Raw genomic sequence first — 226,804 nt, 5'->3', positions numbered from 1 at the left:
TTACGTCAGCTACATGACCGACGATGCCTGCGAAGCGGGCTATCGCGGCGCCGTGGTGCGCGACGGCAAGGAAGGCACCCGCCGGGGCCTCAAGAAGATGTTTGCCGAGTTTCCGGAAAACCGCGCCGAGGTGATCGGGGCGAACGAGCTGGGCAATTATGTGGTGTTTCACGAGCGCGTCTGGCGCTCTGCCGCTGCCGAGCCGTTTGACGTGATTGCCGTCTACAGCTTCGTCGATGGCAAGTGCGCACGCGTGGAGTTCATTCGCTAATGGCTGATCGTCATCCCGAACCCGATAGCCCCGCGCTGCGTGCGCGCTGGGGCAGCTTTGCCTGGACGCCCGAGAACGCGACCAAGGCCAAGGAAATCATCGCGCGCTATCCCGCCGGGCGCCAGCGTTCTGCGGTGATGCCGCTGCTCGACCTGGCGCAGCGCCAGGTTGGCGCCGAAGAGAACACGCAGGGCTGGCTGCCGCTGCCGGTGATGGAATACGTCGCCGCGCAGCTCGACATGCCGATCATCCGCGTGCTCGAAGTGGCCACCTTCTACACGATGTACAACATCGCGCCGATCGGCCGGTTCCACGTGCAGGTCTGCGGCACCACGCCGTGCATGCTGCGCGGGTCTGACGACATCCTCGCCGCCTGCAAGGCCAAGGGCATGAAGAAGGGCCACACCACTGCTGATGGTCTGTTCACGCTGACCGAAGTGGAATGCATGGGCAACTGCTCGTCGGCGCCGATGGTGCAGATCAACGACGACAACTATGAAGACCTGACGGCCGAGCGGATCGAGCATATCCTCGACGAACTCGCTGCCGGGCGCCAGCCCAAGACCGGTACGCAAGAGCCGGGCCGCCACACCGTGGAACCGGTGGGTGGGCCGACCTCGCTGACGGCGATGGTTTCCGAAAACCACGATTATCGAGGGGAGTGGTAAGCCATGGCCCTTGCCGACAAGGATCGCATTTTCACCAATCTCTACGGCTATCAGCCGTGGAACCTGGCTGCCGCCCAGGCGCGCGGCGATTGGGACAACACCAAGGATCTGATCGCGCGCGGCCGTGACGCGATCATCCAGGAAATGAAGGACTCCGGCCTGCGCGGCCGTGGCGGTGCGGGCTTCCCCACCGGCATGAAGTGGTCGTTCATGCCCAAGGAATCCAAGGATGGCCGCCCCAGCTTCCTGGTGATCAACGCCGACGAATCCGAACCGGGTTCGTGCAAGGACCGCGAAATCATCCGCCACGATCCGCACAAGCTGATCGAAGGCGCGCTGGTCGCCGGTTTCGCGATGGGTGCGCGCGCCGCCTATATCTACATTCGCGGCGAGTATATCCGCGAGGCTGAAACGCTGTTTGCCGCCGTGGCCGAAGCCTATGACGCTGGTCTGCTCGGCAAGAACGCGGCCGGTTCGGGCTATGACTTCGACGTCTTCGTCCACCGCGGCGCGGGCGCCTACATCTGCGGCGAAGAAACCGCGATGATCGAATCGCTCGAAGGCAAGAAGGGCCAGCCCCGTCTCAAGCCGCCGTTCCCGGCCGGTGCCGGCCTCTATGGCTGCCCGACCACGGTGAACAACGTGGAATCGATCGCGGTTGCCCCCACCATCCTGCGCCGTGGCGCGGGCTGGTTCTCCAGCTTTGGCCGTGAGAACAACAAGGGCACCAAGCTGTTCCAGATCAGCGGGCACGTCGACAAGCCCTGCGTGGTCGAGGAAGAGATGTCGATCCCGTTCCGCGAGCTGATCGAAAAGCATTGCGGCGGCATTCGCGGCGGTTGGGACAACCTGCTCGCCGTGATCCCGGGCGGTTCGTCGGTGCCGCTGGTGCCGGCGGCCGAGATCATGGACGCACCGATGGACTTTGACGGTCTGCGCGCGCTGGGTTCGGGCCTGGGCACCGCGGCGATCATCGTCATGGACAAGTCCACCGACATCGTCCGCGCGATCAGCCGCCTGTCGTACTTCTACAAGCACGAAAGCTGCGGCCAGTGCACGCCCTGCCGCGAAGGCACCGGCTGGATGTGGCGCGTGATGGAGCGCCTGCGCACTGGCGATGCCGACGTGGAAGAGATCGACATGCTCTTCAACGTGACCAAGCAGGTCGAAGGCCACACCATCTGCGCCTTGGGTGACGCGGCCGCCTGGCCGATCCAGGGCCTGATCCGCCACTTCCGCCCCGAAATCGAACGTCGCATCGCCGCGCGCGCCGACGTTCGGGAGGCAGCAGAATAATGCCCAAGGTCAAAGTAGACGGCGTCGAACTCGAAGTTCCGGCCGGGGCCACCGTGCTCCAGGCCTGCGAACTCGCCGGCAAGGAAATCCCCCGCTTCTGCTATCACGAGCGGCTGAGCATTGCCGGCAACTGCCGCATGTGCCTGGTCGAAGTGAAGCCTGGGCCGCCCAAGCCGCAGGCGTCGTGCGCGCTTCCGGCCAGCGAAGGCCAGGAAATCCGCACCGACAGCGAAATGGTCAAGAAGGCGCGGGAAGGGGTGATGGAGTTCCTCCTCATCAACCACCCGCTCGATTGCCCGATCTGTGACCAGGGCGGCGAATGCGACCTGCAGGACCAGTCGGTGGCCTATGGCCGTGGCGGCTCACGCTATCACGAGCACAAGCGTGCCGTGACCGAGAAGTACATGGGCCCGCTCATCAAGACGACGATGACGCGTTGCATCCACTGCACCCGCTGCGTGCGGTTCTCGGAAGAGATCGCCGGCGTGGACGAGATCGGCGCGCTCTATCGCGGCGAAACCATGCAGATCAGCACCTATCTGGAAAAGGCCGCCAAGCACGAGCTTTCGGCCAATGTGATCGACCTTTGCCCGGTCGGCGCGCTGACCAGCAAGCCCTATGCGTTCGAAGCGCGCCCGTGGGAGCTGAAGAAGACGCTGTCGATCGACGTGTCCGACGCGATCGGCGCCAATATCCGCCTCGACAGCCGTGGCCGCGAAGTGCTGCGCATCCTGCCGCGCGTCAACGATGACGTGAACGAGGAATGGCTGGCCGACCGTGGGCGCTTCATGGTCGACGGCCTGACCCGCCGCCGCCTGGACCGTCCGTGGCTGCGCCGCGACGGCAAGCTGGTTGCCGCAACCTGGGCCGAGGCCTTTGCTGCGGTTGCCTCGATCAACCCCGGCTCGTCGGTTGCGGTGGTTGCCGGTGACCTGGTCGATTGCGAAACGATGTTCGCCGCCAAGTCCCTGGCCGGTGCGCTCGGTTCCTCGCTGCTCGAAGGGCGGCAGACCGGCATGGCTTACACCACGTCGAGCCTGGCGGCCGTGGCGTTCAACTCGACCCTCGCGGGTATCGAGGACGCCGACGCGATCCTGATCGTGGGCAGCCAGATCCGTTCCGAAGCCCCGCTGTTGAATGCACGCCTGCGCAAGGCGGCCAAGCGCGGCGCCAAGGTCTTCGTGATCGGCCCGGTGTGGGATACGACGTTCCCCGCCACGTTCCTGGGCGACGATGCTGCCACGCTGGCCAACCTGCCGGCCGAAGTGGCCGACGCGTTTGGCGCAGCGGCCAAGCCGGCGATCATCATCGGCGGTGCTGGCCTCGCCAAGGGCGCGCTGGAAGCGGGCCTGGGCTTTGCCAAGCGTTTCAATCTGGTGCGCGACGGCTGGAATGGCTTCAACGTGCTGCACATGGCGGCAGCGCGCATGGGCGGGCTGATGCTGGGTTATGCCCAGCCGGGCGGTCTGGCTGATCTGGTGGCGGCCAAGCCCAAGATGGTCATCTCGCTGGGCGCGGACGAGGTCGATTGGACCAAGTTTGCCGACAGCATGATCGTGCACATCGGCCACCATGGCGACAAGGCGGCCCATGCGGCTGACGTGATCCTGCCCGCCGCTGCGTTCAGCGAAAAGGACGGCACTTACGTCAACACCGAAGGCCGCGTGCAGTTTGCCGAACGCGCCGTGTTCGCCCCGGGCGAAGCGCGCGAAGACTGGACGATCCTGCGCGCGCTGGCCGATGCCTTTGGCGTCAATGTCGGGTTCGACAGCTTTGAACAGCTGCGCGCGGCAATGATCGCGGCGGTGCCGGCACTGGGCGTCGAAGGTCTGGCCGATTACGGCGCGCTTCCCACGGCTCCGGCCAGCGCGGATTGCACCGGGACGATCGCCTATCCGATCGCCGATCCCTATCTGACCAACGCCATCGGCCGCGCCAGCCCCACGCTGCAGCGCTGCTCGAGCGAACTGCTCCACGGTGAACTTCAGGCGGAGGCCGCGGAATGACTGCGTTCTTTCAAGGCCTTGGCCTGCCCTTCGCGGCGGCCTGGACCATTTCCACGATCTGCGGAATCCTGCTGATCGCGCTGCCGGTGATGCTGGCAGTGGCCATGGTCATCTATGTCGACCGCAAGGTCTGGGCGTCGATGGCACTGCGCCGTGGCCCCAACGTGGTGGGTCCGTTCGGCATTCTTCAGTCGTTTGCCGACGGCCTGAAGGTGTTCCTGCAGGAAACCATCATTCCTTCGGCGGCGAACAAGGGCCTGTTCCTGATCGCGCCGATCATCACTTTCACGGTGGCGCTGCTGGCCTGGGCGGTGATCCCGTTCAATTCGGGCGCGATCCTGGCCAACATCAACGTCGGCCTGCTCTATATCCTCGCGATCTCCTCGCTCGGGGTTTACGGCATCGTCATCGCGGGTTGGTCGTCCAACTCGAAGTACCCGTTCTTCTCGGCGATGCGCGCATCGGCCCAGATGATCAGCTACGAAGTCTCGATCGGCTTCATCCTGGTCTGCGTGGTGCTGTGGGCCAACTCGTTCAATCTCAACGATATCGTCAAGGCGCAGCACGGCTTCGGCTTTGGCTTCATCAATGGTTTCTGGTGCAGCCCGCTGCTGTTCCCGATGTGGGTGATGTTCCTCATCTCCAGCATGGCCGAAACCCAGCGCGCACCGTTCGACCTGACCGAAGCGGAAAGCGAACTCGTCGCCGGCTATCAGACCGAATATTCGTCGATGGCCTTCGCCCTGTTCTGGTTGGGTGAATACGGCAACGTGCTGTTGATGTGCGCGCTCAACGCCACGCTGTTCTGGGGCGGTTACCTGCCGCCGGTGGAACTGGCGATCCTCTACCTGATCCCTGGTTGGATCTGGCTGATCCTCAAGATCGCTTTCGGCTTCTTCGTGTTCAGCTGGGTCAAGGCGACGGTGCCCCGTTACCGTTATGACCAACTGATGCGCCTTGGCTGGAAGATCTTCCTGCCCGTCTCGCTGCTGTTCGTGTTCCTCGTCAGCGGCTACCTCATGGCTACCGGACACTTCGCATGACTGTCGGACAGCTCGTCAAGAGCTTCACCCTCTGGGAGTTCGTGAAAGCGCACTGGCTGACCCTGAAGTATTTCTTCAGGCCCAAGGCGACCGTGAACTACCCGTTCGAGAAGAACCCGATCTCGCCGCGCTTCCGTGGTGAACACGCCCTGCGCCGTTATCCCAACGGCGAGGAACGCTGCATCGCGTGCAAGCTGTGCGAAGCGGTGTGCCCGGCGCAGGCGATCACGATCGAGGCGCAACCGCGCGAGGACGGCAGCCGCCGCACCACGCGATATGATATCGACATGACCAAGTGCATCTTCTGCGGCTTTTGCCAGGAAGCATGCCCGGTCGATGCCATCGTCGAGGGGCCCAACTTCGAATACGCGACCGAAACGCGCGAAGAACTGCTCTACGACAAGGCCAAGCTTCTGGCGAACGGGGACAAGTGGGAGCGGGCGATTGCCGCGAACCTTGAAGCCGATGCACCGTACCGGTAAGGGGCGCGCGTCATGATCCAGGCAATTGCCTTTTATCTCTTTGCCACGCTTACGATCTTTTCGGGCGCGGTGACCATTCTCGCCCGCAATCCGGTGCACTCGGTGCTCTGGCTGATCCTGGCGTTCTTCAACGCTGCTGGCCTCATGATCCTGATCGGCGCCGAGTTCATCGCGATGCTGCTGGTGATCGTCTATGTCGGCGCGGTGGCGGTGCTGTTCCTGTTCGTCGTCATGATGCTCGACATCGACTTCGCGCAGCTGCGGGCCGGCTTCATCAAGAACTTCCCGCTCGGCTTTGCCCTGGCCTTCGTGTTCCTGGCCGAACTGGTCATGGGCGTGGGCGCCTACAAGGCCGGTGGCCTGGTGCTGGGTACGCCTGATGCGGCGACTGCACCGGTGGCGGGGCTGTCCAACACGGCGGCCATCGGAGCGCTGCTCTATTCGCGCTATCTCTTCCTGTTCGAAACCGCCGGTATTATCCTGCTGGTGGCCATGATCGGCGCCATCGTGCTGACCCATCGCCAGCGTGGCGATGTGCGCGGCCAGAAGCCGAGCAGCCAGATCTCGCGCCGTCCGGAAGAGGCGACCATCAATCTTCAGCCGGAAGTCGGGAAGGGGGTAACGCTCTGATGATCGGCATCGAACATTATGTCTTCGTCAGCGCGATCCTGTTCGTGCTCGGCGTGCTGGGGATTTTCCTCAACCGCAAGAACGTCATCATTCTGCTGATGTCGATCGAGCTGATCCTGCTGTCGGTGAACCTCAACCTGGTCGCTTTCAGCGTCTTCCTGCATGATCTGGTCGGCCAGATCTTCGCGATGTTCGTGCTCACGGTGGCAGCGGGCGAAGCGGCGATCGGTCTTGCCATTCTTGTCATCTACTTCCGTGGCCGCGGCACGATTGCCGTCGACGACGTCAACCGGATGAAGGGCTGAACCCATGTCGTCCATCAACGTCATCGTCTTCCTGCCGCTTCTGGCAGCGATCGTTGCCGGCCTTGGCAACAAGAAACTGGGCCTGATCCCGTCGAAGGTGATCACCACCGGCGCGCTGTTCTTTTCCTGCGCGCTGTCGTGGCCGATCTTCCTCTCGTTCCTGGGCGGCCATGCCGAAGCGAGCGTTACGCCCGTGCTGCACTGGGTGAAGTCGGGCGATCTCGATTTCCTCTGGGCGCTGCGCGTCGATACGCTCACCGCGATCATGCTGGTGGTGATCACCACCGTCTCGTTCCTCGTGCACCTCTATTCCTGGGGGTACATGAGCGAGGAACCCGATCAGCCGCGCTTCTTCGCCTATCTGTCGCTGTTCACCTTTGCCATGTTGATGCTGGTGACGGCCGACAACCTGGTGCAGATGTTCTTCGGCTGGGAAGGCGTGGGCCTGGCCTCGTACCTCCTGATCGGCTTCTGGTTCCGCAAGCCCAGCGCCAATGCCGCCGCGATGAAGGCCTTCGTGGTCAACCGCGTGGGCGACCTTGGCTTCATGATGGGCATCTTTGCGACGTTCCTGGTGTTCCACACCGTGTCGATCCCACAGATCCTGCACGATGCGCCAGCCGTCCTTTCGGGCTCGACCATCGGTTTCCTGGGCTATCGCCTCGATACCGCCACGGTGATCTGCATCCTGCTGTTCATCGGCGCGATGGGCAAGTCGGCGCAGCTCGGCCTGCACACCTGGTTGCCTGACGCCATGGAAGGCCCGACCCCGGTGTCGGCGCTGATCCACGCGGCCACCATGGTGACCGCCGGCGTGTTCATGGTTTGCCGCCTGTCGCCGCTGTTCGAACTGAGCCCGACGGCGACCAGCTTCGTCACCTTCATCGGCGCGATGACCTGCTTCTTTGCCGCCACGATCGGCACGACGCAGACCGACATCAAGCGCGTGATCGCCTATTCGACCTGCTCGCAGCTCGGCTACATGTTCTTTGCCGCCGGCGTTGGCGCCTATGGCGCGGCGATGTTCCACCTGTTCACGCACGCGTTCTTCAAGGCGCTGCTGTTCCTGGGTGCCGGCTCGGTGATCCATGCCATGCACCACGAACAGGACATGCGCTATTACGGTGGCCTGCGGAAGAAGATCCCGCTGACCTTCTTCGCCATGATGGCCGGCACGCTGGCCATTACCGGGGTGGGTGCATTCGAGATCGGTTTCGCCGGTTTCTTCTCGAAGGATGCGATCATCGAGGCCGCTTGGGCCAAGGGCACCGAACTCGGGCACTTTGCCTTCTTCATGGGCGTGTTCGCCGCGCTGCTCACCAGCTTCTATTCGTGGCGCCTGGTCTATCTGACCTTCTTCGGCAAGCCGCGCTGGGAACAGTCGGAGCATATCCAGCATGCCGTGCACGATGCGCATGGCCACGGCGATCATGGGCATGATCACGCCCACGCGCATGGCCACGATCATCATCACCATGACGAACACAGCGACGGCACGGCGGGCTATCACCCGCACGAAAGCCCGCTGGTCATGCTGGTGCCGCTGGTCGTGCTGTCGCTCGGCGCCATCTTCGCAGGTTGGGTGTTCGCACACGCGTTCATCAGCGAAGGGACGGGTGAGTTCTGGAAGGGCGCGCTGGTCTACAGCGAGCACCTGATCCACGCCGCGCACCATGTGCCGACCTGGGTGAAGTGGTCGCCGTTCGCGGTGATGGTCACTGGCTTCCTGATCGCGACTTATGCCTATGTCGTGAACCCGGCGTTCCCGGCGGCTTTCGTGAACCAGTTCGGCTTCCTCTACCGCTTCCTGCTCAACAAGTGGTACTTCGACGAACTCTATCACTTCATCTTCGTGCGCCCCGCGCTGTGGCTCGGCCGCGTGTTCTGGAAGGTGGGTGATATCGGGATCATCGATCGCTTTGGCCCGAACGGCGCCGCCTGGCTGGTGGCGCAGGGCAGCCGCGGGGCGGTCAAGCTCCAGTCCGGATATCTCTACAGCTATGCGCTGGTCATGCTCGTCGGTCTCGTCGGCGCGATCAGCTGGGTGATCGCACAATGACCGGCTTTCCGATCCTTTCGCTCATGCTGCTGGTGCCGCTCGTCGGCGCCGGCCTGGTCCTCAAGGCCAACCGCGAGCAGGCCCGCCTGATCGCGCTGATCGCCACGCTCATCGATTTCGTCCTGGGCGTTGTCCTGTGGATGCACTTCGACGTGGGCGGCGCGCAGTGGCAGTTCCAGGAGCGGGCCGCGCTCTTTTCCGGCTTTGAATGGAAGCTGGGCATTGATGGCATCGCCCTGCTGCTGATCGCGCTGACCGTGTTCCTCATGCCGATCTGCATCGGCGCCAGCTGGAACTCGATCGAGAAGCGCGCCGGTGAATACTACGCGGCGTTCCTGCTGATGGAGACGCTGATGATCGGCGTCTTCACCGCGCAGGACCTATTCCTGTTCTACATCATGTTCGAAGCCGGCCTGATCCCGATGTATCTGATCATCGGCATCTGGGGCGGGGCGGACCGCATCTACGCCAGCTACAAGTTCTTCCTCTACACGCTGCTCGGCTCGGTGCTGATGCTGATCGCGATGTTCTGGATGGTCAACGTGGCCGGCACCAGCGACATCCCGACCCTGATGGCCTACAACTTCCCGGTCCATGCGCAGACCTGGCTGTGGCTTGCATTCTTTGCCAGCTTTGCGGTGAAGATGCCGATGTGGCCGGTACACACCTGGTTGCCCGATGCCCACGTGCAGGCACCCACCGCCGGCTCGGTGATCCTGGCGGGCGTGCTGCTCAAGATGGGTGGCTACGGCTTCATCCGCTTCTCGCTGCCGATGTTCCCCGAAGCCTCGGCGCAGTTCGCGCCGCTGGTGTGGGGCCTGTCGATGGCGGCGGTGGTGATCACCTCGCTGATCGCGCTGGTTCAGCAGGACATCAAGAAGCTGATCGCCTATTCCTCGGTCGCGCACATGGCGATCGTGACCATCGGCCTCTTCGCGTTCAACACGCAGGGTCTCGAAGGCTCGATGCTGATCATGCTCAGCCATGGCCTGGTGGCCGGCGCGCTGTTCCTGGGCGTGGGCGTGATCTATGATCGCCTGCACACCCGTGAAATCACGCGCTATGGCGGCCTTGCCATCAACATGCCGTACTACGCGCTGTTCATGCTGCTGTTCACCATGGCCTCGATCGGCCTGCCGGGCACCAGCGGGTTCGTGGGTGAATTCCTCTCGCTGATGGGCGTTTATGCCGAAAGCAGCTGGGTGGCGCTGGTGTGCACCACCGGGATCATCCTGGGTGCGGCCTATATGCTTTACCTCTATCGCCGCGTGATCTTTGGCGACCAGAAGAACGCCGACGCTGCCGCCATGCTCGATCTCGACAAGCGCGAGTGGGCAATGATGGTGCCGCTGGCCGCCGTGGTGCTGTGGATGGGCGTCTATCCGGAAAGCTTCCTGGCGCCGATGCGCAAGGATATCGCCGCGCTTGAAGCGCGCGTGGCCCCGGCCAAGCCCAAGGGCGACGCGCAACTGAAACTCGGGGTGGCCCAGCCGGTTGGTGCCGCTGCCCATGAAGAAGCCGCGCACGGGGAGGCGCACTGATGGAACTGCTTCGCTCTCTCCAGATCACCCTGGCCGAGGAAGTGCTCAGCATTTCCGGCCTGATCCTGCTGCTGGTGGCGGCCTGGGCCGGTGACAAGGCTTCGCGCCTGATCTCGATCCTGTCGGTGGCGGTCCTGACCGTCTGCGCCCTGATCGCCGCGCCCGCGCTGTGTGGTTCGGCGATGGGCCCGGCGGTGACGGCCTTTGCCGGCCAGTATCATGCCGATGCCTTTGCCGCCTTTGCCAAGCTGCTGATCTATGCCGGTGCCGGCGTGACGCTGATCGTGGCGCCTGCGTTCTTTGAACGCGTGCGCGGCATGCGCGCGGAATTTCCGCTGCTGGTGCTGTTTGCCGCGCTGGGCATGGGGATCATGGTGTCGGCCGGCGATCTTCTCGCGCTGTATATCGGTCTCGAACTCAACAGCCTTGCTTCGTATGTCCTGGCCTCGATGCTGCGCAGCGACGAACGCTCGGCGGAATCGGGCCTCAAGTACTTCGTGCTTGGCTCGCTCGCCTCGGGTATCCTGCTCTATGGCGTCAGCCTGACCTATGGCTTCACCGGCACGACCAGCTTTGAAGGCATTCGTCTGGCGCTCAGCCATGGCCTGTCCACCGGCGCCACTTTTGGCGTGGTCTTCGTGCTGGCTGGCCTGGCGTTCAAGATCAGCGCCGCGCCGTTCCACATGTGGACGCCCGACGTTTACGAAGGCGCGCCGACCCCGGTGACGACCTTCTTTGCCACGGCGCCCAAGGTCGCTGCGCTCACGCTGCTGATGCGTGTCAGCCTCGAAGCATTCGGCACCCAGGTCCACGCCTGGCAGCAGATCGTGATCTTTGCCGCGCTGCTGTCGATCGTGATCGGCGCGCTGGGTGCGATCGGGCAGAACAACATCAAGCGCCTGATGGCCTATTCGTCGATCAACAACGTTGGCTTCATGCTGATCGGCCTGGCCTGTGCCAACCAGCCGGGCGCGGCCGCGATGCTGGTCTATCTGGCGATCTACGTGGCGATGTCGGTGGCGGGCTTTGTCGCCGTGCTGATGCTCAAGGACGCCGATGGCGAGCCGGTGGAAGCGATTTCCGACATGGCCGGCCTGTCCAAGACGCGCCCGGGCCTGGCCGCAGCGCTGGCTGCGGTCATGTTCAGCCTGGCCGGTATCCCGCCGCTGTTCGGTTTCTGGGGCAAGTTCGTGGTGTTCCAGGCGGCCGTGCAGGCCAATCTGCTGGCGCTGGCCGCGATCGGTATCGCTGCCTCGGTGATCGGCGCGTTCTACTACCTCAAGGTCGTCAAGGTGCTTTACTTTGATGAGGCGACCGACAAGGTGACGGGCAAGAGCGAACTGGCCCATACCGTGTTGCTGGTGGTGGCCACGCTGTTCATTTCGCCGCTGGGCTACCTGCTGACCAACTGGCTGCACGTGCTTGCCGGCAATGCGGCAGCCGCGCTGTTCCACGTGGCCTGAGCCGCCCTTGCTCGAATACGTAAAAGAAATCCCCTCCACCAACGCGGCCCTTGTGGCGCGCGCTGGTGGGGGGGATTGCCTTTTGGAGGGGCACTGGCTGATCGCCGATCGGCAGAGCGCGGGGCGCGGCCGATCCGGCCGGGTGTGGAGCGATGGCTTCGGCAACTTCATGGGCTCTACCGCCGTGCAACTGGCGGCCCATGAAACCGCGCCCCAGACATTGGCGCTGGTTGCCGGCCTGGCGCTGTGGGATGCGGTGGCCGGCGTCGCACCGGGGCTACCCGGACTGTACCTGAAATGGCCCAACGATCTGCTGGTGGGCCAGGCCAAGCTGGCGGGTATCCTGCTGGAACGGGTGGGCCAGACCGTGGTGGTCGGCATCGGCGTGAACCTCGCCGCCGCGCCCGATGTGCCGGGGCGGCAGACCGTTTCCCTTGCGGCATTGGGCCACGCTATTGCGCGTGATGCCTTTGCCGCGGCCCTGGCAAGCGCCTGGGCCGCGCGGCTTGGCGCCTGGCATGCCGGGCAATGGCCTATCTTGCGCAGCGCCTGGGAAGAGCGGGCGGTGCCGCGTGGCACGCTGGTTTCCGTCAACGATCGCGACCATGGCATGATCATGGGTGCCTTTGCCGGCATCGATGCCGATGGCGTGGCCCAGTTGCGCCTGGCCGATGGCCGCACCCTTGCGATTCATGCCGGCGATGTCGATCTGGTGGGTGATCCCACGCCACCAGCGGCCCAAGGAGATGCGTAATGCTGCTGGCGGTTGATGTCGGCAATACCAACGTGGTGTTTGCCCTGTTCGAGGATCGCACGATCCGCGCGCGCTGGCGCGTGGCCACCGATCCGCGCCGCACGGCCGACGAATACGCCGTGTGGCTGCTGCAACTGATGCAGATCCAGGGCTTTGCGCGCGATGCCGTGCGCCAGATCGTGATTTCCACGGTGGTGCCGCGCGCGCTGCACAACCTGCAGGTTCTGGCCGACAAGTATTTCGGCCTGGAAGCGCTGGTGGCGGGGCAGGGCCTGGCCGAATGGGGCTTTGTCGCCGATGTGGACGAGCCACGCTCGCTCGGCGCGGATCGCGCGCTGAACGTGATTGCCGGCCATGCCGCCCATCCCGGGCAGCACCTGATCATCATCGATTTCGGCACGGCGACGACGTTTGACTGGGTAGACCCACAAGGCACCTACAAGGGCGGGATCATTGCGCCGGGGATCAACCTCTCGCTCGACGCGCTGGTGAGTGCGGCGGCGAAATTGCCGCGCATCGCCATTTCCGTGCCGCGCCAGGGCGAAAGCGTGATAGGGCGCAACACCGAAGACCAGATGCACATCGGCGTGTTCTGGGGCTATGTTGCCATGATGGAAGGCCTGATCGCCCGGATGCGCGCCGAAATCGGCCAACCGGCCAAGGTGATTGCCACGGGCGGGCTGGCCGTATTGTTTGACCGCCACACGCGGATTTTTGACCATGTCGACCCCGACCTGACGTTGGACGGCATGGCCTTGCTTGCAGAGCGCGCCATCGCGGCCGCCCAGAACAGGACACAAGAGTGAAGCCCGGAAAGGAATTGCTGTTTCTCGCCCTTGGTGGTTCGGGCGAGATCGGGATGAACGTCAACCTCTATGGGTGTGACGGCAAGTGGTTGATGGTCGACCTGGGCATGACCTTTGCCGATCCCTGGTATCCCGGCGTCGAACTCGTCTTTGCCGATCTGGAATTCATCGAAGCGCGCAAGAAGGATCTGCTCGGCATCGTCCTGACCCACGCGCACGAAGATCATATCGGTGCCGTGCCCTATTTCGCGCAGGAACTGGGCGTGCCGCTCTATGCCACGCCGTTTACCGCGCGCCTGGTGAATGAAAAGCTGGTGGAAGCCGGCATCGAGAACAGCGTCGAACTGAACGTGATCCAGAACGAGGGCAGCCTCTCGCTCGGCGCGTTCGACATCCGCTATGTGCCGCTGGCGCACTCCATCGCCGAGGGCAATGCCCTGGTGATCGACACGCCCTATGGCCGCGTGTTCCACACCGGGGATTGGAAGCTCGACGACGAGCCGCGCGTGGGCACGCCGGCTACCGAGGAAGAACTGACCGCCATCGGTGACGAAGGCGTGCTGGCGCTGGTGTGCGATTCCACCAATGTGTTCAATCCCAAGCCGTCCGGCTCGGAAGGTGCGGTGCGGGCCGGGCTGCTCGAAACCATTGCCGAGCTCAAGGGCCGGCGCGTGGTGGTGACGACCTTTGCCTCCAACGTGGCGCGCTTGCAGACCCTGGCCGAAGTGGCCGAGGCCACCGGGCGGCAGCTGTGCGTGGCCGGGCGCTCGCTCGATCGCATCATCAAGGTGTCGCAGGCATCGGGCTATCTGCTTGATTTTCCCGATCCTATCAGCATGGACGCGGCGATGGACCTGCCGCGCGGTGAAGTGCTGATCCTGGCCACTGGCGGACAGGGTGAGGCGCGCGCCGCGCTGGCCCGTATCGCTGGCGGCCAGCATCCGATCTCGCTGGAATCGGGCGATGCAGTGGTGTTTTCCAGCCGCCAGATTCCCGGCAACGAACTGGCCATCGGCCGCGTGCAGAACGCGCTGGTGGAAAAGGGCGTGCGCCTGATCACCGACAAGCAATCGATGATCCACGTTTCGGGTCACCCTGGTCGGCCGGAACTGGTGGCGCTGTATGATTGGCTGCGCCCCAAGATCCTGGTGCCGGTGCATGGCGAAATCCGCCACATGGCCGAGCAGGCCGCGCTGGGCAAGGCCGAGGGCATTCCCAAGACCATCCTGCAGAAGAACGGCGATCTGGTGCGCCTGGCCCCCAATGGGCCGGTCAAGCTGAGCACGGAGCGCAATGGCCGCCTGGTGCTGGATGGCGATATCATCGCCCCGGCCGATGGCGAGGCGATGGCCGCGCGGCGCAAGCTGGGCAACAATGGCCTGGTCAGCGTGGCCCTGGCGGTCACCGCCGAAGGCAAGCAGGCCTCTGGCGTGGACATCGGCTGCATTGGCGTGCCCCTGGAAGAGGACATGGAGCCGTTCCTGGAAGAGGCGCGCGAGGACGTGTCCAAGGCGCTGAAAGCCCTCAAGGGCGACCGCAAGCGCGACCGCCTGGCCGTTGCCGAATGCGTGCGGCTTGCGGTAAGACGCACGGCGCAGCGCTGGTCGGGCAAGAAGCCGGTGGTGCAGGTGCTGCTGCGCGAACGTTGAGCCGGCAGCAGCCGCACGGCGTAAGAGGGAGAGAACGATGCGTTTTGGCTCGATGCTGGCGGTCTATGCCCTGATCTGGGTGCTGGCGGCCTTTGCCGTGCTGCCCTTTGGCCTGCGCACCCCGCATGATGCCGGGGTGCGGCCCACCGTGGGCCACGCCACCAGCGCGCCGATCAATTTCCGGCCCGGCATGGTGGCCTTGCGCGCAACGCTAGTATCGGCGGTGGTCTTTGCCGTGCTCTATGCCAACTTCCGCGAAGGCTGGGTCACGGCATCTGACCTCGATATCTCGCCGCTGATCGGGCTCTGATTTACCAGAGGATGCCGCCTTCGGGCTGAACCACTGGAACGGGCGGCAGGCCGAGGCTTTCATTGCAGTCGGATTCGATCGTGGCGCACATCGCCGTGAGCGGGGCGTCGTGAATCGTGTTGGCGAACGGATTGACCAGGTCATCGCCGATCTGCAGCGCGGCCAGGAACATGAAGCCCGCCAGCGCCGAGCCAAGCGGCGTGGCTGGTCCCAGCGTTTCGACCAGACCAATCGGCAGCAGCACGCAAAACAGGCGCGTGAAGAACGTCGGAAAGCTGCGGTACTGCGCGGGCAGCGGGGTGTTGCGCAGCCGTTCCATGGCGCCTTGGGCGTTGCTGATATCGACCATGATCGCCTCGATCCGGCTCAACTGCACGGTATCGATCCAGCCCTGACGCAGCGCGGAGGCCAGGCGCATGCCATTGCCTTCGAGCAGGCCATTGGCCGGGTTGCGCCGCGCGAGTTCGGGTATTTCCGCGTCGCCCAGCACGCGCTGCGCGCTTTCAGCCGGGTCTTGCCCGCGCAACTGGTGGCGCAGCACGTGGACATAGGCGATGTGGCGGCGCACCACGTCGTGGCGCATGGCCTGGCCCGCCGCATGATCGGGCAGGGCGGCGCCCACCGCGCGCGCCAGGCTGCGCGAGGCGTTGGTCATCGCGCCCCACACGATGCGGCCTTCCCACCAGCGGGCATAGGCCGAATTGACCCGGAACCCCAGCAGCAGCGCCAGCCCGGTGCCGAAGATCGTCAAGGGTAGGGCCGGGGCGGGGAAGGGCGTGAAATAATAGAAGACGGTTACCGCCACATCCCACACGAACAGGGCGAGCAGCGTGTTCCACGCCGCCACGAACGTCATGCGGATACGCGGGGTCTTGCCAACGATCATGCCTGTTTGAACCTTTGATCAGGGGCGCGGCGCCGGGTCATCGGGGCGATCCATGCCCAGCCAGGCCCGGCGCAGCGCGATGCAGCCGATAATACCGATCACCTTGGCAAGCGCCAGTTGCAGTGTCTGCCCTTCTTCGTTGATCGCCAGCCAGGCCAGCACGGCCATGGCCAGCACGGCGCAGTGCACCGGCAGCGCCTCGATATCGTTCCAGCGCAGGGGCGCTTCGGCGCCATACGCGGCGGCAGGTGCGGCGTTGCGAAAGGGGAATGCAAAGGCCATCGACAGGTTCCCGTGTCTCATCGGCGGTACCACAATGGCACGCCATCGCCCTTTCATTTTGCGACGCGCCAGGGAAATGGGAATGCCCATGGCCGGCAACCGTGGCTTGCAGATTTTGAAAACATCAGATGGATCAGGGCATTAAATCGCAAATCCGGCAGCGGGCAACGATTTCAAACAGTTCTGCAACCTTGGGCATATTGCGGCGCAATACGCGTTTCCTATCCTCGGTTAATGGCAGATCGTTATTCCGAACTGGTTTCATTCGTCCGCGTGGCCGAGGCGGGTAGCCTGTCGCAGGCGGCAGTACGCCTGGGCCTGTCGCTGCCGGTGGTCAGCCGCCGCCTGGCCCAATTGGAGGCGCGCCTGGGCGTGGCGCTGGTCCGGCGCAACAGCCGCCACCTTTCGCTGACCGAGGAAGGCGAAATCTTCTATCGCCAGGCCGGGCAGGCCCTGGCCGACATGGAACGGGCCGAAACCGTGATTCGCACGCGCGCCTTTGGCCCGGCGGGCACGCTGAAAGTGGCAACGACCCTGGCCTTTGGCCGCCGCCGCCTGGGCGAGTTGTTGCAGCGCTTTGCCCGCGCCCATGCCGATGTGACGGTGCATCTCGACAGCGTGCCCGCGCTCGCCAATCCGGTGGAGAGCGGGCACGATCTGGTGATCAGTTTTGCCGCGCCGCCGCTTTCGTCGCTGATCTGCCGCCGTTTGGGCAGCAACCCGCGCGTGCTGTGTGCCGCGCCATCCTATCTGGAGCGGCGCGGGCGCCCGCAAGCGGTGGATGATCTTGCCCGGCACGAGCACGTGGTGGTGCTGGATGAAGCCGGCGCGGTGCTGCGCGAGGGCCTGCCCGAGGGGCTGGCGCTGCCGGCGGGCCTGGCCACCAACGATGCCGACGTGGCGCGCGCCTGGGCCCTTGATGGAGCCGGCGTGGCGCTGCATTCGCTGTGGGAAGTGGCCGAAGACCTGGAGAGTGGCGCGCTGGAGGCGGTGCTGCCCGATCTGGAACTGCCGGCGTTGCCGGTGGTGGCACTGTTCGAGCCACGCCAGGGGCGCACACCGCGCTTACGCCACTGTCTGCAATTCCTGGCGCATCAGGTGCCGGCTTTGGCGTGAGGGCGGTTACATGCCCCCTCCGTCAGCCCTGCGGGCTGCCACCTCCCCCACGGGGTGGGGGAGGATTTGGATGGTTACACGCCTTCCAGGGCGTAGCCGGCGGAGCGCACGGTGCGCACCGGGTCGGCCGCGCCGGGCAGGGCGATCGCCTGGCGCAGGCGGCGGATATGTACGTCAACCGTGCGCAGTTCGATGTCGCTGCCGCTGCCCCACACTGCATCGAGCAGCTGCCCGCGCGAAAACACGCGGCCGGGATGTTCCATGAAATGTTTGAGCAGGCGGAATTCGGTGGGGCCGATCTTGATCGTCTGGCCGCGCCGGGTGACGCGGTGGGCGGTGGGATCGAGGCTCATGTCGCCCACGGTGATGGTTTCGCCGGCCAGCGCCGGGCGCACGCGGCGCAGCACGGCGCCGACGCGGGCGATGAGTTCGCGTGGCGAGAACGGCTTGGTGACATAGTCGTCCGCGCCGGTTTCCAGGCCGCGCACGCGATCATCCTCGTCGCTGCGCGCGGTGAGCATGATGATCGGCACATGGGCCGTGGCCTTGTTGCGGCGCAGGCGGCGGCACACCTCGATCCCGCTGGTGCCACCGATCATCCAATCGAGCAGCACGAGATCGGGCGTGTCTTCGGCTGCCAGGAGCAGGGCTTCATCGCCATCGTCGGTGCTGCGCACGTCATAGCCTTCACCGCGGAAGCGATATTCCACGAGTTCGGCCAGCGCGGTGTCGTCTTCGACGAGAAGCAGCTTGGGAGCAGACACGCATTACCTCCGGGATGAACCTTGACCGTAACCTTGCGAAAGCACGACAATTGTTACGTGGCCATGACGAACGGCGCGGGAATAATGCGCCCGCCGCGATCACGCCGGCGGAATGACGTCTTCCCGTTCGGGCAGGTAGGTGCCCGTGGCGGCATAGTGGACGATTTCGGCAATATTGGTGGCCTGGTCGCCGATCCGCTCGATATTGCGGGCGACGAACATGAGCTGGGCGACGCTGCTGATCGTGGCGGGGTTTTCCACCATGTACGACACGAAATTGCGGAACACGCTGTCGTAGATCGCATCGACCTTGGCATCGCGGCGCACGATTTCGGCGGCGGCCACGGCATCGCGCGCGGCATAGGCGGTGAGCACGTCGTGGACCATGTCGCTGGCCAGCTCGTTCATGATCGGCAGCAGGGTCAGCGGTTCGAAGCGCTTGCGCCCCTCGATATGGCCCACGCGCTTGGCGATGTTCTTGGCATAGTCGCCAATCCGCTCGATCACGCCGGCGATCTTGAGCGCGGCGATCACTTCGCGCAGGTCGTCGGCCATCGGTGCGCGCAGGGCGAGCACGCGGATGGCGAGGCGATCAACCTCGCCTTCCAGCTGGTCGATGCGCTTGTCGCGCGCGATCACGCTGGTTGCCAGGTCCTCGTTGCCGCCGACCAGGGCGTCCATCGCCTCGGTAATGGAAAGTTCGGCCAGGCCGCCCATTTCCGCCACCAGGCCGCGCAGGCGGGTGATGTCTTCGTCGAATGCCTTGACGGTATGTTCAGCCACGTCTCGTATCCTTACCCGTAACGCCCGGTGATATAGTCCTTGGTGCGCTCTTCCCGCGGATTGGTGAAGATGTCCGAGGTCGTGCCATATTCCACGATCTTGCCCATATGGAAGAACGCGGTGCGCTGCGAGACGCGGGCGGCCTGCTGCATGGAGTGGGTGACGATCACGATGGCATAGCGGCCACGCAATTCGTCGATCAGTTCCTCGATCCGCGCGGTGGCGATGGGATCGAGCGCGGAGCACGGCTCGTCCATCAGGATCACTTCGGGATCGACGGCAATGGCGCGGGCGATGCACAGGCGCTGTTGCTGGCCGCCCGAAAGCGCGGTGCCGCTGTCGGTGAGCCGATCCTTGACTTCGTCCCACAGGCCGGCGCGCTGGAGCGAGGTTTCGACGATGCCGTCAAGCTCGCTCTTGCTGGTCGTCAGCCCGTGGATGCGCGGGCCATACGCGATGTTTTCATAGATCGACTTGGGAAACGGGTTGGGCTTTTGAAAGACCATGCCAACGCGCGCGCGCAGCTGCACCACGTCCATGCCGGAGCGGTAGATATCCTGCCCATCGATCAGGATTTCGCCTTCGACCCGCGCGTTGGCGATTGTGTCGTTCATGCGGTTCAACGAACGCAGGAACGTGGACTTGCCACAGCCCGAGGGGCCGATGAACGCGGTGACATAGTCGTTTGGCACGTCGATCGAGACATCGTCGATCGCGCGCTTGGCGCCATAGAACACCGACACGTTGCGCGCGCTGATCTTGGCCGGGCCATCGTCGGGCAAGGCAGAGATCTGCGCCGCGGCTTCGGCAGGGGCGTCGTTCAGGGGAAGGGGGGCGTTCATGTTACCACCGTTTCTCGAAGCGGTTGCGCAGGTAGATGGCAAGACCGTTCATGAGCAGAAGGAAGACCAGCAGGACGACGATCGCGGCGCTGGTGCGCTCGATGAAGCCACGGTCGATTTCGTCGGACCACAGGAAGATCTGCACCGGCAGCACCGTGGCCGGCGAGATGAGATCGCCCGGTGGCGAGGCAACGAAGGCGCGCATGCCGATCATCAGCAGCGGCGCGGTTTCACCCAGCGCGCGGGCCATGCCGATGATTGTGCCGGTGAGGATGCCGGGCAGCGCCAGCGGCAGCACGTGGTGGAACACCACCTGGACCGGGCTGGCGCCCATGGCCAGCGCGGCATCGCGGATCGAGGGCGGGACTGCCTTGATCGCATTGCGCCCGGAAATCACGATCACTGGCATGGTCATCAGCGCCAGCGTCGTGCCGCCGATCAGCGGGGCCGAGCGATAGTGCGGGAAGATCGCGAGGAATACCGCGAGGCCGAGCAGGCCAAAGATGATCGAGGGCACGGCCGCCAGGTTGTTGATCGAGATTTCGATAAGGTCGGTCCAGCGGTTGCGCGGGGCATATTCCTCCAGATAGAGCGCGGCGAGCACGCCCACCGGGAAAGCCAGCACGATCGTGACCAGCATGGTCATGATCGAACCCTTGAGCGCGCCCCAGATGCCCACGGCCTGCGGGCTGGTAGCGTCGGAGCGGGCCAGGAAGCCCCAGTCGAACGCGCGCACCAGCTTGCCATCCTGGACCAGGCGCCGCGCAACAGGGCGCAAGCCTTCGGGGCCATCGCCACGCTGGGCAGCGGCGAGTTCGTCGGTGGCGGGCAGGGAAAGCGATAGGCTCGGTTCGTCCAGCAGCGCAGGCTTGGCCGCAATCTGCGCGGCAACATCGCGCCAGGCACCATCGGCAAGCAGCGCCGCGCCGCCCTGGCCCAGGCCCTTTTCGGCAGCGGCATCGACCATGGCCGGCAGGCCTGCCAGTTCCAGCGCGCTGGCCGGATCGGGCTGGCCCAGGCGATCGCGATCGATCGCAAGCTGGCCGCGCAGGGGCAGGTCAAAGCGCAGTTCGCTGCGCTGGAAACCAGCCAGGCCACTCGATGCCATCGACACCAGCAGGAAGACCAGGACCAGCGCGGAAAACGCCACGGCACCCAGGCCAGCCAGCTTGAACAGCCGGTCGCCGGTGTGGCGGCGCGCCAGGCGCGCGGCCATGCGGGCGCGGCGCTGGGCGGCCAGCGTATCGGCAGAAGAGGAAGTCAGCGTGTCCATGATCGGCTCACTCATAGGCTTCGCGATAGCGCTTCACCACGCGCAGGGCGATGAAGTTGAGCGCCAGGGTGACAAGGAACAGCACCATGCCCAGGGCAAAGGCCGAAAGGGTGGCCGGGTGATCGAAGCTGCCTTCGCCGGTGAGCATGGCAACGATCTGGAACGTCACCGTGGTCATCGACTGAAACGGATTGGCAGTGAGATTGGCCGAGGCGCCGGCCGCCATCACCACGATCATGGTTTCACCGATCGCGCGGCTGACCGCCAGCATGATGCCCGCGACGATGCCGGGCAGCGCGGCCGGCACCAGCACCTTGCGGATGGTTTCGGCGCGGGTGGCGCCCATCGCCAGGCTGCCATCGCGCAGGGCATCGGGCACGGCGGCGATGGAATCGTCGGCCATCGATGACACGAAGGGAATGATCATCACGCCCATGACCAGGCCGGCAGCCACCGCGCTTTCGGTCGAGGCGCTGGAAATGCCGATGCCTTGCGCGAAATCGCGCACCGCCGGCGCCACGGTGAGGGCGGCGAAATAGCCGTATACCACCGTGGGCACGCCCGCGAGGATTTCGAGCAGCGGCTTGATCACCTTGCGCACGGTGGAAGAAGCATATTGCGTGAGGTAGATCGCGCTCATCAGGCCAAGCGGGATGGCCACCAGCATGGCAATGATCGCGCCGATATAGATCGTGCCCCAGAACAGCGGGATGGCGCCAAACTGCTTGCCATCGACCGCGCCGGTGCTCATCGGATCGGGCGCCCAGTGGGTACCGAACAGGAAATCAATGGGCGAGACCATGCCGAAGAAGCGCACGGTTTCGAACACCAGGCTGATGATGATGCCGGCCGTGGTGAGGATGGCGACGAGCGAAGCGATCAGCAGCAGCGACATGACCGCCCGCTCCACCCGCGTGCGGGCGGTGAAATCAGGCTTCAAGCGCAGGAAGGCAAAGGCCCCGCCAGCCAGCGCGACCAGGATCGTCACGATCAGCCCGATCGATTCATAGCGGGCAAGCGCGACGCGATAGGGCGCGATCAGCCCTTCGGCCTCGGGCATGAACACGCCAAACGCTTTGCCTTCGGCGACGGCGCGGGCCTGCGCCAGCATGGCTTCGCGTTCAAAGCCAAAGCCCGGAAGGGCCGCCGCTGCCGGATCGGCCAGGACATGCGCGGTGATCAGCGCCGGGCTGACCGCATTCCATACCAGCGCAAAGACCAGCGCCGGCACCGCGATCCACAGCGCCACGTACCAGGCGTGGAAGCTGGGCAGCGAATGCAGGCGCGCATCCGGCGTCTTGGCGCGAAACGCCCAGGCGCGCGAGCGGGCCGCCAGCCAGCCGACAAGGCCCAGCCCGAAGGCGAGCAGGAGAAGAATGGCTGGCGACATGACTGGGCTTTCCCGTCCTTTCTTACTTGAGCTGCGAACCGTCGAGCGACGGCATCGTGGTCACGGCCTTGGCGCTTTCGGCCAGGACGGCATCGGGCGCAACCACCATGCCGAGCTTGGCGAGTGTGCCATCCTTGCCCCACAGCTTTGACCATTGCGTGACATAGGCCTGAAGCCCCGGAATCGCCTTGAGGTGCGCCTTCTTCACATAGATGTAGAGCGGCCGAGCGCCGGGATAGCTGAAGTTGGAAATGGTCTCATAGGTCGGCGTGATGCCGCTCATCGTCAGGCCCTTGATGCGGTCGGCATTGGATTCGACATAGGAAAAGCCGAAAATGCCGATGGCCTTGGGATTGGCCTCGATCTTCTGCACGATCAGGTTGTCGTTCTCGCCGGCATCGACATAGACGCCGTCTTCGCGCACCTGGGTGCAGACATCGTCGTGCTTCTTCTTGTCGCTGTCCTTGAGCGCCTTCATCTCGGGATTGGCGTCGCAGCCCTTGGCCAGGATCAGTTCCTTGAGCGCATCGCGCGTGCCCGAGGTGGACGGCGGGCCGTAGACCAGGATCGGATCGGCCGGCAGCGCCGGGTTCACGTCAGCCCAGGTCTTGGCGGTGTTGGGCTTGCCATAGGGGTTCTTGGCCAGCGCCTTGTAGATGTCTTCCGGGGTGAGCGCGAGATTGGCGCCGCCCTTGGCTTCGGCAAACGCCACGCCATCCAGGCCAACCTGGATTTCGGCAATGTCCTTCACGCCATTGGCGACGCATTCGTCGAATTCCGACTTCTTCATGCGGCGCGAGGCATCTTCGATATCGGGGTGCTGCGGGCCGACGCCGGCGCAGAACAGCTTCATGCCGGCGCCCGTGCCGGTCGATTCGATGATCGGCGACTTGATCGAGGGATCGCTCTTGGCGAGCTGCTCGGCCACGGCCTTGGCAAAGGGATAGACGGTGGACGAACCGACGGCACGCACCTGGTCGCGGCTGCCGGAATCGGCGCCGCCGCAGCCGGCGAGAGCGAGCGAACCCAAAGCGGCAGTGGACAGAGCAAGTGTGCGAAGCGTGACCATGGCAATACCTTCCATTCCCCGTGGCCAGGAAGTGTCCCGGTGGATGAGCGGCCAATGCGACCAGGGTGTGACAGCTTTATGACAAAAGCTGCGGCATTTGTGACAAAACCATGGTGTCGTTGAAAAACGCCCGTTCAGCCCGGCAGGTCAGCCCGGCAAGGCAGCGGCTGGCGCCGCCTCTGGCGCGGCCAAGGGCAGGCGCACGGTCACGGTCGATCCTTCGCCCAATGTGCTGGCGATATCGAGTTTGCCACGATGGCGCTCGACGATGTGCTTGACGATGGCAAGGCCCAGCCCGGTGCCACCCGCCGCGCGGCTGCGGCCTGGGTCAGAGCGGTAGAACCGCCGGGTCAGATAGGGCAGGTGATCGGGGTGGATGCCTTCGCCCTGGTCGGCCACTTCCAGCACCACGTCGCTGCCGTCGCGGTGGACCCGCACCGCCACCGGGGCCTGCGCATCGCCATATTTGAGCGCATTGTCGATCAGGTTGCGGATCAATTGGTCAAGCTGCTGGCGATCGCCACAGACCACGCCGGTTTCGGTTTCGGGCAGGATGCGCTCGTCACCCACGGTGAAGCCCACTTCGCTGGCGATGGTTTGCGCCATCTGCCCGATATCGATGCGCTCGCGCGGGAACTCGTGCTTTTCCGCCTCAATGCGCGAGAGCGACATGAGATCTTCCACCAGCGTCTGCAGGCGCTTGGCCTCACGCAGCACGGTGGCGTGGAACTTGGCCGCCGTGGCCGGATCGACCCGCGCATCGGGATCGGCCAGGGTTTCGACATAGCCGATGATCGAGGCCAGCGGGGTGCGCAACTCGTGGCTGGCGTTGGCGACGAAATCGGTGTGGGCGCGGCTGATATCGGCCTCGGCCGTGCGGTTGACCAGCTCGATCAGCGAAAAGCGTTCGTCGATCGCCACCCGGCTGACCTGCCAGATGCTGCGCGCGCCGGTCAGGCCGCGAACCAGCGCGGTTCCCTCGGGCTTGTCGAGCAGGGTGATCGCCTCGGGATGGCGCAGCGCCACGCGCGCGTCCTGCCCGACGATATGCGGGCCCAGCGCCTCACGCGCGGCGGCATTGGCCGAGGCTATGCGCTGGCGATCGAGCATCAGCACCGGCACGCTGAACGGCTCCACCAGGGCGACCATGGCCTGGCGCGAGACGCTGCCTTCCTCGGGCCGGACCTGGACGATCTCCGGCTCGGGGCTGGCGAGCCACAGTGAGGCCAGCCACACCACCAGCACCGCAAAGGCGAGCCACAGGCTGGCGCCGGCAAACGGCATGGCCGCAGCGGCGACCAGGGCAATGCCCACGCTTGTCCACGGCAGGACCAGACCTTTCATCGGGGGATGTCACTTTCGCCAGGAAACGCAGATAGCGCACCTGTTAGGCGAGGGCAGGGGGGCGCGGCAAGCCCGCTGCCGGCCTGTCACACTTGCCGCCAAGGCTGTCCACAGGCTTGGCTGAGGGACGCGGCGGCGGCGCTGGATACGCGCGCTTTTGCTTCCGTTTCGGCGGGAGTGGTGACGGCTGGCGCGCGTGCCTGCCGTTCATTAGCCATCTAACATGCTGCTTTTCCCTGAAGATGATCTGAAAAGCGGCCATTCTGGTACACGACTTAGTTGCGCGCGATACCGCCAAAGCTGCGGGGAAAGCCGTGGCGGGCAGGCGTGGCGGCGCGTAGATGAGACCAAGGTCGAACATTCCCCTTCATCGTCCGCCACCATGGCGGGCAACGGGGCGCCGGGTTGCACTGGTGGCTTGCAAGGCCGGCTCTAAGGCCTGTCGAGGTGCGGGCGCGCGCACGCGCGGCCTGATCGGCGCCAAGAAGTGGGAGGACGATTGCGTGAAATCCTCGGATCGCAACGGCGCCGACAAGGCCGTTCTGGCCGACCTGATCGGCAAGCTGGAAGGCTCGCTGGCGGTGCTCGATCACCAAGGCGCCTCGCTGGCGGCCGCGCACCTTTCCATGGTGCTGGATCTGATGCGCAAGGAACTGGCCGGCCCGCGCCCGATGGAGGGGATCGCCGGCATTCCCGCCACGATACAATCCTCGCAACTGCATTGAGGGCGTGATTGCGGGCGCGCACGGCCCAGCATAATGCGATGGGCATGCGGCGTGCCGACGATGTAGTGTGGTTCCGCGCCAATTGCGCCGGAATGGTGACCCCTACGGGAATCGAACCCGTGTTTCAGCCGTGAAAGGGCCGCGTCCTAACCGCTAGACGAAGGGGCCTTGCATGCGAAGGCATGGTTGCCGGCGAAACATGGCGCATTGCATGGCATGCCGGCAATCCGCACCTTGAGGCAAGATGCAGATGGTGACCCCTACGGGAATCGAACCCGTGTTTCAGCCGTGAAAGGGCCGCGTCCTAACCGCTAGACGAAGGGGCCGTCCGGCAGCGTGCAATGATGGTGACCCCTACGGGAATCGAACCCGTGTTTCAGCCGTGAAAGGGCCGCGTCCTAACCGCTAGACGAAGGGGCCGCCGGGCTTGCGCCGCTGGGCAGGTCCGCGCCTCTATTAGGCTGGGGCCGGTGCGTCAACCCGCCGATCCAAAAAAATCAGACCCAAAAAATTCAATCGGCAAATGCGGCATCTTCGATGTGCAATTCGGCGGCGGGGCGGCTGCCCCAGTCGTCGAGCCGGGCGCGTCCGGCCAGCCATAGCTGGCGGCCCTTGCAGCCGTGCAGCAGGGCCTGGCCCAGATCGGTTTGTGCTGCGCGAAAGGCCATGGCCTTGAACGAGCGGCCATCGGCCCCGGCCACGATCGCCCGCACGTGATCGTTGCCGACGATATCGCACTTGACCAGCCGCACCGGGCCCACTGCCACGCGCGGGCCGGGCCAGCCCACGCCATAGGGGCCAGCGCCTTCCAGCGTTTCGACCAGGCTGGGGGTCAGACCGCCAGGGCTGAGCGACAAGTCCAGCGCCAGGCTTTGCGCGGCGCGGGCATTGGCCACGTCGCGACCGAGGCGTTCATCGAGCCATTGCGCCAGCGGCTCCACGCTGTCGGGTGCGATGGTCAGGCCACAGGCCATGGCATGGCCGCCGCCCTTGACCAGCAGTCCGGCCTCGCGTGCGGCGATGATCGCTGCGCCCAGATCGACACCGGGGATGGAGCGGCCCGAACCCTTGCCCATGCCAGCGCCATCAACTTCGGCCTGTTCGCCATCGTCGAGCGCGATGACCAGCGTGGGCTTGCCGGTCTTTTCCTTGATGCGGCCGGCAACGATGCCGATCACGCCGGGATGCCAGCCCAGGCCGGACACTACCACTACGGCGCGATTGTGCTGTGCTTCCACTTGCGCTTCGGCGGCTTCCTGCACGGCCTGCTCGATCGCGCGGCGCTCGTCGTTGAGGGCCGAGAGGCGGGCAGCGATGTCCTTGGCCTCGTCAGGGTCTTGCGTCGTCAACAGCCGCACGCCGAGCGAGGAATCGCCGATGCGCCCGGCGGCATTGATGCGCGGCCCCAGGGCAAAGCCCATGTCGCTGGCAGTTGGCGCACGGGTGATGCGGCTGGCATCGATCAGCGCGGAAAGCCCGATATTGGCGCGCTTGGCCATGACTTTCAGCCCCTGCGCCACCAGCGCGCGGTTCAGGCCCTTGAGCTGCGCCACGTCGGCCACAGTGCCCAGCGCAACCAGATCGAGCAGGCCCATGAGATCGGGCGCCGGGCGGCTTTCGAACCATCCCCGCGCGCGCAGGACACGCACTGTCGCCACGGCAAGCAGGAAGGCCACGCCCACGGCGGCAAGATGACCATGCGCGGCGGCCTCGTCATCCTCGTCCAGGCGATTGGGGTTGACCAGGGCCACGGCAGGGGGAAGGTCAGGCGCGCACTTGTGGTGATCCACCACGATCACGTCGATGCCGGCGGCTGCGGCCTGACCCAGCGCCTCGTGCGCCATGGCGCCGCAATCCACCGTAACGATCAACTGGCTGCCTTCGCGGCCCAGCCGCACCAAGGCCTCGCCCGAGGGGCCATAGCCTTCGAGCAGGCGATCGGGAATATAGGCCTGGCCTTCCACGCCGAGCGCGCGCAGCAGGCGCAGCAGCAGTGCGGCGCTGGTGGCGCCATCCACGTCGTAATCGCCATAGACGGTGATGCGCTCGCCGCGCACCACGCCTTCGGCAAGGCGGCGCGCGGCCACCTCCATGTCGCGGAAAATGGCCGGATCTGGCAGGAAATCGCGCAAGGTGGGGCGGCGGTGCCGCTCAAGATCATCGTGCGGCACCCCACGCGAGAGCAGCAACTGATCCACCAGGTCATTGCTCAGGCCATCATCGCCACCGCCGGCGCGGCCGAAACGGCCGGAAAGGTCCATGTTGCCGCCACGCCAACGCCAGGCGAGGCCGGAAAGGGAATGGGTAATCGCAGTGACCGGGATCATTGTTGCGCGGTAGCCGATTGCCGCCCCATGGGCAAACCGCACGGGCAGATACATCGCCAGGAAACCGATTTGGCAAAGCTGCGTTCATGTCCGATTTGACACCAATGGATCGGCGCTTGTGCCGGGGATGACAAACGCTGCGGGGGCGGCGGTGGTGAAAAGGACAGGGGGCATGCTGGCAATCATCTGGCACAGCCGCACCGGCGCGGCACAGGCCATGGCACAGGCCGCTGCGCAAGGCGCAGCACAGGCCGGCGCGCCGGCGCAGCTGTTGCCGGCCGAGCAGGTTAACCCCGCGCAATGCATTGCAGCGCAAGGTTTCCTGTTCGTCTGCCCGGAAAACCTTGGCAGCATGAGCGGCGAGATGAAGGCGTTCTTCGACCGCTGCTATTACCCCCTGCTGGAGCAGATCGAAGGGCGCGCCTATGCCACGGCCATCGCAGCAGGAACGGCGGGGCAGGGAGCACAGGCGCAGATCGACCGGATCGTGACCGGTTGGCGTTTGCGCCGCGTTGCGCCGCCCTGCATCATTCTAACGGGTGCGGATCGGCCCGATTCGATCTTGGCGCCCAAGGCCCTGCCGCATACTGCATTGCAAAAATGTCGCGAACTGGGGCAGTTGCTAGCGTCAGGTTTGGAAATGGGCGCTTTTTGAGCATGTCGCGCCGGGGTGTTGACGAAATTTCGACGGTATCGGGTGCAGGCCCTGTAGATCGCCGCAATGGATTGCGGCGCAAGGGTTTGTCCAACGACAGGAGCGTAAGCGGTGGCTGATGGTCAGGAAAGTGCGGGGGGGCGCGCCGTGGCGACGCTGTTGTTCGCCCCTGGCACGCGCCCTGATGCCGATGCCCTGGCCGGGTTGGCCCAGGCCGAGCACGCCTTTGCCGTGAGCCATCGCCCGGGTGGCGCGGCCCGTTGGGTGGAACTGCTGCGCGATGGTTTGACGTTCGACCTGACTGGTTTGGCGCCAAAAGAGGGGACGGCAACAGCGCTTGCGAACCTGCGTGTGGGCCTGCCTGCGGATTTTGACCCGAGCACCTATGAAGCGCTGCTGCTGGCGCCGGGGCCGCACTTGGCCGGGGCGGAAAGCCTCTTGCCGGTGGTGCAGGTGGCGGCCAGCCTGTTGCTGGCGCTGGCGACTTTGCCGGGCTTGGCGGCGATCGGCTGGTTGCCGGCTGGCAACCTTGTTTCGCCGCGCTGGTTCGTCGACGCCGTGCGCCCGTGGCTGAATGGCGGGCCGTTTCCGGCCATGGCCCTGGCCGGCCTGAAGCGCGGAGATGATCGCGTGACCAGCATCGGCCTGACCTTTTTCATCGGGCAGGAGTTTGCTTTGCACACCGGGGGCGAGCGGCCGGGAGAACAGCATGCGCGCGCCGCCGTGCGCCTGACAGACTGGTTGATCGCCCATGGCCACATTGCGCAGGCGCAGGCGGTTGAGCTGCCCGGCGCCGGCACGCTCTGGTTAGAACCAGGGGAAGACTGTATCATTTCGGCACGATGGGCCTAACGAAACGTGTTCCTGATTCGTCTCGCAAATGGCGGTTCGCCGCGCGCCGGGCGATTCCGTTTCATTGCGTCAACGTCGTCGGCTCTCCGGGATATCAGGCGCATATGCAGCGGCACCATATCCTGCCCTGCCAGGTTCTGACGCGCGCCGGTTTGAATGTCATGCTGGGCCGATTGGGCGAAGCCGAGGTGGGCTTTCACGATTTCCGCCGCAATGGTCTGCTGCTGCCGGCAACCGAGGCGGCCGCGCAACGCGTGCTGATGCCGCTGCATCGCGGCCCGCATCGGCAATACAACCAACTGGTGCTGGAACGGATCGGCCAGATCGAGGCCGGCTGGCAGCGGCGGCGCGGCGCCAACGACATGGCCGCCGATCGCGAAGCGCTGATGCGCCTCGACCTGTTGCAGCGTGCCTTGCGCCGCCGCCTGCTCGATCCACGGCGCTGGGGCGGAATGCCGCTCAACCGCCGCGATCCGGCGGTGGATTTCAGCCATCTCGACGCCATGGCCGAAATGCTGTGGGCCGATACCGAGGCCTGATCGCAAAAAGGCCCCGGAGCGGATGCTCCAGGGCCCTTGCATGATGCGTGTGATGGTGGTGGCGATCAGCGGCCGGCGTTGGCTGCCGAAAGGATGGCGCGCACGCTGGCGGTGGCAACGTCTTCGTCGATGCCCACGCCCCATACCACGCGGCCATCGGCCAGCACGCATTCGACATAGGCGGCAGCGCGCGCATTGGTGCCGCTGCCCATGGCATGTTCGGAATAGTCGCGCACTTCCAGGCGAACGCCGAACCCTTCGGCCAGGGTGGCAACGACCGACGAGATCAGGCCATTGCCGCGCCCGCTGACCGACTGCACCTGGCCATCGATCTCGATCTTGCCGGCAAACACGCGGGTGCCGTCGGTGCCGCGCTGCTCGTCATAATCGACAAGCTGGAAATGTTGCGGGGCATCCAGGCGATAGACCTTGCGGAACACGCCCCAGATATCGCCGGCCTGCAGTTCGCGGCCCAGTTCGTCGGCCAGTTCCTGCACGTGGCGCGAGAAGTGCGCCTGCATCTTCTTGGGCAGCTTGAGGCCCTGGTCCTGTTCCAGCACCCAGGCAAAACCGCCCTTGCCGCTTTGCGAATTGACGCGGATCACCGCCTCATAGCTGCGGCCCAGATCGGCCGGGTCGATCGGCAGATAGGGGACGGCCCAGAGTTCGTCGTTGCGCTTTTCCTGCGCGGCGAAGCCCTTCTTGATGGCGTCCTGGTGGCTGCCGGAAAAGGCGGTGAAGACCAGTTCGCCGCCATAGGGATGGCGCGGATGCACGGGCAGCTGGTTGCAGTATTCCACGGTCTGGATCACTTCATCGATGTTCGAGAAGTCCAGTTCCGGGTCTACCCCTTGCGTGTAGAGGTTGAGGCCCACGGTCACCAGGCAGCAGTTGCCGGTGCGCTCACCATTGCCGAACAGGCAGCCTTCGACGCGATCGGCCCCGGCCATCAGGCCCAGTTCCGCCGCGGCCACGCCAGTGCCACGGTCGTTGTGGGTGTGCAGGCTGATCACGGCGCGATCGCGGCCGGGCAGGTTGCGGCAGAAATACTCGATCTGGTCGGCATAGATATTGGCAGTGGAGGCTTCCACCGTGGCCGGCAGGTTGAGGATGATGGGCTTTTCCACCGTGGGCTGCAGCACGTCCATCACCGCTTCACAGCAGGCGATGCTGAAATCGAGTTCGGCGGTGGAGAAGGTTTCCGGGCTATATTCGAAACGCCAGTCGGTCTGCGGGAAGCGGGCGGCCTGATCGCGCAGGAACGTCGCCCCACGGCGGGCGATTTCCTTGATTTCGCTCTGTTCCATGCCGAACACCACCGTGCGCCACAGCGGCGATACCGCGTTGTAGACGTGGACGATGGCCTGCTTGGCGCCGGCCAGGCTTTCGAACGAGGTCTTGATCAGGTCTTCGCGCGATTGCGTCAGCACCTGCACGACGACGTCTTCGGGGATGCGGCCTTCGTCCACCAGGGCGCGGATGAAATCATATTCGGTGGCACCCGCGCTGGGGAAGCCGACTTCGATTTCTTTCAGGCCAACCTTGCACAGCAGATCGAAGAAGCGCGCCTTCTTGTCGGCGTCCATCGGATCGATCAGCGACTGGTTGCCATCGCGCATGTCGGTCGAGAGCCAGCGCGGGGCCTTGGTGATGGTGCGCGAGGGCCACTGGCGATCGGGCAGATCCACCTGCGGAAACGGACGATACTTGATGCCGGGATTCTTCAGCATGGCCATGATGGCTGAACCTTAAAATGAAAATGATGCGTCTGGTGCGAGGGGATGACCCTTGGGCGCCGTGTGCGCCGCAAAACCGACGCGTCAGCTCACGCCCAAGGGCGTGTAAGTCGCAGGGTAAGGTTCAGCGCGGCGATCATCGGCCATGCCTATGGTGCCTTGCGCCAGCTTTGTCCAGATCAAATGCCGGGCGCAACAAACCCCGCAGCGGCATGCCGTTGCGGGGTTGCTGGTCAGTCAGGCAGAGGTCAGGCGGTCTTTTCGAAAGCGATGGTGATGTTGAGTTTTACCTCGTCAGACACCAGCGGCAGCGCGCCATTCACGCCAAAGTCTGAACGCTTGAGCGTGGTGGTCCCTTCAAAACCGACTGTTTCCTTGCCCCAGCCTTTGCCGGCGCCGATGAACCTGGCGGCGATGGAAACCGGCTTGGTCACGCCATTGAGCGTGAGATTGCCTGCGATGGTGGCGCTGGTGCCATCGGCGCCAGGTGTCACACTGGTGGATGTGAAGGTGGCATCGGCCGGATTGGGGCCAAAGAAATCGGGCTTCTTGCCCTCGGTGCCGGGGCGCAGCAGGTGCGCGTTGAGACCGGCATTGGCGGTGAGCACCTTGCTGACGGGGATAGTCGCGGTCACCTTGGCAGCGGAAAGATTGGCTGGATCGAGCGTGAGCTTGGCCGAAACATCACCAAACAGCCCGAAATAATCGTTGAAGCCGAGGTGGTTGACGCTCCAGGCCACGAGCGAATGATTGGGATCGGCGGCATAGTTGCCGGCCGTGACGCGGGCCTTGTCCGGCTGGCCGGGAACGGCAGGGGCCTGGGCAATCATCGGCGTGGCGGCCAGGGCCAGGGCCAGTGGGGCGGCCAGCGTGAACGCGGTACGAACGGTGATCATGTGATGTCTCCCTTGGGCGCGGCCGTTGCGCAGCCAGGCACGCCGTCGCCCAGAGGGAAAGGTGCCAAACGCATGGGCGAGTGGCAAGCGAGCAAAGCGGCTATGGTCCCTGTTGCAGGGGCGGGCGATCAGCCGCAGCGGGTGGCGGCGATCTGGCCGTGTTCGTCGACGATGACGTTGAGCCGGCCGGGCTGGTAATCCATCGTCACGGCATCGCCGGGATGGACCCAGCGGATGTGGCGATGGCCCACGGCCGCGATCACGGCGGCATGGGCTTCTTCGGATTCCGGCATGTTCATAAGCTTGGCCATGCGGCCTTCGCCGCAATTGATCGCAGGCAGGGTATCGGGATCGACCGCTGCATCGCTGCTGTCAGAGGCATCTGCCACTGGGCCTGTAGCGGCGGGAGGCGCCACCGGCACTCCGGCGCCATCGGGCGTAGGCGTGGGCTTTGGCACCGGGGCCTGGCACGCCCCGAGCAGGCATAGCGCGGCACAGGCCGAGGCAAGGTGGGGCAGCGAAGGCATCGGCGACTCGATCAGTTTCTGGTGGTGGGCAGGACTGGAAAGCGATGGGCGAACCAATAGGTCCAAAATGGCTATGAATGCATTTTTACGATTTTGCCATGCAGTTCGTCGAGCCGGCGGACCGCTCGGTAGAGCGAGGGGCGCACGAAAAAGGGCCAGCCCGCCGAACGGGCCGGCCCCTTTGCCGGAAGGCCAGGCCACCGCACTTGCCAGGGCAAGGCGCGGTGGCGCAGGTCTTTGCGCGATCAGTTCTTGGACTGGTCGACCAGCTTGTTGGCGCCGATCCAGGGCATCATCGCGCGCAGCTGGGCGCCGGTCTTTTCGATCGGGTGCGCGGCAGCGGCCTTGCGGGCAGCCTTGAGTTCGGGCTGGCCAGCGCGGTTGTCGAGCACGAAGTTCTTGACGAAACGGCCCGACTGGATGTCGGCCAGAACGCGCTTCATTTCCGCCTTGGTTTCGGCGGTGATGATGCGCGGACCGGTGACGATGTCACCATATTCGGCAGTGTTCGAGATCGAGTAGCGCATGTTGGCGATGCCGCCTTCATAGAGCAGGTCGACGATCAGCTTGGTTTCGTGGAGGCATTCGAAATAGGCCATTTCGGGGGCATAGCCGGCTTCGACCAGCGTTTCGAAACCAGCCTGGATCAGGTGGGTCACGCCGCCGCACAGCACGGCCTGTTCGCCGAACAGGTCGGTTTCGCACTCTTCCTTGAAGTTGGTTTCGATGATGCCCGAACGGCCGCCGCCCACGCCCGAGGCATAGGCCAGGGCGATGTCGTGGGCATTGCCGGTGGCGTTCTGGTGGATGGCCACCAGGCACGGCACGCCGCCGCCCTTGACGTATTCACCGCGCACGGTGTGGCCCGGGCCCTTGGGCGCAACCATGATCACGTCCACGTCGGCGCGCGGTTCGATCAGGCCGAAGTGCACGTTGAGGCCGTGGGCGAAGGCCAGCGCTGCGCCGGGGCGCAGGTTGGCGTGGATGTCGTCGGCATAGATGGCAGCCTGGTGCTCGTCGGGCGCCAGGATCATCAGGATGTCGGCCCAGGCGGCGGCTTCGGCGTTGGGCAGAACCTTGAAGCCGGCGGCTTCGGCCTTGGCGGCGCTGGCCGAACCGGGACGCAGGGCAATGGCCACTTCCTTGATGCCCGAATCGCGCAGGTTCTGCGCGTGGGCATGGCCCTGGCTGCCATAGCCCAGGATGGCGATCTTCTTGCCGGTGATCAGATTGAGATCGCAATCGGCGTCGTAGTAAACCTTCATGGTACTCGTCCTTGGTTGGTCGTCCTGCCGCAACGGGCATCCCTCAGGCCGAATTAGCGCAGTGGTGGACGCAGGGTTTGTGCAAACAGCGATGGAAAAAGGGTCAGGCGGCCTCGGCGCCGCGGATCATGCCGACGATGCCGGTGCGGCCCACTTCGACAAGGCCCAGTTCCTTCATCAGGCTGACGAAGGTATCGATCTTGTCGGGCGCGCCGGTCAGTTCGAAAATGAAGCTTGAGGTGGTGGTGTCGACCACGTTGGCGCGGAACACCTCGGCCAGGCGCAGCGCTTCCACGCGGTTTTCGCCCTTGCCGGCCACCTTGATCAGCGCCAGTTCGCGCGCGACATAGGGGCCAACCTCGGTCAGGTCGGTCACCTTGTGCACCGGCACCAGGCGTTCGAGCTGGGCATGGATCTGGTCGATCACCGCCGGCGGCCCGTGGGTCACGATCGTAATGCGGCTGACGTCGTGCTCGTCGGTGATGTCGGCCACCGTCAGGCTGTCGATATTGTAGCCGCGCGCGGTGAACAGCCCGGCGATCTTGGCCAGGATGCCCGCCTCGTTGTCGACCGTGATGGTCAGGACGTGGCGCTCCTGCGCCTCTGCTTTGATTTTCATCATCGGATCAATCTTCAAATCGGGCTTCAAACCAGGGCCTTGGCTTCATCATCCATCGTGCCGGCCACTTCGTCGCCGTAGAGGATCATGTCGGTATGCGCCGCGCCCGAGGGGATCATCGGGAAGCAGTTGGCTTCCTTGGTGACGCGGCAATCGACGATCACCGGGCCGGGATGATCGATCATCGCGCGGATGCCGTCGTCCAGCTGATCGAGCGTGTCGATCTGGATGCCCTTCCAGCCATAGGCCTCTGCCAGCTTCACGAAATCGGGAAGGGCATCGGAATAGGAGCTGGAATAGCGGCTTTCATAGGTCAATTCCTGCCACTGGCGGACCATCCCCATCCATTCGTTGTTGAGGATGAAGACCTTGACCGGCAGGCGGAACTGCGTGGCGGTGCCCAACTCCTGGATGTTCATCTGGATCGAGGCATCGCCGGCAATATCGATCACCAGCGCATCGGGGCAGCCCACCTGCGCGCCGATCGCTGCCGGCAGGCCATAGCCCATGGTGCCCAGGCCACCCGAGGTCAGCCACTTGTTGGGCCGATCGAAGTGGAAGTGCTGCGCCGCCCACATCTGGTGCTGGCCCACTTCGGTGCTGATGATCGGCTCGCGGTCCTTGGTCAGTTCATAGAGCCGCTCGATCGCCAGTTGGGGCATGATCTCGCCATTGGTACGCTTGGGATAGGCCAGGCTGTTGCGCGCGCGCCAGCCGTTGATGCGCGCATGCCATTCGGTCAGATCCTGCGCCTGGTGCCCGGCATCGAGCCAGCCGGTGATGATCTGGTGCAGCACGCGGCCGCAATCGCCCACCAGCGGCAGGTCGACGCGGACGGTCTTGTTGATCGAGGCACGATCGATATCGATGTGGATCTTGCGGCTATCGGGCGAAAATGCGTCGAGCCGGCCGGTGACGCGATCATCGAAGCGCGCGCCGATGCACACGACCAGATCGGCGCGGTTCATCGCCATGTTCGCTTCATAGGTGCCGTGCATGCCGAGCATGCCCAGCCAATCCTTGTGCGCCGCAGGGAACGCGCCCAGGCCCATCAGCGTGGAGGTGACCGGCGCGCCGGTGAGCGTCTGCAGTTCCTGCAGCAGGCGTGCGGCTTCCGGGCCGGAGTTGATCACCCCGCCGCCGGTATAGAACACTGGCGCCTTAGCCGTCGCGAGCATGGCCACGGCCTGCGCAATCGCGTCGCTGGGTGCTTCCACCTGCGGGGCATAGCGATTGCGCATCTGCGTCGCCTGGCCGGTCCAGCGGGTGGAGGCGATCTGCACGTCCTTGGGAATGTCGACCACGACCGGGCCGGGGCGGCCTTCGGTGGCGATGCGGAACGCCTCGTCGATGATCGTGGCCAGCTCTGCCGGGTCTTTGACCAGGTAGTTGTGCTTGGTGCAGTGGCGCGTGATGCCGACGGTATCGGCTTCCTGGAACGCGTCGGACCCGATCAGGGCAGTGGGCACCTGGCCGGTGATGACGACCATCGGGATCGAATCGAGGAATGCGTCGGCAATGCCGGTGACGGCATTGGTCGCGCCAGGGCCCGAGGTGACCAGCACGACCCCGGGCTTGCCCGTGGCGCGGGCATAGCCTTCGGCGGCATGAGCCGCACCGGCTTCGTGACGGACGAGGATGTGGCGGATGCGTTCATCGCCGAACAGCGCATCATAGATCGGAAGTACCGCGCCGCCGGGATAGCCGAACACAAATTCGACGCCCTTGGCGACCAGGCTTTCGACCAGGATTTCAGCGCCGCTGCGCTCGCTTTTCACGACCTTGTTCCCTTGCTTGCCGGGCCGCGCGAACGGCCCATAATCCTAAAAAATTGCGGCCCGGCTGCAGTTGCCTGCGCCGGGCCGTCTCTCCCTACTCGGGCACTTGGCAAGAGCCAAGCAATTGACGGCTTGGTAATTGACACAAACATTCGTGTCAACCCGCTAGTTTTGAAATAAAGATGCTATCCGGGTTCTGTCAAGGCAATTTTCGTGCGTGTCGCGTGGCCAATCGCCGGGAAACTGGTGCTTGGCCCAGGTGAACTGCCGCTTGGCATAGCGCCGCGTGGCCTGGCTGCCCGCAGCAATGGCGGATTCGGCGCTGATTTCACCGCGCAGGTAGGCCGCGATCTCGGGCACGCCGATCGCGCGCATCACCGGCAGATCGGGATCGAGCTGGCGCGCCAGCAGCGCGGCAACTTCGGCCTGTGCGCCCTGTTCCCACATGGCGGCAAAGCGTTGGTCGCAGCGGGCATAGAGCCAGGCGCGATCGGGCAGCAGCACCAGCGGGCGCAGCGCCACGCGACCGGCAATGCCGCCCTCGCGCCGGGCCTGCCAGTGGGCCAGCGGATGGCCGGTGGAGCGCACCACTTCGAGCGCGCGGGCGATGCGGATGCTGTCGCCAGGATTGAGCGCGGCGGCGCGCGGCGGATCTTCGCGGGAAAGAGCGGCATAGGCTTCACTCACCGGCAGGGCGCGAACCGCCGCTCGGATGGCGGGATCAATGGCGGGAATAGGGGCAATCCCATCAAGCAGCGTGCGGATATAGAGGCCGGTGCCGCCCACCAGGATCGGCAGCGCGCCGGCAGCATGCGCGGCTGCGATTTCTGCCGTGGCGGCTTGCGCCCAATCGGCGGCGGAACAGGCTTGGGCGCCGTCCCACGCGCCGAACAGGCGGTGCGGCACGCACTGCATTTCCGCTGGTGAAGGGCGGGCGCTGAGGATGGCGAGATCGGCGTAGACCTGCGCGCTATCGGCATTGATCACCACGGCAGCGCGGCCGGCGGCCTGCTCGGCCAGGGCCAGGCGCACGGCAAGATCGCTCTTGCCGCTGGCGGTTGGCCCTGCAATGAGCGCGAGCCGAGGCCGGCTGGCGGTGGCGTGATTGTCTGGGCCGGAACAGGAAAGGGAAATTTCAGTGCTCATTGCCCGTCTGATAGCAGACCCGACGACGCTTGGTGACAATCTTGCACGGGCGGTGGAGCAGATCACGGCCGTAGGCGGCGAAGTGGCCGGCGCCGGCATGCTCGATTTCTGCGAATCGGTCCTGGAAATCGAAGTGGCGACGGGCGATGCCGCCACGGTGCGCGGCATTCTCGACAACTGCTTTCCAGCCAGCGACTTCCTGCTGTCGGATCGCGTGATCGAAACCCCGCGCCTGTTCGTGTCCGACATGGATTCGACCATGATCAGCGCCGAATGCATTGATGAACTAGCCGATTTCGCCGGTTTGAAAGAGCGCATCGCCGCGATCACCGAACGCGCCATGCAGGGCGAACTGGATTTCGAATCCGCCCTGCGCGAGCGTGTCGGCCTGCTCAAGGACTTGCCGGAAACCGCCATCACGCAATGCCTGGAAGAACGCATTCGCCCGATGCCCGGTGCACGCACGCTTGTTTCCACGCTCAAATCGCGCGGCTGCCACACCGTGCTGGTCACTGGCGGCTTCCATTCGTTTGCCGATCCGGTGGCAACGCAACTCGGCTTTGACCGCGTGGTAGGCAACCGCCTGGAGATCGCCGACGGGCGCCTTACCGGCGCGCTGGTTGGCGGGATCGTCGATAGCGGGGTGAAGAAGACCGTGCTGCTCGAGGAAATGGACCGGCTCGGCCCGGCGACCGCCAGCCTTGCAACCGGCGATGGCGCTAACGATATTCCGATGATCGCGGCCGCCACCCACGGCATTGCCTATTATGCCAAGCCCAAGGCGCGGCAGGCCGCAGATGGCTGGATCGACCGGGGTGACCTGACATCGATCCTGCAGCTGTTTGGCATCGCGCGCGAGGATTGGGTGATCGACTGATGGAGCAACGGGCGGGGGACTTTGCGGCGCTGCCGCTGTTTGACCCGGCGCGGGAAAAGCCGCGCCTGCGCCCGCTGGTTGCCTATCGCCATTTCCGCCGACTGATGCACAATACCGAAAACACGGCAGAGGTGTTCGGCATCTTTGCCGCCTTGCCCTGGCGTGGCGGGGGCAGGGCAGGCTCTGCGTTTCTCGCCACGCGGAAAGGCCATGCGCTGGCGCTGGCCGAGCCGTGGCTGCCGGCGGTGCTCGACGATCACGCGGCGCTGCGGCGGATGCCGGCTGGCTCGCTGGCCCAGGCCTATTGCGATTTCATGGAGGCCGAGGGCCTGACCGCGCAAGGGCTGGTGGAAGAAGCCGAGCGCTTCCTGGCTGATCGCCCGCGTTATAACGACCGCTTCCAGTGGTACATGAACCGCCTGCGCGATGTGCACGATCTGCTGCATGTGCTGACCGGCTATGGCCGCGATGCCTTGGGCGAGGCGTGCGTGCTGGCCTTCACCTTTCCGCAGCAACCGGCGCCCGGGCACCTGTTCATCGCCTGGATGGCGGCGCTGCAGATGAAGCTGCGCCTCAACAGCCGGGCGCCGGTGCTGGGCGCGGTGCGCGAGGCATGGCGGCGGGGCAAATCCTGTCCGCGCCTGATGGAGCAATCGATCGTCGCGCTCTTGCCGCTGTCGCTGGAAGAAGCGCGGCGACGCCTGGGGATCGTGCCCGGCGTGGTTTATGAGCAGGCCCATGCCGTGTGGCAGGCCGAAGGCATCGATCCGCGCGACCTGCTCAAGCACGCGCGTTAAACGGCTAAACGCCCCTCCCGCAGGCGGGAGAGGTTGGAGAGGGGATGTTAAGCCAACATGCCCCCTCCGACAGCCCTGCGGGCTGCCACCTCCCCCACGGTGTGGGGGAGGATCTGGTCCTCCCTGTCGCACAGCAACGGGGATGGGGACCGCCCGCGCAGCGGGTGGTGGAGGTGCGGCTTAGCCTTCCATCCAGTCGCGGAAGAAGGCTTCGTTCGCTTCGCGCAAGGCGGCAAGCGGCACGCCGGCCACGGCCTGGCCGCCGGTGGTGCCAAGCTTGGTGGCGCCGTCAAGCACCACGCCAGCCGGCGTGGTGACGACATAGCGCGACTGGTCTTCGCCAAAGGCCTGCGCGGTGGTGAGCGGCGCATCGAGGGTGACGCCGATGTTGCCGGCCAGAGCCATTTCGGTGAGCGCCACGAGCAGGCCGCCATCGGCCACGTCGTGCACGGCCGTAACCTTGCCGTCGGCAATCCATTCGCGCACCAGTTCGCCGTTGCGGCGTTCCAGCGCGAGGTCGACCGCGGGAGCGTGGCCTTCTTCGCGGCCGAGGATTTCGCGCAGGTAGAGCGACTGGCCCAGGTGGGTGCCTTCGGGTCCGAGCAGCCACACGGTTTCCCCGGCGGCCTTGAAGGCAACCGTGGCCATGCGCGTGTGATCGAGCATCAGGCCAACGCCGCCGATGGCCGGGGTGGGCAGGATGGCCGAGCCGCCGCCGGTCGCCTTGGATTCGTTGTAGAGCGAAACGTTGCCCGAGACGATCGGGTAATCGAGCGCGCGGCATGCATCGCCCATGCCTTCCAGGCAGCCCACGATCTGGCCCATGATTTCGGGGCGCTGCGGGTTGGCAAAGTTGAGGCAGTTGGTGATGGCGAGCGGCGTGGCGCCGACCGCGCAGATGTTGCGGAACGTCTCGGCCACGGCCTGCTTGCCGCCCTCATAGGGATCGGCAAAGCAATAACGCGGGGTGCAGTCGGTGCTGATCGCCAGCGCCTTGTCGGTGCCGTGCACGCGCACCACGGCGGCATCGCCACCGCTCTTCTGCAGCGTATCGGCGCCGACCTGGCTGTCGTATTGCTCGAAAATCCAGCGGCGGTTGGCAAGGTCCGGGCTGCCGATCAGCGTGACCAGGTCAGCGCCGATGTCCGCGCTTTCAGGCAGGGCTTCGATCGCCGCCGGCTTGGGCGTGGGCACGTGCGGGCGATCGTAGAGCGGCGCATCGTCGGCCAGCGGATCGAGCGGAATGTCGCACACGACTTCGCCGTTCCATTCCAGCACCATGTGGCCGGTGTCGGTCACTTCGCCGATCACGGCAAAGTCCAGCTCCCACTTGCGGAAGATCGCCTCGGCCATCGGCTCCTTGCCGGGCTTCAGCACCATGAGCATGCGCTCCTGGCTTTCCGACAGCATCATTTCATAGGGCGTCATGCGCTCTTCGCGGCAAGGCACCATGTTCATGTTGAGGCGGATGCCGGCGCCGCCCTTGCTGGCCATTTCCACCGAGGATGAGGTGAGGCCGGCTGCGCCCATGTCCTGGATGGCGACAATGGCGTCGGTGGCCATGAGTTCGAGGCACGCCTCGATCAGCAGCTTTTCGGTGAAGGGGTCGCCCACCTGCACGGTGGGGCGCTTTTCGTCGCTCTTCTCGTCGAAATCGGCGCTGGCCATGGTGGCGCCGTGGATGCCGTCGCGCCCGGTCTTCGAACCGACGTAGACGATCGGATTGCCCAGGCCCGTGGCTGCCGAATAGAAGATCTTGTCGGTGTCGGCCACGCCCACGGTCATCGCATTGACCAGGATGTTGCCGTCATAGGCCTTGTGGAAATTGGTTTCGCCGCCAACCGTGGGCACGCCCACGCAGTTGCCATAGCCGCCGATGCCCGCAACCACGCCTTGGACCAGGTGCTTCATCTTGGGATGATCGGGCCGGCCGAAGCGCAGCGCGTTCATGTTGGCCACCGGGCGCGCGCCCATGGTGAACACGTCGCGCAGGATGCCGCCGACACCCGTGGCCGCGCCCTGATAGGGTTCGATGTAGCTCGGGTGGTTGTGGCTTTCCATCTTGAAGATGGCGGCCTGGCCATCGCCGATGTCGATCACGCCGGCGTTTTCGCCGGGGCCGCAGATCACCCAGGGCGCCGTCGTCGGCAGCTTCTTCAAGTGAATGCGGCTCGACTTGTACGAGCAGTGCTCTGACCACATGACCGAGAAGATGCCCAGCTCGACCAAGTTGGGCTCGCGCCCCAGCGCGCCGAGCACGCGGGCGTATTCTTCTTCCGACAGGCCGTGAGCGGCGACGATTTCAGCGGTGATCTGCGACATGGGAAGCGCCCTTAGCCGCGTGCGCGCGTTTGCGCTAGGGGAAGAACACCCCAAAAGGCCGGTGACAGCCACGCGTTCCCCGCTTGACCGGCCCGGCCGGCGCGGCCATTGCTTGCCGCGATGGCTAGCACACCCGATATCGCCGCGCTCAGCTTCGAGGATGCGCTGAAGGAACTGGAAGTGGTGGTCCGCCGCCTGGAAAGTGGCGAGGCTCCGCTCGACGAATCGATCGACCTCTATGCCCGGGGCGAGGCCCTGCGCACGCATTGCCAGGCCCGGCTTGATGCAGCGCAGGCGCGAATCGAGGCGGTCGTGGCCGATCGTGAAGGGCGGCCGGCAGCAACCCGGCCGTTCGACGGGGCCTGATCGCGATGACCGCGCCCACGGGCAGCCCTGGCCTGCTCAAGCCGGCACTGGCCGCGATCCAGGCAGATATCGACGCCAGCTTCGATGCGCTGCTGCCCCTGCCGGGTGATCCGCGCGATCGGCTGGTGCAAGCGATGCGCTATGCCACCATCGGTGGCGGCAAGCGGCTGCGCCCGCTGCTGGTGACGGCCACGGCCGCGATGTATGGCGTCGATCGCCAGGTGGCGGTGCGGGCAGGGACCGCGCTGGAGGCGATCCACGTCTATTCGCTGATCCACGATGACCTGCCGTGCATGGACAACGATGATCTGCGCCATGGCAAACCCACGGTGCACAAGGCATTTGACGATGGCACGGCGGTGCTGGCGGGCGATGCGCTGCACGATTTCGCGTTCGAGATCCTGTCTGATCCCGCTATGAGCGGCGACCCGTTCGTGCGGGTCGAACTGATCCGCACCCTGGCCGTGAACAGCGGCACCAATGGCATGGCCGGCGGGCAGATGATGGATATCGTGGCTGAAACCGCCACGTTCGATCTGCCCACCGTGACCCGCCTGCAGCAGCTCAAGACCGGCGCGCTTCTGGCCGCTGCGGTGGAAATGGGCGCGATCCTGGGGCGCCTGCCGCCCGAAGGCCGCACCCACCTGCGCGGCTATGCCCGCGATATCGGCCTGGCTTTCCAGATCGCGGACGATCTGCTCGATGCCGAGGGTGACGAGGCCGCCGCCGGCAAGGCGCTGCGCAAGGATGCCGTTGCCGGCAAGGAAACCTTCGTCTCGCTGCTCGGTGTCGAGCGCGCGCGCGAGCAGGCGCGCATCCTGGTCGACCAGGCAATCGCCCACCTGGGCAGCCATGGCGCCGAGGCAGACCTGCTGCGCGAACTCGCGCGCTTCATCGTGGAAAGGAATCACTGATGGCGCAGCGCGTTGGCATTTATCCCGGCACGTTTGATCCGATCACGCTGGGCCATCTCGATATTATCCGCCGCGGCGCCAAGCTGGTGGACCGGCTGATCGTGGGCGTGACCACCAATCCATCCAAGAACCCGATGTTCACACCCGAAGAGCGGATGGACATGGTGCGCCGCGAACTGGACGAGCAGGGCATCGACAATGTCAGCGTGGTGGGTTTCAACGCCCTGCTGATGAAGTTTGCCGAAGCGCAGGGCGCCAGCGTGATCGTGCGCGGCCTGCGCGCCGTGGCTGATTTCGAATACGAATACCAGATGGCCGGGATGAACCAGCAGCTCAACGACCGGATCGAAACGGTCTTTCTGATGGCCGATGTCAGCCTGCAGCCGATTGCGTCCAAGCTGGTCAAGGAAATCGCACTGTTCGGCGGCGATATTTCCGGCTTTGTCACCCCCACCGTGCGCGACGATGTGGTGGCCCGCGTCAACAGCATCGGCCGCCTGGGGGATTACTGAGCGCGCCATGCCGCCGCGCCGATCGCGTGTTTATTGCCGAATCGTTCATTGCAGTGTCAGCGCGCCGGGCCTAATCGGCGTTTCACATATTCCAACAAGGTGGCAGGCTTGATGATCGCCCGTTCGTTTTCCAAGGCCCTGATCTGCGCTGCCCTGGCAGCCTCGGCGGTCGTGTCCGGCCCGGCCATGGCGCAAAGCCGTGGGGAAAAGGCCCCGGCGCAGCCGTTCAAGATCGACAAGGTCGTGCCGCAGCACGAAATTACCTATGCCGTCGATACCGATCCGGCCCACGATCCTGAAAACGTGCTGGTGCTCGACCTGTCGAACGGCGGCCGCGTGCTGATCCGCCTGATGCCGCAATGGGCGCCCCACCATGTGGAGCGCATCAAGACGCTGACGCGCGAAGGGTTCTACAACGGCATCATCTTTCACCGCGTGATCGACGGGTTCATGGCGCAGACCGGTGACCCCACCGGCACGGGGCAGGGCGGATCGAAGCTCCCTGACCTTCAGGCCGAATTCAACGATGCCCCGCACATGCGCGGCACTGTGTCGATGGCGCGCACCAACGAGCCGAACTCGGCCAACAGCCAGTTCTTCATCGTGTTCTATCCGCGCTTTGCGCTCGATCACAAGTATACCAACTTCGGCCGCGTGATCAGCGGGATGGATGCAGTGGATACGATCGTGCGGGGCGAGCCGCCCAGCAATCCGACCAAGATCCTCCAGGCCTCGATCCTGGCCGACAACAAGCCGCGCCCGGCCTTGCCGGCGGCCGTGCCAACCGGCGCGATCACGCCCGACATGCTGAGCAAGTCGCGCACCAACTGATCTTGGGGCAAGGGACGATTTAGGCTGCTTATCTCCCCTCCTCTTCAGAGGAGGGGGCCGGGGGTGGTGCGAAGCCTGGCGCTACGCATCCACCACCCCCCAACCCCCTCCTCTAAAGAGGATGGGGAGCCGGTGGCGTCAGGTGCTTGCCCTGTGCCACGGCTGCGGCTAGCGCGCTCGCCATGCGTGTTGACCTTTTCGATTTCGAACTGCCGCCCGAAAACATCGCCCTGCGCCCGGCCCGCCCGCGTGATGCGGCCAAGCTGCTGCATGTGGCCGGCGGGCAGCCGCTGAGCGACCATGTGGTGCGCGATCTGCCGGGCCTGCTGCGCCGCGGCGATGTGCTGGTGTTCAACGATACCCGCGTCATCCCGGCCCAGCTCGAAGGCCGCCGGGGGGAGGCGCGCGTGGGTGCCACGCTGCACAAGCGGCTTGACCTGCGCCGCTGGCAGGCCTTCATCCGCAACGGCAAGCGGCTGCGTGCCGATGACGTGATCGATTTCGGCGCCGGCGTTTCCGCCACGGCCGAAGCGCGCCATGCCGATGGCAGCTGGACGCTGTTCTTCCCCGGGGATGAGCCGGTGGAAGTGCTGCTGGAACGGGCCGGCCGCATGCCGCTGCCACCCTATATCGCCGGCAAGCGCGAAACCGACGCCCAGGATCGCCAGGATTATCAGACGATGTTCGCGCAAAAGGACGGCGCCGTTGCCGCGCCCACGGCCGCGCTGCATTTCACGCCAGAGCTGATGGCGGGGCTGGCCGACGCCGGCATCGCCCATGAAACGCTCACGCTGCATGTGGGGGCGGGCACGTTCCTCCCGGTCAAGGCCGATGACACCGCCGATCACCAGATGCATGCCGAATGGGGCCGGATCGAGCCCGAAACCGCGGCCCGGCTCAACGCCGCACGCGCGGCCGGTGGGCGCATCATCGCGGTGGGCACCACCTCGCTGCGCCTGCTGGAAAGCGCGGCGGATGAGGCGCGCACGATCCATCCGTTCGAAGGGGATACCGCGATCTTCATCACCCCCGGCTATCGCTTCAAGGCGATCGACGGGCTGATGACCAATTTCCACCTGCCCAAGTCCACGCTGTTCATGCTGGTTTCGGCGCTGATGGGGCTGGAGGCGATGCAGGCGGCCTATGCCCATGCCATCGCCACCGGCTATCGCTTTTACAGCTACGGCGATTCCAGCCTGCTCCTGCCATAAGGCCCAGGTCTGCCGGCTGGTCTGGCCGGTATGGGCCTCGCGATCAGATGGTGTTCACCCGGCAAACCACTGCCAGACCAGCCGCCCGGTCAGGGCCAGGCTGACCACGATCAGCAAGGGACGGATCAACCGGGCGCCAAAGCGGGTGGCAAAGTGGCTGCCGATGATGGCGCCGGTCATTGCCCCGGCGCCCATGCACAGGCCCAGCAGCCACAGCACATGGCCGCCCAGCGCAAAGACGATCACGCTGGCCAGGTTGCTGGTCACGTTGAGCAGCTTGGTCAGTCCGGTGGCGCGGGTCAGCCCCATGCCGCGCAGGGCCACCAGGGTGGTGGTGTAGAACTGCCCGGCGCCGGGGCCAAAAAACCCGTCATAGAAGCCCACGCCGCCCGCAACCGGCAGGAACTTGCGCGCGCCGAGGCGATCGTGGCGGTCGCCATCGTCCATGCGCGGAGAAAGCACGGTGTAAAGAGCCACGCCGATCAGCAGGACGGGCACGATCAGCGAGAGCACCTGCGGCTTGAAATGCTGGATCACCAGTGCGCCGATCAGCGCGCCTGCAAACGTGACGGCCACCAGCACGCCATTGCCGGCCAGGGTGAACAGCCCGGCGCGGTGATAGCGCCAGGTGGCCATCGTGGTGCCGCACATTGACTGGATCTTATTGGTGCCCAGCGTCAGATGCGGCGGCAGGCCGATGGTGATCAGCGCAGGCATCATGATCAGCCCGCCGCCACCGGCAATGGCATCGACCAGGCCGGTGATCACGGCAATCGCGGTCAGTACCGGATACATCCACGGCGCTGGCGTGAACGCGGGCGTCTGGGCAGCGGCAAGAGCAAGGTGAAACAGCGACATTTGCACGCCTTGGCGTTTGCGCCTAAGGGCCGCAACTGTTCTTTTGCCCCGGATGATTGCCCGCACCCGATGACCCGCTTTTCGTTCCAGATCCACGCCACCAGTGGCAAGGCCCGCACCGGCACCATCCAGATGAAGCGGGGGGAGATCCGCACGCCGGCATTCATGCCGGTTGGCACGGCGGCCACGGTCAAGGCAATGAAGGTGGAAGATGTGCGCCGCACCGGTGCCGACATCATCCTGGGCAACACCTATCACCTGATGCTGCGCCCCGGCGCCGAACGCATGGCGCGGCTGGGTGGTCTCCACGCGTTCATGGGCTGGGATCGCCCGATCCTGACCGACAGTGGCGGGTATCAGGTGATGAGCTTGTCAGACCTGCGCAAGATCACCGAGGAAGGGGTCACGTTCGCCAGCCACCTTGATGGCTCGCGCCACATGCTCTCGCCCGAACGCTCGATGGAAATTCAGCGGCTGCTGGGGTCGGACATCGTGATGGCATTCGACGAATGCCCGCGTGCCGATCAGCCGCGCGACGTGATCGCCCGCTCGATGGAAATGTCGATGCGCTGGGCCCGCCGCAGCCGCGCCGGTTTCGACAGCGGGGAAGAGCATGCCGCGCGTTCGGCCCTGTTCGGCATCCAGCAAGGCGCGCTTGATGAAGGGCTGCGCCAGGCCAGTGCCGATGCCCTGCGCGATATCGGCTTTGACGGTTATGCCATCGGTGGCTTGGCCGTGGGCGAGGGGCAGGAGGCGATGTTCGCCACGCTCGATTTTGCGCCTTCCCAATTGCCGGCCGATCGTCCGCGCTATCTGATGGGTGTGGGCAAGCCCGATGACCTGGTCGGCGCGGTGGAGCGCGGGGTGGATATGTTCGATTGCGTGCTGCCCACGCGTTCGGGCCGCAACGGGCAGGGTTTTACCTGGAACGGGCCGATCAACATGCGCAATGCCCGCCACGCCGAAGATACCGGCCCGCTCGACCCGCGCTGCACCTGCCCGGTCTGCGCCAAATACAGCCGCGCCTACCTGCATCACCTGCACAAGGCTGGCGAAATGCTGGGCGCCATGCTGCTGACCGAACACAACCTGTCGTTCTACCAGCAGCTGATGGCCGGCATGCGCGCGGCGATCGCCGAAGATCGTTTTACCGCGTTCGCCGCCGATTTCCGCCGGGACTATTTCAACCGAGAGTAAGCCGTCGGGCAGTCAGGCCGCGATCTGAGGTTGCGGCGTCATCACCACCTCGGTTTCGAGCCGGGTGCCGGGATATTGCGCGAATTCGCCGGTCCGGGTGTCGAGAAAGCCGGCGCCGATGGCGCTGGCCTGGGCCTTGGCTGTTTCCAGATCAGGATACCATTTGCCGCAACGGTGCGGCGTGACGAAGCGATACATCAGCATGCTGCGATAATGCTGGCGGCGCGATGCTGTTCCCATTTTCTGCTGCGTTCATGCGCAATTTGCGACGATCCGTTTGTTGCGGGAAACGGCTGAAAATATTGCTTTATTGTGTCTACCATTCGGCGGCCATCGCGGGCACCGTGGCGGCGAGGAATTCGATCCAGGCGCGGGTCTTGGCGGCCGGCCGGCGCGAGGGATGGGTGATCGCATGGACGGCGCCGAGCCCCGCCAGCGGCTGGTCCAGCACCACCTCTACCAGCCGCCCTTCGCGCAGGGCACGCGCGGCGATGAAGCGTGGACCATAGACCAGGCCAAGCCCTGCTGCCGACGCTTCCACCAGCACGTCGCCATTGTCAGCCTGCAAGGTGCCGCGCACTGGCTGGTGGATCGTGCCATCCAGGCCAAAGCGCCAGACGTGCTGGCCAAACCGGGTCAGGGTGAAGCCCAGGCAATCATGCTGCACCAGATCGCTGACCTGGCTGGGGGTGCCGCGCTGGGCGAGGTAGGCAGGGGAGGCGCAGACCACCAGATGCATGTCGGCCAGTTTGCGCGCCACCAGGCTGCTGCCGACCAGGCGGCCGATGCGGATGGCCATGTCCCAGCGTTCTTCCACCAGATCGACCTGGCGATCGCTCATCCCCAGTTCCACGGTAATGCCGGGATAGCGCTGGTTGAAGGCGGCGACCAAGGGCGCGATGTGCAGCACGCCGAACGACATCGGGGCGCTCACCCGCAGCAGCCCTTCGATCGCCACGCTTTGCGCGGCTGCTTCTGCTTCGGCCTCGCGCAAGTCGGCCAGTACGCGTTCCGCCTTGTCGAGGTAAGCCGCGCCCGCCTCTGTCAGCGACAGGCGCCGCGTGGTACGGTGGACCAGCGTGGTGCCCAGCCGCGCCTCCAGCGCGGAAAGGTGCTTGGCCGCCATCGCCGGCGACATGTGCAGGGCGCGGGCGGCCGCAGAGAGGCCGCCCAGCCGCATCGCTTCGACGAACACCTCGATTCCGGTCAAGCGGTCAGCCACTGATTTCGCACCCTGGGTAAAAGGATAATCTCATGCTTGGCGTATTATCATCTGATGGTGGAAACGCCATCTTGCGCCCGATCATTTCACCGCTGATCATTGCAACAAGGACGATCCCTGTCATGACACGTACCAAGACTTTCGCCGCTCTGGCCCTGGCTCTTGCCGTTCCTGCCCTGGCCGCGCCGGCGCTGGTCGCCGCGCAGGCCACTGCCGCGCCTTCGGCCGTGCCGGCTGGCACCTATCAGGTGGAAACCCACCACACCCTGGCCGAATTCACCGTCAGCCACTTTGGCTTCAACGACTTTTTCGGCGTGATCCCCGGCGCCACCGGCACGATGACGCTCAACCCGGCCAACCTGGGTGCCACCACGCTGGACGTGGCGCTGCCGGTTTCGGCAATCTCCACCACCAACGCCACGCTCGATGGTGAACTCAAGAGCGCCGACTGGTTCGACGCTGCCAAGTATCCCACCATCCGCTTCGTCTCGCACAAGGTGGTTCCCACCGGCGATCGCACCGCGCGGATCGAGGGTGACCTGACGATGCACGGCGTGACCAAGCCCGTCACGCTCGACGCCACGTTTGGCGGCGCTGGCTCCAACCCGATGAGCAAGGCCTTCACCGTGGGCTTTGGCGCCACCGGCACGCTTAAGCGTTCGGATTTCGGTGTGAGCAAGTATGTGCCCTTCGTCAGCGACGAAGTGCGCCTCAAGATCACCGTGGCTTTCGAAAAGAAGGCCTGATCGCGCGGCGTTCTGCCCGGTGCGCACCTGCGCATCGGGCAGACGGTTTGGCCGCGTTTGGCGGGCAACAAAAAAGGCGGGGTGAAAACCCCGCCTTTTCCGTTTGTCTTGTCCGTGTGGACCGACCGATCAGCGCGAATAGAATTCGACGACCAGGTTCGGTTCCATCTTCACCGGATAGGGCACTTCGTCGAGCGTCGGCACGCGCACGAAGGTGACCTTGTCGGCGCCTTCCTGGGCGACGTAGTCAGGCACTTCGCGTTCCGGCAGAGCCTGCGCTTCGGCGATCAGGGCCATTTCCTTGGCCTTGGTGCCCAGGGTGAGCACGTCGCCGGGGCGCACGCGGCGGCTGGCGATGTTGCACTTCACGCCGTTGACGCTGATGTGGCCGTGCGAAACGATCTGGCGAGCCGCAAAGATGGTCGGGGCGAACTTGGCGCGATACACGACCATGTCGAGGCGCTGTTCGAGCAGGCCGATCAGGTTCTGACCGGTATCGCCCTTCATGTTCGACGCTTCCTGATAGGTGCGCTTGAACTGCTTTTCGGTCACGTCGCCGTAGTAGCCCTTGAGCTTCTGCTTGGCGCGCAGCTGGATGCCGAAGTCGGAAACCTTGCTCTTGCGGCGCTGGCCGTGCTGGCCCGGGCCATACGAGCGGCGGTTCACCGAGCTCTTGGGGCGGCCCCACAGGTTTTCACCAAGGCGACGGTCAATCTTGTACTTGGACGAATGGCGCTTCGACACGCGTTCGTTCCTTTCAACTAGCGTTTGGTCTGGGGAAGGCCGATGCCCTCCCGGCTGATGCCCGGAACCGCACCATCCCGCCAATTGTCGGGATGCGGCCACCACTTCACCGGACGTGTGGGGCCAATTGCGAAGGCGCGCCTAGAACAGGACACGCCCGCAGAGTCAAGGGAAAAGCTTATTCCCCGCGAGGCTCGGTGCCGGGCTTGCTGCCTGGCGCGCGGCGCATGGCAGACAGCACCCCGCGCAGCGTGCGGATTTCGAGATGATTCCAGCCCGGCTTGGTCAGCATGGTGCGCAGCGTGCGGCGCGTGGCCGCCGCGCGGTCTTCGGGCATGAAATAGCCGCGCGGTTCCAACAGGCCGCACAGCTGGGAAAACATGCCTTCAAAGTCTTCCTGCGGGGCAGGGGGCAGCATGTCTTCGACCGTGGGTTGCACCAGGGCGCCGGCGGCGTTCTGGTGCTTCGACCACTCATAGGCGCACAGGATCACTGCCTGGGCCAGGTTGAGCGAGCCGAATTCGGGGTTGATCGGCACGGTCAGGATGGTGCGCGCCAGGGCCACGTCATCGGTTTCCAGGCCCGAACGCTCTGGCCCGAACACCAGCGCGCTGCGGCCTTCTTCGACCACGATCGCGCGGGCCGCTTCCTCGGGCGTCACCACCGGCTTGGTCACCCCGCGCTTGCGCACAGTGGTGGCATAGACATGCGCACAATCGGCCACGGCATCGGCCAGGCTATCGAACACCTGGGCCTTTTCGAGCACCACATCGGCGCCAGAGGCGGCCGGGCCGGCGGCGGGATTGGGCCAGCCATCGCGCGGGGATACCAGGCGCATTTCGGCCAGGCCGAAATTGAGCATGGCGCGCGCGGCCTTGCCGATGTTTTCGCCCAGCTGCGGGCGCACGAGAACGATAACGGGCTGTGCAGGCATGGTTACTTGGCCACTTCCTGGATGGAAGAGGCAAATTCCTCGAAATCACGGGCTTCGGAAAAATCGCGATAGACGCTGGCAAACCGGATATAGGCCACGCTGTCGAGCTGGCGCAGCGCATCCATGACCATCTCGCCGATCACCTTGGAGGCGACCTCGCCATCCCCCATCGTCTCGATCTGGCGCTGGATGCCGGTGATCAGCTGGTCGAGGCGTTCCTGCGAGACCGGGCGCTTGCGACAGGCGAGCGCGACGGACTGTTCGATCTTGGTGCGATCGAACGGTTCGCGGCGCGGCTCGCTGCCATCGCCCTTGTTCTTCACCACCAGAACCTCGCGCAGTTGCACGCGTTCGAACGTGGTGAAGCGGGCGCCGCAGCTTTCGCATTGGCGCCGCCGGCGGATCGAGGTGTTGTCCTCGGTCGGCCGGCTGTCCTTCACCTGGCTGTTGTCATGGGCGCAGAACGGGCAACGCAAACGCTCAAAGCTCCGGGTAGATGGGGAACTGCGCGCAGAGGTCCGCCACGGCGTCGCGCACGCGCTGTTCCACCTGGCCGTCGCCCTCTTCGCCATTGCGGGCCATGCCATCGACCACTTGGGCGATCAGCTGGCCGATCTGGCGGAACTCTGCCTCGCGGAAACCGCGCGTGGTGCCGGCCGGCGTACCCAGGCGGATACCCGAGGTGACGAAGGGCGAGCGCTTGTCGAACGGCACGCCGTTCTTGTTGCAGGTGAGCCAGGCGCGATCGAGGCCCTTTTCAGCGGCCTTGCCGGTCACGTCCTTGGCTGACAGGTCCACCAGCATGAGGTGGTTGTCGGTGCCGCCCGAAACGATGCCGAGCCCGGCATCCTTGAGGCTTTCCGCCAGCGCCTTTGCATTGGCCACGACCTGGTGGGCATAGGCCTTGAATTCGGGGCGCAGCGCATCGGCAAAGGCCACGGCCTTGGCCGCGATCACGTGGACCAGCGGGCCACCCTGCAGGCCGGGGAACACGGCGGTGTTGAACTTCTTGGCCAGCGCCTCGTCGTTCGTCAGGATCACGCCCGAACGCGGGCCGCGCAGGCTCTTGTGCGTGGTGGTGGTCACGACATGGGCATGCGGGATCGGCGAGGGGTGCGCGCCACCGGCGACCAGGCCGGAAATGTGCGACATGTCGACCAGCAGATACGCGCCCACTTCATCGGCAATGGCGCGGAACGCCTGCCAGTCCCAGGTGCGCGAATAGGCGGTGCCGCCCGCGATGATCAGCTTGGGCTTATGCTCGCGCGCCAGGCGGGCCACTTCGTCCATGTCGATCTGGTGATCATCGGCGCGCACGCCATAGGGAATGGGGTGGAACCACTTGCCGCTCATGTTGACCGGCGAGCCGTGGGTGAGATGGCCACCCGAGTTGAGATCGAGGCCCATGAAGCTGTCGCCCGGCTGCAGCAGCGCCAGGAACACGGCCTGGTTCATCTGGCTGCCGGAATTGGGCTGCACATTGGCGAAATTGCAGCCAAACAGCTGCTTGGCGCGTTCGATCGCCAGGTTTTCCACCACGTCGGCATATTCGCAGCCGCCATAATAGCGCTTGCCCGGATAGCCTTCGGCATACTTGTTGGTCAGCACCGAGCCGGTCGCTTCAAGCACGGCCAGGCTGGTGATGTTTTCCGAGGCGATCAGCTCGATCTTGGTCTGCTGACGCTTGAGTTCACCCTGGATGGCGGCGAAGATTTCGGGATCGGCCGAGGCGAGATGCTCGGTGAAGAAGCCTGCCGTGCGGACTTCCGGCGATGCGGTGGCAGCGGTGGACATCGGGTGTGGCTCCTGGATCAGAGGGCTGGATTGGAAAGCTTGGTAACGCGGCGCACGTGGCGGTCGCCGGCAAAGGGCGTGGCGAGGAACGCCTCGACACACGCCTTGGCCATGTCGAGCCCGGTCAGCCGAGCGCCCATGGCCAGAACGTTGGCATCGTTGTGCTCACGCGAAAGCTTGGCCGAAAACGGCTCGCCCACCAGGGCGCAGCGCACCGCCGGGTTGCGGTTGACGGCGATGGAAATACCGATGCCCGAACCGCACAGCGCGATGCCGCGTTCGGCTTCGCCGGCGGCCATGGCGCTGGCCAGCTTGTACCCGTAATCGGGATAGTCGACGCTGTCGCCGTTATAGGGGCCAAGGTCGGCCACATCGTGGCCCAGATCGCCCAGCCACTGGACAAGATCGGCCTTGAGCGCCAGCGCGGCGTGATCGGAAGCAATGGCAATGCGCATGGGTTATAGCGGTTCCGGTTGCCTATGGTGGGGGTTCTGGCGTCCCCCTAAACCCATTGCGCGCGCTACGCCAGATTAATTGGCCTTATGATGCACCCTTTGCCCAGATGGGTGGGCAGCCCGGCGCGGCAGCCCACCCGCCGCCTCTCATTGCCCGGCGTGGGCAGCGGCGATCTTCTTGGCCACGTCGGGGTGCTGGGTCAGGTAGGTGGTCAGCTCTGCCTTGAGATTCTTGGCCATGCCCATGCCCACTTCCATCCCGTCGCGGTTCATCGCGGTCATCACGGTAACCACGTCAGGATCCTGCATCAGGTCGGCCGAGCGCGAGAGATAGTGGCTACCTGCCGGCGTCTGGGCGAAGGCCAGAATGGCGCGAAGGTCTTCGTGCGAGAAATGGCGGACATAGGCGCGGGTCATGGCATCAACGAGTTCGGGCATGCGGCGCTCCATCGCCGGGCGCATCGCGGCGGGCATCGTTTCGAACATGCGCGCGAAGATCTGCTGCAAGCCGGGATCGTCCACGCCCATGATGCCGGCCATGTTGCCCTGCATGGCGCCCATCATCGTCTTGGTGACGCGCTCGACAATTGCCACCCGCTGTTCGGGCGGCAGGATAACCGCGATGATCTGGCTGGCCACTTGCAGATCGGCAGGATCGAGCGGGCGTGCCGCCGGGGGCGGTGCCGTCTGCGCCTGCGCGGCAGCGGGCAGGGCCACGGCGCTGGCCAGTGGGGCGAGGGCCAGGGCGGCAAGGGCAACGGTTTGGCGGGCAGGCAACATTGGCGGAAACTCCCGGAGGACAAGCCGGGCGAAAGCCGGTGTCGCGGTTCTGTTCGTTGCGCCTTGTTGCGGGCCGGTCAAGGGCGGAAAGCCCAGTGTCAAAAGGATTTATTCGGGCTGCCATAACACGAAACGGGGCGGCATCGCTGCCACCCCGTCCCGATTGTTATGCTGTGCGATGCGATCAGCGGAACGAACCGCTGAACGAGACACCGATCGTGCGCGGATCGTTGTAGATCCCGGCGCGATAGTTGGAGGTGTCGATCACGCCGACCAGGTTGCGCTTGTTCGTCAGGTTGCGGGCGAACACCGCCAACTCGTAGCGACCAAACGCGAAGCCGGCCTTGGCGCCCAGCTCGTAGTTGCCGTCAGAGGTGTATTCCACCGTCTTGTAGGGCACGTACATGGTATAGCCCTGCAGGTTGAAGTCTGCGCCGACGAACGCCTTGAAGTCGTCGTTCAGCGGCAGGTCGTAGCGACCCGACAGGTTGAGGTTGAAGCGCGGTGCGTTGGGCAGCGAATTGCCGTTGATCTGCGCAAAGTAGTTCGCGCCGACCTTGTTGACCGGGTTGAGTACGGTTTCCGACAGGACGCCACCAGCCGAACCGGCCTGGGCAAACACGTTGGGGTCCTTAACCTCGGTGTGCAGCACGCTCACGCCGATGTCGAAGCGCAGGTTCTTCGACGGACGCAGGCCCACTTCCGCTTCGGCGCCATAGCCCACGGCCTTGTCGGCATTGAACAGCACGCCGCTGCCATTGCTGTCGTTGCCGTTCAACTGGATGTCGGTGACGGTGTAGTAGAACCCGGTGAGGTTGAACGTCAGCGCGTTATCCAGCCAGGCGCTCTTGATGCCGGCTTCCCACGAGGTGTTCTTTTCCGAATTGGCCGTGGTGAACGGCGAATTGAACACGGCCGAGCGACCCTGGATGGTCGGGCCACGGAAGCCGCGCGCCACGCGGGCAAAGAACGACAGGTCGGAATTGGCGCGATAGAGCAGGCTGGCGTCAAAGCTCGGCTGCGTGTCCGACAGGCGCACGTTGCGCGGTGCCGTGGCCGGGAAGGTCACCACGCCGGCGGCCGTGTCGGCCGTCTTGAGCAAGGTGGTGGTCTTGGTGTCGTTGGACAGACGCGCGCCAGCGGTGAAGCGCAGCTTTTCGGTCAGGTCATAGCTGGCTTGGCCAAACACCGCCCAGCTGGTGTTGACGTTATGCAGCAGCACCCAGTTGTTGGGATTGGCACCCGGCGCGCCAGCGTTCAGGAAATACGCGCGCTGGTCGAACTCGGTGTAATCGCGCGAGTCGAAGTAGATGCCGCCCAGCTGCCACTTGAAACGGGCCGCGTCGGGGCTCGCCAGGCGCACTTCCTGGCTCCACTGGTTGAGGCTGCGCAGCACGCCGCGCGATTCGCCAAAGCCGGCGCCGCCGAAGTTGGACGCCGCGCCGCCGTCGGTGTCACCCCGGCTCGAACCGTGCGAGGCTTCATAGGCCGTGATCGAGGTCAGCGTCATACTGCCGATGTCCTGCACGGCCTTGAGCGAGACGCCCTTGGTCTTGTAGGCCTGCGGGTTGTTGCCGCCTTCGTCATAGGCCACGTTGGTCAGGTCCAGATTCTGCGGCACGGTGTGAGTGCCCTTCTGGATCGAACCACGGTAGAAGATCGAGGCGCTGCCGTCGTAATCGCGATAGTGGCCCGAGAGGCGCAGCGACAGGGTTTCGGTCGGCTGGGCGAGCAGTTGCAAGCGCACGTCGCGCTCGTTGAAGCCGCCCATGACGTTGTTGCCGGGCTTGGTGCCGTCGTCGCTGACGCCGGTGTAGGTGTTGTTGATCCAGTTGTCGCGGTGCTGGTACAGGCCCGACAGGCGGAAGCTGACGCGGCCGTCAGAAGTCAGCGGACCACCGACGCCGGCGTCGATGTTCACGCTGTTGCGGCTGCCCCAGCTGGCGCTGGCCTGGCCGGCCCAGGTTGCGGTGGGCTGGGCGGTGTCGAACTTGACGATACCGGCCGTGGTGTTGCGGCCGAACAGCGAACCCTGCGGGCCGCGCAGCACTTCCACCTGGGCGATATCGAACGCCGGGTTGGACTTGAGCACAACGTGCTCCATCACCACGTCGTCCTGGATCACCGACACCGGCTGCGAAGCGCCGAGGTAGAAGTCGATGTTGCCAAGGCCGCGGATGTAGAAGCGCGGGAAGATGCGGCCCGTGGTCGATTCGACGTTGAGGCTGGGCACGCGGCCAGCGAGCGAGAGCAGCGTGTCAGCGCCGGCGGCCTGCAGGTTGTGCAGCAGTTCGGGCTTCATCACGGCCACCGACACCGGCACCGACATGATGTTTTCCTGGCGGCGCTCTGCTGTCACGACGATGGCGTTGCCGGCATCGTCAGCAGCGGCGGCGGCCGGCGCAGCGGGTGCAGCATCCTGGGCAAAGGCGGCAGGTGCGATGGCCGCAAAGGCGGCCCCCGCCAGCATGGCGGAAGCGAAACGGGTGGTACGCATGGAATTTCCCCTGACGGAAAGGACGCGGTCTTTGCCGCTGTTGTGTGATCCGGCCGGGCTATTAGCGTTTTGTGTCAAGCCTGTGTCAGACTAATGCAAGGGTGTGTCGGTTTCAGTTGATACTGATGCCGCATTGCAACACATACCCTGCACACGAAAAGAGGCGCCAGGCCTGGGCCGGGCGCCTCTTTGGCGTAGCGCGCTTGCGGCAGTGCCGCAGGGCTTACTGATCGAGGAACGAGCGCATCTTGCGGCTGCGGCTCGGGTGCTTGAGCTTGCGCAGCGCCTTGGCTTCGATCTGACGAATGCGTTCGCGCGTCACCGAGAACTGCTGGCCAACTTCTTCCAGCGTGTGATCGGTGTTCATACCGATGCCGAACCGCATGCGCAGCACGCGTTCCTCGCGCGGGGTCAGGCTGGCCAGAACGCGGGTGACGGTTTCCTTGAGATTGGCCTGGATGGCCGCATCCACCGGAATGATCGCGTTCTTGTCCTCGATGAAATCGCCCAGGTGCGAATCTTCCTCGTCGCCGATCGGCGTTTCGAGGCTGATCGGCTCCTTGGCGATCTTCATCACCTTGCGCACCTTTTCGAGCGGCATCGAGAGACGCTCGGCCATTTCCTCGGGCGTGGGCTCGCGGCCCTGCTCGTGCAGGAACTGGCGGCTGGTGCGCACCAGCTTGTTGATCGTCTCGATCATGTGCACCGGAATGCGGATGGTGCGCGCCTGGTCGGCGATCGAGCGCGTGATCGCCTGGCGGATCCACCAGGTGGCATAGGTGCTGAACTTGTAGCCGCGGCGGTACTCGAACTTGTCCACCGCCTTCATCAGGCCGATGTTGCCTTCCTGGATGAGGTCCAGGAACTGCAGGCCGCGGTTGGTGTACTTCTTGGCGATCGAGATCACGAGGCGCAGGTTCGCTTCGACCATTTCCTTCTTGGCGATGCGCGCCTCGCGCTCACCCTTCTGGACCATGTTCACGATGCGGCGGAACTCGGCCAGCTGCATGCCGGTGGCCGAGGCAATGTCGGCCACTTCGGCGCGGATGCGTTCGACCGCGCCCGCTTCGGTGGCGGCAAAGGCCGCCCATTTCTTGTCGCGCGTGGCGAGCGACTGCAACCAGCCTTCGTCCAGCTCGCGCCCGACGTAATGGTCGAGGAAGTCCTTGCGGCTCACCTTGTGGCGCTCGGCCAGGCGCAGCATCTGCCCGCCCAGCGTGGTCAGCCGGCGGTTGAACGCATAGAGGTTGTCGACCAGGTATTCGATCTTGGAAGCGTGGAACTGCACGCTTTCCACCTGCGCGGTCAGTTCCTCGCGCAGCTTGTGATATTCGGTTTCCTTGGCGGCCGAGAACGGCAGGCCCAGGCCCAGCGCGTCAAGACGCTCGCCCTGGAGCTTTTCAAAGGCGCGGAACAGGCTGGTGATTTCGGCAAAACGCTCCAGCGCGGCAGGCTTGAGCGTGGCTTCCATCTGCGCGAGGGAAAGGGTGTTGTCTTCCTCTTCCTCTTCCGCCGGACGGGCGCGGCGCTCGCGCAGCTCGTCGTCCTCGTCCTCGGTTTCCTCTTCCTCGACGTCTTCCTCTTCCTTGAAGGAAGGGCCAGCGGTGGCCTCGCTGATTTCGCCGTCGGCTTCCTCGCCGTCTTCGGACAGGTTCTCGGGCTGCGGTTCCTTGGACAGCATGGCATCGAGATCGAGAATCTCGCGCAGCTGCATTTCGCCCGCGTTGAGCGCTTCGGACCACTGAATAATGGCGTGGAAGGTAATCGGGCTTTCGCACAGGCCCATGATCATGGTGTCGCGGCCGGCTTCGATGCGCTTGGCGATGGCGATTTCGCCCTCGCGGCTGAGCAGTTCCACGGCGCCCATTTCGCGCAGGTACATGCGCACCGGATCGTCGGTGCGTTCGATGGTTTCCTTGCGCTTTTCAACTACCGGGCGGTCGTCCATCCCGGTGTCGTTGTCTTCGGCTTCCTCAGCCTCGCGCTCTTCGGGATCGACCGCGTCCTCGTCGCTCTCGACGATGTTGACGCCCATTTCCGAGATCGCGGCCATGATGTCCTCGATCTGCTCGGAGGACATCTGGTCTTGCGGCAAAGCTTCGTTCAGCTCGTCATACGTGATGACGCCGCGACGCTTGGCGCGCGCGATCAGCTTCTTGATCGAAGCCTCGTTAAGGTCGATCAGCGGTGCATCGCCGCTATCGGTCTTGTCGTTGGAAGCCATTAACCCCGATACCACCCTTTGACGTCGTGCCGCATTGGGCCCCATCGGTGCCCAGGCAAGGATCGCATCCGGTCTCGGGCGATCCATATGTTCCTATTATAACGATGCACGAGTGCGACCCATTTGCCCCAACCTGGCCAGCAAAGCCAGCCTTCGTTGCAGCAATCGTTGTTGTTCGGCAAAGCTATCCTCGGAAAAGTCATTTTCCAGGCGCTCTGTCGCTCGCGCCAGCGCCGATTCGACCGCCGGAAGATCGACAATCAGCTCGATCGCTTCGGCCAGTTCGTCAAGCGCGGTGGCGCTCGTTTCCGAAAGAAAGCCGAATCGCAGGCCATCGTAATCGTCTGCCGACGGCACCTCTAGCTGCCGCTCCAGCAATATGGGGCGCAAGGCCGTGCTTTCAAGCGGCGCGCCCGATTCGGCAAAGGCCAGCAGCGCATCGAGCAGCGCGGCCATGCCGGCCTGCGCGGGGTGGACGCGCGCCAGCGCCTCGCCATGGCGGGCCAGCGCGGCAGGATGCACCACCAGCCCGGCCAGAACCGCCGCCAGCAGCGCGTCACCGGAACCGACCTTGGCCGAGAGGCGGCTGGCCGTGGCGGCGGGCAGGGGCGGGGGTGCCGGCTTCCACGGCCCGCGTCCCTGGCGCGGCTGGAACGTGCCACCCTGGCGCGGGGTGAAGGCAGGGCGCTCGCGCCGGGCAAAGGCCAGTTCGCCAAAGCGATCCAGCAGTTCACGGCGGTAGAGCGTCTTGATATCGGGGTGGGCGATCGTGTCGCAATGGGCCAGCAGGCGCGCCTTGAGCCCGGCCTTGTCCTCCGGCGTGGTCAGCGGCGAGGCGTCACGCTCGCCTTCCCACAGCACATCGACCAAGCTGCGCGCGGTGCCGAGCAGATCGAGCATCGCCTCGCGCCCGCGTTTCTTGACCACGTCATCGGGGTCCATGCCATCGGGCAGCGTGACGATGCGCAGGCTGTGCCCAGGGCGCAGCAGGGGCAGGGCGCGCGTCACCGCCTTCATCGCCGCGCGCTGCCCGGCGGCATCGCCATCGAAACACAGCGTCGGGCATTCGGTCACGCGCCACAGCCGCTCTATCTGGTGCTCGGTCAGCGCGGTGCCCAGTGGGGCGACGGCTTCGGCAATGCCGGCGGCGGCCAGGGCGACCACGTCCATATAGCCTTCGACCACCACGATCCGGGCCGACGATCGCGCGGCCGGTGCAGCGCGGTGCAGGTTGTAGAGCGTGCGGCCCTTGTCGAACAACGGCGTATCGGGCGAATTGAGATACTTGGGGGCGTCGGTCTTTTCGGCCGCGAGGATGCGTCCGCCAAAAGCGATGATCCGTCCCCGCTGGTCGGCGATCGGCAGCATCAGCCGCCCGCGAAAGCGATCATAGGGCGTCTTGCCTTCGACCACGATCTGCAGGCCAGCCTCGATCAGCATGCTTTCGGGAAACTGGCCCAGGGCCTCTTTCAGCGCAGTGCGGCTATCGGGGGCATAGCCAAAGCCGAATTCACGCGCGATGCGCTCGGGAAACCCGCGCGAGGCGAGGTAGGCCCGCGCCCGCTCGGCTTCTGGCGCTTTCAGGCTGGCCACGAAAAAGTCCTGCGCCGCTTGCATCACATCGTGCAGCGACTTGGCCGCCTGCGCGCGCTGGGCGGCCTGGCGGTCCATCTCGGGCATGTCCATGCCCGCCTGTGCCGCCAGTTCCTTGACTGCCTCGATGAACGGCAGGCCCTGGTGATCGGTCATCCAGCGGATGACATCGCCATGCGCGCCGCAGCCAAAGCAGTGGTAGAAGCCCTTTTCGTCGTTGATCGTGAAGCTGGGCGTCTTCTCGTTGTGAAACGGGCAGCACGCCTTGAACTCGCGCCCGGCCTTCTGCACGCGGATCGACCGCCCGATCACGCCCGAAAGCGAGACGCGATTGCGCAGTTCATCCAGCCATTGCGGGGTCAGGCTCAAGCTCCCCTCCCGCCTGCGGGAGGGGCTGGGGGAGGGCGTGTTGCGTCAAAGCTCACCCTTCGCTCCCAATTCCTTCAAAACACGGATCAATTCCAAGATAATCCCATCACGGTTGTTCATCACGTCGCCGTTCCAGAAGCGGGCGACGGAGAAACCCTGGCTCTCCAGAAACGCTGTTCGCCGGGCATCATAGGCCTGCGCCGCCGCATGCGTGGCGCCGTCGATTTCGATGACCAGCCGATATTCCCGCGAAATGAAGTCGCAGATGTACGGCCCGATGGGGAATTGCCGATTGAACCGCACGCCCAGCACTTGGCGGCTGCGCAAGGCCTGCCACAGGTGGCGTTCCGGTTCGGTGGCATTGTTGCGCAAGTGGCGGGCGCGGGCGGTAGGGCGCTGGTCACCCTTGTCGTTCGCGCGCTGCCAAGCTTGGTCCATCGGGGGAACATGCCCTCCCCCAGCCCCTCCCGCAAGCGGGAGGGGAGCTAAAAAGAAGTCCCTCCAGCGGGCGGCGAAGGCCTGACACCAAAATCCCCCTCCCGCCGGTGGGAGTGGTTAGGGGAGGGCATGTTGCTTACGAAAGCGCCGCCTTCACCAGGCCGCTGGCCTTGCTCATGTCGATCTGCGTGCCGTGGCGCGCTTTCAGTTCGGCCACGACGCGGCCCATGTCCTTCATGCCGGTGGCCCCAAGTTCGGCCTTGATGCCTTCGATCGCGGCCTTGACGTCGTCTTCGGAAAGCTGCGCGGGCAGGAATTCCTCGATCACGACCAGTTCGGCCTTTTCCACGTCGGCCAGTTCCTGGCGGCCGCCCTGCTCGAACAGGGTGATCGATTCGCGGCGCTGCTTGACCATCTTTTGCAGCACGTCGATCACCACGGCATCGTCGTCCGGCACCGTCTTTGCGGTGCGCAGTTCGATGTCCTTGTCCTTGAGCTTGGCCAGGATCAGGCGGACGGCGGCAAGGCGTCCCTTGTCTCCGGCTTTCATGGCAGCCACTTGCGCGGCCTTGATCGTGTCGCGGATCATGTCGTGTTTTTCCTGTGGGTGTTCGGGCCGCGCAGGGCGGCGCAAAGGATTCCTCCTAGGACAAACTTTCTTGAACCGCTAGGTTGACGCTGCGGCCATAGGAGCGTAGCGGCCGGGCCTTAGCAACATCGCCAGAACCCCTGCCAACGGAGCGCCCCCATAATGGCCGACCCCGCCCTTTCGCTTGCGTCCCAACCAGAAGGATCGACGGGTGTTCTCGTCCTTGCCGACGGTTCGGTCGCCTGGGGCCGAGGCTTTGGCGCCGTGGGTGAAGCCGTTGGCGAGGTGTGCTTCAACACCGCGATGACCGGCTACCAGGAAGTGATGACCGATCCGAGCTATGCATCGCAGATCGTCACGTTCACCTTCCCGCACATCGGCAATGTCGGCACCAATGCCGAAGACATGGAAAGTCATGGTGTGCCCGGTGCCGTGGGCTGCGTGGTGCGCGAAGACGTGACCGCGCCGGCCAACTTCCGCGCCCAGGGCACGTTCCAGCAGTGGATGGAGCGCCAGGGCCGCATTGGCCTGGCCGGCATCGATACCCGCGCATTGACCCGCCGCATCCGCGTGAGCGGCGCGCCCAACGCGGTAATCGCCCACAATCCCGAAGGCCAGTTCGACCTGGAAGCCCTGTTGGAAAAGGCGCGCGCCTGGCAGGGGCTGGAAGGCCTTGACCTCGCCCGCGTGGTCAGCCGCGAGGCCCGCGAAGAATGGCAGGGTTCGGTCTGGCACTTGGGGCAGGGCTATACCCGCCCCGAAGGCACTGGCCGCCCGCACGTCGTCGCCATGGATTTCGGCGCCAAGGACAACATCTTCCGCAACCTGGTCAAGGCCGGGGCGGACGTTACCGTGGTGCCGGCGCAGACCGGGTTGGACGATATCATGGCGCTCAAGCCGGCCGGCGTGTTCCTGTCCAACGGTCCGGGTGACCCGGCCGCAACCGGGGCCTATGCCGTGCCGGTGATCCAGCAGCTGCTCGCGGCCGACGTGCCGATCTTCGGCATTTGCCTCGGGCACCAGATGCTCGGCCTGGCGGCCGGCGCCAAGACCACCAAGATGAACCAGGGCCATCGCGGCGCCAATCATCCGGTCAAGCGCAACGAAGACGGCGTGGTGGAAATCACCTCGATGAACCATGGCTTTGCCGTGGACAATGCGCCGGGTTCGCTGCCTGCCAACGTGATCGAAACCCACGTCTCGCTGTTCGACGGTTCCAACTGCGGGATCGCCATCACCGGCAAGAAGGCGTTCGGCGTGCAATACCACCCCGAAGCCTCACCCGGCCCACAGGACAGCTTCTATCTGTTTGAAAAGTTCGTGAGCATGCTGGGTTAACCGCCCAGCCATCGTTTCCGAACCCATTCGCCGTGCCCGGCACGGCTGACGCCAGAACAAAGACAAAGGCCCACCCATGCCCAAGCGCACTGACATCTCCTCGATCCTGATCATCGGCGCCGGGCCGATCATCATCGGCCAGGCTTGCGAGTTCGACTATTCGGGCACGCAGGCGGTCAAGGCGCTCAAGGAAGAGGGCTATCGCATCATCCTGGTCAATTCCAACCCGGCCACGATCATGACCGACCCGGAAATGGCCGACGCCACCTATGTGGAGCCGATCACGCCCGAAGTGGTGGCCAAGATCATCGCCAAGGAACGGCCCGATGCCGTGCTGCCGACGATGGGCGGGCAGACCGCGCTCAACACCGCGCTGGCCCTGGCCAATGACGGCACGCTGGAAAAGTATGGCGTGACGATGATCGGCGCCAACGCCGAGGCGATCGACAAGGCCGAAGACCGCCAGAAGTTCCGCGACGCGATGGACAAGATCGGGCTGGAATCGGCCCGGTCGGGCGTGGCCCACACCGTGGAAGAAGCACTCGCCGTGCTCGAAACCACTGGCCTGCCTTCGATCATCCGCCCCAGCTTTACCCTGGGCGGCACCGGCGGCGGCATTGCCTACAACAAGGACGAGTTCATCAAGATCGTCCGTGGCGGCCTGGAAGCGTCGCCCACCACCGAAGTCCTGATCGAGGAATCGCTCCTCGGCTGGAAAGAATACGAGATGGAAGTCGTCCGTGACCGGAACGACAATTGCATCATCATCTGCTCGATCGAGAACGTCGATCCGATGGGCGTGCACACCGGCGACTCCATCACCGTGGCCCCGGCGCTGACGCTGACCGACAAGGAATACCAGATCATGCGCAATGCATCGATCGCGGTGCTTCGCGAAATTGGGGTGGAAACCGGCGGTTCCAACGTGCAGTTCGCGGTCAACCCCAAGGACGGGCGCCTGATCGTGATCGAGATGAACCCGCGCGTCTCGCGCTCCTCGGCGCTGGCGTCGAAGGCCACCGGCTTCCCGATCGCCAAGGTCGCGGCCAAGCTGGCGGTGGGCTATACCCTCGACGAGATCACCAACGACATCACCGGCGCCACGCCGGCGAGCTTTGAACCGACGATCGACTATGTCGTCACCAAGATCCCGCGCTTTGCCTTTGAAAAGTTCAAGGGTTCCGAACCGCTGCTGTCGACGGCGATGAAGTCGGTCGGCGAAGTCATGGCGATCGGCCGCAACCTCAAGGAATCGCTGCAGAAGGCGCTGCGCGGCCTGGAAACCGGCCTCGATGGCTTCAACCGCTATGATGCGCTCGAAGGCGCCACGCGCGACGAGATCAACGCCGCGCTCAGCCGCGCCACGCCCGAGCGCCTGCTCGTGGCCGGCCAGGCCTTCCGCGAAGGCTTCAGCGTCGAAGACGTCCACGCCGTGACCAAGTACGAACCCTGGTTCCTGCGCCACATCGCCGAAATCATCGCCGAGGAAGAGGCGGTGATCCAGCACGGCCTGCCCGTGACCGCCGAAGGCATGCGCCGCCTGAAGGGCATGGGCTTTTCCGACAAGCGCTTGGCCAAGCTGGCGGTGCGCTCGGCGGGCCTGGTCGGCAGCCCCAACCATGCGCGTTCGGGCCTGGTGCACGATGTGGTTTCGGCCATGGCTGGCGCCACCAGCGAGGCCGAAGTGCGCAAGCTGCGCCACAAGCTGGGCGTGCGCCCGGTGTTCAAGCGCATCGACAGCTGCGCCGCCGAATTCGAGGCGGTCACGCCCTACATGTATTCCACCTATGAAGGTGGCCTGTTCGGTGAGCCCGAAAACGAAGCCATGCCCAGCGATCGCCGCAAGATCGTGATCCTGGGTGGCGGCCCCAACCGCATCGGCCAGGGCATCGAGTTCGACTATTGCTGCTGCCACGCCTGCTTCGCGCTGGAAGACGCCGGGTTCGAGACCATCATGGTCAACTGCAACCCGGAAACCGTTTCCACCGACTATGACACCTCGGACCGCCTCTATTTCGAGCCGCTGACGGCCGAAGACGTGCTGGAAATCCTTGATGTCGAGCGCTCCACCGGGGAACTGGTCGGCGTGATCGTGCAGTTTGGCGGGCAGACCCCGCTCAAGCTGGCGCAGGCGCTGGAAGACGCCGGCATCCCGATCCTGGGCACCTCGCCCGACGCGATCGACCTGGCCGAAGACCGCGAGCGCTTTGCCGCGCTGGTCGAGCAGTTGGGCCTCAAGCAGCCGGCCAATGGCATCGCCCGCAGCCGCGACGAAGCCATCGCTGTGGCCAGCCGCATCGGCTATCCCGTGCTGATCCGCCCCAGCTATGTGCTGGGCGGCCGCGCCATGGAAATCGTCGACAGCCAGGCCCAGTTGGAAGACTACATCGCCACGGCGGTGCAGGTTTCGGGCGATAGCCCGGTCCTGATCGACCAGTATCTGCGCGATGCGATCGAATGCGATGTCGATGCGCTGGCCGATGGCGAAACCGTGCGCGTGGCCGGTGTGCTGCAGCACATCGAGGAAGCCGGCATCCATTCGGGTGACAGCGCCTGCACCCTGCCGCCCTATAACCTGCCGGCCGAAATCGTTGCCGAAATGGAGCGGCAGGCGGTTCTGCTGGCCCAGGCGCTGCAAGTGCGGGGCCTGATGAACATCCAGTTCGCGGTCAAGGATGGCGACGTTTACCTGATCGAGGTGAACCCGCGCGCCAGCCGCACCGTGCCGTTCGTGGCCAAGGCCGTGGGCCAGCCAATCGCCAAGTATGCCGCCCGCGTGATGGCCGGCGAACGCTTGGCCGATCTGCCCGAAATCCGTCGCGACATCGATTACATGGCGGTGAAGGAAGCGGTGTTCCCGTTTGCACGCTTCCCCGGCGTCGATCCGGTGCTCTCGCCGGAAATGAAGTCGACCGGCGAAGTCATGGGTATCGACGACAATTTTGGCATGGCTTTCGCCAAGGCGCAGCTGGGTGCCAGCACCCGCCTGCCGCAGGGCGGCACGCTGTTCGTCTCGGTCAAGGATACCGACAAGCCGGTGGTCCTGCCGGGCGTGCGCAAACTGGCAGCGATGGGCTTCAAGATTGTCGCCACTGGCGGCACTGCCCGCTACCTGGCCGACAACGGCGTGAACGTGGAACAGGTCAACAAGGTGGCTGAAGGCCGCCCGCACATCGTCGATCGCATCATCGATGGCGAGATTGCCCTTATTTTCAACACGACCGAAGGCTGGCAAAGCCACAAGGACTCCGCTTCGATCCGTGCGTCGGCGCTCAATGGCAGGGTTCCCTACTTCACCACGGCGACCGCATCGGTGGCCGCGGCAGAGGCGATCGAGGCTTTGCGCAGTGCCGAACTTGAAGTGAAGTCACTGCAAGACTATTATCGTTGATCGTCCAAGGGTTCCCCTCCCACAGCGTTGCCCATCGCGGCTGAACGTGGCCAGGCTGGTTTCCAGCCCGGCGGGGGAACGGTTTTCCCTCGAACCCATTGGGCCAGGGAATTGAAAGAGAAGGATTACGGATGGCCAGTGTTGAAAAGCTGCCGATGCTCCAGGAAGGCTATGAAAAGCTGACTGCCGAGCTCAAGCTGCTGCGCGAGGAGCGTCCCCGGATCGTAGACGCCATCGAGGAAGCACGCGCCCACGGCGATCTTTCCGAAAATGCCGAATACCATGCCGCGAAGGAACGCCAGGGGCAGGTTGAAGCGACGATCGCCGATCTCGAAGACAAGATCAGCCGCGCGCACATCATCGACCCCACCACCTTGTCGGGTGACCGCATCGTGTTTGGCGCCACGGTGACGCTGCTCGACGATGATGAAAAGCCGGTGCGCTACCAGATCGTGGGCCAGGCCGAGGCCGACGCCAAGCGTGGCCGCATCAGCTACAATTCGCCGCTCGGCCGCGCGCTGATCGGTCGCAAGGTGGACGAGGAAATCGAAGTCACGGTTCCCTCGGGCGACAAGTTCTACCTGGTGCAGAAGATCGAGTTCATCTGAACCGATCCTGCGCAAAGCCATCAAAAAGCCCCCGGAAACTGCTGTTTCCGGGTGCTTTTTGCATTGGCGCGATCGCGCTGCGATCAGGCGTCGCTTTGCGCCGGATCGAGCAGCTTGTGGAGGTGGACCACCACATAGCGCATTTCGGCATCGTCAACGGTGCGCTGCGCTGCCGAACGCCAGGCTTCTTCGGCCGCGGCATAATCGGCATAGACACCGACGAGATCGATGGCTTTGAGATCGACGAAATCGAGCGTCTGCGGGTCTTTCACCCGGCCGCCCATCACGAGATGGAGTTTCTGCATTGTGGCCCTTCCCTGGGAGGATGCCAAAAGCCGATGGCAAACTGTGCGGCTTTGCGCAAGACCCGTGCGCGGCTGCACATTTGCAACCTGCGCACGGGCATTTGCGCAAAACGGCGCTGGGGGCAGGGCGGGCGTGCTCAGCGCTTGAGACGGGCGGCCAGTTCGCTGGCCTTCGTCAGCGCCACGTCGGCCGCCTCGCGTGCGGCGTTGGCAGCCACTTCGGCCAGATCGGTCGCCTTCTTGCGTGCTTCGCCGGCGCCTTCGGCCAGCTTGCCGCCGGCTTCGCTGCCGATGTCTTCCAGCTTGTGCACGCCTTCGCGGCCGGCATCGGCCGCCTTTGCGGCATAGGCAAGGGCGATTTCTGCGGCCAGCGTCGCCAGCGTGCTGGCTTTCTTGCCGAGCCCGGCAGCGACCTGCTCGGCCGGTTCGGCCAGGCTGGCAAAGGTTGAGGCGGCAGTCGGCTTGCGGCTGCGCGTGGCCAGCTTGCCGACGACCAGGCCAAGCGCGATGCCGCCGGCCAGGGCCGCCAGGGGATGCTGCTCCACCACCTGGCGCACGGTGCTGCCCACTTCCGCAGCCTTGGTGCGGGCCTGGGCCACGCGATCGCTCGCCTGGCTGCTAGTCTCGTCCTGCGCCGGCACTACCGGGGTCAGTTCGGGCGTCTGCTTCGTGTCGTCGCTCACCATAATCCTCCAGTTTTGCGCCCCCACTTGCGATTTTCGCGCTTGCCGAACCATCCGCTCGGCCGCTTGTCCCACAGCCATTGGCCAAGGGCTGTCAGCGGCTCGCGCAAGGTCCAGCCTGCGAGCACCACCAGGGTAATGATCAGCGCCGGTGCGGTATCCTTGATCACCGTGCCGGCGCCGTCGATGGCTTCCACCATTTCGTCGATCAGGCGATCACGCAGTCGCTGCCCCAGGGGGCGCGCGGCCAAGTCATCTTTGAGACCGACAAGTTCCGATCGCATGTCCTGCCAGGCCTGCGCGCGCGCCTGGGCGGCGGCCAGCAGGGTTTCCTCGGCGCTCATGCCGCTGTTTCCTGCATGGCGTTCTCCTGCTCTACGGCAGTAACCACTGCCGCTTCTGCCCGGGTGGGCTTACCCAGCACCGTATCGCGGGCATCGCGAAACGCGCGCACGGCGGCGCGGAAGCACAGGCCGCTGAGCAGCATGAGGCCCAGGCCGACCACGGCCAGCGCCCCCCAGGCCGTCAAGAGTGGCGCCAGCGCAATGAGCAGGCCCACCACCAGCGCCACCAAGGTCAAACCGCCGAACGCGCCAGCCAGGAGCAGATAGATGGCCACGCGTTTGCCCCGGCTCCAGCCAAAGCCAACGCGCGCCTTCTGATAGGCCATCTCGGCGCCGAGAACGGCTTCACCCTGGCGGAACAGCGCTTCGAGTCGCGCGGCCAGCGGCGTGGCCTCGCTGCTGTCAGGCATCCGTGCTGTCGCCACCGCGGAACAGGCGGGCCAGCACGAAGCCGGTCACGGCCGCGATGCCAAGCGCGGTGGCCGGGCTCTTGCGCACGAAGGTCTTCACGTCTTCACCCAGTTCGGCAAAGTCCTTGGATGCGAGCTTGTCGGCGGTGTCTTCCACGCTCTTGCCGGCGGTGCGGGCATAGTCGCCATACTTGACGCCGAGCTTTTCATCGATGGCCTCGGCCGAACCGGCAATGGCCTTGCCCACGGCGGCAAGCGCTTCGCTGGCCTTGGCCTTGCCATCGTGCGCCAGATCGGCGCCCTTGTCCTTGGCCTGCGCGGCCAGGGCCTTGGCCTCGTCAGACCACTGCGCGGCGGTGTCGGTCGCCTTGTCCTTGTAGACCTGGCTCTTTTCCAGTGCCTCGGTCTTGAGCGTTTCGGCGCTGCTGCGTGCTTCGTCCACGGCCTGGGCAAAGCGGGTCTTGGCCTTTTCAGCCAGATCGCGTGCCGTGGCGGCCAGGTCGTGCGCCTTCACGTCGACGGCATCGGCCGCCTTGGTGCCGGCATCCACCAGATCGGCGCCGGCATCCTTGATGGCAGCTTCGGTTTCGTTGGTTTCAGGTGCGGTGTCGGCCATGAGAATCCCTTTCTCTTTCGACAAATTCGTATGCCACAATCGTATGCCCTGCATGGGCCATGGATCGGGCGGCGTTCAGGTGTTGCACTGCGGCATTATTTGCCGCTCTACGCCATCTTGCAAGCCAACGCCGCTTGCTTGCCAAGGTTCCACCCGATAGGAGCCCGGCAGGCCGGTGAAGTCCAGAGAAACTTGCCCTGGATAGTTACACCGTCGTTCGCTGCTGGAAGCAGGCCCACTGGGGGCCGGCCACCGAAAGCCAAGGGAAGCCGATCATGACCGCGATCATCGATATTCACGCCCGCGAAATTCTCGACAGCCGGGGCAATCCCACCGTCGAAGTCGACGTTCTCCTTGACGATGGCTCGTTCGGCCGCGCCGCCGTGCCGTCCGGCGCCTCGACCGGTGCGCACGAAGCAGTCGAACTGCGTGATGGCGACAAGAGCCGCTATCTGGGCAAGGGCGTGACCAAGGCGGTCGACGCCGTCAACGACGAGATCAGCGAAGTCCTGCTCGGCCTCGACGCCGAAGACCAGCGCGACATCGACATGGCGATGATCGAACTGGACGGCACCGAGAACAAGGGCCGCATCGGCGCCAACGCCATTCTCGGCACCTCGCTCGCCGTGGCCAAGGCCGCTGCCGATGCGCGTGGCCTGCCGCTCTATTCCTATGTTGGCGGCGTGTCGTCGCACGTGCTGCCGGTGCCGATGATGAACATCATCAACGGCGGCGAACATGCCGACAACCCGATCGATTTCCAGGAATTCATGATCATGCCGGTGGGTGCGCCCACCCTGGCCGAAGCCGTGCGCTGGGGCGCGGAAGTGTTCCACACCCTCAAGAAGGGGCTCAAGGACAAGGGCCTGGCCACGGCCGTGGGCGACGAAGGCGGCTTTGCCCCCAATCTTGCCAGCACGCGCGATGCGCTCGATTTCGTGATGGCCTCGATCGAAAAGGCCGGGTTCAAGCCGGGCGAAGACATGGTTCTGGCGCTGGACTGCGCCAGCACCGAATTCTTCCGCAACGGCAAGTATGAAATCAGCGGCGAAGGCCTCTCGCTCAGCCCCGATGCCATGGCCGATTACTTGGCCGCGCTGTGCGATGCCTATCCCATCCTCTCGATCGAAGACGGCATGGCCGAAGACGATTTCGAAGGTTGGGCCGCGCTCACCAGCAAGATCGGCAAGCGTGTGCAGCTGGTCGGCGACGATCTGTTCGTGACCAACCCCAAGCGCCTGGAAATGGGCATCGGCAAGGGGCTGGCCAACTCGCTGCTGGTCAAGGTCAACCAGATCGGCACGCTCACCGAAACGCTCGAAGCGGTCAGCATCGCGCAGCGCGCGGGCTATACCGCGGTGATGAGCCACCGTTCGGGCGAAACCGAAGACGCGACCATTGCCGACCTGGCAGTGGCCACCAACTGCGGCCAGATCAAGACCGGCTCGCTCGCCCGTTCCGACCGGCTTGCCAAGTACAACCAGCTGATCCGTATCGAGGAAGAGCTGGGCCAGGCCGCGCGCTATGCCGGCCGTGGCGCGTTCGGGCGCCTCGCCTGATCCGGACATAAAAAAACCCTCTCCCCGCCGGGGAGAGGGTTGGGTGAGGGGGTGTTGGAATGTTGTTCGGAACATTCCCTCCCCCAGCCCCTCCCGCAAGCGGGAGGGGAGTTTAGAAGAAAGCCCCTCCCGCTTGCGGGAGGGGAGATCAGGTGTGATCAGTCACCCCACTTCTGCTTGAGATCGTATAGCGCCAGGGCCGCCTTGGCCGCTTCGCCGCCCTTGTCCTTCTGCGCCGGATCGGCGCGCACCAGGGCCTGGGCTTCGTTCTCGACTGTCAGGATGCCATTGCCGATCGGCAGGCCGTCCATGGTCAGCGCCATGATGCCGCGCGCGCTTTCACCCGCCACGATTTCAAAGTGATAGGTCTCGCCGCGGATCACCACGCCGATGGCGATATAGCCATCATAGCTGCCGTCCTGGTCGGCCAGCGCAATCGCCGCCGGAATTTCCAGGGCGCCGGGAACGGTGACGACATCGGCCTTGTGGCCGGCAGCCTTGAGCGCGGCGCGCGCGCCGGCGATGAGCTGGTCGTTGAGGTGCGCGTAGAACCGGGCTTCAACGATGAGGAACTTGGCCAAGAAACTTACTCCGCTGGAATCGGGCGCTCGCCCACGATGTTGAGGCCATAGCCTTCAATCGCGATCGGCGTGTGGTGGGAATTGGACAGCAAGACCAGGTCGTGGATGCCAAGATCGGCCAGGATCTGGGCGCCGATACCATAGGCGCGCAGGTCCATGTCCTGGCCCGGCGTGGCGCCGCGCACGGGATCGCTGTCTGCGGTCGGGAACAGCAGCACGATCACGCCGGCCCCGGCGCGGCCGATTTCGGTCATTGCGCGCTGCAGGGTGCGCTTGCGCGCGCCGGCCCGGCCCAGCAGATCGTCAAAGGCCGAAAAGGCATGAACGCGCGCCAGCGTGGGCGTGCCGGGAATGACCTGGCCCTTTTGCAGGACCAGGCTTTCGGTGCCATCCACCTTGTTGCGATAGGTCAGCACGCGCCAGTCGCCGCCATAGTCAGACGTGAACGGCACTTCGGCCACCTTCTGCACCAGATGGTCATGCCGGCGGCGATATTCGATCAGGTCGCGGATCGTGCCGATCTTGAGGCCGTGGCGCCGGGCAAATGGAACGAGATCGTCCATTCTGGCCATGGTGCCATCGTCCTTCATGATCTCGCAGATCACACCCGAGGGGTTGAGCCCGGCCAGCCGCGAGATATCGACCGCCGCTTCGGTATGGCCGGTGCGCACCAGCACGCCTCCATCGCGTGCGATCAGCGGAAAGACATGGCCGGGCGTGACGATGTCATGGCGGCCCTTGGCCGGATCGATCGCCACGGTAACGGTGCGGGCGCGATCATGCGCGGAAATGCCCGTGGTCACGCCTTCGCGCGCCTCGATCGAAACGGTGAACGCGGTTTCGTGGCGCGTGCCATTGTTGCGGCTCATCAGTTCGAGGCCAAGTTCCTCGACGCGCGCGCGGGTCAGCGTCAGGCAGATCAGCCCGCGCCCGTGGGTGGCCATGAAGTTGATTGCGTCGGGCGTGGCCATCTGGCCGGGAATGACCAGATCGCCTTCGTTCTCACGGTCTTCGTCATCGACGAGGATGAACATGCGCCCGTTGCGCGCTTCCTCGATAATCTCTTCGATCGGCACGATGGCGGGGCTGTCGTCACCCTCGGTCAACACCCGCTCCAGCTTGGCCAGCGTGTCGGCAGTGGGATTCCAACTGGACGAGGTGCATTCGCGCAGGGTGTTGGCGTGCAGGCCGGCCGCGCGGGCAAGCCCTGCGCGCGACATGCCGCCTTCGGTCACCAGCTTGCGGACGCGTTCGATGAGTTCGTTTGACATGCACCTGCATTGTCACATCGAAATGTGATATGCAAGAGGGTGTATCACATTGCTGTGTGAGTATTGGTCAGCCTTGCGGCACGACCAGAACCGTGATGGTGCTGGTGGCGTTGCCAACGATCTGGACGACATGGTCGCCCGGTTGCAGCGCGAAATCGATGATCTTGCGAATGCCGCTGCAATCCGGCCCATGCCCGTGCGCGGTGGTGGGCAGTGCAGCCCCGGCCGAGACCAGATCGACCCAGGCGGCGGAACTGAGCGCCACGCGATAGGTGCCCGCAGTGGTGACGTGCAGGGCAACCATTCCGCCGAAGGTGCCCGGAGCCGCAGGCTTTTGCGGCGGCAAGGCATAGTGCACTTCGGCCATGGGGTGCAGCGTCAGCGCTTCTGCTTCCCCCGGCGCAATCTTGGTCATGGCCAGGCCGGGGCGATCGGTGGCGCTTTCCAGCGTTGTCGCATTGCTCCACGCGGCAAAGGCCGGGGGCAGGGCGGCCGGCGTGGCGGGGCAGGCGGGCGCGCTGCTGGGCGCCATGGGCTGCGCGAACGCGCTGCCTGCCGACGAGGCGGCGAGGAGGGCCAGCGCCGAAGCGGCCAGGCGGCGGAATGAAAGGCTGGACGCGCGCATGAAGATCCTCGCTTATGATGATGTTTCTGCATGCATAGCATGCGGCAGACGGGGATGGCCATGGTGCCGCTTGCGGTCTTCGCGCGTTGTGGCCGCGCGGGCATATGGACAGCGCCTGGCGTGCGGCCCAAAGAGCGCCGGCGGCGTGGCGCGTGATGGAGACAACTGATGGAGTTCGATTTTTCGCAGATGGCGGCGGGTGATCGCTACAAGCTGATGAGCGCCTCGGTCACGCCGCGGCCGATCGCGTGGGTGACCACGCGATCGGCCGCCGGGGCGGCCAATGCCGCGCCGTTCAGCTTCTTCAACATGGTCGCCGCCGATCCGCCCTTGCTGACGATCGGATTCCTGCGCCAGGCCGATGGCCGCCACAAGGATACCCCGGCCAATATCCTGGAAACGAAGGAATTCGTTGTAAACCTTGTGTCAGAAGATGACGCGGAAGCGATGAACTTTACCTGCATCGATGCCCCGCCCGGATTTGACGAAGCGGCACACGCCGCCCTGTCGCTGGCGCCGTCGAGCGTGGTTGCGCCTGATCGCATCGCTACGGCCCCGGTATCGATGGAATGCCGGCTCTATCAGGCGATCGAGGCGGGACAAAGCACGATCGTGCTGGGCGAAGTCGTGCGTTTCCATATCCAGGACCGCTTCATCGACGTCGATCGCCTCTACGTCGATACCATGGCCATGGGCCTGATCGCGCGCATGCATGGCGCGGGATGGTACAGCCGCAGCGATACCTCGTTCCAACTGGCGCGGCCGCGTTATGCCGATTGGCTGGCGGAAAAGAATGACGATTGATTGACGGGATTCGTGCGAAACTGTTGCAATGCGATGACCATTTCACCGCATTGCAATATGCAACCAAGATCGTTGCATGTGTTTCTAGATGATTCTAAAATATCATAATAAATCAACGGCATATACCGAATATCTGTAGCAAATCTGGCATATTTGCGCCTTATCCGGCCACGGTTTCAAGGAGGCAATATGACCGAACAAAAATACCGCCTGGCGGCCCACGCCAGCGCCACCGTGCTTGCCCTGGCAAGCCTGGGCCTGGCCGCGCCGGCGCTGGCCCAGTCCACCGGCAGCATGGACTTCGGCAACCAGATCGTGGTGACCGGCACCGCCCAGAAGGGCATCGTCGGCGTCGCCAATCCCGATACCAGCAAGGCCTCGGCCATTCTCAGCCAGGCCTGGATCGAACGGCAGACGCCCGGCCAGTCGATCAACGACATGATCAATTACCTGCCTGGCGTCAGCTTCCAGAACAACGATCCCTATGGCGGCAGCGGCGGCACACTGATGATCCGCGGCTTTGATGCCACGCGCATTTCCGAAACCATCGATGGCGTGACGCTGAACGATGATGGCAACTATGCGCTCTATTCGGGTGAGCTGCTCGATTCCGAAGTGATCGATCAGGTCGCGGTCAATTTCGGCACGACCGACGTCGACAGCCCGACGTCATCCGCCTCAGGCTCGACCATCAACATCCGTTCGCACAAGCCGACCGAGGATTTCCACCTCAAGGCATCGGGCGCGATGGGCACTGACAATTACTACCGCGTGATGGGCATGGTCGACAGCGGCGCGATCGGACCGGCTGGCACGCGCCTCTATGGCGAATACAGCCACTCGCACAACGATTCGCCGTTCAACAACTATGGCAAGGTGCGGCGCGAACAGGCCAACGGCGGCATCTATCAACCGCTGGGCGCCAATGGCGATTTCCTGTCGCTGACCGGCACCTATGTCGGCACCGAAAACAACTTCTCGGGCTCGGTCCCGCTGTCGAACGTGCCGCTGACGGCCGACACCGGCGTCGGCTTCACCTATTTCCCGACCAGCTTCAAGAACGGCTATTACCACTATGCGCCGTGCACCACGGCGGCGGCCAATGCCGGCACGGCCGACAATGCCAACACCTGCGGTTCGGCCTATGACTATCGCGTCAACCCGGCGCAGTTGCTCAACCTGCGCGGCAGCGCGCGCCTGACGCTGGCGCCAGGCCTGGTGTGGACGATCGACCCCAGCTATCAGTGGACCAAGGCCAATGGCGGCGGCACGGTTGTGGCCTCGGAAGGCACCTCGGCCGGGATGACCGGCTATGTCAACGGCAGCTATTACCTGGGTGAGGATCTCAACGGCGACGGCGATACGCTGGACAAGGTGCGCCTGCTGGCGCCCAGCCAGACGACCACGCACCGCATCGCGCTGACCACCTCGATGCGCTATGACATCGACAGCCGCCAGGCCGTGCGTATTGCCTATGCCTTTGCCCGCTCGGTCATTTCGCAGACCGGCGAACTCGGCATGCTCAACAGCGACGGCTCGCCGATGCTGATCTCGCCGATCAACGATCCGCTCACCGATGGCGCGGGCAACGTGGTGGAAAAGCGCGACACGCGCTCGATTGCGCTGCTCAACCAGGTTTCGGCCGAATATCGCGGCAGCTTCCTCGACAATCGCCTGAAAGTGAATGCTGGCCTGCGCGCCCCGTTCATGCATCGTGACCTGACCAACGACTGCTTCACCCGCAGCAGCAGCGGCGGCGTAAGCTGCGTGTTCGGCGCATCGGCGGCAACCTATGCCGCGGCCAACCCCAGCGCGGTTTCGCCGCAACGCCGCACCTATAACTACAATGCCGTGCTGCCCAGCCTGGGCGTGACCTATGACCTGCCCAGCGCCGGCCAGATCTTCTTCAATTACTCCAAGGGCATGTCTGTTCCGCAGACGACCTCGCTCTATCAGTCGTTCTACTTTGCCAATGGCAGCAATGCCGGCCTGGTGGACCCGGAAAAGACCGACAACTTCGACCTGGGCTTCCGCCGCACCAGCGGCCCGCTCCAGGCACAGGCAGACCTGTGGTACACCCACTTCACCAACCGCCTGGGCACGGCCTATCAGCCTGACGCCAACACCGCGATCTACACCAACCTGGGCACCGTCGATCGCTATGGCATCGATGCCAACGTGTCGTACCGCTTCACCTCGCACGTGAGCGGCTATGTCTTTGGCTCGTGGCTGCATTCGCGGATCAAGGACAATGTCGATTCGCCCACCGGCGAACTGGCAACGGCCGGCAAGTTTGAATCTGCCGTGCCGATCACCACGGTTGGTGCGCGCCTGTCGGGGAACTTCCAGCCCTTCACGCTGGGGGTTCAGGTCAAGCGCACCGGTCCGCGCTATGTCAACGACCAGAACACGCCCTATTACCTCGCGGGTACGACCACGGTGGCCTATGGCGCCAAGACGCCGTCCTACACCCTTGTCGATCTCGATGCGCGCGTGGCGCTGGGCGCGGTCGGTCTCAACGACCGGTCCTATCTCCAGCTCAACGTGACCAACCTGTTCAACCAGTATTACGCGGGCGGGTTCTCGGGCACGTTCAACAACCAGGTGAGCTATACGGGCAGCTATACCAATGTGCAGATCGGTGCCCCGCGCGCCGCGATTGCCACGCTGGTTCTGGCTTACTGATCAGCCCCGCGGCTGAAAAGGGAAGGGGTGGCGCGCCGGGGAGGGCACGCCGCCCCTTTTTCCTTGCGTCTTTTCCGGCGCTTGGTCGTATCATGGGGCATGACTGAGAAAGCCTGCACCATTCACCGCCTGCATCCCGCCCATCGGGATGACATCGGCGATCTTGTCACCCGCCGCCCTCTGCCGGGGCCCGCGCTCGATCATCTTGGCGCGTTCCTGTTCCTCAACCACCATGGGCCGCAGGTCTATCCTTCGCCCAACCGGGGCCTGCCATTCGGGCCGCATCCGCATCGCGGCTTTGAAACGGTCACCTTCATCCTCACCGGCGAGTTGACCCACCGCGACACCGGCGGGCACGAAAGCACGATCCACGCCGGCGGGGTGCAGTGGATGACGGCCGGCAGCGGCCTGATCCATGCCGAAATCTCGTCAGACGATTTCAAGCGCCGGGGCGGGGCGGTGGAAATCCTACAGTTGTGGGTCAATCTGCCGGCCCGCCTCAAGATGACCGCGCCGCGCTATACCGGGGTGCAGGCCGATGGCGTGCCGGTGTTGACCGAAGACGCCGGGCGCGTGCGCGTGCATCTGGTTTCGGGCACACGCGGTGGAGCCACAGGGCCAGTCGCATCGTTGACCGGCGTGTTCATGAGCTTTGCCGCGCTCGATGCTGGCGGCACGCTGGTGGCCGAGGGGCTGCAGGGGCGCGACGTGTTCCTCTATGTCGTGCGCGGCAGCGTGGCCGTGGCCGGTACGGTGGCGCCAGCCTTCAACCTGGTGGAATTGACGCCGGGCGACCGCCTCGAACTGGTGGCGCAGGAGGACAGTGTGATCCTGCTGGGTCATGCCGATCCGATCGACGAGCCGATCGTGTCGCACGGGCCCTTCGTGATGAACAGCGTGGCCGAAATCCACCAGGCCTATGCCGATTTCCAGGCTGGCAAGTTCGGCACGATGGGCTGAAACGCTCGGCTAGGTACGGGGCTTCGACAAGCTCAGCCCGAACGGATCACTATCCTTCTTCGGAGCAGGGGAAATTCCGCAAATTCCCCGTTCGCCCTGGGTCTATGGAAGGGCTCTGCGCTACGCCGTTCCGTCAGTGCCTTTACGCTGGCACATGGCCATCGTTGATCGAGGCCAAAGCCACCCCCCGGCAGTTCATGCCATTCTCCATGTCATTGGCGAAACATGGAGAATGGCAATGGCCGAAACGATGAAAGCCGCCGTGGTGCATGCCTTTGGGCAACCGCTGACGATCGAGCGCGTGCCCATCCCGCAGCCCGGCCCCGGCCAGGTGCTGGTGCGGATCGCCACCTGCGGGGTGTGCCACACCGATTTGCACGCCGCCTGTGGCGATTGGCCGGTCAAGCCCCAGCCACCGTTCATTCCCGGGCACGAGGGCGTGGGCCATGTCGTGGCTGTGGGGCCGGGCGTGGTGGGTGTGAAGGAAGGCGATTGCGTGGGCGTGCCCTGGCTGCATTCGGCCTGCGGCCATTGCCCGCATTGCCTGGGCGGCTGGGAAACCCTTTGCCACGAGCAGCAGAACACCGGCTATTCGGTCAACGGCGGCTTTGCCGAATATGCCCTGGCCGATGCAGCCTATGTCGGCCACATTCCCGCAGGGCTCGATCTTGTGGAAGTCGCCCCGATCTTGTGCGCCGGGGTCACGGTCTACAAGGGCCTCAAGATGACCGATACCAAGCCGGGTGACTGGGTGGCCATTTCGGGCATCGGCGGGCTGGGGCACATGGCGGTGCAATATGCCAAGGCCATGGGCCGCAAGGTGATCGCGGTGGATGTGGACGAGGCGAAGCTCGATCTTGCCCGCCGGCTGGGCGCAGAGCTTACCGTCAACGCCGTGCAGGACGATGCCGCTGCGTTCGTTCAGGCGCATTGTGGCGGCGCGCAAGGCGTGCTGGTCACGGCCGTATCGCGCAAGGCGTTCGAACAGGCGCTGGGCATGGCCGCGCGCGGCGGCACCGTGGTGCTGACCGGCTTGCCACCGGGCGATTTCCCGCTGTCGATCTTCAACACCGTGCTGGGCGGCATCACCGTGCGCGGCTCGATCGTCGGCACGCGGCTCGACCTGATCGAGGCGCTGGACTTTGCCGCCGCAGGCAAGGTGCGCGCGACGGTGGAAACGGTGAAGCTGGAGGATATCAACGCCACGTTCGAACGGATGACCGCCGGCACCATCGAAGGGCGCGTGGTTCTCGATCTGCGATAAGGGGGATGACGCTGGTGCGTCTGCTGCCAGGTAACGGTGGTGGACGCACTAGGGCTCGAACCTAGGACCCGCTGATTAAGAGTCAGCTGCTCTACCAACTGAGCTATGCGTCCATGCCGGTTGTGGCAGGCCGGTGTATGGCACCGGAAGAAGAGATGGTGGACGCACTAGGGCTCGAACCTAGGACCCGCTGATTAAGAGTCAGCTGCTCTACCAACTGAGCTATGCGTCCACACCTGCTGTTCGGGCAGGCCGGTGTTGGTGCACCGGAAGTAGGATGGTGGACGCACTAGGGCTCGAACCTAGGACCCGCTGATTAAGAGTCAGCTGCTCTACCAACTGAGCTATGCGTCCGGGTTCCCGAGCGACCGTCGCCGCCCGGGAGCGGCCCCAATAGCGATTTCTCCGCCCCTGCCAAGCCCCAATTTCAACTTTTTTAGGAAAGACCTGTGGAACTCCGCCGGCTCCACCGATCGACCGCCATGATCGTGCCGATGCAGATCATGTTGGTCATCATCGACGAGCCGCCGTGGCTCAGGAACGGCAAGGGAATGCCCACCACGGGCGCCAGGCCCATGACCATCATCATGTTGATGCAGGCATAGAAAAAGATCGTCGCGGTCATCCCCGCGGCCAGCAGGCGGGAAAACCGGTCAGGCGCGTTCATCGCCACTTTCAGGCCCCAGCGCATGATGAGACCGAACACCAGCAGCACGAACAGGCCGCCCAGCATGCCCCATTCTTCGGCCATGGTGGCAAAGACGAAGTCGGTGTGGGCTTCGGGCAGGTAATCGAGATGGCTTTGCGAGCCATTGCCGAAACCCTTGCCGAAAAATCCGCCCGAACCGATCGCGATCTTGGACTGCGTGATGTGATAGCCCGACCCCAGCGGATCGCTTTCCGGGTCCATGAACACCAGCACGCGCTTGCGCTGGTAATCGTGCAGGGCAAAGAAGAACGCCAGCGGCGCGATGACCGCCCCCGCGCCACCTGCACCCAGGAACCAGCGCAGCGGCAGGCCGGCCAGGAACATCACCACCACCCCGCCAAAGCAGATGGCAAGCGCGGTGCCCAGATCAGGCTGGAGCATGACGAAAGCGGCTGGAAAGCCAAGCAGGCCCATGGCCGGCGCCACGGCGCGCCAGCTGCGCGTTTCGCCCGTCGGCAGCACGCTGTAGAACCAGGCGAGCACCAGCACGATGCCCGGCTTCATCAGTTCCGAGGGTTGCAGCGTCATGAACCCGAGATTGAGCCAGCGCTGGCTGCCCCCGCCGATGCCGCCGATCAGTTCCACCAGCACCAGCAGCACGCAAAGCAGGCCATAGAGGGGCAGGGCGGCCCGCCGGAACCAATCCTGCGGCACGCGCGCCAGCACCATGGCCATGGTCAGGAACACGAAGAAGCGGGCGACGTGCATCAGCGCCCAGGGCTGGAAATGCCCGCCGGCCGCCGAATAGAGCACGGCCCCGCCAAAGCACACCAGCATCAGCAGCGGCAGCAGCACGCCCCAGGGCTGGCGGGAAAGACCGGTGGGAACATAGGCGCGGCGCATGGCGATCACTGCCCCCCGTTGGGCGCGGCACCGCCCGCCTGGGTGCCGCCAGAGGCCGGGCTCGGCGTCGGCTGCGGCTGGGGCGCATCGGGTTCGGGTGCCGGGGGCGCTGCATCGGTTTGCGGAGCGGCCGGCGGCGGAGGCGGCTTGTTTTCGTCTTCCACCACCTGGCTCGCCTGCGCCTCGTCGGGCGCACGCGGGGCACTGGCGCCATATTGCGCGGCAAAGGTGTTGTAGCGGGCGGCCATGCGCTGCTGCACGTTGCCGCCCCAGCCCTTTTCCAGTTCCTCCAGCGCGGCCATCGCCTTGGCCGGATCGAACAGGTAGGTCATCACGTCACGTGCGATCGGATAGGCGCTGGGCGAGCCGCCGCCATGCTCGATCGCCACGGCGCAGGCATAGCGCGGCTTGTCGAACGGCGCGAAGCAGATGAAGTGGCCATGGTCGCGCCGCTTCCATTCCACGTTCTTGCCATTGCCGTGTTGCAGGCCGACGACCTGCGCCGTGCCGGTCTTGCCGGCCATCAGCACGCCATCGATCGGGATGCGCGCCTTGCCCGCCGTGCCGCGCCCGTTGACCACTTCGTTCATCGCCGCATGAATGAGATCAAGGTGTTCCTGGGCAAAGCCCATCGAGGGCGGGGGCGCGGCATGCTTGTCGAGCATCAGGCGCGGGGTGAGTTGCAGGCCCGAGGCGATGCGCGACACCATCGTTGCCTGCTGCAGCGGGTTCACCAGCATATAGCCTTGACCGATAGTGGCATTCACCGTGTCATAGATCGCCCATTCCTTGTGGTACTTGCGCAGCTTCCACGCGGGATCGGGCACCGTGCCATAGGATTGGCCGGGATAGGGCATGGGAAATTCCTGGCCCAGCCCCAGGCGCCGCGCCATGGCGGCGATCTTGTCCATGCCGATCTGCTGGGCGAAGTGATAGAAATAGACGTCGCACGACTGATAGATGCCCTTGAGCATATCCGTCTGGCCGTGGCCGTGGTGGTTCCAGCAGTGGAACACGCGGTTGCCCACGCGCAGCCCCCCGGCGCAGTTGACCGAGGCCTTGGGATCGAGCCCGGCCTCGAGGAACGAGAGCGCGACCAGCGGCTTGACCGTCGAGCCGGGGGGATAGAGCCCGCGCAGCACCTTGTTGCGCAAGGGCACGTGGTCGTCTTCCGACAGCATTTTCCATTCGATGCGGCCGATGCCGTCGGAAAAGCTGTTGGGATCGTAGCACGGCATCGACACCATCGCGAGGACGTCACCGGTGGCGCAGTCCATCACCACGACCGAGCCGGATTCCAGGCCAATGCGCCGCGCGGCATAGTCCTGCAGCCCGCCCAGGATGGTCAGCTGGATCGGCTGGCCGGGCACGTCTTCGCGCGTGCCCAGGTCGCGCACCACGCGGCCAGTTGCCGTGGCCTCTACCCGGCGCGCGCCAGGCACCCCGCGCAGGCGGGTTTCGAAATGCTTTTCAAGACCATCCTTGCCGATCTTGAAACCCGGTGTGATGAGCAGCGGATTGTGTTCGCGCTCGTAATCCTCGGCCGAGGCGGGACCGACGTAGCCGACCAGGTGCCCCACCGAAGGCCCGGTGGGATAATAGCGCGAATAGCCGCGCTGCGGGATCACGCCGGGCATCTCGGGCAGGCGCACGCTGACGGCGGCAAACTTGTCCCAGTCCAGCTTGGCGGCCACTTCCACCGGCTGGAATCCGCGCACCTTGTCGAGCTTGTCCTTGATGTCGCTGACCTTGTCCGCCGTCAGTCCGAGCAGGCCCGACAGCTTGGACAGGGTATCGTCGGGATTGACCAGACGATCGGGGATCACGTCGACGCGGAAATCGGCACGGTTGGAGGCCAGCGCGGCGCCATTGCGATCGAGCACCCAGCCGCGCCGCGGCGGGATCAGCGACAGGTTGACGCGGTTGCTTTCCGACGCCGCCTTGTACTTGTCGTTCTCGAAGATCGCGAGATAGGCCAGGCGCGTGGCCAGCAGCACGCCGACGCTGGCCTGGGCCATGCCCAGCACGAACGTGCGGCGTTCAAAGCGGTTGGTCAGGATTGCCGAAGTCAACGGCAGCTTCTGCTTCACGTCACAGCCTTTTGAGCGGGAGCAGGCGAATGCGATCGAGCAGCGCGACAATGCGCGTGACCACGGGATGAAGCAGCACGGTCAGCAGCACCTGCGGACCGACCGTGACGGGCAGGGGATAGCTGGTGACCAGACCGGCAAAGGCCGCCGTGAGCACGACATAGGCGCTCAGCAGCGTGGCAGCGGTCAACCAATCCTGGATAAAGCCGCGCCACAGGAACTTTTCATCGATCACGTCCATCGCCAGCATGGTGAGGGACCACAGCACGATGCCGCTGCCAAACGGCTGCCCGCTGTAAAGATCGTCGAACAGGCCCAGCGGCAGCCCGGCCCAGATCGGCAGCAGCGTGGGCCGCAACAGACGCCAGCCCAGCAGGGTCATGAAGCCGAGCGGTGGCAGCACCGGCGCCGAGGCGACCACCGGCGAGAACGTCACCATCGATGCCAGCATGATCGACAGCCACGGCAAGCCCTTGGCCAGAAACGGCAATGGCCCGCGATTGAGGCGTCGCCGCACAAGGTCTTCGGGCCGTGCGGGCAGAAAGGGGAGCGGCATCGCGGGAGGCCTTACGGGGTGTTATCGTCGGCCGGCGGCGGGGGCGCGGCCTTTTGCGCGGCCACCAGCGCGGCCTGGGCATTGGCCTGCCAGGCGGGCAGCACCACCACGAAATCAGCATCGGCCGGATCGCTGGCCAGGTGGCCCGTGGCGCCATCGCGGTGCGGCTGGGTGGCGACGGCCACCGGGATGCCCGGCGGATAGAGCCCGCCCGAACCCGACGTGACAAAGACATCGCCCACGTGCAGCGTGGCAACGCCGGTGTTGATCAGGCGGATTTCGATCTTGCCGTTGGCGCCGCCCTGGACGAACGCGGTCAACCCATCGGACGCACGGCGCACCGGCACCACGTTATCAGGATCAGTCACCAGCAGCACGCGCGCGGTATCCGGCCCTGTTTCCACCACGCGGCCGATCAGGCCACCGGCGGCGCGCACCGGCTGGCCGGTCTGCACGCCCTGGTGGGTGCCCACGGACAGCACGGCAAAGCGCCGGGTGGAGGTGGCAGTAGAACCGATCAGGCGCGCGCCGGTCACCGGCTTGAACGCGGGGTCGACAATCCCGAGCAGCGCCTTGAGCCGGGCATTTTCCTGTTGCAGCGCATGCATCGTCACTGCATCGGCCCGCGCAGCCTGCACTTCGCGGGTGAGCGCGGCGTTCTGGCGGCCGGCATTGAAATAGGCGCCGATCGCCGCGAACACACCCTGGCTGGCGCTGCGCGTTTCCGCGCCCGCCTGGCCCAGGGGGCGCGCCACTTCGCTCGCGGTGGTGCGGGCAAAGGCAAAGGCTTCCGGGTTGAACATCGATACGCCAAGCACAACGAGACCCGCCACGACGCCCAGAATGGCGATCACGTAGCCAGTAAAGATCCCGTATTGCGCCCTGCGCGAAAAGCCCGGGCGCCGGTCAGGCGACCGCGCCATGATATTCTACCCCTGATACTCTACACTATGCCAAAGCCAGAGACGCGATGAAGGCCGGCTGAACCGTCCTGGCACCGCGTGCGTCCCTGGCTCCAAATCCGGCATTCCTCAGGCGGTCATCAGCACGCCGCGATAGATCGGATCTTCCATGGCGCGGCCGGTGCCGAGCGCCACGCACGAGAGTGGATCTTCCGCCACGCTCACCGGCAGGCCGGTTTCCTCGCGCAGGTGCTCGTCCAGCCCGCGGATCAGCGCGCCACCACCGGTCAGCACGATGCCCTGGTCGACGATATCGGCAGCCAGTTCGGGTGCGGTATTCTCCAGCGCGATGCGCACGCCTTCGACGATGGCGCCGATCGGTTCAGACAGCGCCTCGGCCACGTTGGCCTGGGTGATGGTGATTTCCTTGGGCACGCCATTGACCAGGTCGCGGCCCTTGATGTGGATCGTTTCACCAATGCCATCGGCCGGCATCGTCGCGATGCCATAGTCCTTCTTGATCCGCTCGGCCGTGGCTTCTCCAATGAGAAGATTGTGGTGCCGGCGGACATAGCTGACGATGGCCTCGTCCATCTTGTCCCCGCCGACACGCACCGAGGTGGTGTAAGCCAGGCCGCGCAGCGAGAGCACGGCCACTTCGGTGGTGCCACCGCCGATGTCGACCACCATCGAGCCGACCGGCTCGGTGACGGGCATGTCGGCACCGATCGCGGCGGCCATCGGTTCGAGGATCAGATAGACTTGGCTGGCGCCGGCATTGCTGGCCGCGTCGCGGATCGCGCGGCGTTCCACCGAGGTGGAGCCTGAGGGCACGCAGATCACGATTTCCGGGTAGCGCAGCAGGCTCTTGCTGCCGTTCACCTTGCGGATGAAATGCTTGATCATTTCTTCCGCCACTTCGATGTCGGCAATCACGCCGTCGCGCAGCGGGCGGATCGCCTCGATGCTGTCGGGCGTCTTGCCCATCATCATCTTGGCGTCATCGCCCACGGCCTTGACCTTCTTGATGCCGTTCAGCGTTTCGATGGCAACGACCGAGGGTTCGTTGAGAACAATGCCGCGATCCTGGACATAGACGAGGGTATTCGCCGTGCCGAGGTCGATCGCAATGTTCTGGGAACCGAACTTGAAGAATCGGGAAAACATCGATGCCATCAGAAAATCCGTGTGATTCGCGCGCGGTACCAACCGCAATGGGTGGCCTATGCGCAAAAGTGAGCGCCCGGGGAAGGCGGCTCATTAGCGCAAGCGGGGGGGAAAACCCAATATTTTGTGCACTGCCGGCATGGGATAAGTCATGCTGCCCGTCTCGAAAAAGGGCACGTTCGTCGCTACCTTGCCAGGATCATGACCACCACACCCCGCGTCATCCGCCGCCTGCCCGACACGCTGATCAACCGCATCGCGGCTGGCGAGGTGGTGGAGCGCCCCGCCAGTGCGCTCAAGGAACTCGTCGAAAACGCCATCGATGCCGGCGCGGGGCAGATTTCGGTGCGTCTGGCCGAAGGTGGCCTCGGCCTGATCGAAGTGACCGACGATGGCTGTGGCATGCGCGCGGACGAGATCGCCCTGGCATTGGAACGCCACGCCACCTCGAAACTGCCCGACGAGGCGATCGAGCTGGTCGCAACACTGGGCTTTCGCGGAGAGGCGCTGCCTTCGATCGCCTCGGTCGCGCGCGTCACCATCGAAAGCCGCAGCCGCGCCGATGGCGAGGCGTGGAAACGCACCATCGACCATGGCACGCTGGTGAACGAAGGCCCCGCCGCGCTGCCGCCCGGCACGCGGGTGCGGGTGGAAGACCTGTTTGGCAAGATCCCGGCGCGGCGCAAGTTCCTGCGCAGCCCGCGTTCGGAATGGGCCTCCAGCCTCGATGTCGTGCGGCGCCTGGCCATGGCCAGGCCCGATATCGGTTTTACGCTGGAGCATGACGGGCGCCGCGCGCTGCATGTCCAGCCTGGTGACACCCTGGCCGCGCGCGTGGCGCAACTGGTGGCACGCGAACTGGCCGACAATGCCGTGGCCGTCGATCTGCTGCGTGGCGACTATCACCTGATGGGCGTGGCGGGCCTGCCGACCTACAACCGTGGCGTGGCCGATCACCAGTACCTGTTCGTCAACGGCCGGCCGGTGAAAGATCGGCTGCTGCTCGGCGCGGTGCGCGGCGCCTATGCCGATATGCTGGCGCGTGATCGCCATGCCGTGCTGGCGCTGTTCCTTGATGTGCCGGCCGCAGAGGTGGACGTGAACGTCCATCCTGCCAAGACCGAAGTGCGCTTCCGCGACAGTGCGCTGGTGCGCGGGCTGATCGTCACCGGCCTGCGCCAGGCGCTCTCCACCGGCGATCGCCGCTCTGCCCAGGCGCCCGATGCCGGCGCGATGCGTTCTTGGCAGGCCGAACCGGTTGCGCCGGCGCCACTCTTCACCCCGCCACCCGCGCCAGAACCGGCGCGCCAGGGCAGCATCTTCACGCCGTCCTATCAGCCCGCCCGCGTGAGCGAGGCGGGGCAGGCGTGGCGCGGCTATGAGGCCGGCGTGATGGCGCCGCCCGTGGCCCGCGCCGAAACGGCGGCCGAGCCGGTGCCCGAGGCGGTGGAGCATCCGCTCGGCGTGGCGCGGGGCCAGGTGGCCAAGACCTATATCGTGGCTGAGGCAAGCGATGGTCTGGTCATCGTCGACCAGCACGCCGCGCACGAACGCCTCGTCCTCGAACGCCTCCGCGCCGCCGGCGCAGGCGAGGGCACGGCTCCCGCCCAGGCCCTCTTGCTGCCCGAAGTGGTCGACCTCGATGAACCATCGTGCGACCGCCTTGAAGAAGCCGCCCCGCGCCTTGCCGATTTCGGCCTCGCGCTCGAACGCTTTGGCCCGGCGGCCATGCTGGTGCGCAGCGTGCCGGCAGCATTGGCTAAGGGCGATGTCCAGGCCCTGGTGCGCGACGTGGCTGATGACCTCGCCAAGCACGGTGACGCACTATTGCTGGGCGAGCGGCTCGACCTGGTGCTGGCAACGATGGCCTGTCACGGCTCGGTGCGCGCCGGCCGCGTGCTGTCGGTGCCGGAAATGAACGCCCTGCTGCGCGAAATGGAAGTGACCCCACGCTCTGGCCAATGCAATCATGGCCGGCCGACTTGGGTGAAGCTGGCCCACGGCGATATCGAGAAGCTGTTCGGGCGGAAATAGCGCCCCCTCCGTCGGGCCTGCGGCCCGCCACCTCCCCCGGTGGGGGAGGATTTGTTCAGGGAGAAGATCCTCCCCCACCGGGGGAGGGGAAACGCGCGCGCAGCGCGTGGTGGAGGGGGGCGAGGAACCGTTTGGTCGCCAGCTGTTCCACGATTATCCAGATCAAAGACCTTTACGGGAGAGACCCCATGCATCGTGCCGCTATTGCCCTGCCTCTGGTTTTGCTCGCCGCGTGTCACAAGGCCCCGCAGCAAAGCGACGATGCGGCGATTGCCCAGGTTGAGGCGGCGCAGAAGGAGCGGGCACCGGCGCAGGAGATCAGCCCGCAGGTCATCGACTTTTTCGACATCACCAAAGGCAAGCTGACCGGATCGGGATGCAACTTCGTGCCTGACAATGGTGGCATGGGGGCGGTGCTGCTGGCGCAGGAAGATCGCGGCCTCATCAAGATCAAGGATCAGATCGTGGTATTGGCCGCCGACAAGGGCAGTGCCAAGCTGCCGCAGCACGGCTGGTCGCACTATACCGGGCGCGAGTGGGCGCTGACGCTGACGCGGATCGATGATGGCAAGGCCAAGACGATGGGCGTGATCGACAGCTTTGACGGGCAACTGGTGATTTCCGACGCCGATAGCCGCCCGGTTTATACCGCCAAGGGCAATGTGCAGTGCAAGCCGATGTAGGTTTGCGCACCATATCTTGCAAAAGCACCAATCTGGCGCGTTTCGGTCCATTTCGGCGTGACTCTTTGCCCTCTCATGCGTCTTGCATCGCGCGGGGGCGCCAAAGACTAAGGGAAACGCCTATGAACAAGGGTCGTCACATCGTGTTGCTTTCCGCACTTCTGCCAATGGCGCTGGCAGGGTGTGCAACCACCGGATCGGTTAAGCGGGCCCAGGCTGCGGCCGATCAGGCACAGGCGCGCGCTGATGAAGGCGTAATGACGGCGCAGCGGGCGCAGGGTTCGGCCGATTCCGCGGCACAGGCTGCGGCGCAGGCGCAGGGCTCGGCCAACAACGCGATGACTGCCGCACAGAGCGCCGGTTCGGCCGCCCAGGCCGCCTCGATGGCGGCGCAATCGGCCGGTAGCCGGGCTGACAGCCTGGAAACGCGCCTGCGCTCGCTCGAGCGTTGGAAGTGGGCCAAGACCCACCCCAAGAAGGCCAAGAAGCATCACGCACGTCATCACCAGGCCAAGCACCATGCTGGCCTGCGTCGTCCGGTCACGGCCGATCAGACCTCTGCCCAGAAGATGTGATCACGCACATCTGATGCAAGGAAACGGGCGCGTGTGGCCAATGCCACGCGCGCCCTTTTTCATGGACCCTGCCTGTTCAGTCGATGCCGTTGGGGTCGCGCGTGCTCACCATGGCGTTGCTCACCATGGTCAGTACGATCACGCCATCCTGGTTGAGCACGCGGGTTTCGGCGCGGAACAGGCCCATTTCCGGGCGCGATTGGCTGCGCCGCTTGCTCAGGATCGTGGTTTCCACGCGCAGCGTGTCGCCGGGATAGACCGGGTGGCGCCAGCGCAGTTCGTCAATGCCGGGTGAACCAAGGCCCTGGTGGCCGGCGCGGTCCTGCTCTTCCACGATCATCGCCATGGTCATGGCACAGGTGTGCCAGCCACTGGCGGAAAGCCGCCCGAAGTGCGTGGCGGCGGCCGCCTCGTCAGACAGGTGGAACGGTTGCGGGTCATACTTGCCCGCAAATTCCACCACTTCCTCTCGCGTGACGTGGCGTTGCCCGAACCGGGCAACGGCGCCCACTTCCAGATCTTCATAGTGTCGCATGGGGGGCAGGGTGAACCTGCTTTCCCCATGCGTCAACCATCCGATCGAACAGGTTCAGACGTTGAACTTGAAGTGCATCACATCGCCGTCCTTGACGATGTATTCCTTGCCTTCCTGGCGCAGCTTGCCGGCATCGCGCGCGCCCGCCTCGCCGCCCAGCGAGACGAAATCGTCAAAGGCGATGGTTTCGGCGCGGATGAAGCCGCGCTGCATGTCGGAGTGGATTTCGCCGGCAGCCTCGGGGGCCTTGGCGCCCTGATGGACGGTCCAGGCGCGGGCTTCCTTGGGGCCGACGGTGAAGAAGGTCAGCAGGTGCAGCAGGTCATACCCGGCGCGGATCACGCGGTTGAGACCGGTTTCATGCAGGCCCAGTTCGGCCAGGAACGCCAGGCGTTCCTCGCTGTCCATGCCGATCAGGTCGGCTTCGATCGCGGCAGAGACCACCACGGCTTCGGCGCCTTCGGCCTTGGCCTTTTCAAACACGCGGGCGGAGTGGGCATTGCCGGTGGCGGCGCTTTCTTCTTCCACGTTGCAGACATAGAGCACCGGCTTGGCGGTGAGCAGCTGCGCCTGCTTGAACAGGCGCTCTTCCTCGTCATCCTTGGGCTGGGTGAGGCGGGCCGGCTTGCCCTCGCGCAGCAATTCCAGCGCCTGGCCCAGCACCGAGGCCATGGCCTTGGCTTCCTTGTCGCCGCTGGTCGCCTTCTTGGCGGCGGCGGGCACGCGCTTTTCCAGGCTTTCCAGGTCCGACAGCATCAGCTCGGTTTCCACCGTATCGGCGTCCGACAGCGGATCGACGCGGTTGTCGACATGCTGGATATCGTCGTTTTCAAAGCAGCGCAGCACATGGATGATCGCATCCACTTCGCGGATATTGCCCAGAAACTGGTTGCCGAGGCCTTCACCCTTGGATGCACCGCGCACCAGGCCGGCGATGTCGACAAAGCCAAGCTGGGTGGGGATGATCTTCTGGCTGCCGGCGATCTTGGCCAGGGTATCGAGCCGGGCGTCGGGCACGCCGACATTGCCCACGTTGGGTTCGATCGTGCAGAACGGATAGTTGGCGGCCTGGGCCGCCTGCGTTTCGGTCAGCGCGTTGAACAGCGTCGACTTGCCGACATTGGGAAGGCCGACGATCCCGCAACGAAAACCCATCTTCGTGTCCTTGGCTATGGCCCCAAGCCGATGCGGGGCCGCATATTGCCGGCCGCGATGGTGGCTTGTAGGCCCAAGGTCAAGGGGGCAGCGCCCTGTGGCAAGGGGTTTTGCGTGGCCGGTCGGCAATCTTCACCGAAGTTTCAGGCCTTGCTGGCATGGCAACCGGCATGAGGCGCGCCAACCTGCCATCGTTTTTGCCCTTCCATGCCCGTCCCGGTCTGCCGCGCGGCGCGCTGATCACCCCTGCATTGGCGCTGGCCCTGGTGCTGGCCGGCTGTGGCGACAATCCCGCCGCCCATGCCGCCAAGGCCCGCAGCGCCTTTGCCGCGCAGGATTTCGTGACCGCACGCATGGAAGCACTGAGCGCGCTCGACTCGGGCAAGCTGCCCGCCGCCGACACGCAGGCGCTGCTGCGGCTGCTCGCCCGTGCGCAGTTGCAGATGGGCGATGGCGATGGCGCGCAGGCAACGCTGACGCGGCTGGAAGATGCCGGCGGTGGCGGGCCGGCGGTCAACCGCATGAAGGCCGAAGCAGCCCTGCTGCGCGGCCTGCCGCGCCAGGCGCTGTCGCTGCTGGGCCAGGATGGCGATGCCAATGCCTGGCGCCTGCGGGCCGCAGCGCACCAGGCGCTGGGCGACAATGCCCAGGCGCTTTCTGCATTTCGCCAGGGCATGGCCGCCGGCGATAATGTGCAACTCGCGCGCGACTATGCCCGCTTCCTGATCACGGCCGAAGATTTTGCCGGGGCCGACCAGGTCCTGGCCGTGATGCAGCGGCTCGATCCCAAGGGCCTCGATACCGCGATGGTCGAAGGGGCGCTGCGGATCAGGCAAGGCCAGCTAGACGCGGCCGGCGCTGCTTATGACCGCGCAATCGCCGCCTATCCCCGCCGGATCGAGCCGCTGATCGAGCGGGCCAACCTGGCTGACATGCAAAGCCAGCTCGACCGCGCGATCGGCCTGATTGGCAAGGCCGCGCGCCTCGCGCCGGGCGATTCACGCGTGCTCGATCTGCAGGTGCAGTTCGCCAGCGAAAAGGGCGACTGGGAAAAGGTGCGGCAATTGCTGGCGCCGCACGAGGTCGATCTCGATCCACGCACCCCCAATGGGCTGACCTATGCCGAGGCGTTGCTGCGTCTGGGCCATCCCGAGCAGGCCCGCGTGATCTTTGCCCGCGCGCTGCTGCTCTCGCCGCAAAATCCCTATTCGCGCATGATGCTGGCCGAAGCGCAGCTGGCCACCGGCGATCCGGCCACGGCGTTGCGCACCGTCAAGCCCTTGTCGGATTCGCTGCTGGCCGGGCAGCGCGAGCTGGATCTGGCCCTGCGCGCGGCGCGGGCAGCGGGTGATCCCTCGGCCGATGCGCTGGCGGCGCGGCTCCGCTCCGGCCAGTGGCAGCAGGACCAGCGCCTGGCTGCCGATGGGCAGGCGGCGCTGGGCCGGCGCGATTGGGCCGCAGCGATTACCGCCTATACCACGCTGCTGGGCAATGGCAGCGATCCCGAAGTGCTCAAGCGGCTGGCGGTGGCCTGCACCAACGCTGGCCGCCACCAGGACGCGATCGCCTATGCCGACCGCGCCTTGGCCCAGGCGCCGCGCGATCCCGACATGCTGCACATCGCTGGCCTCGTGCGGCTCAACGCCGGGCAGGACATGGCCGCCGCCCAACGCCTGATGCAGAGCGCAGTCGATGCCGATCCGGCCAACCGCCTGTTCCGCGCCGATCTCGCTCGCGCCCAGGCACGTTGAGGCCATAGACCTCTTCCGAACGCAAAAATGCCGCCCAAGCCAGGCTTGGACGGCATTTTTGGAGAAACATCGCGTGGCGGCGGGATTTGGGCCAGCCGGGCGGCATGCGCAAGGCGTGCCGGCCCGTCCCTGTGCTGGTGCCCCCAGGCCCGCGTGCCGCGATCAGCGGCGGCGGCGACGCACGAACGCCAGGCCAGCCAGGCCAGCGCCCATCAGGCCCAGCATGCCCGGTTCCGGCACGTCGGTGCCACCGGTCGACGACGAGGTAGTGCTGCCGCCCGAGGTCGACGAGGTGGTCGAGCCGCCGGTCGAGGTCGAAGTGGTGCTGCCACCCGAAGTCGACGACGTGGTCGAACCGCCCGAGGTGGACGAGGTGGTCGAAGACGTGGTGCTGCCACCCGAGGTCGAGGTCGAAGTCGACGAGGTGCTGCCGCACATCGCGGCGCCGGCCGAGTGGCCGCAGTTGCAATAGTGGGTGTGGAAGAAGGTGGCGTGGGCCGGGGCAGCAGCGATGGTGGTGGTCAGCGCGGCGGCGAGGATGGCAATCGAACGCTTCATGGTCAGTCCCCTGTCAAACTTGAAGTTTCAAACTGGAAGGCAGACGTTCGAACCATTAGATCCGAATGCACTGTCTTGGTTGACAGAGGTAAAAGCAAAAGCGGTGCCAATTGCAGAAATCAGCGCTTTTTGGTGGTTAACGCCGTTTCACGGGTGTGTCGGTTGTAAGCGATTCCGACGGTTTTTCCGGAAATTCGCGTTAACCTTTTCAGGACATTTCAATCTTGCTGGCGCGTTTCAATCCTGCTGGCGCCGGGCCACATCGCTCATGAAGCGAGTATCGTCGCCTTGGGCCAGCCGATCGGCTTCTGCTGCCACGGCGCCCAGCATGGTGACCAGGTCATCGTGCTCCGCCTTGGCAAAGGGGCCCAGCACATAACCGGTCACGCGGTCCTTGTGGCCGGGGTGGCCGATGCCCAGGCGCACGCGGCGGAATTCCGCGCCACAGTGCTGGTCGATCGAGCGCAGGCCATTGTGCCCAGCATGGCCGCCGCCCTGTTTCACTTTCACCTTGAACGGCGCCAGGTCCAGTTCGTCATGAAACACGGTGAGGGCATCGGTGGCGAGCTTGTAGAAGCGCAGTGCCTCGCCCACGGCGCGGCCGCTTTCGTTCATGAACGTGGCGGGCTTGAGCAGGATGATCTTCTGCGCGCCGATGCGGCCTTCCTGCACCCAGCCCTGGAACTTCTTCTGCACCGGGCCAAAGCCGTGGACATCGGCAATCGTGTCGAGCGCCATGAAGCCCACGTTGTGGCGGTGCAGGGCGTATTGCGGGCCGGGATTTCCCAGGCCAACCCAGACTTGCATGGCAGACGCTCCGGTTGTGGTTGGAGTTTGCAGGGTGTTTTGCGGTGAGGGCGCGCGTGCCTATTGCATGGGCGCGGCGCAAAAAAGAACCCCTCCCGGTTGGGGAGGGGTTCCTTGAACCGATGCGACAGCCCGAAAGCTGCCGTGCCGGAAAGATCAGCCTTCGCTGGCTTCGCCAGCAGCAGCTTCTTCTTCCTCGGTCAGAACGGTCGGCGTGGCGATCGTAGCGATGGTGAAATCGCGGTCGGTGATCGCCGAGCGGGCGCCGGCCGGCAGCTTCACGGCGCTGATGTGCACCGAATCGCCGATTTCCAGGCCCGAGAGATCGACGATGATGTCATCGGGGATCTTGTTGGCTTCGCACACCAGTTCCAGTTCGTGGCGCACAACGTTGAGCACGCCGCCCTGCTTGATGCCGGGGGCCTTTTCTTCGTTCTGGAACACCACGGGCACGTTCACGTGCACTTCGGCATTCGCGCTCACGCGCAGGAAGTCTGCGTGCTGCGGACGGTCGCTCACGGCGTGGAAAGCCACGTCCTTGGGCAGAGTGCGGACCTTCTTGCCGCCGATGGTCAGTTCGACGATCGAGTTGAAGAAGTGGCCGGTGCCCAAGGCACGTGCCAGTTCCTTTTCTTCGAGGTGGATGGCAACCGGTTCCTGGTTGCCGCCATAAACCACGGCAGGAGTGCGGCCTTCGCGGCGCAGGGCACGGGAGGCTCCCTTGCCTGCCCGTTCGCGCAGCTCAGCCGACAGGGTCAGCGTCTCGCTCATGTGAAATACCTTCCGAAATAAATCTGTTGCATGTTCCTTCCGCCACGCCTCCAGGGATGACCATGACGGGGAAGCGGCGGCCCTTAGCGGATCGGGCCGAAAAAGCAAGGGGCGTGCGCGATCACTCCACCCGGCGCACCAGCCAGCCCTTGGCCTGGAGCAGCGCGGGCAGGCCATCGCTGCCGGCCACGTGCGCCGCGCCCACGGCGATGAAGGGGGCGGCGCCATCCTTGAGTATGGCATCGATCTGACTGGCCCAGGCCGCGTTGCGCGCGGTAAGCAGCGCCTGGTGCAGCGTGGGATCAGACAGAAAGCCCTTCTGGCTTTCGCGGGCAATGCCCAGGTCATCGCCGCGCAGCCACAGGCGCACCATGTCGGCATCGTCATCGCGGTTATCGGCCGCTTCCACGGCGACCTGTTCCAACAGGGTCTGCTGCGCGCGATCGGGCAGGGCATCGAATATGCCAAACTGCCCGTCCAGCGTTTCCAGGCCCGCTACCGGCTTGCCCCCGATCAGCTTGCGCAGTTGCGGCTCCACCCCGCTGGCTGGGTCCATGCCTTCCTTCTGCCCACCGATCGCAGCGATCTGTAGGGCGACCGCCCAGGATTCCTCGTTCTGGAACTGTGCGTCGGTCAGGTTGAGGTCTTTGTAAACCTTTGCCAGGGCATCGCGATACTTCATCGCCACGCGCGCCGAGGGCGGCGGCAGGCCAGGGGTATAGGCGAGGCGCGCCAGGGCCACGCCGGCAACATTGCCATCGAGCGGCTGGGCGATTTCCAGCACCAGGCGATCGGCATTGGCCAGCGCGTGGTCGATCGCCGGGCGGCGCCATTGCACGCCAGCGGGCAAGGCATGCACCGTGCCGAATATCCAGCCGCGCGTGCCGCTGGTATCGGCGATTTCCCACAGCGCCACCTTGGCCGGCAGCGGCGGTGGTGCTGCCTTGTGACACGCCGCAGCGAGCAGGGCCAGGGCGGCGACGAGGAACGGTTTCCAGCGCATGGTCATGGTCATTGCACCCGCGTCACAGTGATGCCGTCGCGCGCCAGGTCTTCCTGCACACTGCCCTTGCCGGCCAGGTGCCCGGCACCCACGGCCATGAACACGGTGCCCGGCGTTTTCAGCCGCTGTTCGATCCACTTGGCCCAGGTGGCGTTGCGGCGGATCAGCAGCGCGTCGATCAGGCGGGGATCGTCCTGCATGTCGGCGGTCATCAGCTTGCCCAGTTCCTCGGCGTTGCCCTGGCGCCAGGCCGCAACGATGCCGGCGATCTGTTCGCCGATCGTGTCGTACTGGGCGACCACGCTATCGAGCCAGGCGATCTGTGCATCCTGGGGCAGGCTGTCGATCAGGCCAAGCTGGAACGCCACGGTTTCCAGACCCGCTTGCCGTTGCGGGTGGGCCGCCTGCAGTGCGGCTTCCACGCCGTGCGAAGGCTGATAGCCGCGCTGGACCAGCGGCAGCATCGACAGCGCGGTGGCCGCCATCCACGGCTTGTAGCCATCCAGCTGCGTGGCCGGCATGCCGGATGCGGTGAGTGTGGCCGCCAGCCGCGCCGCGCGCTGCGGCCCCAGCAGGGCCGTCAGGGTCTGCCCCTTGGGCAGCAGGCCTGGCGCGGTGTCAATCGCCCCATGCATGTCGGCCTGCGTCACCTCGGTCACCAGCGTGTCCGATCCGTTCAGCGCCTTGGCGACGGGGCCGACCAGCCACGGCGCGCCGCCCTTGGGCAGCATGTGGATCGTGCCGAACAGCCAGATCGTGGTATCAGCGTCAGCCACTTTCCACAGCGCCGGGCGCGAGGGCGCGGCATCGGCCTGCTCCGCTTGCGGCGCAGGCAGCGGGATGGTCTGCGCATCGGCAGAAAAAGGGGCCTGCAGCAGCGCCATGGCGGCACAGGCGGCGATGCGGGCGGGGATCTGGGCAAGGAAGCGGCGCATGCCTTGTCCCATGCACAGGGCAGCGCGCAATGGGAAGTCCCCATGTTGCGCCTGCTGGCGGTTGATTTGCGCTGCGCCATCGGCCATGGGCGGCACACCATGGCCGATACTGCACCAAAGCCGCTCAGCCTGCAGGACATGATCCTGCGCCTCCATGCCTATTGGAGCGACAAGGGCTGCCTTGTCCTGCAACCCTATGACATGCGCGTGGGCGCGGGCACGTTTCACCCGGCCACCACGCTGCGCTCGCTGGGACCAGAGCCGTGGAACGCGGCCTATGTCCAGCCCAGCCGCCGGCCAACCGACGGCCGCTATGGCGAAAATCCCAACCGGCTTCAGCATTATTACCAGTATCAGGTGATCATGAAGCCGAGCCCGGCCGACATGCAGGATCTCTATCTCGACAGCCTGCGCGCCATTGGCGTCGATCCGCTGCAGCACGATATCCGCTTTGTCGAGGATGATTGGGAAAGCCCGACGCTGGGCGCCTGGGGCCTGGGCTGGGAAGTGTGGTGCGACGGGATGGAAGTGACCCAGTTCACCTATTTCCAGCAGATGGGCGGGTTTGATTGCAAGCCGGTGGCCGGCGAGCTGACCTATGGCCTGGAACGCCTGGCGATGTACATCCAAGGCGTCGATAACGTCTATGACCTGGCCTACAACAGTCACGGCGTGACCTATGGGCAGGTGTTCCTGGAAAACGAACGCCAGATGTCGAAGTGGAACTTCGAGATCGCCAACACCGACGCGCTGTTCGACCTGTTCAACAAGGCGGTGGCTGAATGCCGCAACTGCCTCGATGCCAAGCTGCCGATCCCGGCCTATGAACAGGCGATCGAGGCCAGCCACGTGTTCAACCTGTTGCAGGCGCGCGGCGTGATCTCGGTGCAAGAACGCGCCAGCTACATGGGCAAGGTGCGCGACCTCGCGCGCGGTTCGTGCGAAGCCTATATGGACAAGTACAAGGACGAATGGGCGCAGAAATTCCCGGGGTGGAGCGCATGAGCCGGTTTGTTGCGCCGGGGGCTTCGACAAGCTCAGCCCGAACGGACTTCCGGATCAGTTCTCACACCCCGTTCGCCCTGAGCCTGTCGAAGGGCGCTGACACCACCTTGACCACACCCAAGCGAGACGCCGCATGACCGCCGATTTCCTGCTCGAACTGCGCAGCGAAGAAATCCCCGCGCGGATGCAGGCCGGCGCGCGCGCCGATCTGGAAAAGCTGTTCGTCAAGGAACTGACCGCCGCCGGACTGACGCCGGGCGCGATCACCGTGTGGTCCACGCCGCGCCGGCTGGCGCTGATCGCGCGCGATCTGCCGCTGGGCACGCAAGCTGTCAGTGAGGAAGTGAAGGGGCCACGCGCCTCGGCCCCGCCGCAGGCATTGGAAGGCTTCCTGCGCAAGACCGGGTTGACCCGCGAGCAACTGACCGAGCGCGATGGCGTGCTGTTCGCCATCACCGAAAAGCCCGGCCGCGCGACCAAGGATGTGCTGGCCCAGGCCATCCCGGCGATCGTCCGCGCGTTTCCCTGGCCCAAGTCGCAGCGCTGGGGCGCCGCCTCGTTCAGCCCGGAATCCTTGCGCTGGGTGCGCCCGCTCTCGGGCATCATCGCGATTCTGGGCGACGAGGCGATCGACCTCGAAGTGGGTGGTATCCGCTCTGGCACGGTCACGCGTGGGCACCGTTTCCACCACAGCGGTGACATCACCATCACGGGCGCGGCCGACTATGCCGCCCGCTTGCGCGACGCTTACGTGATCGTCGACCACGCCGAGCGAGAAGCGCTGGTGCGCGATGGCGCGCGCGCCGCAGCGCAGGCCGCCGGCCTCGTGCTGGTGGACGATGAAGGGCTGGTGGTGGAAAACGCCGGCCTCACCGAATGGCCCCAGCCGCTGCTCGGCCGCTTTGACGAGGCTTTCCTCGACGTGCCGCCCGAAGTGATCCAGCTGACCGCGCGGGTGAACCAGAAGTACTTCATCTGCCGCGATGCCGCGGGCAAGCTGGCCAATGCCTTTGTCTGCACCGCCAATATCGCCGCCACCGATGGTGGAGCAGCGATCGTCGCGGGCAACCGCAAGGTGCTCGCCGCGCGCCTGTCCGACGCCCGCTTTTTCTGGGAGCAGGACAAGAAGGTGCCGCTCGCCCGCCAAGCTAAAAAGCTGGCGCGCATCACGTTCCACGAAAAGCTCGGCTCCGTGGCCGACAAGGTGGCCCGCGTGGCCGACCTGGCCGAATGGCTCGCCCGCGAAGGCGTGGTGCCCGGCGCCGATCCGGCCCTGGCGCGCCAGGCGGCGCAGCTGTGCAAGGCCGATCTCGTCACCGACATGGTTGGCGAGTTCCCCGAACTGCAGGGCCTGATGGGCGGCTATTACGCTCGCGCCGAAGGCCTGGGTGATGCCGTGGCCGACGCGATCCGCGATCACTACAAGCCGGTGGGGCAGGGTGACGATGTACCCACCGCGCCGGTTTCGGTGTGCGTCGCGCTGGCGGATAAGCTCGATACGCTTGTTGGATTTTTTGCCGTGAACGAAAAGCCAACGGGTTCTAAAGATCCGTTTGCTCTGCGTCGTGCGGCGTTGGCTATCATTCGGCTACTGCTCAAGAATAACTGCCGTGTAGATTTAAGTGATCCATTGGTGATTACTGCGGCGCGTAACTTCTCGCGTATTTCAATTATTGAACGGCAACACCGAATTGACGCGCGAGTAAATTTAGAATTGGTGCTTAACGAAGGAATTAGCGAAAAGAAGATTGATGAGATTTTCGATATAGAATTTGATGAAGAGAAATTTTCCGAAGAAGCTGATAATATATTTGATTATAAAGCAAAAAAAATTCTGGACGATTTGATGGTATTCTTCGCGGAGCGCCTCAAGGTGCAACAGCGTGAAGCTGGTGTGCGCCATGATCTGATCGATGCAGTCTTTGCGCTCGGCGGGGAAAACGATGTTGTGCGCCTGCTGGCGCGCGTGTCGGCGCTTCAGGCGTTCGTCGGCACCGAAGACGGCGTCAACCTGCTGGCGGGCTACAAGCGCGCGGCCAATATCCTCAAGAAGGAAGCGGCAGCAACCGCTGGCGCGCAAGGCGAGGGCGTGGTGCCGCCCACTGGCGAGGAAGACCCTCTGGTCTTGGTCGATGATCCCCTGTTCAAGGATGTCGCGGCCGAATTTGCCCATGGCGAAGCGGCGCTGTCCTACACCCCCGAACCGGCCGAAGCGGCGCTGATGGCGGCGCTCGCCCAGGCCGAGCCGCAGGTGGACGAAGCTGTGGCGCAAGAGGCGTTCACCACCGCCATGGCCGCGCTGGCCTCGCTCCGCGCGCCGATCGATGCGTTTTTCGATGACGTTACGGTCAATGACGCAGATGCGGAAAAGCGTGCCCATCGCTTGGCCCTGCTTGACCAATTCCGTGCTGCGGTGCACAAAGTAGCGGACTTCTCGCGGATCGAGGGCTAACCGCCCTCGGTCCATTTCCTGGACCTCGCAATGACTGACCTTTGCTCAAGGAACGGACTGTAATCATGAGTGCATACGTATTCCATTTCGGCGGTGGTGCGCGTAACGACGATCCTCGGGCCAAGGACAAGACCATTACCGGGGGCAAGGGCGCCAACCTGGCCGAGATGGCGGGCATCGGCCTGCCGGTGCCGCCGGGCTTCACCATCAGCACCGAAGTGTGCACGCAATACAATTCGGCCGGCAAGCAGTTTGACGCCGACATCAAGGCGGGCGTGGCCGCCGGGCTCTCGCACATCGAAGCGGCGACCGGCCGCGTATTCGGCGATGCGGCCAATCCGCTGCTGGTCTCGGTGCGCTCGGGCGCGCGGGTGTCGATGCCGGGCATGATGGATACCGTGCTCAACCTCGGCCTCAACGACGTGACGGTTGAGGGACTTTCGGCCGATTCCGGCGACGCCCGCTTTGCCTGGGACAGCTATCGCCGTTTCATCCAGATGTACTCCGACGTGGTGCTCGGTGTGGACCATCACCGCTTTGAAGATGCGCTGGAAATCGCCAAGGAAGACAACGGCTATTACGCCGATGTGGAAATGAGCGCGGACAACTGGCGCAAGCTGGTGGGCGAATACAAGGCGATCGTTGAAGAGGAACTGGGCCGCCCGTTCCCGCAGGACGTGCACGAGCAGCTGTGGGGCGCGATCGGCGCGGTGTTCGATAGCTGGGAAAGCGAACGCGCCAAGGTCTATCGCAAGCTCAACGACATTCCGGCCGAATGGGGTACGGCGGTCAACGTCCAGGCCATGGTGTTCGGCAACATGGGCGATACCTCGGCCACGGGCGTTGCCTTCACCCGCGATCCGGCGACCGGCGAAAAGGCCTATTACGGCGAATGGCTGGTCAACGCCCAGGGCGAAGACGTGGTGGCCGGCATCCGCACCCCGCAATACCTGACCTTGGCCGCGCGCGAGCGGGCCGGGGCCAAGCCGCTGTCGATGGAAGAGGCCATGCCGCAGGCATATACCGAGCTGGCCAGCGTGTTCGAGCTGCTGGAAAAGCACTACAAGGACATGCAGGACATCGAGTTCACGGTTGAAAAGAACAAGCTGTGGATGCTGCAGACCCGTTCGGGCAAGCGCACCGCCAAGGCCGCGCTCAAGATGGCGGTGGACATGGTGGGCGAGGGCCTGATCGACGAGGCCACCGCAATCGCGCGCGTCGATCCGATGGCGCTTGATCAGCTGCTCCACCCCACGCTCGATCCCAAGGCGCCGCGCGATGTGCTGGCCAAGGGCCTGCCCGCCTCGCCGGGCGCGGCCAGCGGCGCGATCGTGTTCGACGCCGATACCGCCCAGGCGCGCGCCGAACGCGGCGACAGCGTGATCCTGGTGCGCGTGGAAACCAGCCCCGAAGACATTCACGGCATGCACGCGGCCAAGGGCATCCTCACCGCGCGCGGCGGGATGACCAGCCACGCCGCCGTGGTGGCACGCGGCATGGGCCGCCCCTGCGTCTCGGGCGCGTCGGGCCTGTCGATCGATATGGCCGCGCGCAAGGCGCGGATCGGCACCCGTGATCTGGCCGAAGGCGACGTGATCACGCTCGACGGTTCGACCGGCGAGATCATGGCCGGCGAAGTGGCGATGGTGGAACCCGAACTCGTCGGCGATTTCGCCACGCTGATGGTCTGGGCCGACAAGCACCGCCGCATGAAAGTGCGCACCAACGCGGAAACGCCGCTGGATTGCCAGGTGGCGCGCCAGTTCGGCGCCGAAGGCATTGGCCTGTGCCGCACCGAGCATATGTTCTTCGAAGCCGGGCGCATTTCCGCCGTCCGCCAGATGATCCTGGCCGAAGACGAAGCAGGCCGCCGCGCCGCGCTGGCCAAGCTGCTGCCCGAACAGCGCGCTGATTTCATCGCGATCTTCGAGGTGATGGCCGGCCTGCCCGTGACGATCCGCCTGCTCGATCCGCCGCTGCACGAATTCCTGCCGCACGGCGATGCTGAGTTCGAGGAACTGGCCGAAGTGACCGGCCTGGGTGTCGACCACCTCAAGCGCCGTGCCGGGGAACTGCATGAATTCAACCCGATGCTGGGCCATCGCGGCTGCCGCCTGGGGATCACATTCCCCGAAATCTATGAGATGCAGGCCCAGGCGATCTTCGAGGCGGCGGTGGAAGTGGCCACCAAGTCTGGCGAAGCAGTCGTGCCCGAGGTGATGATCCCGCTCGTCGCCACCAAGAAGGAACTGCAGATCCTGCGCGCGCTGGTCGATCGCGTGGCCGCACAGGTCTTTGCCGACAAGGGCAAGACGCTGGATTACCTGGTCGGCACGATGATCGAGCTGCCACGCGCCGCGCTGATGGCCGGGGAAATTGCCGAGGAAGGCACGTTCTTCTCGTTCGGCACCAACGACTTGACGCAGACCACCCTCGGCGTAAGCCGCGACGATGCCGCGCGCTTCCTCAACCCCTATGTCGACCAGGGCATCTATCCGCGCGACCCGTTCGTCAGCCTCGATATCGAGGGTGTGGGCCAGCTGGTGGAACTAGCGGCCGAGCGCGGCCGCAAGACCCGCCCCGATATCAAGCTGGGCATCTGCGGCGAACACGGCGGCGATCCCGCCTCGATCGCGTTCTGCGAAAAGGTTGGTTTGGATTACGTCTCGGCCAGCCCCTACCGCGTGCCGATCGCGCGCCTGGCCGCAGCGCAGGCGGCGTTGAAGGCGTAAGGATCAAAGCCCCTCCACCACCGCCGCGCAGGGGTGGTGGAGGGGGCGTTCCGCCTAAAACTTCGGCGCGCGCAGCGGCTTGGCCCAGCCGCTCAGCGTCAGGATCTCGAACGTCTCGGTAACCCGCCCTTCCGCATCAGCAGCGGCGGCAAAGGCCTCTTGCGCGCGCGCCAGGGCAGCCTTGCCGAGCGGCGCGCCGGGGCGGGCGAGGCAGTTGGACAGGCCCTGGTCGCGCAAGTCCTGCACCAGCCGGGTCAGGCTGCGATAGCGCACCGCCAGGCTGCGGCTGTCGATCACCGGATCGGCAAAGCCGGCGCGCTGCAGCAATTGCCCGCCAGCGCGCACATCCACCTGCGGGTGTACGCGCGGGGCGGGGCGATCCGCGTCAGCAGCCAGCATCACGCTGCGCAGCGCCGGCAGGCTGCCGGCGGCGGTAAAGCTCAGCATCGCCAGGCCATCGGGCGCCAGCGCGCGGCGCAGATGCACCAACGCGCCGGGCAGATCGTTCACCGTGTCGAGCGTACCCAGCACGGCAATGAAATCGAACCCCTCGGCAAAGGGTAGGGGGGCTTCCTGGTCCACCCCGGTTTCACCGGGCAGGGCAGCCGGATCAGCATGGGTCACGGCAACGCCCTGCGCGGCCAGCGCGGCGCCCAGAGTATGGTCCAGATCGCCGATAATCAGCGCGGTCTGCGGCGCGTGGCGCAGGAACGCGAGGCGATCGAGCATGTCCTCGATCATGTCATCGGCCAGGAAGCGCGCGGCATCTGGCCGCGTGGCCAGGCGGCGCATGCGCGCGCGCTGGGCCAGGCGGCGGTGGCGGGCAAAGATTTCGGGCGGGGCAGGGGGCGTGGTTTGGGCCATGCCGTGCTGCCTGCCCGCAAGCTGCGCGCTTGCCAAGCCTCTTGCGCTGGTGGAAGCATGGTCGGCGATGGTGCGCCCCGCGTTTCTTGCCCCGGTCGTTGACCTGCTGTTTCCGCCGCGCTGCCCGCTGTGCGGGGAAACCCTGGCCACGCATGGCGGGCTGTGCGCCGCGTGCTGGGCCAACCTGGAAATTCCCGGGGAGCCGAGCTGCCACTTGTGCCAGCGCCCCCTGGAAACCAGCCTGGCGCGTGACGAGACAGCGCTGTGCGCCCCCTGCATGGCGCAGCCGCCACGGCATGATGGGATTGCTGCCGCCACGCTCTATGGCGATGCCACACGCACCCTGGTGCTGCGATTCAAGCATGGCCGCAAGGTGGGCCTTGCCGGGCTGATGGCACGCCTGATGGTGGCGCGGCTGCCGCCACTCGACGGGGAATGGCTGATCGTGCCGGTGCCGCTGCACCGCTGGCGGCTGTGGCAGCGCGGCTATAATCAGTCAGCGTTGCTGGCAACGCAGATTGCGCGGGCGATCGGGCAGCGCCTGCTGGTCGATGCGCTGGTGCGGCGCAAGCGCACGCCTTCGCTCGGCGGTTTGGGTGCCAAGGCGCGCGCGCAGGCGCTGGCGGGCGCCATCGCGCCTCATCCGCGCCACGCCGCGTCTTTGCGCGGTGCGCAGGTACTGCTGGTCGATGATGTCCTAACCAGCGGCGCCACCAGCGATGCCTGCGTGCGGGCGCTGCGCCGCGCCGGCGCGGCCAAGGTCAAGATCGCCTGCTTTGCCCGCGTGCTGCGCGAGGCCGAGGGGCGGGGGTGAAAAAGGAGAGTTGATTCGCGGGCGACAGGCGCGATGCAAGCGGCATCAAACCGAAAACGCCCGGAACCTTGCGGCCCGGGCGTTTCGTGACGAAACCTTGTGATTGACGGGGCTCCCTCTCGGCCCTGACCGTAACCCCGTCGCTCAATATCTCCAGATGGCTGCGCCTTCCTAGTCAGAAGGTCGAACCAGCCCCCCGGTCCCTCGCGTGTCCCTGAACTTTGGCGCTTGCCGCGCCGCCTTTCGGCGGTTCAGATCGCGGTTCCCTCAAACCGCACGTTCTTTCTTGACGATTGCGCCGCCGGAAGGAAGGGGGACATGCGTATGCCGCCGATTTTGCCCAGGCCATGTGGTTATCGTGCAACAATGTATGCTGTGGCAGCCCGTTTGCAGAAGGGAATTACCTACCGTGTCGGTCGATAACGATTCGCTACAGCGCGAACAGGGCACCGCCTTCATGCCGCGCTTCGATTCTCACGGCCTGGTCACCGCCGTGGCGATCGATCACCGCACCGGGCAGTTGCTGATGCTGGCGCACATGGATGCCGAGGCGATCACCCGCACGCGCGAAACCGGCCTGGCGCACTTCTGGTCGCGCTCGCGCCAGAAGCAGTGGATGAAAGGCGAAACCTCGGGCCACGTGCTCAAGGTGCTCGAAATCCGCGTGGACTGTGACCAGGATGCGCTCGAACTGCGGGTCGAGCCGGCTGGCCCAGCCTGCCACACCCTGGCGCAAAGCTGCTTCTATCGCCGGATTACCCCGCAAGGGACGCTGGAGCGGATTGAGGTTTGACGTTTACGTAAGCTGCGCGGTATCGTGGCGGGCATGGACACCGTGCCCGCCTCTTCCCACACCGGCCATCTCGACCGGCCCGATGCCCTGGCCCGCGACCAGTTCACCATCACCGACCTGTCGGCCGAATTCGGCGTAACCGCGCGGGCGCTGCGGTTCTACGAGGACGAGGGCCTGATTTCGCCGACGCGGCACGGTACGGCGCGGATCTATTCCCGGCGTGATCGCGCGCGGCTGGCATGGATCATGCGCGCCAAAAACGTCGGTTTCAGCCTGGCTGACATTCGCGAGATGATCGATCTCTACGATCTGGGCGATGGTCGCGCGCAGCAGCGCAAGGTGACGATCGCCAAGTGCCGCGAACGCATCGCCGCTCTGGTGCGCCAGCAGGCCGATATCGCCAGCACGATTGCCGAGCTGGAAGGCTTCGTCGCGCAAGTGCAGCAACTGGAAGGTGCCGAGGGCGGCGGCCCAGCCTGATCGGCCCGGCCACCGCCCCGCGGCGGATGGGTATCAGCTATAGATTTCGTCGAGCAGCGCGGTCAGCGCCAGCCAAGATTGGCGGTCGGCGCTGGCGTTGTAGCCGAGGAAATCCTTGCCGCGCGCCTCGCTATCGGGATCGGTGAACCCGTGCTTGACCCCGGCATAGGCATGGAAGTGCCAGTTGCCGCTGGCGGCATCCATTTCCTTCCAGAAATCCAGTACCTGCTCGCGCGGGACGAGCGGATCGGCATCGCCGTGGCAGATCAGCAGGCGCGGCTTGATCGGGGTTTCCGCCGTGGCCGGGCGATCAGAGGTGAGCAGGCCGTGGAAGCTGGCCGCCAGCACGATCGGTGCGCCCATGCGCGCCAGTTCCAGCGCCGCCTGGCCGCCCATGCAATAGCCGATCGCCGACAGCGTCAGCCCCGGCGCCGCCTTGGCCAGCGCGTCGAGCCCGGCGGTGATGCGGGCGCGGTAGTGATCGACATCGGCACGCAGGGCATTGCCCAGCGGGAACGACGCTTCAAAGCTTTCCACCGGCTCGCCATAGAAATCGGCGACCATGGCAACAAAGCCTTGATCGGCCAGCATGCGCGCACGCTGTTCCATTCCGGCGTTGACGTTGGCGATGGTGGGCAGGATCAGGATCGCGCCGCGCGGGGTGCCTTCGGGGCGGGCAAGCCACCCCGTCAGCGCCACGTCACCATGCGCATAATCGATGCGTTCAAGGCTCAAGGCTGGTTACTCCGGAAGAAAATCGGGCACCGAGAGGTAGCGCTCGCCGGTGTCATAGTTGAAGCCGAGCACGCGGCTGCCGGCGGGCAGTTCGCGCAGCTTGGCGGCGATGGCGGCCAGCGTCGCGCCCGAGGAGATGCCGACCAGAAGGCCTTCCTCACGCGCCGAGCGGCGGGCCCATTCCTTGGCATCAGCCGGATCGACCTGGATCGCGCCGTCGATTGCCTGGGTGTGCAGGTTGCCCGGAATGAACCCGGCGCCGATGCCCTGGATCGGGTGCGGCGCGGGCTGCCCCCCGGAAATGACCGGCGAGAGCGTCGGTTCCACGGCATAGGCCTTGAAATCGGGCCAGTGCTTCTTGAGTTCCTCGGCGCAACCAGTGAGGTGGCCACCGGTGCCAACCCCGGTGATCAGCACGTCGATCGGGCTATCTGCGAAATCGGCCAGGATTTCTTGCGCGGTGGTGCGCACGTGCACGGCCACGTTGGCGGGATTGTCGAACTGCTGGGGCATCCAGGCGCCCGGCGTTTCGGCCACCAGTTCCTTGGCGCGCTCGATCGCGCCCTTCATGCCCTTTTCGCGCGGCGTCAGATCGAACGTGGCCCCATAGGCAAGCATCAGCCGGCGCCGCTCGATCGACATCGATTCGGGCATGACGAGCACGAGCTTGTAGCCCTTGACCGCCGCCACCATGGCGAGGCCAATGCCGGTATTGCCCGAGGTCGGCTCCACGATGGTGCCGCCGGGCTTGAGGCTGCCGTCGGCTTCGGCCGCCTCGATCATGGCCAATGCGATCCTGTCCTTGATCGAGCCACCTGGATTGGTGCGCTCGCTCTTCACCCATACCTCGTGGTCGGGAAACAGGCGGGACAGGCGAACATGCGGCGTGTTGCCGATCGTGGCGAGAATGGAATCCGCTTTCATGTCGCGTGTGCTCCTTGGTGTTGAGCGGGTCAGGATTGGTATTTTGCAGCAAAGGTCCGGGCGCGGCGCAATTCGGGAAAGCCGATCGCCCAGGCCAGAGTAACGACTATCGCACCCACCCCGCCAAACACAACCGCCCCGGTTGCGCCAAGCAGGGCCGCAGCCACGCCCGATTGCATGTCACCCAGTTCGTTGGAGCAGGAAATCGCCAGGCCCGAGATGGCCGAGACGCGGCCGCGCACGGTGTCTGGCGTGTGCAATTGCACCAAGGTGGTGCGGATATAGACCGAAACCATGTCCGCCGCGCCGATCAGCACCAGCATCGCCAGCGACAGGAACAGATTGCGCGACAGGCCAAAGCCGATTGTCGCCACGCCAAAGGCGGCGACCGCCAGCAGCATCTTGGCGCCGACCTCGCGCTCGACCGGGCGCCGCGCCAGGAATGCCGCGACCAGCGCCGCACCGAGCCCAGGCATGGCCCGCATCACGCCCAGGCCATAGGAACCCACGGAATGGCCATCGAACGTCAGGATGTCGCGGGCATAGACCGGCAGCAGCGCGGTTGCGCCGCCCAATAGCACGGCAAAAAGATCGAGCGTGATACAGCCCAGCAGAAACCGATCGTGCGCCACGAAGCGAAAGCCATCGGCGACCTGCCGAAACGGATGCGTACGGCGATTTTCCGCTGGCGGGGGCAGGCGGCGAATGCCGAATGCGCCGAATGCGGCCAAGGCCAGCAGCGCCACCGAAACGCCATAGGGCAAGGCAGGAGAGAAGGCGAAGAGCACGCCGGCCAGCGCTGGCCCGCCCATCGAGCCGATCTGCCACGCCATGGAATTGATCGCTACCGCCCGCGGCATGAGCTTGGCCGGCACGATGTTGGGCGCGATCGATGACAGGGCCGGGCCGATGAACACGCGGCTGGTGCCATGCGCTGCGGCCATGGCAAACAGCAGCGGCAGAGACAGCGTGCCACTGGCGGTGGCGATCGTCAGCACCAGCGCGATCAGCGCGTCGAGTACCATGGTCAGCCCGGCGATCACCCGCCGGTCGAACCGATCGGCGACGACGCCGGCGACGGGCGTAAGCACGAACTGCGGCAGGAACTGCACCAGCCCCATCAGGCCAAGCTGAAACGCCGCTTCCTTGATGCCCATGCCATATTGGCCGCGCGCGACGTCATAAAGCTGGTACCCCAGCACCACGACCATGCCGGACGTGGCCAGGACGGAAAACAGGCGTGCCACCCAGAACCGCCGGAAATCGGCAATCTGGAACGGTGATGAAGGGCTATCGGGCGCCGGGGCGGGGGTGTCGGTCACGGCTTGGTCTGTGGCAGCGGCCCAGGGCTTTGCCAAGCCAACAATTGTTTGTCGTCGTTTCAGAAAATCATGATCCGCGCCAATCGCGTCGGGCCCCGATCAGCCGGCGCCCGATCAGCCCGCGCCCGATCAACCCTTGCCGCGCAGGCGGGTGTTGGGCTGGAGCTGCTTGATCATCTTGGCAAAATCATCGTGCCGCACGATCCGCTCGAACTGGAAGCCAGCACGGCTTTCATCGCTCCACACCAGAAACGCCTCGATCCGGCCGATCTGGGGCAGGCGGATGGTCACCCGCTCACCCCGGCCAAGGTCGAGCGTGTCGCGCACCATGAAGCCGGTCGTGGAAATATTGACGATGTTCAGCATCACGTCGCCCAGGCGGCGATGCTCCCCGATCACCGGCAGGTGAACGGGGTGGCGGGTAGACCGGCGCAGGTCGGTCACTGAAAGCTGCGCGCCGCCGGACATGGCTTCTCCTGCCGGTATGAGGGATTACAGGCGGGAAAAATACATCCAGATTGACTTAGATTTGGTTAACGGGCGGCAGCGGCCTGCCGCCGCCCTGCAACGGCAAGTCGTTAAGCGGGCTTGATTATGCCGTGCTTCTTCTTGCCGGAAGACAGCCGACGCTCGGCCGAAACCGCGATAACTGCGGCATCATCGGTGATCGCTTCGCCATCCAGCCGGGCGCCGCCACCGGCGATCAGGCGCTTGGCCTCGCCCCGGCTGGAGGCAAAGCCCAGCCCGATCAGCGCCTCGACCACGCTGATCGTCGGCTCGCCCACTTCCAGCGTCGGCAGGTTCTGGCCCAGGCCACCACCGGCAAACGTGGCCTTGGCGGTTGCCTCGGCAGCCTCGGCAGCCTCGCGCCCACGGATCAGCGCCGTCACCTCGTTGGCCAGCACCGTCTTGGCGGCGTTGATCTCACTGCCTTGCAGCGCTTCCAGGCGGGCAATCTCGTCGAGCGGAACGTCGGTGAAGATGCGCAGGAAGCGGCCCACGTCGCGATCGTCGGTATTGCGCCAGAACTGCCAGAAATCGTAGTTGGGCAGCTGTTCCTCGTTCAGCCAGACCGCGCCGTTGACCGACTTGCCCATCTTGGCGCCATCGGCGGTGGTCAGCAGCGGCGTGGTGGCACCGAACACCTCGATCCCATTCATGCGCCGGGTCAATTCGATGCCATTAACGATGTTGCCCCACTGGTCAGACCCGCCGAACTGCAGGCGACAGCCATGGCGCAGCGCCAGCTCGCGGAAGTCGTAAGCCTGGAGAATCATGTAGTTGAATTCCAGGAACGTCAGCGGCTGTTCGCGATCCAGGCGCAGCTTGACCGAATCGAACGTCAGCATGCGGTTGACCGTGAAGTGCGGCCCCACGTCACGCAGCAGCTCGATATAGCCCAGCTGCGACAGCCATTCGTCGTTGTTGACCAGCGTGGCCCCGGTGGCGCTGTCGTCGAACGTCAGCAGGCGGTCGAACACCTTGCGGATGCCGGCGATGTTGCTGGCGATGATCTCTTCGGTCAGCATCTGCCGGCTGGTGTCCTTGCCCGAAGGATCGCCGATCTTGGTGGTGCCGCCGCCCATCAGCGCGATCGGCTTGTGCCCAGCCTGTTGCAGGCGGCGCAGCAGCATGACAGAGGCGAGGTTGCCGACATGGAGCGATGGCGCGGTGGCGTCATAGCCATTATAGCCCACCACGATTTCCTTGGCCGCCAGGGCATCCAGGCCCTGCGCATCGGTCAACTGGTGGATATGGCCCCGCTCGGACAGCAGGCGCAGCAGGTCGGACTTGTATTCGGTCATGGTTGCCTCGATGTGGAGCGGGGCGCCTAGCATGAAAGGACGTGCCTTGGAACCGGCGCTGCTTGTTGCCCATCCCGATCACCCGGCGCTGGCCGTGCGGCAGGTTGCGGCGCGCATCATTTCGATGGACCATCACTGGCTGTGCCTGCGCTGGCGGGTGGAGGGCACCTCGGCCCTGGTCGTCCCGCCGTTTTCCGGCCGCGCGCGCACCGATGGGCTGTGGCAGTCGACCTGTTTCGAGCTGTTTCTGGGCGAGGACGATCCGGCCGCCGGCGGCGCCTATGCCGAATTCAACTTTGCCGCTTCGGAACGCTGGGCGGCATATGATTTCGATGGCTATCGCGAGGGTATGGCGCCGCGCCCGATCCCGCGCGAGCCGGTGATCACGCCGCGCCGTGGGCAGGATGTGCTGATTTTCGACGCGGCGCTGCCCGTTGCTGGCCTGCCGCCGCTGCCCTGGCGCATGGGGCTCAGCGCGGTTCTGGAAGAGGCGGGTGGGGTCAAATCCTATTGGGCGCTGGCCCATCCGCGCGGCAAACCCGATTTCCACCATGCGGCTTGCTTCGCCGCGCGGGTTGAGGCACCCCACGCGCCATGAAGACCGGACTTGATCGCCTGCTGGCCGAGCCTGCGCTGCGTGCGCCGCTCGCCGGCCGCCGCGTGGCCCTGGTGGCCCATCCCGCCTCGCTTACCGATGGCCTGGTCCACGCGCTCGATGCGCTGGCCGCATGCCCGAACGTGACGCTAAGCGCCGCGTTCGGGCCGCAGCATGGCCTCAAAGGCGACAAGCAGGACAACATGGTCGAATCGCCGGACTATCGCGATCCGGCCTTGGGCATTCCGGTGTTCAGCCTCTATGGCGAAGTGCGCCGGCCGACGCCCGCGATGATCGATACGGCCGATGTCTTTCTGTTCGATCTGCAGGATCTGGGCTGCCGCATCTACACGTTCGTGACCACGCTGCTCTATCTGCTGGAAGCCTGCCACGGCACCGGCAAGGCGGTGTGGGTGCTCGATCGGCCCAACCCGGCCGGGCGCCCGGTCGAAGGCACGCGGCTGGTGCCGGGCTGGGAGAGCTTTGTCGGCGCCGGGCCGATGCCGATGCGCCATGGGATGACGCTGGGCGAAATGGGCCGCTGGTTCATCGCGCACTACAACCTTGATGTGGATTACCGCGTCATCACCATGGCAGGTTGGCAGCCCGACGCCGCACCGGGCATGGGATGGCCGCAGGACCGCATCTGGATCAACCCGAGCCCCAATGCGGCAAGCCTGGCCATGGCGCGCGCCTATGCCGGCACCGTGATGCTCGAAGGCACCACCCTGTCCGAAGGGCGCGGCACCACCCGCCCGCTCGAAGTGCTGTTCGGCGCGCCTGATGTCGATGCCTTGGCGGTCAAGGCGGAAATGGCCCGGCTGGCGCCGCACTGGCTGGCCGGCACCGCGATCCGCGAATGCTGGTTCGAGCCGACGTTTCACAAGCACGTCGGCCGCCTCTGTCATGGCCTGATGCTGCATCCCGAAGGGCAGTTTTACGATCACGCCGCGTTCCGCCCCTGGCGGCTTCAGGCGCTGGCGTTCAAGGCCATCCGCAACCTCACACCCGATTATCCGCTGTGGCGCGATTTCCCCTATGAATACGTGCTCGACAAGCTGGCGATCGACGTGATCAACGGCGGCCCGGCCTTGCGCGCATGGGTGGACGATCGCGCCGCGCAGGCCGGCGACCTCGATGCCGTGGCCAACCCGGACGAGGCCAGCTGGATCGAGGAACGCGCGCCCTTCCTGCTTTATTGAGCCGGCACAGGCGTTTGGCCGGGCGCGGGCGGCTGCCCGGCATAGCTGGTGGCGCGCTGGTCGATCTGTGCCCAGGCCGGCGCATCGTCGGTCCAGATCACCGCATCGGGTTCCAGGCCATGGCCGGGATCGAGAAAGCCCAGGCGCACCGTGCGCAGATGCATGCGGCCCGATGACTGGGCCATGACCCCGGTGCCGCAGGCCGGGCAGAAAAACTGGGTGAGCGTGTTCCCCGACGGCGCCACATAGGAAAACGATCCCAGGGTTCCCGCGATGGCAACGGCCTCGGCCGGGAACACCGCATTGTTGGTGCAGCCGCCGGCAGCTGCCTGCTGGCACTGCCGGCACCAGCACTGGCGCACGGCCACCGGCTCGTGCGCAGAAATGGTGGCGCTCACCGCCCGGCAGGCACAGTGTCCGGTAAAGCTCATGCGAATTCTCCGATCGGGTATTGTTAGGTTTGCAAACAATCGTTAGGCTGCGTGGACAAGACCGGGCCGCAGCCCGGGAGAGGATACCAGGCCCGAGGATAACAGGCTCCATGCTCAAGCTCTACAGTTTCGGTCCCGCCGCCAATTCCATGAAGCCCTTGCTGACCCTGTTCGAAAAGGGGCTGCCGTTCCAGGCCAATCGGCTCGACCCGGCCAAGTTCGAGCATCATTCCGACTGGTTCAAGGCCATCAACCCGCGCGGGCAGGTTCCCGCCCTGGTCGATGGCGACAAGGTCATCACCGAAAGCACGGTGATCTGCGAATACCTGGAAGATGAATATCCCACGCAAGTTTCGCTGCGCCCGGCCGACAGCTATGGTCGCGCGCAGATGCGGGTATGGACCAAGTGGGTGGACGAATACTTCTGCTGGTGCGTCTCGACCATCGGCTGGCACCGCTATGTCGGCAAGATGGTGCGGGGCCTGTCCGACCAGGAGTTCGAGGACAAGGTCAAGGCTATCCCCGTGGTCGAGCAACAGGTAAAATGGCGCCGCGCGCGCGAAGGCTTCCCGCAGGACCTGCTGGACGAGGAAATGCGCAAGATCGCCTTTTCGGTGCGGCGCCTGGACGATCACCTGCGCGATCATGAATGGCTGGTGCCGGGGCAATATACGCTGGCGGATATCTGCAATTTCGCCATCGCCAACGGCATGCAGTTCGGGTTTGCCGAGCTGGTCAACCGCGAGGATACGCCGCACCTGGTGCGCTGGATCGAGCAGATCAAGCAGCGCCCCGCCGTGCGCACCATGTTCGACAGCGTGGAACTGGAAAAGCTTGGCCCGCGCGATTGAGGTGGCTATCCTTTCCCGCGCACTGCTTTTTTTCTGGGGCTGGCGAAGGGTGGGACGCAATCGGAGGGTTTTGTCACTGGCAGCCTTGGTATAGGGCGGCCGCTTGCAGGAGTGTCTGCGCGCATGCGCGGCGCACGGGCACCCTGCGGTGACGGAGCCTTGATGCAAGACGTGCTGCTTGCGGAAGGGGGTGGGCGCTATGGCGCAGACCCTCGCCGCCGTTCCATCTCGTTCGTGCTGGCGTTGGCCATGTCGCTGCTGTTGCTGGCGGCACTTCTCTCCGTGGGCCTCTACGATCCACCGGCCAAGCACGAGGGCGGCACGCTTACCGCAGTCAATCTGTCCGCTGCGGCCGGCGAAAAGAGCGAAAACCCCACACCCAAGCAGCAGAAGGCCGCCCAGCAGGCCACCCATGCCGCGGCCACGGCACCGGCGGCCGCCACCCCGCCGCGCGTGGTCGTGCCGACGGACAACAAGGTGGTCTGGCCCGAGGGCTTCATCCCGATGAAGCGATCAGACTTTGCCGCGTCGGACATTTCCAAAATGACCGGCCCCGCCGGCACCGGCAGCGCGGCGCAGCAGGCCTCTGCCGGCGGTGGCGGCGGCGGCACGGCCGGCACCGCGCCGGATGGTTCGCGCCTTTATAACGCGCAGTGGTATCGCGAGCCGCGCGACGCGGAAATCGATGGCTATATGCGGCCGGGGCAAGCCTCGGGCCGGTGGGCGATCATCGCCTGCCGTACGATTGCCGATTACCATGTCGACGATTGCCAGGAACTGGACGAAAGCCCGCGCGGTTCGGGCATGGCCCGCGTGCTGCGCCAGGCCGCCTGGCAGTTCCTGGTCCGCCCGCCGCGCATCAACGGCACGCCCCAGGTTGGCGCCTGGGTGCGCATCCGCTTCGATTTCATCCGTGGCAAGCGCAACGATGACGCCGGCGGCAGCGACGGCGCCAGCGGTCCCAACGCTGACGGCTGAGCCTGAAATTACCCAAGCTCGTCGGTTGGGCGTGGTGCGCAAGGTTCACGGATGGATCGTGATCGATTTGCCGTCCGATGTTTCGCTTTGTGGATGTTCGCGGTCGAGTGCGGCGATCGCCTGGTCTGGTGGCGGAAGGCTCGCATAGGCCGGATAGACCATGACCTTGTCGAACATTGTCAATGTGGCGCTATAGGTCAGTCGCTTGTCGAGCAGCGCGGACAAGGTGTTAGGGCCGACCGCCAGGGTGATACCAGCGTCGCCGAGCGCGATGACGTAGCGCTGCCTGTCGTCCGGTGCTCGATAAACGCCGTGATCGATCGATGATGATGGATCGCGGCAAAGCGTAGCGGCATAGGGCGGCGGTTCGCTGGTGGCGTCGCCCTTGGCCTCCGCCTCGTCTGCGGCGCCTTGCGATTGGGCCAGCGCAGCCCCGAGCAACGCGTCGATCAACGAATTGCTGCTCTTGCTTGGTCCGACATGCTTGGCCGGTTTGAGCGTCAGCGTATCGGTGCAGGCGATAATCGGCACGGCGGCAGGCAGCGGCTGGGCCGGGGCTGGCACGTGCAAGGCTGCGGCCGCTGTAGTCAACTGGGCGTCCAGTGCCTTGGCGTCGAGCGTGGCAGAGCTCATCCGCATGGTCACCAGCCACGGCCCGTAAGGAATGACCACCGCCCCGGTCGCCTGCCATTGTCCGCCTTGCACTGCCTGCACCACGCGCAGCGCGCTGGCATTTACATGGCCTGTGGGAGCAAACGCGGCAAAGCTGGGCGGCCCTGCCAGCGTGCCGCCGTTGCGCTGCGCGCTCATCGCCATCACCTGGCTCAATCGGTCTGCCCACAATGGCGCCTGCGGCCAACCAGCGCGAAAGACGTAGACGGTCAGCGCGGTGCGGCTGACGTTGTCCTGATAAAGGATCGAAACATCCGCCAGGCCATGATCGCTCTGCGATACTTCCGTGCGGGTGAATGCCCCGATCGCTGCTGGCAAAACGATGCCGGTGGGGCCGTGTGTCCAGGCAGCGGCGGTATCGACCACGATCGGGCCCGCTTTGGCCGGTGCCGTGGCTTCGGCAGCCTGGCTCTCGGGCACGGCCCCTGCCAAGGCCCACCCCATTGCAATCAACCGCACGCCTGCCGCCGCCTTCATGTCTCGCCCCCCACTATGCCTGCCTCAATTCACGGCAGATCAGGAACTTGGCGACATTGGAAGCGCCGTTCAAGCTGATCCTAGAACTCGGACCAGTCTTCCATACCGCTGCCTCCGCCGCCTGCCACGCTGACCTTGCGCGGGGCGGGGATGGCGGCGGGGGCGGGCAGGGCGCGCGGTGCCGGTGCTGCCACTGGCGTGGGCGCCGGCAGGGGGGCAGGGCCCGCCGAAGGGACGGCAACAACCGCTGGCGCGCGGTGTGCGGGGCCGCTGCTGCCCGCGCGGAAGCGGGCGACCAGGTTGCCCAGCGCGTCGGCCTCGCTCGCCAGGGTGCGGGCGGCGGCCGTGCTTTCTTCGACCATGGCGGCGTTCTGCTGGGTCATCCGGTCGAGCGAGCCAACGGTTTCATAGACCTTCTTCACGCTGTCGGATTGATCGGCGGTGGCTTCGGCAATACCTGCGACAAGGCCGCGCACGTTGCCGATGCGGGCGATGATCGCCTCCAGCGCCTCGCCGGTGCGGGTCACCAATTGGACGCCGGCGGCGACCTGGCCGGTGCTTTCCCCGATCAGCCCCTTGATATCGCGCGCGGCGTCGGCCGAGCGGCGGGCGAGGGCGCGCACTTCGGTGGCGACCACGGCAAAGCCTTTGCCCGCGTCGCCAGCGCGCGCCGCCTCGACCCCGGCGTTGAGAGCCAGCAGGTTGGTCTGGAAGGCGATGCCATCGATCAGGTCGATGATCTGGTTGATCGTTTGCGACGAGCGGGCAATGCCATCCATGGCCGCCACTGCTTCGGTCACCACCTGGCCGCCGTCGCTGGCAGCAAGGGCGGTTTCCTCGATCGTGTGGCGCACGGCTTCGGCCTTGGCCGCGCTGTCGTCCACCATTGCGGTCACGTTGCGCATGGCGGTGGCGGCAGTTTCCAATTGCGCCGCCTGGGCCTCGGTACGGTGGGCAAGATCGTCAGACGCGGCGCGGATCTCGGTCGATCCGGTGCGCACATTGTCGGCCGCGCTGGTCACCGCGCCGATCACTTTGCCCAGTTCGGCCGCCATGGTGTTGAAATCGTCGCGCAGCTGGGCAAACGGGCCTTCGAGCCCGCCCTCGATCCGCGCCGCCAGGTTGCCGCTCTTGAGGTCGGCCAGGGCCACGCCCAGCGTGCGCACGATCAGGTCCACCTGCGCCGCCTTGGCCGCGTCAGCCGTGGCGAGTTGGTCGCGCAGTGCGCCAAAGGCACGGGCCAGGTCGCCGAGTTCATCCGCGCTGTCAGCGTGATCGACCTGCGCTGTGCGGTCTCCCGCGCCCAGCCGGGTGAGGGCCTGGGTCACCTCCGCCACCGGGCGGGCGACCAGGCGTTCGAGCAGGCGGTAGCTCCACACCAGAACCGCGATCAGCCCAGCGAGCGCGCCCAGCCCGGTGATCAGCGAAAACCAATAAGCCTGGTTGGCCGCGGTCGTCGCCTGGGTGATATGGCCCCGCTGATAGTCGATCAGCTTGTCGAGGCTGGAATCGATACCCTGGGCCAGTTCCTCGTTTTGCTGGATCAACCCCTGGGCTTCGGCCATGTGGGCCTGGGCGGCCAGGGCCTGCACCTGTTCGGCCGCAGTGGCATAGCTGGTCCAGCCCTTGGCGAAATCGCCGACAAAGCCGGCTTCGTTGGCATCCAGGTCGGTAGCCTTGAGGCTGGTCACCGCCTTGTCGATCATCGCGCGGTTTTCGGCGATGCGCGCGGTGTAGCGGGCGGCCGTCTGGCTGGATGACGGCATGGTGAGCGCGCGCAGATCGGCGTCGATCTGGGCAATCGCGGTGTCCATGCCATTGGCCAGGAGCGCCTGCGGCACGTGGTCGCCGGTGATTTCAGCGTCGTTGGCGCTGATCTGGTGCAGCCCGGCACTGATCATCGCCAAGGCCGCCATGATCATCGCGGCAATGATCACGAAAAGCCGCGACAGCTTGTGGCGGATCGGCGCGTTCTTGAGATATTCCATCGACACTCACCTGGCCAGCCGGCAGCGCAGGCCGCCGGTTCTCGGTCAGATGGAATGCCACAGTCTGCTTAGGTGCCTTTCAATGCCGGGCTAAGCGAAAGCGCCTAGTCCGGCCGGCCGCGCCAGACCTCAGGCGTCGATCAGGTCGCGGTCCAGATCGCCGGCGCGGTTCTGGATGAACATGAAGCGGTGTTCGGGATTGCGGCCCATCAGGCGGTCGACCAGGTCTTTCACCGCTGCCCGGCCTTCGTATTCGGGCGGCAGGGTGATGCGCAGCAGGCTGCGGCTGGCGGGCGCCATGGTGGTTTCGCGCAACTGGCCGGGGTTCATTTCGCCCAGGCCCTTGAACCGGCCCACTTCCACCTTCTTGCCCTTGAACTTGGTCGCTTCCAGTTCGGCGCGGTGCGCATCGTCGCGGGCATAGGCCGAAACCGTGCCGGCGGTCAGGCGATAGAGCGGCGGCTGCGCCAGGTAGAGGTGCCCGCGCTTCACGATCTCGGGCATTTCCTGGAAGAAATAGGTCATCAGCAGCGTGGCGATGTGCGCGCCGTCGACGTCGGCATCGGTCATGATGATCACGCGGTCATAGCGCAGCGCGTCGGGGTTGCAGTCCTTGCGCGTGCCGCAGCCGAGCGCCAGGCACAGATCGGCGATTTCCTGGTTGGCGCGGATCTTGTCGGCCGTGGCGCTGGCTACGTTGAGGATCTTGCCGCGGATGGGCAGGATCGCCTGCGTCTTGCGGTCGCGCGCCTGCTTGGCACTGCCGCCAGCCGAATCGCCTTCGACGATGAACAGTTCGGTTTCGCCGCTGCCTTCGCCCGAACAATCGGTCAGCTTGCCGGGCAGGCGCAGCTTGCGCGCGTTGGTGGCGGTCTTGCGCTTGACCTCGCGCTCCGCCTTGCGGCGCAGGCGATCGTCCATCCGCTCCATCACCGCGCCGAGCAGCGCGCGGCCACGGTCCATGTTGTCGGTCAGGAAGTGGTCGAAATGGTCGCGCACCGCCGCTTCCACCAGTCGCGCGGCTTCGGGCGAGGTGAGGCGATCCTTGGTCTGGCTCTGGAACTGGGGATCGCGGATGAACACCGACAGCATGATCTCGCTGCCGGTGATCATGTCTTCGGGCGTGATGTCCTTGGCCTTTTTCTGGCCAACCAGTTCACCAAACGCGCGAATGCCGCGCGTCAGCGCCGCGCGCAGGCCCTGCTCGTGCGTGCCGCCATCAGGGGTGGGAATGGTGTTGCAATACCAGGAATAAGCCCCGTCAGACCACAGCGGCCAGGCGATCGCCCATTCCACGCGGCCCATTTCCTCGCCACCGGGGCCAAGCGGAAAGTCTTGCCGCCCGGCAAAGGGCGCCGTGGTCACGCATTCGCGGCCCTTGACCTGTTCGGCCAGGTGATCGGCCAGGCCGCCGGGGAACTGGAACACCGCCTCGGCCGGGGTATCGTCGGCGATCAGCGCGGGATCGCACTTCCAGCGGATTTCCACCCCGGCAAACAGGTAAGCCTTGGACCGCACCAGGCGGAACAGACGCGCCGGCTTGAACTTGGCGTCGGCGCCAAAGATCGTGGCATCGGGAATGAAGGTTACCGCCGTGCCGCGCCGATTGGGCGCATTGCCGACGCGGGCCAGTGGGCCCTTGGCCAGGCCGCAGGAAAACTCCTGCGCATAGAGTTCCTTGTTTCGCGCCACTTCCACCCGGGTGAGGGTGGACAGCGCGTTCACCACCGAAATCCCCACGCCGTGGAGACCGCCCGAGGTGGCATAGGCCTTGCCCGAAAACTTCCCGCCCGAATGCAGCGTGGTGAGGATCACCTCCAGCGCAGACTTGCCGGGATACTTGGGATGCTCGTCAACCGGGATGCCGCGCCCGTTGTCGGTGATCGTCACCTTGCCGGCGGCGCCATCGGCAGCTTCCAGGAAAACCTCGATGCGGTTGGCATGGCCCGCGACGGCTTCGTCCATCGCGTTGTCGAGCACTTCGGCAACCAGATGGTGCAGGGCGCGCTCGTCCGTCCCGCCGATATACATGCCGGGGCGGCGGCGCACCGGTTCCAGCCCTTCGAGCACCTCGATGGCAGAGCCATCATAGCTTTCTTGCGGGCTGCCCTGGGGCAGCTTGTCGAACAGGGAGCCGGAATCGTCTGTCGCCATGAGAACGGCTATAGAACACGCGCGAATTGCCGCGCAAGCCGTGCCGGCCCCCTTATCCGATGGAATCGCCTAGTTCGTGAACTTTTCCGGCGCGCGCGACACCGTCACCACGGTGCCGCCCGAAACCTCGCGCACTTCCAGCGCGCGCTCGGCCACGCCATTGGCGTTAAAGCGGAAAACGCCATCGGTGCCGATGAAGCCATCGGTGGCATAGAGCTTGGCCGTGGGGAACAGCGTGCCCGGCTTCCAGCTGCGCGCGATATTGAGCGTGAGCAGCACCGAATCATACCCCAGCGTGGCGATGCGCGCGGGCGCGGCGCCAAACCGCTGGCGGTAGGACTGTTCAAAGCGCGGCAGGCGATCATCGGAAATCGCGGCAAACCACGCGCCCTTCATCGCCGGGGTGCGTGCCAGCGTCGGGTCACCCTTCCACAGTTCAGTGCCCAGCAGGCGCGTGCCCTTGGCAAAGGGCGCGGCCTGCACCGCGATCCGCGCGCCATCACCGATCAGCAGCGCATCGATCGGCCCGCGCGCCTTCACCCGGCGCACCGCGCTCGCGGCCGAGGTATTGCTGCGGTCATAGGTTTCGATGGCGGTCAGGCGAATGCCCTGCATCCGTGCGGCATCGGTCAGCGCGATGCTTACCCGCTGGCCATAAGTGCCGCTCGGCACGATCGCGCCCACGGTCCGGATCCCCTGGCTATGGGCATAGCCGATCACGCGGGCGATCGATTGACCGGGCACCTGGCCCAGCACGAAAACATCGCGATCGGCCACCGCGCTGTCGTTGGAATAGGTGATCATCGGCACCTTGGCCGGGCGGGCTACACCAGCCACGGCGCTGACATCTTCCGAGGTCAGCGGGCCCAGGATCAGGCGATTGCCATCGAGCACGGCCTTGCTCGCTGCTGCAGCGGCGCCCGCGCCGGTATCATAGGTAGTGATGCGCAAGGACTGCGCGTTGGTATCGAGCAGGGCCATCGTGGTGGCATTGGCAATCGCCTGGCCCACGGCGGCGTTGGGGCCGGTCAACGGCACGAGCAGCGCCACGCGGTGGCGGCCGGCATCGCTCGGCAGCACGTTTTCCTGCGGCGCGGTTTCGCGCGGCGGGGGCGGGGTGCCTGGCGTTCCGGGCTTGGGAATGACCGAACAGCCGGCCAGCAGCGCTGCCGGCAGCGACAGCGCCAGCCACTGGCCCATGCGGCGGCGGCTCAAGCCGGAAGGCGCCCTGCTGCCGTCCGCAATACCGTTGTTGCCGCTCTTGCCCATCATCATCTGCTTGCCGCTCCCGTAAGGCCGGTCCATGGAAAAGGGATGGATACACCACCCCTTGCGCCCGGGCTCTATATCGTGGCCACGCCCATCGGCAATCTTGGCGATATCACCGCCCGCGCCGCCGACATCCTCGCCCGGTGTGACGTCATAGCCTGCGAAGATACCCGCGTCACGGGCAAGTTGCTCAATCATCTGGGAATCCGCAAGGCGATGCGCCGCTATGATGACCACGCATCGGCCGATGTGCGCGAGCGGCTGCTCGGTGAAATGGCCGAAAAGTCGGTCGTGCTGGTGTCTGACGCCGGCACGCCGCTGATTTCCGACCCCGGCTATCGCCTGGTGCGCGAGGCACGCGAGCGCGGCCTTGCCGTCACCAGTCTTCCCGGGCCGAGCGCGATGATCGTGGCGCTGACGCTGGCAGGCCTGCCGACTGATCGCTTCATGTTCGCCGGTTTCCTGCCGTCCAAGGACAAGGCGCGCGGCGATGTGCTGGCCGAACTGGCCGCAACGCCGGCCACGCTGGTGTTCTATGAAACCGGGCCGCGCCTGGTCGCCTCGCTCACGGCGATGGAACAGCATCTGCCGGGGCGCGAACTCGCCGTCGCGCGCGAATTGACCAAGCTGCACGAGGAATGCCGCAGCGGCACGCCCGAGGAACTGATCGCGCACTACTCTGCCCATCCCCCCAAGGGTGAGATCGTACTGCTGGCCGGCCCACCGCCCGCGCCCGCCGCGCCAGCGGGCGATGACGTCGACACATTGCTGCGCGCCGCGCTGGAGCACCTGTCGCCCTCGCAGGCGGCCGGGCAGGTGGCCAAGGCCCATGGCCTTGATCGCAAGGCGCTTTATGCCCGTGCCATGGCGCTGAAAGAGGCGCCATGAAGAGGGTGGCATGAACCGCGCCCGGGCCGAGGCACAGGGCCGGCGCGGCGAATGGCTGGCCGGGCTCTACCTGATGCTCACCGGCTGGCGCGTGCTGGCGCGGCGGGTGAAGATCGGCGTGGGCGAGGTGGACCTGATCGCGCGGCGGGGCCGCACCGTGGCCTTTGTCGAGGTGAAATGGCGGGCCAATGCAGCCGCGCTCGATACCGCGATCGACGCCCGCCGCCTGGCGCGCGTTGCCCGTGCGGCGCAGGCACTGGCGCCGCGCTATGCCGGGCCAGGCGATGATGTGCGGATCGATGTGATCCTGATTGCGCCGGGCCGCTGGCCGCGCCGCATCGTCAACGCCTGGCAGCCATGACCGTCAGGCGTGGACCAGGCCCGGCACGTCGATCAGCACCACCGCGCAGGCAATGAGGCACAGAAACGGGGTAATGAGCCGGGCGGCAAGCATGGTTGATTTTTCCTGATGCGGTTGCGGCTCCTTTTTGGTCGCGCTGCTGCCAATTCGCCTTTAAACGGGCCACCCGCAAGACCACGGATATCATTCGGAGCACTGCCTTGACCCTGCGCGTTGCGGTCCAGATGGACCCTCTCCATTCGATCAAGATCGGTGGCGATTCGACCTTTGCCCTGATGCTGTCCGCCCAGGCGCGCGGGCATGAACTGTGGTATTACCACGTCACCAGCCTGGCTTGGGAAGCCGGCCGGGTAACGGCCGATGCGGCGCCAGTCACCGTGCAGCACGTCGAAGGCGATCACTATCACCTGGGTGAGACGCGCAAGATCGATCTGGGGCGTGACGTCGATGTCGTGCTGATGCGGCAGGACCCGCCGTTTGACCTGGGCTATATCACCGCCACGCACCTCCTGGAGCGGCTGGAGGGCGAGACCCTGGTGGTCAACGATCCCCGCTCGGTCCGCAATGCGCCTGAAAAGGTCTATGTGCTCGACTATGCGCGCTTCATGCCGCCCACGCTGATCACGCGTTCGGCGCTCGACGTGCGCGCGTTCCAGCACAAGCACGGTGACCGCGCCGTGGTGGTCAAGCCGCTGCATGGCAATGGCGGCAAGGCGGTGTTCAAGATCGATGCCGATGGCGGCAACCTGTCGGCGCTGGCCGAACTGTTCGGCCAGGTCTGGCCCGAACCGTTCATGGTCCAGCCGTTCCTGCCCGAGGTGGCCGAGGGCGACAAGCGCATCGTGCTGGTCGATGGCGAGGTGGCCGGCGCGATCAACCGCAAGCCGGGCGAGGGCGAGTTCCGCTCCAACCTGGCCGTGGGCGGCTATGCCGAAGCCGCCACGCTGACGGCGCGCGAGCAGGAAATCTGCGACGCCCTCGGGCCCGAACTCAAAAAGCGCGGCCTGATCTTCGTGGGCATCGACGTGATTGGCGGCAAGTGGCTCACCGAAATCAACGTCACGTCGCCCACCGGCATCGTCGCGATCGACCGGTTCAACGGCAGCGATACCGGCGGCATGATCTGGGACGCGATCGAACGGCGGATTTGATTTTCACGCGGGGCCGTTTGCGGCCCCGCGCGTTGTTCCGATCATGAACGACTGGATTTTGCAGCTTATTGCCGACGGCGGCTATTGGGGCATCGCGTTCCTGATGGCGTTGGAAAACATCTTTCCGCCCATCCCTTCCGAGGTGATCATGGGCATGGGCGGGATTGCCGTGGCCCAGGGGCGCATGGATGTGGTGCCGCTGATGATCTTCGGCACGGTCGGCTCCACGCTGGGCAACTATGCCTGGTTCCTGCTGGGCCGGCACCTAGGCTATCAACGCTTGCAGCCGTTCGTCGCGCGCTATGGCCGCGTGCTCACGCTCGATTGGCCGGCGATGCGCCGCCTCGTCGCGTTCTTTCGCCGCCACGGGCAATGGGTGGTCTTCGTCATGCGCTTTTCGCCGGCGATGCGGACGATGATCTCTCTGCCGGCTGGCCTCGCCGCCATGGGCCATGCGCGCTTTCTGGTCTTTACCTTTGCCGGCGCGGCAATCTGGAATGCGTTGCTGGTCTGGGCCGGCTGGCACCTGGGGCAGCATTATGAAAAGGTGGCCGCCTATACCGGGCTGGCCTCGCTCGGGCTCACCGCCGTGCTGGTCGGCGCCTATCTCTGGCGCGTTGCCACGTGGAAGCCGCGGGAAGTTCAGCGGGACCCCGGTTCAAGTCCGGGGTGACGTAAATCTATTGTCATCGTCACCCCGGACTTGAACCGGGGTCCCGCTTGTCCAAACAACAAAAAAGGCCGCATCTTGCGATGCGACCTTTTCGTGTTACTTGCCGCCGCCCTGGGCCAGCCATTCCTCAAGATACTTGATCGAATAGCCGCCATCGAGAACCGTCGGATCTTCCAGCAGCCGCTGGTGCAGCGGGATCGAGGTCTTGACCCCGTCGATCACCATTTCCTCCAGCGCGCGCTTCAGGCGCATGATGCAGCCTTCGCGGGTGCGGCCATAGACGATCAGCTTGGCGATCATCGAATCGTAATAGGGCGGGATCTTGTAGCCGGCATAGAGCCCGCTATCGACGCGCACATGCATGCCACCGGCCGCGTGATAGCTCTTCACCAGGCCCGGCGAGGGGGCGAACGTGAAGGGGTCTTCGGCGTTGATGCGGCACTCGATCGCGTGGCCCTTGAACTCGATCTCGTCCTGCGTGACCGACAGCGGCTTGCCGTCGGCAATGCGGATCTGCTCGCGCACCAAGTCGACGCCGGTGATCGCTTCGGTCACCGGGTGTTCCACCTGCAGGCGGGTGTTCATCTCGATGAAATAGAACTCGCCGTTTTCCCACAGGAACTCGATCGTGCCGGCTCCGCGATAGCCCATGTCGGCCATCGCCTTGGCCACTACGCCACCCATGCGGGCGCGCTCGTCAGACGAGATGACCGGCGAGGGGGCTTCTTCCAGCACCTTCTGGTGGCGGCGCTGCAACGAGCAGTCGCGCTCGCCCAGGTGGATGGCCTTGCCATTGCCGTCGCCAAAGATCTGGAATTCGATGTGGCGCGGATTGCCCAGATACTTTTCGAGGTACACCGTGGCATCGCCGAACGCAGCCTTGGCTTCCGAGCCGGCCTGCTGCATCAGCGTTTCCAGGTCATCGGGGCTGTTGCACACCTTCATGCCGCGCCCGCCGCCGCCAGAGGCGGCCTTGATGATCACCGGATAGCCGATTTCCTCGGCAATCTTGCGGGCTTCTTCCACATCGGAAATCGCGCCGTCAGAGCCGGGCACCAGCGGCAGACCCAGCGCGCCGGCGGTGCGCTTGGCTTCCACCTTGTCACCCATCGTGCGGATGTGCTCGGGCTTGGGACCGATCCAGGTAATGTCGTGCGCTTCGACGATTTCGGCAAAGCGCGCGTTTTCCGACAGGAAGCCATAACCCGGGTGGATCGCGTCGGCCTGGGTGATCTCGGCCGCCGAAATGATCGCGGCGATGTTGAGATAGCTGTCCTTGGCGGCGGGCGGCCCGATGCACACGGCATGGTCTGCCAGGCGCACGTGCATGGCATCGGCGTCGGCGGTGGAATGCACCGCCACCGTTTCGATGCCCATTTCGTGCGCAGCGCGATGGATGCGCAGCGCGATTTCGCCGCGATTGGCGATCAGCAGGCGCTTGATGGCCATCTTTTCTATGTCCTTAGCCGATGACCACGAGCGGCTGGTCATATTCGACCGGCTGCGCGTTTTCGACCAGGATCGCCTTGATCGTGCCGGTGGCCGGCGCGGTGATCGGGTTCATCACCTTCATCGCTTCTACGATCAGCAGCGTGTCACCAGCCTTCACCGCCTGGCCCACCGCGATGAACGCGGGCGCGCCCGGCTCGGGGGTGAGATAGCAGGTGCCGACCATCGGCGATTTCACCGCGCCGGCCAGATCGGCGGCGGCGGGAGCGGCGTCTGCCGCAGGGGCGGGGGCTGCAGCGGCCGGCGCGACCACGGCAGCAGCAGGCGCTGCCACCATGTGTGCCACCGGGGCGGCCGTCAGCGTGCGCGCCACGCGGATCTTGCGGGCACCGTCTTCCACTTCGATTTCGGAAAGCCCGGTGTCGGCCAGCAGTTCGGCCAGTTCGCGCACAAGCGCGCTGTCGATTGCCATGGTTGCGGCGGGCTTGTCGCCGGTGTCGTGGCCCATTGTTAACCTCACAGGTGGGAAAGTCTGGCGCAGCGCCATGCCCGCACGGGGGCGCGCTGGCAAGGGGAAAGGCAGGCGAAATCGCCCACCCTTCGGGGAAAAACCGGGCCTAAGCGCGGTTAAAGATGCAAAACCGCGTCGAGCGCGACGATATAGCTCGCCGCCCCGAACCCGGCGACAGTGGCCTTGGCCGCCATGCCAACATAGCTCTTGTGGCGGAATTCCTCGCGCTTGTGCGGGTTGGAAAGGTGCACTTCGATCACCGGGGTGACGATGCCCTTGATCGCATCGTGCAGCGCCACGCTGGTGTGGGTATAGGCGCCGGCATTGAGCAGCACCGCGCGCGCGCCCACGGCCTGGGCCTCGTGCAGCCAGTCGATTAGGTGGCCTTCATGATTCGATTGGCGCACATCCACCGTCAGGCCCAGGTCCTGGGCGCGGTCTTCCAGGCGGCCGGCAATATCGTCGAGCGTATCGTGGCCATAGATGGCCGGCTCGCGCATGCCCAAAAGGTTGAGGTTCGGCCCGTTGAGCACGAACACCACGGGCGCGGTGGCAGGGGCGGCGGTATCGGTCATGATCGGGCTAAACTCCTGCCGGGAACGGTGCGCGGGTGATAGCGCCTTGTTCCATGGGTGCAAGAGCTGTGCCTTGGCTGCAAGAGGCAGCCGATCAGGAAGCGACTGGCGGGCTGCCCACGTCGACCGGGCCAGGCACGCCGACCGGCGGCGGCTGGATCACCAGTTGCGGCCCTTCGTTGTCGGGCTGGAAATCGGCCGATGGCTGGTTGTCGCTTTGCTGCTGCTGATCGACGTCACCTTCCACCGGCGGCTGGTCTTCCGAGGTTGCCTCCTGGCTGTCGCTCTCGTCGCTCACGGTGCCAGTCGTGACGGGTGACGTCGATCCGGCCGCGGCCTCTGCCGCCGCGGCGCGCTTTTCCGCGGCAGCGGCCTTGGCCTCGGCCGCGGCAATGCGCTCTTCCATCTTGCGGTCGCGCTCGCTTTCGCAACCGGCCAGGGCCAGGCTGCCCACGGCCAGCGCCATGAGCGAAAGACGGGGCAGGTACATGCGCAAGGGTCTGGACAGGTTGTGCATCTTGAACCCGAGCCTAGCAGCCAAAGGTTACCGCAAGCTAACCACCATGACGCCGCAACCTGTCCCTCGTCCGGCTTACTGGTGGCGATAGACCGCGCGTTCATGGCTGAAGCACTTGAAGCCGAAATAGCCGTGGTAGCTGCCCATGCCGCTGGTGTTCACGCCGCCAAACGGCAGGTTGTTTTCCAGGTAGTGCGAGAACACACCGTTGACGGTGACCCCGCCAGACGAGGTGCGGGCCAAGACCGTCTCGACCACGTTTTCGTCGGGGCTATAGATATACAATGCCAGCGGCTTGTCGCGCGCCTCGATATAGCCGATCGCCTGGTCAAGCGATTCATAGGTCATCACCGGGATGACCGGCGCAAAGATCTCGTCCTGCAGGATGGTCATTTGCGGCGTCACGTCGGTGAGCATAGTCGGGTGGATGGTCAGGTCTTCGGCTTCGAACGTGCCGCCCACGGCCACCGTGGCGCCCTTGGCCACGGCATCATCAAACATGCCTTTCACGCGATCGAAATTGGCCTGGTTGACGACCTGGGCAATGCCATCCTTTTTCAACTGGCCATCGTCGCCATAGAGATTGGCGCGGACGCTGGCGGCAAAGCCTTCGACCAGCGCGGCTTTCTGCGCTTCCTTGACGAAGACATAGTCGGGGCTGATGCAGGCCTGCCCGCCGTTGAACTGCTTGGCGGCGGCCAGTTGTGCTGCAACCTTGCCGATGTCGGCGCCATCATCGACGATCACCGGCGACTTGCCGCCCAGTTCGAGCGTGACCGTGGTCAGATGCTTTGCCGCCGCTGCCATGACGATCTTGCCCACGCGCGGGCTGCCGGTGAAGAAGATATGTGAAAACGGCAGGTCGAGCAGCGACGTGGCCACCGACACATCGCCTTCGAACAGCGCGACATCCTTCTCGTCGAATGCCTCGCGAATGATCGTCGCCGCAACGCGGGCGGTCGCCGGGCACAGGTCGGTCAGCTTGACGATGCAGGTGTTGCCCGCCGCAATCGCTGCCGCCACTGGCCCGAGTGCCAGGCCGAGCGGAAAGTTCCACGGCCCGAGGACGAGGCAGACACCCCGTGCTTCGTAGATGATCTGTGCGCGATCGGCCGGATTGAGCGACGGCGTCACCTCGGTCGGCGCCATCCAGGCATCGAGATTGTCGATATTGCGCTGGATATTGCCGGTTACATTGAGCACCTCGGTGACGCGGATCTCGCCCACCGGCTTGCGCGTGTCTTCCAGCACGGCGGCAATGATGGCGTCGGCATGGGCCTCTACGGCCGCCTTCAGCCGTGCCAGCTTGGCCTTGCGCACTTCTGCACTCGATGCCTTGGCCTCCCACTGATGCGCCTGTTGCAGGGCAAAGACGCGACGGATGTCGTCGGCAAGGTCGGCGGCGGTCGGGGCGGTCGTCGTCATGGCTGTGGCATCCTGCTCAGTGTTTTTGTTCGTTAGACACACTAACTAGTGCAGGGGCCGCTGGCAACGATGTCCGAAGGGGTGGGCGCGGGTTGCCGGCCTGCCGATGTGGCAGCGGCGCGCTGGCATCAATATCGGGGTTGGTCACGGACGGTCGCACGACTCAGCCAGGATCGCCAAGGGATCGGGGCGGTTAGCAACGCATATCGGGAGAGGATTTTCTGGCACGTCGATCTGTCCCACCAGCGCCGCTTGCGGGCAATTTCGGGGAGCCCCCAGAGGGGTAAGATATCGACTATGTCAGTGAGAAATTGGTCGGGACGAGAGGATTCGAACCTCCGACCCCCACACCCCCAGTGTGATGCGCTACCAGGCTGCGCTACGTCCCGACCGGTGGGGCGCCTCTAAGCGGAACGTTTCGGGATGGCAAGCCCCTTGCACGGCATCTTTTTGCGCCGGCCGGGAAATGCCTGTGGATTGTGATGCGCGCAGGGCACGGCGATCGGGGTGCGAAAGGCGCGCCGATGGCGCTTCATTGCCTTGCCTTTCCCAAACTGCTAGCAGCCGCGGCCAATTGCAACAATCGGGGGAAGGTGCGGCCACACGTGCCCCGCCGGGGGTTGTAAACCCTTGTCTCCGATCCCACGAACGGTTCTGTCATGCTCAGCCTTCTCTCCGCCGCCGCCGCCAATGCGGCCTCGCCGCCCGCCTACCTCCAGTTCCTGCCGCTGGTGGCCATGGCCGTGATCTTCTATTTCCTCATCCTGCGTCCGCAGATGAAGCGCCAGAAGGAACACCAGCAGCGCCTGGCCGCCTTGCAGAAGGGCGATTCCGTGATCACCGCCGGCGGCCTGCTCGGCAAGATCGTGCGGATCGACGATGCCTATGTCGATCTGGAACTGGCCCCGGGCGTGCGCGTCAAGGCCGTGCGCTCCACCCTGGGTGAGATCGTGCAGCCCGGCGACAAGCCCGCCAACGACTGACCGTTACCGGACCCTGGCCGATCTCGTTGGTCCGACCACATAGATTTCTGGCCCGATAGATTTCTGAAAGCCCGATCATGCTCGATTTTCCGCGCTGGAAGGTACTGATGCTATGGGGGGTGACCATCCTGGTTGCCCTGGCATCATTGCCTTCGCTGTTTACGGTCTCCGGCCTTGCCTGGCCCTCGGCCCTGCCTTCGCCCACGATCAACCTGGGCCTGGACCTGGCCGGTGGCAGTCACATCCTGCTCGAGGCCGATCCATCGCAAGTGCGCGAGCAGCGGTTGGAAGGCATGGAGGAATCCGTCCGCAACAAGCTGAAGACGACCGATGCCACCATCCGCATCAGCGACATCAGCAACAACAACGGCAGCCTGACCTTCCTGGTTGACGATGTCACCAAGGTGGACGCCGTTCGCGAGGCGATCCTGCCACTGACGTCGGGCGCGGGCCTGACCGGCCAGCGCGACTGGAACATCCAGGTGGTGGACGGCAACCGCTTCGTCCTCACCCCCACGCAGGAAGGCATCGACCAGGCCGTGAGCCAGGCGATGGACACCGCCGTGGAAGTGGTGCGCAAGCGCATCGACGGCCTGGGTACCAAGGAACCGACGATCCTGCGCCAGGGTGCGCAGCGCATCGTGGTGCAGGTGCCGGGCCTGCAGGACCCGCAGCAGCTCAAGAGCCTGCTGGGCCAGACCGCCAAGCTCGAATTCAAGCTGGTTGATCAAAGCGCGCTGCCGTCTGACCTGGCGCGCGGCATTGCCCCAGCCGGCAGCCAGATCCTGCCCTTTGCCGATCCCAAGCAGGGCGTGCCGATCGCGGTCAAGCGCCTGGGCGGCATTCGCGGCGATGAACTGACCAATGCGCAGGCCGGCAACAACCCGCAGACCAACGAACCGGTGGTGAACATCACGTTCAACACCGAAGGCGGCGCCAAGTTCGCCAAGTTGACCACGCAGAACGTGGGCAAGCCCTTTGCCATCATTCTTGATGGCAAGGTGCTGTCGGCGCCCAACATCAACGAACCGATCCTGGGCGGCAGCGCGCAGATTTCCGGCCACTTCACCGCTGAAAGCGCGGGCCAGCTGGCAATCTCGCTGCGTTCTGGCGCCCTGCCGGTCGATCTCAAGGTCGTGGAAGAGCGCACTGTCGGTCCTGACCTGGGTGCCGATTCGATCCGCAAGGGCGTGATCGCCATGGCGGTCGGCACGCTGGCCCTGGTGGTGTTCATCATCGCCACCTATGGCCGCTTCGGGGTCTATGCCTGCCTTGCGCTGGTCATGAACATGCTGATGATCCTGGGGGTCATGGCCACGATTGGCGCCACGCTGACGCTGCCAGGCATTGCCGGCTTCGTGCTCACCATCGGCGCGGCGGTCGACGCCAACGTCTTGATCAACGAGCGTATCCGCGAAGAACGCCATCGCGGCCGCCGCGTCGTGGCGGCGGTCGAAACCGGCTACAAGGAAGCCAGCCGCGCCATCTTCGATGCCAACGTCACCAACGTGATTGCGGCCGTACTGATGGCCAGCTTTGGCTCCGGCCCGGTCAAGGGCTTTGCCGTGGTGCTGATGATCGGCATTGCCACCTCGGTCTACACCTCGATGTGGCTCACCCGCATGTGGGTGGCGCAATGGCTGCGCCGCGCCCGCCCTGCCGATCTCAAGCTGTGACAGGGGAGCGATAACCCATGAAACTTTTGAAGCTCGTTCCCGACAATACCAACGTCCACTTCCTCAAGTGGCGCGTGCCGTTCTACCTGGGCAGCCTGCTGCTCATGGCCGCCTCGCTTGGCCTGGTGTTCACCAAGGGCCTGAATCTGGGCGTCGATTTCGTCGGCGGCCAGATGATCCGCGTGACGTTCGAGCGCAGCGCCGAGGCGCCGGTGGCCGACCTGCGCAGTGAAGTGGCCAAGCTCGGCTATGGTGAGCCGATCATCCAGCGCTATGGCAAGCCCAACGAAATCTCGATCCGCATGAAGCTGCCCGAGGGTTCGGAGCATGATGCCGCGCAGTCTGACAAGATGGCGCGCACCATCACGGCCGATATCAAGAGCCACCACGCCGATGCGCGGATCGACGGCATCGATTCGGTTTCGGGCAAGGTGTCCGGCGAACTCAAATGGGACGCGTTCAAGGCGCTCGGCCTCGCCGCGCTGGCCGTGGCCGCCTATATCTGGATGCGCTTCGAATGGCAGTTCGGCGTCGGCGCCCTGTTCAGCCTGGTGCACGACGTCACGCTGACGCTGGGCATGTTCGCGCTAACCCAGATGGAGTTCGACCTCAACATCGTGGCGGCACTGCTCACGCTGATTGGCTATTCGCTCAACGATACGATCGTGGTCTACGATCGCGTGCGCGAAAACCTCAAGAAGTATCGCAAGATGCCGTTGCCCGAACTGCTCGATCTGTCGGTCAACGAAACGCTGGCACGCACCATCGTCACGTCGCTGTCGATGCTGATCACGCTGGTGGCGCTGCTCGCCTTCGGGCCGGAAGTGATCTTCGGCTTTACCGCCGCCATCACCCTGGGCATTTTCGTGGGTACCTACAGCTCGATCTACATGGCTGCGCCCATCCTGATCTGGCTCAAGGTCAATCCCAAGAGCTTCGTGCCCACCGAAACCGCGCTGGAAAAGCAGGAACGCCTCGCGCGCGAAGGCGCCTGATTTTCGGCCAGGTTGCGTAAGGTTTCTCACCACCCCCAACCCCCTCCTCTGAAGAGGAGGGGGCTTTTTTGTATCTACTCCCCATCCTCTTTAGAGGAGGGGGTCGGGGGGTGGTGGGAGCCACAACCTAGGCGCAAGTGGCGCGCTCAGCCCGCAACGACCTTACCGTAAACATCAGCCAGCATTGCGGCGTTGTTTTCCCAACTGAACCGCGCGGCGCAGGCCGCAACCGCTTCGGGGGCGCTGGGCTGGGAAATGAGGGCCGCCAGCGCGCGGGCAATCGCGGCAGGCTCGCGGGCGGCGATCCGCCCGGCGGCCGGCGCCATCAGCACTTCGCGCGCGCCGCCGATATCGGGTATCACCAGCGGCGTGCCGCAGGCCAGCGCCTCGATCCACACATTGGCCAGGCCTTCGCGTTCGGACGGCAGCACCATCGCGCTGGCGCCGGCCATCAGCACCGGCATGAAATCGTGGCCCAGTGCGCCCATGAAATGCACGCGATGCGCCACGTCCAGCTGGCGGGCCAGCGCGCGCAGCGCCGCCTCGTCGGGGCCGGTGCCGGCCAGGGCCAGGCTCACTCCTTCCATGCCCGGTTCGGCCAGGGCCTTGATCGCCAGGGCCTGGCCCTTGATCGCGATCAGCGCGCCGACGCAGGCGACCAGCGGGCCATCGGCGGGAATGTGAAAGCGTTCGGCCAGGATTGCGCGCGACGCGGCGCGGGGGCGGGGGTGGAAACGGCCATGATCAAGCCCGGTATAGTGCACGGTGATGGCGCGTTCGGGCAGGCCCAGATCGGCCATGTCGTCAGCCAGCGCCTGTGACACGCTGAGCAGCGCCCCGGCGCCCTGGGCCGCGGCGGTCATCTGGCGCAGCGCCTCTGGCCGATGTCCCCATACGTGAATGTCTGATCCGCGCGCCTTGATGGCATAGGGCAGGCCCAGCGCATCAGCGATCCGCGCGGCGGCGGGGCCATCGGGATAGAAGAACTGCGCGTCCACCATGTCGAACGGCTGCTCGGCATGAAGCCGCCGCGCCAGCGGCAGCACCGCACGCACGATCAGCGCCGGGTTCAGGCGGCCGGAAAGACCCGGCAGCAGGCGAAACCGCGGATGATGCACCGGCACGCCGCTGCGCCGTTCCATCGGCGGAATTTCCAACAACGGGCGATAGATACGCGGCATCAGTGCGCCGGGCAGGGGGGGCAGGCCGATCGGATTGATCACCGTCACGTCCCAATCGGGCCGCGCGGCCAGCGCTTCCATCTGCCGCGCCACGAACCGGCCAAAACCGGGCCGAAGCGAGGCAGGATAGAGCGTGGACAAGCTGAGCAGGCGCAACGTCATGGCTCAGGGCGTAGCGCGAAAATGCTGCGTGTGCGAGGGCAAGCGTACCGGAATGGACACAAAGGGCCTGGAGAGCCGGATATTGCGGCGGTTTGGCGTCAGAGTGGGCGAACCAGAACTTCGGCCACGGCAATCCACGCCGGGCGATCGATCACCAGTTGCCGTTGGCCGGGCCCGGGCGGCAGCAACGCCACGCGGCCATCGCGATGGTCGATCATCCGGCCAAAGGCAAAGCGCCCGCCGGGCCGCGGCGCAAGCACATCGCGGTTGAGACCACGGCCGATCTCGGCGGCGTCGAGCCGGCGCAGCCATACCTGGTCACCCGCACGCCAATCACCCGCGCTGGCTTCCACAGAGAGCGCCATCAGCCCCTCGCGCCCCAGCAGCGTGTCGGGCAATTGCGCCAGGATCGGGGTTGGCACCGGTTCGGCGCCCACCGGGGTGAGGCGCGCCACGACATGCGCCTGCGCGTCGTCTCCCGCGCGCACGAGCAGTTCGGGATCGATGCCCAGGGCGGCACCGATCCGGTTCATCCACTTGAGTGAAAGCGATCGGGTGCCGGTTTCCAGGCGGCCGATCGTTTGCGCCGTAGTGGCGGGATTACAGCGCGCGGCAACGTCGGCCAGCGTAAGCCCCTTTTGCCTGCGAATTTCGCGAATTCTGTTGATCATCGGGGATGGTCCACATCTACAGGCGTGAGGTGTTATGCTTTCTTACCCGTAATTTGGACGGCAGGGCAAGCATCCTTGCACAATTGATCACGAGAACCGGCGTTGGTCGATTCATATCGTGATTTGGTCGATCGCCGTATCATTTTGATTGTCGCTGCACGGTGGCCGTGGCACCTCGTCTCACTTGAAACAAAAAGCCAGGGAGCGACCCTTTAGATGATGCACGGTTTGGAACGACGCGCCTTCCTTTCGCTGGCTGGCGGCACCATGGCGGGTGGCCTGCTGGCTGGCATGCCGGGCTTGGCATTTGCCCAAGATACTGGCGACGCAGCATTTGTTTCCCTGCTCGATCGCATTTTCTGGTCCAGCCTGCTGATCGAGCCGGAACGCGCGACCGGTCTTGGCCTCGATACCGGCGTGCGCGCCATGCTGCGCCACCGGCTCGACAGCGCCGGGCAGGGCGGCCGCGAAGCCAGCCTGGCGTTTTATCGCGATGCCCGCGCTGCGGTCGCCGGGTTCGATCCGGCCGGATTGAGCGCTGCCAACAAGCGCAATCGTGCCATCGTCCTGCATCGCCTGGGTGACCAGTTGAGCGGCGCTGCCTTTGATATCGATGATCCGCAAACGCCGTTCACTATCGATCAGCAGCGCGGCGCCTATTTCTCCGTGCCTGATTTCCTCGATAACCAGCATCCGATCGAAAAGCTCGACGATGCCGAGGCCTATCTCGATCGCCTGGCCGCGTTCCCGGTCGTGCTCGATGATCAGACCGCCGAAGTGGCGCGCCAAGCCGGCTTGGGCCGCATTCCCCCGGCCTGGGCGATCGATCTGGCGCTGGGCCAGATGGGCAAGCTGCGCGGCGTGCCGGCTGGCGAAAGCGGGCTGGTCACCTCGCTGGTGCGGCGCGCCCGTGAAAAGGGCCTGGCCGGCGATTGGCAGGGCCGCGCCACGGCGATCGTCAAGGACAAGGTCTATCCCGCGCTCGATCGCCAGATCGCGCTGCACCGCCGCCTGCGTGGCAAGTCGGCGCCCGGCGATGGCGTGTGGCGCCTCAAGCGCGGCGATGACATCTACGCCGCCGCGCTCGCCAGTGCCACCACCACCACGCTCAGCCCCGAGCAGGTGCACAAGATGGGCCTGGAGCAGGTGGCCGATATCACCGGCCAGCTCGATACCGTGCTCAAGGCGGCCGGGCACACCACCGGCACCGTGGGCGAGCGGCTGTCCGCGCTCAACCGCGCCAGCGACCAGCTTTATCCCGATACTGCGCAGGGCCGCACCGATCTGATCGCGGGGCTCAACAAGAGCGTGGCCGCGATGCGCGAAAAGCTGCCGCGCGCCTTTGCCGATATCCCCAACGATCCGCTGGTGATCCGCGCCGTGCCCACCGATATCCAGGATGGTGCGCCCAACGGCTATTACAACAGCGCCCCGCTCGACGGGTCACGCCCGGCGATCTACTGGATCAACCTCAAGTCGGTGAACGACTGGCCCAAGTATACCTTGCCCTCGCTCACCTATCACGAAGGCATCCCCGGGCATCATCTCCAGGGTGGCTATGCCCAGGGTGGCGGTGAGCTGCCGTGGATTTTGCGCGATTACTTCATCTCTGCCTATGGTGAGGGCTGGGCGCTCTATGCCGAGCAGCTGGGCGACGAACTGGGTGGCTATAACGGCATCGAGCGCGCCGGCTATCTCCAATCGTTCCTGTTCCGCGCCGTGCGCCTGGTGGTTGACACCGGCATCCACCACTATCGCTGGAGCCGGGAAAAGGCGACGGCCTATATGGTGGAAAAAACCGGCTTTACCCAGGCGCGCAGCCAGCGCGAGATCGAGCGTTATTGCACGATGATCGGCCAGGCCTGCAGCTACAAGATCGGCCACACCGCGTGGGTCGCCAATCGCAAGAAGGCGCAGGCGGCGCTGGGCGACAAGTTCAGTCTGCCCTGGTTCCACGCCGTGATCAAGGAAGGCTCGATGCCGCTTTCGATGCTCGAAGCGCGGATCGACGAGCGCATTGCGGAGCGTTTGCGCAGCGCTTGATCAGCACGGGAGCCGGGCAGGCTTGGCTGCCCGGCTCCCGTCGCTTGATGTTCAGGCCCCTTCGACCTGTTCGGCCAGTTCGAGCCAGCGTTCCTCGGCTGCTTCCTTTTCGCCGCGCGCCTTGGCCACGGCCTCGCTCAGCGCGGCAAAGCGCTTAGGGTCGCGGCTATAGAGCGCCGGATCGGCCAGCGCGGCTTCATCGCGCGCGATCGCCGCATCGAGTTCCTCGATGCGCTTGGGGAGCATTTCGTAATCGCGCTGATCCTTGTAGGTCAGCTTGGCCTTGCGCGGCGCGGGCGGTGGCGGGGGAGGGGCGGCCTCGGTCACCTTGCTCGCGCCCACCTTGGGCTGCGCGGCCAGGCGCGCCTTGCGCTGGCGCTCCCAGTCGGCATAGCCACCCACCACGATATCGACCTTGCCCGAGCCATCCATGCCCAGCGTGATGTTGACCGTGCGATCGAGGAAGTCACGGTCGTGGCTGACGATCAGCACGGTGCCCTCGTAATCGCCGATCACTTCCTGCAACAGATCGAGCGTTTCGAGGTCGAGGTCGTTGGTCGGCTCGTCCAGCACCAGCAGGTTGGAAAACCGCGCAAATTCACGGGCGAGCAGCAGGCGCGAGCGTTCGCCACCCGAAAGCGTGCCCACGCGCGCTTCGACCAGGCCCGGATCGAACAGGAAGTCCTTGAGATAGCCGTGGATATGCTTGCGCACACCGCGTACGTCGATCCAGTCGCCGCCTTCGGCCAGCACGTCGCGCACGCGCTTTTCCGGGGCCATCAGGCTGCGCTGCTGGTCGATCACTACCCCGGTCAGCGTTTGGGCCAGCGTGACGCTGCCTTCGTCGGGCGCCAGTTCGCCGGTCAGGATTTTCAGCAGTGTGGTCTTGCCCGCGCCGTTGGAGCCGACCAGGCCGATGCGGTCGCCGCGCTGGATGCGCAGCGAAAAGTCCTTGATGATCGTGCGATCGCCAAAGCGCTTGGTCACGTGGTCGGCCACGATCACCGACTTGGTCTTGCTGTCGTCGCTGGCGATGGCCAGCTTGGCCGCGCCTTGCGGGCCGGTCATCGCGGCGCGTTCGGCGCGCATTTCGTGCAGCTTTTCCAAGCGGCCCATGTTGCGCTTGCGCCGCGCGGTGACGCCGCGATGCAGCCAGTGCTCCTCGATCTTGAGCTTGGCATCGAGCTTGTCGGCCGCGCGCGCCTCTTCGGCGTGAACCTGCTCCATCCAGGCTTCATAGCCGCCAAAGCCCACGTCCTTGCGGCGCAGGCTGCCGCGGTCGAGCCACAGCGTGGCGCGCGTCAGCCGGGTCAGGAACGTACGGTCGTGGCTGATCACCACGAACGCGCCGTTGAAGCGTTGCAGCCAGTCTTCCAGCCATTCGATCGCCGCAAGATCGAGGTGGTTGGTCGGCTCGTCGAGCAGCAGCACATCGGGATCTTGCGCCAGAGCGCGGGCCAGCGCCGCCCGGCGCCGTTCCCCGCCCGAGGCGTTCTGCGCCTCACGCGCCAGGTCGATGCCCAACTGGTCTGCGATCGCCTCCACTTCGTGCGGTTCGGGAGCATCGGGCCCGTGCAGCGCGAAATGGCGCAAGGTGGCAAAGCCCTTGAAGAACGGGTCCTGCTCCAGCGTCACCACGCGCGCGCCGGGCTGGACCGAACGCTTGCCCTTGTCGGCATCGATCGTGCCGGCAATCAGTTTGAGCAGGGTGCTCTTGCCCGCGCCGTTGCGCCCGATCAGGGCGAGACGGTCACGCGGGGCGATTTGGATGTCGAGGTCCTGGAAAAGCCAGCCGGTGCCTTGATGCAGGCCCAGCCCTTCCCAGCTCAGGATTGGTGCTGCCATAAGCCCCTGCGCTTAGCGGCGGGCTGGCCACAGGTCCACCTGAACATGGCGAAACGGTGCTATTCACAACTTGTTCAATAGGATTGTTGCATGCACAAGGCATGACGATGCTCCGCCGCCTTCTCCTTGCTGCTGCCAGCGTGCTGGCCCTGGCTGCCGCCGCACCGGCGGCCAACGCCCAGATTCGCAACGAACAGGACCGTGCCCGCCAGGATCTGGCAGCCGGCCATGTGCGCTCGCTGCGCGAGATCGAGGCGCGCGTATTGCCGATGATGCGCGGCGCCCAATATCTCGGGCCTGAATACGATCCCCAGGCGCGGGCCTATCGCCTGAAATTCATTCGCGAGGGCCGGGTGGTTTTCGTCGATGTCGATGGCCGCACTGGCCAGGTCATGGGCGAATCGCGCTGATATCCCCCGCCGGTTACACGGCATGATGCGCCACGCGGGAACCGTTTCTTGACCGTTCAGGTTCCTGTCGCCATCTAACCTCCATTCCAGCACGTTCGCGCCGCCCGTCCATCCGGGCAGCCGGCGCCAGAAGGGGCCAATTGCCATGCGTATCCTGATCGTCGAGGACGAACCGACCCTGGGGCGGCAGCTCAAGTCCACGCTCGAGCAGAACGGCTATGCCGTGGACCTGTCGACCGATGGGGAAGACGGCCACTTCCTCGGTTCCACCGAAGACTATGACGCGGTGATCCTCGATCTGGGCCTGCCCGAAATCGACGGGCTCACCGTGCTGGGCATGTGGCGCAAGGAAGGCCGCAAGTTCCCCGTCCTCGTGCTCACCGCGCGTGACAGCTGGTCCGACAAGGTTGCCGGGCTTGACGCCGGGGCTGACGATTATCTCGCCAAGCCGTTCCAGACCGAAGAACTCATCGCCCGCCTGCGCGCGCTCATCCGCCGCGCCTCGGGCAATTCCTCGTCCGAACTGATCGCCGGCGATGTGCGCCTCGATACCCGCTCGGGCCGCGTCACCCTGCAGGGTGAGCCGGTCAAGCTGACGGCGCAGGAATACAAGCTGCTGTCCTATCTGCTCCACCACAAGGGCAAGGTGGTCAGCCGCACGGAATTGATCGAACACATCTATGACCAGGATTTCGATCGCGATTCCAACACGATCGAAGTGTTCGTCACGCGCATTCGCAAGAAGCTGGGTGCCGATGTGATCACCACGATCCGGGGCCTGGGCTACAGCCTCGACGATCCGGCGGCCGTGCGCGGATAAGGGCTGCGGCGTGAACCGGCTGGCCCGCCTCCTGCTGCGGCTGGGCTTCGGGCGCCACCGCGCCGAAGCCGCCGCTGCCACGGCAGGCGGGCGCCAGCACACCGGCTCGCTGTCGCGGCGCATGCTGCTGATCGCGTTTGCCTGGGTCACGGTGCTGTTGCTGGGCGGCGGCCTGGCGCTTGATCGCACGCTGACCGGGCTGGTCACCCGCAATTTCGATGACCAGCTCAACTACATGCTCACTGCCATGGTCGCTTCGGCCGAAATCGGCCCGGATGGCGAGGTGTTCTTCAACCGCACCCTGGGCGACCAGCGCTTTCTCGAACCCAATAGCGGCCTCTACTGGCAGATTTCGGGGCAGGGGCATGACGATTTCCCCTCTCGCTCGCTGTGGGACCGCACGCTGAAGCTGCGCGCCGATCACGTCGATACCGCGCCGCACATCTACGATTCCAACCAGTTTGGCGATAACGAGCGGCTGCGGATGATCGAGCGTTCGGTCATCCTGCCGGGCAGCAACACGCTGTGGCAGTTTTCCGTGGCGGCCAGCCGTGGCGAACTTGATGCGCAGATCACCCGTATCCGTGCGATCCTGGTCTGGTCATTCCTGGTCTTGGGCATGGGCCTGTTCATCATGGCCGGCCTGCAAACCTATTATGGCCTGGGCCCGTTGCGCCGCGTGCGCCGCGCGATTGCGGCCATGCGCGAAGGCGGCGCATCGCGCGTGAACGAGCCGCTGCCCCTGGAAGTCCAGCCGCTGGTCGAGGAAATCAACCTGCTGCTGGCCCATTCCGAAAAGCAGGCGGAAGAGGCGCGCACCCATGCTGGCAACCTGGCCCATGCGCTGAAAACGCCGCTGACCGTAGTGATGAACGCGGCGACGGCCCACGCGCCCGATCTGTCCGATACGGTGATCCGCGAAGCGGCGGTGATGCGCCGCCAGGTCGATCACCATCTCGCGCGCGCCCGCGCCGTTGGCCGCCGCGCCACCGGCCTGTCGCGCGCCACGGTATGGGAAAGCGCCGATGCCGTGGTGCGCGCCGTCACGCGGCTTTATGCCGATGTGCGCTTTGACTTGGATGGCAACCGCGAGGCGGGCGTGGCGATCGAGCGGCAGGATCTGGACGAGATCCTGGGCAACCTGATCGAAAATGCGGCCAAATATGGCGGCGGATCGGTGTTCATCACTATCGACGCCGTGCCCACCGATCCGCGCTTTTGCGATATCTGGGTGGAAGACGACGGCATGGGCATACCCGAGGCGGAGCGCGAGCGGATTTTCGACCGTGGCGCCCGGCTCGATACCGGCAAGCCCGGTACCGGCCTGGGGCTCGCCATCGTGCGCGACGTGGCCGAACTCTATGGCGGCGCCGTGACCTTGGGCGAAAGCGAAGACCTGGGTGGTCTGCTGACGACGCTCAGATTGCCCCGCGCCAAATAAAAGATCCTCCCTCCGCAAAGCGGGGGGAGGGGGACCGCCGGCGAAGCCGGTGGTGGAGGGGGGCGCTGTGCCGCGCTACTGCCCCCGCTCGCGCGGATGGGCATTGCGATAGGCATCGAGCAGTGTCGCGGCATCCACCCGCGTATAGATCTGCGTGGACGACAGGCTGGCATGACCCAGCAATTCCTGCAGGCTGCGCAAATCGGCCCCGGCGCCCAGCAGGTGCGTGGCAAAGCTGTGGCGCAGGGCATGGGGCGTGGCCGTGGCCGGCAGGCCCAGGGCCACGCGGGCGCGTGCCATCGCGCGCTGCACCAGGCCGGGCGAGAGCGGCCCGCCCTTGGCGCCGCGAAACAGCGCGGCGTCGCGCTCCAGCGGCCAGGGCACTTGCGCGGCATAGTCGGCCACCGCCTGGCGCACCGCCGGCAACAGCGCGATCACCCGCTGGCGCCCACCCTTGCCGGTCACCACCAGCCGCTCGCCCAGCGGCAGTACGCTGGCGGGCAGGGCCAGCGCCTCGGCAATGCGCAGGCCGGCGCCATAAAGCAGCAGCAGCACGGCGCGGTCGCGCGCGGCGATCCAGGGCGCGGCCTCGTCGGAAACCATCTCGGCCAGGGCCACGGCATCGTCGGGTGAAATCGGGCGGGGCAGGCCCTTCTTCACGCGCGGCCCACGCAGGCGCGGCGCTACGGCATCGGGCAGGCCGGCCTGGGCGCGGGCAAAGGCCAGGAACGCCTTGAGCGCGGAAAGCTCGCGCGCGGCAGAGGTATTGACCAGGCCCTCCGCGCGCCGCTCGGCCAGATGCTGGCGCAGGCGCGGGGCATCGAGCCGGGCCAGGCTGGCCCAGTCCTGCCCGGCGGGCAGAGCATCGAGCAGGCGCTGCGCGGTCTTGTGATAGGCGCGCACGGTGTGGGGCGATCGGCGCAGCGACAGCGCCAGGTGATCGTGCCAGGCAATCAGCAGGTCTGCCCGGTCCATGCCGCTTTTCCCTCAGCCTACCAGCTCGGCCGGCACAAGTTCGGCCAGCAGCGCATCGAGCAGCGGCATCCCCGCCTCGGTCACCACCAGCCGCGTGCCCTCGTCGCGCAGCAGGCCGCCACGCGCATGGAACGCGCGCTTGGACGGGTCGATCAGCGCGCTTTCCGCCAGGCCAAAGCGGCGGGAGAGGGCGGCGACATCCACCCCTTCATCCAGGCGCAGGCCCATCAGCAGCGCTTCGCTGGCCTGTTCGGTCCGGCCCAGCGCGCGTTGTTCCACCAGGCCATGGCCTTGCTCTGCCACCGCGCGCAGATAGTTTTCCGGCTTGCGATGCCTGACCGTGGCAGTTTCCAGCCGCCGGCCATGTGCACCCGGCCCGATCCCGGCATAGTCGCCATAGCGCCAATAGGTCAGGTTGTGGCGGCTCTGCTCGCCCGGTCGGGCGTGATTGCTGATTTCGTAGGCGGGCAGGCCGGCCGCGGTCATGCGTTCGCGGGTCAGCGCAAAAAGGTCGGCCGCGGCATCATCGTCAAGCGGGGTAAAGCGCCCTTCGCGCACCAAAGTGGCAAAGCGCGTGCCCGGTTCGATCGTCAGCTGATAGAGCGACATATGCCCGGTGCCCAGCGCCAGCGCCCGTGCCAGTTCGGCGTCCCACGTTTCCGGCGTGTGGCCCGGCCGGGCATAGATCAGGTCGAACGTAACGCGGGCAAAATGCCGCTGCGCCACGTCCACCGCTGCCAGTCCCTCGGCTGCATTGTGCAGGCGGCCGAGGAAATGCAGCGTCTCATCGTCCAGCGCCTGAAGGCCCAGCGACACGCGGTTGATGCCCGCGCTCGCCAGTGCGGCGAAATTGGCCGCTTCGACCGAGGATGGGTTCGCTTCCAGCGTGATCTCGATATCGCTGGCCAGGCGCCAGTGCTGCCCCGCCGCTTCGATCAGCCGCGCCACCATCGCGGGCGGCATCAGCGAGGGCGTGCCACCGCCAAAGAAGATCGAGGTGAGTTCCCGCCCAGGCAGCAGCGCGGCTTCATGCGCCATGTCGGCCAGCAGCGCGCTTTCCCACGCCGCCATGTCGGTCTTGGCGCGCACATGGCTGTTGAAGTCGCAATAGGGGCACTTTGCGAGACAGAACGGCCAGTGGATATAGAGCGCGAGGGGGGGCATTTTTTCTCCGGTTCGGGGTGTTGCGTAATGTCTCCCACCACCCCCCGACCCCCTCCTCTGAAGCGGAGGGGGAGAGCGGCCAAATAAGCCCCCTCCTCTTTAGAGGAGGGGGTTGGGGGTGGTGGCAGTTCCTGCGCTAACCCAGCCCCTTCTACCCCGCAAACTGCGCGGCGACCAGCTTGGCAAAGGCATCGGCGCGATGGCTGATGGCGTGCTTTTCGGCCGGATCGAGTTCGGCAAAGGTGCGCGTATCGCCCACCGGCACGAACACCGGGTCATAGCCAAAGCCCAGCGTGCCGCGCGGCGGCCAGGTCAGCGTGCCATCGGCCCGCCCTTCATAGCTGACCGCTTCGCCATCGGGCCAGGCGATCGCCAGAACGCAGGAAAACCAGCAGTCGCGCGGGGCATCCGGGCCCAGCTCGGCCAGCTTGCCCTCAACCTTGCCCATGGCCATGTACCAGTCGCGGCCGGGCCCACCTTCATAGGGCGCCGCTTCGGCCCAATCGGCGGTGTAGACGCCGGGCGCGCCGCCCAGCGCGGCCACCGAAAGCCCGGAATCGTCAGACAGCGCCGGCAGGTTGGCGGCGCGCGCCGCCGCGTGGGCCTTGATCAGCGCATTTTCCACAAAGGTCGTGCCGGTTTCCGCCGGTTCGGGCAGGCCAAGCTCGCCCGCCGACAGGCATTCCAAGCCATAGGGGGCGAGCAGCGCCTGGATTTCGCGCAGCTTGCCCTTGTTGTGCGTGGCGATGACCAGCTTGCCGGGGGCGAGCGTGCGGCTCACCGCGCCACGGCCTTTTCCTGCGCGGCGAAGATATCGGTGCAGCCCAGGCGAGCCAGGCGCAGCAGGCGCAGCAGCGCTTCCTCGTCATAGGTCGCGCCTTCGGCGGTCGCCTGCACTTCGGCGATGTGGCCGCCTTCGATCAGCACGAAGTTGGCATCGGCATCGGCCGAGCTGTCTTCGATATAGTCGAGATCGAGCACCGGCGTGCCCTTGACGATCCCGCACGAGATCGCCGCGACCTTGCGGGTCAGCGGATCGTCCTGGATCGCCCCGGCATCCATCAGCTTTTGCACGGCCAGGCGCAGCGCGACCCACGCGCCCGAGATCGAGGCGGTGCGGGTGCCGCCATCGGCCTGGATCACGTCGCAATCCAGGGTGATCTGGCGTTCGCCCAGCTTCTTGAGATCGGTCACGGCGCGCAAGCTACGCCCGATCAGGCGCTGGATTTCCTGGGTGCGGCCCGATTGCTTGCCCTTGGCCGCCTCGCGGCTGCCACGGGTGTGGGTGGCGCGGGGCAGCATCGAATATTCAGCCGTCACCCAGCCTTCGCCCTTGCCGCGCATGAACGGCGGCACGCGCTCTTCCACCGAGGCCGTCACCAGCACCTTGGTGTCGCCAAAGCCGATGAGGACCGAGCCTTCGGCATGCTTGGTGAAGTTGGTCTCGATGGTGATCGCCCGCATCTGATCGGCGGCGCGGCCGGAAGGACGCATGTTGAGGTTTCCTTGCAAGGGTGGGTGCCAGAATTGCGCGCTGCCTTGGCCGATTGCGTGATGGCCCGCAAGCAATTCCGCGCGGCATGCAATTCCCTTGAGCCTTGGGCCAAGGCTTCTACATATGGCTCTGGTATGAACGGCTCCACGCTTACCGATCTGTCCAACCGCGCCCGCGATATCTTCCGCCTGGTGGTGGAGGGCTATATCGCCTCGGGCCAGCCGGTCGGCTCCAAGACGCTGGCTGGCGCGGGCGGGGTCAATCTGTCGCCCGCCTCGATCCGCTCGGTATTGCAGGAACTCCAGGATGCCGGGCTGCTGGCGGCGCCGCACACCAGCGCCGGGCGCATGCCCACCGAAATGGGCCTGCGGCTGTTCGTCGACGGCATCATGCAGGTCGCCCAGCCGAGCGAGGCCGAACGCGCCCAGATCGAACGCGGCCTCAAGCGCACCCGCGCTCAGGGCGGCACGATCGAGGCGGCCCTGGCGGCGGCAACCTCGGCGCTGTCAGAGCTTTCGGCCGGGGCAGGGGTGATCATGGTGCCGCGCCGCGAACCGCGGCTGATGCAGCTTTCGTTCGTATCGCTGTCGCCCACGCGCGCGCTGGCCGTGCTGGTGGCCGAAGACGGTGGCATCGAAAACCGCGTGATCGACCTGCCGGCGCCCACCGCGCCCTTCATGCTGGAACAGGCTTCCAACTATCTCACCGCGCGTCTCGCCGGCCGCACCCTGGCCGAGGCAGTTGCTGCGATCCGCGCCGAAATTGTCGGCGGGCGCAGCGCGCTCGATGCTGCCAGCGCCGATCTGGTGCAGCGCGGCCTGGCAGTATGGAGCATGGACGCGGCCCAGCGCCCGGTCCTGGTGGTGCGCGGCCAGGCCAACCTGCTGGATGAAGCAGCACTCGGCGATATCGAGCGGGTGCGCCTGCTGCTCGATGAACTGGAAAGCGCCGAGGCGATTGCCGGCGTACTTGATGCCGCGCGCGAGGCGCAGGCCACGCGCATTTTCATCGGCAGCGAGAACCGCCTGTTCTCGCTTTCGGGGTCCTCGGTGATCGCTTCGCCCTGGCGCGACGGCGAGGGGCGGGTGGTCGGTGTAGTGGGGGTGATCGGGCCAACGCGGTTGAATTATGCGCGCGTCGTCCCCATGGTGGATTTCACGGCCCAATCCTTGGGCAAACTTATCGGACAAGACGGATTTTCACGCAAATGACGGATAACGAGACGCGCCCGCAAGATGCAGAGCTGGAAGCCGAACTGGCTGGCGTGCCCGAGGATTTGAAGGAATCCGGCGCCGCTGGCCACGATACCGAGTTGGCGGCCCTGCGCGAATCGCTCGAGGTGGCCAAGCAGGACGTGCTCTATGCCAAGGCAGAGACACAGAATGTGCGCCGCCGCATGGAAAAGGACATTGCCGATGCGCGCGCCTATGCCGCCACCAGCTTTGCCCGCGACATCCTGTCGGTGGCCGACAACCTGACCCGCGCACTGGAAACCATCCCGGCCGACCTGCGCGAGGACGACAAGTTCAAGAACCTGGTCACCGGCCTTGAAGCCACCGGGCGCGAGATCGAAAAGGTTTTCGGCAACCACGGCATCAGCCGCATCGCCGCCAAGGGCATGCCGCTCGACCCGCATCAGCACCAGGCCATGATGGAAGTGCCCTCGGCCGAGCATGAACCCGGCACCGTGGTGCAGGAGCTGCAGGCCGGCTACACCATCAAGGACCGCCTGCTGCGCCCGGCCATGGTCGTGGTGGCCAAGAAGCCGGATTGATAGCGTAAGATTCCCACCACCCCCCAGCCCCCTCCTCTGAAGAGGAGGGGGAGCTTGGCCTTTGAAAACGTAAGCCCTCTCCTCTTTAGAGGAGGGGGTTGGGGGGTGGTGCGAGGCCACGCGCGATCTATGGAACCAAACCCCGTGCTCCATCGTAACCTCTTGTGACAACGGGAGGGCGATGGAGGAATTGCCATGGGTAAGAAGTTCCTGATCCCCGCCGCCATTGCGCTTGGTGCCCTGTCGCTGGGCGGTTGTGCGCGCAACTATGCCGGTGAAGGTGGCCTGGCCGGGGCTGGCGTCGGCGCCGCGGTAGCCGGCATTTCCGGCGGCAATATTGGCACTGGCGCAGCGATCGGCGGCGCTGTGGGCGCGGCCGCTGGCTCGCAGGTCAAGAAGGATTGCTGGCGTACCGACGCCGATGGCCGCAGCTATCGCGTCTGCTGATCAAAACGGCAGGACTGCCCGATAGGCCGCCAGCGATGGCTTGTCGGGCAGCGCCATGCCTTGCGCCAGCAGGAAGGCGTGGCGCACTATTTCCGCCTGTTGTTCCAGGCCATAGCGCGCAAACGGCTTGCCCGGCACCAAGTCATAGGCATAGCGACAGAACGGATGGCGCTGCAGGGGCAGGAAGACGCCCCGCTGCCATTGCCACACGTGGCACAATTCGTGGATCAGCAGCCCTTGCAGGCTGAGGCGCTCTTGCGCGAAATCGGCTGACCAGAAATCGGCGCCGGGGTGAAAGTGGATGTGCCCCATCGGCGCCATCACCACGTTCACCCCTTGAAACGGCCACCAGCGGCGGCGCCGCACTTCTACCAGCTGCCAATCGATCGCCGCACCATAGACGCTGCGTCCTAGCGCCACTTCGCCCGGCGTCAGCTTGCGCGCGACCATGATGGCGCGCTGGCCTCACATATGATCCATGTGGTCCATGCTGCCGCCGGCTGCGGCTCCAGCTGCTGCGGCGGCGCCGGGCGCGACGACCTTGGCCTTGGTCGTTGCCTTGTCACCGTTGTCGAGGGTGATGGTGAGTTCGGTCACCCCGCCGGCCTTGAGCGTGGGGGCGAGGTCGAACAGCATCACGTGGTTGGCACCGGGCTTGAACTCCACGCTCTTGCCCGATTGCAGCGGCACCGCCTTGAGCGGCGACATCTGCATCATGCCATCCTTCATCGCGCTTTCATGCATTTCCGCGCGGCCCGCGCCGTCGACATGCACGGCGACTAACTGGCGGTCGGGCCCGCTGCCCTGCGCCAGGGTGAAATAGGCAACGCCCGGATTGCCGGCCACGGCGGGCAACTGCACGGTTGCATCGGTCAGCGTGGTGCCCGGTGCGTTTTCGGGCGTGGCATCGAGGCTTGCGGCAACGCTGGGGCTTTCCTGCGGCGCAGGCTTGCTGCATCCCGCCAGGGCAAGGCCCGAAGCCAGGGCAAGACAGGCCATGCCGGCCAGAACAGGTGCGCGCATGCGATGCGATCCTTCTTTTCAAGCGAGGTGAAAATGTGACACAGCCATAGCACGCGCGGGGCTTGTGCCAAGCGCAAGCGCACCTATATCCCGCCCGTAACGAGCCGCCAAGGTGGCGCCTGCCCACAAGGGGGACGCCCGATTAAGCGGTGTCAACACGCGAAGGATATGGGGAAACATGGCTAAAGTTATTGGTATCGACCTCGGCACGACCAACAGCTGCGTCGCGGTGATGGACGGGGGCACGCCCAAGGTCATCGAGAATTCGGAAGGCGCGCGCACGACGCCTTCGATCGTGGCTTTCACCAAGGACGGTGAGCGCCTGATCGGTCAGCCGGCCAAGCGCCAGGCCGTGACCAACCCTGACAACACGATCTTTGCGGTCAAGCGTCTGATCGGCCGTCGTTTCGACGATCCGCTGACCCAGAAGGACACCCAGCTGGTGCCCTACACGATCACCAAGGGCAAGAACGGCGATGCATGGGTTGCGGCCGGTGGCCAGGATTACAGCCCGTCGCAGATTTCGGCCTATACCCTTCAGAAGATGAAGGAAACCGCCGAAAGCTACCTGGGCGAAACCGTGACGCAGGCAGTGATCACCGTGCCGGCCTACTTCAACGACGCGCAGCGCCAGGCGACCAAGGACGCCGGCCAGATTGCCGGCCTTGAAGTGCTGCGCATCATCAACGAGCCGACTGCGGCCGCGCTGGCCTATGGCCTCGACAAGCAGGACGGCAAGACCATTGCCGTGTACGACCTTGGCGGCGGCACGTTCGACATCTCCATCCTCGAAATCGGCGATGGCGTGTTCGAGGTGAAGTCCACCAACGGTGACACGTTCCTGGGCGGTGAAGACTTCGACACCGCGCTGGTCGAATACCTGGCGGACAAGTTCAAGGGCAAGGAAGGCCTTGATCTGCGTGGCGACAAGCTTGCCCTGCAGCGTCTCAAGGAAGCGGCGGAAAAGGCCAAGATCGAACTGTCTTCGGCCCAGACCACCGAAATCAACCTGCCCTTCATCACCGCACGCATGGAAGGTGGCAGCACCACCCCGCTGCACCTGGTGGAAACCATCACCCGTTCGGACCTCGAACGCCTGGTCGGCAAGCTGATCGAGCGCACGCTCGAGCCCTGCCGCAAGGCGTTGGCCGATGCCGGCCTTTCGGCCAAGGACATCGACGATGTGGTGCTGGTCGGCGGCATGACTCGCATGCCCAAGGTGCGCGACGTGGTGAAGGACTTCTTCGGGAAGGACCCGCACACCGGCGTGAACCCTGACGAAGTCGTGGCCATGGGCGCGGCCATCCAGGCAGGCGTGCTCCAGGGCGACGTCAAGGACGTGCTGCTGCTCGACGTGACCCCGCTCTCGCTGGGTATCGAAACGCTGGGCGGCATCATGACCAAGATGATCGACCGCAACACCACGATCCCGACCAAGAAGAGCCAGGTCTACTCGACCGCGGAAGACAACCAGCAGGCCGTGACCATCCGCGTGTTCCAGGGTGAACGCGAAATGGCGCAGGACAACAAGCTGCTGGGCCAGTTCGACCTGCTCGGCATTCCGCCCGCACGGCGCGGTGTGCCCCAGATCGAGGTGACGTTCGACATCGACGCCAACGGCATCGTCAACGTGTCGGCCAAGGACAAGGGCACCGGCAAGGAACAGCAGATCCGCATCCAGGCATCGGGCGGCCTGTCCGACGCCGATATCGACCAGATGGTGCGCGACGCGGAAAAGTTCGCGGCTGACGACAAGAAGCGCCGCGAGGCGGCCGAGGCCAAGAACAACGCCGAAAGCCTGGTCCACGCCACCGAGCGCCAGCTTGAAGAGCATGGCGACAAGGTTGACGCGGGCCTCAAGGCCGAAATCGAGGCAGCCCTGGCCGAAGCCAAGACCGCGATCGAAAGCGGCAATGCCGAAGACATGACCGCCAAGACCCAGGCCCTCACCGACAAGGCGATGAAGCTGGGCCAGGCGATCTATGAAAAGGAACAGGCCGGTGCCGCCTCTCCGGGGGCAGAAGCGCCCAAGGACGACGGCGTGGTCGACGCCGAGTTCTCGGAAGTGGACGACACCAAGGCTTGATCTGCAACATGACCCCCTCTCTTGCCACGCATGGTGGCAAGGGACGGGGAGAGGGGACCAGGAACGCCTTTAACATGGCATTGCCCAGGCCCTCTCCCCGTGCGGGGCGAGGGCTTTGTTATGGCAGTTGAAGCCGATTATTACGAATTGCTGGAAGTGGAACGGACGGCTGATGACAAGGTCATCAAGTCTGCGTTCCGCAAGCTGGCGATGAAATTCCACCCCGACAAGAATCCGGGGTGCCAGGATTCCGAGGCCAAGTTCAAGCAGATCAACGAGGCCTATGCCTGCCTCTCCGATCCGCAAAAACGCGCCGCCTATGATCGCTATGGCCATGCCGCGTTCCAGCAGGGCGGCCCCGGTGGGGGCGGTGCAGGCGGTTTTGGCGGCGGCGATTTCGGCGACATCGGCGATATCTTCGAAACGATCTTCGGCGGAGCTTTTGGTGGCGGTGGCGGCCGGCAGCAAAGTCGGCGCGGCGCCGATCTGCGCTATGACATGGAAGTGACGCTGGAAGAGGCGTTCCATGGCAAGACTGCCGAAATCACCGTAGAAGTGTCGCAGACCTGCGAACCGTGCAGCGGCTCCGGCGCGACGCCCGGCACCTCTGCCCGTCGCTGCAACCTGTGCGGTGGCCATGGCAAGGTGCGCGCGCAGCAGGGTTTCTTCATGGTGGAGCGGGCTTGCCCCAACTGCCACGGTCGCGGCGAAGTGATCGAAAAGCCCTGCCGCCATTGCCGTGGCGAAGGCCGCGTCGATGCGCCGCAGACCCTGGCGGTGGATATTCCTGCCGGCGTGGATACCGGCACGCGCATCCGCCTGGCTGGCAAGGGCGAGGCCGGGCCCAATGGCGCCCCGGCGGGCGATCTCTACATCTTTCTGCACATTGCCCGGCACAAAGTGTTCGAGCGCGACGGCACCACGCTGCTGACCCGCGCCCCGATCAGCTTCACCACCGCGGCCCTGGGCGGCGAAATCGAGATCCCTGGCCTGGACGGCAGCCGCCACGCGATCGAGATTCCCGCCGGCATCCAATCGGGCAAACAGTTGCGCAAGCGCGGCGCGGGCATGCCCGTGCTGCAAGGGCGCGGCTCGGGCGATCTTGTCGTGGAAATCCAGGTGGAAACGCCCACCAAACTGTCGGCGCGCCAGCGCGAACTGCTGCGCGAATTCCAGAGCACCGAAACCGGCGAAGAATGCCCGCAATCCAAGGGCTTTTTCGAACGCATCAAGGATGCCTGGACCGATTTGACGGAATAACATCGGGCAAGGCGTCCACCACCCCCAACCCCCTCCTCTGAAGAGGAGGGGGCTTTTTTATGTCTACTCCCCATCCTCTTTAGAGGAGGGGGGCGGGGGGTGGTGGAAGCCACCATCAAACTTCGCCAAAACCTCCGCCCGCACGCTTGGCACCAACTCAGCCTCTGCCCGCAACCTAGGCTCCTCTTCCGCCAAAATCGCCAGGAACGCATCGCGCTTGAAGGTCTCGATCAAAGCAGCATCAAGCGGCTCGTCCAGCGTCGAACAGACCATGTCGATCAGCCGTTCCGCACCATTGAGCCGGCCCCACAGATAGTCATTCTCACGCCAGGCACGGCTGAAGAACGCGCCGAAGTGCGTGAATGCGATGCCCTTGAGGCAGGCGCGCGTGCCGCCGCTGCGGATGGCGGTGGCGTCTTCGGGCGAGATGCGATCGACCTTGACCGGATCGAACTCGCCCAGCCCATCGCCCTGGAACAGCGGCAACGTGGCGACGTCATAGAACGGAAAGCCCAGATAGGCGTGCAAGAAACGGCGGCGCAGCGCCTTGTCCATCATGCCCAGCGCATGGACAAACAGCCCATCCACTTCATCATCCAGCCGCGCCAGATCGCGCCGCGCGGCAATCGCGGCCAGTACCGCGCCAGGGTCTTCGCGCACCACGGCCGCACTGGCGGCAAAGCCGGGGCCAAGGCCGCTCAGGCTGGCGCGCGCCTGATAAAGCGCCTGGGCGCGATAGACCACGTCGCGCGCCGCCTCCCGCGCGGCCGGGTCGATGCCGGCGGCTTCGTCCCAATCGGCGGTCAGCCGGCGGGCCAGCAGCTTCAGGCGGCGGATGCGAAACGCCAGATCGTGCGCGCGGAAAAAGGCGATGGCCGGCGCCGTCGCACCTGCGCCGCGCGCGCTCAGGTTGTCGAGACCAAGCTGGTTGAGGTGGCGCCACAGCGCTTCTTCCACCCCGGCATTGTCATCGGCGGGCAGGGCCTGGGTGATCACCTCGGCCAGATCGGCGACGATCCCCGCCAGCTTGACCTGGGCATAGCCATGAAACGCATAACCAGCCTGTTCGGCCGCGGCCTGCTGCGCCCGGGCGCGCCAGGTGATCAGGCGCTTGGGGTTGGGCCAATCGAAAAACAGCGTGTGGCCAAACAGCTTGGCCACGGTTTCCTCGATCTCGCCCTGCAGCGAATCGACGATTGCGCGCAGGCGCAGGCGTTCGCGGGATTGCCGCTCCAGCGCCTCCAGGTTGTCGCGAATCGGTTGCTCGCGCGGGATGGTGGAGAGGGCGCCAAAGATCGCCGCGATAAACCCCACGGGCGCGGCTGCGGGCGCGGCATCGCCGGGCGCGTGTGGCGCGGGATCGAGATAGACGAAACGCCGGTCCACCTCGCGCCGGGACGGACGGCTGCCCAGCGCGGCCATGGCCGGGGCGAACGGGCGGTTGACCAGCACGGCGCCATCGACCAGCGCGGCCTGGTCCACCGTGCCACGCCGCCAGCGATTGGGCATGATCCGCTGCAGAAAGGCCGAGCGGCCCCGCCAGGTTTCGCCGCGTTCGGCCACCAGGCGGTCAATCTCGGCAATGGTCAGCGGCGGAAACGCACCGGGAAAGCTCGCTGTGGCACGCGCGGCCAGGACCAGTTCGGGCAGCGGGGCCAGGCCTTCGCCGGTATGGGCGCGGGCCTCGGCGCGAAAGCCGATGCCCAGACGGTGTTCGTTTTCCTCTACCAAGGGCGGGCTGTTGAGCCGCAGCGGCGCGGGATGCCCGGCAAAATCGGTGGCCGTCACCATCAGGTCGATCGGGTGGCCCGGCGGCAGCAGCGGCGCGGCGTTGCCGCTGCGCGCCATGGCATCGAGCGCCTCGGCCAGCAGGCGGGAAAAGCCGATGCCGCTGAACGGCGGGGCAAACCAGCGCGCCCGGATCAGGCGCGAAATCTTGCGGCGCACTTCGCCCCAGGCCTTGCTGTGGCGTGTTTCGTAATCCACCTGCTGCGCCAGTTCGCCACCCCGTGCGCGCAGGGCTGGCCAGCGCAGCACGGCCCAGACCAGCGGCTGCGCCCAGAACTTGGCAAAGCGCCCCCATGGCCGGGCATCGGGATCGAGCAGTACGTCGCTATCGGCGCGGGCTAGCCACAGCCGCGTCAGCGGCTCCAGGCTTTGCCCGGTGGCAAGCGCTTGGCCCAGGAACACGGCATTGATGCCACCGGCGCTGGCGCCCGAGAGGATATCGACCAGTACGCGCAGGCGCAGCCCGCGCTCGGCGTGGATGGTGTCCAGCAGGGCGATCCACACTGCCTCGATTCCCGGCTCTGGCACGGGCGCTGTGGCAGAGCCGGCCTTGGCGTTGACCGCGCAACTGGCCCGCGACAGGTGCCACAGTTCCTTGGTAACCCCATGCATATACACCGCCAGGCTGATGCCGCCGGTGGAAACAAGGGCCAGGCGCAGTTCTTTCTGCCGCATCGCCAGACCATGACAGGGATTGAAGCGCTCGACCAGTAGGGGCGAGAGGCTGTAAGCCGGTCCGACGCTATTAACCGCGACTTGTCAGATTCACCGACAATTTACCCGTGCGGGCCTATCCCCGCCACAGAACGATACGCGCAGTTACCGATCCGCCCCGGCAGGGCGCAGCTGGATACCCTTGGCCTGATGATCCGCTTGTTCAAACACTATATTCCCAACGCGGTCTTCCTGCTGGGAATCATCGATTTCTGGCTGCTGGTGCTGGCGGGTGAACTGGGCTGGGTGGTGCGTGCCCACCAGATCGGCATCGATGTGGGCTATGCCAGCGATCGCCTGTGGCCACTGCTTACCTTTGCCGTGCTGGTGCAGACCGCGATGGTCTCGGTCGGCGTCTATGGCTCTGACGCGCTGCGCTCGATGCGCTACGCCACGGCGCGGCTGATGGTCGCCGTCAGCCTTGGCATCATTGCGCTCTCGGTCGTCTATTTCCTGATCCCCGGCCACACGCTGTGGCGGTCCAACCTGTTCTACGCCATGGTCTTTTCCATGGTCCTGCTGGTTGGCGTGCGGCTGGTGCTGGGCGGGTTCCTCGGCACGGCGGCGTTTCGTCGCCGCGTGCTGGTGCTGGGTGCGGGCAAGCGCGCCGATCGCCTGCGCAAGCTGGGCGAGCGGCCCGAGGCCGGCTTCGTCATCGTCGGCTATGTCGCGATGAGCACGCAGCACCCGCTGATCGAGGAAGCGATCAGCCGCGACGCGCTGCCCAATCTGACGCGGTTTGTCGAAAACCTCGGCGTGAGCGAGGTGGTGCTCGCGCTGGAAGAGCGGCGCAATGCGCTGCCGCTGAAGGACTTGCTGCGGATCAAGACCACCGGCGTGCATGTGAATGACTTCTCCACCTTTGTCGAGCGCGAGACCGGCCGCGTCGATCTCGATACGGTCAATCCCAGCTGGCTGATCTTTTCCGATGGGTTTTCCTCGGGCCGCATGCTGTCGGGTGCGATCAAGCGCGCGTTCGATATCTGCGCCAGCCTGCTGCTGCTGGCGCTGACCGCCCCGATCATCGTGGTCTTTGCCATCCTGGTAAAGCTCGACAGCAAGGGGCCGGCGTTCTTCCGGCAAACCCGCGTCGGCCTCTATGGCGAGACGTTCAACCTCATCAAGCTGCGCTCCATGCGCACTGATGCCGAGGCCGGCGGCGCGCAGTGGGCCGCGAAGAACGATCCGCGCGTTACCCGCATCGGCCGCCTGATCCGCAAGCTGCGTATCGATGAACTGCCGCAGACCTGGACGGTGCTCAAGGGCCAGATGAGCTTTGTCGGCCCGCGCCCGGAACGTCCCGAATTCGTGTCAGACCTGGAAGAACATCTGCCCTATTACGCAGAACGCCATATGGTGAAGCCGGGCATCACCGGCTGGGCGCAGATCAACTACCCCTATGGCGCCTCTATCGAGGATTCGCGGCACAAGCTGGAATATGATCTCTATTACGCCAAGAACTACACCCCGTTTCTTGACCTCTTGATCCTGCTGCAAACCCTGCGCGTCGTGCTGTGGCACGAAGGCGCGCGCTAAGCAGGCGCTGCCGCGATGCTGGCCCCTGTGGGATGGACAGGATTGGGCCAATGGGCCTTTGTGCTGGCGGCATTTGCCGGGCTGGTGCTGGGCGTGTGGCAGATCGACCGGCAACGGCGCGGCCGCCCGGTCAGCCGCGCGGGAATCGCGGCGGTGCTGGTTGGTGCGGTCTGGGCCCTGTTGCAGGCCGCATTGGGGCCGCACGCGCCCGTGGCGCTCTTGGCCGATATGGCGCGCAACCTAGCCTGGCTGCTGGTGGTCTATGCCCTCTTCGCCCGGGATGGACGGCATGAATCCGTAGCGCCGGTGCGGCCGGTGCTGATCGTGCTGGCCGTGGTGGAACTGCTCCAGGTCGTGCTGCTCGTGCTCGATTGGCGCTTTGCCGCGTTCCCGGTGGCACGGGCGATGATTTTCCAGATTGCGGTGATGCTGCGCCTGCTGGTGATCACCGGAGCGCTGGTGCTGGTGCACAATCTCTATGCCGGGGCGATGACCGCGCAGCGCAGCGCGGTGCGCTGGACCTGCGCCGCCCTGGCGGTGATCTGGGGCTACGATCTCAATTTCTACACCATCGCCTATCTGGTGCGCGGCACGCCGGCCGAACTCGTCAGCCTGCGCGCGCTCGCCGCGTTGCTGGGCGTGGCCCTGCTGGCGGCGGGCGCGGTGCGCGAGCAGACCACCGGGCGCTTTTCGCCGTCGCGCACCGTGGCGTTCCAGTCGCTCTCCCTGCTGGTGATCGGCGGCTACATGCTGGTCATGGTCGGCGTGGCGCAGTCCATCGCCTGGGCAGGTGGCAGTGCCACGATGCTGACCCAGCTTGGCTTCGTGTTTGCCTCGTCGGTGCTGGTCCTGGCGCTGATGCCCTCTGGGCGCTTGCGTGGCTGGCTCAACGTCATGCTGTCCAAGCATTTCTTCCAGCACCGCTATGACTATCGCGCCGAATGGTTGCGCTTCAATGCCACGATCGGCCGGGGTGGGGCGCGGGGGCCGGGCGGGGTGACCAGTGGCGCGGGCGATACCGTGCCGCTGCATACCCGCGTGATCCAGGCCGTGGCCGATATCACCGACAGCGCGCGCGGCGCTTTGCTGGTGCCGGCCGATAGCGGCGAACTGGTCCTGGCGGCACGCTGGCAATGGCCCACGCTCGATGTGCCGGCCCAGGGGCTCGACGCAGCAGGCGCCGCCTTCTTCGAAACCCACGGCTTCATCGTCGACCTTGATGAAGTGCGCGGCGGCATCGACCACCGCGGCGAGGCACAGGCCACGCCCGTCTGGATGATCGAGGAAGAGGCCGTCTGGGCCCTAGTGCCGCTGCTCCATTTCGATCGGCTGGTCGGCCTTGTCGTGCTCGGCCGCCCGGCGGTGGCGCGCCAGCTCGATTGGGAGGATTTCGATCTGCTGCGCGTGGTGGGCCATCAGCTGGCCAGCTACATCGCCGAAAACAATGGCCAGCTCGCGCTGCTCGAAGCCAGCCGCTTTGATGAATTCAACCGCCGCATCGCCTTCGTGATGCACGATATCAAGAACCTGGCGAGCCAGCTTGGCCTGCTGGCGCGCAACGCGCAGCGCCACACCGACAATCCCGAGTTCCGCAAGGACATGCTCGTCACGCTGAGCAACTCGGCCGACAAGCTCAACGCCCTGATCGCCCGCCTGTCGCGCTATGGCGCCGGCAATGTGGAGCAACTCGCCGCGGTTGATGCCGTGGCGGTGGCCCAGGCGCTGGCCGGTCGCTGGCCGCATGGTGCCAGCGGGGCGCAAGTGGTGGTGACGGTACATGGCGCCTGCACGATCATGGCTAACCGCGAAACGCTGGAGCAGGTGCTGGCCCATCTGGTGCAGAACGCCATTGATGCCAGCCCTGCCGGGCAAAGCGTGCGGGTCGAACTGCGCAGTGAGGCGCTGCACGGCTGCATCGACGTCGTCGACACCGGCACCGGCATGAGCGCCGAGTTCGTGCGCAACAACCTGTTCAAGCCATTCGTTTCCACCAAGGCCGGCGGCTTTGGCATCGGCGCCTTCGAAGCGCGCGAACTGGTGCACGCCATGCGCGGCCGGCTCGACGTGGAAAGCCGGGAAGGGCTGGGCAGCCGCTTTTCCGTGCGCCTGCCGCTTGCTGCCGCCGCTGCCCTGTCTCCACCCTATTCCCAGCAGGACGTTGCATGATGACCGACACCCGCGCCAAGCAGCTGCCCAAGCTGCTCATCGTCGAAGATGATCCGGGCCTCCAGGCGCAGCTCAAGTGGGCCTACGAGGATTTCGAGGTGTTCATCGCCGGTGATCGCGCCAGCGCGCTTACCCTGTTGCGCGCCGAAGAGCCGGCAGTGGTCACGCTCGATCTGGGCCTGCCGCCCGATCCCGATGGAGTGAGCGAGGGCTTTGCCGTGCTGGACGAGATCATGGCAATCAAGCCCGATACGAAGGTTATCGTGGCCTCGGGCCACGGCGCGCGCGAATCCGCGCTGCGTGCGGTGGCGCAGGGTGCCTATGATTTCTATCCCAAGCCGGTGGATATCGACGCCTTGGGCCTGATCGTGCGCCGCGCCCTGCATCTTCACCGGATCGAGGCGGAAAACCTCAGCCTGGCCACGCGGGCGCCGGCCGATCACCGCGTGCTGGGCAACATGATCACGGCCGCGCCGGAAATGGTCAAGGTTGCCCGTACGATCGAGCGGGTGGCCAATACCAATGTCTCGGTCATGCTGCTTGGCGCCAGCGGCACGGGCAAGGAACTGCTGGCGCGTGGCCTGCACGAGGCATCGAGCCGGGCGAGCGGCGCTTTCGTGGCGATCAACTGCGCGGCGATCCCGGAAAACCTGCTGGAAAGCGAGCTGTTCGGCCACGAAAAGGGCGCGTTCACCGGTGCGGTCAAGACCACCGAGGGCAAGATCGAACAGGCCAATGGCGGCACGCTGTTCCTCGATGAAGTGGGCGATATTCCGCTGCAGTTGCAGGTCAAGCTGCTACGCTTCCTGCAGGAACGCACGATCGAGCGGATCGGCGGGCGCCGCTCGATCGCGGTCGACACGCGGATCGTCTGCGCCACGCACCAGAACCTCGAGGCGATGATCGCCGAAGGGCGCTTTCGCGAAGACCTGTGGTATCGCCTCGCTGAAATCGTCGTGAAGATCCCCAGCCTGGCGCAGCGGCCGGGTGACGCCACTTTGCTCGCCAAGGCGTTCCTCACCCGCTTTGCCGCGCAGATGAACCCCTCGGTCAAGGGCTTTGCCCCCGATGCCTTGGCCGCGATCGACGGATGGGGCTGGCCGGGCAACGTACGAGAGTTGGAAAACCGGGTGAAGCGCGCGGTGATCATGGCCGATGGCAAGCTGGTGGCGGCCGCCGACCTCGATCTCCCGCTGGCCGACGCCGGTGCAGACAATCCGCTCAACCTCAAGGCGGTGCGCGAGGCGGCCGATCGCAAGGCGATCCGCCACGCCCTGGCCCGTAGCGAGGGCAACATTTCCAGCACGGCGCGTCTGCTCGGTATCAGTCGGCCGACGCTTTACGACTTGCTCAAGCAATATGACATGCATGGGTAACCGCAGGTGTGCCTTGTTCGTGTCGCTCGCGGCAACGCTCCTGGCCCTGGCGCCGGTGGGGCAGGCGGCGGCCGATGGCCCCCCGCTCGATGCGGTGCGGGCCAAGGCGCGGGCAGCGCTGGTGCGGCGCGATCCGATCTCGGCCGAAGTGGCCCTGCGCGAGGCCATGCGCCAGGGCGCGCCGGCCGATGCGCTGCGCGCCGATCTCGCCGCCGCCCTGCTGGCGCGTGGGGCCTTGGCCGATGCCCACACCGTGCTGGATGGCGCGGCGCAGTTCACGCCCGATACTGCCGCGCTCGGCTGGCGCATGCGCGGGCAACTGGCCCTGGCCGAAGGGCGCTTGCCGGTGGCGGGCCAGGCGTTTGACCAGGCCTTGCGGCTCACGCCCGACGACGCCGATCTGTGGGTGGCGATCGCGCGCCTGCGCTTTGCCGGGGGGGAGCAGGCGCAATCGGTGCAGGCGGCAGCACGCGCGGTGGCGCTGGCCCCGCGCAACGCCCGTGCGCTGGCGCTGCGCGGCATGCTGGTGCGCGAGCAGTTCGGCCTGCGCGCCGCGCTGCCGTGGTTCGAGCAGGGCCTCAGGATCCATCCCCAAGATCCTGATCTGCTGACCGAATATGCTGCCACGTTGGGTGACATGGGCCAGGCCCGCGCCATGCTGGTGGTGGTACGCAAACTGGCCGAGGTGGACCCGGGCAACCCGCGCGCGCTCTATTTCCAGGCCGTGCTGGCCGCCCGCGCTGGCAAGACCGAGCTTGCCCGCACCCTGTTGCAACGCACCGGCACCGCGCTGCGCGACATGCCCGCGGCCATGCTGCTGGGCGGCGTGCTGGAATATCGCGCGGGCAACTACAGCGTTTCGGCCGGATTGCTGGCGCGGCTGGTGCGGCTGCAACCGGCAAATCTCCAGGCACAGCAATTGCTCGCCCGCGCCATTGCGCGCGAGGGCGATCTGCGCCAGGTGGCCTGGCGGTGGGATAGCGTGGCGCGGCAGCCCTTTGCCACGCCCTATCTGCAAGCCACAGTGGCGCGCGTCTGGCAGGGGCTGCGCCAGCCACAACGGGCCAAGGATTTGTCCACCGTTGCCGCCAGGATGGGCAACACGCGGCCCTTCACGGCGATTCCGCCCGATCTGCCGCTGGGGGCACTCGCGCTCCGCTATCAGGATGGCCCCAATTTTGCCGACGTGGCGGTGCCCTATGTCCGTGGCCTGCTCGCCGCGCGGCAGTTTGACCAGGCGCGGGCCATTACCGATCGGCTGCGCGCGGCCAATCCCGGCGCGGCCGAAGCCTGGCTTCTGGCCGGGGACGCTCGCATGATCATCAATGACGCGCGCGGTGCGCTTGCCAGTTATGATGCTGCGGCGGCGATCCGGTTCAACGAACCGGTGCTACGCCGCATGGACGCAGCCCTGCGCGCGGCGGGCCGGGCCAAGGACGCCGACGCGATGACCGCGCGCTATCTGGCGCAAAATCCCGAAAGCCTCCTGGCGATGCGGCTGCTTGCCGTCGCCTGGGCGGGGGAAGGGCGCCAGACCGAAGCCCAGGCCATGGCCCGCGCACTGGCGGCGCGGGGGCAGGTGCTTTAGGCGCGGATTACTTCGGCTGGTAGGTCTGCTCCGGCCCCGGAAACGCGCGGTCGCGTACTTCCTGGGCATAGTGGGCGGCCGCTTGCTCGATCGTGCCGGCCACTTCGGCATAGCGCTTCACAAAGCGGGGCACGCGCTCGAACATGCCCAGCATGTCTTCGGTCACCAGCACTTGGCCATCGCACTGCGCCGATCCGCCAATGCCGATCACCGGGCACGGCACCGCCTGGGTGATGGCAATGGCCAGCGGTTCCACCACACCTTCGGCCACGATGGCAAAGGCGCCGGCATCGGCCAGCGCGCGGGCATCGGCGAGGATCTTGTCGGCTTCGGCCTGGCTGCGGCCGCGCGCGCCATAGCCACCCAGCACGTTCACCGCCTGCGGCGTCAGGCCGACGTGGCCCATCACCGGGATGCCGCGCGCCACCAGGAACGCCACGGTTTCGGCCATGGCCGCGCCGCCTTCCAGCTTGACCCCGGCGCAGCCGGTGTCCTTGAGCAGCCGCGCCGCCGCCGCAAAGGCCGCTTGCGGAGAGGCTTCATAGCTGCCGAACGGCATGTCCACGATCACCACCGCATGATATGAACCGCGCACCACGGCAGCGCCATGGGCGGCCATCATGTCGAGCGTGACCGGAACGCTCGATGGCAAGCCATAGATCACCTGGCCCAGCGAATCCCCCACGAGCAGGATATCGCAATGCGCATCCAGCAATTGCGCCTGGCGCGCGGTATAGGCGGTGAGCATCACGATCGGCTGCGCGGTGTGCCCATCCACCTTGCGCTGGCGGATGGCGGGCACCGACAGGCGCTTCATCGGCGCCGGGGTGGGATGGGCGCGGCTGGTGGCCGTGTCGAGCTGAAAGGTGGTGGACATGCGCACTGCTTTCCCAAAAGCTGGCCCCAAAAGCCGGTCAGGTGTGGCGCGCGCTTCTATACCATGGGGCAAAACCCGCAAGGGCAGGGGGCATTGGCACATGCAGATGAAAAAAGGCCCTTTGCCAAGCCATAGGTTGCCGCTAGCGTTGCGGCCCATGACCTGGTTACCGGTGCAACGTGTTGGCGTGGGGGTTCCCGCCGCACCGGTCCAAGGCGGGAGATTTCAATGTTTGGACGCGTCAAACCACTCGACGCTATTCTGGCGACAGCCGAAAAGAAATCATTGCACCGCTCGCTCGGTGCCTTCCAACTGACCATGCTGGGTGTTGGTGCCGTGATCGGCACCGGTATTTTCGTGCTTACCGCAGAAGCCGCGCAAAAGGCCGGGCCGGGCATGATGATCAGCTTCATCATCGCCGGCTTCGTCTGTGCGGTAGCGGCGCTGTGTTACGCCGAAATGGCAGCCATGGTGCCGGTCTCGGGTTCCGCCTATACCTATAGCTACGCCGTGATGGGCGAACTGGTGGCCTGGATGGTCGGCTGGGCGCTGATTCTGGAATATGCCATCGCTGCCGGTGCCGTGTCGGTCGGCTGGTCGGGCTACATGATCGGCTTTGTCCAGAACAGTTTGCATATAACCGTGCCGCTGGAACTGGTGCGCGGCCCGTTTGACGGTGGCCTGATCAACTTGCCGGCCATGGGTATTGCCGTGGTGATTACCGGCCTGCTGATCCTGGGCACCAAGGAAAGCGCCACGGTCAACGCGGTGCTGGTGGCGATCAAGATCGTCGCCCTGTCCCTGTTCATCGCGCTGACCATTCCCATGATCAAGGCAGGCAATTTCCAGCCGTTCGCGCCGCTGGGCTTCACCGGCATTTCGGGCGCTGCGGCATCGATCTTCTTCGCCTATGTCGGCTTCGACGCGGTTTCTACTGCGGCAGAAGAGACCAAGAATCCGCAACGCAACATGCCGATCGGCCTGATCGGCAGCTTGGCAATCTGCACCGTATTCTACATGCTGGTGGCCGCTGGCGTGATTGGCACTGTTGGCGCGCAGCCGGTGTTCGGCCCCGGCCATGTTGCTCTGTCGCCCGGATCGCCCGCGCTGTCTGATGCCTGCAACGCGATCGGTGAAAACGCCGTGGTCTGCTCCAAGGAGGCTCTGGCGTGGACGCTGCGTTCGGTCGGCCACCCGATGGTGGGCTGGCTGGTGGGCCTTGCCGCCATCCTGGCGCTTCCGTCCGTCATCCTGATGATGATGTTCGGCCAGACCCGCATCTTCTTCGTGATGAGCCGCGATGGCCTGCTGCCGGAATTTTTCTCCAAGATTCACCCGCGCTTCCACACGCCGCACGTGATCACGCTGCTCACCGGGGTGTTCGTGGCGCTGTTCGCTGCCTTCTTCCCGGTTGGTCTGCTGGCCGACGTGTCGAACTCGGGCACGCTGTTCGCGTTCGCGGCAGTGTCGATTGCGGTGCTCGTGCTGCGCCGTACCGATCCCACGCGCAAGCGTCCGTTCCGCACGCCGGCGGTGATGATCGTGGCCCCCATTTCGATCGTGGGCTGCATCTATCTGTTCGGCAGCCTGTCGGCCGCAACGATCCAGCTGTTCATCGGCTGGGCCGTGCTCGGCCTCATCGTGTACTATGCCTATAGCCGCAGCCGTAGCCATGTCGGCCGAGGCCTGACCGAAGTGCATGAAGGCGATGCTGACCTGCCGCCCAGCTCGGTGCCGCCGATAGACTGATCGCGCATCAACTTGGGCCAGCAAAACAAAGGCCGCCGTTTCCCCGGGGAAGCGGCGGCCTTTGCCTATTGGAACGGGTTCGTTCCGTTTAGAGGCTGGTTTCGGCGTAGCCACCCTTGATGCTGTCGCCCACGGGCAGGCCCAGCGCCATCTTGACCGCGCCCATCACGCCCACTTCACCCGACCAGATCGCCGCTTCGCCCAGGTCCATGCGCAGGAACAGCAGGTTGGGATCGTTCTTGCCGCCCGGAAACCAGGATTCGACCATGCGGCTCCAATGCTTGTCAAGCAGGCCACGGTCGGTTTCCTCGCTCAGCGCGCCGGTGAAGCGGGCGAATAGGTCATGCCCCTTGGCAGCATAGGTCGCCGTGGCGCCGCCCTGCGCGGCAAAGCGATTGTCGCGCGAGGTGAAGAACCAGATGGCGTGGTTGGCATCGCGGTCAAGCTGCGCGGTCATCGGCGCGGCGCTTTCTGGATCGGCATCCAGTTGCAGCATCACGAAAGGCGAATGGGCCAGTTCCTTCCAGAACTTTTCCTTCAGTTCCGCCGGGTTGCCTTGGTCATAATGCATCGTTTCTCTCCTGTGAAAGGGGCGTTCGGGTCAGACGTTGGGGGTGATCAGCATTTGCGCCGTCACCGCATCGATCGCGGCCTGGCGATCATCCGGGCGACGCCCGGCCAGAAATTCGGTGAGGTCAGCGATCAGCCGCTCGGTTTCCGTGGCAAACACGCCGTGCGGCGCGCCGGAATATTCGACCAGCATGGCATGGGGGACGGCGCGGGCCACCGCGCGGCCGGTCGCCTCGATCGGCACGGTCTTGTCGCCCGTGCCGTGGATCACCAGCGTCGGCACCGTAAAGCTCGCCAGGTCACGGCGGAAATCGGTGGTGGCAAAGGCCTTTGCCGCGGCCAAGGTCGGCAGCAGCCCGGCTTGCATCGCGTGGTTCCACGACAGCGCGCGCTGTTCGTCGCTCACCGGTTGAGCCAAGAGGCCAACCCCATAGAAATCCTTGATGAACCCGGCCATGAACTTGGCCCGGTCGGCCAGCATGCCCTCGGTCATCTGGTTGAAGGTCTCTTGCGGCACGCCGTCAGGATTGTCTTCGGTCTTGGCCATGAACGGCACAACCGATGAAACCAGCGCCACCCGCCCGATGCCATCGGCACCGTGGCGCGAAAGATAACGGGCAATTTCCCCGCCACCCATGGAAAAGCCGACGAGGGCCGCGCCCGGTCGGGCGTCGGTGGCTGCCAGCACATCGGCGAGATCGTCGGCGAACGTGTCATAGTCATAGCCATGACCGGGCTGATCCGACCGGCCGAACCCGCGGCGATCGTAGGCAATGGCGCGATAGCCCGCGCCAGCCAGCGCATTCATCACCGGGTCCCAGCTATCGGCATTGAGCGGCCAGCCATGGATCAGCACCACGGCGGGACCTTGCCCCCAGGCCTTGACGTAAAGTTGGGTGCCATCGCGCGTCTTGATCATGGGCATGGTTGGGAAATCTCCGCAAATCGTCTGCCCCTCCGCGCCTATAACCGGTTGAGGGGGAAGAGCGTTCCGGTGCCCTGCCCAAAATGCCGTGGGCGGTTCGCCGCATCGGCACTGGCATTGCCGGAAAGAAGAACGTATAAGGAACGAATGTCGCAACCCTCGGTCATGGAACGGCTCGGCATCCTGGCCGATGCCGCCAAATACGACGCTTCCTGTGCCTCATCCGGCACGGCCAAGCGCAACAGCGCCGGCGGCAAGGGCCTTGGCTCGACCGAGGGGATGGGCATCTGCCATGCCTATGCGCCCGATGGGCGGTGCATCTCGCTGCTCAAGATCCTGCTGACCAACCACTGCATTTTCGATTGCCACTATTGCGTCAACCGCAAGAGTTCCAACGTGCGCCGCGCGCGCTTCACGCCGCAGGAAGTGGCTGACCTGACAATAGCATTCTATCGCCGCAACTATATCGAGGGCCTGTTCTTGTCCTCGGGCATCGTGCGGTCATCCAACCATACGATGGAACAGTTGATCGAGGCCGCCCGCATCCTGCGCGAAGAGCATGAATTTCGCGGCTATATTCATCTCAAGACGATTCCCGAGGCTGACCCGGAACTCGTTGCGCGCGCCGGGCTCTATGCCGATCGCGTGTCGATCAACGTGGAACTGCCCACGCAGGCGGGGCTGGCGCGGCTGGCGCCCGACAAATCCACGCCGGTGATCGAAGGCGCGATGGCCAGTATCGGCAGCGCGATTGTCGAGGCGAAGGATGCGCGCAAGCGCTTCCGCCACGCGCCGCGCTTTGCCCCGGCCGGGCAATCGACCCAGATGATCGTTGGCGCCGACCAGGCCAGCGACGCTGATATCGTCGGCCGCTCGGCCACGCTCTACAGCCGTTTTCGCCTGCGCCGCGTCTATTATTCCGCGTTCAGCCCGATCCCCGATGCCAGCGCGGTCTTGCCGCTGCAACGCCCGCCGTTGATGCGCGAACACCGGCTCTATCAGTCTGACTGGCTGATGCGCTTTTATGGCTTTGCTCCGCACGAGGTGCAGCAGGCGGCCGATGCGGGCGGCATGCTGCCGCTCGATATCGATCCCAAGCTCGCCTGGGCGCTGCGCTTTCGCGACGCTTTCCCGGTCGACGTCAACCGCGCCCCGCGCGAGGCGCTGCTGCGCGTGCCCGGGCTGGGCGTGCGCGCCGTCAATGCATTGCTTTCGGCCCGGCGGCAGCGCCGGCTGCGGCTGGAAGACGTGGGCCGGCTGACCGTTTCGCTCACCAAGGTGCGGCCCTTCATCGTCACCGCCGATTGGCGGCCCACGCTGCTGGTCGATCGGGCAGACTTGCGCGCCAGTCTGGCCCCGCCCAAGGCGCGGCAGCTGGAACTGTTCGGGGCCTGATCCTTGCGCGTCTGCCTGCCCGCGCCCGATGATATCGAGGCCTGGCGCACGGCGGCGCGCGGGCTGATCCTGGCCGGGATCACGCCGGATGCTGTGTCATGGGAGGAGCCGGGGCAGGGGCCGGGCGATCTGTTCGCGCAAAGTCCCGCGCCGATCCCGCCGCCAAGGCCCGATGCCCCGACAGTGCGCGCCAGCAAGGCGTTTCTCAACCTGGTGCGTATGGCCCTGCTGCACCGTGCGCCCGAACGCTTTGATCTGGCCTATCGCCTGCTCTGGCGCCTGCAGGGCCAGCCGCGCCTGGCCGAGGATGCGGCCGATCCGCTCGTGCGCCGGCTGGATCAATTGTCGCGTCCGGTGCGGCGCGACATCCACAAAATGCGCGCGTTCCTGCGCTTCCGCAGCGTGGCCGAGCCCGATGGCAGCGAGCGCTATGTCGCCTGGTTCGAGCCCGACCATCATATCCTGCGCGCCAATGCCGGCTTCTTCGTGCGGCGCTTTGCGGCGATGCGCTGGTCGATCCTGACGCCGGCCGGATCGCTGCACTGGACCGGCGATGTGCTGGAGGAAGGGCCACCGGCCACTCGCCTGGATGCACCCGGCGGTGATCCGCTGGAAGAATTGTGGCGCACCTATTACGCCAACATTTTCAATCCGGCGCGGCTCAAGGTGGGCGCCATGCTCAAGGAAATGCCGCGCAAGTATTGGAAGAACATGCCCGAAGCCGCGCTCATTCCCGAACTGATCGCCGGGGCCCAGGCGCGCGAGGCGGCCATGGTCGATCTGGGGCGGCAGGAGTTCGGACCTGCGCCGGATAGCCTGGCCGATCTGGCCACCGGCATTGCCGGCTGCCGCCATTGCGCGATCGGCTGCAACGGCACCCGCGCCGTGCCGGGCGAAGGCACGCGCCGCCGCGCGTTCATGATCGTGGGCGAGCAGCCGGGCGATACCGAAGAAATGGAGGGCCGCCCGTTCGTTGGCCCGGCTGGCGAGGTGCTGCGCAGCCAGTTGCAGGCTGCCGGGATCGATCCGGGGCAGGGCTGGCTGACCAACGCGGTCAAGCATTTCAAGCATCAGCCCACCGGCAAGCGTCGCCTGCACCAGACGCCCACGGCCGGTGAGATCGATACCTGTCGCTGGTGGCTGGACCGCGAGCGCGAGCTGGTGGCGCCGCGCCTGATCCTGGCGCTGGGCGCCAGCGCCGCGCGCGGGTTGATCGGCCGGACTGCCAGCGTGCAGCGCGAGCGCGGATTGCTTGCCCGGCAAGGCGACACAGACATCTGGCTGACCTGCCATCCCAGCTATTTGCTGCGTCTGGATGGCGCGGCGCGAGAGGCGGAGCAGGCGCGGTTCGTGGCGGATTTGTGCGGGTTTGCGCAGGCGTTGGCGGCAGCGTTCCACCACCCCCCGACCCCCTCCTCTGAAGAGGAGGGGGAGTTAACAAGCTGAAATCAAAGCCCCCTTCTCTTCAGAGGAGGGGGTTGGGGGTGGTGGGAAGCCTAAACCAACCTCACGCCCGAAGCCGCTCGATCCCCTGCGCCAGCGCCACATAGAGCTTGCCCATGTCGGACGAGAGCAGCGTGACGCCCAGGGCATTGCCATCGCGCGTCGAGAGCAACTGGCGCAGCATGCCTTCGAAATCGTGAATATAGCGGTTCACGTGGCCGCGGAATTCGGCATCGCCGGCATAGTGCTGCTGCACCGCCTTGGCATCGGCACTGTCGAGCAGGGTAACCGCCCGGCGCGTGAAGATGCCGCGATCGCCACGAAGGTACGAAGCCCAGGCCGTTTCCGAAACATCGGCTGACAGCGCCTGGGCAATGTCGATCGCGGCGGAATTGAGGGACTCGGTGATCAGTGCGGTGCGCCGCGCGAAGTCGTTGTCGACCTGTTCTTCGGCACGTTCGCGGGCGCGGGCAACGCGGTTTTCCAGGTTGGTGGCCAGTTCGTCCACCTTGGCCAACTGGTCGCGCATCTGCACGGCGCTGTCGCGGCTGGCGTCGGCGGCGTTGTCGATGGCCTGCTCCAACCGGGCGATCAGTTCGGCGCCGCGGCCTTGCAACACGCGGGCGAATGCGGCGTTGCCTTCCTCGCCCAGCCGCGCGGCAAGGGCCTCGATTTCGTCCTTCAGGGTTTCGCCCATGGTATCGCCAGCGGCACGGGCGGCGGCATTGAGGCGATCGATCGCGGTGGCCATGGTGCCGGTGATGTCGCCCGAAAGCGCTTCGGCCTCGCCACGCGCGGTTTCCAGCGTGGCGCGCACTTCATTGAGCTGCGCACGCTCGGCCGCGGCCTGCTGGGCAAAGGCTTCGTGCAGGCGGGCGACATGGGCCAGTGCCTCGGCAATGTCGGCGCTGGTGCCCCGCACGGTTTCGGCAAGGGCGGTGCCCTTGTTGCCCGCTTCGCCCAGTTCGGCATGCATCGCGGTCACGCGCTGGTCCAGTTCGGCAAGGCCGGCCTGGCTGGTGCGCAAGATCTCGGGCAGTTCGTTGCGGCTGTGCTGCCCGGCGGCCTGGATCAGTTCGAGCAGGCGCACGGCGGCATCGGTGGTGCGCGCGATGTGATCGTCTTGCGTGGTCAGTTCGATGCCGGTTTCCGCCAGGCGCGTGCGCAGCAGATCGAGCGCGCGGGCCACGGCCTGGGCCGTGGTATCGCCCATGCTGGCCGAGGCCGACAGCGTTTCGGCAAGTTCTGCCGCGCGGGCAGCGGCGGCATCGCATTGTGCGGCCAGGCGGCGCGCTTCATCGTGCTGGCGTGTGCGCTGGGTATCGAGCGCGCGATCGAGATCGGCCAGCTTGTGGGCCAGTGCCTCGGTCGCCTCGTTGGCAGCGGCGGCGAGCGCACTGCGCCGCTCGGCAATGGCGCGGTCGATTTCCACCATGCGGCGGGCCAGCGTCTCGCGCTGGTCATCGGCGCCAGCGGCCAGCGCGGCGCGGCGCTGGGCGACGGCGGCGTCGATCGCTTCGCCTTCCGCGTCGAGGGCAGCCACCAGCGCGCGGCTTTCCTCGGCAAAGCGGGCCAGGCGAGCCTGGGCCTGCGCCTGGGTGCTGTCTTGGGCGGCGGTCAAGTCGTCGAGCGCGGCGCGCAACGTGCGCATCTGCGCCTCGCTGCGGGCCTGCCAGCTGGCGAGCGCGGCGCTTTCCTGCTCGGCCACGGCTTCGCCCAGCGTGGCGCTGGCTTCCTTCAGCGTGGCCAGGCGCTGTTCCAGCGCCGCCAGGCTTTCGCGCTCGGCACTGGCCATGGTGCGGCGCTGCTCGCCCAGCGTATCGGCCAGCGCCTGGGCGCGGGCGCGGATCGCGGCAAGCGCGGCATGCTCTTCCTGGTCGAGCGCGGCGCGATGGCTGCTGACTTCCTCTTCCAGCGTGGCAAAGCGCGCCTCGGTCTGGCGGGCAAGGTCAACCCCGGCCGCGGTCAACGCGCCGAGTGCCGCCTGAACCTGATCGCGCACGCTGGCCACTTGGCGTTCGCTGGCGAGGCCAAATTCGTTCAGGCGCTGGAACCCGGCGACCATGTCTTCCAGCTGCACGTGCGCGGTGCGCCCGGCATTGGCGATGGAGTTGGTCACGTCCTTGGCGCTGTTGGCGATCACCGGCAGCTGGCTGCGCAGCTTTTCCATGTTGTCGAGCGCGTTGGCCGCAACATCGGCGATCGCGTTGACCTGCGCGCCGTTGTCCTGGATCAGCCCGCGCAGGCTGTCGGCATGGGTAGACAGGCGGTCAGCCGCCACGCGGCCCAGCGCATCGAGATCGCGCGCCTGGGCGGCGATGAAATCGCGGGCGAGGGCCAACTCGGTGTTGATCGAACCCAGCTGCTGGTGCAGCTGCGCCGATTCGCGCGACAGGCCGCTGGCAATGCTGGAAAACCGGCGCGCCTCGCGCCCGCTGCCGCGCTGGATCAGCAGCAGGGTGACCAGCACAACCAGCACCGGCGCCGCCCACTGGCCGGTGGCGGCTGCCCATGCGGCAGGGCTGCGCACGGCAACCAGTCCAGGAACGCTGGCCCAGGCAAAAAAGCCCGTCCAAACCGCGATCATGCCACCGGCCAGGCCCCATGGCCAAGGAGCCGGTGGCGCGGTGGCGGTATCGTCGAACGCGTCTTCGCTTTGATCGGCAAATTCTTGTAAAGATGGGGTAATTGGCAAGGCGGTTTCTGCCTGTTCACGATCCAGCGCCAGGCCATGCCCGCCGGTTTCCGGCTGGTTGGCTTCGATCGGAATGATCCGTGGTCCCCCATTCATGCGCGCATCTCTATCATGGAAAAGGGGGGCGGTTAAACCCGCCTTAAGCCCTGATGCCACACTATCAACAGCATGGCTTATCTTGGCGATCCGATCGATGCGCAGCTGGCGGCCGTGGCGGGCAGTGACCCGGCGCTGTTTGCCGAACTGCGCGGCGCTTTTCTCGACAGCGCGCGGCGGCAGGTCGATCTCATGCGGCGCTCACGCTGTGACGGCAACTGGTCGATGGCCGGCCTGCGGCTCAAAGGCCTGGCTGCCTCGTTCCACGCGCAAGGCTTGATGCGCCTGGTGGAACAGGCGCTGGCCGGTGCGCCGGGCGATCCGGCGGTCTTGCGCAAGATCGCGATGTGGCTGGATGATTTCAGCGCCGGCGCTCAGGATCCGGCGCCAGTCGATCCAGCGCCGATCGGCCCCGATCAGGCCTGATCCGAAACGCCCGACGGGCGCTTGGCACGGCGGGGTTGCCGCCCTACCATGCGCGCGATCAGGAGGCATACAGTTGCGGGTCGCGCTCATATCGTTGATGGAAAATGTGCCGGTCGATCTGGCGGGCGACGGCGCCGTCCAATCGGGTGGAAACCCCGGTTTCTTGCCGATCGCCGGGCACAGCATCGCGCGCCACCAGCTGGGCCTGGCGCTGGCGCTGGGCGCCACGCGAATCGTCGTCCATGCCGAAATGCTCTCGGCCGAGATCGTCGAGATCCAGCACGTCGCCGAACAGCGCGGCGCGCGCTTTCACATCATAACCGCGGCGCGTGCGCTGGTGCCGCTGGTTTCGGCCGAGGATGAGCTGATCGTCTTTGCCGAAGGGTTCCTGGCCATGCCCGAGGATGCCCGCCGCATTCTGGACGAGGCGCCGGGCGTGTTGGCCTTGCCAGTGGAAGCCGGCGTTGCAGCCGGGTTCGAACGTATCGACATCAACCATGCCTGGGCCGGGGCGATGCGCATGCCCGGCCGGGTGGTGGCCGGGCTGGGCGATCTGCCGCCCGAATGGAACCCGGTTGCCGCGCTGCTGCGCCTGGCGACGCAGGCGCGCCTGCCGTTGCGCGCGGTGCCGCAGGCCCTGCTGGCTGCGGGCCGCTGGCGCCTGGTGCGCAACGAGGCCGATGCTCATGCTGCGGAAAACGATTGGCTGGCCCAGCACACCGCGGCCAGCCACGTCCGCTCGCCGGGGGAATGGCTCGCGGTGCAGGCGGTGCGGCGGATCGGCCCTGCGCTCTTGCATGCCCGCACGCGGCCGTGGGTGGCCATGGCGGCGGCGCTACTGCTCGTGCTGCTCGCGCTGGGCGCGGGCTGGTGGGGCAGGGCGGGGCTGGCGTTTGCGCTGATTGGCCTGGGCTGGGTGGTGTTGCAGGCCGGGCGCTTGCTGGCGCGGGTGGAGCAGGCATCGCTGATGCAGGCATCGGGCCGCTTGCGCGGGGGTGCGCTGTTTGGCCCGCTGGTGGATGGTGCGCTGGTGGCGATCTGCGCCTGGCGTGCGAGTGGCGGGCCCACCGCCCAGACGGCGTGGTTTCCGCCGCTGGTCCTGGTCCTGATCCTCTGGCTGTATCCGGTAGTGCTGCGCGATTTCCGCTGGACGGCATGGTTGTGCGACCGCCTGCTGGTGGCGCTGACGCTGCTTGTGGTGGGGCTGTTCATGCCGCTGGAAACGGGCCTGCGGGTGATCGTCGTCGTGCTGCTTGCCACGGCCTTGGCACAGGCGCATGGTCTGTTTCCTAACCGCTTGCTAACCAATGGAACCTAGAACCACGGGCATGCAGCACCCCGCGCCCCTTTCGCACGAAGACGATGCCTGGCTCGCCGCTGGCCTGGCGCGCGCCGGTGCCGCGCTCGACAGCACGGCCCCTATTCTGCGCCATCTGGTCTTGCAGGAAGAGCGCGCGGTGTTCGGCGACACGGTGATCGCCCATGTGCGCGGCATGATCGATGATGTCGCCCGGCAACTGGCGGTGGCCCAGGCCCAGGCCGGTGGCGCGGGCGAAGGGATTGAGCCCGACATTGACGAGGTGGCCGGGTTTGCCAGCCTGCTCAGCGCCAATGGAGCCTTCCTGGCCGCCGTGCATGGCCAGGCATTGGAATGGCAGCTTGCCTGCCGGCTTGAGCAGGATCACGGCGTGGACATGGTGGTCGCGCCCCTGGTTGAAGCGGCGATTGCGGCGCAGGACGGGGATCGCTCGGCCGCAGCCATGGCGACCCTGGTGGCGCAGGCCCGGTTCTGCCAGGCACAGCGGCGCATGCAGCTTCCGCTGGATGAACTGCCGCAAGACCTGCTGCGTATTGCCCTGGTCACGCTGCACGCCCGCGCGCAAGACGATGCCGAGGCGCAAAGCCGTGCAATAATTGCCGAACGGTCGTTGCGCCTGCGTTTCGATGCCGAGCGCGGGCGCCTCGCGCTGCTCCGCCGCCTGGTCGATACGCTGCCCGATCTGGCGCTGGCGCTCGATCCGCTGCACGCCGGACCGGCGCTGTTCCTCACCGCGCTGGCTCGCGCCATGGGCGCCCCGCGCGAGGATGCCGCGCTGTTGACGGCGCCATCGCACCTGGCGCGGCTGGCGCTGGTCTTGCGGGCGGCTGGCCTGGATGGCGACGCCGTGCGTGGCCATGTCGCGGTGTTTCATCCCGAGGCGCTGGTACCGGCGGCCGTGGGCGCGCTGTCGCCGCAGGATGCGGCCGAGCGCCTGGCGCATGCCAGGCTGGGTGGCTGACTTTGGCCACGGCCGATCCGATCCACGCCCGCTGCGATGCTGCGGACACCCTGGTTGCGGCTGACGAGGCCCTGGCCCGGTTGCAGATCGCGGCCGGTGGTATGATGCCGGGCATGCTGGCGGTTCCGGCGCTGCTGGCGCTGGTCCGCCAGGTGCGGGATTCCGGTTTGGCGCAGGCGCGGCCGATCGTGGCGATGGATGGCGATTGCGCCATCGCGTTTCATGCCCAGGCCACGCCTGACGACGATGGCATTGCCCTGGTGCTGCGCGACTGGCGCCGCGCGGCCGCGCCTGATGATGGCTTGCCCGCGTTCGATGCGGCTGCGCTGTGGCATCATCTTGCGCAGGGGCATGTCCTGCTTGATGAGCAGCAGCGGGTAATCACCGCCGATCTGGCTGCCGCCGATCTTGCCGAACTGGCCGCAGACCTGGCCGGTTCCACCGGGCGCCACTGGGCCTTGTCTCCGGCGCTATCGCTTGGCCAAGGGCGGATCGAGACGGCGCGGCTGCACTGGCGGCTGCTCGATGACATGGTCGTCGATGTGGCCGGGTCTGCCCGGCGCTGGCGCGTGCGCCTGTTGCCGCGCGTGGGCAGCGGGTTCGATCTGCTGCTCTTGCCTGAAACGATCCTGGCGCTGCCGGCCGATCCCCTGCGTGGGGCAGAGCCTGCCATGGCCGGTGCCGATGCGCCGCTGCCGCCCTGGACCGGGTTCCTCGGGCGTGATCTTGCGCCCGCACTGCGCCAGCCGATCAGCCGGATCATCGCCAATGCTGAAACTATTCGCAGCCGCCTGGCGGGGCCACTGGCCGATGCCTATGGCAACTATGCCGCCGACATTGCCGAGGCGGGGCGCCATCTGCTCGGCCTGGTCGAAGACCTGGCGGATCTCGATGCGGTAGAGGCGCCGGGCTTTGCCCCCGCGCCCGATCACATCGACCTTGCTGATTGCGCCCGCCGCGCCGCCGGTATCCTGTCCGTCCGCGCGCGTGAGCGGGGCATCGCCCTGGCCTTGCCGGAGGAGGCGTGCCACGCCCCGGCGATCGGCGAGTTTCGCCGCGTGCTGCAGGTGCTGCTCAACCTCTTGAGCAATGCCATCCGCTACACCCCGGCCCATGCCACCGTCACTCTGGCCTGCGGTGTGGAAGGAGCCACGGCGTGGATCGCAGTGGAAGATCGCGGCGAAGGGCTGACTGCCGACCAGGCGGCGCGCGTGTTTGAAAAGTTCGAACGGCTGGGCCGCAGCGGCGATGGCGGATCGGGCCTGGGGCTTTACATTTCGCGCCGGTTGGCCCGTGCCATGGCCGGTGATCTTACCGTATCGAGCACACCGGGCGAGGGCGCCCGCTTTGTGCTGACTCTGCCGGCAGACCTGCCCAGCGCCGGTATCGTCAACGCGCGCTGATTCTTGGCCGCCAGGTTAACCGCACCTTTTCATGGCATTCCGCAAACGTTCAGACCGTCTCGCCCACAACGCTGGGCATCGGGGACCGGAAATCTGACGCTTGTTTCGGAGATTCGCGATGATCAGGAAAATGGCGATGGTCGGCCTGTTGGGCGCCTTGGTGGCGACCCCGGCGCTGGCCCAGGCAGTAGATCCCAACCAGCCGTTCAACGATGGTTCGGCAGCAGCATCAATGACGGCCCCTCCGGGCGTGGTCGTTCCCGGCCAGGATCCCGGGGTTAGCGCGGTCAATCGCAACGAGGCGCAGGCGCTGGCGATCGATACCAACACCGCCCGCGCCGAGCGGAACGCCGAACTGCAAAGCTACCACGCTGCCGTGCATGATTATCACCAGGCCGTGCAGGCCCGGCGCGACACCATCGCCATGATCCGCACCACCCAGTCGCGCCGCGACGCCGCTTATGCGCGGGCAATGGATGCGTGGCACGAGCAGGTCGCGGCCTGCCAGAATGGCAATCACCAGGCCTGCCAGGCGCCCACGCCAGACCCTGCCGCGTTCGAATAAATTGTGGGAATGGCGCGGCCAAGCCGGCCGGCCAGGGTCTTGTGCGATCAGCGCCGGCGACCGGCGCGCCACACGGCGGCAATGCCCAGCAGCGCCAGGACGAGGCCACGCCAGGCCCACGGTCGCTGATCGAGCATGAAGCTTTCGCGCGGCCAGTGCACCAGGCCCAGGCCTTGCGCGATCCACAGCAGGCCCATGAAAAAGGCGGCCAAGCCGATGATCCGCAGGATCGCCACCATGACCGCCTTTCTCTTCATCGTGTATCTTCCGGCTTAGCGCTGGTTGATCGGAACGTAGTCGCGCTGCGTCGGCCCGGTGTAGAGCTGGCGCGGGCGACCGATCTTCTGGCCGGGATCGCTGATCATTTCGTTCCACTGCGCCACCCAGCCCACGGTGCGGGCGAGGGCAAACAGCACGGTGAACATCGTGGTCGGGAAACCGATCGCCGAAAGGATGATGCCCGAATAGAAGTCCACGTTCGGGAACAGCTTCTTTTCCACGAAGTAGGGATCGTTGAGCGCGATTTCTTCCAGGCGCAGCGCGGTTTCGAACAGCGGATCGTTGACCTTGAGCGCGTCGAACACTTCGCGCACGGTCTTCTGCATCACCGTGGCGCGCGGATCGTAGTTCTTGTAGACGCGGTGGCCAAAGCCCATCAGGCGGAACGGATCGTTCTTGTCCTTGGCGCGCTCGATATAGTGTGGGATCTTGTCGGGCGTGCCGATCTCGCGCAGCATGTTGAGGGCTGCTTCGTTGGCGCCGCCGTGTGCCGGGCCCCACAGGCAGGCGATGCCGGCCGCGATGCAGGCAAACGGGTTGGCACCCGACGAACCGGCCAGGCGCACGGTCGAGGTCGACGCGTTCTGCTCATGGTCGGCGTGCAGAATGAAGATGCGATCCATCGCGCGTTCGACTTCGGGGATCACTTCATATTCTTCGGCCGGAACGCCAAAGGTCATGCGCAGGAAGTTGCCGGTGTACGACAGATCGTTGCGCGGATAGAGGAACGGCTGACCAACCGAATACTTGTAGGCCATCGCCGCGATCGTGGGGATCTTGGCGATCAGGCGGTGCGAGCTGATCGTGCGGTTCTGCGGATCGGCGATGTCGGTCGAATCATGATAGAACGCCGAGAGCGCGCCCACCACGCCGCACATCACCGCCATCGGGTGCGCGTCACGGCGGAAACCGCTGTAGAACTTGGTCAGCTGCTCGTGCACCATGGTGTGGCGCGTGATCGTGCGGGAGAAGTTGGCCAGCTCGTCCTGGTTCGGCAGTTCGCCGTTCAGCAGCAGGTAGCTCACTTCCATGAAGCTGGAATGCTCGGCCAGCTGGCCGATCGGATAGCCGCGGTGCAGCAGGACGCCTTCGTCACCATCGATATAGGTGATCGCGCTGTCGCAGCTGGCGGTGGAGGTAAAGCCCGGATCGTAGGTGAACTTGCCCGACTGGCCGTAAAGCTTACGGATGTCGAGGACGTCCGGCCCGATGGTGCCGCTCTTGACCGGAAGGTCGATGGTCTTGCCATCGATGGTCAAAGTAGCCTGATTGTCGCTCACGCTAGGCTCTCCTGTACAAAGAAACAGTATGTTCTGTGGGCCACCCTGTCAGGCGGCATGGTCACGCAAACGAGCCAGGCTCTCTTCCTTTCCGAGGAGAACCAGGACATCGAAAATTCCAGGTGAGGTCGCTTGTCCCGTCAGGCTTGCGCGCAGGGGCTGGGCGATCTTGCCCAATCCTACTCCCAGCTCCTCGGCCATTTGCTTGAGATTGGCCTCGAGCGTGGCCGCTGTCCAGTCGTTTGCGCCCTCAAGGCGGGTGATCACTTTGGCAAGGATTGCCCGCGCATCGGCGGTCAGCAACCCTTGCGCCTTTTCATCGAGCGCCAGCGGACGCTGGGCAAACAGGAACACCGCGCCCTTGGCCAGCTCGTTGAGATCGGCCGCGCGCACCTTGAGCACTGGTATCGCCTCGGCCAGCTTGGCACGGTCGTGGGCCGGCACCAGCGCGTCGAGCCGCGGCGCGACAAGATCGACCAGGCGCGCGTCGTCGGCTTCGCGCAGGTAGTGCCCGTTCAAGTTGAGCAGCTTCTTGAGGTCGAAGCGCGAGGCGCCCTTGTTGACATTGGCGATGTCGAACCATTTCACCGCCTGGTCGCGGCTGATGATTTCCTCGTCGCCATGGCCCCAGCCCAGGCGGAGCAGATAGTTGAACACCGCTTCGGGCAGCAGGCCCATCTCGTCGCGATAGGCGTCCACGCCCAGGGCACCGTGGCGCTTGGACAGCTTGGCCCCATCCGCACCGTGGATCAGCGGGATATGGCCATAGACCGGATCGGGCCAGCCACCTTCGATCGCGTTCATCGCGCGGATGATCACCAGCTGGCGGAACGCGTTGTTGATATGGTCATCGCCACGGATCACGTGGGTCACGCCCATGTCGTGATCGTCGACCACCACCGCGAGCATATAGGTGGGCGTGCCATCGCCACGCAGGATCACGTAGTCGTCGATTTCCACGTTCTGCACGGTGATCGTGCCCTGGACGACGTCTTCGATCACCGTCTCGCCTTCGCGCGGCGCCTTGACGCGGATGACATAGGGCTTGTCGGCCGGCCAGGTGGCGGGATCGGCATCGCGCCATTCGCTTTCCAGGCGGAACGGGCGGCGTTCTTCCTGCGCCTTGGCGCGACGGGCGGCGAGTTCTTCCTGCGTCAGATAGCAGCGGTAAGCGTGCCCGGCGTCGAGCAGCTGGTGCGCCACCTGGGCATGGCGATCAGACCGCGCGAACTGGAACACCGGCTCGGCATCGCCGCCCAGGCCCAGCCAGTTGAGGCCGTCAAAGATCGCCTCGATCGCGGCGTCGGTGGAACGCGCGCGGTCGGTATCCTCGATCCGCAGCAGATAGGTGCCGCCATGATGACGGGCGAAAAGCCAGTTGAACAGGGCCGTGCGCGCGCCGCCGATATGCAGGAAACCGGTGGGCGATGGAGCAAAGCGGGTGACAACGCGTGCCGCCGGGGTGGGGCTGGCGCTGGCCGTACCCGATCCTGCAGAAACGGTGTCAGTCTGGCTTGCCATCGAGGGCGCATTCCTTCCAATTCGGCGCATGGCCGGCCTTGTTGCAACACCGCCTGATCCGCAAACGGCGCTTGGCCGGGATAACGGTGCCGGCCCGCAGATAACCGGTCTTGATATGGGACCGAACGGGCTCGGGCGCCATTGGGCCAAAGCGGCGCGTTTGTCCAGCATGCTCGCGCATGCGAATGCGTGGATCGAGCAGCGCGGCACAGAACGCGGCCCCTGGCTAAGTGTGGCGTTTGCCGCGGGAATCTGCGCCTGGGTGGTGCTTCCAGGCCCCTGGCAGTGGCTGGCCCTTATGGTCGGAATCGGCGGAATTTTGCTGCTTGTGCTGCCTCGCGATCGAGACGGCCGATTCGCCCATTTGCGGTTGGCCGTGCTTTCGCTGGGGCTGATGGTGATGGCCGGCTGCGCCACGATCTGGATCAAGTCTGCCTTTTTGGGCACCCCGCCGATTCCCCGGCCCATGCTGGTGGTGCTCGATGGCACGGTGGTCGATCGCCAGGTCCAGGCGGCGCAGGGCCGTTTGCGGCTGATCCTGCAGACGCGGGTAACCTTGCTGTCGGGAGAAACGCGGGACGGTCAGGTGCGGATCAACGTGCCCTTGGCGCCGGCCGGGCAAAACGATTCGGCGCTGGCAGACGGGGCGCGGGTGCGCCTGCGTGCGCGGCTGATGCCGCCGGCGCCGCCGATGGTGCCGGGCAGCTTTGATTTTGCCCGCAGCGCGTGGTTTTCCGGCCTTATGGCCACCGGCAGCAGCGTGGGGGCGATCACCGTGCTGGCGCCGGCGCCACCGGGCACGCGGCTCGATGCCGTGCGCCAGCGCCTGGCGGACCACATCCGCACGCAACTGGGTGGATCACCGGGCGCGATCGCCGCCGCCTTTGCCAGCGGCGATCGCGGCAGCATCGCCACGGCAGATGAAGATGCGATGCGCGACGCGGGGTTGACGCACCTCCTGTCGATCAGCGGCCTGCACGTCAGCGCCGTGGTCGGCGCGGTATACCTCATCACCGCACGCCTGCTCGCGCTGGTGCCGTTCCTCGCGCTGCGCCTGCGCGTGCCGCTGGCGGCGGCCGCGATGGGCGCGCTGGCGGGCATTGGCTATACCCTGCTGACCGGGGCAGAAGTGCCCACGATCCGCTCGTGCCTGGGCGCGTTGCTGGTCCTGCTCGCCCTGGCGCTGGGTCGCGATCCGCTGTCGTTGCGGATGCTGGCGATGGCCGCGTTCATCGTCATGCTGTTCTGGCCCGAGGCTGTGGTCGGCCCCAGTTTCCAGATGAGCTTTGGCTCGGTCATCGCCATCATCGCGTTCGATTCGTCCGCGCCGGTGCGGCGCTTTCTCGGCCATGCGCACGAAGGCTGGGCGATGCGGCTGGTGCGGCATCTCGCGCTGGTGCTGGCCACGGGCCTGGTGATCGAACTGGCGCTGATGCCCATGGCGCTGTTCCATTTCCACCGCGCCGGCATCTATGGCGCGGCGGCCAATGTGGTGGCCATTCCGCTCACCACCTTCGTCACCATGCCGCTGATCGCGCTGGCGCTGCTGCTCGATCTGGCCGGATGGGGCGCGCCGGCGTGGTGGGCGGTGGGCAAGTCGCTCGATGCGCTGCTGGGCCTGGCCCACCTCACCGCCAGCCAGCCTGGCGCGGTGACGCTGCTGCCGGGGATGCCGGGCTGGGTCTTTGGCCTGATGGTCGGCGGCCTGCTGTGGCTGGCGCTGTGGACCGGGCGGGTGCGCCTGTGGGGCCTGGTGCCAGTTGGCCTAGGCGCGGTTTTGACCGTGCTGCAGCCCACCCCCGATGTGCTGGTGACCGGTGACGGGCACCACGTCGCCCTGGCAGGGGAAGGGCCCAATCTGCTGATGCTACGCGCCACGCGCAGCGATTACACCCCCTCGATGCTGCTCGAAAACGCCGGGCTGGAGGGAGAGGCCCGCCCGCTCGACACCTGGCCCGGCGCGCAGTGCAACGCGGACTTCTGCCGCGCCGTGCTCACGCGCCAGGGCCGGCGCTACACCGTGCTGATGAGCCGCGGCCGCGACCAGGTGGACTGGCAGGCCCTCACCACCGCCTGCGCCGCCGCCGATATCGTGATCGCCGATCGCACCTTGCCCGCAAGCTGTCACCCCCGCTGGCTCAAAGCCGACCGCCGCCTGCTGCGCCAGACCGGCGGCCTGGCGATCTATCTGGCACAAGGCAAGCTGGTGACCGTGGCGGAGACGGAAGGCCAGCATGGCTGGTTTCCGGGGCCAGAGCTTTGGGTGGGGAAGGTGGCGCGCGGGGGGAAAGAGATGTGATGGGCGAGGGGCAGCTTTGATTCTGGGGCGACCTGCTTAGTATTCTAAATCCTCGACTTTCGACCAGAGCTGGTCGTTGCGATCGGCCACGGCGAATGTCCACTGCTGGAAGAGCCTGTCATAGGAACGCAGAAGCTCCAATAAGCGCTGCGCGCGTTCCACAGGGTCATTAAAACTAAAGACGGCAGGCAGCGCGTTCCGTCACGGCTCGGCTTCACATTGGGACTCGATCGATTGCAGTTCCGCTGCGATCCGCATGCACAGGTCCGAAAAATGGTCCTTGAAGCTACCGAAGTTAGCTATGGCGTCCTTTGCCGCTTGCGCCGCTTCGGTGCCTCTTGCGTGGCCTTGCAACTTCGACCGCAGCCACTGCGCCTCCCGCAGCCCCGACAGCTTAATCTGCTCATCCCGGTAACGACCGACGTTCAGCAGCTTTTCTAACAACGCCAGCGTGCGGTCCCCGTCGGTATATTCGGCCGATAACCGGTCAAGGCGCTGGCGCAGGGGCTTCGTCTCGAAGCCTTCGACGACAAGCTTCGTGAGGTCCATGATGGCTTCGGCCCACTCATCCTTGCTCGCCGTTAGCGGAATGTTGGCCCGATCCATCAAGTCGGGATCACGCAGTTTCCACCATTCAACTTTGCGGTCTCCCCATCGCCGAACAATGGACATAACTTCCTCGCGCGGGTGCCGGAACGTAACAAAGTCACCTTGGAAGTCATTGACGATGGCGCGCTCCGAGATGCTTGCCTGTGGCTCGACGTTGTAGGCCAGCCAGTGCAACTGCTCCGTGTACGGCAGGGCACGCAGATCGCAGATATAGGCGTGGACCTGACCCGCCTCATTCACGTCGTAGCCGCGCAGGCGCCATGCCGCCCGGCAGCTCACTTCACGATCTTTGATTGTGTATTTTTCGCGGTCGGTTTTGTATTTTGACAGCACCTCGGCTCGAAAGAAGGCTGCGGATAGCTCGAACGGTAGATCGTTGCCTTCAGCCTGAAAATAATTGGTAGTGGCTGCGGGGTCCGTGGAAATTTTGGCGAGTCGCTGATTGCGCCAATCATGCGCAACGAACTCAACGTACTGTTTGGACTTGTTCCAGCTCCAGCCATCCGTCACCCCCTGAAGCACCTGGTTAGCTCCACGGCGCGGGCGCATGATCTGGATGCCGCGCGTGTAGGCGCAGCGTCCACAGTGGCGCTGTCGATAGAAGAAATCGGCGGAATCGACATGAACCACTTCATTAATGTCGTCTGCCCATCCATTGAATTCGCTATGCTTCAGCAAAGTGAAGTCGAACATTCGCACCAGTGAGCAACGTGCGATGGTGAGGTATTCCTCTAGCTCTACCCAGCTAAACGAGACGAGCCGTACCTCTTCGCCATTGCGATTTAACGTAACGGATGCACAGTGCCGAAGGTCACCGTGTTCATCGAAGCGACAATAGGCACTTTCCTCTGGTCGCCAGTGGATACCCGCCAGATGTGTGTATTCTTGATTCACTTCGATGTAGTCGCGCCCGTCACCGCTCCATCCCTCAAACGTGCGCGCGAAAACGAGATCGCGCCCCTCATCAAGCGCCTTTGAGCCCCTATGATGGTTATCCCGCTCGATCCACATCCCACTCCGGCCACCGCCGGACACATAGCCGGCGATGCTGACATACGGATTGCAACTCCATCGCAGCAGGTCATCCGGCGCTGCGACCTCTAGCGCTTTGTTCGGCACCACGATCGAATGAATGAACGTGTAGGGACCAGACCCGTAAATGACTATTTCGTCAGCGTTCGCATTTTGCTTGAGGAAATCCAGGTGCTGACCAGCACCGAGCCATTGCAAGTATTGTGCGTCATCCGACGGTAACTCGTCGATCTTCCGGATCTTCTCGACGATTTTTTTGTGTGGAAAGCTGGGCATTCGGGAACACTACCATACCCAGCATGTGAGGAGAATTGCACTTTGTACAGGAAGCAAGCAATTAAAAGCATCTTTGACGACGCGCTAGTCCCCATCTGCCAGGTCATTCGCGTTTTGGGTGTCTACTCAAGTGAGCCGTGACCGGATGCCTAATTTGGGGAAGCGAGGGAAGCGCCTTCCGAGGGTACTACGAGAACGACGAACGCTCGATGTTCCGCTTTCCAAAGAAATTGTCATTCGCCATCACGATTGAGAACGGCAAGTGTATTCCACTTAAAAACATTCCAGATTAGCGATTCAGCGCAATAGCACCCTCAATGATACCGCCGCAGCAGCCCTGCCAGCTTGCCTTGCACTTCCACTTCGTCGGGCGCGTAGAACTGGGGGTTGTAGGCGGCGTTGGCCGGGTCGAGGCGGATACGGCCTTTTTCGTGGTGGAGGTATTTGAGAGTCGCTTCCTCGCCGCGCACCAGGGCAACGACGATTTCGCCGTCGCGCGCGGTGTTGGTGCGGCGCACGAGGGCGTAGTCGCCGTCGAGGATGCCGGCGTCGACCATCGAATCGCCCGACACTTCCAGCGCGTAGTGCTCGCCAGAACCGAGCAGGGCGGCGGGCACGGGCAGCATGGCCGAGCCCTCCATCGCCTCGATCGGGGCGCCCGCGGCGATGCGGCCGTGGAGCGGGATTTCGATCACGTCGTTCGCGGCCACTGGCGCCGGGCGCGGGGTGGTGGACGCGGGGGCAGTGGGGCGTGGTGCGGGAGTGCGCGCGGCGGCCTTGGTCGCCAGGCTTTCCGGTTCGCGGATCACTTCGAGGGCGCGGGCGCGGTTGGGCAGGCGGCGGATGAAGCCGCGTTCTTCCAGCGCGGAGATCAGGCGGTGCACGCCAGACTTGGACTTGAGATCGAGCGCTTCCTTCATTTCTTCAAACGAAGGCGAAATGCCGGAATCATCAAGGCGCGTCTGGATGAACGAGAGCAGTTCGTGCTGCTTGCGCGTGAGCATCCGCAAGTCTCCTATGGCGAACGAATGCGGAACGAATAAGCAACCAAACCGAACCCGTCAAGCAAATCCGCCAAATTCGAGCAGATAGATCGGCACCTTGCTCCCTTCCGGTTGCATCGCCGCGCCGGCCTCGCGCTGCACCAGGCAATTGGCGCGGGCAATCGGGGCGATCGCGCCGGAATCCTGCAACGGATCGAGTGTGACGGAAACGCCATCCCAATGGCCGCGCAGGAATTCGGTGCGCCCGCCACCGGCCGGCATGGGCTGGGCCAGTGGCATGTGCAGCGGGCTGGGCAGTGGCTGGGCGGCACCCAGCGCGGCGCGCAGCAGGGGCAGCATGAACAGGTGCGCGGTGACATAGGCCGAGGCCGGGTTGCCCGGCAGGCCCAGGATCACCTGCGGCGCGGCGCGGTCTTTGGCGCTGCGTTGCCCCACCAGCAGCGGCTTGCCCGGCTTGATCGCCACGCGCCAGAAATCGATGCGCGCGCCCACCGCCTCCAGCGCGGGGCGAACCAGATCGTGATCACCGACCGAGGCGCCGCCACTGGTGACGATGATGTCAGCTTCGCGCACGCTATCGAGCGCGGCGGCCAGGGCATCGAGCCGATCGGGCACCGGGCCGATGCGCTGCACGTCCACCGGCAGGGCGGCGGCCATGGCGGCGAGCATCGGGCCATTGCTGGCCGGAATCTGGTGGCTTTGCAGGGCGTGGCCGGCGGCGGCCAGTTCATCGCCGCTGTCGATCACCGCCAGGCGCAGGCGGCGGCAGACCGGCACGTGGCCATGCCCGGCGGCGATAGCCAGCGCGATCTGCGCCGCGCCCAGCCGCGTGCCGGTGGGCAGCAGGGGGTCTTGCGCGGCAAAATCCATGCCCGCAGGCCGGATATGGCGCGAAGGCGGCAGCGGCGGCGTGCCGGTGAGGGCGAGCGCGGCGCCATCGCGCGCGCAGTCTTCCTGCAGCAGCACGCAATCGGCGCCAGCGGGCATCGCCGCGCCAGTGCTGATCCGCACGGCGTGGCCGGGCGGTACCGTGCCGGCAAAGGGATGGCCGGCAGCGCTTTCGCCCACCACGGTCCAGGGGCCGGGCAGATCGGCACTGCGCAGGGCATAGCCGTCCATCGCCGAAAGCGCGGTGGCCGGCTGTGTGCGCGCGGCGACGAGCGGCGCGGCGAGATAGTGGCCCAGCGCCTCTGCCGTGGCGCGATGGTCGATCGGCAGGCGGGGGGCGAGGGCGATGAGCCGTGCTTGCGCCTGTTCGAGTGGCAGGGGCGGCTGGCGCGGCGGAGCATTCATGGCGCGGACCAATCGCCCGATTTGCCGCCGCGTTTGGCCACCAGGCGTACGGCCTCGATCACCATGCCCTTGTCCACGGCCTTGGCCATGTCGTAGATTGTCAACAATGCCACGCAAGCGGCTGTCATCGCTTCCATTTCCACGCCGGTCTTGGCCGTGAGAGAGGCGGTCGCGGTGCATTCCACCCCGCCATCGACAAAGCCAAATTCCACCGCCACGGCATCGAGCGAGAGCGGGTGGCACAGCGGGATCAACTCGCCGGTTTTCTTAGCGGCCATGATCCCGGCGATCCGCGCGGTGGCCAGCACATCGCCCTTGGGCACGGTGCCATCGCGGATCGCGGCCAGTGCCGTTGCCGACATGCGGATCATGCCCCGCGCCACGGCCACGCGCTGGGTGGCGGGCTTGGCGCCGACATCGACCATGCGCGCATGGCCCTGGGCATCGAGGTGGGTAAGCTCTGTCATCCCACGCTCATGCCATGCGGGGGAAAAGGCGCAAGCCCTGTTGATCGGCCAGCGGCTGTGGCGGGGCGAGGCCGGCGCGGCGATATTCAAGGGCAATGCCGGCAAGGTTCTGCGCGCGGCCGACATGGCGGACCCGGACGCGCGAAAATGAAACGAGGTCGTTCCGATAGGCGGCAAGGCAATCGGCCGTGGCGGGATGGGCGGCGGTGCGGCCGGCGATCTGGTCGATCACGAAGGCGGAATCGCCGCAGAACACGACGTCAGTTTCGCCAAGCTGCCGGGCGAGGTCCATCGCGCCGAGCAGGGCCAGCCATTCGGCGCGATTGCTGTCACCCACACCGCAATCGGGGACAATCCAAGTGCGGCCGCCGGTGACGACGGCGATTTCCATGCGGCCGGGGTTGGGCCGGCAGCCGCCATCGAACCACAGCTTGCGCGGTGCGGGCGGCGGCAAGCTGGGGTCAGCCCTGCAGCAGCGCCTGGGTGGCGGCGGCCACGTCGGCCTCGCGCATCAGGCTTTCACCCACCAGGAACGTGCGCGCGCCGCAGGCGGACAGGCGAACGAGATCGGCGTGGGTGTTGATGCCGCTTTCGGCCACTAGCAGCGTGCCGGCGGGCGCCAGCGGGGCCAAGCGCTCGGTATTGGCGATGTCGGTGACAAAGCGCTTGAGATCGCGGTTGTTCACCCCGATCAGGCGGGAATGCAGGCGCGCGGCGCGCTCCATCTCGGCCTCGTCATGCACTTCGACCAGCACGTCCATGCCGTGCTCGCGCGCGGCGGCTTCGATCTCGGCCATCTGGGCATCATCGAGCGCGGCGACGATGATCAGGATGGCATCGGCGCCAATCGCGCGGGCTTCGGCCACCTGCCAGGGATCGACCATGAAATCCTTGCGCAGAACGGGCAGCTCACAGGCGGCGCGGGCGGCGACGAGGTAGTCTTCATGGCCCTGAAAATAGGGCGCGTCGGTCAGGATCGAAAGGCACGCGGCGCCGCCGGCTTCATAGGCGCGAGCATGGTCAGCCGGCTGAAAATCGGCGCGGATCAGGCCCTTGGAGGGGCTGGCTTTCTTGATTTCGGCAATCAGGGCAAAACCGCTGGCAGCGCAGGCACGCAGGGCCGCCTCAAACCCGCGTGGCGCGGTTTGCGTGGCGGCGCGGGCGGCCAGGTCAGCGAGCGACGTAGTGGCCTTGCGCTGGGCCACTTCGGCGCGCTTGGTGTTGCAGATTTCGGTAAGCTTGTCGGTCATGTGCACAGAGCCTTACTTGAGCGCGTCGATCCAGCAACGCAGCAGGCCAAGGGCCAGGCCCTTGTCGATGGTTTCGGCAGCTTCTTCAATGCCTTCGTGCCAATCGGTGACATCCCCGGCGACTATCAGCGCGGCCGCGGCGTTGAACAGCACGGCATCGCGATAGGGGCCGGGCTGGCCATCGAGCAGCGCCTGGAGTGCCGCGGCGTTGTAGGCAGCGTCGCCGCCGCGAATGGCGTCGACCGGCGCGGTGGCCAGGCCAGCGTCGCCCGGCGCGATGCGGTGCATGAGGATCGCGCCTCCATGCACGTCGGCCACTTCGTTGCCGCCGGCCAGGCTCAATTCGTCGAGGCCTTCATCCCCCGAAACCACGAACGAGCGCGCGGTGCCCAGCCGCGCCAGGGCATCGGCATAGATCGGCACATAGGCGGGGCGGGCGATGCCGACGAGCTGGCGCTGCACCCCGGCGGGATTGGCCAGCGGGCCCATCAGGTTGAAGATCGTGCGGCGGCCAATGGCACGGCGGATCGGCATGATCCGGCCCATGGCAGGGTGGTGCTTGCCGGCGAACAGGAAGCAGATGCCAAGGTCTGCCAGCGTTTCCTCGGCTGTTTCGACTGCGCGATCGAGGTTGAGACCCAGCGCCTCCAGCGTATCGGCAGCGCCCGCCTTGGAACTGGCGGCGCGGTTGCCGTGCTTGGCCACTGGCACGCCGCAGGCGGCAACAACCAGGCTTACCGCGGTGGACACGTTCAAGGTGTGGTGCCCGTCGCCACCGGTGCCGCAGACATCGATGGCGTTTTCGGGCGCGGCGATGCTGATCATGCGCGCGCGCATGGCCTGGGCCGCGCCAGCAATTTCGCTGGCGCTTTCGCCGCGATCGGACAGCGCAACGAGGAAGGCGATGGTCGCCTCGTCTGCTACCTGGCCATCGAGGATCGCGGAAAAGGCGGCTTCGGCTTCATCCTGATCGAGCGGGATTTCCCCGACCGGGGGCAGCACGGTCATGCCGGCATCCGCGCCGCGATCCCGCACAGTGCCAGGAAATTGGCGATCATGGCGTGGCCATGCTCGGTCGCGATACTTTCCGGGTGGAACTGCACGCCGTGGATCGGCAGGCTGGCGTGGCGAAAGCCCATGGTGTGGCCATCATCCGATCGCGCGTTGACGACCAGGCATTCGGGCACGTCTTCCACCACCAGCGAGTGATAGCGCGTGGCGGTGAACGGCGAGGGCAGGCCGGAGAACACGCCGGTGCCATCGTGGGTGACGGGCGAGGTCTTGCCGTGCATCAGCCCACCGCGCACGACCTTGCCGCCGAAATACTGGCCGATGGATTGGTGCCCCAGGCACACGCCGAGCAGCGGCATGCCCGCTTGCGCTGCCGCGCCGACGAGATCGAGGCTGACGCCCGCTTCGTTGGGGGTGCAGGGGCCGGGCGAGAGCAGGAAGCCCTTGGCGCCCGAAGCCAGTGCTTCGGCAGCGGTCAGCGCGTCGTTGCGTACCACGTTCACCTCGGCGCCCAGTTCCATCAGATAGTGGACGAGGTTCCAGGTGAAGCTGTCGTAATTGTCGATGACGAGGATCATGGCCAATCTTCTATATTCCCCGCTTGATACCAGCATCGGAGAGGCATTGTTTAAGCGCTGACAGGTTTGCTTCCCCGATTTGATCCTTGGGCAAGCAGAAAAAAGTCAGAGTGGTTTTTGATAAAAGAAAAAGGCGATCGTTCTCTAGCCAGCCGTTCAAATGCGACCAAGGAAGATTGGAACTTTCGAACGGACCGATTGCCTTTATCCCTTCGTTGTCGAAGCTGAACTGGTAGGGCGCGCGGGCAGATGGCTGTTGCGCGTACAGTTTTTTCGTCAAGCGCGGAACATGCCACAGCAAAAAGATGCGGATGCCTGCATAGGCGCAAAGGGCGACAACGAAGGCGGTGATCGCGTCAGCCGCGAGCTTGATCCACGAATGGGGAAATTCGATGACGACGAATAGCGCTGTGTAGGCAACTGTGATCAGCAGAACGAAGCGCAAGATGCCCGCCAAGGTCCATCGGCTGCGCGACCTCAACCGATTGGCTTCCAGATAGTCCTGGTAGCTCATCGTGATCGTCACTTCGTGAGTCATTGCCCGAACGCCGGCTCTGCCGCGACGCGGATGGCCTCGCGCGCGGCGGCAAACAGGGCGCCAGACTTGTGTTCGCATTCGCGCTGTTCGGCGGCCGGGTCGCTGTCGGCCACGATGCCGGCGCCGGCCTGGACGTGCATCACGCCATCCTTGAGCACGGCGGTACGCAGCACGATGCAGCTATCGACCGAGCCATCGGGGGCGAAATAGCCCACGCCGCCAGCATAGGCGCCGCGCGTTTCGGGTTCGAGTTCGGCAATGATCTCGCACGCGCGCACCTTGGGCGCGCCGCTCACGGTGCCGGCGGGGAAGCCGGCGAGCAGGGCATCGACCGAATCCGCCCGCTTGGCATCAAGCTGGCCGACCACGTTGGAGACGATGTGCATCACGTGGCTATAGCGTTCGATCGTATAGCTTTCGGTGACCTTGACGGTGCCGGCGGCGGCCACGCGGCCGACGTCGTTGCGGCCCAGATCGAGCAGCATGAGGTGTTCGGCGCGTTCCTTGGGATCGGCCAGCAGGCTTTCCTCGTTGGCGCGGTCTTCGGCCGGGGTGGCGCCGCGCGGGCGGGTGCCGGCGATCGGGCGGATGGTCACTTCGCCATCGCGGATGCGCACCAGGATTTCCGGGCTCGATCCGATCAGGGCAAAGCCGGGCAGATCGAGGAAATAGAGGAACGGCGAGGGATTGATCCGCCGCAGCGCGCGATAGAGCGCCATCGGCGGCAAGGGGAACGGCGCGGTGAAGCGCTGTGCCAGCACCACCTGGAAGATATCGCCGGCGGTGATGTAATCGCGCGCGCGAGCAACCATCTGGCCATAGCGTTCGGGCGCCATCTGCGGCTCGCGCACCAGATCGATGGTTTCGGGCAGGCGCGGATCTGCGGGCAGGGGGCCATGCAGGCGCGCCAGCGTGGCATCGATGCAATCGGCCGCACGCTCGACCAAGGCCTGCGGTGTGCCGCCCTCGGCCCAGACCGGGGCGACGGCGGTGAGTTCGTCGGTCAGGCGATCGAACACCAGGAGCACGGTGGGACGCACGAACAGCATGTCGGGCAGTTCCAGCGCGCTTTGCGGGGCGCGTGGCAGCTTTTCCACCAGGCCGATGGTTTCATAGCCGAAATAGCCGACCAGGCAGGCCAGCGTGGGCGGCAGGCCTTCCGGCACGTCGATCCGGCAGCGTTCGACCAGCGCGCGCAATTCCGCCAGGCTGTTGCCCGGCAGCGCGGCGAAGGCGGCGCGGTCGGTCTGCCAGGCGGCGTTGATCTGCGCGGTTTCACCCGTGGCGCGGAACACCAGATCGGGATCGAGCCCGACCAGGCTGTAGCGGCCACGCACTTCGCCACCCTGGACCGATTCCAGCAGGAAATCGCCGCGTTCCGGCTCGAACAGCTTGCGCGCGGCGCTGACCGGGGTTTCGCTGTCGGCAATCAGCTTGCGCCAGACCAGCGCGGGCTTTCCTGCCGCCAGCGCGGCAAGGGCCGCCGCGCTGTTTTCGGGCTGGGCGCCGGTTGGCGCAGGACGCGACAGGATCGTGGTCATGGTCTTACTGGTTACCGACAAGCTTGGTATTGAGCGCACGCAGCGCGGTTTCGTTGCGGGTCACGCCCACCTGGTTGCGGATCGCGGTGCGCAGTTCCTCGGCCACTTCGCGGCCCATATCGAGGCCGAACTGCTTGCCAGCCTGCGCCAGGAACGGATCGCCTGCGGGGATGACGCCGGGCGTCACCGTCTTGAGCGAAACCACGTAGAAGCCGGCATTGCCCGGCGCGGCGAGCGGCTTGGCCGTGCCCTTGGACATGGCGAACAGCAGCACCAGCGGCGGGGGCAACTGGCGGCCGCTTTGCTGCATGGCCGCAAGCTGTTCGCGCGTGATCGCCACCGGCTGCGCGGGCGGCAGAGTCACGCCCAGGCCCTTGAGTGCGTCAGCCAACGAGGTGCCCTTGGCCATCGCGGCGAGCACCTTGGCCGAGGCATCCTTGGCCTTGGCGGCGCCCTGTTCGGTGGCATAGTCGCGCGCGACCTGGTCCTTGATCTGGTCAAGCGGCGCGGGGGCGGCAGGCATGATCTGGCCCACGTCGAAGATCGCGATGCGCTTGCCATCGGCGAGCGGCGCAACCTGGCCTTCGCCTTCATGCTCCAGCGCAAAGGCGCCTTGCAGCAGGGCGGCAACATCGGCCGGGGCCTTTTGTCCGGGCTGGCCGAACACGCTGCCATCGGCAGTGAGGGCAGGGGTGGTGGTCAGCGTCACGCCCTGGGCCTTGGCCACATCAGCGAGGCCGGTGTGGTTTTCGAACTGCTCTTCCAGGCGGGAAGACAGATCGAGCAGCGCGGCGTGGCGCTTTTCGGTGGTCAGTTCCGCCACCAGTTCGGGACGGGCCTGTTCCAGCGTCTTGCCCGGCTTCTTGACGATGGCATCGACGCGGATCACGTGCCAGCCAAGTCCGCTCTTGGCCGGCGTTGCCACCTTGCCCTGGGCGGCGGCGAAGACCGCATCGGCCACGGCGGCAGAGCTTTGCGCGGCGAGCTTGTCACGCGTGAGATCGGCGATCTTGCTGGCGGCAAGGCCCTTGGCGCGGGCAGCGGCCTCGATGCTGGTGCCGGCAGAAACCTGCGCGGCCAGCGCCTGGGCGGCCTGCTCGGTCGGCACGACGACCTGGGTTACCGTGCGGGTTTCGCTGGGCGCGTAGACATCGGCCTTCGCCTTGTAGCGGGCGGCAATGTCAGCGTCGCTGGGGGCAGGCACGTTGGCCAGGCTCGCTTCGTCGATCACGGCATAGCGCACGGTGCGGCGCTCGGGCTGCTGATAGCGGGCGGCGTTGGCCTTGTAATAGGTGGCCAGCACTGCATCGCTCGGCTTGTCCTTGCCGGCAAAGGCGATGCTGGGCAGGAAGGCGATGTCGCCCTCGCGCTTTTCCTTGAGCATCGCGGCATAGCGCGCCACGGCCGAGGCGGGCATGGCGGCGCCTGGCGCCACCGGCGACAGCACCTGGCGGGCGATCAGGCTCTGCGTGATCGACTTGCGCACGGCGGCATCGGTCATCCCGCGCTGGGCGAGGAACGCGCGATAGACCGCGTCGCTGAACTTGCCATCGGGGCCCTGGAACGCGGGCTGCTTGGCGATTTCGCTGTCGACCAGACGATCGCTGACGCCCATGCCGTTCTTGGCAGCCCATTCCTGCATCGCGGCACGATCAGCCAAGCCGGAAAGGGCATCGTTCATCACGCCCTGGGCCAGGAACTGGCGCATCGTCAGTGTCGGGTTCTGCTCGCGCTCCTGCTCGAACGCGGTGGTGATGGTCTTGCCTAGCTCGTCCACGCCAACCTTGGCATGGCCGACCTTGGCTGCTGCCTCACCGTCCGAAGACTGGCCGACACGCAGGCCGCTCACGTCGGCGCCGGCAAAGGCCAGGGCAAGAAGACCGATGAACACCAGGGCGAAAAGCGCGCCGATGCGGGAATGGATCAGTTTACGAAACAGCGAGAGCATGGGATGCGATCAAATCCGCCTGATGACTTGGATTGGCCTGCCTTAGGAGGCTTGGACCGATCCCGCAATGCCTCTGGCACGGCACAGGCCGGCCAAGCACTTCATCGCGGGGGCCTTGCGCTGGCGGGGCAATTGCAGGCAAGGGGGTTGGCACGGAATCGGGCCTGACAACGCGCCACCGCACAACAACCGGCGCGGCAATCCCGATTTTCGGCGGGGCACACAGAACGAGGGATCAAAGCCAGCCATGGCGCAACGACCATATATCGTCGGCAACTGGAAGATGAACGGCAGCCGGGCCATGCTGGCCGAGGCGCGCGCGATCGACCGCGCTGCTGCCCGCCATCCGCAGGTGGATATCGCCCTGGCGCCGCCGTTCCCGCTGATCGGCCTGCTGCGCGAGGCCGTGACCGGCATCGGCGTGGGCGGGCAGGATTGCCATACCGAGGCCAAGGGCGCTCATACCGGTGATGTTTCGGCCGCCATGCTGGCCGATATCGGTGCCGATTTCGTGATCCTGGGCCACAGCGAGCGTCGCCGCGACCATGGCGAGAGCAATGCGCTGGTGCGCGCCAAGGCCGATGCCGCGCTGGCGGCCGGGCTGGGCGTGATCATCTGCGTGGGCGAAACGCTGGAAGAGCGTGACGCTGGCCACGCCGAAGATGTGGTGGCCAGCCAGGTCGACCATTCCCTGCCACAGGGCGAAGCGGCACTAGAAGCCGTCGCCGGTGGCAAGCTGGCCGTTGCCTATGAACCGGTATGGGCGATCGGCACCGGCCGGGTGGCCGATGTCGAGGATGTGATTGCCATGCACGCCGCAGTGCGGGCGCGGCTTCATGCCGCCTATGACGAAGCCGGCGCGCGCCCGCGCATTCTTTATGGCGGGTCGGTCAACGCCGGCAATGCCGCCGCGTTGCTGGCTGCGCCCGAGGTGGGCGGGGCTCTGGTTGGCGGGGCAAGCCTGACGGCCGATGCCTTCCTGCCGATCGTGGCGGCCGCTGGCGCCGGCGAAGGCTGAGCGCAAAATTCGGCCCCTTGCGCAAGGGCGCCCGGCGCCCTAAGTGCGCCGCAACAGTTTCAGGCGGAACCTCATGTCGCTCTTTATCTTCCTCACCGTTATCCAGGCGCTGGTGGCTGCCGCCCTGGTTGGCGTGATTCTCATCCAGAAGTCCGAAGGCGGCGGCCTGGGCGTGGGCGGCAGCCCGGCCGGCTTCATGTCGGCACGCGGCGCGGCCGATTTCCTCACGCGCGTTACCTCGATCCTGGCGGTTCTGTTCGTCGGGCTGAGCATCGTGCTGGCGGCCATGGCTGTCAACGCCGGTGGCAGCCGCACGCTCGACACTTCGCTCCAGCGCACGGCCGACCCGCTGGCCGGCCAGGCCCAGCAGCCGGTTGCGCCCGCTGCCCCGGCGGCTGATCCTTCGGCGGCAGCCCCTGCTGCGCCGGCCGATCCGCTTGGTGGTGCCGCCAAGCAGTAACCCTATGCAAGCATGAAACCAGGCGTTCCCGCCCCGCAGGCGGGGGCGCCGGTTTTGTTTTTGCGGTCCCTTTCGTGATGCCTGCGCGTGCCTGCAACGGGCGTGCGTGGTATTGCGGTTCGCCCTTGCGCCTGTGGATTGCCACGCTGTTCGGCGTCGGTTCTGCTTGCGCTCCCCTCCCTTCTGACGCTAAGGCCCAACTCCCATGGCGCGGTACATTTTTATCACCGGCGGCGTGGTCTCCTCGCTCGGCAAAGGTCTCATGGCGGCAAGCCTCGCGGCGCTGCTCCAGGCACGTGGCTATCGAGTGCGGATCCGCAAGTTCGATCCCTATCTCAACGTCGATCCGGGCACGATGAGCCCGTATCAGCACGGCGAAGTCTTCGTCACCGACGACGGCGCTGAGACCGACCTTGACCTTGGCCACTACGAGCGTTTCACCGGGGTTTCGGCCCGCCAGGCCGACAACATCACCTCGGGCCGCATCTATCGCGACATCATCGCCAAGGAACGCCGCGGCGATTACCTGGGCGCAACCGTGCAGGTGATCCCGCACGTGACCGACGCGATCAAGGACTTTGCCCAGGCCGAAACCGAAGACCTCGATTTCGTGCTGTGCGAAATCGGCGGCACGGTGGGCGACATCGAAGGCCTGCCGTTCATCGAGGCGCTGCGCCAGCTGCATAACGAGCTGGACCGCGACCAGACCTGCTTCGTCCACGTGACGCTGGTGCCCTATATCGCGGCCGCTGGCGAGTTGAAGACCAAGCCGACCCAGCACTCCGTGCGCGAACTGACCGGCCTTGGCATCCAGCCGGATATCCTGCTGTGCCGCTGTGAAAAGCCGCTGCCCGATGGCGAGCGCGCCAAGATCGCGCAGTTCTGCAACGTGCGCAAATCGGCAGTGATTCCGGCGCTTGACGCCAGCAGCATCTATGCCGTGCCGTTGCAGTATCACGCCGAGGGCCTCGACGCCGAAGTGCTGCGCCATTTCGGCATGACGGCACCGCAGCCGGACCTGGCGGTGTGGGACGATATCGTCGATCGCTATCAGAACCCGGAAGGCGAAGTGACGATCGGCGTGGTCGGCAAATATGTCGGCCTGCAGGACGCCTACAAGTCGCTCAACGAGGCGCTGGCCCACGGCGGCATGGCCAACCGCGTCAAGGTCAATGTGCGCTGGATCGACGCCGAACTGTTCGAGCGCGAAGACAGCGAGATTGCCGCGCACCTTGAACCGATGCATGGCATCCTGGTGCCCGGCGGCTTTGGCGAGCGCGGCTCGGAAGGCAAGATCGCCAGCGTGCGCTTTGCCCGCGAGCGCGACGTGCCGTTCTTCGGCATTTGCCTGGGCATGCAGATGGCCTGCATCGAGGGCGCGCGCAACACCGCCGGCATCGCCGAGGCGTCTTCCACCGAATTTGGCCCGACCAAGGAGCCGGTGGTGGGCATCATCACCGAATGGATGACCGCCGAAGGCCTGGAAAAGCGCGAAGCCGGTGGCGATCTGGGCGGCACCATGCGCCTGGGTGCCTATGAAGCGCACTTGGCCGGCAACAGCCATGTGTCGAGCATCTATGACGCCACCACGATCAGCGAACGGCACCGCCACCGCTATGAAGTGAACGTCGCCTATCGCGACGCGCTGGAGCAGGGCGGCCTGCGCTTTTCGGGCATGTCGCCCGATGGCCTGCTGCCCGAAATCGTCGAGCGTCCCGATCATCCGTTCTTCATCGGCGTGCAGTTCCACCCCGAACTGAAGAGCCGCCCGTTCGATCCGCACCCGCTGTTCAAGAGCTTTATCGCCGCAGCAGTGAAGCAGGCGCGGCTGGTTTGATTTTACGAGGTTCGTCTTAGGTTTCCACCACCCCCCGACCCCCTCCTCTGAAGAGGCGGGTGAGTACAACGGGAAAAGCCCCATCCTTTTTAGAGGAGGGGGTTGGGGGGGCGAAGCCTTGCACAAACCCAAACCCACGCAAAAAGGGGCGCTGGCCGCATTGGCCAGCGCCCCTTCGCGTTTCCTCAGGTCAATGGATCAGGCGGCCGCGCTGGCGTCGCCACCTTCCACCACCGACAGGGCCTTCTGGTTGCCGATCAGCACCTTCTTGGGCTTCATCGCCTCGGGCACTTCGCGCACCAGGTCGATGGTCAGCAGGCCATCGGCGAGGTCGGCCGCGCTCACCCGCACGAAATCGGCGAGTTCGAAGCGGCGTTCGAAGCTGCGGTTGGCAATGCCCAGGTGTAGGTACTGCTTGTCGGTCAGATCGGCCTTGCTGCCCTTGACCACCAGCAGGTTCTGCTGCGCGGTGATATCGAGGTCTTCCGGCTTGAAACCGGCAACCGCCAGCGTGATGCGATAGGCATCCTCACCCTGGCGCTCGATGTTGAAGGGCGGATAGTTATCGCCAGCATTGGCGCGGGCCTGGCGTTCGAGCAGGTCGAACAGGCGATCGAAACCCACGGTGGTGCGGCGATAGGGGGTGAAATCGAAACGGTTCATGGCAATATCCTCAATCAGAGCAATCTGCACATGCCCTGCCCGGGAAACTCCGGCGCTGGGGCGGGTTTAACATGGCGTGCCCGTCTTGCGGCGCACGTCACAAACGACCATGTGTGGGCTACGTTGCGCATTTCAAGGCCCCCGGTTTCACCAATTTCATCGGAGCGAACATGACCCAGTCCCCAAGCCCCAAGGTTGAAATCTATACCAAGTGGGGTTGCCCCTATTGCGTGCGCGCCAAGGCCCTGCTCGATGAAAAGGGCGTGGCCTATGAAGAATATGACGTGACCATGGGTGGTCCCAAGCGCGCCGAAATGGTCGAGCGGGCGCCCGGTGCCGCTACCGTGCCGCAGATCTTCGTCAATGATCAGGCGCTGGGTGGCAGCGACGATCTCCAGGCGCTCGACCGCGCCGGCAAGCTCGACGCGCTGCTCGGCCTGGCCTGAACTTGGGCATGAACGCGCCCGTGCGCGTGGCGCTGTTGCAGATGACCAGCGGCATCGATCCGCTGGTCAATGCCGCTACGATTGCCGATGCGGTCGCTCGCGCCGCCGGGGAAGGGGCAGCCATGCTGTTCACCCCGGAAATGGCCGGGCTGATCGATCGGGACCGCGCCCGCGCAACGCCGCATATCGTGGCCGAAGCGGCCAATCCCGTGCTGGCTGCCGCGCAAGAGGCGGCGGCACGCCACGGCATCTGGGTGCATCTGGGCTCGCTCGCGATCCGGCCGGATCAGCCGGCAGAGCGCGGCGACGCACGCTGGGCCAACCGCGCCTTCGTGATCGACGGCGCCGGCCAGATCGCGGCCCGCTATGACAAGATGCACATGTTCGACGTGGACCTGGCCACGGGCGAAACCTGGCGCGAATCGGCCGCCTATCGCCCTGGCGAGGCGGTGGTCACGGTGGAAACACCGGTCGGCCGCCTGGGTCTGGCGATCTGCTATGACATCCGCTTTCCGGCCTTGTTCGAGGCATTGGGCCAAGCCCGCTGCGATTGCATCGCCATCCCCGCCGCCTTCACTGTGCCCACAGGTGCCGCGCACTGGCACCTGATGCAGCGCGCGCGCGCGGTGGAGGCCAGCGCCTTCGTGATCAGCGCAGCGCAGACCGGCCGGCACGAAGACGGGCGCGATACCTATGGCCATAGCCTGGTGGTCGATCCCTGGGGTGATGTGCTGCTCGACATGGGCGGCAATGCCGGCCTGGGTCTTGCGGAAATCGACCTGGGGCGCCTGGCTGCGGTGCGCCAGCAACTGCCCAGTCTTGCCAACAAGCGCCCCGTGCCCATATCGCGCGCACCATGATTGTCTTCGATCTGCAATGCACCGGCGGCCAGCACCGTTTCGAAGGGTGGTTCGCCTCGTCGGCCGATTATGCGCGCCAGCAGGAGCGCGGCTTGGTCACCTGCCCGATGTGCGGCAGCGGCGAGGTGATCAAGGCTGTGATGGCCCCGGCCGTGGGGCGCAAGGGCAACCAGGCGCCGGCCTTGCCCGTGCCAAGCCCGGCGGACGCTGCACCCGCCGCGCCCGCCGCTGCGGCGCCGGCCAAGCCGTCCCCGCCAGCAAAGCTGCCGCCAGAAGCCGTGGCGATGCTGCGCGCCGTGGCCCTGGCCCAGGCGGAGGCAATCAAGTCATCGACCTGGGTTGGCGATTCCTTTGCCGACGATGCGCGCGCCATGCACTATGGTGACAAGGACGCGGCGCCGATCCACGGCCAGGCCACCGCGCAAGAAGCGCGGGAATTGCTGGACGAGGGTATTGCCGTTGCCCCGCTGCTGATCCCCGTGGTGCCGCCGGGCGAAGCGAACTGACATCCACGCTGGCCCATGCGGGCAGGGCTGCGCAAACGCACATTGCCTTGCCGCAGACACGCTCCTAAGAGAGGCGCGGGCGCCCGTAGCTCAGCAGGATAGAGCACCAGATTCCTAATCTGGGGGCCATGGGTTCGAATCCCGTCGGGCGCACCAACACCAGGCCGGTCCTGCCAAGGGCCGGCTTTTTTGCGATCACGATCAGCGTGGGCTGCCGATGCCCTTGCGGCCGAATACCGGGCGCGGCGGCGCCGGTTGGGCGGCGTTGTCCTCGATCGGCGGTGGCGGCGCGCTGGCGCGCTGTGCCAGATGGCGCGCGATGATGGCGTCGGGATCGAAATCGGATTTGGCTGGCAAGTCTTCCAGGCCGGGCGCAGCGGTGGCGCGCGGCCGCGTTTGCGCCGGTTGCATCAGGCGGCGCAGCGAAATCAGGCCGCCCAGCGCCGATGCGGCGGCAAGGGCCCAGACGCCGATGACCGCGGATTGTCCCACCCCAAACGCCCCGGCATCCGGGCCGGCATCCTGCAATTGCCAGGCGCTGACGCCCCACAGGATGGCCGAGCCGAACGCGCCGATCATGCGCAGGGCGTGGCCGGTGTTGCGGCCGGTTTTGACGAGTGTCTTGAACATGCACCGGCACTTCCCCCGCAGCCGTCAGGCTGATCACGGTGTGTGGTGTACGCCGGCAATCGTGCAGGAAAGGTTGCCGTGCGCCGCCTAAAGCCGCTTTTGCAGAAAGAACCGGCTTTGCCCGCGCGGATGGTCATCAAGCTGGCCGAACACGGCATAGCCGAGCTTTTCATAGAAGCGCGGCGCCTGGAATGCATAAGTATCGAGCCAGATGCCGACGCAGCCCTGCGCCCGGGCATGCGCTTCGGCCTGGTGCATCAAGGCTTCGCCATGGCCTTGGCCACGGTGCGCATCAGGCACGGCGAGCAGCTCGATGAACAGCCAGTCGTAGGAAATCTTGCCCCACAGGCCGCCGACTTCGACGCCGTCGGCATCGGTCAGCATCAGGGCGAGGGACGAAAGGCCCGGATCACCCCCCTCGCGCACGTTGTACACGCGCAGCGGCGCCAGGATCGCTTCGCGCTGGGCAGGGGTCGGTTCGGCGGCATGGACAATCGTCAGCGACATGGCCGCGGCTCTTGGCGTCTAACCACGAAGGTGACAATCACAAAGCGGTTGAAACGCTCAGCACGTTGCTGGTGTGACCGCAGGCGCCGGGTTGTAGATCTGCGTCAGATCGCGATCGTCACGAACATACATCGCCGCGTCCTTGCGGATGACGGTGGTTTTGAACACCGTGCCGAAAAACAAGGGTTGGTAGTTGTAGGCCACTTCGACGTACATCATCGCATAAGGGCTTTCGACCGTGATGGGGGTGGGCTGCCCCATGCCGGCAAAGCTGGTGCCGGTGCTGCCCGTGCCCTGGACGCCATAGCGCGAGACGTACTTGTTGCTGCCCCAGCAACGCTGCCAGTGAATCCATTGGCCGCCCGAGCTGTTGGTTTCCAGGCTGGAGAGGATCACCCGGCCGTTGACGGGAAAATTGAGGTCTTCCACCGAAAGCGCGGCGCCGGTGAATACCTGGTTCACGTCAAATTCGCGAAACATCGGCGCGCCGCCCACCACTGATTGCTTGGCGCGTGAAGCGTTGTCGGCCACCGAGATGGCCAACTGGTTGAGCCGGACATGCAGGATGCCCAGGTTTACCATTTCCATCGAGCCCAGGGCCATGACCATGACGAACGGCAAGCTGACGCCCAGTTCGACGACGGTAACCGCGCTGGTATTGCGCGCGAGACGGCGCAGGAGCGGGATGAGAGAGCGACGCTTCAGCATATCTGGGTCACCGTGCGAACGGTCTGCGTGGCAAAGGGCTGGTTGCGCAAGATCGTGCTGGCGCTCGCTGTCATGTTGGTTGGCAGGCCAAGCATGCTGGAAAAGCCGAACAGCGCGGTATAGTTCACCGTGACGGTATAGAGCACGACGTCGTTTGCGCCGCCCAGCCCGGTCTTGCCCATATCCGCATCCCAGACCCCGTTGCCGTTGGCGTCGTTGAAGCATTCGCCCTGATCGTATTGCCCGTTCTTGTTGGAATCGGTGAAGACTTCGGGCTGACCGACGTTGGTGAAATCGGTATAGTTGCGGCGCGAGAACGATACCGTGGCCCATGGCACGACATGCTGGATGCGCGTGGTGACCTCGCTGTCGATGGTGGTAGTCGAGGTTTGCGCGCTTTGCAGCGAGGAATCGCGCCCGGCGGCGTTGATCGTGCCGGTCAACACGGCCTGCACATAATAGGCCAGGCCCAACTCCAGCAACACGGCCATGATCAGCAGCATGACCGGCGCAGCCAGCGCAAATTCCAGTGCGGTCACGCCCCGGGCATCGCGCCGCAGCCGGCGGACCATCTGGCGAAGCGCGAGGCCGGTCATTTGTTGAGCCGCAGGTTGGCCACCTGGCCGGCGATATACTGGAACGTCGTGGTCAGCGCCGTGGTGTTGGATGCGTAATAGGCGCGGTTGGCCGTGGCGCAGGCCTGCATCTGGGGTGTCAGGGTCTGGCCAAAGCCGATGACCCAGATGGTATAGCCCATGTTCTTGGCCAGCGTGCACGCCGCCAGGAAGCGGTTGTTGTGATAGTTGACGAGGCTGGAGGCCGAGGTGGAGGTGGGCGCATCGCGGCCATCGTATTGCGTCACGCCCCACGCCGTATAGTTCGCGGGATAGTTTTCCATGGTGCCGTCGGTCATGAAGATGATGTGGCGGCTCACCGAGGGCAGATTGCCGGCATTGACGTTGCTGGCAAAGATCCCGTTGGGATTGCCCAGGCGCGCGCCCCAAAGCATGCCGATGTCGTGATAGGTACCGCCGTTGGCGTAGAGGCTGTTGACGTAATTGTTCAGCCAAGTCGGCACAGTTTGCGGCGCCGTGGTATCCACCGTGGTGAACGGCAGCATCGACTGCGGGCAATAGCCTGTCTGGTTGGACATGTCGGTGGTCGTGTTGAGCGGCATGGAATAGCCGTTGAGATAGAACTCGAGGCTTTCCAGATAGGGCTTCCAGCTGGTGGCGTCGTTGGTTGGCGCGCTGGTCACGTCCATGTCGTAGGCGCCGCTGGGAATGGGCGACATCGACAGCTGCGGCACCGTGTTGCGCTCTTCGATGCAGCCACTCCAGGTATAGCTGGTGGTGGTGACATTGCCCACCGTGCCGGTGGCAGTGGTGCCGGTGGCGAGGTCGCGGATGGTGTAATAGGGATTGGTGCTGGATGGCTTGGTCGTGACGTAGGACGCACTTGATGCGTTGTTGCCATTATACAACGTCACGCCCGTCGCCAGCGGCACCGATCCAAACCCCTTGAACGCGGTGACGTCCATGGTCGTCTGGGCATAGCGATAGCTGATCGCGGGATATCGCGTCTGCTTGTTCACGGTGATGGGGGTGGTGCTGAACTGCACCAACTGGGTAATGTATGGCGAGCTGTTGACGAAATAGTTGCTGGGCATCGCGCCCGACGTCAGCAGCCCTTTGGCGTTGACCGTCATGGAATAGGGTACGAAGCCGAAGCGCACGCGGGTGTTGACCTTGTCGACCACCGCACCCGCCACCGTGGTATAAAACGAGCGGATCGCGTTCTGCAGGCCGACGATCTTGGAATCCGAACCGCTATAGCAATTGCCGCCCGACACATTGCAGGCCATCGACCCGGTCGTATCGAGCACGAACATGACGTCGGCATTGGCCATCTGCAATTCAGCGCTGCACTCCACGGTCATCGGCAGGCTGGAATAGTTGAACAGCTTCATCAGCGTGGTCGGCATCGTGGTGCTGGCCGTGCCGCTGACGTGGCCGGTGGTATCGGCGCTGGTGGTGAAAACCGCGGCAGAGCTTTCAGTGCGGTTTTCGTTGATGTTGAAGTTGAACATCTTGTTGGCCTTGGCCTGTTCGGCAGCGCCATAGACGCCCGAAGCCGCCATCGCCTTGCGTCCGGCAAGCACGCCTGCGTCGCAGGCGTCCTGAAGGCTGGTCTTGGTGAGATACGCGCGCGACATGTCCATGCCCAGGCCTGCCAGCGTGATCATCGTGAACGCCGTCAGCGTCATGATCGCCAGGGCATTGCCAGCCCGGTCCTTGGCCAGGCGGCCCATGAAGCCGCGGGCAGGACCCTGCGCGCGGTGCTGGCCGCGGCTGCCGCGATAGGCCTTCAAGCGCTGACGCAACCAACCCAAAAGCATGATCGAAACCTGAACCTTCCCGTTGCCGTGGCGCTGTCACGCACCACACCCCGGCGGCGATCATGCATCGGCAAGTGCTGCCGACCGGTTAATGTCTCGCGAAATTTTCCAACGCATTGCTACGCAGCGGCAGGCATCGTGCTGGAAGGGCAGGGTCTGCCGTGGTTAACGGGGGCAGGCGCAGCGGTTGGTGTGAGGGCGGCAAGGCCATCGCCGGACGCCGCGAAATTCTGCGGTTTTTCCGTCGCGATGCGCTTGCATTGACTGGCCAAATGTGATTCTTCTTGACGCTATGAAGCGGCGTCGCCCCAACCTCAAACTGCCTCGCAACAGCGTGACCGAGTCGCTGGCGCTGATCGCGTTGCTGCTGATCGGCGCCTGGGCCGTCGCGGGGCCGAGCGGGCTCTTGGCGTGGAGCGAAAATGCCCACACGCTGGAGCAGCGGCAAAAGGAAGTGGCGCAGCTTTCGGCAGAGCGTGATCGCCTGCAAAACCGGGTCAATCTGCTCGATCCCAAGCATGCCGATCCCGATTTGGTGGGCGAACTGCTGCGCGCCGATCTCAATGTGGCCCATCCCGATGAACTGGTTATCCCTCGGCAGGAAGCCGTGACGAACCAATAACTTCGTGCCGCTCGAACGAGGCACGTGCGATCGTTTGGAATAGGGTGGAACCTCTGCGCCGTCCCGGCGTTGCGCGGGTATGAATGCACCAGAGGGGCCACGCGATCCCGCGTCCGGCGTTGCGCCGTCCGATTCAGCCGTTCATCTCGGCAGCGAGGAAGGGATAGAAGAAGGCGTGTGGCGCTATGCCCGCGCAACGCGTGCCCATGCCGTGGTCGATGCGGCAGATTACTTTGCCCTGATGCGTGATGCGATGCTGGCGGCGCGCCAGCGCATCCACTTGATCGGTTGGGATTTCGACACGCGCATCCTGATCGGCGACGGGCGGCGCTGGTGGAACCTGCCGCGCAAGCGCGTGGCGCCGGCGCGGCTGGGCGCCTTCGTGGTGTGGCTGGCCAACCGCCGCCGCGGGCTGGAAGTTCTGGTGCTGAAATGGAATTTCGGCGCGCTCAAGGCACTGATGCGCGGGTCGATGGTGGTTGACCTGTTCCGCTGGTGGCGCCATCCGCGCATCGGCTACAAGCTGGACGCGGCCCATCCGATCGGCTGCAGCCATCACCAGAAGATCGCAGTGATTGACGATTGCTTTGCCGTGTGTGGCGGGATCGACATGGCGGGAGACCGCTGGGACACGCGCGACCATATCGATGAAGATCCCAGGCGGCGGCGGCCCGGTGGCCAGCCCTATGGCCCATGGCACGATTGCACGATGCTGCTGGAAGGGCCGGTGGCGGCGGCGCTGGGCGAATTTGGCCGCACCCGCTGGCACCAGGCCGGTGGGCGCCATCTCGAGCCCTGCCGCCCCCAGACGGAAAGCGCGTGGCCCAATGGCATCGTGGCGCAGTTCACCGATGTGGAAGTGGGCATTGCCCGCACGCGCTCACCCTATGCCAATATTGCCGAAGTGCGCGAAATCGAGGCGCTGTTCTGCCGCCAGATTGCCGCAGCAAAGCACTTCATCTATGCCGAAAACCAGTATTTCGCCTCGCGCCGCGTGGCCGAGGCGCTGGCCGCGCGGCTCGACGCGCCAGATGCGCCCGAAGTCGTTCTGGTGATGCCGCAAGAGTCGGACGGATGGTTGGAGCAGGCGGCGATGGACCTGGCCCGCATCCAGTTGTTCGAAGCGGTGAAATGCCACGATCCGCATGGGCGCTTTTCGATCTGGCATCCGTTCACCAAAGGGGGAACGCCGATCTATGTCCATGCCAAGCTGATGATCGTGGACGATCAGGTGCTGCGCATCGGCTCTGCCAACATGAACAACCGCTCGATGGGCCTGGACAGCGAATGCGACGTGTTCATCGATGCGGGGCGGCCGGGTAACGACCACGCCATGCCGGCAATCCGCGCCTTGCGCCATTCGCTGTTGGCAGAGCATTGCGGACTGGCCGAAGAGCAGGTAGCGGCGGCCTTGGCCGATGGCGGCAGCATGGCTGCGCTGGCGGCTGAGTCGGCCAAGGCGGGCGGGCGGCATCTGCGGCCGTTCGTGCCTCGGCCACTGACCGAGGCCGAACAGGCCCTGGCCGATTCCGAAGCGCTCGACCCCGAGCGCCCCGAGGAAATGCTGGCCTTCTACCAACGCGGGCGCCTGTGGCGTGGCGGGCTGGGCAGGAAGCTGGCAAAGTTGCGGCGCCGGCGCGGCAACGCGACACAGGATTGACGCACGGGCCGCGTTGTCCGGGCATTGAGGACGGGACCAGTATGACGAATTTGCCGGGCTGCGGCCATGATCATGGCGATGACGAAGATACCGCGCGCGGCAAGGTGCCGGTGCCGCCCCATGTGCAGCAGGCGATCCGCACCCTGATCGAATGGGCTGGTGACGATCCAGCGCGCGAAGGCCTGATCGATACGCCCAAGCGCGTGGCGCGGGCGTGGCTGGAATATTGTCAGGGCTATGCCGAAGATCCGGCAGTGCACCTCACGCGCACTTTTGCCGAGGTGGGCGGCTATGACGAGATCGTCGTGCTCAAGGACATTCCGTTCCAATCGCATTGCGAACACCACATGGCGCCGATCACCGGCAAGGCATCGATCGCCTATCTGCCGCAAAACCGCGTGGTGGGAATTTCCAAGCTGGCGCGCGTGTTGCACGGCTATGCCCAGCGGCTGCAGATCCAGGAACGGCTGACCGCCGAAGTCGCGCAATGCATCTGGGATCACCTCCACCCGCAAGGCGTGGCCGTGGTGATCGAGGCGCAGCATGGCTGCATGACCGGGCGCGGCGTGCGCACGCCGGGCGTGGGCATGGTGACGAGCCGGCTGCTGGGCTGCTTCCTGGCGGATTCGCGCAGCCGCAAGGAAGTGATGAGCTTGATGGGCTATTGATCGCCGGCGCGCCGGCTGCCCCATCGCGGAGGCAGCCGGCGCGCCGGTATCAGCTCACAGCTTTTCGAGCACGTATTCCGCCGCGCTGACCTTGAAGTCGCCCGGCGCTTCGACGTGGAGCTGTTCGACCACGCCATCGTTGATCACGGCGGCAAAGCGCTGGCCGCGCAGGCCCAGGCCAAACCCGGTGCCGTCCATCGTCAGGCCGAGCGCCTTGGCGAAATCGCCATTGCCATCGGCCAGCATCGTCACCTCGGGCGAGCCGCTGGCTTCGCCCCAGGCCTTCATCACGAACGGATCGTTGACCGCGGTGCAGGCGATTTCATCGATGCCCTTGGCCTTGAGTTCGGCGGCCTTGTCAACATAGCCCGGCAGGTGGCGGGCCGAGCAGGTGGGGGTGAAAGCGCCCGGCACCGAAAACAGGGCGACGCGCTTGCCCTTGAAGTATTCAGCCGACTGCACGGCTTCGGGGCCGTCCTTCGTGGCCTTGACCAGCTTCACATCGGGCAGGGTTTCGCCAACGGTGATCGTCATCCCCAAATTCCTTTCATTGTCATCCGCCACGAGGGAGTGGCGGCCGGTTGGGGATATAGGCGCAGGGCAGGGGCGTGCAACCGCCGCGCGCGGCAGGGCGTGGGGAAATTCGCGTTGCCGCGTGGCGGCAGGTGGCGGCACCAAGATTGCGGGTTGGCCAGCATCGGTAGGAATGCCGATATAAAGACTTCTTTATATTAACGTTGCCCTGTGCAGACGGAGCGGCTAAGAGCGGCCCATCAGCGGCCTGCCCCTGGCGGGTCTTTTTTGCGTTCAGACGCCCTTTTGTACGGAGATGCCTCGTGGCCAGCGCGCTCGAAGCGAACAAGGACTATGTCATCGCCGATCTCGGCCTGGCCGATTTCGGCCGCGCGGAAATCGCCATTGCCGAAACCGAAATGCCCGGCCTCATGGCGCTGCGGCAGGAATTCGGCGCTTCGCAGCCCTTGAAGGGCGCGCGCATCACCGGCTCGCTGCACATGACGATCCAGACCGCCGTGCTGATCGAAACGCTGGTTGCCTTGGGCGCCGATGTGCGCTGGGCCACCTGCAACATCTATTCCACGCAGGACCATGCCGCCGCCGCGATCGCCGCAGCGGGCATTCCGGTGTTCGCCGTGAAGGGCGAAAGCCTGGCGGATTACTGGGACTATGTCGGCCGCATCTTCGACTGGGGCGATGACACTGCCAACCTGATCCTGGACGATGGCGGCGACGCCACCATGTTCGCGCTGTGGGGCGCGCGCGTGGAAGCGGGCGAAACCCTGTTCGAGCCCAGCAACGCCGAAGAAATCGAATTCTGCCGCGCGCTCAAGGCGTTCCTCAAGGCCAAGCCCGGCTACCTGACCGAGAGCGTCAAGGCCATCAAGGGCGTTTCGGAAGAAACCACCACGGGCGTGCACCGCCTTTACCAGATCGCCAAGGACGGCAAGCTGCCGTTCCCGGCGATCAACGTGAACGATTCGGTGACCAAGTCGAAGTTCGACAACCTCTATGGCTGCAAGGAATCGCTGGTCGACGCGATCCGCCGCGCCACCGACGTGATGCTGGCCGGCAAGGTTGCGTGCGTGGCTGGCTTTGGCGACGTGGGCAAGGGTTCGGCCGCATCGCTGCGCAATGGCGGCGCCCGCGTTATGGTCACCGAAGTCGATCCGATCTGCGCGCTGCAGGCGGCGATGGAAGGCTATGAAGTGGTGACGATGGAAGAAGCCGTCACCCGCGCCGACATCTTCGTGACCGCCACCGGCAACGAAGACGTGATCACCGCCGAGCACATGAAGGCGATGAAGCCGATGAGCATCGTGTGCAACATCGGCCACTTCGACAGCGAAATCCAGATTTCGGCCCTGTCGAACTACAAGTGGACCGAAGTGAAGCCCGGCACCGACCTGGTCGAATTCCCGGACGGCAAGCAGATCATCATCCTCGCCAAGGGCCGCCTGGTGAACCTGGGCTGCGCCACCGGCCACCCCAGCTTCGTGATGAGCGCCAGCTTCACCAACCAGACGCTGGCCCAGATCGAACTGTTCACCAAGGCCGATCAGTACAAGAACGACGTCTATGTGCTGCCCAAGCACCTGGATGAAAAGGTCGCCGCGCTGCACCTCGAAAAGCTGGGCGTGAAGCTGACCAAGCTGAGCGACAAGCAGGCTAGCTATATCGGCGTGACCCCGCAGGGGCCGTTCAAGCCGGATCACTATCGCTATTGATCCCGGATACATGACCGGCTGCGTGTCGGGCATGGCTGCAAGCGCCCTGCATCCCTTGGGATGTGGGGCGTTTTGCTGCGCGGATACTTGCGCGGGATCGGGCGAATTTCGCGCCGGTTGCGGTTGTATTTCGCCCGCGTGCAGCCTAGCCAAGGGGTGATGCTGTCTCATTCGCCTGCCGCTGTTGCCGTGACCGTTGCCGTGGCGCTGCTGCTGGCAGGCTGGACGCTGGCGGCGGGATGGGCCGTGCTGGCCGCAAGGGCGCGCATGCGCCGCGCCGAACATGCCGAGCGGCTGGCCCGCAAGCTGACCCGCATGGTCGATGAAGCGCCGGCCCTGCCGCTGCTGGTGCGCGCCGACGGGCGGATCGAGGGCGCCTCGCGCCTGGCCGGGTGGATGGGCCTGGATGCCATGCCGGGCTATCTGACCGAACTGGACGGTGGCGAAGGGCGCGGGCTCGACGCCGAAAGCCTGGCGGCGCTGGCCGATGCGGTGCGCCACACGCAAAAGACCGGGGCGCCGCTTGCGCTGTCGCTGGTCCCGCGCGGCGGGGTAACTGCCCTGGCGGTGCGCGGCAGCCTGGCCGATCCGCAGATCGCGCCGGGCGATGCGGCCTTGCTGTGGTTTTTCGACGCGACCGACAGCGTGGCAGAAATCCGGGCCCTGCGTGCCGAGGCAGAGCAGGCCCATGCCGACTTTTCCGGGCTGGCCGGCCTGATCGAAGCCGCGCCCCTGCCGATGTGGTTTCGCGATGCGGCAATGCGCCTGCGCCTGGTCAACACCGCCTATGTGCGCGCGGTGGGCGCGGCGAGCGCGGCATCGGTGGTGGAGAACGGCATCGAACTGGTCGAGCCGGTCGACGGCCTGAGCGCGGCGCACATTGCTGCCGATGTCTTTGCCCAGCGCCGCCCGGCCGAGCGGGTGGTTTCTGCAACCATCAACGGCCAGCGCCGCACCATGCGCGTCAGCGACCTGCCGATCGCTGGCGAAGGCGTGGCCGGCTATGCCGTCGATATCGAGCAGATGGAGGAATTGACCCGCCAGTTTCGCCGCTTCCGCGATGCCCAGCGGCAGATGCTCGATACGCTGTCGGCCGCGATTGCGCAGTTCGACGCTGGCCGCAACCTGGTCTTTGCCAACCAGCCGTTCCTGCGCATCTTTGGCATCAGCCCGAGTTGGGTCAACGATACGCCGCCGTTCGATCGCGTGCTCGATCGCTTGCGCGATGGCGGCAAGCTGCCGGAAGTGCGCGATTTTCCGCAATGGCGGCGCGAGCGGCAGGCCTGGTTCCTGGCACGCGAGCCGCGCGAGGAGCCCTGGCACCTGCATGATGGCACTCATCTGCGCGTGGTGGGCCAGCCGATGCCCGATGGCGGCCTGCTGCTGATCTTTGAAGACCAGACCGAGCAGCTGCAGCTTTCCGCCACGCGCGACACATTGCTGCGCACCCGCACCGCCACGTTCGACAACCTGTTTGAATCGCTCGCCGTGTTTGGGCCAGACAGCCGCCTGCAGCTGTGGAACCGGCGCTTTACCCAGGATTGGCGACTGGACGAGGAATTTCTCGGCAGCCATCCGCGCGCCGATCTGCTGCTCACGCGGTTGGCCGGCCTGCTCAAGCGCCCGGCGCAAGTGGGGATGATCGGCCAGGTGATCCAGGCCGCCACGCTGGAACGCAAGCAGACCAGCGGCCGGCTGTCACTGGCCGATGGGCGCCATCTGGAATTTGCCGGGGTGCCGCTGCCCGATGGCAATGGCCTGCTCACCGTGCTGGATATCACGGATTCGCAAAAGGCCGAGGCCGCACTGCGCGAACGCAATGCCGCGTTGACCGAGGCGGACGCGGTGAAGACGCGGTTCATCGCCAACATGAGCTATGAATTCCGCAACCCCCTGAACTCCATCGGCGGCTTTGCCGAAATGCTGCAAAGCGGGCTGGCCGGGGAATTGACGCCGCAGGCGCGCGATTATGTCGCGGCGATCCTCTCGTCGGTAGAGCGGCTGGGCGAGCAGATCGAGAACGTGCTCGACCTGTCGCAGAGCGAGGCGGGCATGCTGCCCTTGGCGCGCGATGCGGTGGATGTGTTCCCCTTGCTGGCCGACGTGGTGCGCGAGCGCGCCGAGCGGATCAACGCGGCCGGACTGGCGCTCGATCTGCGCGGCAGCCAGGCCGTGGGCAAAGTGACCGGAGACGCGCGCCGGTTGCGCCGTGTGTTTGGCCAGTTGATCGACAATGCCATTGCTGCAACCCCGGCGGGTGGGCGTATCCTGGTGGAATGCACGCGCGGCGCGCGCGATCTCCGCGTGGTGATTTCCGACAATGGCCGCGGCATGGATGCAGCGGCGCTGGCCCGCGCGATGGAGGGCTTGAAGCTCGCCGCCGACGGCCGCACGGCAGAGCGGCGCCAGGGCCTTGGCTTGCCGCTGGTACGCCAGTTGATCGATGCCCACGGTGGCCGCTTTGAACTGGTTTCCGAACCGGGCGAGGGCACCAGTGCCATCGTGACGCTGCCGTGACTGCAGGCGTCGTGAAGGGCCCCGGATCAAGTCCGGGGCGACGGGAATATGATAGACATACTTCCCTCGTTACCGTCACCCCGGACTTGATCCGGGGTCCCGCTTCTCTCTAGCGCGACGCCCCATGACCACGATCCCGCTTCCCGATATCGCCGCCACCCAGGCCCTCGCCACCCGCATCGCGGCAAAACTGCGGCCCGGTGACGTGCTGGCGCTGGAAGGCACGCTGGGCGTGGGCAAGACCACGCTGGCGCGTGAATTGCTGCGCGCGCTGGGTTATGTCGGCGATGTGCCGTCGCCCAGCTTTACTATCATCGAAACCTATGATCCGCCGCAGGTGCACCTGCCAGTGGTCCATGCCGATTTCTATCGCCTGGAAGACCCGGCAGAGGCCGAGGAGATCGGGCTTGACGACTATCGCCAGGGCGCCGTGCTGATTGCTGAATGGCCCGATCACGCCGGCGGTTTCGGGCATGAGCCCGATTGCCTCACGCTGCGTCTGGAAATCGCGGAAAACGGGCGGCAGGCCATTGTCTTGGCCGGCAAGGGATGGTTAGAGCGGCTGCCATGACCAGCACTCTTCCTGCCGGAATCGATGCTTTCCTCGCCCGTGCGGGCTGGACGGGCGCAAGAATCGAACCCTTGCCGGGCGACGCCTCTTTCCGCCGCTATTTCCGCGTGCGCCGGGGCGAGCAGAGCGCGATGCTGATGCATGCGCCGCCACCGCAGGAAGACCCGCAGCCCTTCCTGCGCGCCGCCCGCTGGCTCGATGGCAATGGCCTGCGCGCACCGGAAATCCTGGCCGAAGAAGCGGGCGAGGGCTGGGTCTTGCTCGAAGACTTTGGCGACACGCGCATGCGCGAATATGTCGACGCCTGGCCGCAGGATGAAGACACCGTCTATCGCGCTGCGATCGATACACTGGTGCAACTGGCGCAGCTGCCGGCCGGGCCATTCACCGCCTATGGCATGGCCGAATACATGCGCGAGGTGCGGCTGTTCATCGAATGGTTCTGCCCGGCGCGGGCGATCTATGTCGATGTGGCAGGGTTCCAGGCGGCGTGGGAACAGGTCTTGGCCCCGTTGCTGCCGGCGCAGCGCCCCGGCGTGACCGTGCTGCGCGATTATCACGCCGAGAATATCATGCTGCTGGGCGGGCTGGATCAGCAAGGCCTGCTTGATTTCCAGGACGCGCTGGCCGGCCATCCGGCCTATGACCTGGTATCGCTGTTGCAGGATGCGCGGCGCACCGTTTCGCCCGAGCTTGAGGCGCGCATGCTCGACTATTACCTGGCCAAGGCGCAGCCGCAGGGTGATTTCCGGGCGGATTATGCCCGCCTTGGGGCGCAGCGTAATACCAAGATCGTGGGCATTTTCGTGCGGCTGTGGAAGCGCGATGGCAAGCCGCGCTATCTCGATTACATTCCCCGCGTCTGGGCCATGCTGGAACGCGACCTGGCCCATCCCGCGCTGGCCCCGGTGGCGGCGTGGTTTGACGCCAATATCCCGGCAGAGCTGCGCGATCCGGCCGGGCGCCTGGGTGGGAGCTTTGCCGAATGAGCCGCGATCCGCGCAAGCCGCTGGTGTCTGACACCGCGATGGTGCTGGCCGCCGGCATCGGCAAGCGGATGCGTCCGCTGACCGTCACCCGGCCCAAGCCGCTGGTGCGCGTGGCGGGCAAGCCGCTGATCGACCATGCGCTCGACAAGCTGGCCGAAGCCGGCGTGACCCGCGCCGTGGTCAATGTGCACTACCTGGCCGACCAGCTCGAAGCCCATGTCTTGGCGCGTGACGTGCCCAAGGTCATGGTGTCTGACGAGCGCGAGACGCTGCTGGAAACCGGCGGCGGGCTGGTCAAGGCGCTGCCGCTGATCGACCGTGACACATTCTTCTGTCTCAACAGCGACAACATCTGGCTCGATGGGCCGCGCAATGCCTTTGCTGCGCTCGGCGATTTCTGGGACGAGGAGCGGATGGACGCGCTGCTGTTGCTGGTCAGCCATGCGCAGGCGTTCAACTATACCGGCATGGGCGATTTCCATATCGACCAGATGGGCCTGGTTTCGCGGCGCAAGCCGGGAAGGGTGGCGCCCTATATCTTTACCGGCATCCAGATCGTGTCGCGCCGCCTGTTGCGCGATGCGCCGCAGGGCAGCTTTTCCACCGGGCGCCTGTGGGACCGGGCTATTGCCGAAGGGCGCCTCTATGGCCTACCGCACACCGGGCTGTGGTATGAAGTGGGCGCGCCGGAAATGATCGCCCCCACCCAAGCCGCGCTGACGCAATACTGATGGCGGGCGCCGCCCGGCCCAGCGTCTATACCATTGCCGCGCACCGGGGATTTGCCGATGCGCTGGTCGCCGGGCTGATCCCGCGCTATCGCGAAGACACGTTTGGCCTGGCCCGGCTGACGCTGCTGTTGCCCAGCCAGCGCGCCGTGCGCAACCTGACCGAGGCCTTCATTCGCGCGTCTGGCGGCGGGCTGTTGCTGCCACGCATGGCGGTGGTGGGCGATCTCGATCTCGACGAGACGCTCGGCGCGCTGCTCGATCCCCTTGGCGGCGGAACCGTGGCACCACCGGCCTGCGATCCGGTGGTGCGCCTGCTGCGCCTGGCGGAGATCCTGCGCGAGGAACTGGCCGCGCTGGGCATCGTGCGGGGCGAGGCAGGCTTGCTGCGCCAGGCGCGGAGCCTCGCCCAGTCGCTCGATCGGCTGGCCGCCGAAGAGGTCAGTCCCGAACAGTTGCTGACGATCGACATGCTGCCCGAACTGGCCGAACACTGGCAGGACAGCCTGCGCCTGTTCGCGCGGGTGCAGGTGCGCTGGCAGTTCGAACTGGATGCGCGCGGGCAAGTGGATGCGCCGGTGCGGCGCAACCTGCTGCTGACCCATGCGGCGCAGGCGTGGCGCGCCGCTCCGCCGCTCCATGCGGTGATCGCCGCCGGGGTCACCTCTGCCGCGCCGGCGATCGCCCGCCTGCTGCGTACCGTGGCCGATCTGCCGCAAGGCGCGGTGGTGCTGCCCGATCTTGACCTGGCCTTGGAGCCAGAGGTGTGGGACGCGCTGGGCCAGGCCGGCGCCAGCGAGGAGCCGGGCGGGCCGCCGTTTGGCCGCGGCGACCAGGTCACCCATCCGCAATACCACCTGAAACTGCTGCTGCATCGCATGGGCCTGTCGCGCGACGATGTGCGCAACTGGCACCGCGCCGGCATCGCTGCGGCCCCGCCGGCGCGCAGCCGTGCCATTTCCAACCTGTTCCTGCCGCCCGAGGCAAGCACGGCGTGGGTAAAGCTGGCAGCGCCTGAACGGCGCCTGGCGGGTGTGCGCCTGATGCACAGCGCCCATCCCGAGGAAGAGGCGCAGGCCATCGCCGTGCTGGTGCGCGAGGCGCTGGCCGTGCCCGAACGGCGCGTGGCGGTGGTCACCCCCGATCGCGGCCTGGCGCAGCGGGTGATCGCCCATCTTGGCCGCTGGAACATTGCCGCCGACGATACCGCCGGCCGCCCGCTGCCGCAGACGGTCGCCGGGCGCCTGCTGCTGCAACTGGCGCAGGCCTGGGCCGAACGCGCCGCGCCGGTGGGCTTGCTGGCGCTGCTCGGACACCCGCTGGTCATGGCGGGCGAAGGGCGCGCCGCATGGCTGGAGCGGGTGCGGCAACTGGACATGGTGCTGCGCGGGCCGCGCCCCGGGCCGGGGCTGGAGCCGATCCGCGATGCCATTCGCGATCCCGATCGCAAGTGGGACAAGCGCTTTCCCGGCCTTGCCGCGTGGTGGGATGGGGTGGAACTGCTGCTCGCGCCGCTGCTGGCCGGCCATGCCGCGCTGCCGCTGGGCGCCAGCATCGACCTGTTGGCCGAGATGGCCGAGGCGCTGTGTGGTTCCGCGCTTTGGGCCAATGCCGATGGCCGCTGCCTGGCGCAGTTTGTCGAACAGTGGCGCGATGCGGCGGCGCAGGCCGGCGGCCTACCGGTCGATCCGGCCGAGGTGCCGGCGCTGCTGCGCGATGCGATGGACGAGATTTCGGTGCGCCCGCCCTATGGCGGCCATCCGCGCCTCGCGATCTATGGCCTGCTCGAAGCGCGGATGAGCCGCGCCGACCTGGTGATCTGCGCGGGCATGACCGAAGGGTCGTGGCCCGCATCGCCCGCGCCCGATCCGCTGCTGGCACCGCCGGTGCTGCGCGCGCTGGGCATTCCCGGCGCCGATTTCCGCATCGGCTTGGCGGCGCACGATCTGGCCGCGATGCTGGGCGCGCCTGAGGTGGTGCTGAGCTTTGCCGAGCGCGACGCAGGTGGCCCAGCCATCCCGTCGCGCTTCCTGCTGCGCATCCGCGCCATGCTGGGCGAAGATGGCGTGGCATGGGAACGCGACGCGGTGGACCTGGCGCAGGCGCTCGATGCCGCGCCCCAGGCCGCCGCCTATCCGCGCCCGCGCCCGATGCCATCGCCGCAGCAACGCCGCGTCGATATTGCCGGGACCGCGCTCGATCGCCTGCGCTCAGACCCCTATCAGTTCTATGCCTCGGCCATTCTTGGCCTCAGGAGCCTGGACCCACGCGATGCCGATCCCACCCCGGCCTGGCGCGGCACGGCGGTGCACGCCATTCTGGAAGAGTGGCACCAGGCCGGCGCGCCGCCGGGCGAACTGGTGCCGCTGGCCGAACGCAAGCTGGCGGAAATGAGCGCACACCCGTTCATGCGCAGCCTGTGGCGCCCGCGCCTGACTGCCGCGCTGGCTTGGATCGAGGACGAGCAGGAAAGCCTGCTGGCCGATGGGCGCCGCGTGGGCGCGTTCGAATGCTGGGGCGATACGCAGGTCAATGGCATCCGCATCTTTGGCCGGGCCGACCGCATCGACCTGCTGCCCGATGGCACCCTGGCGATAGTCGACTACAAGACCGGCACGCCGCCATCGGGGCGGATGGTGCAGGAAGGCTTTGCCCTGCAACTGGGGCTGGTCGGCCTGATCGCCCAGGCTGGCGGCTTCAAGGACAAGGACGGCCGCGTGACCGTGGAGGGCGAGCCGACGCGCTTTGAATACTGGTCCCTGGCGCGCAACCGCGAGCGCGGCTTTGGCTATCGCGAAGAGCCGATCCTGGAAGGGCGGCGCAAATCGGGCATCCCGCGCGAGGATTTCCTGCCCGAAACCCGCCGCTTTCTGGACGAGGCGATTGCCCGCTGGATTCTGGGCAACGAGCCGTTCGTGGCCAGGCTCAATCCCGATCTGCCCAGCTATGCCGATTATGACCAGCTCATGCGGCTGGAAGAATGGCAGGGCCGCGGCGGGGGCGAGAGCGCATGAGCAAGGTCTATCCCCTCAAGGGCAACCAGGCGCGCGCCGTGGCGCCGCATCGCACGGTGTGGCTGTCCGCCTCGGCCGGCACGGGCAAGACCCAGGTGCTTTCGGCACGCGTGCTACGGCTGTTGCTGCAAGACGGGGTGGAGCCGGAAAATATCCTGTGCCTGACGTTTACCAAGGCGGGGGCGGCGGAAATGGCCACCCGCGTCAACGATGTCCTGGCGCGCTGGGTGCGGCTGGATGATCTGGCGCTGTTCCAGGAACTGGAGGCGATCGGCGCCGACGCACGCCCGGAAACCCTGGCGCGGGCGCGTAGCCGCTTTGCCGCCGTGCTCGATTGCCCGGGCGGCGGCCTGCGGATCGAGACGATCCACGCCTTTTCACAGTGGCTGCTGTCGGCCTTTCCGGTGGAATCGGGCCTGTTGCCCGGCACCCGCGCGATGGAAGACCGCGACCGTGAACTGCTGGTGCGCGAAGTGCTGGCGCAGATGCTGGTGGAAGCAGAGGAAGCGGGTGACGAAGGTCTGCTCGATGCGCTGGCCCACCTGGCGCTGCGCATGGACCAGGGCAGCGTTATCGGCTTTTTGCTGCGCTGTGCCAAGGCGATCGACCTGTGGCAGGAACCCGGCGCATGGCGCCCGCCGCTGCGCCCGCGCATCAACCAGATGCTCGGCCTGGCCGCAGATGAGGATGGCAGCGGCGTGGCCGCGCTCTGTGCCGACGATGCGTTTGATGTGGCCTCGGTGCGGCGCTGCATGGCCGCCAATGCGGCTTGGGGCACCAAGACCGGCATCGATGCGGCCAACATGATGGGCGATTGGCTGGCCGCCGATCCGCAGGCGCGTCTGGCCGGGATCGACGATTTCGCCAAGCTGTTCCTGACGGCCAAGGGTGAGGCGAAATCCACCCGTAACCTGGATAAGCACGAGCCGGCCTATGCCGATTACCAGGCCCGCGTGATCGCCGGGATTACGGCGCTGCGCGATCGCCTCGCGCTGGTCAATCTGGCGGCGCTGCTCGATCCCGCGCTCACCGTCGGGCGGCGCTTTGCCCTGGCGTGGGAGGCGGCGAAGGCGCGCGAAGGCTTCATCGATTTCGACGACCAGATCCGCACCGCCGCCGCGCTGTTGACCGAACGCACCACGGCCGACTGGATTCGCTACAAGCTCGATCGCCGGTTTGATCACGTGCTGGTGGACGAGGCGCAGGATACCAACGAGGCGCAGTGGCGCATCGTGCTCGATGGCCTGGTGCAGGATTTCTTTTCCGGCCAGGGACAAAGCCAGCGAGATCCGCGCACGCTGTTCGTGGTGGGCGATTACAAGCAGGCGATCTTCCGTTTCCAGGGCACGAGCCCGGAAAACTTTGCCAAGGCGCGCGAGCGGGTGCGGCGCGAACTGGCTGGCCTGGCCGAGGCGATGGACGAGCCCGAGCGGGCGCTGCTCTCGCTCGGCCTGGGGCAGTCCTATCGCACGGCGATGCCGATCCTGGCCTTTGTCGACCGCGCGATTGCCGCCATCGGCCCTGATCGCTTTGGCCTGCCCGAAGCGCCCGAACCCCATGTGGGGGATGTGCGGCCGGGCCTGGTGCGGCTGTGGCGGCCGGTGGGCGAGGGCGACGGGGACGAAGAAGAGCTGCCCGAAGCGGGCGAGGAGGGCGGCGAAAACTGGCTCTCGCGCCCCGATCGCGATCTGGCCGACCGGCTGGCGCGCCAGGTGCGGCAATGGCTCGATACGGGATTTCCGCTGCACAAGGGCACCCCGCGCAACGCCCGTGCGGGCGACGTGATGATCCTGGTGCGCAAGCGCAAGGACTTGGCCGGGCTGATCGTGGCGCGCCTGCATGCGCGCGGCGTGCCGGTGGCGGGGGTGGACCGGCTGCGGCTGGGCGCGCCGCTGGCGGTGAAGGATCTCATGGCCGCGCTGCGCTTCTGCGCGCAGCCGCTCGATGATCTTAACCTCGCCAACCTGCTGGTGTCGCCGCTGATCGCGTGGAGCCAGGAAGACCTGCTCGAGCGCGGCTATCGCAAGGATGGCGTGCGGCTGTGGACGCATCTGGCGCACAGCCGCGATCCCGCGACCGTGCAGACGGTGGAGCAATTGCTCGACCTGTTGCGCCGCGCCGATTTCGAACCGCCAGCGCAACTGCTGCACTGGCTGCTGGTGGGGCCGTGGCGGGCGCGGTTCAAGCTGGTGGCGCGGCTGGGGCGTGAGGCCAACGATCCGATTGACGAACTGCTCAACGCCGCAATGGCCTATGCCACGGGCCAGGTGCCCAGCCTGGTCGGTTTTGTGCAATGGTTCGACAGCGGCGATGGCGAATTGAAGCGCGAGGCGGGGCAGGCCGCCGATCTGGTGCGGGTAATGACCGTGCACGGATCAAAGGGGCTGCAGGCGCCGATCGTGATTCTGGCCGATGCTGCCGATGATCCCGACGCCGCCATGGCGCGTGGCAGCGAACTGGTGGAGCATGGGCCGGGCCAGCGCCCGCGCGGCGTGCCGCTGCCCACGTTGCGCAAGGAAGAAAAGGCCCCGCCGGTGCGCGCTGCAGAAGAGCAGGCTGCGCGGGAAGAGCGTGCGGAACATTGGCGCCTGCTCTATGTCGCGCTGACCCGCGCCGAAGAAGCGCTGTTCATCGCCGGCGCCTGGCCGCCATCGCGCAAGGAACTGCCGGCTGACAGCTGGTATGCCCGGCTTGCGCCCTTGTTCGGCGAGGACGAGGCGTGGGAGCCGGACGCCATCTGGGACGGCGCGCGCAGCATCGGCATACCCGGTCCGCCGGTGGTGGAGGCGCCGCGCACGGTCGAAAACCTGGGGCTGCCGCTGCTGCCGCCCTGGCTTACCACCCCGATCGGCCCCGAACCGCGCCCACCGCGCCCGCTGGCGCCATCGGCGCTGGGCGAGGACGAGGCACCCGATCCGCCCACGCGGCCTGGGCCTGGCGCGCTGTTGGCGGCGCGGCGCGGCACCTTGATCCACAAGCTGATCGAGCGGCTGCCCGCTGTGGCAGCGCCCGATCGGGCCGAAGCGGCGCTGGCCTGGCTGGCGCGGCAAGGCGCGGAATTTGATGCTGATGCCCATGCCGACATGCTGCGTGCCGCGCTTGCCGTGCTCGATCATCCCGATTGGCAGGCGGTATTCGGCCCCGGATCGCTGGCCGAAGTGCCGCTGGCCGCCGTGGTCGAAGGCCGCGTGGTATCGGGCACGATCGATCGCCTGCTCATCGCACCCGATCGCGTGCTGATCGTGGATTTCAAGACGGCGCGGCGTCCGCCCGCCAGCCTGGCGGATGTTCCGGCGGCCTATCTGCGGCAGATGGCGGCCTATGCCGCCGCGCTGACCACGATCCATCCCGATCGCGCGGTGGAGGCGGCGCTGCTCTATACCCACGCCCCGCAACTAATCGCCATTCCCGCAGAAGTTCTGGCGCGGCACCACCCCATGGCCGCGACATAGCTTTTGCAGGGGCGCCCCCAACAAACCTTTCGCGCATCCCGGTTGCCAAGCGCGCGGCAAATCCTAGATACCATCCCAACTGATCAACGGAGTTTCGTTCATGTCGACCAAAGCCGTCACCGACGCCAGCTTTTCCACCGAAGTCCTTCAGTCCGACAAGCCCGTGCTGGTGGATTTCTGGGCCGACTGGTGTGGCCCGTGCAAGATGATCGCCCCGGCGCTGGAAGAAATCGCCGAAGAACTGGCTGACAAGGTGACCATCGCCAAGGTGGACATCATGGAAAACACCACCATCGCCAGCGATTTCGGCGTGCAGTCGATTCCGCTGCTGATCCTGTTCAAGGATGGCAAGCCGGTGGCGCAGAAGCTGGGCGCCGCGCCCAAGAGCCAGCTCAAGGGTTGGCTGGAAAGCGTTCTGTAAAGTTACAAAGCCGCCCCTCCGTCAGGCCTGCGGCCTGCCACCTCCCCACGGTGTGGGGAGGATCTTCTTGATCCTCCCTGCCGAAGGCGGGGAGGGGGACCACCCGCAGTGCGGGTGGTGGAGGGGCAATTACAAACCCGCCAGCCGTTCGGCCATGGCATCGAACAGCGCCGGCGTGCTGGCGGCAATCAGGCCTTTTTCGCCCAACTGATCGACGCGATAGGGCCGCCCATCGGGCCGCGCGGCCTTGCCGCCGGCTTCGTTGACGAACAAGACCCCGGCGGCATGGTCCCAGGCCAGGGTGCGTTCGAAAATCGAGACATCGTTCACCCCCAGCACCAGGCGCGGGTATTGCTCGGCCGCGCAGCGCGGAATGTCCACCACGCTGTAATGCGGCAGGATATGCTGGCGAATCGCCTCGCGCTGCGCGGCGTCCATGAACACGGTGGAAATCGCGGCAACCGGCGGCACCTGACTGGTCGCTGTGGCGCGCACCGGCTGGCCATTTACAAACGCGCCCCGGCCCAGTTGTGCGGTGCAGAGCCGGCCGGATGGCACATCGTGAATCCATCCCGCCACGCACTGCCCATGCTCGGCCAGCGCGATCAGCACGCCAAACGGCGGTTTGCCGGCAGCAAAATTGTTGGTGCCATCGAGTGGATCGATGATCCAGCACAGCCCATCGCCCAGCCGTTCCATCAGCGCCGGATCGGCATGGGCGGCTTCCTCGCCCACGATAGTGGCCTGGGGCAGGATCGTGGCGAGCCCCTCGCTCAGCAGCCGTTCGGCGTGGGTATCTGCCACGGTGACCACGTCGTTGACGGCCTTGTTGATCACGTCAGCCTCTGAAAGCTGGCGATAGCGCGGGGCGATGGCTTCCTGCGCCACGCGGGCGATCAGCGCGCTGACGGCGGCGTCGATCTCGGGCGTCCAGCTCATGTGAACGGCACCGCGGCAATGGCCTGGAAGCCGGGACGGGTACGCAGCCGTTCCATCCAAGCCTCCACATGGGGCAGGGCCGGCCGTTCAATCGGCAGGCTGAACCAGGTGTGGGCATAGGTGCCCATGGGGATATCGGCGACGCCAAAGCTGTCGCCAGATAGAAACGGTTGCCGTGCCAGCTGCGCGTCAACCATCGCCATCAGCGTGGCGCAGGCGCTGGCAGACTTGGCCACTATCGGATCGCTGCCATCCTTGCCGCCGCGCACGCAGCCCAGGAATGCATCGCGCTGCGCATCGGCATAGAGGAACTGCCAGTCCATCCACTGGTCACCCTGTGCGCGGATTGCCGGATCGGCCGGCCACAGCTGCGGCGCATGGGCAGCGAACAGATAGCGCAGGATCGCATTCGATTCCCATACCGCCACGCTGCCGTCCTCGATCATCGGCACCAGGCGGTTGGGGTTCTTTGCCAGGTATTCAGGCGTATAGCCAAAGCTACCACCCATATCCCGCCGCTCGAAATCCAGGCCGCATTCGTGCGCGCCCCAGACCACCTTCTTGACGTTGTGCGAATTGATCCGCCCCCAGATGATCAGCATGGCCGCTCAGCTCCGGTAATCGGCGTTGATCGAGATATAGCCATGCGTCAGGTCGCAGGTCCACACCGTGGCGCGGCCCTGGCCGAGGCCCAGGTCGACCTCGATCGAAATTTCGCGGCCCTTGAGGTGCGCGGCCACCGGCGCTTCATCGTAATCGGCGAGTGGCTGCCCGTCCGTGGCTGCCCAGGTGCCGCCAAAGCCGATCGACAGGCGGTCGCGGTCGGCCGGTTCGCCGGCCTTGCCCACGGCCATCACCACGCGGCCCCAGTTGGCGTCTTCCCCGGCGATGGCGGTTTTCACCAGTGGGGAATTGGCAATGGCCAGGCCGACGCGGCGGGCGCTTTCGTCGGAAACAGCGCCTGAAACGGCCACGGCGATGAACTTCTGCGCGCCTTCGCCATCCTTGACCACCAGATGCGCCAGTTCGCGGCACACCTGCTCCAGCGCGGCGGCGAAGGCTTCCCCGCCCACGTCGTCGCGGCTGGTAATCGGAGTATTGCCCGCCTTGCCGGTGGCAAAGGCCATGACCGTGTCGCTGGTGGAGGTATCGCTATCGACCGTGATGCACGAGAACGTGCGCTGGTTCGCGGCCGACAGGCATTCCTGCAGGAACGCTGGCGACACCGCAGCGTCGGTGAAGATATAGCCCAGCATCGTGGCCATGTCGGGCGCGATCATGCCCGAACCCTTGATGATCGCCGACAGCGTTACCGTGGTATCGCCCACGATCGCGGTGGCCGTGGCGCCCTTGGCAAAGGTGTCGGTCGTGCCGATGGTGTTGGCCGCCTCTTCCCAGGTGCAGGGCGTGGCCAGCAGTGCGGCCTCGATCCCGGCGCGGGCCTTGTCCTTGGGCAGCGGCACGCCGATCACGCCGGTGGACGAGACGAACACCGCCTCGCGCGCGCAGCCCAGGTGCGTGGCGACGTGGTCCATGATCGCCTCTACCGCTTCACGCCCGCGATAGCCGGTAAAGGCGTTGGAATTGCCGGCATTGACCACCAGGGCGCGCGCGGCGCCTTGTGCTACATTCTGCCGCCCCAGTTCCACTTCGGAGGAACAGCATACGTTGCGGGTGAACACACCGGCCACGGCCGTGCCTTCGTCCAACTCCACATAGGTCAGGTCGCAGCGTCCCCAATCCTTGTACCCGGCACGGGCCACGCGCGGGGTCACGCCGGCAATCGCGGGCAGGGCGGGGAAGGGCGAGGCGAGCGGGGAAACGGCGTCTGACATGGCCGCGTTCCCTAGCGATTCGATTTCCCGCCGTCCATGGCTGAGCCGGCCGCGGCACGCCGCTGGGCAGACAATTGACGCAAGAATGTGGCACCGGCATCACTTTGCCATGAAACGGGGAAACAGACACATGCAGCATGCGATGCGCCACGCGTTCTTGATCGGCTTGGGAGTAATGCTCTGCGTGCCGGCTGCGGCGATGGCGCGCCCGCGATCGCGCCCGCCGGTCGAAACACCGGCCAAGCCCAATGGCGACGCCGGGCAATGGGTTTTGCCTGACGATTATCCTCCTGCGGCGCTGCGCAACAACGATACCGGCACGACCGGCTTCCGCTTGACTTATGACGAAACGGGCAAGGTGACCGATTGCGAGGTGACGGCAAGCAGCGGCTATGCCGATCTCGACGCCACCACCTGCCGGGTGTTGCTGCTGCGGGCCAGCTTCATACCCGGCACCCGCAATGGCAAGCCGGTGGCGAGCGCTTATACCAGTTCGGTGAAGTGGAATATCCCCGACAACGGGGACGACGACGATGATCCCGATACGCCGCGCACCCTGCCGACCGCGTACAAGGGCCAACTGGTCTATACCATTGCCGCCGATGGCACGGTGGCGCGGTGCGAGGCGGTGGAAAACGATGGCACGCGGCACGAGGTGGCAGCTGGCTCCGGCCTGGTCGCCTGTCCGGCTGGCAAGACATTCCCCATTCCGCGCGATGCTGGCGGAAAGCCCGTGGCGCGGCGCGTGACCACCACGTTTTCCGTTGCGGTCGACGATGTGCCATGAACCGCGCCATCCCGGTTGACGCGCCCGTGTTCGCGCATCATCACGGTGGCTACAACGCATCAGGGACAGGGAACGGGGCAATGGCGCGGAAACTGACGGCGACGAGCTTGGCCATCGGGTTGCTGATCGGGATGCCGGCGCTGGCGCAAGACTCGACCCCGGGGCGGCCTGTCACCAATCCCGGGACATGGATCTCGGCGGCGGATTATCCGGCCAGCGCACTGCGCAATGCCGAACAGGGCGCAGTCCACTTTGCGCTGACCTATGACACCACCGGCATGCCCACTACGTGCGAAGTGACGGCAAGCAGCGGTTCGTCGCAGCTGGATGATACCACGTGCCGGATACTGATGGCACGGGCGCGGTTCGTGCCCGGCACCAAGCATGGCAAGCCTGTGGGCGATACCTTTCGCAGTTCCATCAACTGGCGCCTGCCCGGTGGGGGAGGCGGCAACGGCCTCAATGTTGTTCCGGCGCCCACCAAGCAGCAAATGGCGTTCGTGGTTGGTGCCGACGGCAAGGTGTTGCGCTGCGAGGCGTCTGAAAATGGCGGGGCATGGCATGAGGTTGCGCCGGGGACCGGCCTGATTTCCTGCCCCGTGGGCAAGCGGTTCGCGCCGGCCAAGGATGCGACGGGCCGAACCGTTGCCAAGCGGGTGACGGTAACCTTCACCATCGCTGTGGACGATGCATCCTGAGCGTGCGTTCCAGCGCTTGGGTTGAATCAAAATCTGCCGATTGCGCTTTACGCGCGGCGAGCCGTTCCCTATCTCCCATCGCAATGCGCTTTTTGCTTGTCCTGTTTGCCCTGCTCAGCGGCCTGTCGCTGCCCGAGGTGGCCAATGCCACCACGCGCACCGAAGTGGCGGGCGCCGAGCATGCCGGGCTGGCAGTGGCCCCGGTGGCCGCGCATTGCGTGGTCCAGGCGGCGCGGGTGCGCGCTGCGCGCCCGGTTTTCGACGTGGCGCAGCAGGCCGTGCCGGCGATGTTTGCGCCGTTCGCGCTGGCCAGCACCGCCACCTATCGCAGCGACCGCGCGCGCGAATAAGCCGCGCTGCTGCCCCGTTGCGGGCACCAATCCCTGACTTTCGCGTTGCCGGCCCGATGCGCGCCCGAATTTTATCACGGCCCGCGCCCGGCACTTGCCATACCCATTCGCATAACAGGAAACACCGCCATGCTCGGCGCCCTTGCCAAGTCCATTTTCGGTTCGTCCAACGATCGCTACGTCAAGTCGCTCGACAAGCAGGTGAAGAAGATCGCCGCTTTCGAGCCGGAAGTGCAGTCGATGAGCGACGAACAGCTTGCCGCGCAGACGGTGAAGTTCCGCGCCGCCCTCGAAGCGGGTATGAGCCTCGATGACCTGCTGCCCGAAGCCTTTGCCACGGTGCGCGAAGCGGCCGTGCGCACCATGGGCATGCGCCACTTCGACGTGCAGATGATCGGCGGCATGGTGCTGCACCGGGGCGAAATCGCCGAAATGCGCACCGGCGAAGGCAAGACCCTGGTGGCGACGCTGGCGGTCTATCTCAACGCGCTGGAAGGCAAGGGTGTTCACGTCGTGACCGTGAACGACTACCTCGCCAAGCGCGACGCCGAGACGATGGGCGTGCTCTACAAGTTTCTTGGCCTGACGGTGGGCGTGATCGTGCCCAATCTCAACGAGTATGAGCGGCGCGAGGCCTATGAGGCCGATATCACCTATGCCACCAACAACGAGTTGGGCTTCGACTACCTGCGCGACAACATGAAGCATGAACGCTCGCAAATGGTGCAGCGGCCGTTCAACTATGCGATCGTCGACGAAGTGGACTCGATCCTGATCGACGAGGCGCGCACCCCGCTGATCATTTCCGGCCCCACCGACGACAAGAGCGACCTCTATATCTCGGTCGATGCGGTGGTGAAGCAGATCGATCCTTCGCTCTATGAAGCCGACGAAAAGACCAAGAGCATCACCCTGACCGAAGACGGCGTGGAATGGGTGGAGCGCGCGCTGGAGGCAGATGGCCTGCTGGTTGGCTCCAACCTCTATGACGTCGAAAACACCATGGTGGTGCACCATCTCGACCAGGCGCTGAAAGCCAATGTCATGTTCAAGCGTGACATCGACTACATCGTCAAGGACGACAAGGTCATCATCATCGACGAGTTCACCGGCCGCATGATGGATGGCCGGCGCTGGTCGAACGGCCTGCACCAAGCGGTGGAAGCCAAGGAAGGCGTCAAGATCGAGCCGGAAAACCAGACCATGGCCTCGATCACCTTCCAGAACTACTTCCGCATGTATCCCAAGCTTTCGGGGATGACCGGGACCGCCGCGACCGAGGCGACCGAGTTCTTCGAAATCTACAAGATGAATGTCGTTACCATTCCCACCAACGTGCCGGTGCAGCGCGTGGACGAGGAAGACGAGTTCTACAAGAACACGCTCGACAAGTTTGCCGCGATCGCCAAGCTGATCCGCGAGAAGAACGAGATCGGACAGCCGGTGCTGGTGGGCACCGTGTCGATCGAAAAGTCGGAACTGCTGAGCGAGTTCCTCAACCGCGAAGGCGTCAAGCACGCCGTGCTCAATGCCCGCTTCCACGAAATGGAAGCGCACATCGTGGCCCAGGCCGGCCGCCTTGGTGCGGTGACCATCGCCACCAACATGGCCGGGCGCGGCACCGACATCAAGCTGGGCGGCAACCTTGAATTCCGCATGGAGGACGAGCTGCGCGACGTGCCCGAAGGGCCGGAGCGCGATGCCGCGATCGCGCGCATGGCGGCCGAAATCGACGCGGAAAAGGCCAAGGTGCTGGAAGCCGGCGGCCTGTGCGTGATCGGCACCGAGCGGCACGAAAGCCGCCGCATCGACAACCAGCTGCGTGGCCGTTCGGGCCGCCAGGGTGACCCGGGCCTGTCGAAGTTCTACCTGTGCCTGGAAGACGATCTGCTGCGCATCTTTGGGCCGGACACGCTGTTTGCCCGCATGATGAATTCCAACCTGGCCGATGGCGAGGCGATCGGCTCGAAGTGGCTGTCCAAGGCCATCGAGACCGCGCAGAAGAAGGTGGAAGCGCGCAACTACGATATCCGCAAGCAGGTTGTCGAATACGACGACGTGATGAACGACCAGCGCAAGGTGATCTACGAGCAGCGCGCCGACATCATGGATGCCGATGCGGTGGACGATGTGGTGGTGGATATGCGCCACGACACGATCAACGCCATGGTTGGCGACGCCTGCCCGCCGGGCTCTTATCCCGAACAGTGGAATATCGCCGGCCTCAAGGAACGCGTGGCCGACGTGCTGGGCATGACGCCGCCGCTCGATGACTGGCTGGAAGAAGACGCGGTGGAAGCCGAGTTGATCAGCGAGCGCCTGATCGCGCTGGCCGATGCGCACATGGCGGCCAAGCTCGACACGGTGGACCGCGCATCGTGGGGCAACCTGGAAAAGTCGATCCTGCTCGAACGCCTCGACCACCACTGGAAGGAACACTTGGCCACGCTCGACGCGCTGCGCCAGGTGGTGTTCCTGCGCGCCTATGCGCAGAAGACGCCGATCAACGAATACAAGCAGGAAGCCTTTGGCCTGTTCGAAAAGATGCTCGACGCGATCCGTGAAGACGTGACCCGCATCCTGATGATCAGCGAAATCCGCATGCAGCCGATGGAAGACTTCCAACTGCCCGAACTGCCCGATTTCCTGACCAGCCATATCGATCCGTTCACCGGCGAAAACGATGCCGTGCCGCAGGTGCCCGGTGCTGCTGCCATGCTCGGCGCGCTGGGTGGCGCGCAGGCTGCGGGCGCTGCTGTGGCGGCGAGCGAAGATCCCTATGCCGGCCAGGGCATCAGCCGCAACGCGCCTTGCCCGTGCGGCTCGGGCCAGAAGTACAAGCACTGCCACGGCCTGGCGGCCTGAGCCTGCTGCTGATCGCAACTTTCCAACCCCGGCTGGCGCAGGCTGGCCGGGGTTTTCCATTCCAAAAAATCCGAAGGAACCGATTGTGGACAAGACCATCAAGCTGACGCTGAGCGAAGATGAAGGCGAAATGATCGTCGACGCGCTGGAAGTTGACCTGGAAGGCTATCTCGAATCCGCCAAGGAAGCGCGCGGCAACAACAACCGCGCCGATGTGGAAACCTTCACCGAAGCGGCCGATCGCATCGCCAAGCTGATCGCCAAGATCCGCGCTAAGCTCGACTGAGGCACAAAAAAGCCCCCTCTTCTTTAGAGGAGGGGGTTGGGGGTGGTGGAAAACACCCCTGAAATTTGCTGTTGATCAGCGGATTTAGAGCGTGATGACATCGGATTGACTCGATAGGGGATTCCCAACGGCTGCGAGTTGTGATTCACGATGTCTGCTGGTGCTGGAGGCCAGCATGGC

The 226,804-nt window shown here is 65.6% G+C and carries 208 protein-coding genes and 8 tRNA genes (1 of these 216 cut by a window edge); 103 read left to right on the top strand and 113 right to left on the bottom strand.

Annotated elements, in window-relative coordinates:
* The 15 genes in view from FHW97_RS11735 to FHW97_RS11665 are tightly spaced (at most 53 nt apart) and all read left to right on the top strand, a layout consistent with a single transcriptional unit that may run on beyond the window.
* Window positions 1-271 carry the 3' portion of a nuclear transport factor 2 family protein gene (locus FHW97_RS11735; protein WP_171799054.1) on the top strand. It extends 65 nt beyond the left edge of the window, so the window shows 271 of its 336 coding nt (coding positions 66-336); its start codon lies off the left edge, out of view; the stop codon is at window positions 269-271.
* Window positions 271-939, top strand: coding sequence for an NAD(P)H-dependent oxidoreductase subunit E (locus tag FHW97_RS11730; RefSeq protein WP_054132225.1), 669 nt, complete (start codon window positions 271-273; stop codon window positions 937-939). The genes FHW97_RS11735 and FHW97_RS11730 overlap by 1 nt, the downstream gene beginning before the upstream one ends.
* A gap of 3 nt (window positions 940-942) precedes the next feature.
* On the top strand, window positions 943-2,235 hold the full coding sequence (gene nuoF, locus FHW97_RS11725) for an NADH-quinone oxidoreductase subunit NuoF (RefSeq protein WP_054132226.1): 1,293 nt from the start codon (window positions 943-945) through the stop codon (window positions 2,233-2,235).
* The gene (gene nuoG, locus FHW97_RS11720) at window positions 2,235-4,241 is read left to right on the top strand and encodes an NADH-quinone oxidoreductase subunit NuoG (protein ID WP_171799053.1); all 2,007 of its coding nucleotides are present in this window, start codon (window positions 2,235-2,237) and stop codon (window positions 4,239-4,241) included. The genes nuoF and nuoG overlap by 1 nt, the downstream gene beginning before the upstream one ends.
* Window positions 4,238-5,284, top strand: coding sequence for an NADH-quinone oxidoreductase subunit NuoH (gene nuoH / locus FHW97_RS11715; protein ID WP_168351301.1), 1,047 nt, complete (start codon window positions 4,238-4,240; stop codon window positions 5,282-5,284). Before nuoG ends, nuoH begins: the two co-directional genes overlap by 4 nt.
* Window positions 5,281-5,766 (top strand): NADH-quinone oxidoreductase subunit NuoI, encoded by a 486-nt coding sequence (nuoI, locus tag FHW97_RS11710; protein WP_022676294.1) that lies wholly within the window; start codon window positions 5,281-5,283, stop codon window positions 5,764-5,766. Before nuoH ends, nuoI begins: the two co-directional genes overlap by 4 nt.
* Window positions 5,767-5,778: 12 nt before the next feature.
* The gene (locus FHW97_RS11705) at window positions 5,779-6,396 is read left to right on the top strand and encodes an NADH-quinone oxidoreductase subunit J (RefSeq protein WP_022676293.1); all 618 of its coding nucleotides are present in this window, start codon (window positions 5,779-5,781) and stop codon (window positions 6,394-6,396) included.
* Window positions 6,396-6,701: an NADH-quinone oxidoreductase subunit NuoK gene (nuoK, locus tag FHW97_RS11700; RefSeq protein WP_022676292.1), complete on the top strand. Its 306-nt coding sequence runs from the start codon at window positions 6,396-6,398 to the stop codon at window positions 6,699-6,701. The genes FHW97_RS11705 and nuoK overlap by 1 nt, the downstream gene beginning before the upstream one ends.
* Window positions 6,702-6,705: 4 nt before the next feature.
* Entirely contained in the window at window positions 6,706-8,760 is a 2,055-nt protein-coding gene (nuoL, locus tag FHW97_RS11695) for an NADH-quinone oxidoreductase subunit L (protein ID WP_171799052.1), read from the top strand.
* The gene (locus FHW97_RS11690; protein WP_022676290.1) at window positions 8,757-10,301 is read left to right on the top strand and encodes an NADH-quinone oxidoreductase subunit M; all 1,545 of its coding nucleotides are present in this window, start codon (window positions 8,757-8,759) and stop codon (window positions 10,299-10,301) included. Before nuoL ends, FHW97_RS11690 begins: the two co-directional genes overlap by 4 nt.
* On the top strand, window positions 10,301-11,764 hold the full coding sequence (nuoN, locus tag FHW97_RS11685; protein ID WP_022676289.1) for an NADH-quinone oxidoreductase subunit NuoN: 1,464 nt from the start codon (window positions 10,301-10,303) through the stop codon (window positions 11,762-11,764). The genes FHW97_RS11690 and nuoN overlap by 1 nt, the downstream gene beginning before the upstream one ends.
* A complete protein-coding gene (locus FHW97_RS11680; RefSeq protein ID WP_022676288.1) occupies window positions 11,733-12,518 on the top strand; it encodes a biotin--[acetyl-CoA-carboxylase] ligase in 786 nt (261 codons plus the stop codon). The genes nuoN and FHW97_RS11680 overlap by 32 nt, the downstream gene beginning before the upstream one ends.
* Window positions 12,518-13,324, top strand: coding sequence for a type III pantothenate kinase (locus FHW97_RS11675; protein ID WP_022676287.1), 807 nt, complete (start codon window positions 12,518-12,520; stop codon window positions 13,322-13,324). Before FHW97_RS11680 ends, FHW97_RS11675 begins: the two co-directional genes overlap by 1 nt.
* Before the next feature lie 53 nt (window positions 13,325-13,377).
* Window positions 13,378-14,973 carry a ribonuclease J gene (locus FHW97_RS11670; RefSeq protein WP_216647746.1) on the top strand — a complete coding sequence of 532 codons (1,596 nt, stop codon included), beginning with the start codon at window positions 13,378-13,380 and terminating at the stop codon, window positions 14,971-14,973.
* A gap of 37 nt (window positions 14,974-15,010) precedes the next feature.
* Window positions 15,011-15,283: a DUF1467 family protein gene (locus tag FHW97_RS11665; protein ID WP_054132231.1), complete on the top strand. Its 273-nt coding sequence runs from the start codon at window positions 15,011-15,013 to the stop codon at window positions 15,281-15,283.
* 1 nt (window position 15,284) lies between these two features.
* Here the strand turns inward: FHW97_RS11665 and FHW97_RS11660 are convergent, their stop codons facing one another.
* Together FHW97_RS11660 and FHW97_RS11655 are read right to left on the bottom strand one after the other, a co-directional pair.
* Window positions 15,285-16,169: a bestrophin family protein gene (locus FHW97_RS11660; protein ID WP_022676284.1), complete on the bottom strand. Its 885-nt coding sequence runs from the start codon at window positions 16,167-16,169 to the stop codon at window positions 15,285-15,287.
* Window positions 16,170-16,187: 18 nt separating this feature from the next.
* Window positions 16,188-16,451 carry a hypothetical protein gene (locus FHW97_RS11655; protein ID WP_022676283.1) on the bottom strand — a complete coding sequence of 88 codons (264 nt, stop codon included), beginning with the start codon at window positions 16,449-16,451 and terminating at the stop codon, window positions 16,188-16,190.
* A gap of 234 nt (window positions 16,452-16,685) precedes the next feature.
* On the opposite strand from FHW97_RS11655, the gene FHW97_RS11650 reads away from it, so the two are divergent.
* Window positions 16,686-17,567 (top strand): LysR family transcriptional regulator, encoded by an 882-nt coding sequence (locus FHW97_RS11650; RefSeq protein ID WP_171799050.1) that lies wholly within the window; start codon window positions 16,686-16,688, stop codon window positions 17,565-17,567.
* A 74-nt stretch (window positions 17,568-17,641) separates the two neighbouring features.
* Here FHW97_RS11650 and phoB read toward each other — a convergent pair whose 3' ends face one another.
* The 7 genes from phoB to FHW97_RS11615 form a co-directional block, all read right to left on the bottom strand.
* The gene (gene phoB / locus FHW97_RS11645; RefSeq protein WP_022676280.1) at window positions 17,642-18,331 is read right to left on the bottom strand and encodes a phosphate regulon transcriptional regulator PhoB; all 690 of its coding nucleotides are present in this window, start codon (window positions 18,329-18,331) and stop codon (window positions 17,642-17,644) included.
* A 99-nt stretch (window positions 18,332-18,430) separates the two neighbouring features.
* Complete coding sequence (phoU, locus tag FHW97_RS11640) at window positions 18,431-19,114, bottom strand: phosphate signaling complex protein PhoU (protein ID WP_171799049.1); 684 nt, start codon at window positions 19,112-19,114, stop codon at window positions 18,431-18,433.
* Between the two features lie 11 nt (window positions 19,115-19,125).
* Window positions 19,126-19,956 (bottom strand): phosphate ABC transporter ATP-binding protein PstB, encoded by an 831-nt coding sequence (gene pstB / locus FHW97_RS11635; protein ID WP_107715613.1) that lies wholly within the window; start codon window positions 19,954-19,956, stop codon window positions 19,126-19,128.
* A 1-nt stretch (window position 19,957) separates the two neighbouring features.
* Window positions 19,958-21,229, bottom strand: a complete 1,272-nt coding sequence (gene pstA, locus FHW97_RS11630) for a phosphate ABC transporter permease PstA (protein ID WP_253941750.1) — start codon at window positions 21,227-21,229, stop codon at window positions 19,958-19,960.
* Between the two features lie 7 nt (window positions 21,230-21,236).
* Entirely contained in the window at window positions 21,237-22,619 is a 1,383-nt protein-coding gene (gene pstC, locus FHW97_RS11625; protein WP_022675553.1) for a phosphate ABC transporter permease subunit PstC, read from the bottom strand.
* A gap of 22 nt (window positions 22,620-22,641) precedes the next feature.
* Entirely contained in the window at window positions 22,642-23,688 is a 1,047-nt protein-coding gene (locus FHW97_RS11620; protein WP_171799047.1) for a substrate-binding domain-containing protein, read from the bottom strand.
* A gap of 147 nt (window positions 23,689-23,835) precedes the next feature.
* Window positions 23,836-25,032 carry a cell wall metabolism sensor histidine kinase WalK gene (locus FHW97_RS11615; protein WP_171799046.1) on the bottom strand — a complete coding sequence of 399 codons (1,197 nt, stop codon included), beginning with the start codon at window positions 25,030-25,032 and terminating at the stop codon, window positions 23,836-23,838.
* A gap of 413 nt (window positions 25,033-25,445) precedes the next feature.
* Here FHW97_RS11615 and FHW97_RS11610 point away from each other — a divergent pair, with 413 nt between their 5' ends.
* A complete protein-coding gene (locus tag FHW97_RS11610) occupies window positions 25,446-25,757 on the top strand; it encodes a hypothetical protein (RefSeq protein ID WP_171799045.1) in 312 nt (103 codons plus the stop codon).
* A 93-nt stretch (window positions 25,758-25,850) separates the two neighbouring features.
* On the opposite strand, the gene FHW97_RS11605 is transcribed toward FHW97_RS11610, so the two are convergent.
* From FHW97_RS11605 to recJ, 4 genes are all read right to left on the bottom strand, one after another.
* Window positions 25,851-25,925: transfer RNA gene (locus FHW97_RS11605), tRNA-Glu, on the bottom strand.
* Window positions 25,926-26,008: 83 nt separating this feature from the next.
* Window positions 26,009-26,083, bottom strand: a tRNA-Glu gene (locus FHW97_RS11600).
* 19 nt (window positions 26,084-26,102) lie between these two features.
* Window positions 26,103-26,177: transfer RNA gene (locus tag FHW97_RS11595), tRNA-Glu, on the bottom strand.
* Between the two features lie 92 nt (window positions 26,178-26,269).
* Entirely contained in the window at window positions 26,270-28,084 is a 1,815-nt protein-coding gene (gene recJ, locus FHW97_RS11590; protein ID WP_062782273.1) for a single-stranded-DNA-specific exonuclease RecJ, read from the bottom strand.
* A 172-nt stretch (window positions 28,085-28,256) separates the two neighbouring features.
* Here recJ and FHW97_RS11585 point away from each other — a divergent pair, with 172 nt between their 5' ends.
* The 3 genes from FHW97_RS11585 to FHW97_RS11575 all read left to right on the top strand — a co-directional run bounded on the left by FHW97_RS11585 (window position 28,257) and on the right by FHW97_RS11575 (window position 30,130).
* Window positions 28,257-28,739, top strand: a complete 483-nt coding sequence (locus FHW97_RS11585) for an NAD(P)H-dependent oxidoreductase (RefSeq protein ID WP_253941749.1) — start codon at window positions 28,257-28,259, stop codon at window positions 28,737-28,739.
* Window positions 28,740-29,003: 264 nt separating this feature from the next.
* Window positions 29,004-29,591, top strand: coding sequence for a hypothetical protein (locus FHW97_RS11580; RefSeq protein ID WP_171799044.1), 588 nt, complete (start codon window positions 29,004-29,006; stop codon window positions 29,589-29,591).
* Window positions 29,592-29,644: 53 nt separating this feature from the next.
* Window positions 29,645-30,130, top strand: coding sequence for an AHH domain-containing protein (locus tag FHW97_RS11575; protein ID WP_255420046.1), 486 nt, complete (start codon window positions 29,645-29,647; stop codon window positions 30,128-30,130).
* Window positions 30,131-30,195: 65 nt separating this feature from the next.
* On the opposite strand, the gene leuA is transcribed toward FHW97_RS11575, so the two are convergent.
* From leuA to miaA, 7 genes are all read right to left on the bottom strand, one after another.
* Window positions 30,196-31,866, bottom strand: coding sequence for a 2-isopropylmalate synthase (gene leuA, locus FHW97_RS11570; protein WP_022675561.1), 1,671 nt, complete (start codon window positions 31,864-31,866; stop codon window positions 30,196-30,198).
* Window positions 31,867-32,114: 248 nt separating this feature from the next.
* A complete protein-coding gene (locus FHW97_RS11565; protein ID WP_054132237.1) occupies window positions 32,115-32,762 on the bottom strand; it encodes a YceI family protein in 648 nt (215 codons plus the stop codon).
* A 128-nt stretch (window positions 32,763-32,890) separates the two neighbouring features.
* Window positions 32,891-33,289: an I78 family peptidase inhibitor gene (locus tag FHW97_RS11560; RefSeq protein WP_168351287.1), complete on the bottom strand. Its 399-nt coding sequence runs from the start codon at window positions 33,287-33,289 to the stop codon at window positions 32,891-32,893.
* Window positions 33,290-33,534: 245 nt separating this feature from the next.
* A complete protein-coding gene (gene ilvC / locus FHW97_RS11555) occupies window positions 33,535-34,554 on the bottom strand; it encodes a ketol-acid reductoisomerase (protein ID WP_022675564.1) in 1,020 nt (339 codons plus the stop codon).
* 103 nt (window positions 34,555-34,657) lie between these two features.
* Window positions 34,658-35,173: an acetolactate synthase small subunit gene (gene ilvN / locus FHW97_RS11550; RefSeq protein ID WP_171792719.1), complete on the bottom strand. Its 516-nt coding sequence runs from the start codon at window positions 35,171-35,173 to the stop codon at window positions 34,658-34,660.
* A gap of 26 nt (window positions 35,174-35,199) precedes the next feature.
* On the bottom strand, window positions 35,200-36,951 hold the full coding sequence (ilvB, locus tag FHW97_RS11545; RefSeq protein ID WP_022675566.1) for a biosynthetic-type acetolactate synthase large subunit: 1,752 nt from the start codon (window positions 36,949-36,951) through the stop codon (window positions 35,200-35,202).
* Between the two features lie 165 nt (window positions 36,952-37,116).
* Complete coding sequence (gene miaA, locus FHW97_RS11540; protein WP_171799043.1) at window positions 37,117-38,097, bottom strand: tRNA (adenosine(37)-N6)-dimethylallyltransferase MiaA; 981 nt, start codon at window positions 38,095-38,097, stop codon at window positions 37,117-37,119.
* Here miaA and serB point away from each other — a divergent pair.
* A complete protein-coding gene (gene serB / locus FHW97_RS11535) occupies window positions 38,090-38,974 on the top strand; it encodes a phosphoserine phosphatase SerB (RefSeq protein WP_171799042.1) in 885 nt (294 codons plus the stop codon). The two genes, miaA and serB, sit on opposite strands and share 8 nt — an antisense overlap.
* Window positions 38,974-39,771 carry a Coq4 family protein gene (locus FHW97_RS11530; protein WP_022675569.1) on the top strand — a complete coding sequence of 266 codons (798 nt, stop codon included), beginning with the start codon at window positions 38,974-38,976 and terminating at the stop codon, window positions 39,769-39,771. The genes serB and FHW97_RS11530 overlap by 1 nt, the downstream gene beginning before the upstream one ends.
* Window positions 39,772-39,951: 180 nt before the next feature.
* Here FHW97_RS11530 and purL read toward each other — a convergent pair whose 3' ends face one another.
* Window positions 39,952-42,093: a phosphoribosylformylglycinamidine synthase subunit PurL gene (purL, locus tag FHW97_RS11525; RefSeq protein WP_171799041.1), complete on the bottom strand. Its 2,142-nt coding sequence runs from the start codon at window positions 42,091-42,093 to the stop codon at window positions 39,952-39,954.
* Window positions 42,094-42,213: 120 nt separating this feature from the next.
* Between purL and FHW97_RS11520 the strand changes: the two genes are divergently transcribed.
* From FHW97_RS11520 to queA, 5 genes are all read left to right on the top strand, one after another.
* The gene (locus tag FHW97_RS11520) at window positions 42,214-42,459 is read left to right on the top strand and encodes an exodeoxyribonuclease VII small subunit (RefSeq protein WP_028657669.1); all 246 of its coding nucleotides are present in this window, start codon (window positions 42,214-42,216) and stop codon (window positions 42,457-42,459) included.
* 5 nt (window positions 42,460-42,464) lie between these two features.
* Window positions 42,465-43,373 (top strand): polyprenyl synthetase family protein, encoded by a 909-nt coding sequence (locus FHW97_RS11515; protein ID WP_171799040.1) that lies wholly within the window; start codon window positions 42,465-42,467, stop codon window positions 43,371-43,373.
* Window positions 43,373-43,885: a pantetheine-phosphate adenylyltransferase gene (gene coaD / locus FHW97_RS11510; protein ID WP_171799039.1), complete on the top strand. Its 513-nt coding sequence runs from the start codon at window positions 43,373-43,375 to the stop codon at window positions 43,883-43,885. Before FHW97_RS11515 ends, coaD begins: the two co-directional genes overlap by 1 nt.
* 111 nt (window positions 43,886-43,996) lie before the next feature.
* Window positions 43,997-44,716, top strand: a complete 720-nt coding sequence (locus FHW97_RS11505; protein ID WP_022675574.1) for a peptidylprolyl isomerase — start codon at window positions 43,997-43,999, stop codon at window positions 44,714-44,716.
* Window positions 44,717-44,898: 182 nt separating this feature from the next.
* Window positions 44,899-45,927 carry a tRNA preQ1(34) S-adenosylmethionine ribosyltransferase-isomerase QueA gene (queA, locus tag FHW97_RS11500; protein WP_169048064.1) on the top strand — a complete coding sequence of 343 codons (1,029 nt, stop codon included), beginning with the start codon at window positions 44,899-44,901 and terminating at the stop codon, window positions 45,925-45,927.
* Window positions 45,928-45,981: 54 nt separating this feature from the next.
* Here the strand turns inward: queA and FHW97_RS11495 are convergent, their stop codons facing one another.
* The gene (locus FHW97_RS11495) at window positions 45,982-46,785 is read right to left on the bottom strand and encodes a TSUP family transporter (RefSeq protein WP_168351280.1); all 804 of its coding nucleotides are present in this window, start codon (window positions 46,783-46,785) and stop codon (window positions 45,982-45,984) included.
* 69 nt (window positions 46,786-46,854) lie between these two features.
* Between FHW97_RS11495 and tgt the strand changes: the two genes are divergently transcribed.
* Window positions 46,855-47,982, top strand: coding sequence for a tRNA guanosine(34) transglycosylase Tgt (gene tgt / locus FHW97_RS11490; RefSeq protein WP_022675577.1), 1,128 nt, complete (start codon window positions 46,855-46,857; stop codon window positions 47,980-47,982).
* 12 nt (window positions 47,983-47,994) lie between these two features.
* Here tgt and FHW97_RS11485 read toward each other — a convergent pair whose 3' ends face one another.
* Both FHW97_RS11485 and FHW97_RS11480 read right to left on the bottom strand, forming a co-directional pair.
* Window positions 47,995-48,222, bottom strand: coding sequence for a hypothetical protein (locus FHW97_RS11485; RefSeq protein WP_022675578.1), 228 nt, complete (start codon window positions 48,220-48,222; stop codon window positions 47,995-47,997).
* A gap of 76 nt (window positions 48,223-48,298) precedes the next feature.
* On the bottom strand, window positions 48,299-49,204 hold the full coding sequence (locus FHW97_RS11480; RefSeq protein ID WP_171799038.1) for a LysR family transcriptional regulator: 906 nt from the start codon (window positions 49,202-49,204) through the stop codon (window positions 48,299-48,301).
* Window positions 49,205-49,326: 122 nt separating this feature from the next.
* Between FHW97_RS11480 and FHW97_RS11475 the strand changes: the two genes are divergently transcribed.
* The gene (locus FHW97_RS11475) at window positions 49,327-49,950 is read left to right on the top strand and encodes a YceI family protein (protein WP_054132241.1); all 624 of its coding nucleotides are present in this window, start codon (window positions 49,327-49,329) and stop codon (window positions 49,948-49,950) included.
* A 129-nt stretch (window positions 49,951-50,079) separates the two neighbouring features.
* On the opposite strand, the gene rpsD is transcribed toward FHW97_RS11475, so the two are convergent.
* The 11 genes from rpsD to FHW97_RS11420 all read right to left on the bottom strand — a co-directional run bounded on the left by rpsD (window position 50,080) and on the right by FHW97_RS11420 (window position 62,367).
* A complete protein-coding gene (gene rpsD, locus FHW97_RS11470; RefSeq protein ID WP_171799037.1) occupies window positions 50,080-50,694 on the bottom strand; it encodes a 30S ribosomal protein S4 in 615 nt (204 codons plus the stop codon).
* A gap of 178 nt (window positions 50,695-50,872) precedes the next feature.
* Window positions 50,873-51,628 carry an RNA methyltransferase gene (locus FHW97_RS11465; RefSeq protein ID WP_171799036.1) on the bottom strand — a complete coding sequence of 252 codons (756 nt, stop codon included), beginning with the start codon at window positions 51,626-51,628 and terminating at the stop codon, window positions 50,873-50,875.
* A gap of 2 nt (window positions 51,629-51,630) precedes the next feature.
* Window positions 51,631-52,068: a transcriptional regulator NrdR gene (nrdR, locus tag FHW97_RS11460; protein WP_370525398.1), complete on the bottom strand. Its 438-nt coding sequence runs from the start codon at window positions 52,066-52,068 to the stop codon at window positions 51,631-51,633.
* Between the two features lie 40 nt (window positions 52,069-52,108).
* Window positions 52,109-53,422 (bottom strand): serine hydroxymethyltransferase, encoded by a 1,314-nt coding sequence (glyA, locus tag FHW97_RS11455; protein ID WP_062782200.1) that lies wholly within the window; start codon window positions 53,420-53,422, stop codon window positions 52,109-52,111.
* Window positions 53,423-53,439: 17 nt separating this feature from the next.
* A complete protein-coding gene (rpiB, locus tag FHW97_RS11450; protein WP_171792484.1) occupies window positions 53,440-53,877 on the bottom strand; it encodes a ribose 5-phosphate isomerase B in 438 nt (145 codons plus the stop codon).
* Between the two features lie 147 nt (window positions 53,878-54,024).
* On the bottom strand, window positions 54,025-54,657 hold the full coding sequence (locus FHW97_RS11445; protein ID WP_062782202.1) for a DUF2059 domain-containing protein: 633 nt from the start codon (window positions 54,655-54,657) through the stop codon (window positions 54,025-54,027).
* A gap of 184 nt (window positions 54,658-54,841) precedes the next feature.
* Window positions 54,842-57,154: a TonB-dependent receptor gene (locus tag FHW97_RS11440; RefSeq protein ID WP_171799034.1), complete on the bottom strand. Its 2,313-nt coding sequence runs from the start codon at window positions 57,152-57,154 to the stop codon at window positions 54,842-54,844.
* A gap of 223 nt (window positions 57,155-57,377) precedes the next feature.
* Complete coding sequence (gene rpoD / locus FHW97_RS11435) at window positions 57,378-59,378, bottom strand: RNA polymerase sigma factor RpoD (RefSeq protein ID WP_022675588.1); 2,001 nt, start codon at window positions 59,376-59,378, stop codon at window positions 57,378-57,380.
* Between the two features lie 96 nt (window positions 59,379-59,474).
* A complete protein-coding gene (dnaG, locus tag FHW97_RS11430) occupies window positions 59,475-61,340 on the bottom strand; it encodes a DNA primase (protein WP_169048058.1) in 1,866 nt (621 codons plus the stop codon).
* A gap of 45 nt (window positions 61,341-61,385) precedes the next feature.
* On the bottom strand, window positions 61,386-61,778 hold the full coding sequence (locus FHW97_RS11425; RefSeq protein WP_169048057.1) for an endonuclease domain-containing protein: 393 nt from the start codon (window positions 61,776-61,778) through the stop codon (window positions 61,386-61,388).
* A 136-nt stretch (window positions 61,779-61,914) separates the two neighbouring features.
* A complete protein-coding gene (locus FHW97_RS11420; protein ID WP_022677779.1) occupies window positions 61,915-62,367 on the bottom strand; it encodes a GatB/YqeY domain-containing protein in 453 nt (150 codons plus the stop codon).
* A 162-nt stretch (window positions 62,368-62,529) separates the two neighbouring features.
* On the opposite strand from FHW97_RS11420, the gene carA reads away from it, so the two are divergent.
* The 3 genes from carA (at window position 62,530) to greA (ending at window position 67,704) form a co-directional block, all read left to right on the top strand.
* Complete coding sequence (gene carA / locus FHW97_RS11415) at window positions 62,530-63,705, top strand: glutamine-hydrolyzing carbamoyl-phosphate synthase small subunit (RefSeq protein ID WP_171799033.1); 1,176 nt, start codon at window positions 62,530-62,532, stop codon at window positions 63,703-63,705.
* 76 nt (window positions 63,706-63,781) lie between these two features.
* Entirely contained in the window at window positions 63,782-67,096 is a 3,315-nt protein-coding gene (carB, locus tag FHW97_RS11410) for a carbamoyl-phosphate synthase large subunit (RefSeq protein ID WP_062782216.1), read from the top strand.
* Window positions 67,097-67,227: 131 nt separating this feature from the next.
* Entirely contained in the window at window positions 67,228-67,704 is a 477-nt protein-coding gene (gene greA / locus FHW97_RS11405; RefSeq protein ID WP_022677776.1) for a transcription elongation factor GreA, read from the top strand.
* 83 nt (window positions 67,705-67,787) lie between these two features.
* Here greA and FHW97_RS11400 read toward each other — a convergent pair whose 3' ends face one another.
* The 5 genes from FHW97_RS11400 to FHW97_RS11380 all read right to left on the bottom strand — a co-directional run bounded on the left by FHW97_RS11400 (window position 67,788) and on the right by FHW97_RS11380 (window position 70,062).
* On the bottom strand, window positions 67,788-68,009 hold the full coding sequence (locus tag FHW97_RS11400) for a DUF4170 domain-containing protein (RefSeq protein WP_022677775.1): 222 nt from the start codon (window positions 68,007-68,009) through the stop codon (window positions 67,788-67,790).
* 137 nt (window positions 68,010-68,146) lie between these two features.
* A complete protein-coding gene (locus tag FHW97_RS11395) occupies window positions 68,147-68,692 on the bottom strand; it encodes a hypothetical protein (RefSeq protein WP_171799032.1) in 546 nt (181 codons plus the stop codon).
* The gene (locus FHW97_RS11390) at window positions 68,689-69,036 is read right to left on the bottom strand and encodes a hypothetical protein (protein WP_022677773.1); all 348 of its coding nucleotides are present in this window, start codon (window positions 69,034-69,036) and stop codon (window positions 68,689-68,691) included. The genes FHW97_RS11395 and FHW97_RS11390 overlap by 4 nt, the downstream gene beginning before the upstream one ends.
* On the bottom strand, window positions 69,033-69,446 hold the full coding sequence (locus FHW97_RS11385; RefSeq protein ID WP_171799031.1) for a hypothetical protein: 414 nt from the start codon (window positions 69,444-69,446) through the stop codon (window positions 69,033-69,035). The genes FHW97_RS11390 and FHW97_RS11385 overlap by 4 nt, the downstream gene beginning before the upstream one ends.
* A complete protein-coding gene (locus FHW97_RS11380; protein ID WP_253941748.1) occupies window positions 69,439-70,062 on the bottom strand; it encodes a hypothetical protein in 624 nt (207 codons plus the stop codon). Before FHW97_RS11380 ends, FHW97_RS11385 begins: the two co-directional genes overlap by 8 nt.
* Window positions 70,063-70,337: 275 nt before the next feature.
* On the opposite strand from FHW97_RS11380, the gene eno reads away from it, so the two are divergent.
* A complete protein-coding gene (eno, locus tag FHW97_RS11375) occupies window positions 70,338-71,621 on the top strand; it encodes a phosphopyruvate hydratase (RefSeq protein WP_022677770.1) in 1,284 nt (427 codons plus the stop codon).
* Between the two features lie 158 nt (window positions 71,622-71,779).
* On the opposite strand, the gene ribH is transcribed toward eno, so the two are convergent.
* The 3 genes from ribH to FHW97_RS11360 form a co-directional block, all read right to left on the bottom strand.
* On the bottom strand, window positions 71,780-72,202 hold the full coding sequence (ribH, locus tag FHW97_RS11370) for a 6,7-dimethyl-8-ribityllumazine synthase (protein ID WP_171799030.1): 423 nt from the start codon (window positions 72,200-72,202) through the stop codon (window positions 71,780-71,782).
* 5 nt (window positions 72,203-72,207) lie between these two features.
* Window positions 72,208-73,473 (bottom strand): 3,4-dihydroxy-2-butanone-4-phosphate synthase, encoded by a 1,266-nt coding sequence (gene ribB / locus FHW97_RS11365; RefSeq protein ID WP_022677768.1) that lies wholly within the window; start codon window positions 73,471-73,473, stop codon window positions 72,208-72,210.
* A 67-nt stretch (window positions 73,474-73,540) separates the two neighbouring features.
* Window positions 73,541-74,098: a homogentisate 1,2-dioxygenase gene (locus tag FHW97_RS11360; RefSeq protein ID WP_107715589.1), complete on the bottom strand. Its 558-nt coding sequence runs from the start codon at window positions 74,096-74,098 to the stop codon at window positions 73,541-73,543.
* A 168-nt stretch (window positions 74,099-74,266) separates the two neighbouring features.
* Between FHW97_RS11360 and FHW97_RS11355 the strand changes: the two genes are divergently transcribed.
* The 4 genes from FHW97_RS11355 to adhP all read left to right on the top strand — a co-directional run bounded on the left by FHW97_RS11355 (window position 74,267) and on the right by adhP (window position 79,811).
* On the top strand, window positions 74,267-74,902 hold the full coding sequence (locus FHW97_RS11355) for a flavin reductase family protein (RefSeq protein WP_107715588.1): 636 nt from the start codon (window positions 74,267-74,269) through the stop codon (window positions 74,900-74,902).
* Window positions 74,903-75,091: 189 nt separating this feature from the next.
* On the top strand, window positions 75,092-77,587 hold the full coding sequence (locus FHW97_RS11350) for a TonB-dependent receptor (protein ID WP_171799029.1): 2,496 nt from the start codon (window positions 75,092-75,094) through the stop codon (window positions 77,585-77,587).
* Between the two features lie 99 nt (window positions 77,588-77,686).
* Window positions 77,687-78,547: a pirin family protein gene (locus tag FHW97_RS11345; RefSeq protein WP_171799028.1), complete on the top strand. Its 861-nt coding sequence runs from the start codon at window positions 77,687-77,689 to the stop codon at window positions 78,545-78,547.
* Window positions 78,548-78,785: 238 nt separating this feature from the next.
* Window positions 78,786-79,811, top strand: a complete 1,026-nt coding sequence (adhP, locus tag FHW97_RS11340) for an alcohol dehydrogenase AdhP (RefSeq protein WP_022677763.1) — start codon at window positions 78,786-78,788, stop codon at window positions 79,809-79,811.
* A 37-nt stretch (window positions 79,812-79,848) separates the two neighbouring features.
* On the opposite strand, the gene FHW97_RS11335 is transcribed toward adhP, so the two are convergent.
* The 8 genes from FHW97_RS11335 to FHW97_RS11300 all read right to left on the bottom strand — a co-directional run bounded on the left by FHW97_RS11335 (window position 79,849) and on the right by FHW97_RS11300 (window position 86,087).
* Window positions 79,849-79,924, bottom strand: a tRNA-Lys gene (locus FHW97_RS11335).
* Between the two features lie 43 nt (window positions 79,925-79,967).
* Window positions 79,968-80,043: transfer RNA gene (locus tag FHW97_RS11330), tRNA-Lys, on the bottom strand.
* 46 nt (window positions 80,044-80,089) lie between these two features.
* A tRNA-Lys gene (locus FHW97_RS11325) sits at window positions 80,090-80,165 on the bottom strand.
* Window positions 80,166-80,247: 82 nt separating this feature from the next.
* Complete coding sequence (gene rodA, locus FHW97_RS11320; protein WP_054131221.1) at window positions 80,248-81,363, bottom strand: rod shape-determining protein RodA; 1,116 nt, start codon at window positions 81,361-81,363, stop codon at window positions 80,248-80,250.
* Between the two features lie 5 nt (window positions 81,364-81,368).
* On the bottom strand, window positions 81,369-83,453 hold the full coding sequence (gene mrdA / locus FHW97_RS11315) for a penicillin-binding protein 2 (RefSeq protein WP_171799027.1): 2,085 nt from the start codon (window positions 83,451-83,453) through the stop codon (window positions 81,369-81,371).
* A 1-nt stretch (window position 83,454) separates the two neighbouring features.
* On the bottom strand, window positions 83,455-84,009 hold the full coding sequence (locus tag FHW97_RS11310) for a rod shape-determining protein MreD (protein ID WP_028657394.1): 555 nt from the start codon (window positions 84,007-84,009) through the stop codon (window positions 83,455-83,457).
* 11 nt (window positions 84,010-84,020) lie between these two features.
* A complete protein-coding gene (gene mreC, locus FHW97_RS11305; protein WP_169048047.1) occupies window positions 84,021-84,932 on the bottom strand; it encodes a rod shape-determining protein MreC in 912 nt (303 codons plus the stop codon).
* 108 nt (window positions 84,933-85,040) lie between these two features.
* A complete protein-coding gene (locus FHW97_RS11300) occupies window positions 85,041-86,087 on the bottom strand; it encodes a rod shape-determining protein (protein ID WP_022674563.1) in 1,047 nt (348 codons plus the stop codon).
* 192 nt (window positions 86,088-86,279) lie between these two features.
* Between FHW97_RS11300 and mutL the strand changes: the two genes are divergently transcribed.
* The 3 genes from mutL to FHW97_RS11285 all read left to right on the top strand — a co-directional run bounded on the left by mutL (window position 86,280) and on the right by FHW97_RS11285 (window position 89,370).
* Window positions 86,280-88,112: a DNA mismatch repair endonuclease MutL gene (gene mutL / locus FHW97_RS11295; RefSeq protein WP_171799026.1), complete on the top strand. Its 1,833-nt coding sequence runs from the start codon at window positions 86,280-86,282 to the stop codon at window positions 88,110-88,112.
* Window positions 88,113-88,300: 188 nt separating this feature from the next.
* Window positions 88,301-88,795: a hypothetical protein gene (locus tag FHW97_RS11290; RefSeq protein ID WP_022674661.1), complete on the top strand. Its 495-nt coding sequence runs from the start codon at window positions 88,301-88,303 to the stop codon at window positions 88,793-88,795.
* Between the two features lie 122 nt (window positions 88,796-88,917).
* On the top strand, window positions 88,918-89,370 hold the full coding sequence (locus FHW97_RS11285) for a hypothetical protein (protein ID WP_183533803.1): 453 nt from the start codon (window positions 88,918-88,920) through the stop codon (window positions 89,368-89,370).
* A 76-nt stretch (window positions 89,371-89,446) separates the two neighbouring features.
* Here FHW97_RS11285 and FHW97_RS11280 read toward each other — a convergent pair whose 3' ends face one another.
* Window positions 89,447-89,905: a MaoC family dehydratase gene (locus FHW97_RS11280; protein WP_171799025.1), complete on the bottom strand. Its 459-nt coding sequence runs from the start codon at window positions 89,903-89,905 to the stop codon at window positions 89,447-89,449.
* Window positions 89,906-89,959: 54 nt separating this feature from the next.
* Window positions 89,960-91,060, bottom strand: coding sequence for a redox-regulated ATPase YchF (gene ychF / locus FHW97_RS11275; RefSeq protein WP_022674658.1), 1,101 nt, complete (start codon window positions 91,058-91,060; stop codon window positions 89,960-89,962).
* 170 nt (window positions 91,061-91,230) lie between these two features.
* Between ychF and FHW97_RS11270 the strand changes: the two genes are divergently transcribed.
* On the top strand, window positions 91,231-92,811 hold the full coding sequence (locus tag FHW97_RS11270; protein ID WP_171799024.1) for a tetratricopeptide repeat protein: 1,581 nt from the start codon (window positions 91,231-91,233) through the stop codon (window positions 92,809-92,811).
* A 162-nt stretch (window positions 92,812-92,973) separates the two neighbouring features.
* Here the strand turns inward: FHW97_RS11270 and FHW97_RS11265 are convergent, their stop codons facing one another.
* From FHW97_RS11265 to FHW97_RS11245, 5 genes are all read right to left on the bottom strand, one after another.
* A complete protein-coding gene (locus FHW97_RS11265) occupies window positions 92,974-93,369 on the bottom strand; it encodes a PEP-CTERM sorting domain-containing protein (protein ID WP_084390722.1) in 396 nt (131 codons plus the stop codon).
* 237 nt (window positions 93,370-93,606) lie between these two features.
* On the bottom strand, window positions 93,607-94,176 hold the full coding sequence (pth, locus tag FHW97_RS11260; RefSeq protein ID WP_054130943.1) for an aminoacyl-tRNA hydrolase: 570 nt from the start codon (window positions 94,174-94,176) through the stop codon (window positions 93,607-93,609).
* 156 nt (window positions 94,177-94,332) lie between these two features.
* Window positions 94,333-94,947 (bottom strand): 50S ribosomal protein L25/general stress protein Ctc, encoded by a 615-nt coding sequence (locus FHW97_RS11255; protein ID WP_022678193.1) that lies wholly within the window; start codon window positions 94,945-94,947, stop codon window positions 94,333-94,335.
* Between the two features lie 121 nt (window positions 94,948-95,068).
* Window positions 95,069-95,962 (bottom strand): TraB/GumN family protein, encoded by an 894-nt coding sequence (locus tag FHW97_RS11250; RefSeq protein WP_171799023.1) that lies wholly within the window; start codon window positions 95,960-95,962, stop codon window positions 95,069-95,071.
* Entirely contained in the window at window positions 95,959-96,885 is a 927-nt protein-coding gene (locus FHW97_RS11245; RefSeq protein WP_062782294.1) for a TraB/GumN family protein, read from the bottom strand. Before FHW97_RS11245 ends, FHW97_RS11250 begins: the two co-directional genes overlap by 4 nt.
* Window positions 96,886-96,984: 99 nt before the next feature.
* On the opposite strand from FHW97_RS11245, the gene FHW97_RS11240 reads away from it, so the two are divergent.
* The 3 genes from FHW97_RS11240 (at window position 96,985) to ppdK (ending at window position 103,074) form a co-directional block, all read left to right on the top strand.
* Window positions 96,985-97,890 carry a glycine--tRNA ligase subunit alpha gene (locus FHW97_RS11240; RefSeq protein ID WP_107715741.1) on the top strand — a complete coding sequence of 302 codons (906 nt, stop codon included), beginning with the start codon at window positions 96,985-96,987 and terminating at the stop codon, window positions 97,888-97,890.
* A gap of 133 nt (window positions 97,891-98,023) precedes the next feature.
* Window positions 98,024-100,342 carry a glycine--tRNA ligase subunit beta gene (glyS, locus tag FHW97_RS11235; RefSeq protein ID WP_171799022.1) on the top strand — a complete coding sequence of 773 codons (2,319 nt, stop codon included), beginning with the start codon at window positions 98,024-98,026 and terminating at the stop codon, window positions 100,340-100,342.
* Between the two features lie 65 nt (window positions 100,343-100,407).
* A complete protein-coding gene (gene ppdK, locus FHW97_RS11230) occupies window positions 100,408-103,074 on the top strand; it encodes a pyruvate, phosphate dikinase (RefSeq protein WP_171799021.1) in 2,667 nt (888 codons plus the stop codon).
* 54 nt (window positions 103,075-103,128) lie between these two features.
* On the opposite strand, the gene FHW97_RS11225 is transcribed toward ppdK, so the two are convergent.
* A complete protein-coding gene (locus tag FHW97_RS11225) occupies window positions 103,129-103,938 on the bottom strand; it encodes a methyltransferase domain-containing protein (RefSeq protein WP_171799020.1) in 810 nt (269 codons plus the stop codon).
* A 67-nt stretch (window positions 103,939-104,005) separates the two neighbouring features.
* Here FHW97_RS11225 and FHW97_RS11220 point away from each other — a divergent pair, with 67 nt between their 5' ends.
* From FHW97_RS11220 to FHW97_RS11210, 3 genes are all read left to right on the top strand, one after another.
* Entirely contained in the window at window positions 104,006-104,752 is a 747-nt protein-coding gene (locus FHW97_RS11220; RefSeq protein WP_171799216.1) for a ComF family protein, read from the top strand.
* A 457-nt stretch (window positions 104,753-105,209) separates the two neighbouring features.
* Window positions 105,210-105,545: a phosphoribosyl-AMP cyclohydrolase gene (gene hisI / locus FHW97_RS11215; protein WP_062782959.1), complete on the top strand. Its 336-nt coding sequence runs from the start codon at window positions 105,210-105,212 to the stop codon at window positions 105,543-105,545.
* A gap of 33 nt (window positions 105,546-105,578) precedes the next feature.
* Entirely contained in the window at window positions 105,579-106,025 is a 447-nt protein-coding gene (locus FHW97_RS11210; protein WP_022675769.1) for a MerR family DNA-binding transcriptional regulator, read from the top strand.
* Window positions 106,026-106,058: 33 nt separating this feature from the next.
* Here the strand turns inward: FHW97_RS11210 and FHW97_RS11205 are convergent, their stop codons facing one another.
* The 5 genes from FHW97_RS11205 to tyrS all read right to left on the bottom strand — a co-directional run bounded on the left by FHW97_RS11205 (window position 106,059) and on the right by tyrS (window position 110,811).
* Window positions 106,059-106,760: a dienelactone hydrolase family protein gene (locus FHW97_RS11205; RefSeq protein ID WP_022675768.1), complete on the bottom strand. Its 702-nt coding sequence runs from the start codon at window positions 106,758-106,760 to the stop codon at window positions 106,059-106,061.
* A gap of 6 nt (window positions 106,761-106,766) precedes the next feature.
* A complete protein-coding gene (gene cysK, locus FHW97_RS11200; RefSeq protein ID WP_022675767.1) occupies window positions 106,767-107,684 on the bottom strand; it encodes a cysteine synthase A in 918 nt (305 codons plus the stop codon).
* A 29-nt stretch (window positions 107,685-107,713) separates the two neighbouring features.
* Window positions 107,714-109,006, bottom strand: a complete 1,293-nt coding sequence (locus FHW97_RS11195; protein WP_028657730.1) for an MFS transporter — start codon at window positions 109,004-109,006, stop codon at window positions 107,714-107,716.
* 129 nt (window positions 109,007-109,135) lie between these two features.
* Complete coding sequence (locus FHW97_RS11190) at window positions 109,136-109,474, bottom strand: PilZ domain-containing protein (RefSeq protein WP_022675765.1); 339 nt, start codon at window positions 109,472-109,474, stop codon at window positions 109,136-109,138.
* 110 nt (window positions 109,475-109,584) lie between these two features.
* Complete coding sequence (gene tyrS / locus FHW97_RS11185) at window positions 109,585-110,811, bottom strand: tyrosine--tRNA ligase (RefSeq protein WP_171799215.1); 1,227 nt, start codon at window positions 110,809-110,811, stop codon at window positions 109,585-109,587.
* A 31-nt stretch (window positions 110,812-110,842) separates the two neighbouring features.
* Here tyrS and FHW97_RS11180 point away from each other — a divergent pair, with 31 nt between their 5' ends.
* Window positions 110,843-111,409 carry a DOMON-like domain-containing protein gene (locus FHW97_RS11180; RefSeq protein ID WP_253941747.1) on the top strand — a complete coding sequence of 189 codons (567 nt, stop codon included), beginning with the start codon at window positions 110,843-110,845 and terminating at the stop codon, window positions 111,407-111,409.
* Complete coding sequence (locus tag FHW97_RS11175; RefSeq protein ID WP_171799019.1) at window positions 111,406-112,608, top strand: exo-beta-N-acetylmuramidase NamZ domain-containing protein; 1,203 nt, start codon at window positions 111,406-111,408, stop codon at window positions 112,606-112,608. Before FHW97_RS11180 ends, FHW97_RS11175 begins: the two co-directional genes overlap by 4 nt.
* On the opposite strand, the gene FHW97_RS11170 is transcribed toward FHW97_RS11175, so the two are convergent.
* Complete coding sequence (locus FHW97_RS11170; RefSeq protein ID WP_171799018.1) at window positions 112,602-113,039, bottom strand: GFA family protein; 438 nt, start codon at window positions 113,037-113,039, stop codon at window positions 112,602-112,604. The two genes, FHW97_RS11175 and FHW97_RS11170, sit on opposite strands and share 7 nt — an antisense overlap.
* Before the next feature lie 110 nt (window positions 113,040-113,149).
* Between FHW97_RS11170 and FHW97_RS11165 the strand changes: the two genes are divergently transcribed.
* Together FHW97_RS11165 and FHW97_RS11160 are read left to right on the top strand one after the other, a co-directional pair.
* Window positions 113,150-113,890, top strand: a complete 741-nt coding sequence (locus FHW97_RS11165) for a glutathione S-transferase family protein (protein ID WP_171799017.1) — start codon at window positions 113,150-113,152, stop codon at window positions 113,888-113,890.
* Window positions 113,891-114,052: 162 nt separating this feature from the next.
* Window positions 114,053-114,868 (top strand): hypothetical protein, encoded by an 816-nt coding sequence (locus FHW97_RS11160; RefSeq protein ID WP_171799016.1) that lies wholly within the window; start codon window positions 114,053-114,055, stop codon window positions 114,866-114,868.
* A 45-nt stretch (window positions 114,869-114,913) separates the two neighbouring features.
* Here FHW97_RS11160 and FHW97_RS11155 read toward each other — a convergent pair whose 3' ends face one another.
* The 4 genes from FHW97_RS11155 to FHW97_RS11140 form a co-directional block, all read right to left on the bottom strand.
* On the bottom strand, window positions 114,914-115,960 hold the full coding sequence (locus tag FHW97_RS11155; protein WP_158441949.1) for a hypothetical protein: 1,047 nt from the start codon (window positions 115,958-115,960) through the stop codon (window positions 114,914-114,916).
* A 137-nt stretch (window positions 115,961-116,097) separates the two neighbouring features.
* Window positions 116,098-118,005 (bottom strand): methyl-accepting chemotaxis protein, encoded by a 1,908-nt coding sequence (locus FHW97_RS11150; RefSeq protein ID WP_171799015.1) that lies wholly within the window; start codon window positions 118,003-118,005, stop codon window positions 116,098-116,100.
* A 129-nt stretch (window positions 118,006-118,134) separates the two neighbouring features.
* Entirely contained in the window at window positions 118,135-120,159 is a 2,025-nt protein-coding gene (locus FHW97_RS11145; RefSeq protein ID WP_171799014.1) for a DNA topoisomerase IV subunit B, read from the bottom strand.
* A 69-nt stretch (window positions 120,160-120,228) separates the two neighbouring features.
* Window positions 120,229-121,434, bottom strand: coding sequence for a penicillin-binding protein activator (locus FHW97_RS11140; protein WP_370525401.1), 1,206 nt, complete (start codon window positions 121,432-121,434; stop codon window positions 120,229-120,231).
* A gap of 39 nt (window positions 121,435-121,473) precedes the next feature.
* On the opposite strand from FHW97_RS11140, the gene rsmI reads away from it, so the two are divergent.
* The 4 genes from rsmI to FHW97_RS11120 all read left to right on the top strand — a co-directional run bounded on the left by rsmI (window position 121,474) and on the right by FHW97_RS11120 (window position 124,501).
* Complete coding sequence (rsmI, locus tag FHW97_RS11135; protein WP_171796185.1) at window positions 121,474-122,316, top strand: 16S rRNA (cytidine(1402)-2'-O)-methyltransferase; 843 nt, start codon at window positions 121,474-121,476, stop codon at window positions 122,314-122,316.
* 10 nt (window positions 122,317-122,326) lie between these two features.
* Window positions 122,327-122,677 carry a YraN family protein gene (locus FHW97_RS11130; RefSeq protein ID WP_062782337.1) on the top strand — a complete coding sequence of 117 codons (351 nt, stop codon included), beginning with the start codon at window positions 122,327-122,329 and terminating at the stop codon, window positions 122,675-122,677.
* 200 nt (window positions 122,678-122,877) lie between these two features.
* On the top strand, window positions 122,878-123,828 hold the full coding sequence (gshB, locus tag FHW97_RS11125) for a glutathione synthase (RefSeq protein WP_171792459.1): 951 nt from the start codon (window positions 122,878-122,880) through the stop codon (window positions 123,826-123,828).
* 43 nt (window positions 123,829-123,871) lie between these two features.
* Window positions 123,872-124,501, top strand: coding sequence for a DedA family protein (locus FHW97_RS11120; RefSeq protein ID WP_171799013.1), 630 nt, complete (start codon window positions 123,872-123,874; stop codon window positions 124,499-124,501).
* Between the two features lie 96 nt (window positions 124,502-124,597).
* On the opposite strand, the gene accC is transcribed toward FHW97_RS11120, so the two are convergent.
* The 6 genes from accC to FHW97_RS11090 form a co-directional block, all read right to left on the bottom strand.
* Window positions 124,598-125,950 (bottom strand): acetyl-CoA carboxylase biotin carboxylase subunit, encoded by a 1,353-nt coding sequence (accC, locus tag FHW97_RS11115; RefSeq protein WP_062782343.1) that lies wholly within the window; start codon window positions 125,948-125,950, stop codon window positions 124,598-124,600.
* 13 nt (window positions 125,951-125,963) lie between these two features.
* Window positions 125,964-126,458, bottom strand: a complete 495-nt coding sequence (accB, locus tag FHW97_RS11110) for an acetyl-CoA carboxylase biotin carboxyl carrier protein (protein WP_253941746.1) — start codon at window positions 126,456-126,458, stop codon at window positions 125,964-125,966.
* 119 nt (window positions 126,459-126,577) lie between these two features.
* Complete coding sequence (gene aroQ / locus FHW97_RS11105; RefSeq protein WP_022675254.1) at window positions 126,578-127,036, bottom strand: type II 3-dehydroquinate dehydratase; 459 nt, start codon at window positions 127,034-127,036, stop codon at window positions 126,578-126,580.
* Window positions 127,037-127,130: 94 nt separating this feature from the next.
* The gene (locus FHW97_RS11100; protein WP_171798969.1) at window positions 127,131-127,553 is read right to left on the bottom strand and encodes a hypothetical protein; all 423 of its coding nucleotides are present in this window, start codon (window positions 127,551-127,553) and stop codon (window positions 127,131-127,133) included.
* 75 nt (window positions 127,554-127,628) lie between these two features.
* Window positions 127,629-128,978, bottom strand: a complete 1,350-nt coding sequence (locus FHW97_RS11095; RefSeq protein ID WP_171799012.1) for an aldehyde dehydrogenase family protein — start codon at window positions 128,976-128,978, stop codon at window positions 127,629-127,631.
* A 312-nt stretch (window positions 128,979-129,290) separates the two neighbouring features.
* Window positions 129,291-129,367, bottom strand: a tRNA-Pro gene (locus FHW97_RS11090).
* A gap of 270 nt (window positions 129,368-129,637) precedes the next feature.
* Between FHW97_RS11090 and yajC the strand changes: the two genes are divergently transcribed.
* From yajC to secF, 3 genes are all read left to right on the top strand, one after another.
* A complete protein-coding gene (gene yajC / locus FHW97_RS11085; RefSeq protein ID WP_022675251.1) occupies window positions 129,638-129,961 on the top strand; it encodes a preprotein translocase subunit YajC in 324 nt (107 codons plus the stop codon).
* 77 nt (window positions 129,962-130,038) lie between these two features.
* Window positions 130,039-131,637 (top strand): protein translocase subunit SecD, encoded by a 1,599-nt coding sequence (gene secD / locus FHW97_RS11080; RefSeq protein ID WP_022675250.1) that lies wholly within the window; start codon window positions 130,039-130,041, stop codon window positions 131,635-131,637.
* 17 nt (window positions 131,638-131,654) lie between these two features.
* Complete coding sequence (gene secF / locus FHW97_RS11075) at window positions 131,655-132,632, top strand: protein translocase subunit SecF (protein WP_168351246.1); 978 nt, start codon at window positions 131,655-131,657, stop codon at window positions 132,630-132,632.
* Between the two features lie 146 nt (window positions 132,633-132,778).
* On the opposite strand, the gene FHW97_RS11070 is transcribed toward secF, so the two are convergent.
* On the bottom strand, window positions 132,779-133,975 hold the full coding sequence (locus FHW97_RS11070; RefSeq protein WP_171799011.1) for a glycosyltransferase: 1,197 nt from the start codon (window positions 133,973-133,975) through the stop codon (window positions 132,779-132,781).
* A 98-nt stretch (window positions 133,976-134,073) separates the two neighbouring features.
* A complete protein-coding gene (locus FHW97_RS11065; protein ID WP_022676005.1) occupies window positions 134,074-134,646 on the bottom strand; it encodes a helix-turn-helix domain-containing protein in 573 nt (190 codons plus the stop codon).
* A 216-nt stretch (window positions 134,647-134,862) separates the two neighbouring features.
* Here FHW97_RS11065 and FHW97_RS11060 point away from each other — a divergent pair, with 216 nt between their 5' ends.
* Window positions 134,863-136,689 (top strand): DUF885 family protein, encoded by a 1,827-nt coding sequence (locus tag FHW97_RS11060; RefSeq protein ID WP_253941745.1) that lies wholly within the window; start codon window positions 134,863-134,865, stop codon window positions 136,687-136,689.
* A 51-nt stretch (window positions 136,690-136,740) separates the two neighbouring features.
* On the opposite strand, the gene FHW97_RS11055 is transcribed toward FHW97_RS11060, so the two are convergent.
* Complete coding sequence (locus FHW97_RS11055) at window positions 136,741-138,534, bottom strand: ABC-F family ATP-binding cassette domain-containing protein (protein WP_171799010.1); 1,794 nt, start codon at window positions 138,532-138,534, stop codon at window positions 136,741-136,743.
* A 107-nt stretch (window positions 138,535-138,641) separates the two neighbouring features.
* Between FHW97_RS11055 and FHW97_RS11050 the strand changes: the two genes are divergently transcribed.
* From FHW97_RS11050 to FHW97_RS11040, 3 genes are all read left to right on the top strand, one after another.
* Window positions 138,642-138,944 carry a hypothetical protein gene (locus tag FHW97_RS11050; RefSeq protein WP_369801227.1) on the top strand — a complete coding sequence of 101 codons (303 nt, stop codon included), beginning with the start codon at window positions 138,642-138,644 and terminating at the stop codon, window positions 138,942-138,944.
* Window positions 138,945-139,089: 145 nt separating this feature from the next.
* Entirely contained in the window at window positions 139,090-139,764 is a 675-nt protein-coding gene (locus FHW97_RS11045) for a response regulator transcription factor (protein ID WP_022676009.1), read from the top strand.
* A 121-nt stretch (window positions 139,765-139,885) separates the two neighbouring features.
* A complete protein-coding gene (locus FHW97_RS11040; RefSeq protein ID WP_107717415.1) occupies window positions 139,886-141,205 on the top strand; it encodes a sensor histidine kinase in 1,320 nt (439 codons plus the stop codon).
* A gap of 75 nt (window positions 141,206-141,280) precedes the next feature.
* On the opposite strand, the gene FHW97_RS11035 is transcribed toward FHW97_RS11040, so the two are convergent.
* The 4 genes from FHW97_RS11035 to rph form a co-directional block, all read right to left on the bottom strand.
* Complete coding sequence (locus FHW97_RS11035) at window positions 141,281-142,180, bottom strand: tyrosine recombinase XerC (protein WP_171796177.1); 900 nt, start codon at window positions 142,178-142,180, stop codon at window positions 141,281-141,283.
* Between the two features lie 12 nt (window positions 142,181-142,192).
* On the bottom strand, window positions 142,193-143,344 hold the full coding sequence (gene hemW, locus FHW97_RS11030) for a radical SAM family heme chaperone HemW (protein WP_171799009.1): 1,152 nt from the start codon (window positions 143,342-143,344) through the stop codon (window positions 142,193-142,195).
* A 151-nt stretch (window positions 143,345-143,495) separates the two neighbouring features.
* Complete coding sequence (gene rdgB, locus FHW97_RS11025) at window positions 143,496-144,125, bottom strand: RdgB/HAM1 family non-canonical purine NTP pyrophosphatase (protein WP_107717292.1); 630 nt, start codon at window positions 144,123-144,125, stop codon at window positions 143,496-143,498.
* Window positions 144,122-144,838: a ribonuclease PH gene (rph, locus tag FHW97_RS11020; RefSeq protein WP_107717294.1), complete on the bottom strand. Its 717-nt coding sequence runs from the start codon at window positions 144,836-144,838 to the stop codon at window positions 144,122-144,124. The genes rdgB and rph overlap by 4 nt, the downstream gene beginning before the upstream one ends.
* 135 nt (window positions 144,839-144,973) lie before the next feature.
* Here rph and hrcA point away from each other — a divergent pair, with 135 nt between their 5' ends.
* From hrcA to FHW97_RS11005, 3 genes are all read left to right on the top strand, one after another.
* A complete protein-coding gene (gene hrcA, locus FHW97_RS11015) occupies window positions 144,974-146,050 on the top strand; it encodes a heat-inducible transcriptional repressor HrcA (RefSeq protein WP_171799008.1) in 1,077 nt (358 codons plus the stop codon).
* On the top strand, window positions 146,047-146,613 hold the full coding sequence (gene grpE / locus FHW97_RS11010; protein ID WP_171799007.1) for a nucleotide exchange factor GrpE: 567 nt from the start codon (window positions 146,047-146,049) through the stop codon (window positions 146,611-146,613). Before hrcA ends, grpE begins: the two co-directional genes overlap by 4 nt.
* 195 nt (window positions 146,614-146,808) lie before the next feature.
* Window positions 146,809-147,060: a glycine zipper domain-containing protein gene (locus FHW97_RS11005; RefSeq protein WP_022677504.1), complete on the top strand. Its 252-nt coding sequence runs from the start codon at window positions 146,809-146,811 to the stop codon at window positions 147,058-147,060.
* On the opposite strand, the gene FHW97_RS11000 is transcribed toward FHW97_RS11005, so the two are convergent.
* Both FHW97_RS11000 and FHW97_RS10995 read right to left on the bottom strand, forming a co-directional pair.
* Entirely contained in the window at window positions 147,061-147,510 is a 450-nt protein-coding gene (locus tag FHW97_RS11000; RefSeq protein ID WP_171799006.1) for a vgr related protein, read from the bottom strand.
* 15 nt (window positions 147,511-147,525) lie between these two features.
* A complete protein-coding gene (locus FHW97_RS10995; protein ID WP_171799005.1) occupies window positions 147,526-148,083 on the bottom strand; it encodes a copper chaperone PCu(A)C in 558 nt (185 codons plus the stop codon).
* A gap of 178 nt (window positions 148,084-148,261) precedes the next feature.
* Between FHW97_RS10995 and dnaK the strand changes: the two genes are divergently transcribed.
* Both dnaK and dnaJ read left to right on the top strand, forming a co-directional pair.
* Window positions 148,262-150,169, top strand: coding sequence for a molecular chaperone DnaK (dnaK, locus tag FHW97_RS10990; RefSeq protein ID WP_054130975.1), 1,908 nt, complete (start codon window positions 148,262-148,264; stop codon window positions 150,167-150,169).
* A gap of 120 nt (window positions 150,170-150,289) precedes the next feature.
* Window positions 150,290-151,429, top strand: a complete 1,140-nt coding sequence (dnaJ, locus tag FHW97_RS10985) for a molecular chaperone DnaJ (RefSeq protein ID WP_171799004.1) — start codon at window positions 150,290-150,292, stop codon at window positions 151,427-151,429.
* 63 nt (window positions 151,430-151,492) lie between these two features.
* Here dnaJ and FHW97_RS10980 read toward each other — a convergent pair whose 3' ends face one another.
* The gene (locus FHW97_RS10980) at window positions 151,493-153,892 is read right to left on the bottom strand and encodes a patatin-like protein (RefSeq protein ID WP_171799003.1); all 2,400 of its coding nucleotides are present in this window, start codon (window positions 153,890-153,892) and stop codon (window positions 151,493-151,495) included.
* A gap of 189 nt (window positions 153,893-154,081) precedes the next feature.
* Here FHW97_RS10980 and FHW97_RS10975 point away from each other — a divergent pair, with 189 nt between their 5' ends.
* Genes FHW97_RS10975 through FHW97_RS10960 form a run of 4 tightly spaced genes read left to right on the top strand, consistent with a single transcriptional unit; the run spans window position 154,082 to window position 160,597 of the window.
* The gene (locus FHW97_RS10975; RefSeq protein WP_107717305.1) at window positions 154,082-155,467 is read left to right on the top strand and encodes a TIGR03013 family XrtA/PEP-CTERM system glycosyltransferase; all 1,386 of its coding nucleotides are present in this window, start codon (window positions 154,082-154,084) and stop codon (window positions 155,465-155,467) included.
* 15 nt (window positions 155,468-155,482) lie between these two features.
* A complete protein-coding gene (prsK, locus tag FHW97_RS10970; protein ID WP_171799002.1) occupies window positions 155,483-157,633 on the top strand; it encodes an XrtA/PEP-CTERM system histidine kinase PrsK in 2,151 nt (716 codons plus the stop codon).
* Entirely contained in the window at window positions 157,633-159,009 is a 1,377-nt protein-coding gene (gene prsR, locus FHW97_RS10965) for a PEP-CTERM-box response regulator transcription factor (protein WP_028658192.1), read from the top strand. The genes prsK and prsR overlap by 1 nt, the downstream gene beginning before the upstream one ends.
* Window positions 159,002-160,597: a tetratricopeptide repeat protein gene (locus FHW97_RS10960; RefSeq protein ID WP_171792444.1), complete on the top strand. Its 1,596-nt coding sequence runs from the start codon at window positions 159,002-159,004 to the stop codon at window positions 160,595-160,597. The genes prsR and FHW97_RS10960 overlap by 8 nt, the downstream gene beginning before the upstream one ends.
* 7 nt (window positions 160,598-160,604) lie before the next feature.
* Here FHW97_RS10960 and panB read toward each other — a convergent pair whose 3' ends face one another.
* Window positions 160,605-161,474, bottom strand: a complete 870-nt coding sequence (gene panB, locus FHW97_RS10955) for a 3-methyl-2-oxobutanoate hydroxymethyltransferase (RefSeq protein ID WP_062782384.1) — start codon at window positions 161,472-161,474, stop codon at window positions 160,605-160,607.
* A gap of 228 nt (window positions 161,475-161,702) precedes the next feature.
* Between panB and FHW97_RS10950 the strand changes: the two genes are divergently transcribed.
* Window positions 161,703-163,223: an amino acid permease gene (locus tag FHW97_RS10950; RefSeq protein ID WP_171799001.1), complete on the top strand. Its 1,521-nt coding sequence runs from the start codon at window positions 161,703-161,705 to the stop codon at window positions 163,221-163,223.
* Between the two features lie 88 nt (window positions 163,224-163,311).
* On the opposite strand, the gene FHW97_RS10945 is transcribed toward FHW97_RS10950, so the two are convergent.
* Window positions 163,312-163,794 (bottom strand): pyridoxamine 5'-phosphate oxidase family protein, encoded by a 483-nt coding sequence (locus tag FHW97_RS10945; RefSeq protein WP_168351232.1) that lies wholly within the window; start codon window positions 163,792-163,794, stop codon window positions 163,312-163,314.
* Window positions 163,795-163,824: 30 nt separating this feature from the next.
* On the bottom strand, window positions 163,825-164,718 hold the full coding sequence (locus tag FHW97_RS10940; protein ID WP_054130980.1) for an alpha/beta fold hydrolase: 894 nt from the start codon (window positions 164,716-164,718) through the stop codon (window positions 163,825-163,827).
* 147 nt (window positions 164,719-164,865) lie between these two features.
* On the opposite strand from FHW97_RS10940, the gene FHW97_RS10935 reads away from it, so the two are divergent.
* Window positions 164,866-166,113 (top strand): putative DNA modification/repair radical SAM protein, encoded by a 1,248-nt coding sequence (locus FHW97_RS10935; protein ID WP_171799000.1) that lies wholly within the window; start codon window positions 164,866-164,868, stop codon window positions 166,111-166,113.
* Window positions 166,114-166,116: 3 nt separating this feature from the next.
* Window positions 166,117-167,559, top strand: a complete 1,443-nt coding sequence (locus tag FHW97_RS10930) for a UdgX family uracil-DNA binding protein (RefSeq protein WP_171798999.1) — start codon at window positions 166,117-166,119, stop codon at window positions 167,557-167,559.
* Window positions 167,560-167,620: 61 nt separating this feature from the next.
* Here FHW97_RS10930 and FHW97_RS10925 read toward each other — a convergent pair whose 3' ends face one another.
* Window positions 167,621-170,347: a hypothetical protein gene (locus tag FHW97_RS10925; protein ID WP_171798998.1), complete on the bottom strand. Its 2,727-nt coding sequence runs from the start codon at window positions 170,345-170,347 to the stop codon at window positions 167,621-167,623.
* 72 nt (window positions 170,348-170,419) lie between these two features.
* Here FHW97_RS10925 and FHW97_RS10920 point away from each other — a divergent pair, with 72 nt between their 5' ends.
* From FHW97_RS10920 to FHW97_RS10900, 5 genes are all read left to right on the top strand, one after another.
* On the top strand, window positions 170,420-170,773 hold the full coding sequence (locus FHW97_RS10920) for an Hpt domain-containing protein (protein WP_168351227.1): 354 nt from the start codon (window positions 170,420-170,422) through the stop codon (window positions 170,771-170,773).
* Between the two features lie 73 nt (window positions 170,774-170,846).
* Window positions 170,847-172,091 carry a hypothetical protein gene (locus FHW97_RS10915; protein WP_253941744.1) on the top strand — a complete coding sequence of 415 codons (1,245 nt, stop codon included), beginning with the start codon at window positions 170,847-170,849 and terminating at the stop codon, window positions 172,089-172,091.
* Entirely contained in the window at window positions 172,081-173,052 is a 972-nt protein-coding gene (locus FHW97_RS10910; protein ID WP_171798997.1) for a hypothetical protein, read from the top strand. Before FHW97_RS10915 ends, FHW97_RS10910 begins: the two co-directional genes overlap by 11 nt.
* Before the next feature lie 2 nt (window positions 173,053-173,054).
* Complete coding sequence (locus FHW97_RS10905) at window positions 173,055-174,455, top strand: sensor histidine kinase KdpD (protein ID WP_171798996.1); 1,401 nt, start codon at window positions 173,055-173,057, stop codon at window positions 174,453-174,455.
* A gap of 118 nt (window positions 174,456-174,573) precedes the next feature.
* A complete protein-coding gene (locus FHW97_RS10900) occupies window positions 174,574-175,020 on the top strand; it encodes a hypothetical protein (RefSeq protein ID WP_171798995.1) in 447 nt (148 codons plus the stop codon).
* A 47-nt stretch (window positions 175,021-175,067) separates the two neighbouring features.
* On the opposite strand, the gene FHW97_RS10895 is transcribed toward FHW97_RS10900, so the two are convergent.
* The 3 genes from FHW97_RS10895 to gltX are packed head-to-tail and all read right to left on the bottom strand — an operon-like array spanning window position 175,068 to window position 178,100.
* Window positions 175,068-175,277 carry a hypothetical protein gene (locus FHW97_RS10895; RefSeq protein ID WP_054130987.1) on the bottom strand — a complete coding sequence of 70 codons (210 nt, stop codon included), beginning with the start codon at window positions 175,275-175,277 and terminating at the stop codon, window positions 175,068-175,070.
* Window positions 175,278-175,292: 15 nt separating this feature from the next.
* Complete coding sequence (locus FHW97_RS10890; protein WP_022676546.1) at window positions 175,293-176,579, bottom strand: citrate synthase; 1,287 nt, start codon at window positions 176,577-176,579, stop codon at window positions 175,293-175,295.
* 48 nt (window positions 176,580-176,627) lie between these two features.
* Entirely contained in the window at window positions 176,628-178,100 is a 1,473-nt protein-coding gene (gene gltX / locus FHW97_RS10885; protein WP_171798994.1) for a glutamate--tRNA ligase, read from the bottom strand.
* A gap of 28 nt (window positions 178,101-178,128) precedes the next feature.
* Here gltX and FHW97_RS10880 point away from each other — a divergent pair, with 28 nt between their 5' ends.
* A complete protein-coding gene (locus tag FHW97_RS10880; RefSeq protein ID WP_370526619.1) occupies window positions 178,129-180,399 on the top strand; it encodes a ComEC/Rec2 family competence protein in 2,271 nt (756 codons plus the stop codon).
* Window positions 180,400-180,600: 201 nt separating this feature from the next.
* Here the strand turns inward: FHW97_RS10880 and FHW97_RS10875 are convergent, their stop codons facing one another.
* From FHW97_RS10875 to FHW97_RS10825, 11 genes are all read right to left on the bottom strand, one after another.
* Window positions 180,601-182,316: a hypothetical protein gene (locus FHW97_RS10875; RefSeq protein ID WP_171798992.1), complete on the bottom strand. Its 1,716-nt coding sequence runs from the start codon at window positions 182,314-182,316 to the stop codon at window positions 180,601-180,603.
* A 314-nt stretch (window positions 182,317-182,630) separates the two neighbouring features.
* Window positions 182,631-183,320, bottom strand: a complete 690-nt coding sequence (gene lexA / locus FHW97_RS10870) for a transcriptional repressor LexA (RefSeq protein ID WP_171798991.1) — start codon at window positions 183,318-183,320, stop codon at window positions 182,631-182,633.
* Between the two features lie 57 nt (window positions 183,321-183,377).
* Window positions 183,378-184,613 carry a molybdopterin molybdotransferase MoeA gene (locus FHW97_RS10865; RefSeq protein ID WP_171798990.1) on the bottom strand — a complete coding sequence of 412 codons (1,236 nt, stop codon included), beginning with the start codon at window positions 184,611-184,613 and terminating at the stop codon, window positions 183,378-183,380.
* Window positions 184,610-185,080 carry a cyclic pyranopterin monophosphate synthase MoaC gene (gene moaC, locus FHW97_RS10860; RefSeq protein WP_043608145.1) on the bottom strand — a complete coding sequence of 157 codons (471 nt, stop codon included), beginning with the start codon at window positions 185,078-185,080 and terminating at the stop codon, window positions 184,610-184,612. Before moaC ends, FHW97_RS10865 begins: the two co-directional genes overlap by 4 nt.
* Before the next feature lie 7 nt (window positions 185,081-185,087).
* Window positions 185,088-185,534 (bottom strand): reverse transcriptase-like protein, encoded by a 447-nt coding sequence (locus FHW97_RS10855; RefSeq protein ID WP_253941742.1) that lies wholly within the window; start codon window positions 185,532-185,534, stop codon window positions 185,088-185,090.
* A 7-nt stretch (window positions 185,535-185,541) separates the two neighbouring features.
* The gene (trpC, locus tag FHW97_RS10850) at window positions 185,542-186,330 is read right to left on the bottom strand and encodes an indole-3-glycerol phosphate synthase TrpC (protein ID WP_171798989.1); all 789 of its coding nucleotides are present in this window, start codon (window positions 186,328-186,330) and stop codon (window positions 185,542-185,544) included.
* A 12-nt stretch (window positions 186,331-186,342) separates the two neighbouring features.
* Complete coding sequence (gene trpD, locus FHW97_RS10845) at window positions 186,343-187,338, bottom strand: anthranilate phosphoribosyltransferase (protein WP_171798988.1); 996 nt, start codon at window positions 187,336-187,338, stop codon at window positions 186,343-186,345.
* Window positions 187,335-187,919 (bottom strand): aminodeoxychorismate/anthranilate synthase component II, encoded by a 585-nt coding sequence (locus tag FHW97_RS10840; protein ID WP_171798987.1) that lies wholly within the window; start codon window positions 187,917-187,919, stop codon window positions 187,335-187,337. Before FHW97_RS10840 ends, trpD begins: the two co-directional genes overlap by 4 nt.
* Window positions 187,920-187,929: 10 nt before the next feature.
* A complete protein-coding gene (locus FHW97_RS10835) occupies window positions 187,930-188,457 on the bottom strand; it encodes a YcxB family protein (RefSeq protein WP_171798986.1) in 528 nt (175 codons plus the stop codon).
* Window positions 188,454-189,998: an anthranilate synthase component I gene (gene trpE / locus FHW97_RS10830; RefSeq protein ID WP_171798985.1), complete on the bottom strand. Its 1,545-nt coding sequence runs from the start codon at window positions 189,996-189,998 to the stop codon at window positions 188,454-188,456. The genes FHW97_RS10835 and trpE overlap by 4 nt, the downstream gene beginning before the upstream one ends.
* 4 nt (window positions 189,999-190,002) lie before the next feature.
* Window positions 190,003-191,946 (bottom strand): peptidylprolyl isomerase, encoded by a 1,944-nt coding sequence (locus FHW97_RS10825; RefSeq protein WP_171798984.1) that lies wholly within the window; start codon window positions 191,944-191,946, stop codon window positions 190,003-190,005.
* A gap of 247 nt (window positions 191,947-192,193) precedes the next feature.
* Between FHW97_RS10825 and tpiA the strand changes: the two genes are divergently transcribed.
* From tpiA to FHW97_RS10810, 3 genes are all read left to right on the top strand, one after another.
* Entirely contained in the window at window positions 192,194-192,964 is a 771-nt protein-coding gene (gene tpiA, locus FHW97_RS10820) for a triose-phosphate isomerase (RefSeq protein ID WP_171798983.1), read from the top strand.
* 73 nt (window positions 192,965-193,037) lie between these two features.
* On the top strand, window positions 193,038-193,424 hold the full coding sequence (gene secG / locus FHW97_RS10815) for a preprotein translocase subunit SecG (protein WP_022675537.1): 387 nt from the start codon (window positions 193,038-193,040) through the stop codon (window positions 193,422-193,424).
* Window positions 193,425-193,629: 205 nt separating this feature from the next.
* Entirely contained in the window at window positions 193,630-195,261 is a 1,632-nt protein-coding gene (locus FHW97_RS10810) for a CTP synthase (RefSeq protein WP_022675538.1), read from the top strand.
* A 198-nt stretch (window positions 195,262-195,459) separates the two neighbouring features.
* On the opposite strand, the gene FHW97_RS10805 is transcribed toward FHW97_RS10810, so the two are convergent.
* The gene (locus FHW97_RS10805) at window positions 195,460-195,924 is read right to left on the bottom strand and encodes an Hsp20 family protein (RefSeq protein ID WP_028657657.1); all 465 of its coding nucleotides are present in this window, start codon (window positions 195,922-195,924) and stop codon (window positions 195,460-195,462) included.
* 170 nt (window positions 195,925-196,094) lie between these two features.
* On the opposite strand from FHW97_RS10805, the gene grxC reads away from it, so the two are divergent.
* The 4 genes from grxC to FHW97_RS10785 all read left to right on the top strand — a co-directional run bounded on the left by grxC (window position 196,095) and on the right by FHW97_RS10785 (window position 197,892).
* A complete protein-coding gene (gene grxC, locus FHW97_RS10800; protein ID WP_028657658.1) occupies window positions 196,095-196,370 on the top strand; it encodes a glutaredoxin 3 in 276 nt (91 codons plus the stop codon).
* Between the two features lie 8 nt (window positions 196,371-196,378).
* Window positions 196,379-197,230, top strand: a complete 852-nt coding sequence (locus FHW97_RS10795) for a carbon-nitrogen hydrolase family protein (protein ID WP_171798982.1) — start codon at window positions 196,379-196,381, stop codon at window positions 197,228-197,230.
* The gene (locus tag FHW97_RS10790) at window positions 197,227-197,736 is read left to right on the top strand and encodes a DUF1178 family protein (RefSeq protein ID WP_171798981.1); all 510 of its coding nucleotides are present in this window, start codon (window positions 197,227-197,229) and stop codon (window positions 197,734-197,736) included. The genes FHW97_RS10795 and FHW97_RS10790 overlap by 4 nt, the downstream gene beginning before the upstream one ends.
* A 79-nt stretch (window positions 197,737-197,815) precedes the next feature.
* A tRNA-Arg gene (locus FHW97_RS10785) sits at window positions 197,816-197,892 on the top strand.
* A gap of 45 nt (window positions 197,893-197,937) precedes the next feature.
* On the opposite strand, the gene FHW97_RS10780 is transcribed toward FHW97_RS10785, so the two are convergent.
* From FHW97_RS10780 to FHW97_RS10760, 5 genes are all read right to left on the bottom strand, one after another.
* Complete coding sequence (locus FHW97_RS10780; RefSeq protein ID WP_054130999.1) at window positions 197,938-198,366, bottom strand: hypothetical protein; 429 nt, start codon at window positions 198,364-198,366, stop codon at window positions 197,938-197,940.
* An 87-nt stretch (window positions 198,367-198,453) separates the two neighbouring features.
* Window positions 198,454-198,873, bottom strand: a complete 420-nt coding sequence (locus tag FHW97_RS10775) for a GNAT family N-acetyltransferase (protein ID WP_022675544.1) — start codon at window positions 198,871-198,873, stop codon at window positions 198,454-198,456.
* Window positions 198,874-198,930: 57 nt separating this feature from the next.
* Window positions 198,931-199,581 (bottom strand): TadE/TadG family type IV pilus assembly protein, encoded by a 651-nt coding sequence (locus FHW97_RS10770; protein WP_171798980.1) that lies wholly within the window; start codon window positions 199,579-199,581, stop codon window positions 198,931-198,933.
* A complete protein-coding gene (locus FHW97_RS10765) occupies window positions 199,575-200,177 on the bottom strand; it encodes a TadE/TadG family type IV pilus assembly protein (protein ID WP_054131000.1) in 603 nt (200 codons plus the stop codon). Before FHW97_RS10765 ends, FHW97_RS10770 begins: the two co-directional genes overlap by 7 nt.
* Entirely contained in the window at window positions 200,174-201,979 is a 1,806-nt protein-coding gene (locus FHW97_RS10760; protein ID WP_171798979.1) for a TadE/TadG family type IV pilus assembly protein, read from the bottom strand. The genes FHW97_RS10765 and FHW97_RS10760 overlap by 4 nt, the downstream gene beginning before the upstream one ends.
* Before the next feature lie 292 nt (window positions 201,980-202,271).
* Between FHW97_RS10760 and FHW97_RS10755 the strand changes: the two genes are divergently transcribed.
* From FHW97_RS10755 to folE, 3 genes are all read left to right on the top strand, one after another.
* On the top strand, window positions 202,272-202,601 hold the full coding sequence (locus FHW97_RS10755) for a septum formation initiator family protein (protein WP_043608143.1): 330 nt from the start codon (window positions 202,272-202,274) through the stop codon (window positions 202,599-202,601).
* 79 nt (window positions 202,602-202,680) lie between these two features.
* Window positions 202,681-204,261: a phospholipase D-like domain-containing protein gene (locus FHW97_RS10750; RefSeq protein ID WP_171798978.1), complete on the top strand. Its 1,581-nt coding sequence runs from the start codon at window positions 202,681-202,683 to the stop codon at window positions 204,259-204,261.
* A gap of 41 nt (window positions 204,262-204,302) precedes the next feature.
* Window positions 204,303-204,929 (top strand): GTP cyclohydrolase I FolE, encoded by a 627-nt coding sequence (folE, locus tag FHW97_RS10745; RefSeq protein WP_054131001.1) that lies wholly within the window; start codon window positions 204,303-204,305, stop codon window positions 204,927-204,929.
* Window positions 204,930-204,983: 54 nt separating this feature from the next.
* Here folE and FHW97_RS10740 read toward each other — a convergent pair whose 3' ends face one another.
* Window positions 204,984-205,463 (bottom strand): peroxiredoxin, encoded by a 480-nt coding sequence (locus FHW97_RS10740; protein WP_054131002.1) that lies wholly within the window; start codon window positions 205,461-205,463, stop codon window positions 204,984-204,986.
* Window positions 205,464-205,765: 302 nt separating this feature from the next.
* On the opposite strand from FHW97_RS10740, the gene ahcY reads away from it, so the two are divergent.
* The 8 genes from ahcY (at window position 205,766) to trxA (ending at window position 218,864) form a co-directional block, all read left to right on the top strand.
* Window positions 205,766-207,172: an adenosylhomocysteinase gene (ahcY, locus tag FHW97_RS10735; protein ID WP_022675552.1), complete on the top strand. Its 1,407-nt coding sequence runs from the start codon at window positions 205,766-205,768 to the stop codon at window positions 207,170-207,172.
* Between the two features lie 159 nt (window positions 207,173-207,331).
* Window positions 207,332-209,689 carry a PAS domain-containing sensor histidine kinase gene (locus tag FHW97_RS10730; protein ID WP_171792422.1) on the top strand — a complete coding sequence of 786 codons (2,358 nt, stop codon included), beginning with the start codon at window positions 207,332-207,334 and terminating at the stop codon, window positions 209,687-209,689.
* 124 nt (window positions 209,690-209,813) lie between these two features.
* Window positions 209,814-210,260, top strand: a complete 447-nt coding sequence (gene tsaE, locus FHW97_RS10725; protein WP_022674761.1) for a tRNA (adenosine(37)-N6)-threonylcarbamoyltransferase complex ATPase subunit type 1 TsaE — start codon at window positions 209,814-209,816, stop codon at window positions 210,258-210,260.
* Window positions 210,257-211,249, top strand: a complete 993-nt coding sequence (locus tag FHW97_RS10720) for an aminoglycoside phosphotransferase family protein (protein WP_171798977.1) — start codon at window positions 210,257-210,259, stop codon at window positions 211,247-211,249. The genes tsaE and FHW97_RS10720 overlap by 4 nt, the downstream gene beginning before the upstream one ends.
* The gene (locus FHW97_RS10715) at window positions 211,246-211,980 is read left to right on the top strand and encodes a nucleotidyltransferase family protein (RefSeq protein ID WP_022674763.1); all 735 of its coding nucleotides are present in this window, start codon (window positions 211,246-211,248) and stop codon (window positions 211,978-211,980) included. Before FHW97_RS10720 ends, FHW97_RS10715 begins: the two co-directional genes overlap by 4 nt.
* Window positions 211,980-214,991, top strand: a complete 3,012-nt coding sequence (gene addB / locus FHW97_RS10710; protein WP_171798976.1) for a double-strand break repair protein AddB — start codon at window positions 211,980-211,982, stop codon at window positions 214,989-214,991. Before FHW97_RS10715 ends, addB begins: the two co-directional genes overlap by 1 nt.
* Complete coding sequence (gene addA / locus FHW97_RS10705) at window positions 214,988-218,443, top strand: double-strand break repair helicase AddA (RefSeq protein ID WP_253941741.1); 3,456 nt, start codon at window positions 214,988-214,990, stop codon at window positions 218,441-218,443. The genes addB and addA overlap by 4 nt, the downstream gene beginning before the upstream one ends.
* Window positions 218,444-218,543: 100 nt before the next feature.
* On the top strand, window positions 218,544-218,864 hold the full coding sequence (trxA, locus tag FHW97_RS10700; RefSeq protein ID WP_022674879.1) for a thioredoxin: 321 nt from the start codon (window positions 218,544-218,546) through the stop codon (window positions 218,862-218,864).
* A gap of 129 nt (window positions 218,865-218,993) precedes the next feature.
* Here trxA and FHW97_RS10695 read toward each other — a convergent pair whose 3' ends face one another.
* From FHW97_RS10695 to argJ, 3 genes are read right to left on the bottom strand one after another with little or no spacing between them, the layout of a single operon-like run.
* The gene (locus tag FHW97_RS10695) at window positions 218,994-219,803 is read right to left on the bottom strand and encodes an inositol monophosphatase family protein (protein WP_171798974.1); all 810 of its coding nucleotides are present in this window, start codon (window positions 219,801-219,803) and stop codon (window positions 218,994-218,996) included.
* Entirely contained in the window at window positions 219,800-220,405 is a 606-nt protein-coding gene (locus FHW97_RS10690) for a glutathione S-transferase family protein (protein ID WP_171798973.1), read from the bottom strand. The genes FHW97_RS10695 and FHW97_RS10690 overlap by 4 nt, the downstream gene beginning before the upstream one ends.
* Before the next feature lie 6 nt (window positions 220,406-220,411).
* Entirely contained in the window at window positions 220,412-221,638 is a 1,227-nt protein-coding gene (gene argJ / locus FHW97_RS10685; RefSeq protein ID WP_171792416.1) for a bifunctional glutamate N-acetyltransferase/amino-acid acetyltransferase ArgJ, read from the bottom strand.
* Between the two features lie 142 nt (window positions 221,639-221,780).
* Here argJ and FHW97_RS10680 point away from each other — a divergent pair, with 142 nt between their 5' ends.
* From FHW97_RS10680 to FHW97_RS10660, 5 genes are all read left to right on the top strand, one after another.
* Window positions 221,781-222,425: an energy transducer TonB gene (locus tag FHW97_RS10680; RefSeq protein WP_171798972.1), complete on the top strand. Its 645-nt coding sequence runs from the start codon at window positions 221,781-221,783 to the stop codon at window positions 222,423-222,425.
* The gene (locus FHW97_RS10675) at window positions 222,422-223,123 is read left to right on the top strand and encodes an energy transducer TonB (RefSeq protein WP_171798971.1); all 702 of its coding nucleotides are present in this window, start codon (window positions 222,422-222,424) and stop codon (window positions 223,121-223,123) included. Before FHW97_RS10680 ends, FHW97_RS10675 begins: the two co-directional genes overlap by 4 nt.
* Before the next feature lie 83 nt (window positions 223,124-223,206).
* Window positions 223,207-223,473 (top strand): hypothetical protein, encoded by a 267-nt coding sequence (locus FHW97_RS10670; protein ID WP_022674885.1) that lies wholly within the window; start codon window positions 223,207-223,209, stop codon window positions 223,471-223,473.
* 129 nt (window positions 223,474-223,602) lie between these two features.
* On the top strand, window positions 223,603-226,338 hold the full coding sequence (gene secA, locus FHW97_RS10665) for a preprotein translocase subunit SecA (RefSeq protein WP_171798970.1): 2,736 nt from the start codon (window positions 223,603-223,605) through the stop codon (window positions 226,336-226,338).
* A gap of 85 nt (window positions 226,339-226,423) precedes the next feature.
* Window positions 226,424-226,624 carry a hypothetical protein gene (locus FHW97_RS10660; RefSeq protein WP_022674887.1) on the top strand — a complete coding sequence of 67 codons (201 nt, stop codon included), beginning with the start codon at window positions 226,424-226,426 and terminating at the stop codon, window positions 226,622-226,624.
* The last annotated feature ends 180 nt before the right edge of the window (window positions 226,625-226,804 follow it).

The sequence above is a fragment of the Novosphingobium sp. SG754 genome (assembly GCF_013149315.1).
GTDB classification, from domain to species: Bacteria; Pseudomonadota; Alphaproteobacteria; order Sphingomonadales; family Sphingomonadaceae; genus Novosphingobium; species Novosphingobium capsulatum.
The sequence above is the reverse complement of the archived record's forward strand: the minus strand, read 5'-3'. Positions and strand labels throughout refer to the sequence as shown.

Coding starts and splice junctions, on each gene's coding strand:
- FHW97_RS11730 (WP_054132225.1), top strand. CDS start 271: ATGGCTGATCGTCATCCCGAACCCGATAGCCCCGCGCTGCGTGCGCGC.
- nuoF (WP_054132226.1), top strand. CDS start 943: ATGGCCCTTGCCGACAAGGATCGCATTTTCACCAATCTCTACGGCTAT.
- nuoG (WP_171799053.1), top strand. CDS start 2,235: ATGCCCAAGGTCAAAGTAGACGGCGTCGAACTCGAAGTTCCGGCCGGG.
- nuoH (WP_168351301.1), top strand. CDS start 4,238: ATGACTGCGTTCTTTCAAGGCCTTGGCCTGCCCTTCGCGGCGGCCTGG.
- nuoI (WP_022676294.1), top strand. CDS start 5,281: ATGACTGTCGGACAGCTCGTCAAGAGCTTCACCCTCTGGGAGTTCGTG.
- FHW97_RS11705 (WP_022676293.1), top strand. CDS start 5,779: ATGATCCAGGCAATTGCCTTTTATCTCTTTGCCACGCTTACGATCTTT.
- nuoK (WP_022676292.1), top strand. CDS start 6,396: ATGATCGGCATCGAACATTATGTCTTCGTCAGCGCGATCCTGTTCGTG.
- nuoL (WP_171799052.1), top strand. CDS start 6,706: ATGTCGTCCATCAACGTCATCGTCTTCCTGCCGCTTCTGGCAGCGATC.
- FHW97_RS11690 (WP_022676290.1), top strand. CDS start 8,757: ATGACCGGCTTTCCGATCCTTTCGCTCATGCTGCTGGTGCCGCTCGTC.
- nuoN (WP_022676289.1), top strand. CDS start 10,301: ATGGAACTGCTTCGCTCTCTCCAGATCACCCTGGCCGAGGAAGTGCTC.
- FHW97_RS11680 (WP_022676288.1), top strand. CDS start 11,733: ATGCGGCAGCCGCGCTGTTCCACGTGGCCTGAGCCGCCCTTGCTCGAA.
- FHW97_RS11675 (WP_022676287.1), top strand. CDS start 12,518: ATGCTGCTGGCGGTTGATGTCGGCAATACCAACGTGGTGTTTGCCCTG.
- FHW97_RS11670 (WP_216647746.1), top strand. CDS start 13,378: ATGAACGTCAACCTCTATGGGTGTGACGGCAAGTGGTTGATGGTCGAC.
- FHW97_RS11665 (WP_054132231.1), top strand. CDS start 15,011: ATGCGTTTTGGCTCGATGCTGGCGGTCTATGCCCTGATCTGGGTGCTG.
- FHW97_RS11660 (WP_022676284.1), bottom strand. CDS start 16,169: ATGATCGTTGGCAAGACCCCGCGTATCCGCATGACGTTCGTGGCGGCG.
- FHW97_RS11655 (WP_022676283.1), bottom strand. CDS start 16,451: ATGGCCTTTGCATTCCCCTTTCGCAACGCCGCACCTGCCGCCGCGTAT.
- FHW97_RS11650 (WP_171799050.1), top strand. CDS start 16,686: ATGGCAGATCGTTATTCCGAACTGGTTTCATTCGTCCGCGTGGCCGAG.
- pstB (WP_107715613.1), bottom strand. CDS start 19,956: ATGAACGCCCCCCTTCCCCTGAACGACGCCCCTGCCGAAGCCGCGGCG.
- pstA (WP_253941750.1), bottom strand. CDS start 21,229: ATGGACACGCTGACTTCCTCTTCTGCCGATACGCTGGCCGCCCAGCGC.
- pstC (WP_022675553.1), bottom strand. CDS start 22,619: ATGTCGCCAGCCATTCTTCTCCTGCTCGCCTTCGGGCTGGGCCTTGTC.
- FHW97_RS11620 (WP_171799047.1), bottom strand. CDS start 23,688: ATGGTCACGCTTCGCACACTTGCTCTGTCCACTGCCGCTTTGGGTTCG.
- FHW97_RS11615 (WP_171799046.1), bottom strand. CDS start 25,032: ATGAAAGGTCTGGTCCTGCCGTGGACAAGCGTGGGCATTGCCCTGGTC.
- recJ (WP_062782273.1), bottom strand. CDS start 28,084: ATGATCCCGGTCACTGCGATTACCCATTCCCTTTCCGGCCTCGCCTGG.
- FHW97_RS11585 (WP_253941749.1), top strand. CDS start 28,257: ATGCTGGCAATCATCTGGCACAGCCGCACCGGCGCGGCACAGGCCATG.
- leuA (WP_022675561.1), bottom strand. CDS start 31,866: ATGGCCATGCTGAAGAATCCCGGCATCAAGTATCGTCCGTTTCCGCAG.
- FHW97_RS11565 (WP_054132237.1), bottom strand. CDS start 32,762: ATGATCACCGTTCGTACCGCGTTCACGCTGGCCGCCCCACTGGCCCTG.
- FHW97_RS11560 (WP_168351287.1), bottom strand. CDS start 33,289: ATGCCTTCGCTGCCCCACCTTGCCTCGGCCTGTGCCGCGCTATGCCTG.
- ilvC (WP_022675564.1), bottom strand. CDS start 34,554: ATGAAGGTTTACTACGACGCCGATTGCGATCTCAATCTGATCACCGGC.
- ilvN (WP_171792719.1), bottom strand. CDS start 35,173: ATGAAAATCAAAGCAGAGGCGCAGGAGCGCCACGTCCTGACCATCACG.
- miaA (WP_171799043.1), bottom strand. CDS start 38,097: ATGAGCACTGAAATTTCCCTTTCCTGTTCCGGCCCAGACAATCACGCC.
- FHW97_RS11530 (WP_022675569.1), top strand. CDS start 38,974: ATGGAGCAACGGGCGGGGGACTTTGCGGCGCTGCCGCTGTTTGACCCG.
- purL (WP_171799041.1), bottom strand. CDS start 42,093: ATGTCGCAGATCACCGCTGAAATCGTCGCCGCTCACGGCCTGTCGGAA.
- FHW97_RS11520 (WP_028657669.1), top strand. CDS start 42,214: ATGGCTAGCACACCCGATATCGCCGCGCTCAGCTTCGAGGATGCGCTG.
- FHW97_RS11515 (WP_171799040.1), top strand. CDS start 42,465: ATGACCGCGCCCACGGGCAGCCCTGGCCTGCTCAAGCCGGCACTGGCC.
- coaD (WP_171799039.1), top strand. CDS start 43,373: ATGGCGCAGCGCGTTGGCATTTATCCCGGCACGTTTGATCCGATCACG.
- FHW97_RS11505 (WP_022675574.1), top strand. CDS start 43,997: ATGATCGCCCGTTCGTTTTCCAAGGCCCTGATCTGCGCTGCCCTGGCA.
- queA (WP_169048064.1), top strand. CDS start 44,899: ATGCGTGTTGACCTTTTCGATTTCGAACTGCCGCCCGAAAACATCGCC.
- FHW97_RS11495 (WP_168351280.1), bottom strand. CDS start 46,785: ATGTCGCTGTTTCACCTTGCTCTTGCCGCTGCCCAGACGCCCGCGTTC.
- tgt (WP_022675577.1), top strand. CDS start 46,855: ATGACCCGCTTTTCGTTCCAGATCCACGCCACCAGTGGCAAGGCCCGC.
- FHW97_RS11485 (WP_022675578.1), bottom strand. CDS start 48,222: ATGGGAACAGCATCGCGCCGCCAGCATTATCGCAGCATGCTGATGTAT.
- FHW97_RS11475 (WP_054132241.1), top strand. CDS start 49,327: ATGACACGTACCAAGACTTTCGCCGCTCTGGCCCTGGCTCTTGCCGTT.
- FHW97_RS11465 (WP_171799036.1), bottom strand. CDS start 51,628: ATGCCTGCACAGCCCGTTATCGTTCTCGTGCGCCCGCAGCTGGGCGAA.
- glyA (WP_062782200.1), bottom strand. CDS start 53,422: ATGTCCACCGCTGCCACCGCATCGCCGGAAGTCCGCACGGCAGGCTTC.
- rpiB (WP_171792484.1), bottom strand. CDS start 53,877: ATGCGCATTGCCATTGCTTCCGATCACGCCGCGCTGGCGCTCAAGGCC.
- FHW97_RS11445 (WP_062782202.1), bottom strand. CDS start 54,657: ATGTTGCCTGCCCGCCAAACCGTTGCCCTTGCCGCCCTGGCCCTCGCC.
- FHW97_RS11440 (WP_171799034.1), bottom strand. CDS start 57,154: ATGCGTACCACCCGTTTCGCTTCCGCCATGCTGGCGGGGGCCGCCTTT.
- rpoD (WP_022675588.1), bottom strand. CDS start 59,378: ATGGCTTCCAACGACAAGACCGATAGCGGCGATGCACCGCTGATCGAC.
- FHW97_RS11425 (WP_169048057.1), bottom strand. CDS start 61,778: ATGGACCAAGCTTGGCAGCGCGCGAACGACAAGGGTGACCAGCGCCCT.
- FHW97_RS11420 (WP_022677779.1), bottom strand. CDS start 62,367: ATGATCCGCGACACGATCAAGGCCGCGCAAGTGGCTGCCATGAAAGCC.
- carA (WP_171799033.1), top strand. CDS start 62,530: ATGGCCGACCCCGCCCTTTCGCTTGCGTCCCAACCAGAAGGATCGACG.
- carB (WP_062782216.1), top strand. CDS start 63,782: ATGCCCAAGCGCACTGACATCTCCTCGATCCTGATCATCGGCGCCGGG.
- greA (WP_022677776.1), top strand. CDS start 67,228: ATGGCCAGTGTTGAAAAGCTGCCGATGCTCCAGGAAGGCTATGAAAAG.
- FHW97_RS11400 (WP_022677775.1), bottom strand. CDS start 68,009: ATGCAGAAACTCCATCTCGTGATGGGCGGCCGGGTGAAAGACCCGCAG.
- FHW97_RS11390 (WP_022677773.1), bottom strand. CDS start 69,036: ATGAGCGCCGAGGAAACCCTGCTGGCCGCCGCCCAGGCGCGCGCGCAG.
- FHW97_RS11385 (WP_171799031.1), bottom strand. CDS start 69,446: ATGCCTGACAGCAGCGAGGCCACGCCGCTGGCCGCGCGACTCGAAGCG.
- FHW97_RS11380 (WP_253941748.1), bottom strand. CDS start 70,062: ATGGCCGACACCGCACCTGAAACCAACGAAACCGAAGCTGCCATCAAG.
- eno (WP_022677770.1), top strand. CDS start 70,338: ATGACCGCGATCATCGATATTCACGCCCGCGAAATTCTCGACAGCCGG.
- ribB (WP_022677768.1), bottom strand. CDS start 73,473: ATGTCAAACGAACTCATCGAACGCGTCCGCAAGCTGGTGACCGAAGGC.
- FHW97_RS11360 (WP_107715589.1), bottom strand. CDS start 74,098: ATGCGCGCGTCCAGCCTTTCATTCCGCCGCCTGGCCGCTTCGGCGCTG.
- FHW97_RS11355 (WP_107715588.1), top strand. CDS start 74,267: ATGGAGTTCGATTTTTCGCAGATGGCGGCGGGTGATCGCTACAAGCTG.
- FHW97_RS11350 (WP_171799029.1), top strand. CDS start 75,092: ATGACCGAACAAAAATACCGCCTGGCGGCCCACGCCAGCGCCACCGTG.
- FHW97_RS11345 (WP_171799028.1), top strand. CDS start 77,687: ATGACTGAGAAAGCCTGCACCATTCACCGCCTGCATCCCGCCCATCGG.
- adhP (WP_022677763.1), top strand. CDS start 78,786: ATGGCCGAAACGATGAAAGCCGCCGTGGTGCATGCCTTTGGGCAACCG.
- rodA (WP_054131221.1), bottom strand. CDS start 81,363: ATGCGCCGCGCCTATGTTCCCACCGGTCTTTCCCGCCAGCCCTGGGGC.
- FHW97_RS11310 (WP_028657394.1), bottom strand. CDS start 84,009: ATGCCGCTCCCCTTTCTGCCCGCACGGCCCGAAGACCTTGTGCGGCGA.
- mreC (WP_169048047.1), bottom strand. CDS start 84,932: ATGGCGCGGTCGCCTGACCGGCGCCCGGGCTTTTCGCGCAGGGCGCAA.
- FHW97_RS11300 (WP_022674563.1), bottom strand. CDS start 86,087: ATGGCATCGATGTTTTCCCGATTCTTCAAGTTCGGTTCCCAGAACATT.
- mutL (WP_171799026.1), top strand. CDS start 86,280: ATGACCACCACACCCCGCGTCATCCGCCGCCTGCCCGACACGCTGATC.
- FHW97_RS11290 (WP_022674661.1), top strand. CDS start 88,301: ATGCATCGTGCCGCTATTGCCCTGCCTCTGGTTTTGCTCGCCGCGTGT.
- FHW97_RS11285 (WP_183533803.1), top strand. CDS start 88,918: ATGAACAAGGGTCGTCACATCGTGTTGCTTTCCGCACTTCTGCCAATG.
- FHW97_RS11280 (WP_171799025.1), bottom strand. CDS start 89,905: ATGCGACACTATGAAGATCTGGAAGTGGGCGCCGTTGCCCGGTTCGGG.
- ychF (WP_022674658.1), bottom strand. CDS start 91,060: ATGGGTTTTCGTTGCGGGATCGTCGGCCTTCCCAATGTCGGCAAGTCG.
- FHW97_RS11270 (WP_171799024.1), top strand. CDS start 91,231: ATGAGGCGCGCCAACCTGCCATCGTTTTTGCCCTTCCATGCCCGTCCC.
- FHW97_RS11265 (WP_084390722.1), bottom strand. CDS start 93,369: ATGAAGCGTTCGATTGCCATCCTCGCCGCCGCGCTGACCACCACCATC.
- pth (WP_054130943.1), bottom strand. CDS start 94,176: ATGCAAGTCTGGGTTGGCCTGGGAAATCCCGGCCCGCAATACGCCCTG.
- FHW97_RS11255 (WP_022678193.1), bottom strand. CDS start 94,947: ATGAGCGAGACGCTGACCCTGTCGGCTGAGCTGCGCGAACGGGCAGGC.
- FHW97_RS11250 (WP_171799023.1), bottom strand. CDS start 95,962: ATGACCATGACCATGCGCTGGAAACCGTTCCTCGTCGCCGCCCTGGCC.
- FHW97_RS11245 (WP_062782294.1), bottom strand. CDS start 96,885: ATGCGCCGCTTCCTTGCCCAGATCCCCGCCCGCATCGCCGCCTGTGCC.
- FHW97_RS11240 (WP_107715741.1), top strand. CDS start 96,985: ATGGCCGATACTGCACCAAAGCCGCTCAGCCTGCAGGACATGATCCTG.
- glyS (WP_171799022.1), top strand. CDS start 98,024: ATGACCGCCGATTTCCTGCTCGAACTGCGCAGCGAAGAAATCCCCGCG.
- ppdK (WP_171799021.1), top strand. CDS start 100,408: ATGAGTGCATACGTATTCCATTTCGGCGGTGGTGCGCGTAACGACGAT.
- FHW97_RS11225 (WP_171799020.1), bottom strand. CDS start 103,938: ATGGCCCAAACCACGCCCCCTGCCCCGCCCGAAATCTTTGCCCGCCAC.
- FHW97_RS11220 (WP_171799216.1), top strand. CDS start 104,006: ATGGTGCGCCCCGCGTTTCTTGCCCCGGTCGTTGACCTGCTGTTTCCG.
- hisI (WP_062782959.1), top strand. CDS start 105,210: ATGCCGCGCTTCGATTCTCACGGCCTGGTCACCGCCGTGGCGATCGAT.
- FHW97_RS11210 (WP_022675769.1), top strand. CDS start 105,579: ATGGACACCGTGCCCGCCTCTTCCCACACCGGCCATCTCGACCGGCCC.
- cysK (WP_022675767.1), bottom strand. CDS start 107,684: ATGAAAGCGGATTCCATTCTCGCCACGATCGGCAACACGCCGCATGTT.
- FHW97_RS11190 (WP_022675765.1), bottom strand. CDS start 109,474: ATGTCCGGCGGCGCGCAGCTTTCAGTGACCGACCTGCGCCGGTCTACC.
- tyrS (WP_171799215.1), bottom strand. CDS start 110,811: ATGACCGAATACAAGTCCGACCTGCTGCGCCTGCTGTCCGAGCGGGGC.
- FHW97_RS11180 (WP_253941747.1), top strand. CDS start 110,843: ATGAAAGGACGTGCCTTGGAACCGGCGCTGCTTGTTGCCCATCCCGAT.
- FHW97_RS11175 (WP_171799019.1), top strand. CDS start 111,406: ATGAAGACCGGACTTGATCGCCTGCTGGCCGAGCCTGCGCTGCGTGCG.
- FHW97_RS11170 (WP_171799018.1), bottom strand. CDS start 113,039: ATGAGCTTTACCGGACACTGTGCCTGCCGGGCGGTGAGCGCCACCATT.
- FHW97_RS11165 (WP_171799017.1), top strand. CDS start 113,150: ATGCTCAAGCTCTACAGTTTCGGTCCCGCCGCCAATTCCATGAAGCCC.
- FHW97_RS11160 (WP_171799016.1), top strand. CDS start 114,053: ATGCAAGACGTGCTGCTTGCGGAAGGGGGTGGGCGCTATGGCGCAGAC.
- FHW97_RS11150 (WP_171799015.1), bottom strand. CDS start 118,005: ATGGAATATCTCAAGAACGCGCCGATCCGCCACAAGCTGTCGCGGCTT.
- FHW97_RS11145 (WP_171799014.1), bottom strand. CDS start 120,159: ATGGCGACAGACGATTCCGGCTCCCTGTTCGACAAGCTGCCCCAGGGC.
- FHW97_RS11140 (WP_370525401.1), bottom strand. CDS start 121,434: ATGATGATGGGCAAGAGCGGCAACAACGGTATTGCGGACGGCAGCAGG.
- rsmI (WP_171796185.1), top strand. CDS start 121,474: ATGGATACACCACCCCTTGCGCCCGGGCTCTATATCGTGGCCACGCCC.
- FHW97_RS11130 (WP_062782337.1), top strand. CDS start 122,327: ATGAACCGCGCCCGGGCCGAGGCACAGGGCCGGCGCGGCGAATGGCTG.
- FHW97_RS11120 (WP_171799013.1), top strand. CDS start 123,872: ATGAACGACTGGATTTTGCAGCTTATTGCCGACGGCGGCTATTGGGGC.
- accC (WP_062782343.1), bottom strand. CDS start 125,950: ATGGCCATCAAGCGCCTGCTGATCGCCAATCGCGGCGAAATCGCGCTG.
- accB (WP_253941746.1), bottom strand. CDS start 126,458: ATGGGCCACGACACCGGCGACAAGCCCGCCGCAACCATGGCAATCGAC.
- aroQ (WP_022675254.1), bottom strand. CDS start 127,036: ATGACCGATACCGCCGCCCCTGCCACCGCGCCCGTGGTGTTCGTGCTC.
- FHW97_RS11100 (WP_171798969.1), bottom strand. CDS start 127,553: ATGCACAACCTGTCCAGACCCTTGCGCATGTACCTGCCCCGTCTTTCG.
- FHW97_RS11095 (WP_171799012.1), bottom strand. CDS start 128,978: ATGACGACGACCGCCCCGACCGCCGCCGACCTTGCCGACGACATCCGT.
- yajC (WP_022675251.1), top strand. CDS start 129,638: ATGCTCAGCCTTCTCTCCGCCGCCGCCGCCAATGCGGCCTCGCCGCCC.
- secD (WP_022675250.1), top strand. CDS start 130,039: ATGCTCGATTTTCCGCGCTGGAAGGTACTGATGCTATGGGGGGTGACC.
- secF (WP_168351246.1), top strand. CDS start 131,655: ATGAAACTTTTGAAGCTCGTTCCCGACAATACCAACGTCCACTTCCTC.
- FHW97_RS11070 (WP_171799011.1), bottom strand. CDS start 133,975: ATGACGTTGCGCCTGCTCAGCTTGTCCACGCTCTATCCTGCCTCGCTT.
- FHW97_RS11065 (WP_022676005.1), bottom strand. CDS start 134,646: ATGATCAACAGAATTCGCGAAATTCGCAGGCAAAAGGGGCTTACGCTG.
- FHW97_RS11060 (WP_253941745.1), top strand. CDS start 134,863: ATGATGCACGGTTTGGAACGACGCGCCTTCCTTTCGCTGGCTGGCGGC.
- FHW97_RS11055 (WP_171799010.1), bottom strand. CDS start 138,534: ATGGCAGCACCAATCCTGAGCTGGGAAGGGCTGGGCCTGCATCAAGGC.
- FHW97_RS11050 (WP_369801227.1), top strand. CDS start 138,642: ATGCTCCGCCGCCTTCTCCTTGCTGCTGCCAGCGTGCTGGCCCTGGCT.
- FHW97_RS11045 (WP_022676009.1), top strand. CDS start 139,090: ATGCGTATCCTGATCGTCGAGGACGAACCGACCCTGGGGCGGCAGCTC.
- FHW97_RS11040 (WP_107717415.1), top strand. CDS start 139,886: ATGCTGCTGATCGCGTTTGCCTGGGTCACGGTGCTGTTGCTGGGCGGC.
- FHW97_RS11035 (WP_171796177.1), bottom strand. CDS start 142,180: ATGGACCGGGCAGACCTGCTGATTGCCTGGCACGATCACCTGGCGCTG.
- hemW (WP_171799009.1), bottom strand. CDS start 143,344: ATGCCCCCCCTCGCGCTCTATATCCACTGGCCGTTCTGTCTCGCAAAG.
- rph (WP_107717294.1), bottom strand. CDS start 144,838: ATGCGTCCTTCCGGCCGCGCCGCCGATCAGATGCGGGCGATCACCATC.
- hrcA (WP_171799008.1), top strand. CDS start 144,974: ATGAACGGCTCCACGCTTACCGATCTGTCCAACCGCGCCCGCGATATC.
- grpE (WP_171799007.1), top strand. CDS start 146,047: ATGACGGATAACGAGACGCGCCCGCAAGATGCAGAGCTGGAAGCCGAA.
- FHW97_RS11005 (WP_022677504.1), top strand. CDS start 146,809: ATGGGTAAGAAGTTCCTGATCCCCGCCGCCATTGCGCTTGGTGCCCTG.
- FHW97_RS11000 (WP_171799006.1), bottom strand. CDS start 147,510: ATGGTCGCGCGCAAGCTGACGCCGGGCGAAGTGGCGCTAGGACGCAGC.
- FHW97_RS10995 (WP_171799005.1), bottom strand. CDS start 148,083: ATGCGCGCACCTGTTCTGGCCGGCATGGCCTGTCTTGCCCTGGCTTCG.
- dnaK (WP_054130975.1), top strand. CDS start 148,262: ATGGCTAAAGTTATTGGTATCGACCTCGGCACGACCAACAGCTGCGTC.
- dnaJ (WP_171799004.1), top strand. CDS start 150,290: ATGGCAGTTGAAGCCGATTATTACGAATTGCTGGAAGTGGAACGGACG.
- FHW97_RS10980 (WP_171799003.1), bottom strand. CDS start 153,892: ATGCGGCAGAAAGAACTGCGCCTGGCCCTTGTTTCCACCGGCGGCATC.
- FHW97_RS10975 (WP_107717305.1), top strand. CDS start 154,082: ATGATCCGCTTGTTCAAACACTATATTCCCAACGCGGTCTTCCTGCTG.
- prsK (WP_171799002.1), top strand. CDS start 155,483: ATGCTGGCCCCTGTGGGATGGACAGGATTGGGCCAATGGGCCTTTGTG.
- prsR (WP_028658192.1), top strand. CDS start 157,633: ATGACCGACACCCGCGCCAAGCAGCTGCCCAAGCTGCTCATCGTCGAA.
- FHW97_RS10960 (WP_171792444.1), top strand. CDS start 159,002: ATGGGTAACCGCAGGTGTGCCTTGTTCGTGTCGCTCGCGGCAACGCTC.
- panB (WP_062782384.1), bottom strand. CDS start 161,474: ATGTCCACCACCTTTCAGCTCGACACGGCCACCAGCCGCGCCCATCCC.
- FHW97_RS10950 (WP_171799001.1), top strand. CDS start 161,703: ATGTTTGGACGCGTCAAACCACTCGACGCTATTCTGGCGACAGCCGAA.
- FHW97_RS10945 (WP_168351232.1), bottom strand. CDS start 163,794: ATGCATTATGACCAAGGCAACCCGGCGGAACTGAAGGAAAAGTTCTGG.
- FHW97_RS10940 (WP_054130980.1), bottom strand. CDS start 164,718: ATGCCCATGATCAAGACGCGCGATGGCACCCAACTTTACGTCAAGGCC.
- FHW97_RS10935 (WP_171799000.1), top strand. CDS start 164,866: ATGTCGCAACCCTCGGTCATGGAACGGCTCGGCATCCTGGCCGATGCC.
- FHW97_RS10925 (WP_171798998.1), bottom strand. CDS start 170,347: ATGAATGGGGGACCACGGATCATTCCGATCGAAGCCAACCAGCCGGAA.
- FHW97_RS10920 (WP_168351227.1), top strand. CDS start 170,420: ATGGCTTATCTTGGCGATCCGATCGATGCGCAGCTGGCGGCCGTGGCG.
- FHW97_RS10910 (WP_171798997.1), top strand. CDS start 172,081: ATGGAACCTAGAACCACGGGCATGCAGCACCCCGCGCCCCTTTCGCAC.
- FHW97_RS10900 (WP_171798995.1), top strand. CDS start 174,574: ATGATCAGGAAAATGGCGATGGTCGGCCTGTTGGGCGCCTTGGTGGCG.
- FHW97_RS10895 (WP_054130987.1), bottom strand. CDS start 175,277: ATGAAGAGAAAGGCGGTCATGGTGGCGATCCTGCGGATCATCGGCTTG.
- gltX (WP_171798994.1), bottom strand. CDS start 178,100: ATGGCAAGCCAGACTGACACCGTTTCTGCAGGATCGGGTACGGCCAGC.
- FHW97_RS10880 (WP_370526619.1), top strand. CDS start 178,129: ATGGCCGGCCTTGTTGCAACACCGCCTGATCCGCAAACGGCGCTTGGC.
- FHW97_RS10875 (WP_171798992.1), bottom strand. CDS start 182,316: ATGCCCAGCTTTCCACACAAAAAAATCGTCGAGAAGATCCGGAAGATC.
- lexA (WP_171798991.1), bottom strand. CDS start 183,320: ATGCTCACGCGCAAGCAGCACGAACTGCTCTCGTTCATCCAGACGCGC.
- FHW97_RS10865 (WP_171798990.1), bottom strand. CDS start 184,613: ATGAATGCTCCGCCGCGCCAGCCGCCCCTGCCACTCGAACAGGCGCAA.
- moaC (WP_043608145.1), bottom strand. CDS start 185,080: ATGACAGAGCTTACCCACCTCGATGCCCAGGGCCATGCGCGCATGGTC.
- trpC (WP_171798989.1), bottom strand. CDS start 186,330: ATGACCGACAAGCTTACCGAAATCTGCAACACCAAGCGCGCCGAAGTG.
- trpD (WP_171798988.1), bottom strand. CDS start 187,338: ATGACCGTGCTGCCCCCGGTCGGGGAAATCCCGCTCGATCAGGATGAA.
- FHW97_RS10840 (WP_171798987.1), bottom strand. CDS start 187,919: ATGATCCTCGTCATCGACAATTACGACAGCTTCACCTGGAACCTCGTC.
- FHW97_RS10835 (WP_171798986.1), bottom strand. CDS start 188,457: ATGACTCACGAAGTGACGATCACGATGAGCTACCAGGACTATCTGGAA.
- trpE (WP_171798985.1), bottom strand. CDS start 189,998: ATGACCACGATCCTGTCGCGTCCTGCGCCAACCGGCGCCCAGCCCGAA.
- FHW97_RS10825 (WP_171798984.1), bottom strand. CDS start 191,946: ATGCTCTCGCTGTTTCGTAAACTGATCCATTCCCGCATCGGCGCGCTT.
- tpiA (WP_171798983.1), top strand. CDS start 192,194: ATGGCGCAACGACCATATATCGTCGGCAACTGGAAGATGAACGGCAGC.
- secG (WP_022675537.1), top strand. CDS start 193,038: ATGTCGCTCTTTATCTTCCTCACCGTTATCCAGGCGCTGGTGGCTGCC.
- FHW97_RS10810 (WP_022675538.1), top strand. CDS start 193,630: ATGGCGCGGTACATTTTTATCACCGGCGGCGTGGTCTCCTCGCTCGGC.
- FHW97_RS10805 (WP_028657657.1), bottom strand. CDS start 195,924: ATGAACCGTTTCGATTTCACCCCCTATCGCCGCACCACCGTGGGTTTC.
- grxC (WP_028657658.1), top strand. CDS start 196,095: ATGACCCAGTCCCCAAGCCCCAAGGTTGAAATCTATACCAAGTGGGGT.
- FHW97_RS10795 (WP_171798982.1), top strand. CDS start 196,379: ATGAACGCGCCCGTGCGCGTGGCGCTGTTGCAGATGACCAGCGGCATC.
- FHW97_RS10790 (WP_171798981.1), top strand. CDS start 197,227: ATGATTGTCTTCGATCTGCAATGCACCGGCGGCCAGCACCGTTTCGAA.
- FHW97_RS10780 (WP_054130999.1), bottom strand. CDS start 198,366: ATGTTCAAGACACTCGTCAAAACCGGCCGCAACACCGGCCACGCCCTG.
- FHW97_RS10775 (WP_022675544.1), bottom strand. CDS start 198,873: ATGTCGCTGACGATTGTCCATGCCGCCGAACCGACCCCTGCCCAGCGC.
- FHW97_RS10770 (WP_171798980.1), bottom strand. CDS start 199,581: ATGCTGAAGCGTCGCTCTCTCATCCCGCTCCTGCGCCGTCTCGCGCGC.
- FHW97_RS10765 (WP_054131000.1), bottom strand. CDS start 200,177: ATGACCGGCCTCGCGCTTCGCCAGATGGTCCGCCGGCTGCGGCGCGAT.
- FHW97_RS10760 (WP_171798979.1), bottom strand. CDS start 201,979: ATGCTTTTGGGTTGGTTGCGTCAGCGCTTGAAGGCCTATCGCGGCAGC.
- FHW97_RS10755 (WP_043608143.1), top strand. CDS start 202,272: ATGAAGCGGCGTCGCCCCAACCTCAAACTGCCTCGCAACAGCGTGACC.
- FHW97_RS10750 (WP_171798978.1), top strand. CDS start 202,681: ATGAATGCACCAGAGGGGCCACGCGATCCCGCGTCCGGCGTTGCGCCG.
- folE (WP_054131001.1), top strand. CDS start 204,303: ATGACGAATTTGCCGGGCTGCGGCCATGATCATGGCGATGACGAAGAT.
- FHW97_RS10740 (WP_054131002.1), bottom strand. CDS start 205,463: ATGACGATCACCGTTGGCGAAACCCTGCCCGATGTGAAGCTGGTCAAG.
- FHW97_RS10730 (WP_171792422.1), top strand. CDS start 207,332: ATGCTGTCTCATTCGCCTGCCGCTGTTGCCGTGACCGTTGCCGTGGCG.
- tsaE (WP_022674761.1), top strand. CDS start 209,814: ATGACCACGATCCCGCTTCCCGATATCGCCGCCACCCAGGCCCTCGCC.
- FHW97_RS10720 (WP_171798977.1), top strand. CDS start 210,257: ATGACCAGCACTCTTCCTGCCGGAATCGATGCTTTCCTCGCCCGTGCG.
- FHW97_RS10715 (WP_022674763.1), top strand. CDS start 211,246: ATGAGCCGCGATCCGCGCAAGCCGCTGGTGTCTGACACCGCGATGGTG.
- addB (WP_171798976.1), top strand. CDS start 211,980: ATGGCGGGCGCCGCCCGGCCCAGCGTCTATACCATTGCCGCGCACCGG.
- addA (WP_253941741.1), top strand. CDS start 214,988: ATGAGCAAGGTCTATCCCCTCAAGGGCAACCAGGCGCGCGCCGTGGCG.
- trxA (WP_022674879.1), top strand. CDS start 218,544: ATGTCGACCAAAGCCGTCACCGACGCCAGCTTTTCCACCGAAGTCCTT.
- FHW97_RS10695 (WP_171798974.1), bottom strand. CDS start 219,803: ATGAGCTGGACGCCCGAGATCGACGCCGCCGTCAGCGCGCTGATCGCC.
- FHW97_RS10690 (WP_171798973.1), bottom strand. CDS start 220,405: ATGCTGATCATCTGGGGGCGGATCAATTCGCACAACGTCAAGAAGGTG.
- argJ (WP_171792416.1), bottom strand. CDS start 221,638: ATGTCAGACGCCGTTTCCCCGCTCGCCTCGCCCTTCCCCGCCCTGCCC.
- FHW97_RS10680 (WP_171798972.1), top strand. CDS start 221,781: ATGCGCCACGCGTTCTTGATCGGCTTGGGAGTAATGCTCTGCGTGCCG.
- FHW97_RS10675 (WP_171798971.1), top strand. CDS start 222,422: ATGAACCGCGCCATCCCGGTTGACGCGCCCGTGTTCGCGCATCATCAC.
- FHW97_RS10670 (WP_022674885.1), top strand. CDS start 223,207: ATGCGCTTTTTGCTTGTCCTGTTTGCCCTGCTCAGCGGCCTGTCGCTG.
- secA (WP_171798970.1), top strand. CDS start 223,603: ATGCTCGGCGCCCTTGCCAAGTCCATTTTCGGTTCGTCCAACGATCGC.